General features: G+C 57.5%; 150 protein-coding genes, 3 tRNA genes, 1 pseudogene, 1 riboswitch and 1 other annotated feature. Of the genes and pseudogenes, 63 read left to right on the top strand and 91 right to left on the bottom strand.

Annotation, left to right across the window (positions count from 1 at the left end; genetic code table 11):
- Positions 1–60: 60 nt before the first annotated feature.
- A complete protein-coding gene (acnB, locus tag AB8804_RS09195; protein ID WP_371185198.1) occupies positions 61–2658 on the bottom strand; it encodes a bifunctional aconitate hydratase 2/2-methylisocitrate dehydratase in 2598 nt (865 codons plus the stop codon).
- 402 nt (positions 2659–3060) lie between these two features.
- Between acnB and AB8804_RS09190 the strand changes: the two genes are divergently transcribed.
- The gene (locus AB8804_RS09190) at positions 3061–4548 is read left to right on the top strand and encodes a DUF3300 domain-containing protein (RefSeq protein WP_371185196.1); all 1488 of its coding nucleotides are present in this window, start codon (positions 3061–3063) and stop codon (positions 4546–4548) included.
- Positions 4549–4558: 10 nt separating this feature from the next.
- A complete protein-coding gene (locus AB8804_RS09185) occupies positions 4559–5350 on the top strand; it encodes a DUF2950 family protein (protein ID WP_371185194.1) in 792 nt (263 codons plus the stop codon).
- A 49-nt stretch (positions 5351–5399) separates the two neighbouring features.
- Here the strand turns inward: AB8804_RS09185 and traT are convergent, their stop codons facing one another.
- From traT to pdhR, 5 genes are all read right to left on the bottom strand, one after another.
- Positions 5400–6131, bottom strand: coding sequence for a conjugal transfer complement resistance protein TraT (gene traT / locus AB8804_RS09180; RefSeq protein ID WP_371185192.1), 732 nt, complete (start codon positions 6129–6131; stop codon positions 5400–5402).
- A 194-nt stretch (positions 6132–6325) separates the two neighbouring features.
- Positions 6326–7750 (bottom strand): dihydrolipoyl dehydrogenase, encoded by a 1425-nt coding sequence (gene lpdA / locus AB8804_RS09175; protein WP_371185214.1) that lies wholly within the window; start codon positions 7748–7750, stop codon positions 6326–6328.
- A 175-nt stretch (positions 7751–7925) separates the two neighbouring features.
- The gene (gene aceF, locus AB8804_RS09170; RefSeq protein WP_371185190.1) at positions 7926–9827 is read right to left on the bottom strand and encodes a pyruvate dehydrogenase complex dihydrolipoyllysine-residue acetyltransferase; all 1902 of its coding nucleotides are present in this window, start codon (positions 9825–9827) and stop codon (positions 7926–7928) included.
- Between the two features lie 14 nt (positions 9828–9841).
- Complete coding sequence (gene aceE / locus AB8804_RS09165; protein WP_371185188.1) at positions 9842–12505, bottom strand: pyruvate dehydrogenase (acetyl-transferring), homodimeric type; 2664 nt, start codon at positions 12503–12505, stop codon at positions 9842–9844.
- A 121-nt stretch (positions 12506–12626) separates the two neighbouring features.
- Entirely contained in the window at positions 12627–13391 is a 765-nt protein-coding gene (gene pdhR / locus AB8804_RS09160; protein ID WP_112011145.1) for a pyruvate dehydrogenase complex transcriptional repressor PdhR, read from the bottom strand.
- 536 nt (positions 13392–13927) lie between these two features.
- Here pdhR and aroP point away from each other — a divergent pair.
- From aroP to AB8804_RS09145, 3 genes are all read left to right on the top strand, one after another.
- A complete protein-coding gene (gene aroP, locus AB8804_RS09155; RefSeq protein ID WP_371185186.1) occupies positions 13928–15298 on the top strand; it encodes an aromatic amino acid transporter AroP in 1371 nt (456 codons plus the stop codon).
- 165 nt (positions 15299–15463) lie between these two features.
- Positions 15464–16873 carry a glycoside-pentoside-hexuronide (GPH):cation symporter gene (locus AB8804_RS09150; protein WP_371185184.1) on the top strand — a complete coding sequence of 470 codons (1410 nt, stop codon included), beginning with the start codon at positions 15464–15466 and terminating at the stop codon, positions 16871–16873.
- Positions 16866–17816: a family 43 glycosylhydrolase gene (locus AB8804_RS09145; RefSeq protein ID WP_371185182.1), complete on the top strand. Its 951-nt coding sequence runs from the start codon at positions 16866–16868 to the stop codon at positions 17814–17816. Before AB8804_RS09150 ends, AB8804_RS09145 begins: the two co-directional genes overlap by 8 nt.
- A gap of 18 nt (positions 17817–17834) precedes the next feature.
- On the opposite strand, the gene ampE is transcribed toward AB8804_RS09145, so the two are convergent.
- Together ampE and ampD are read right to left on the bottom strand one after the other, a co-directional pair.
- Entirely contained in the window at positions 17835–18689 is an 855-nt protein-coding gene (ampE, locus tag AB8804_RS09140; protein ID WP_371185180.1) for a beta-lactamase regulator AmpE, read from the bottom strand.
- Positions 18686–19249 carry a 1,6-anhydro-N-acetylmuramyl-L-alanine amidase AmpD gene (ampD, locus tag AB8804_RS09135; RefSeq protein WP_371185178.1) on the bottom strand — a complete coding sequence of 188 codons (564 nt, stop codon included), beginning with the start codon at positions 19247–19249 and terminating at the stop codon, positions 18686–18688. The genes ampE and ampD overlap by 4 nt, the downstream gene beginning before the upstream one ends.
- Positions 19250–19336: 87 nt before the next feature.
- On the opposite strand from ampD, the gene nadC reads away from it, so the two are divergent.
- The 4 genes from nadC to hofC all read left to right on the top strand — a co-directional run bounded on the left by nadC (position 19337) and on the right by hofC (position 23422).
- Complete coding sequence (gene nadC, locus AB8804_RS09130; RefSeq protein ID WP_371185176.1) at positions 19337–20230, top strand: carboxylating nicotinate-nucleotide diphosphorylase; 894 nt, start codon at positions 19337–19339, stop codon at positions 20228–20230.
- Between the two features lie 173 nt (positions 20231–20403).
- Positions 20404–20841: a prepilin peptidase-dependent pilin gene (gene ppdD / locus AB8804_RS09125; protein WP_371185174.1), complete on the top strand. Its 438-nt coding sequence runs from the start codon at positions 20404–20406 to the stop codon at positions 20839–20841.
- 12 nt (positions 20842–20853) lie between these two features.
- Positions 20854–22236 (top strand): type II secretion system protein GspE, encoded by a 1383-nt coding sequence (gene gspE, locus AB8804_RS09120; protein ID WP_371185172.1) that lies wholly within the window; start codon positions 20854–20856, stop codon positions 22234–22236.
- The gene (hofC, locus tag AB8804_RS09115; RefSeq protein ID WP_371185170.1) at positions 22226–23422 is read left to right on the top strand and encodes a protein transport protein HofC; all 1197 of its coding nucleotides are present in this window, start codon (positions 22226–22228) and stop codon (positions 23420–23422) included. The genes gspE and hofC overlap by 11 nt, the downstream gene beginning before the upstream one ends.
- 32 nt (positions 23423–23454) lie before the next feature.
- On the opposite strand, the gene AB8804_RS09110 is transcribed toward hofC, so the two are convergent.
- Positions 23455–24498 (bottom strand): GMP reductase, encoded by a 1044-nt coding sequence (locus AB8804_RS09110; RefSeq protein WP_371185168.1) that lies wholly within the window; start codon positions 24496–24498, stop codon positions 23455–23457.
- 228 nt (positions 24499–24726) lie between these two features.
- Here AB8804_RS09110 and coaE point away from each other — a divergent pair, with 228 nt between their 5' ends.
- Genes coaE through yacG form a run of 3 tightly spaced genes read left to right on the top strand, consistent with a single transcriptional unit; the run spans position 24727 to position 26297 of the window.
- The gene (gene coaE / locus AB8804_RS09105) at positions 24727–25347 is read left to right on the top strand and encodes a dephospho-CoA kinase (RefSeq protein WP_371185166.1); all 621 of its coding nucleotides are present in this window, start codon (positions 24727–24729) and stop codon (positions 25345–25347) included.
- Positions 25347–26090, top strand: a complete 744-nt coding sequence (zapD, locus tag AB8804_RS09100) for a cell division protein ZapD (RefSeq protein WP_371185164.1) — start codon at positions 25347–25349, stop codon at positions 26088–26090. The genes coaE and zapD overlap by 1 nt, the downstream gene beginning before the upstream one ends.
- Positions 26091–26099: 9 nt before the next feature.
- Complete coding sequence (yacG, locus tag AB8804_RS09095) at positions 26100–26297, top strand: DNA gyrase inhibitor YacG (RefSeq protein WP_371185162.1); 198 nt, start codon at positions 26100–26102, stop codon at positions 26295–26297.
- A gap of 34 nt (positions 26298–26331) precedes the next feature.
- Here the strand turns inward: yacG and mutT are convergent, their stop codons facing one another.
- The 23 genes from mutT to leuO all read right to left on the bottom strand — a co-directional run bounded on the left by mutT (position 26332) and on the right by leuO (position 53486).
- Entirely contained in the window at positions 26332–26724 is a 393-nt protein-coding gene (mutT, locus tag AB8804_RS09090) for an 8-oxo-dGTP diphosphatase MutT (protein WP_371185160.1), read from the bottom strand.
- A gap of 57 nt (positions 26725–26781) precedes the next feature.
- On the bottom strand, positions 26782–29487 hold the full coding sequence (gene secA / locus AB8804_RS09085) for a preprotein translocase subunit SecA (RefSeq protein ID WP_371185158.1): 2706 nt from the start codon (positions 29485–29487) through the stop codon (positions 26782–26784).
- Positions 29488–29544: 57 nt separating this feature from the next.
- A complete protein-coding gene (gene secM / locus AB8804_RS09080; protein WP_371185156.1) occupies positions 29545–30048 on the bottom strand; it encodes a secA translation cis-regulator SecM in 504 nt (167 codons plus the stop codon).
- A gap of 258 nt (positions 30049–30306) precedes the next feature.
- The gene (gene lpxC, locus AB8804_RS09075; protein WP_371185154.1) at positions 30307–31224 is read right to left on the bottom strand and encodes a UDP-3-O-acyl-N-acetylglucosamine deacetylase; all 918 of its coding nucleotides are present in this window, start codon (positions 31222–31224) and stop codon (positions 30307–30309) included.
- 101 nt (positions 31225–31325) lie between these two features.
- Positions 31326–32477: a cell division protein FtsZ gene (gene ftsZ, locus AB8804_RS09070; RefSeq protein ID WP_371185152.1), complete on the bottom strand. Its 1152-nt coding sequence runs from the start codon at positions 32475–32477 to the stop codon at positions 31326–31328.
- A 61-nt stretch (positions 32478–32538) separates the two neighbouring features.
- Positions 32539–33795, bottom strand: coding sequence for a cell division protein FtsA (gene ftsA, locus AB8804_RS09065; RefSeq protein ID WP_112011125.1), 1257 nt, complete (start codon positions 33793–33795; stop codon positions 32539–32541).
- Positions 33792–34634, bottom strand: a complete 843-nt coding sequence (gene ftsQ / locus AB8804_RS09060; RefSeq protein WP_371185150.1) for a cell division protein FtsQ — start codon at positions 34632–34634, stop codon at positions 33792–33794. The genes ftsA and ftsQ overlap by 4 nt, the downstream gene beginning before the upstream one ends.
- 1 nt (position 34635) lies before the next feature.
- Positions 34636–35556, bottom strand: coding sequence for a D-alanine--D-alanine ligase (locus tag AB8804_RS09055; protein WP_371185148.1), 921 nt, complete (start codon positions 35554–35556; stop codon positions 34636–34638).
- A complete protein-coding gene (murC, locus tag AB8804_RS09050) occupies positions 35549–37024 on the bottom strand; it encodes a UDP-N-acetylmuramate--L-alanine ligase (protein ID WP_371185146.1) in 1476 nt (491 codons plus the stop codon). The genes AB8804_RS09055 and murC overlap by 8 nt, the downstream gene beginning before the upstream one ends.
- A 56-nt stretch (positions 37025–37080) precedes the next feature.
- Positions 37081–38145, bottom strand: a complete 1065-nt coding sequence (murG, locus tag AB8804_RS09045; RefSeq protein ID WP_371185144.1) for an undecaprenyldiphospho-muramoylpentapeptide beta-N-acetylglucosaminyltransferase — start codon at positions 38143–38145, stop codon at positions 37081–37083.
- Positions 38142–39386 (bottom strand): cell division protein FtsW, encoded by a 1245-nt coding sequence (gene ftsW, locus AB8804_RS09040; RefSeq protein ID WP_371185142.1) that lies wholly within the window; start codon positions 39384–39386, stop codon positions 38142–38144. The genes murG and ftsW overlap by 4 nt, the downstream gene beginning before the upstream one ends.
- On the bottom strand, positions 39386–40702 hold the full coding sequence (gene murD / locus AB8804_RS09035; RefSeq protein ID WP_371185140.1) for a UDP-N-acetylmuramoyl-L-alanine--D-glutamate ligase: 1317 nt from the start codon (positions 40700–40702) through the stop codon (positions 39386–39388). Before murD ends, ftsW begins: the two co-directional genes overlap by 1 nt.
- A 2-nt stretch (positions 40703–40704) precedes the next feature.
- Positions 40705–41787 (bottom strand): phospho-N-acetylmuramoyl-pentapeptide-transferase, encoded by a 1083-nt coding sequence (mraY, locus tag AB8804_RS09030; protein WP_371185138.1) that lies wholly within the window; start codon positions 41785–41787, stop codon positions 40705–40707.
- Entirely contained in the window at positions 41781–43139 is a 1359-nt protein-coding gene (gene murF / locus AB8804_RS09025) for a UDP-N-acetylmuramoyl-tripeptide--D-alanyl-D-alanine ligase (protein ID WP_371185136.1), read from the bottom strand. Before murF ends, mraY begins: the two co-directional genes overlap by 7 nt.
- Positions 43136–44623, bottom strand: coding sequence for a UDP-N-acetylmuramoyl-L-alanyl-D-glutamate--2,6-diaminopimelate ligase (murE, locus tag AB8804_RS09020; protein WP_371185134.1), 1488 nt, complete (start codon positions 44621–44623; stop codon positions 43136–43138). The genes murF and murE overlap by 4 nt, the downstream gene beginning before the upstream one ends.
- Positions 44610–46376, bottom strand: a complete 1767-nt coding sequence (locus AB8804_RS09015) for a peptidoglycan glycosyltransferase FtsI (RefSeq protein ID WP_371185132.1) — start codon at positions 46374–46376, stop codon at positions 44610–44612. The genes murE and AB8804_RS09015 overlap by 14 nt, the downstream gene beginning before the upstream one ends.
- Positions 46377–46391: 15 nt before the next feature.
- Positions 46392–46757, bottom strand: coding sequence for a cell division protein FtsL (gene ftsL / locus AB8804_RS09010; protein WP_006173860.1), 366 nt, complete (start codon positions 46755–46757; stop codon positions 46392–46394).
- Positions 46754–47695 (bottom strand): 16S rRNA (cytosine(1402)-N(4))-methyltransferase RsmH, encoded by a 942-nt coding sequence (gene rsmH, locus AB8804_RS09005; protein WP_371185130.1) that lies wholly within the window; start codon positions 47693–47695, stop codon positions 46754–46756. The genes ftsL and rsmH overlap by 4 nt, the downstream gene beginning before the upstream one ends.
- A 2-nt stretch (positions 47696–47697) precedes the next feature.
- Positions 47698–48156 (bottom strand): division/cell wall cluster transcriptional repressor MraZ, encoded by a 459-nt coding sequence (gene mraZ, locus AB8804_RS09000; protein WP_371185128.1) that lies wholly within the window; start codon positions 48154–48156, stop codon positions 47698–47700.
- A gap of 601 nt (positions 48157–48757) precedes the next feature.
- Positions 48758–49762, bottom strand: coding sequence for a catabolite repressor/activator (cra, locus tag AB8804_RS08995; protein ID WP_371185126.1), 1005 nt, complete (start codon positions 49760–49762; stop codon positions 48758–48760).
- A 178-nt stretch (positions 49763–49940) separates the two neighbouring features.
- A complete protein-coding gene (ilvN, locus tag AB8804_RS08990; protein WP_371185124.1) occupies positions 49941–50432 on the bottom strand; it encodes an acetolactate synthase small subunit in 492 nt (163 codons plus the stop codon).
- A gap of 1 nt (position 50433) precedes the next feature.
- Positions 50434–52158 carry an acetolactate synthase 3 large subunit gene (gene ilvI / locus AB8804_RS08985; protein ID WP_371185122.1) on the bottom strand — a complete coding sequence of 575 codons (1725 nt, stop codon included), beginning with the start codon at positions 52156–52158 and terminating at the stop codon, positions 50434–50436.
- Between the two features lie 383 nt (positions 52159–52541).
- The gene (gene leuO / locus AB8804_RS08980; protein ID WP_371185120.1) at positions 52542–53486 is read right to left on the bottom strand and encodes a transcriptional regulator LeuO; all 945 of its coding nucleotides are present in this window, start codon (positions 53484–53486) and stop codon (positions 52542–52544) included.
- Positions 53487–54124: 638 nt separating this feature from the next.
- Between leuO and leuL the strand changes: the two genes are divergently transcribed.
- The 5 genes from leuL to leuD all read left to right on the top strand — a co-directional run bounded on the left by leuL (position 54125) and on the right by leuD (position 58984).
- Positions 54125–54211, top strand: coding sequence for a leu operon leader peptide (gene leuL / locus AB8804_RS08975; protein ID WP_112011110.1), 87 nt, complete (start codon positions 54125–54127; stop codon positions 54209–54211).
- A gap of 91 nt (positions 54212–54302) precedes the next feature.
- On the top strand, positions 54303–55874 hold the full coding sequence (leuA, locus tag AB8804_RS08970) for a 2-isopropylmalate synthase (protein ID WP_371185118.1): 1572 nt from the start codon (positions 54303–54305) through the stop codon (positions 55872–55874).
- Positions 55874–56965: a 3-isopropylmalate dehydrogenase gene (gene leuB, locus AB8804_RS08965; protein WP_371185116.1), complete on the top strand. Its 1092-nt coding sequence runs from the start codon at positions 55874–55876 to the stop codon at positions 56963–56965. The genes leuA and leuB overlap by 1 nt, the downstream gene beginning before the upstream one ends.
- A 2-nt stretch (positions 56966–56967) precedes the next feature.
- A complete protein-coding gene (gene leuC / locus AB8804_RS08960; RefSeq protein WP_371185114.1) occupies positions 56968–58368 on the top strand; it encodes a 3-isopropylmalate dehydratase large subunit in 1401 nt (466 codons plus the stop codon).
- A 10-nt stretch (positions 58369–58378) separates the two neighbouring features.
- A complete protein-coding gene (gene leuD / locus AB8804_RS08955) occupies positions 58379–58984 on the top strand; it encodes a 3-isopropylmalate dehydratase small subunit (protein WP_371185112.1) in 606 nt (201 codons plus the stop codon).
- A gap of 91 nt (positions 58985–59075) precedes the next feature.
- Here the strand turns inward: leuD and AB8804_RS08950 are convergent, their stop codons facing one another.
- From AB8804_RS08950 to sgrT, 3 genes are all read right to left on the bottom strand, one after another.
- Complete coding sequence (locus AB8804_RS08950; protein ID WP_045907789.1) at positions 59076–59228, bottom strand: Hok/Gef family protein; 153 nt, start codon at positions 59226–59228, stop codon at positions 59076–59078.
- A 217-nt stretch (positions 59229–59445) separates the two neighbouring features.
- The gene (locus tag AB8804_RS08945; RefSeq protein WP_371185109.1) at positions 59446–60624 is read right to left on the bottom strand and encodes a sugar efflux transporter; all 1179 of its coding nucleotides are present in this window, start codon (positions 60622–60624) and stop codon (positions 59446–59448) included.
- Between the two features lie 122 nt (positions 60625–60746).
- Positions 60747–60899 carry a glucose uptake inhibitor SgrT gene (gene sgrT, locus AB8804_RS08940; protein ID WP_371185107.1) on the bottom strand — a complete coding sequence of 51 codons (153 nt, stop codon included), beginning with the start codon at positions 60897–60899 and terminating at the stop codon, positions 60747–60749.
- A gap of 88 nt (positions 60900–60987) precedes the next feature.
- On the opposite strand from sgrT, the gene sgrR reads away from it, so the two are divergent.
- The 4 genes from sgrR to thiQ all read left to right on the top strand — a co-directional run bounded on the left by sgrR (position 60988) and on the right by thiQ (position 66066).
- Positions 60988–62643, top strand: coding sequence for an HTH-type transcriptional regulator SgrR (sgrR, locus tag AB8804_RS08935; RefSeq protein WP_371185105.1), 1656 nt, complete (start codon positions 60988–60990; stop codon positions 62641–62643).
- A gap of 36 nt (positions 62644–62679) precedes the next feature.
- Positions 62680–62780, top strand: a riboswitch (TPP riboswitch).
- A 31-nt stretch (positions 62781–62811) separates the two neighbouring features.
- The gene (gene thiB, locus AB8804_RS08930; protein WP_371185103.1) at positions 62812–63795 is read left to right on the top strand and encodes a thiamine ABC transporter substrate binding subunit; all 984 of its coding nucleotides are present in this window, start codon (positions 62812–62814) and stop codon (positions 63793–63795) included.
- Positions 63771–65381, top strand: coding sequence for a thiamine/thiamine pyrophosphate ABC transporter permease ThiP (gene thiP / locus AB8804_RS08925; protein ID WP_371185101.1), 1611 nt, complete (start codon positions 63771–63773; stop codon positions 65379–65381). Before thiB ends, thiP begins: the two co-directional genes overlap by 25 nt.
- On the top strand, positions 65365–66066 hold the full coding sequence (gene thiQ, locus AB8804_RS08920; protein ID WP_371185099.1) for a thiamine ABC transporter ATP-binding protein ThiQ: 702 nt from the start codon (positions 65365–65367) through the stop codon (positions 66064–66066). The genes thiP and thiQ overlap by 17 nt, the downstream gene beginning before the upstream one ends.
- A 91-nt stretch (positions 66067–66157) precedes the next feature.
- On the opposite strand, the gene AB8804_RS08915 is transcribed toward thiQ, so the two are convergent.
- Both AB8804_RS08915 and araC read right to left on the bottom strand, forming a co-directional pair.
- Positions 66158–66934, bottom strand: a complete 777-nt coding sequence (locus AB8804_RS08915; RefSeq protein WP_371185097.1) for a DedA family protein — start codon at positions 66932–66934, stop codon at positions 66158–66160.
- Positions 66935–67062: 128 nt separating this feature from the next.
- Positions 67063–67908: an arabinose operon transcriptional regulator AraC gene (gene araC / locus AB8804_RS08910; protein WP_112011098.1), complete on the bottom strand. Its 846-nt coding sequence runs from the start codon at positions 67906–67908 to the stop codon at positions 67063–67065.
- A 335-nt stretch (positions 67909–68243) separates the two neighbouring features.
- Between araC and araB the strand changes: the two genes are divergently transcribed.
- From araB to AB8804_RS08870, 8 genes are all read left to right on the top strand, one after another.
- Positions 68244–69953, top strand: a complete 1710-nt coding sequence (araB, locus tag AB8804_RS08905) for a ribulokinase (protein WP_371185095.1) — start codon at positions 68244–68246, stop codon at positions 69951–69953.
- Between the two features lie 10 nt (positions 69954–69963).
- On the top strand, positions 69964–71466 hold the full coding sequence (araA, locus tag AB8804_RS08900; protein WP_371185093.1) for an L-arabinose isomerase: 1503 nt from the start codon (positions 69964–69966) through the stop codon (positions 71464–71466).
- An 88-nt stretch (positions 71467–71554) separates the two neighbouring features.
- Positions 71555–72250 (top strand): L-ribulose-5-phosphate 4-epimerase, encoded by a 696-nt coding sequence (araD, locus tag AB8804_RS08895; RefSeq protein ID WP_371185091.1) that lies wholly within the window; start codon positions 71555–71557, stop codon positions 72248–72250.
- Between the two features lie 279 nt (positions 72251–72529).
- Complete coding sequence (gene polB / locus AB8804_RS08890) at positions 72530–74887, top strand: DNA polymerase II (RefSeq protein WP_371185089.1); 2358 nt, start codon at positions 72530–72532, stop codon at positions 74885–74887.
- Positions 74888–75016: 129 nt separating this feature from the next.
- On the top strand, positions 75017–77923 hold the full coding sequence (gene rapA, locus AB8804_RS08885) for an RNA polymerase-associated protein RapA (protein ID WP_371185087.1): 2907 nt from the start codon (positions 75017–75019) through the stop codon (positions 77921–77923).
- Between the two features lie 12 nt (positions 77924–77935).
- Positions 77936–78595: a bifunctional tRNA pseudouridine(32) synthase/23S rRNA pseudouridine(746) synthase RluA gene (gene rluA, locus AB8804_RS08880; protein ID WP_371185085.1), complete on the top strand. Its 660-nt coding sequence runs from the start codon at positions 77936–77938 to the stop codon at positions 78593–78595.
- A gap of 308 nt (positions 78596–78903) precedes the next feature.
- Positions 78904–82380: an autotransporter outer membrane beta-barrel domain-containing protein gene (locus AB8804_RS08875; protein WP_371185083.1), complete on the top strand. Its 3477-nt coding sequence runs from the start codon at positions 78904–78906 to the stop codon at positions 82378–82380.
- Positions 82381–82584: 204 nt separating this feature from the next.
- Positions 82585–86355, top strand: coding sequence for a S6 family peptidase (locus tag AB8804_RS08870; protein ID WP_371185081.1), 3771 nt, complete (start codon positions 82585–82587; stop codon positions 86353–86355).
- Positions 86356–86382: 27 nt separating this feature from the next.
- Here AB8804_RS08870 and djlA read toward each other — a convergent pair whose 3' ends face one another.
- On the bottom strand, positions 86383–87201 hold the full coding sequence (djlA, locus tag AB8804_RS08865; RefSeq protein ID WP_371185078.1) for a co-chaperone DjlA: 819 nt from the start codon (positions 87199–87201) through the stop codon (positions 86383–86385).
- A 240-nt stretch (positions 87202–87441) separates the two neighbouring features.
- Between djlA and lptD the strand changes: the two genes are divergently transcribed.
- The 6 genes from lptD to apaH are packed head-to-tail and all read left to right on the top strand — an operon-like array spanning position 87442 to position 94171.
- Positions 87442–89793 (top strand): LPS assembly protein LptD, encoded by a 2352-nt coding sequence (gene lptD, locus AB8804_RS08860; protein WP_371185076.1) that lies wholly within the window; start codon positions 87442–87444, stop codon positions 89791–89793.
- A 53-nt stretch (positions 89794–89846) separates the two neighbouring features.
- Positions 89847–91133 carry a peptidylprolyl isomerase SurA gene (gene surA / locus AB8804_RS08855; protein WP_371185074.1) on the top strand — a complete coding sequence of 429 codons (1287 nt, stop codon included), beginning with the start codon at positions 89847–89849 and terminating at the stop codon, positions 91131–91133.
- On the top strand, positions 91130–92119 hold the full coding sequence (gene pdxA, locus AB8804_RS08850; RefSeq protein WP_371185212.1) for a 4-hydroxythreonine-4-phosphate dehydrogenase PdxA: 990 nt from the start codon (positions 91130–91132) through the stop codon (positions 92117–92119). The genes surA and pdxA overlap by 4 nt, the downstream gene beginning before the upstream one ends.
- Positions 92116–92937, top strand: a complete 822-nt coding sequence (gene rsmA, locus AB8804_RS08845) for a 16S rRNA (adenine(1518)-N(6)/adenine(1519)-N(6))-dimethyltransferase RsmA (protein ID WP_371185072.1) — start codon at positions 92116–92118, stop codon at positions 92935–92937. Before pdxA ends, rsmA begins: the two co-directional genes overlap by 4 nt.
- Positions 92938–92940: 3 nt before the next feature.
- Positions 92941–93318 carry a Co2+/Mg2+ efflux protein ApaG gene (apaG, locus tag AB8804_RS08840; RefSeq protein ID WP_371185070.1) on the top strand — a complete coding sequence of 126 codons (378 nt, stop codon included), beginning with the start codon at positions 92941–92943 and terminating at the stop codon, positions 93316–93318.
- A gap of 4 nt (positions 93319–93322) precedes the next feature.
- Entirely contained in the window at positions 93323–94171 is an 849-nt protein-coding gene (gene apaH, locus AB8804_RS08835) for a bis(5'-nucleosyl)-tetraphosphatase (symmetrical) ApaH (protein ID WP_371185068.1), read from the top strand.
- Between the two features lie 38 nt (positions 94172–94209).
- Here apaH and folA read toward each other — a convergent pair whose 3' ends face one another.
- From folA to kefF, 3 genes are all read right to left on the bottom strand, one after another.
- Positions 94210–94689: a type 3 dihydrofolate reductase gene (gene folA / locus AB8804_RS08830; protein WP_371185066.1), complete on the bottom strand. Its 480-nt coding sequence runs from the start codon at positions 94687–94689 to the stop codon at positions 94210–94212.
- 114 nt (positions 94690–94803) lie between these two features.
- Positions 94804–96669 (bottom strand): glutathione-regulated potassium-efflux system protein KefC, encoded by a 1866-nt coding sequence (gene kefC, locus AB8804_RS08825; protein WP_371185064.1) that lies wholly within the window; start codon positions 96667–96669, stop codon positions 94804–94806.
- On the bottom strand, positions 96662–97192 hold the full coding sequence (kefF, locus tag AB8804_RS08820) for a glutathione-regulated potassium-efflux system oxidoreductase KefF (RefSeq protein WP_371185062.1): 531 nt from the start codon (positions 97190–97192) through the stop codon (positions 96662–96664). Before kefF ends, kefC begins: the two co-directional genes overlap by 8 nt.
- Before the next feature lie 375 nt (positions 97193–97567).
- On the opposite strand from kefF, the gene AB8804_RS08815 reads away from it, so the two are divergent.
- Entirely contained in the window at positions 97568–100420 is a 2853-nt protein-coding gene (locus AB8804_RS08815; protein WP_371185060.1) for an autotransporter outer membrane beta-barrel domain-containing protein, read from the top strand.
- 44 nt (positions 100421–100464) lie between these two features.
- Here the strand turns inward: AB8804_RS08815 and AB8804_RS08810 are convergent, their stop codons facing one another.
- The 12 genes and pseudogenes from AB8804_RS08810 to AB8804_RS08755 form a co-directional block, all read right to left on the bottom strand.
- The gene (locus AB8804_RS08810) at positions 100465–100698 is read right to left on the bottom strand and encodes a YgdI/YgdR family lipoprotein (RefSeq protein ID WP_112011080.1); all 234 of its coding nucleotides are present in this window, start codon (positions 100696–100698) and stop codon (positions 100465–100467) included.
- A gap of 111 nt (positions 100699–100809) precedes the next feature.
- Positions 100810–101298 carry a toxin-antitoxin system YwqK family antitoxin gene (locus AB8804_RS08805; RefSeq protein ID WP_371185058.1) on the bottom strand — a complete coding sequence of 163 codons (489 nt, stop codon included), beginning with the start codon at positions 101296–101298 and terminating at the stop codon, positions 100810–100812.
- A 124-nt stretch (positions 101299–101422) separates the two neighbouring features.
- Complete coding sequence (carB, locus tag AB8804_RS08800; protein WP_371185055.1) at positions 101423–104647, bottom strand: carbamoyl-phosphate synthase large subunit; 3225 nt, start codon at positions 104645–104647, stop codon at positions 101423–101425.
- A gap of 17 nt (positions 104648–104664) precedes the next feature.
- A complete protein-coding gene (gene carA / locus AB8804_RS08795; RefSeq protein ID WP_371185053.1) occupies positions 104665–105813 on the bottom strand; it encodes a glutamine-hydrolyzing carbamoyl-phosphate synthase small subunit in 1149 nt (382 codons plus the stop codon).
- A gap of 455 nt (positions 105814–106268) precedes the next feature.
- Positions 106269–107090 carry a 4-hydroxy-tetrahydrodipicolinate reductase gene (gene dapB / locus AB8804_RS08790; RefSeq protein ID WP_371185051.1) on the bottom strand — a complete coding sequence of 274 codons (822 nt, stop codon included), beginning with the start codon at positions 107088–107090 and terminating at the stop codon, positions 106269–106271.
- A gap of 168 nt (positions 107091–107258) precedes the next feature.
- Positions 107259–108905 (bottom strand): M14 family metallopeptidase, encoded by a 1647-nt coding sequence (locus AB8804_RS08785; RefSeq protein ID WP_371185049.1) that lies wholly within the window; start codon positions 108903–108905, stop codon positions 107259–107261.
- Between the two features lie 298 nt (positions 108906–109203).
- Positions 109204–110154 carry a 4-hydroxy-3-methylbut-2-enyl diphosphate reductase gene (ispH, locus tag AB8804_RS08780; protein WP_371185047.1) on the bottom strand — a complete coding sequence of 317 codons (951 nt, stop codon included), beginning with the start codon at positions 110152–110154 and terminating at the stop codon, positions 109204–109206.
- Between the two features lies 1 nt (position 110155).
- On the bottom strand, positions 110156–110605 hold the full coding sequence (gene fkpB / locus AB8804_RS08775) for an FKBP-type peptidyl-prolyl cis-trans isomerase (RefSeq protein WP_371185045.1): 450 nt from the start codon (positions 110603–110605) through the stop codon (positions 110156–110158).
- Between the two features lie 117 nt (positions 110606–110722).
- Positions 110723–111223, bottom strand: coding sequence for a signal peptidase II (lspA, locus tag AB8804_RS08770; RefSeq protein WP_371185044.1), 501 nt, complete (start codon positions 111221–111223; stop codon positions 110723–110725).
- Positions 111223–114039 carry an isoleucine--tRNA ligase gene (ileS, locus tag AB8804_RS08765; protein WP_371185043.1) on the bottom strand — a complete coding sequence of 939 codons (2817 nt, stop codon included), beginning with the start codon at positions 114037–114039 and terminating at the stop codon, positions 111223–111225. Before ileS ends, lspA begins: the two co-directional genes overlap by 1 nt.
- A 34-nt stretch (positions 114040–114073) precedes the next feature.
- Entirely contained in the window at positions 114074–115012 is a 939-nt protein-coding gene (ribF, locus tag AB8804_RS08760) for a bifunctional riboflavin kinase/FAD synthetase (protein ID WP_371185042.1), read from the bottom strand.
- Between the two features lie 7 nt (positions 115013–115019).
- Positions 115020–115226: pseudogene (locus AB8804_RS08755) on the bottom strand (DUF2575 domain-containing protein); the annotation flags it as partial.
- Positions 115227–115341: 115 nt separating this feature from the next.
- On the opposite strand from AB8804_RS08755, the gene rpsT reads away from it, so the two are divergent.
- Entirely contained in the window at positions 115342–115605 is a 264-nt protein-coding gene (gene rpsT / locus AB8804_RS08750; RefSeq protein ID WP_003856458.1) for a 30S ribosomal protein S20, read from the top strand.
- Positions 115606–115664: 59 nt separating this feature from the next.
- Here the strand turns inward: rpsT and nhaR are convergent, their stop codons facing one another.
- From nhaR to dnaK, 4 genes are all read right to left on the bottom strand, one after another.
- Positions 115665–116564, bottom strand: a complete 900-nt coding sequence (nhaR, locus tag AB8804_RS08745) for a transcriptional activator NhaR (RefSeq protein ID WP_371185041.1) — start codon at positions 116562–116564, stop codon at positions 115665–115667.
- 57 nt (positions 116565–116621) lie between these two features.
- Entirely contained in the window at positions 116622–117797 is a 1176-nt protein-coding gene (nhaA, locus tag AB8804_RS08740) for a Na+/H+ antiporter NhaA (protein ID WP_371185040.1), read from the bottom strand.
- 174 nt (positions 117798–117971) lie between these two features.
- The gene (dnaJ, locus tag AB8804_RS08735) at positions 117972–119117 is read right to left on the bottom strand and encodes a molecular chaperone DnaJ (RefSeq protein ID WP_112011062.1); all 1146 of its coding nucleotides are present in this window, start codon (positions 119115–119117) and stop codon (positions 117972–117974) included.
- An 84-nt stretch (positions 119118–119201) separates the two neighbouring features.
- Entirely contained in the window at positions 119202–121115 is a 1914-nt protein-coding gene (gene dnaK, locus AB8804_RS08730) for a molecular chaperone DnaK (protein WP_371185039.1), read from the bottom strand.
- A 295-nt stretch (positions 121116–121410) separates the two neighbouring features.
- On the opposite strand from dnaK, the gene satP reads away from it, so the two are divergent.
- The 3 genes from satP (at position 121411) to AB8804_RS08715 (ending at position 123862) form a co-directional block, all read left to right on the top strand.
- Positions 121411–121977 (top strand): acetate uptake transporter, encoded by a 567-nt coding sequence (gene satP, locus AB8804_RS08725; RefSeq protein ID WP_371185038.1) that lies wholly within the window; start codon positions 121411–121413, stop codon positions 121975–121977.
- A 182-nt stretch (positions 121978–122159) separates the two neighbouring features.
- Positions 122160–123089, top strand: a complete 930-nt coding sequence (locus AB8804_RS08720) for an extracellular solute-binding protein (protein WP_371185037.1) — start codon at positions 122160–122162, stop codon at positions 123087–123089.
- A gap of 41 nt (positions 123090–123130) precedes the next feature.
- Positions 123131–123862, top strand: a complete 732-nt coding sequence (locus tag AB8804_RS08715) for a molybdate ABC transporter permease subunit (RefSeq protein WP_371185036.1) — start codon at positions 123131–123133, stop codon at positions 123860–123862.
- Here AB8804_RS08715 and AB8804_RS08710 read toward each other — a convergent pair.
- The 3 genes from AB8804_RS08710 to tal all read right to left on the bottom strand — a co-directional run bounded on the left by AB8804_RS08710 (position 123859) and on the right by tal (position 126913).
- On the bottom strand, positions 123859–125148 hold the full coding sequence (locus AB8804_RS08710) for an MFS transporter (protein WP_371185035.1): 1290 nt from the start codon (positions 125146–125148) through the stop codon (positions 123859–123861). The two genes, AB8804_RS08715 and AB8804_RS08710, sit on opposite strands and share 4 nt — an antisense overlap.
- Before the next feature lie 114 nt (positions 125149–125262).
- Entirely contained in the window at positions 125263–125850 is a 588-nt protein-coding gene (gene mog, locus AB8804_RS08705; RefSeq protein WP_371185034.1) for a molybdopterin adenylyltransferase, read from the bottom strand.
- A 109-nt stretch (positions 125851–125959) separates the two neighbouring features.
- Complete coding sequence (gene tal / locus AB8804_RS08700) at positions 125960–126913, bottom strand: transaldolase (RefSeq protein WP_371185033.1); 954 nt, start codon at positions 126911–126913, stop codon at positions 125960–125962.
- A 262-nt stretch (positions 126914–127175) separates the two neighbouring features.
- Between tal and AB8804_RS08695 the strand changes: the two genes are divergently transcribed.
- Positions 127176–128606, top strand: a complete 1431-nt coding sequence (locus AB8804_RS08695; RefSeq protein ID WP_371185032.1) for an alanine/glycine:cation symporter family protein — start codon at positions 127176–127178, stop codon at positions 128604–128606.
- Positions 128607–128672: 66 nt separating this feature from the next.
- The gene (yaaA, locus tag AB8804_RS08690; RefSeq protein ID WP_371185031.1) at positions 128673–129446 is read left to right on the top strand and encodes a peroxide stress protein YaaA; all 774 of its coding nucleotides are present in this window, start codon (positions 128673–128675) and stop codon (positions 129444–129446) included.
- A 32-nt stretch (positions 129447–129478) separates the two neighbouring features.
- Here the strand turns inward: yaaA and AB8804_RS08685 are convergent, their stop codons facing one another.
- The 7 genes from AB8804_RS08685 to yjjY all read right to left on the bottom strand — a co-directional run bounded on the left by AB8804_RS08685 (position 129479) and on the right by yjjY (position 136372).
- Positions 129479–129784 carry a DUF2502 domain-containing protein gene (locus AB8804_RS08685; protein WP_371185030.1) on the bottom strand — a complete coding sequence of 102 codons (306 nt, stop codon included), beginning with the start codon at positions 129782–129784 and terminating at the stop codon, positions 129479–129481.
- 317 nt (positions 129785–130101) lie between these two features.
- Positions 130102–131388, bottom strand: a complete 1287-nt coding sequence (thrC, locus tag AB8804_RS08680; protein WP_371185029.1) for a threonine synthase — start codon at positions 131386–131388, stop codon at positions 130102–130104.
- Positions 131389–131391: 3 nt separating this feature from the next.
- Positions 131392–132321 carry a homoserine kinase gene (thrB, locus tag AB8804_RS08675; RefSeq protein WP_371185028.1) on the bottom strand — a complete coding sequence of 310 codons (930 nt, stop codon included), beginning with the start codon at positions 132319–132321 and terminating at the stop codon, positions 131392–131394.
- Between the two features lies 1 nt (position 132322).
- Positions 132323–134785 (bottom strand): bifunctional aspartate kinase/homoserine dehydrogenase I, encoded by a 2463-nt coding sequence (gene thrA, locus AB8804_RS08670; protein WP_371185027.1) that lies wholly within the window; start codon positions 134783–134785, stop codon positions 132323–132325.
- A 24-nt stretch (positions 134786–134809) separates the two neighbouring features.
- Positions 134810–134927: a sequence feature (Thr leader region), on the bottom strand.
- Entirely contained in the window at positions 134866–134955 is a 90-nt protein-coding gene (thrL, locus tag AB8804_RS08665; RefSeq protein WP_112011051.1) for a thr operon leader peptide, read from the bottom strand. (Overlaps the previous feature by 62 nt.)
- Before the next feature lie 190 nt (positions 134956–135145).
- On the bottom strand, positions 135146–135832 hold the full coding sequence (locus tag AB8804_RS08660; protein ID WP_371185026.1) for a tRNA/rRNA methyltransferase: 687 nt from the start codon (positions 135830–135832) through the stop codon (positions 135146–135148).
- Positions 135833–136231: 399 nt separating this feature from the next.
- Positions 136232–136372 (bottom strand): protein YjjY, encoded by a 141-nt coding sequence (yjjY, locus tag AB8804_RS08655; protein WP_085928893.1) that lies wholly within the window; start codon positions 136370–136372, stop codon positions 136232–136234.
- 95 nt (positions 136373–136467) lie between these two features.
- On the opposite strand from yjjY, the gene arcA reads away from it, so the two are divergent.
- Complete coding sequence (gene arcA / locus AB8804_RS08650) at positions 136468–137184, top strand: two-component system response regulator ArcA (RefSeq protein WP_003856501.1); 717 nt, start codon at positions 136468–136470, stop codon at positions 137182–137184.
- A gap of 46 nt (positions 137185–137230) precedes the next feature.
- On the opposite strand, the gene creA is transcribed toward arcA, so the two are convergent.
- Positions 137231–137704, bottom strand: a complete 474-nt coding sequence (gene creA, locus AB8804_RS08645) for a protein CreA (RefSeq protein ID WP_371185025.1) — start codon at positions 137702–137704, stop codon at positions 137231–137233.
- 211 nt (positions 137705–137915) lie between these two features.
- On the opposite strand from creA, the gene robA reads away from it, so the two are divergent.
- On the top strand, positions 137916–138785 hold the full coding sequence (gene robA, locus AB8804_RS08640) for an MDR efflux pump AcrAB transcriptional activator RobA (RefSeq protein WP_371185024.1): 870 nt from the start codon (positions 137916–137918) through the stop codon (positions 138783–138785).
- Here the strand turns inward: robA and gpmB are convergent.
- Positions 138782–139429: a 2,3-diphosphoglycerate-dependent phosphoglycerate mutase GpmB gene (gpmB, locus tag AB8804_RS08635; RefSeq protein ID WP_371185023.1), complete on the bottom strand. Its 648-nt coding sequence runs from the start codon at positions 139427–139429 to the stop codon at positions 138782–138784. The genes robA and gpmB overlap by 4 nt on opposite strands.
- A gap of 50 nt (positions 139430–139479) precedes the next feature.
- Between gpmB and yjjX the strand changes: the two genes are divergently transcribed.
- A complete protein-coding gene (gene yjjX / locus AB8804_RS08630; RefSeq protein WP_371185022.1) occupies positions 139480–139995 on the top strand; it encodes an inosine/xanthosine triphosphatase in 516 nt (171 codons plus the stop codon).
- 27 nt (positions 139996–140022) lie between these two features.
- Here the strand turns inward: yjjX and trpR are convergent, their stop codons facing one another.
- Positions 140023–140352: a trp operon repressor gene (gene trpR / locus AB8804_RS08625; protein ID WP_371185021.1), complete on the bottom strand. Its 330-nt coding sequence runs from the start codon at positions 140350–140352 to the stop codon at positions 140023–140025.
- Positions 140353–140407: 55 nt separating this feature from the next.
- On the bottom strand, positions 140408–142345 hold the full coding sequence (sltY, locus tag AB8804_RS08620) for a murein transglycosylase (RefSeq protein WP_371185020.1): 1938 nt from the start codon (positions 142343–142345) through the stop codon (positions 140408–140410).
- Positions 142346–142572: 227 nt separating this feature from the next.
- On the opposite strand from sltY, the gene ettA reads away from it, so the two are divergent.
- A complete protein-coding gene (gene ettA, locus AB8804_RS08615; protein ID WP_112011044.1) occupies positions 142573–144240 on the top strand; it encodes an energy-dependent translational throttle protein EttA in 1668 nt (555 codons plus the stop codon).
- Positions 144241–144331: 91 nt separating this feature from the next.
- Here the strand turns inward: ettA and AB8804_RS08610 are convergent, their stop codons facing one another.
- Entirely contained in the window at positions 144332–145231 is a 900-nt protein-coding gene (locus AB8804_RS08610; protein ID WP_371185019.1) for a LysR family transcriptional regulator, read from the bottom strand.
- A 107-nt stretch (positions 145232–145338) separates the two neighbouring features.
- Here AB8804_RS08610 and AB8804_RS08605 point away from each other — a divergent pair, with 107 nt between their 5' ends.
- On the top strand, positions 145339–146340 hold the full coding sequence (locus AB8804_RS08605) for a zinc-binding alcohol dehydrogenase family protein (protein WP_371185018.1): 1002 nt from the start codon (positions 145339–145341) through the stop codon (positions 146338–146340).
- 125 nt (positions 146341–146465) lie between these two features.
- Here the strand turns inward: AB8804_RS08605 and nadR are convergent, their stop codons facing one another.
- From nadR to serB, 3 genes are all read right to left on the bottom strand, one after another.
- Positions 146466–147698, bottom strand: a complete 1233-nt coding sequence (gene nadR, locus AB8804_RS08600; RefSeq protein WP_371185017.1) for a multifunctional transcriptional regulator/nicotinamide-nucleotide adenylyltransferase/ribosylnicotinamide kinase NadR — start codon at positions 147696–147698, stop codon at positions 146466–146468.
- 37 nt (positions 147699–147735) lie between these two features.
- Entirely contained in the window at positions 147736–149121 is a 1386-nt protein-coding gene (gene radA / locus AB8804_RS08595) for a DNA repair protein RadA (RefSeq protein ID WP_126816009.1), read from the bottom strand.
- Positions 149122–149195: 74 nt separating this feature from the next.
- Entirely contained in the window at positions 149196–150164 is a 969-nt protein-coding gene (gene serB, locus AB8804_RS08590) for a phosphoserine phosphatase (protein ID WP_371185016.1), read from the bottom strand.
- A gap of 116 nt (positions 150165–150280) precedes the next feature.
- Here serB and AB8804_RS08585 point away from each other — a divergent pair, with 116 nt between their 5' ends.
- The 7 genes from AB8804_RS08585 to AB8804_RS08555 all read left to right on the top strand — a co-directional run bounded on the left by AB8804_RS08585 (position 150281) and on the right by AB8804_RS08555 (position 157906).
- Positions 150281–150925, top strand: a complete 645-nt coding sequence (locus tag AB8804_RS08585; protein ID WP_371185015.1) for a YtjB family periplasmic protein — start codon at positions 150281–150283, stop codon at positions 150923–150925.
- A gap of 40 nt (positions 150926–150965) precedes the next feature.
- Positions 150966–151982 carry a lipoate--protein ligase LplA gene (gene lplA / locus AB8804_RS08580; protein WP_371185014.1) on the top strand — a complete coding sequence of 339 codons (1017 nt, stop codon included), beginning with the start codon at positions 150966–150968 and terminating at the stop codon, positions 151980–151982.
- Positions 151983–152171: 189 nt separating this feature from the next.
- Positions 152172–152879, top strand: coding sequence for a DUF1120 domain-containing protein (locus tag AB8804_RS08575; protein WP_371185013.1), 708 nt, complete (start codon positions 152172–152174; stop codon positions 152877–152879).
- Positions 152880–153140: 261 nt separating this feature from the next.
- A complete protein-coding gene (locus AB8804_RS08570) occupies positions 153141–153854 on the top strand; it encodes a DUF1120 domain-containing protein (RefSeq protein ID WP_371185012.1) in 714 nt (237 codons plus the stop codon).
- A gap of 71 nt (positions 153855–153925) precedes the next feature.
- The gene (locus tag AB8804_RS08565) at positions 153926–154627 is read left to right on the top strand and encodes a fimbria/pilus chaperone family protein (protein WP_371185011.1); all 702 of its coding nucleotides are present in this window, start codon (positions 153926–153928) and stop codon (positions 154625–154627) included.
- Positions 154628–154644: 17 nt separating this feature from the next.
- Complete coding sequence (locus AB8804_RS08560; RefSeq protein ID WP_371185010.1) at positions 154645–157056, top strand: fimbrial biogenesis usher protein; 2412 nt, start codon at positions 154645–154647, stop codon at positions 157054–157056.
- A 145-nt stretch (positions 157057–157201) separates the two neighbouring features.
- Positions 157202–157906: a DUF1120 domain-containing protein gene (locus AB8804_RS08555; RefSeq protein WP_371185009.1), complete on the top strand. Its 705-nt coding sequence runs from the start codon at positions 157202–157204 to the stop codon at positions 157904–157906.
- Between the two features lie 39 nt (positions 157907–157945).
- On the opposite strand, the gene deoD is transcribed toward AB8804_RS08555, so the two are convergent.
- The 4 genes from deoD to deoC form a co-directional block, all read right to left on the bottom strand.
- Positions 157946–158665 carry a purine-nucleoside phosphorylase gene (gene deoD / locus AB8804_RS08550; protein ID WP_065357047.1) on the bottom strand — a complete coding sequence of 240 codons (720 nt, stop codon included), beginning with the start codon at positions 158663–158665 and terminating at the stop codon, positions 157946–157948.
- Between the two features lie 105 nt (positions 158666–158770).
- Entirely contained in the window at positions 158771–159994 is a 1224-nt protein-coding gene (gene deoB / locus AB8804_RS08545) for a phosphopentomutase (RefSeq protein ID WP_371185008.1), read from the bottom strand.
- A 52-nt stretch (positions 159995–160046) separates the two neighbouring features.
- Positions 160047–161369, bottom strand: a complete 1323-nt coding sequence (gene deoA, locus AB8804_RS08540) for a thymidine phosphorylase (RefSeq protein WP_371185007.1) — start codon at positions 161367–161369, stop codon at positions 160047–160049.
- Between the two features lie 106 nt (positions 161370–161475).
- Entirely contained in the window at positions 161476–162255 is a 780-nt protein-coding gene (deoC, locus tag AB8804_RS08535) for a deoxyribose-phosphate aldolase (RefSeq protein WP_371185006.1), read from the bottom strand.
- 262 nt (positions 162256–162517) lie between these two features.
- Between deoC and AB8804_RS08530 the strand changes: the two genes are divergently transcribed.
- Together AB8804_RS08530 and AB8804_RS08525 are read left to right on the top strand one after the other, a co-directional pair.
- Positions 162518–164065, top strand: coding sequence for a YjjI family glycine radical enzyme (locus tag AB8804_RS08530; protein WP_371185005.1), 1548 nt, complete (start codon positions 162518–162520; stop codon positions 164063–164065).
- Positions 164040–164900: a YjjW family glycine radical enzyme activase gene (locus AB8804_RS08525; protein WP_371185004.1), complete on the top strand. Its 861-nt coding sequence runs from the start codon at positions 164040–164042 to the stop codon at positions 164898–164900. Before AB8804_RS08530 ends, AB8804_RS08525 begins: the two co-directional genes overlap by 26 nt.
- Here the strand turns inward: AB8804_RS08525 and AB8804_RS08520 are convergent.
- The 8 genes from AB8804_RS08520 to AB8804_RS08485 all read right to left on the bottom strand — a co-directional run bounded on the left by AB8804_RS08520 (position 164889) and on the right by AB8804_RS08485 (position 171270).
- The gene (locus AB8804_RS08520) at positions 164889–165674 is read right to left on the bottom strand and encodes a TatD family hydrolase (RefSeq protein ID WP_371185003.1); all 786 of its coding nucleotides are present in this window, start codon (positions 165672–165674) and stop codon (positions 164889–164891) included. The two genes, AB8804_RS08525 and AB8804_RS08520, sit on opposite strands and share 12 nt — an antisense overlap.
- Positions 165674–166726: a patatin family protein gene (locus AB8804_RS08515; protein WP_371185002.1), complete on the bottom strand. Its 1053-nt coding sequence runs from the start codon at positions 166724–166726 to the stop codon at positions 165674–165676. Before AB8804_RS08515 ends, AB8804_RS08520 begins: the two co-directional genes overlap by 1 nt.
- A 123-nt stretch (positions 166727–166849) precedes the next feature.
- The gene (locus tag AB8804_RS08510) at positions 166850–167011 is read right to left on the bottom strand and encodes a DUF1328 domain-containing protein (RefSeq protein WP_003856556.1); all 162 of its coding nucleotides are present in this window, start codon (positions 167009–167011) and stop codon (positions 166850–166852) included.
- 126 nt (positions 167012–167137) lie between these two features.
- The gene (gene osmY, locus AB8804_RS08505; RefSeq protein ID WP_371185001.1) at positions 167138–167755 is read right to left on the bottom strand and encodes a molecular chaperone OsmY; all 618 of its coding nucleotides are present in this window, start codon (positions 167753–167755) and stop codon (positions 167138–167140) included.
- A 311-nt stretch (positions 167756–168066) separates the two neighbouring features.
- Positions 168067–169656, bottom strand: coding sequence for a peptide chain release factor 3 (gene prfC / locus AB8804_RS08500; RefSeq protein ID WP_371185000.1), 1590 nt, complete (start codon positions 169654–169656; stop codon positions 168067–168069).
- Positions 169657–169747: 91 nt separating this feature from the next.
- Positions 169748–170425, bottom strand: coding sequence for a pyrimidine 5'-nucleotidase (gene yjjG, locus AB8804_RS08495; RefSeq protein WP_371184999.1), 678 nt, complete (start codon positions 170423–170425; stop codon positions 169748–169750).
- 19 nt (positions 170426–170444) lie between these two features.
- Positions 170445–170882, bottom strand: a complete 438-nt coding sequence (gene rimI, locus AB8804_RS08490) for a ribosomal protein S18-alanine N-acetyltransferase (protein WP_371185210.1) — start codon at positions 170880–170882, stop codon at positions 170445–170447.
- Complete coding sequence (locus AB8804_RS08485) at positions 170857–171270, bottom strand: DNA polymerase III subunit psi (RefSeq protein WP_371184998.1); 414 nt, start codon at positions 171268–171270, stop codon at positions 170857–170859. The genes rimI and AB8804_RS08485 overlap by 26 nt, the downstream gene beginning before the upstream one ends.
- Before the next feature lie 102 nt (positions 171271–171372).
- Here AB8804_RS08485 and rsmC point away from each other — a divergent pair, with 102 nt between their 5' ends.
- The 4 genes from rsmC (at position 171373) to AB8804_RS08465 (ending at position 172893) form a co-directional block, all read left to right on the top strand.
- Positions 171373–172401 (top strand): 16S rRNA (guanine(1207)-N(2))-methyltransferase RsmC, encoded by a 1029-nt coding sequence (rsmC, locus tag AB8804_RS08480; RefSeq protein ID WP_371184997.1) that lies wholly within the window; start codon positions 171373–171375, stop codon positions 172399–172401.
- A gap of 173 nt (positions 172402–172574) precedes the next feature.
- Positions 172575–172661: transfer RNA gene (locus AB8804_RS08475), tRNA-Leu, on the top strand.
- Between the two features lie 28 nt (positions 172662–172689).
- A tRNA-Leu gene (locus tag AB8804_RS08470) sits at positions 172690–172776 on the top strand.
- 31 nt (positions 172777–172807) lie between these two features.
- Positions 172808–172893: transfer RNA gene (locus AB8804_RS08465), tRNA-Leu, on the top strand.
- A gap of 40 nt (positions 172894–172933) precedes the next feature.
- Here AB8804_RS08465 and AB8804_RS08460 read toward each other — a convergent pair.
- Positions 172934–173203, bottom strand: coding sequence for a DUF1435 domain-containing protein (locus AB8804_RS08460; protein WP_371184996.1), 270 nt, complete (start codon positions 173201–173203; stop codon positions 172934–172936).
- A gap of 212 nt (positions 173204–173415) precedes the next feature.
- Here AB8804_RS08460 and AB8804_RS08455 point away from each other — a divergent pair, with 212 nt between their 5' ends.
- Together AB8804_RS08455 and fhuF are read left to right on the top strand one after the other, a co-directional pair.
- On the top strand, positions 173416–174480 hold the full coding sequence (locus AB8804_RS08455) for a GGDEF domain-containing protein (RefSeq protein WP_371184995.1): 1065 nt from the start codon (positions 173416–173418) through the stop codon (positions 174478–174480).
- Between the two features lie 91 nt (positions 174481–174571).
- Positions 174572–175360, top strand: coding sequence for a siderophore-iron reductase FhuF (gene fhuF, locus AB8804_RS08450; protein ID WP_371184994.1), 789 nt, complete (start codon positions 174572–174574; stop codon positions 175358–175360).
- Positions 175361–175447: 87 nt separating this feature from the next.
- On the opposite strand, the gene AB8804_RS08445 is transcribed toward fhuF, so the two are convergent.
- Entirely contained in the window at positions 175448–176794 is a 1347-nt protein-coding gene (locus AB8804_RS08445) for a PTS sugar transporter subunit IIC (protein ID WP_371184993.1), read from the bottom strand.
- Between the two features lie 328 nt (positions 176795–177122).
- Between AB8804_RS08445 and AB8804_RS08440 the strand changes: the two genes are divergently transcribed.
- The gene (locus AB8804_RS08440; protein ID WP_371184992.1) at positions 177123–177581 is read left to right on the top strand and encodes a YbaK/EbsC family protein; all 459 of its coding nucleotides are present in this window, start codon (positions 177123–177125) and stop codon (positions 177579–177581) included.
- A 37-nt stretch (positions 177582–177618) separates the two neighbouring features.
- Here AB8804_RS08440 and bglJ read toward each other — a convergent pair whose 3' ends face one another.
- Both bglJ and AB8804_RS08430 read right to left on the bottom strand, forming a co-directional pair.
- Positions 177619–178257, bottom strand: a complete 639-nt coding sequence (bglJ, locus tag AB8804_RS08435; protein WP_371185208.1) for a DNA-binding transcriptional activator BglJ — start codon at positions 178255–178257, stop codon at positions 177619–177621.
- The gene (locus tag AB8804_RS08430) at positions 178254–178991 is read right to left on the bottom strand and encodes a LuxR C-terminal-related transcriptional regulator (RefSeq protein ID WP_371184991.1); all 738 of its coding nucleotides are present in this window, start codon (positions 178989–178991) and stop codon (positions 178254–178256) included. Before AB8804_RS08430 ends, bglJ begins: the two co-directional genes overlap by 4 nt.
- Positions 178992–179378: the final 387 nt, after the last annotated feature.

Genomic DNA, 179378 nt, shown 5'->3' with positions numbered 1-179378 from the left:
GAGGGAATATAACCCCCCTCGCCCCGTTGGGGAGAGGGGTTGGGGGTGAGGGGTTGCTGTTTATACTGCGGTCTGGAAGATCACCCCGTCAGCCTTCTCGGTGTACTGAGAGAGCTGGTCGAAGTTCAGATAGCGATAGGTATCCACCGCCGTCTTGTCCACCTGCGCGACAAAGGTCTGGTACTCTTCCGGCGTTGGCAGCTTGCCAATCAGCGCCGCAACCGCCGCCAGCTCCGCAGAGGCCAGGAAGACGTTCGCACCGGTCCCTAAGCGGTTCGGGAAGTTACGGGTAGAGGTGGACACCACCGTCGCGCCGTCGGCCACGCGCGCCTGGTTGCCCATGCACAGGGAACAGCCAGGGATTTCGATACGCGCACCGCTCTTGCCAAACACGCTGTAGTAGCCCTCTTCGGTCAGCTGCGCCGCGTCCATACGGGTTGGCGGCGCCACCCACAGGCGGGTTGGCAGCTGGCCTTTGTGGGTATCCAGCAGCTTGCCGGCCGCGCGGAAGTGGCCGATGTTGGTCATGCAGGAACCGATAAACACTTCGTCGATTTTTTCACCCTGCACGGCGGACAGCGGACGCGCGTCGTCCGGATCGTTCGGCGCACACAGGATTGGCTCTTTGATGTCCGCCAGATCGATGTCGATCACCGCCGCGTACTCTGCGTCAGCGTCGGCTTCCAGCAGCTGCGGATCCGCCAGCCATTTTTCCATGCCCTGCACGCGGCGCTCCAGCGTACGGCGGTCGCCGTAGCCTTCGGCAATCATCCACTTCAGCAGCACGATGTTGGAGGTCAGATACTCTTCGATCGGCGCCTGGTTCAGCTTGATGGTACAGCCCGCGGCGGAACGCTCGGCGGAAGCATCGGTCAGCTCGAACGCCTGCTCTACCTTCAGATCCGGCAGACCTTCAATTTCCAGAATGCGGCCAGAGAAGATGTTTTTCTTCCCTTTCTTCTCAACGGTCAGCAGGCCCTGCTTGATGGCGTACAGCGGGATAGCGTGAACCAGGTCGCGCAGGGTGATGCCCGGCTGCATTTTACCTTTAAAGCGCACCAGAACAGATTCCGGCATATCCAGCGGCATTACGCCGGTCGCGGCGGCAAACGCCACCAGACCGGAGCCCGCCGGGAAGGAGATCCCGATTGGGAAACGGGTATGGGAGTCGCCGCCGGTGCCCACGGTATCCGGGAGCAGCATGCGGTTCAGCCAGGAGTGGATCACGCCGTCGCCAGGACGCAGGGAGACGCCGCCGCGGTTCATGATGAAGTCTGGCAGCGTGTGGTGCGTGGTCACGTCAACCGGCTTCGGATACGCCGCGGTGTGGCAGAAGGACTGCATCACCAGGTCGGACGAGAAGCCCAGGCACGCCAGGTCTTTCAGCTCGTCGCGGGTCATTGGGCCGGTGGTGTCCTGAGAGCCTACGGAGGTCATCTTCGGCTCGCAGTACGCGCCAGGACGAACGCCCGCAACGCCGCAGGCGCGACCGACCATTTTCTGTGCCAGTGAGTAGCCGCGGCTGCTTTCCGCCACGTCCTTCGCCTGACGGAATACGTCAGAGTGCGGCAGGCCCAGCGCTTCACGCGCCTTGGTGGTCAGGCCGCGGCCGATGATCAGAGGGATACGGCCACCGGCGCGCACTTCGTCGATCAGCACGTCGGTTTTCAGCTCGAAGCTGGCCAGCAGCTCGTTGGTTTCGTGGTTACGCACTTCGCCTTTGAACGGGTAAACGTCAATCACGTCGCCCATGTTCATGTTGCTCACGTCCACTTCAATCGGCAGCGCGCCCGCGTCTTCCATGGTGTTAAAGAAGATCGGTGCAATTTTGCCGCCGAGGCACAGGCCGCCGCCGCGCTTGTTCGGCACGTGCGGAATATCGTCGCCCATGAACCACAGGACGGAGTTGGTCGCGGACTTACGGGAAGAGCCGGTACCCACAACGTCACCCACGTAGGCCAGCGGGAAGCCTTTTTGCTGCAACGCTTCGATCTGCCTGATAGGGCCGACCACGCCCGGCTGATCCGGCTCGATGCCTTCGCGGGCGTTTTTCAGCATCGCCAGCGCGTGCAGTGGGATATCCGGGCGGGACCACGCGTCTGGTGCCGGAGAGAGGTCATCGGTGTTGGTTTCACCGGTGACTTTAAACACGGTGACGGTGATTTTTTCAGCAAGCTGAGGACGGTTCAGGAACCATTCGGCGTCAGCCCAGGACTGCATCACCTGCTTCGCGTAGACGTTGCCCGCTTTGGCTTTTTCTTCCACATCGTAGAAGTTATCGAACATCAGCAGCGTAGAAGAGAGCGCTTTGGCGGCAATCGGCGCCAGCTTTTCGTTATCCAGTGCGTCAATCAGCGGGTGAATGTTGTAGCCGCCCTGCATGGTGCCGAGCAGTTCAATCGCTTTTTCAGGAGTGACCAGCGGGGAGGTTGCTTCGCCTTTGGCAACGGCGGCAAGGAATCCGGCTTTAACGTAGGCAGCTTCATCTACGCCAGGCGGTACGCGGTTGATCAGCAGATCTAACAGGAATTCTTCTTCGCCCTTAGGCGGGTTCTTCAGCAGCTCGACGAGCGCGGCCATTTGGGTTGCATCTAAAGGTTTGGGTACAATTCCCTCGGCGGCACGTTCTGCTACGTGCTTACGGTATTCTTCTAGCACGACGGTTCTCCTCGCTCTCATTGTCATATGCGGCCGGCGTTCTCTTCACGCTCCTGTGAGACAGCAGTTTGTAGGGTAAATGCCCGATACCGCGTCGGGCAGCATAGCAGGATTTCTGCACAGTGTTAATCTGTTTACAAAAAAGCAACATTAAATAATTTGCTGAATCGTTAAGGATGGTATAGCGCGAAGAGAAGGTAATTTGCCGCTATAAAACCAGTCAACCCATCTGCATGCAGCGCCTCGCCAGGCGACATCATTGTGTAATAAATGCACACACTCTTTATCCGGACGCATCGGGTAAATTCCCAACAAAAGCTAAAACTGTAAATGACGGGTGAATGATACTCGCGGCAATAAAAACGCCTCACGGCACGGTACGGGTCTCGTTGGAGCCATTCTATGAAGTTGCCTTTTAAGCCACACCTGCTCGTTCTCCTGTGCAGCACCGGACTCTTTGCCGCTTCGGGCGTGATGTTCGTTAAGAGCCGCGCCACCGAAACGCCCACGCCGGTTGCTCAGCAGCAGCCTGTCCCAGCGGCCGCCCCGCCTGCGCCGGTTATCGCTTCAACCTACACGGCGGCGCAGCTCGATCAGTGGACGGCGCCGATTGCGCTCTACCCGGACGCGCTGCTGTCGCAAATCCTGATGGCTTCAACCTATCCGTCGAACGTGATTCAGGCCGCGCAGTGGTCGCAGGACAATCCTAAGCTGCAGGGCGATGCGGCGATCCAGGCCGTCTCCAGCCAGCCGTGGGATGCCAGCGTGAAATCGCTGGTCGCTTTCCCGCAGCTGATGTCGCTGCTGGGCGGCAACCCGGAATGGGTGCAAAACCTGGGCAACGCGTTTCTTGCCCAGCCAAAAGACGTGATGGACTCCGTACAGCGGCTGCGCGCGCTGGCGCAGCAGACCGGCGCGCTTAAATCGTCGCCACAGCAGACGGTGAGCGTGGAGAAAAAATCAGCGCCCGACCAGAGCTCAACGACCGAAGCGGCGGCCCCGGCCAGCCAGACGATTATAAAAATCGAACCCGCCGACCCGCAGGTTGTGTACGTGCCGACCTATAATCCGACCGCGGTCTACGGGGCATGGCCTAACGCCAGCTATCCGCCGGTCTATCTGCCCCCTTCTCCCGGGGAGCAGTTCACCAACAGCTTCGTAAAAGGCTTCGGCTATAGCCTGGGGGTCGCCACCACCTATGCGCTGTTCAGCAATATCGACTGGGACGACGACGATCACCACCATCACGACGATGACCACCACCATGATGATGACTACCATCACGGCGGGTATTCCCATAACGGCGATAACATCAACATCAATGTGAACAATTTCAACAAGATCACCGGCGAGCACCGCACGGACAACAACATGGTCTGGCAGCATAACCCCGCCTATCGCAACGGCGTGCCTTACGCCAACGGCAGGGTCGCCAGCCAGTTTCATCCGACGAATACGCCAACCGGGCTGAGCGCCACGCGGCAACAACCCGTCAGCCGCGATAATCAGCGGCAGGCGGCGATGGCGCAGGTGCAGAAGTCGACGGGCAAATCGCTCTCGCAGCTCCAGCATCCGACCGCCAGAAATTTACCGCACCCGGCATCCGGGCAGCAGCTGAAGCAGATTTCGCAGCGAAATAACTTCCGCGGCTACGACGGTGCGAAACCGCATGCGCTCTCCGGCGCCACGCGCGCGCAGCCAGCCCATCAGCCCTCCCCGCTACAGCACCAGACATTCAGGGCCAATGCCCTCAGCGGGAACGAAAGCCGCGCGGCCAGCTGGCGGGCCCAGCAGCAGCGCGGCCTGCAAAGCCGACAGCTCGCTACGCATATGTCGCAGCATCCGTTACCGGCCGCGCGGCCTTTACCTCATGACATTCGCCATCGTTAAGAGAGCTAACATGAAGATGACTTTACTCAGCGGTGTGGCGCTACTCATGGCATCCACCGTCGCCGTGGCGCAGCAGCAGTTCAGCAGCCCTGACCAGGCCACCGATGCCCTGACTCAGGCCATCAGCGAACAAAACGAAGGTGCGATGAGCAATCTGCTTGGTGAAAACTGGCGCAGCGTGCTTCCACCGGAAGGCGTTGACCCCGAAGCCGTCGCCCGGTTCCTGCGCGACTGGAAGGTGAAACACACCACGGTTGTAAGCGGCGACACGGCGCACCTGATTGTGGGCGAGAACGCCTGGCAGCTGCCGATCCCCGTCGTGAAGACGTCAAACGGCTGGCAGTTTGATATGCAGCAGGCTGCGGATGAAATTTTGACGCGCGAGATCGGGCGCAACGAGCTTGCAGCCATCGAGGCGCTGCATGCCTACGTGGACGCCCAGCAAAGTTATTTCGCCCTCAACCAGACCTACGCGGCGAAAATCGTCAGCTCGGAGGGGAAAAAAGATGGCCTTTACTGGCCCACATCGCCCGGCGAAGCGCCCAGTCCGCTGGGGCCTGCATTTAGCCCGCCAGAGCCGGGCGCAGGCTATCACGGCTATCGATTCAAGATCCTGCCCGATAAGCACGGCTTTGCGATGGTCGCCTGGCCGATCGGCTACGGTCAGACGGGGGTGATGAGCTTTGCGGTCAATCAGGATGACCGGGTTTACCAGGCGAATTTGGGCAGCGATAGCGCGCAAAAAGCACAGGCGTTAGCCACGTACAGCACTGATGCCCCCTGGCAGCCCGTCGCGCCGTAACGCGAGAAAAACGCAGGCCGGGCAAGGATCCTCCCTGCCCGGCTATTTTTTACAGAATATTCGCGACCGACTTCGCCAGCTGCGCTTCAAGCACCGGCTTCGCCTCTTCAAACTTCAGGTTCACCTTGTTGGCGTTCGACACCACGCGGGTCTGATACTTCGCGCGATCGCCCTGCTCGCTGCTGGTCTGCAGCTTCACGCCAGACGTGCCCTGGCGCAGGGCCGCGATGTTGTCGGTGGTGACCTTCGCCTTGCTGCGCTCGGAAATCTGCAGGTCGGTGACCATGGTGTAGTTCACATCTTCTACCATCGCATCCGCCGCCATGCCGATCAGGCCAGCCGCCAGGCCCACGCCGAGCGCCGCACCGGAAGAGTTGCTGTTATAGGCAGTGATGCCTGCGCCCAGCGCGGCGCCCACGGCGGCACCTTCATAGCCGGTTTTCAGGAAGCCCTGTGCTTCGCGCAGGTCCATTTTGTCCGCTTTCAGCACGTTCGCCTGCACCCAGTAGTAGGCGCTGTCGGGAGAGCTGGTCACCTTATAGCCCTTCGCCGTCAGCTCGTTCGCCAGCTGTGCCTGCAGGTTGCTCATGTCTTTATCAGAGGTATTTTTAACCTGAATGTAGACCGTTTTTTCGCTGGAAGGCTCCAGCCAGACGGTTTCGCTCATCTGGGTTTTAACTTCCAGATTACGTTTCTTCACCGCGGTCGTCATTGCACCACAACCGGCCAGCGTCATCGCCGCTGCCACTAAGCCAACTACCGCTACTTTCTTAAAAGACATATGTTTTCCTTTGCCTGGTAATAATAATCCGGCGCATCATAGCGATGAGCCGATCAACCAACAATGTAAGAAAATGTTATCGGCAGCGGTGAGCGGATTTTTAGGAAAATATCAAGGATATAGCGACCAAATCAGGTAGTTTACAGGCAAAAAAAACGCCTCCGAAGAGGCGTTATCATCAGGCGGGAAGAAACTTATTTCTTCTTCGCTTTTGCGTTTGGCAGGTCGGTGATGCTGCCTTCAAACACTTCCGCCGCCAGACCCACGGACTCGTGCAGAGTCGGGTGCGCGTGGATGGTCAGCGCGATGTCTTCAGCGTCGCAGCCCATTTCGATCGCCAGGCCGATTTCACCCAGCAGCTCGCCGCCGTTGGTGCCGACAATCGCACCACCGATCACGCGGTGAGTCTCTTTGTCGAAGATCAGCTTGGTGACGCCATCCGCGCAGTCGGAAGCGATAGCACGGCCAGAAGCCGCCCACGGGAAGGTGGCCGTCTCAAAGCTGATGCCTTTCTCTTTCGCTTCTTTCTCGGTCAGACCCACCCAGGCAACTTCTGGCTCGGTGTAGGCGATGGATGGGATCACTTTCGGATCGAAGTAGTGCTTCATGCCGGCGATAACTTCAGCGGCAACGTGACCTTCGTGAACGCCTTTGTGCGCCAGCATTGGCTGACCGACGATATCGCCGATAGCAAAGATGTGCGGCACGTTGGTGCGCAGCTGCTTGTCAACGCGGATGAAGCCACGGTCGTCCACTTCCACGCCCGCCGCGCCTGCATCCAGATTTTTACCGTTCGGCACGCGGCCGATCGCCACCAGCACCGCGTCGTAACGCTGCGCTTCTGCAGGGGCTTTCTTGCCTTCCATGGAAACGTAAATACCGTCTTCTTTCGCTTCAACGGCAGTCACTTTGGTTTCCAGCATCAGGTTGAATTTCTTGCTGATGCGCTTGGTGAAGACTTTAACGATGTCTTTGTCTGCAGCCGGGATAACCTGGTCGAACATTTCAACCACGTCGATCTCTGAACCCAGCGCATGGTATACGGTGCCCATTTCCAGACCGATGATACCGCCGCCCATCACCAGCAGGCGTTTTGGTACGGTTTTCAGCTCCAGCGCATCGGTGGAATCCCACACGCGCGGATCTTCATGCGGAATAAACGGCAGTTCGATTGGGCGAGAGCCCGCGGCGATAATCGCGTTGTCGAAGTTGATCACGGTTTTGCCGTTTTCGCCTTCCACTTCAAGGGTGTTCGCGCCGGTAAATTTACCCAGACCGTTAACCACTTTGACCTTACGGCCTTTCGCCATACCGGCCAGACCGCCGGTCAGCTGAGTGATGACTTTCTCTTTCCAGGTACGAATTTTGTCGATATCGGTTTTCGGCTCGCCGAAGACGATGCCGTGCTCGGCCAGCGCTTTGGCTTCTTCGATAACTTTCGCGACGTGCAGCAGCGCTTTAGAAGGGATACAGCCGACGTTCAGACAAACACCGCCGAGGGTGCTGTAACGTTCTACGATGACGGTTTCCAGACCTAAATCCGCCGCGCGGAATGCTGCGGAATAACCTGCCGGGCCTGCCCCAAGTACTACGACCTGAGTTTTGATTTCTGTGCTCATCATGACCTCTTAATGTATACCCGTCGTCCACCGGGTCGTTCTATCCGCCCGTATTTTACAAAATTGTTAACAATTTTGAAACAACAAACGGTTCATGAATTTTTGCTTTCGCCAATAACCTCACGGACATCATGAGATTACCAGAAAAAAGCCGGCCGATTGGCCGGCTTTTCGATTACATCACCAGGCGGCGAATGTCGCTCAGGGTGTTGTTGATGATGGTGATGAAGCGCGCACCATCAGCACCGTCGATCACGCGGTGGTCGAAGGACAGAGAGATTGGCATCATCAGACGCGGCACGAACTCTTTGCCGTTCCATACCGGCTCCATCGCCGACTTGGAGACACCGAGGATAGCCACTTCCGGCGCGTTAACAATCGGCGCGAAGTGGGTGGTACCCAGGCCGCCGATGCTGGAGATAGTGAAGCAGCCGCCCTGCATTTCGCCGGCAGTCAGCTTACCATCGCGCGCTTTTTTGGAGATGGTGGTCAGCTCGCGGGACAGCTCGGTAATGCTCTTCTTGTTCACGTCCTTGAAGACCGGAACAACCAGACCATTTGGCGTATCAACCGCAACGCCGATGTTGATGTATTTCTTCAGCGTCAGCTTCTGGCCGTCTTCGGACAGGGAGCTGTTGAAGCGTGGCATCTGTTCCAGCGCCGCAGCAACCGCCTTCATGATGAAGACCACTGGGGTGAACTTCACGTCCAGCTTGCGCTTCTCGGCTTCGGCGTTCTGCTGCTTGCGGAACGCTTCCAGATCGGTGATGTCGGTTTTGTCGAAGTGCGTAACGTGCGGGATCATCACCCAGTTACGGCTCAGGTTCGCGCCAGAGATTTTCTGGATGCGGCCCAGCTCGACTTCTTCGATTTCGCCGAACTTGCTGAAGTCCACTTTCGGCCATGGCAGCATGCCCGGGATACCGCCACCGGCGGCTGCAGCAGGTGCAGCTTCGGCGCGCTTCACCGCGTCTTTCACGTAGGTCTGAACGTCTTCGCGCAGGATACGACCCTTACGGCCGGTGCCCTTCACTTTCGCCAGGTTCACACCGAATTCGCGCGCCAGGCGGCGAATCAGCGGAGTCGCGTGGACGTAAGCGTCATTTTCAGCGAACTCAGATTTTTCTGTTTTCGCAGCAGGTGCCGCAGCAGGTTTCGCAGCCTGAGCCGGTGCAGCAGCAGGTGCCGGAGCGGCAGCAGCAGCCGGAGCCGCAGCAGGCGCAGCGCCTTCCACTTCGAAGACCATGATCAGGGAGCCGGTAGACACTTTGTCGCCGGTGTTGATTTTGATCTCTTTAACGGTACCGGCGAACGGCGCAGGGACTTCCATAGAAGCCTTGTCGCCTTCAACGGTGATCAGCGACTGTTCAGCGGCAACTTTGTCGCCCACTTTCACCATCACTTCGGTCACTTCAACTTCGTCACCGCCGATGTCCGGTACGTTAACGTCTTTCGCGCCGCCAGCCGCTGCTGGTGCAGCAGCCGGAGCCGGAGCTGCGGCCTGCGCTGGCGCAGCAGCAGGTGCAGCACCCGCTACTTCGAAGACCATGATCAGAGAGCCGGTAGAGACTTTGTCGCCGGTGTTGATCTTGATCTCTTTAACGGTACCCGCGAACGGCGCTGGCACTTCCATAGAGGCTTTATCGCCCTCTACGGTGATCAGCGACTGCTCGGCAGCTACGGTATCGCCCACTTTCACCAGGATTTCAGTGACTTCAACTTCGTCACCGCCGATGTCAGGCACGTTCACTTCTTTCGCTGCCGCGGCAGCTGCTGGAGCAGCGGCGGCCGGAGCGGCGTCTTTCTTCTCTTCTGCCTTAGCAGGTGCAGCATCAGCTGCACCGTCGGCGGAATCGAAAATCATGATCAGTTTGCCGGTCTCGGTTTTATCGCCAACGGAGACTTTGATCTCCTTAACGATGCCAGCCTGTGGAGACGGAACTTCCATAGAGGCTTTATCGCCTTCTACGGTGATCAGCGACTGTTCAGCTTCAACCTTGTCGCCTGGTTTGACCAGGATCTCGGTGATTTCAACTTCATCAGCCCCGATGTCCGGTACATTGATTTCGATAGCCATTATTCTTTTACCTCTTACGCCAGACGCGGGTTAACTTTATCTGCATCGATGTTGAATTTGGTGATTGCTTCCGCCACCACTTTCTTGTCGATTTCGCCACGTTTAGCAAGTTCGCCCAGTGCTGCTACAACCACGTAAGAAGCATCTACTTCGAAGTGGTGACGCAGATTTTCGCGGCTGTCAGAACGACCGAAGCCGTCGGTGCCCAGTACGCGATAATCATCCGCTGGAACGTAAGTACGAACCTGCTCAGCGAACAGTTTCATATAGTCAGTAGACGCCACCGCCGGTGCATCGTTCATCACCTGAGCGATGTACGGAACGCGCGGAGTTTCCATTGGGTGCAGCATGTTCCAGCGCTCGCAGTCCTGGCCATCACGCGCCAGTTCGGTGAAGGAGGTTACGCTGTACACGTCAGAGCCCACGCCGTAGTCTTTCGCCAGGATCTGAGCCGCTTCACGCACGTGACGCAGGATAGAACCGGAGCCCAGCAGCTGAACTTTACCTTTGCTACCTTCGAGGGTTTCGAGTTTGTAGATACCTTTACGGATACCTTCCTCAGCACCTGCTGGCATAGCCGGCATGTGGTAGTTTTCGTTCAGCGTGGTGATGTAGTAGTACACGTTCTCTTGCGCTTCACCGTACATACGGGTCAGACCGTCGTGCATGATAACGGCCACTTCGTACGCGTAAGACGGATCGTAAGAGATACAGTTAGGAATAGTCAGAGACTGAATGTGGCTGTGGCCATCTTCGTGCTGCAGACCTTCACCGTTCAGGGTCGTACGACCGGACGTACCGCCTACCAGGAAGCCGCGAGCCTGCTGGTCGCCTGCCTGCCAGCACAGGTCGCCGATACGCTGGAACCCGAACATGGAGTAGTAGATGTAGAACGGGATCATCGGCAGGTTGTTGGTGCTGTAAGAGGTCGCAGCAGCCAGCCAGGACGCGCCTGCACCCAGCTCGTTGATACCTTCCTGCAGGATCTGGCCTTTCTCGTCTTCTTTGTAGTATGCAACCTGCTCACGGTCCTGCGGGGTGTACTGCTGGCCGTTCGGGCTGTAGATACCGATCTGACGGAACAGACCTTCCATACCGAAGGTACGCGCTTCGTCGGCGATGATTGGCACCAGGCGATCTTTGATCGACTTGTTCTTCAGCATCACGTTCAGGGCACGCACGAAAGCGATAGTGGTAGAGATCTCTTTGTTCTGCTCTTCCAGCAGCTGGGAGAAGTCTTCCAGCGCAGGCAGTTCCAGCTTCTCGGTGAAGTTAGGCTGGCGAGCCGGCAGGTAGCCTTTCAGCGCCTGACGACGTTCGTGCAGGTACTTGTGCTCTTCAGACCCTTCCGGGAAGGTGATGTAAGACAGGTTTTCTACCTGCTCATCGGTCACTGGAACGTTGAAACGGTCGCGGATATAGCGCACGCCGTCCATGTTCATTTTCTTCACCTGGTGAGCGATGTTTTTACCTTCAGCGGTATCGCCCATGCCGTAACCTTTGATGGTGTGGGCCAGGATAACGGTCGCTTTACCTTTGGTTTCCTGCGCTTTTTTCAGTGCAGCGTAGACTTTCTTCGGATCGTGACCACCGCGGTTCAGGGCCCAGATCTGCTCGTCAGTCCAGTCTGCCACCAGGGCTGCAGTTTCAGGATATTTGCCAAAGAAGTGCTCGCGAACGTAGGCACCGTCTTTGGATTTGAAGGTCTGGTAGTCGCCGTCAACGGTTTCGTTCATCAGCTGGATCAGCTTACCGCTGGTGTCTTTACGCAGCAGCTCATCCCAACGACCGCCCCACATGACTTTAATCACGTTCCAGCCAGCACCGGAGAAGATGCCTTCCAGCTCGTTGATGATCTTGCCGTTGCCGGTTACCGGACCATCCAGACGCTGCAGGTTACAGTTGATGATGAAGCACAGGTTGTCCAGCTTCTCACGGGTTGCGATGGTGATCGCACCTTTAGATTCTGGCTCATCCATTTCGCCGTCGCCCAGGAAGGCGTAAACGGTCTGCTCGGAGGTGTCTTTCAGACCGCGGTGTTCCAGATACTTCAGGAATTTAGCCTGATAGATCGCACCGATTGGGCCCAGACCCATTGATACGGTCGGGAACTGCCAGAATTCAGGCATCAGTTTAGGGTGCGGGTAAGAAGACAGACCTTTACCGTGAACTTCCTGACGGAAGTTGTTCATCTGCTCTTCGGTCAGACGCCCTTCCAGGAAGGCACGTGCATAGATGCCCGGAGAGATGTGGCCCTGGAAGTACACCAGGTCGCCGCCGTCTTTCTCGTTAGCCGCGCGGAAGAAGTGGTTGAAGCACACTTCGTATACGGTCGCAGAAGACTGGAAGGACGCCATGTGGCCGCCCAGCTCGAGGTCTTTCTTGGACGCGCGCAGAACGGTCATGATGGCGTTCCAGCGAATAGCAGAACGAATGCGGCGTTCCAGATCCAGATTGCCCGGGTATTCCGGTTCGTCTTCAACGGCAATCGTGTTTACGTAGTTGCTAGCCCCTGCACCTGCAGCAACCTTCACACCGCCTTTGCGGGCTTCTGAAAGCAGCTGATCAATCAGATACTGAGCGCGCTCAACACCTTCTTCACGGATGACCGATTCGATCGCCTGTAGCCAGTCGCGAGTTTCGATCGGATCCACGTCATTTTGGAGACGTTCTGACATGGGGGTATTCCTTATCTATCTAATACGTTGATTTGTCTGGAACCTGTCCCATTGTATTTTCGCCAGAAAATACAATAAGACAGGTTCTGCGTTTAGTTGCCGCGCTCTAAAATGTCGGCGCTTAATCCTTTCGTTGCTGTATGCGGCGAAGCGAACGCTCACGGCGTGATTGTTCACGGCTGCGGTCCAGCAAGATTTCCTCAATGAAAGCCAGATGGCGGTGCGACGCTTCGCGCGCCTGCTCCGGTTCCCCGGCCATTATCGCCTCGAAGATTCGGGTGCGATGGTTGCTGACCAGCGGGAGCATGTCCCGACGGGCATACAACAATTCAAAATTCTGACGAACGTTCTGGGCCAGCATAGGCTCCATGCAGCGTAGCAGATGGAGGAGCACCACGTTGTGCGCCGCTTCGGTGACGGCAATTTGATACTGGACAACGGCGCTGGACTCGGCGTCTAAGTCGCCGGACTGCTGTGCCCGTTCAATGGCCTGATGCAGCTCGCGGATACGCACGCGATCTTCATCATTGCTGCGAAGGGCGGCGTAATAGGCCGCGATACCTTCCAGCGCGTGACGGGTCTCAAGCAGATCAAACTGGGATTCTGGGTGGTCAGAGAGAAGTTCTACCAGCGGGTCGCTGAAGCTCTGCCACAGGCTGTTTTGCACAAAGGTTCCGCCGCCCTGACGACGAAGGAGCAAGCCCTTTGCTTCGAGACGTTGAATCGCCTCACGCAGAGAGGGACGGGAAACGTCGAACTGTTTTGCCAGTTCGCGTTCTGGCGGGAGTTTCTCGCCCGGGCGCAGTGTCCCCTCGAGGATTAAAAACTCCAGCTGCTGCTCAATCACATCAGATAGTTTTGGTTGGCGAATTTTGCTGTAGGCCATATTCCCTGTCTTACGCCTTTTTGCCCGGAGTCAATTGGTCTTACCAATTTCATGTTCGTATCGCTAAAGTAACAAAGTATTCACCTTCTGTCCATATTGGTTTTGATTGAAATCAGTAAAGCCTGCACTTTTTAACAACCTTACAGAAATAACGTTTCAGAAATGTAACTTTGCACAAATGAGTTGATTACTCACAAAGAGGCAGATTTAACCTTAGTGAAACGAAGGTTTTTGCAATCTGAAGCGATTCAACAGCGCAAATAACGAAATTTCGCCCCCTTATGGAGCATTTCTATTCTATAGGTTGGGATACGAAGGGATTGGGTCGGAATTTACAAACGCTTTCTTTTTATCCAGGTCGTCGTCATCCCTTGATAAAGCAGGTGCATTCGCTGGCGCTTACCATTATTCTTGCGCTTACGGAAGTCACTCCCGCTTTTTTCGGTCACTTTTACCGTAAAGAAAATAATACAGAAATGGACTTTCATAATTACACACGCTCAGCGTGAACATAACAACCACACACGAGGTTTCAAATGGAAGCTCAACAGCATGACGATCGGCTAAAGCGCGGCCTCAAGAACCGCCATATTCAGCTTATCGCATTGGGTGGCGCGATCGGCACCGGTCTGTTTCTGGGAAGCGCATCCGTCATCCAGTCTGCCGGTCCCGGCATTATTTTGGGTTACGCAATTGCGGGTTTCATCGCCTTTCTGATCATGCGCCAGCTCGGTGAAATGGTGGTTGAAGAGCCGGTTGCAGGCTCGTTCAGCCACTTTGCCTACAAATACTGGGGCAGCTTTGCCGGGTTCGCCTCCGGCTGGAACTACTGGGTGCTGTACGTTCTGGTTGCCATGGCCGAACTGACCGCCGTCGGGAAGTACGTTCAGTTCTGGTACCCGGAAATCCCAACATGGGCATCCGCGGCGGCCTTCTTCGTCATTATTAACGCCATCAACCTGACCAACGTAAAAGTGTTCGGTGAAATGGAGTTCTGGTTTGCGATCGTCAAGGTGGTTGCCGTTGTGGCGATGATCGTCTTCGGCGGCTGGCTGCTGTTCAGCGGCAACGGCGGCCCGCAGGCCACGGTGCGTAACCTCTGGGAACAGGGCGGCTTCCTGCCGCACGGCATGACCGGCCTCGTCATGATGATGGCGATCATTATGTTCTCCTTCGGCGGCCTTGAGCTGGTGGGCATCACCGCGGCAGAAGCGGACAACCCGGAGCAGAGCATCCCGAAAGCCACCAACCAGGTTATCTACCGTATTCTGATCTTCTACGTGGGCTCGCTGGCAGTGCTGCTTTCCCTGATGCCGTGGACGCGCGTCACCGCCGACGTAAGCCCGTTTGTGCTGATCTTCCACGAGCTGGGCGATAGCTTCGTGGCGAACGCGCTGAACATCGTGGTGTTGACCGCTGCGCTGTCCGTGTACAACAGCTGCGTATACTGCAACAGCCGCATGCTGTTCGGCCTGGCGCAGCAGGGCAACGCGCCAAAAGCGCTGCTCAACGTGGACAAGCGCGGCGTGCCGGTGAATACCATTATCGTCTCCGCCGTGGTCACCGCGCTGTGCGTGCTGATCAACTACCTCGCACCGGAATCGGCCTTCGGCCTGCTGATGGCGCTGGTGGTCTCCGCGCTGGTAATTAACTGGGCGATGATCAGCCTCGCGCACATTAAGTTCCGCCGCGCGAAGCAGCAGCAGGGCGTCAAAACCCGCTTCCCTGCCCTGCTCTATCCGCTGGGTAACTGGGTCTGCCTGCTGTTTATGGCCGCCGTACTGGTCATCATGCTGATGACGCCGGGCATGGCGATTTCGGTTTACCTGATCCCGGTCTGGATTGCGATCCTCGGCGTGGGCTACCTGGTGAAGCAGAAAAACGCAGCCGCCGTCAAAGCGCATTAATCTCGACCGACGCTGCGCCCGCTTCTGCGGGTGCAGCGCGTTGTTACCTTCCTCACAAATTCACTTCAACAGCCCGTTTATCCATATCACCGCCCTGATACTGCAACGCAAAAATCCCTTTGCCAGCAAATAATTCTCTCCATACCGAAAACCGGAGAGCTGTCGATGGATAACAATAAACTTTCAGTTAAAGAAAAGATCGGCTATGGCATGGGCGACGCAGGATGCAACATCATCTTCGGCGCTATCATGCTGTTTGTTAACTACTTTTATACCGACATTTTTGGCCTGGCCCCCGCGCTGGTTGGCGTTCTGCTGCTTTCGGTGCGCGTGATCGACGCCGTGACGGACCCGATTATGGGCGCCATCGCCGACCGCACACGCAGCAAATATGGCCGCTTTCGTCCATGGCTTTTATGGATCGCCTTTCCCTACGCGCTGTTCAGCATCCTGATGTTCACCACCCCGGAGTGGAGCTATAACAGCAAAGTTATCTATGCGTTTGTCACCTATTTCCTGCTCTCTTTGACCTACACCGCCATCAACATCCCCTACTGCTCGCTGGGCGGCGTGATCACCAACGATCCGAAAGAGCGCGTGGCCTGTCAGTCTTACCGCTTCGTGATGGTGGGCATCGCCACGCTGCTGCTCTCCCTGACCCTGCTGCCGATGGCCGACTGGTTCGGCGGCGATGACAAAGCCAAAGGCTACCAGATGGCGATGACCGTGCTGGCGCTGATCGGCACCTGCATGTTCCTGTTCTGCTTCGCCACCGTGCGCGAGCGCGTGCGTCCGGCAGTGCAGACGCACGACGAGCTGAAAAACGACCTCAGGGACGTGTGGAAAAACGATCAGTGGGTGCGCATTCTGCTGCTGACGCTGTGCAACGTCTGCCCGGGCTTTATCCGCATGGCGGCCACCATGTATTACGTCACCTGGGTAATGGGCCAAAGCACCCACTTCGCCACGCTGTTTATCAGCCTCGGCGTGGTGGGCATGATGGGAGGCAGCATGCTCGCAAAGGTGCTGACCGACCGCTGGTGCAAGCTGAAGGTGTTCTTCTGGACCAACGTCGCGCTGGCGATTTTCTCAGCCGCCTTCTACTTCTTCGACCCAAAAGCAACGGCCACCATCGTGGTGCTCTACGTTCTGCTGAACGTCCTGCACCAGATCCCGTCTCCGCTGCACTGGTCCCTGATGGCCGACGTGGATGACTACGGCGAGTGGAAAACCGGGAAGCGCATCACCGGGATCAGCTTCTCCGGCAACATCTTCTTCCTCAAGCTGGGTCTGGCAATTGCGGGCGCAATGGTCGGCTTCCTGCTCTCCTGGTACGGCTACGACGCGGGCGCCAAAGCGCAGAGCGCGGACGCCATCAACGGCATCGTGCTGCTGTTTACCGTCATTCCGGGCGTAGGCTATTTGATTACCGCAGGCGTGGTGCGCCTGCTGAAGGTGGACCGCGAAACCATGAAGCAGATCCAGTCCGACCTGGAAAAGCGCCGCAACAACTACCGCGAGCTGAATGACTATCAGACGTTAAGGACAGAACCAAAAGGAGCCCCACATGCATAGCTGGCCAAATCCGTTTATCGAACAGCGCGCAGATCCGTATATCCTGCACCACGAAGGGCTGTACTACTTTATCGCCTCGGTGCCCGAATACGACAGGCTGGCGATCCGCCGGGCAGGCTCGCTAGAGGGCCTGCGCAGCGCTGAGGAGGTGGTGGTGTGGCGTAAACCCGACGCCGGGCCGATGAGCCAGCTGATCTGGGCACCCGAGCTGCACCACATCGACGGCAGGTGGTACATCTATTTTGCCGCGGCGCATACTCAGGCGCTCGACGGGCTTGGCATGTTCCAGCACCGCATGTTCGCCCTGGAATGCGCGGATGCCGATCCGCTCGCCGGAACGTGGGTAGAAAAAGGGCAAATTATCACGCCGTTCGACACCTTCGCGCTGGACGCCACCACCTTTGTGCATCAGGGCAAGCGCTGGTATCTGTGGGCGCAGAAATCCCCGGATATTCAGGGCAACTCCAACCTGTACCTGTGCGAGATGGAAAACCCGTGGACGCTCAAGGGCGAGCCGGTGATGCTCAGCAAGCCGGAGTACGACTGGGAGTGCCGCGGCTTTTGGGTTAACGAAGGCCCGGCGGTGCTGCTTCACGGCGACAGGCTATTTATCAGCTATTCCGCCAGCGCCACCGATGAAAACTACTGTATAGGGCTACTGTGGATAGACGGGCAGGCCGACCCGCAAAACCCGGCGAACTGGCATAAATCCCCGCGCCCGGTGTTCGTCACCAGCAATGAAAACCGTCAGTATGGGCCTGGGCATAACAGCTTTACGCAGACGCCGGAAGGGGAAGACGTGCTGGTGTACCACGCAAGGAACTACACCGAGATAGAGGGCGACCCGCTGTACGATCCCAACCGACATACCCGCCTGAAGCACGTCCGCTGGAATGAAAACGGGATGCCTGATTTCGGCATCCCGCCTGCTGATACGCTGTAGCGGCTGCGGCGCGCTGGCCTAAATCAGCGTGCCGTAAATCGTCAGCAGCGCCACGATCACCACCACGACAAAGGACGTTTTCTTCGCCATCGAGACGGCGGCTTTTGGCGTTTCAACCCTGTCAGTATGCGGCTCGCGCGCCAGCGAGAACTGCGCCAGGCGCGTTAAGACCTGGTACTGAGAGGTGTGGCGGTCGGCCAGCGAGGCAAACCACGCGGGCAGCGCTTTTTCACCGTGGCCAATCAGCGCGTAGACCACGCCAACCAGGCGCACCGGGAGCCAGTCGAGCACGTGCAAAATGCCGTCGATGCCGGATTGCAAACGCTCGTGTGGCGTGAGGTAGCGCGCGAGCCACGTCTGCCAGGCGCGCAGGAACGCGTAGCCCATCAGCAGAACCGGCCCCCACGGGCCGCCGACCACAAACCAGAACAGCGGCGCGAGGTAATAGCGGAAGTTGATCCACAGCAGCGCGTTTTGCAGCTCGCGTAAAAACTCGCGCTCATCGCAGTCCGGCGGGACGCCGTGGATCATCGTCAGCTCGCTCGCCATCGCGTCACGGGCGTGCGCATCCTCGCGGGACGCGGCTTTCAGGTAAGCATGGTAATGCAGCCGCACCTTGCCCGCGCCGATGCACAGCACGCCGAGCAGGATCCACACCACCAGCAGCGGCACGTTGAAAAAGAGGCCATAAAGGGCGCGCAGCAGCAGAAACGTTACGGCCATCACGGCCGCCGCCATCAGCAGCGTGCGGAAAAGAGAGAAATGTTTGATCCGGCGGAACAGCACTTCCAGGCGATGATCGAGGTGCCAGTGCTCGCCGAGCTTGAACAGGCGCTCGGCGATCATCACCAACAGCATGGTAAACAACGTCATGTTATCTCCTTATCTGACGACGCGGTAAGCATGGCGCGAAACCGGGGCCAGTCAAACGCCGGGCCGGGATCGGTTTTTCTCGCTGGAGCAATATCGCTGTGCCCCGTAATGTTCCCGGCGATGGCGGGGTATAACGTCATAAGCGTTTCGGTCACAGCGGCCAGCCGCTGATACTGCGCATCGGTGTAGGGCGTGGTGTCAGTGCCCTCCAGCTCAATGCCAATTGAGAAATCATTGCAGCGCTCGCGTCCCTGATACTGCGACACGCCCGCATGCCAGGCGCGCTCATCAAACGGAACATACTGAACCACTTCTCCGTCGCGGCGAATCAGGCAATGCGCCGATACGCGCAGATGCGCAATTTCAGCAAAAAAGGGATGCGCAGCGGGATCTATCGTTCCCGTGAATAACGCGTCAATCCACGGGCCGCCAAATTCTCCCGGCGGAAGGCTAATATTGTGAACCACCAGCAGTGAGGGCTTTTCATCCTCCGGGCGGCAATCGTGGTGCGGCGAAGGCACATGCCGCGCGTCCACCAGCCATCCGTTTTCTAACAACATGCTGGAACTCCTTATGTATGGTGCTGTTACTCGGTTCAGAGTAGCATGTTTCAATATTATGATTCGTTACCAATTTGGAGTTTTATCATGCCGCCTCGCCGCTATAACCCCGACCACCGACGTGACGCGCTTCTGGAACGTATTAACCTGGATATCCCGGCAAGCGTTGCCCATGCGCTCAAGGAAGACCTGGGCGGCGACGTCAGCGCCGATAACGATATTACCGCGCAATTGTTGCCAAAAGAGACGCGCTCGCATGCGGTCATCATAACCCGCGAAGACGGCGTGTTCTGCGGCAAGCGCTGGGTCGAGGAGGTCTTTACCCAGCTTGCGGGTGACGACGTTCAGGTCACCTGGCACGTGGACGACGGCGATGCGGTGGTGGCAAATCAGCCGCTGTTCGAGCTGGACGGCCCGTCCCGCGTGCTGCTGACCGGCGAGCGCACCGCGCTGAACTTTGTGCAGACCCTTTCCGGCGTCGCCAGCGAAGTGCGTCGCTACGTTGACCTGCTGGCGGGCACCCGCACGCAGCTTCTGGACACCCGCAAAACGCTGCCGGGCCTGCGCACGGCGCTGAAGTATGCGGTGCTGTGCGGCGGCGGGGCCAACCACCGTCTGGGCCTGTCCGACGCCTTCCTGATCAAAGAAAACCACATCATTGCCTCCGGCTCCGTGCGCCAGGCGGTGGAGAAAGCCTTCTGGCTGCATCCGGACGTGCCGGTGGAGGTCGAGGTCGAAAGCCTGGAGGAGCTGGACGAGGCGATTAAAGCCGGTGCCGATATCATCATGCTGGATAACTTCAACACCGAGCAGATGCGCGAGGCGGTAAAACGCACCAACGGCCAGGCGCAGCTGGAGGTGTCCGGCAACGTGACCTTCGACACTATCCGCGAATTTGCTCAAACCGGCGTCGACTACATCTCCGTCGGCGCGCTCACCAAGCACGTGCGCGCCCTCGACCTCTCCATGCGCTTCAAATAATGCCCTCTCCCCTCTCTGCCGGAGAGGGGAATTTCGACCCCGCTCGCAAACCCGCTGATCTTCGCTGCAACGCCGCATAAAAACGCTGAAAGCGCCTTCACTTTTCTCTTTTTGCCCCTCGTTTGACGCGGTTTCTCCTGCCAGAGTTGCGCCACCTAACGCGAGGAGCAGAGATGAACAGACAGCAAGGATTTACGCTTATTGAGCTGATGGTGGTCATTGGCATTATTGCCATTCTGAGCGCTATCGGCGTACCCGCCTACCAGAACTACCTGCGCAAGGCCGCGCTCACCGATATGCTGCAAACCTTCGTGCCGTACCGTACGGCGGTTGAGCTTTGCGCCCTTGATCGCGGCGGCGTGGAGCGCTGCGATGGCGGCACTAACGGCATCCCGTCACCCACAACCACCCGCTACGTCTCGGGAATGAGCGTAGCAAAAGGCGTGGTGGCATTGACCGGCCAGGAAAGCCTGAACGGGCTTGAGGTGGTGATGACGCCCCAGTGGAACAATGGCAACGGCATGACGGGCTGGACGCGCGTTTGCAACATCAGCAGCGACGGCGCGCTCAGGCAGGCGTGTGAAGATGTATTCCGTTTCGACAACAACTGACGGAGGCGGACAATGAATGTTGAACAACTGACTGCCCTCTGCCAGCGTCACCATGCCCTACTGCTGAACAGCAGCAGCGAAACGATCGACATCGCGGTGGTGGGCAGCCCCGCAGCGGAGCTGATGGAAGCGCTGCGTTTCGCGACCCAAAAGCAGATTGATATTGCGTGCTGGAACGCCGAACGGATGGAAAAGCACCTGCAAATGACGGCCCGGACGCACCTGCCCGCCGCTGCTGCGCCGCATTCGGCCGTCGATATCTTAAACCATACGCTGCAGCAGGCGATAAACCAGCGCGCGTCCGATATTCACATCGAGCCAGACGAGCAGACGTGCCAGATTCGCCTGCGGATCGACGGCGTGCTGTGCCCCCAGCCCCCGCTTGCCAGCGCGCTGGCGACGATGCTCATCGCCCGGCTGAAAGTGCTGGGCAACCTTGATATTGCGGAACGCCGCTTGCCGCAGGACGGGCAGTTCACGGTTGAGCTGGCGAACGAGCCGGTCTCTTTTCGCATCGCCACACTTCCCTGCAACGGCGGCGAGAAAATCGTGCTGCGTCTGCTTCACCAGGTCCAGCAGGCGCTGGACACCACCCAGCTCGGGATGAGCGCCGAACAGCACGCCTGCTTTACGGAAGTACTCCAGAAACCGCAGGGGCTGATTTTAGTTACGGGCCCCACCGGAAGCGGGAAAACCGTGACGCTTTACAGCGCGCTTCAGGCGCGAAACAAGCCTGACGTGAATATTTGCAGCGTCGAAGATCCTGTCGAAATACCTTTGTCAGGATTGAACCAGACGCAAATCAACCCGCGCGCCGGCCTCACCTTTCAGAGCGTGCTGCGCGCGCTGCTGCGCCAGGACCCGGACATCATCATGGTGGGGGAAATTCGCGACGGTGAAACGGCAGAAATTGCGATCAATGCCGCGCAGACCGGCCACCTTGTCCTGTCGACGCTGCATACCAACTCCACGGCAGAAACCCTTGTTCGCCTTCAGCAGATGGGCGTGGCCCGCTGGATGATCTCATCGGCCCTTTCGCTGGTGGTTGCCCAGCGGCTGGTTAGGCGCCTTTGCCCCCACTGTCGACAGAAAACAGAATATCAGTCCGGGGTACCGCGCGCGCTTTGGCCGCGGCCCCTTCCCCGTTGGCAGCCCGTCGGTTGCGATCGCTGCTATCACGGCTTTTACGGCCGCATCGCGATTTTCGAGGTGCTGAACGTCGATAACACGCTTCGGCAGGCCATTGCCACCGGCGCGGCGATTGAGGTGATAGAGGCCAGCGCCAGGCAGGTGGGGATGATCTCTTTGTTTGAACATGGCTGCATGGCCGTCGAGCAGGGGCTTACCACATTCGAAGAGCTGCTGCGCGTTCTGGGGATGCCCGATGAAGGCTAATCGGCTCTGGCGCTGGAGGGCGATCTCCTTCGAAGGTGAACCGCAGCGCGGGATGCTCCTGGCTGCCAGCCGTGAGGAGGCCTGCTCGGCATTAATCAGAAAAGGGTTAAACCCGCTGGCGATCGGCAAATATACGCACCGTCTTCGCTGGCAGCCGCATCACTGCTACGAGATTTTTCGCCAGCTGGCGACGCTACTGCAGGCGGGCCTGATGCTGACGGAGAGCCTGGAGATGCTGGCACGTCAACACTCCTTACCGCACTGGCAGGCGCTACTGCAGCGCCTGGCTGATGACCTGGGTGAAGGATGCGCCTTTTCGGAGGCATTAGGAAAATGGCCCGCGGCCTTCAGCCCGCTTTATGTTTCGATGGTGAAAACCGGCGAGCTGACGGGCAAGCTGGAGATCTGCTGCTGCAAGCTTGCGCTGCAGCAGAAGAACCAACAGCTGCTGCGCGCCAGGGTTAAAAAAGCGTTGCGCTATCCGCTTATCATCCTCAGCCTGGCCGTCGGCGTGGTGCTGGCGATGGTCACGCTGGTGCTTCCGGAATTTGCGGCAATCTACAAAACGTTTAATACGCCGCTTCCCGCGCTAACGCAGGCCGTTATGGGCTTTGCGGCGTTTGTTCAGGCACATGCGCCGGGAATTTTTGTGACGCTGCTTATGCCCGCTATCGCCCCCTTTGGCCTAAGGCAACGCCCGGGCTGGCAGAGACTGACTCAGCGTGCGCTGCTGCGGTTGCCAATAATGGGCGGGCTGGCGCGAGGGCAAAAATTAGGACAGATTTTTACCGTGCTAACGCTGACGCAGCAGGCGGGTATTCCGTTTTTACAGGGCCTGGTCAGCGCAGAAGAGACGGTTGAGAGCCTCTACTGGCGGGAGAAACTTCGCGGGGTTCATGAACAAATCGAAGGAGGTGCGCCCATCTGGTCCTCCTTTCAAAAGGCCTGCGTTTTCACTCCGCTCTGCATTCAGCTGATTCGAACCGGGGAGGCATCGGGGGCGCTGGACGTTATGCTGGAGAATCTTGCTAACCATCACATGGAGCAGACGTTTCAGCAGGCAGACGGTCTTGCCGCCATGCTTGAACCCTTACTGCTAATCGTGACGGGCGTGATAATCGGTACGCTGGTTGTGGCGATGTATCTGCCGATTTTCCATCTGGGGGATGCAATGAGCGCGGGATAGCGCTGGCGCACGAACATGCGCCAGCAAAAGCTTTACAGGCTATTAAATACGCGGTTTTCCTGCTCCTGTACGCGGATAAACGTCGTGCGCTTCGTCAGCTCTTTCAGACGAGAGGCGCCAACGTAGGTGCAGGCGGAACGCAGACCGCCGAGGATATCGAGCGCGGTGTTCGCAACCGGGCCGCGCAGAGGCAGCTTCACGGTTTTGCCTTCTGCCGCGCGGTATTTTGCCACGCCGCCGACGTGACGGGTCATCGCAGATTCAGAGCTCATGCCGTAGAACAGCATGAACTTCTCGCCGTTCTCTTCCACCACGGTGCCGCCGCTCTCTTCGTGACCCGCCAGCATACCGCCGAGCATCACAAAATCAGCGCCGCCGCCGAAGGCTTTTGCCACGTCGCCCGGCGTGGTGCAGCCGCCGTCGCTGATAATCTGCCCGCCCAGGCCGTGAGCCGCATCGGCACACTCAATAACGGCAGATAGCTGCGGATAACCGACCCCGGTCTTCACGCGCGTGGTGCAAACGGAGCCCGGACCAATACCCACTTTTACGATATCCGCGCCGGAAAGAATCAACTCTTCACACATCTCACCGGTCACCACGTTGCCCGCGATGATGGTTTTGGTCGGCCATGCTTCACGCGCCTTGCTGACGAACTGCACGAAGTGTTCGGAATAACCATTCGCCACGTCAATGCACACGAAGTTCAGCGCCGGATTGGCATTCAAAATCTGTTTGGTTTTCTCGAAATCGGCGTCGGACGTGCCGGTAGAGACCATCACGTGCTTAACGACGTCAGCAGATGCGGAGGCGACGAAAGCGCTCCAGTCTTCGGTGCTGTAATGCTTGTGCACCGCCGTCAGTACGTCGAATTTTGCCAGCGCCGTCGCCATCTCGAACGTGCCCACGGTGTCCATGTTCGCCGCGATAATCGGTACGCCAGACCAGGTCTGACCGGAATGTTTAAAGGTGAACTGACGTTCGAGTTCAACGTCTGAGCGGCTTTTCAGCGTAGAGCGTTTAGGGCGGATAAGAACGTCTTTGAAACCTAACTTCAGATCTTCTTCGATACGCATGTGCGGATTCCTGGGGTTAGAGGCAAATAAAGTAAAAGCACAACTCCAGTGACGCTATCATACGCACTAATACCTGCTCCGCAAGACTGCGAAATTCTCTTTTTTTACGCTACAATCCTATAAATTTACCTGGTCAAAAGCGGGTAAAGAGAGTCAAACATGCGCAGTAATAAGTTTGTTTTTTAAGCAACTGATTTTAATAATGAATAATTCCCAGGATGTAATGTAATGGGGTATATCGTCGCATTAACCGGCGGCATCGGGAGCGGCAAAAGCACCGTTGCGGACGCATTTTCACGTCTCGGCATCACAATAATTGATGCCGACGTCATTGCCCGTCAGGTGGTAGAACCCGATACACCTGCACTCAAGGCTATCGAAGCCCGTTTCGGCAGTACCATCCTGAATGACGATGGGACGCTCAACCGCCGTCGTCTGCGCGAATACATTTTTTCTGATTCTTCAGAAAAAGACTGGCTCAATTCGCTGCTCCACCCCATTATCCACCAGGAAACTCAGCGTCAGATTGCCGCCTCAACCTCCCCGTATTGTTTGTGGGTCGTTCCGCTGCTGGTCGAAAATCAGCTGCAGAAAAAAGCGGACAGGGTTCTGGTGATCGACGTTTCTCCCGAAACGCAGATCCAGCGAACGATGGCGCGCGATCGCGTTTCGCGGGAACATGCTGAACAAATTCTTTCCGCCCAGGCCACGCGCGAAGCGCGCCTTGCCGTGGCGGATGATGTTATTGATAACAACGGCGCACCAGATGCCATTGCATCGGATGTTGCCCGCCTGCACGCGCAATACCTGAAGTTCGCCGCGCAGGCCGTTGCACAGGAAAACCCCTAATGTCTACTCATATTCTTTTTGAGCATCCGCTGAATGAAAAAATGCGCACCTGGCTGCGCATCGAGTTTCTTATTCAACAGCTTTCAGAGCATTTGCCGGTCAACGATCATGCCACGGCGCTGCATTTTTTCCGCAACGTAGGCGATCTGCTGGATGTGGTTGAACGCGGCGACGTCCGTACAGAGCTGTTGAAGGAGCTGGAGCGCCAGCAGCGTAAATTACAGGCCTGGGCTGAAGTGCCGGGCGTGGATCAGAGCCGTATCGACTCTCTGCGCCAGCAGCTCAAAAACAGCAGCACCGTTTTGATGGCCGCACCGCGCGTTGGGCAGTTTCTTCGTGAAGACCGCCTTATTGGCCTGGTGCGCCAGCGCCTGAGCATTCCCGGCGGCTGCTGCAGCTTCGATCTCCCCACGCTGCATATGTGGCTTCATATGCCGCAGGCCCAGCGTGATGCGCAGGTCAACAGCTGGATGGCAAGCCTGGAGCCGGTGAATCAGGCGTTAACGCTCATTCTCGATCTGGTTCGAAACTCAGCGCCTTTCCGCAAGCAGACCAGCCTGAATGGGTTTTACCAGGACAACGGGGACGATGCCGACCTGCTGCGCCTGAGCCTGTCCCTTGGTGAGCAGCTATATCCGCAGATTTCCGGGCATAAAAGCCGCTTTGCGATCCGCTTTATGCCGCTGGACAGCGAAAACGGCACCGTGCCGGAACGCCTCGATTTTGAACTGGCCTGTTGTTAAGGAGTGCCGATGTCTGACGTAACCACCGTAAGCTGCCCAACCTGTGGAAAAACCGTTGTCTGGGGCGAAGTGAGCCCGTTTCGCCCCTTCTGCTGCAAGCGCTGCCAGCTGATTGACCTTGGCGAATGGGCGGCGGAAGAGAAACGCATTCCGAGCGAAGGCGATCTTTCCGACAGCGACGACTGGAGCGAAGAGCAGCAGCGCTAGCCTTCAAAGCCTGCTGACGCTTCGCTTAGCAGGCCTACCGGTTGCCCGTCAGCCGAGCGATGACGGGCTCATTTGCCGGAGGGAATTTATCGGCGTCGCTCGCCTGAAGCTCAACCCAGCTGCCCGGCTGCCCCTCTTTCCCCCACGGCTCTCCTTCCCAGCTTTCAACCAGCCAGAACCAGAGCGTGATGTGTCGATCCGGAAACTGATACTCAAGCTTATCAAAAAGCGATGCGTCCAGCGGGGTGATGCCCACCTCTTCCTGGAGCTCACGCGCTAGCGCCTGCTCCGGCGTTTCACCGGCCTCTATTTTCCCACCGGGAAACTCCCACTTGTTCGCCATGTGGGCATCGGCGGCGCGCTGGGTGATGAAGATTTGGTTTTGCGGGTTGCGAATAATCCCGACTGAAATTTGCAGCGTTTTCATTGTGTCACTTCCATAAAAAAGGCGCAGATATCTGCGCCTTTTCGTTTTTATATGAACTTAGCTCAGGCGGCCGTGGCACGCCTTATATTTTTTACCGGAACCGCACGGGCACGGATCGTTGCGTCCCACTTTACGATCGCCGGTTTGCGCCGCGATCGCCGCAGCCGCTTCGTTCTCGTCGGTCTGGTGGCTCAGCTGCTGCATCTGCGCCAGACGCTCGGCTTCTTCACGACGCTGCTGCTCCATCGCTTCCACCTCTTCCGGCATGCGCACCTGAACTTTGCTCAGGGTGCTGATGACTTCATACTTCAGCGACTCCAGCATGGCAGCAAACATCGAGAAGGATTCGCGCTTGTACTCCTGCTTCGGATCTTTCTGCGCGTAGCCGCGCAGGTGGATGCCCTGACGCAGGTAGTCCATCGCTGCCAGGTGCTCTTTCCACAGGGAATCGAGCGTCTGCAGCATCACGCCTTTTTCGAAGTGACGCATCATCTCGGCACCCACCACTTCTTCCTTACGCTTGTACACTTCCAGCGCGGTTTCAAAGATGCGCTCACGCAGGGTCTCTTCGTGCAGCTCAGGCTCTTTGTCCAGCCACTCTTTGATTGGCAGCTCGAGGTCGAAGTCGTTTTTCAGGCGCTCCTGCAGGCCTTCGATGTCCCACATCTCTTCAAGAGACTGCGGCGGAATGTGCGCGTCGATAGTTGCCTTGAACACGTCTTCGCGGATGCTGTTGATGGTTTCGCTCACGTCGGACACGTCCAGCAGCTCGTTACGCTGGGTGTAGATCGCGCGACGCTGATCGTTGGCCACGTCATCGTATTCCAGCAGCTGCTTACGAATATCGAAGTTGCGGCTTTCCACTTTGCGCTGGGCGTTGGCAATTGCCTTGGTGACCCACGGGTGCTCGATCGCTTCGCCAGGCTTCATGCCCAGTTTACGCATCATGCCGGACACGCGGTCGGAGGCAAAAATACGCATCAGCGCATCTTCCATAGACAGGTAGAAGCGGGAAGAACCGGCATCACCCTGACGACCCGCACGGCCGCGCAGCTGGTTATCGATACGGCGAGACTCATGACGCTCGGTGCCAATGATGTGCAGACCGCCGGAGGCCAGAACGGCATCGTGGCGAACCTGCCAGTCGGCCTTGATTTGAGCAATTTGCTCCGGCGTTGGGTCTTCCAGCTCCGCCACTTCCGCCTGCCAGCTGCCGCCGAGCATAATGTCCGTACCACGGCCCGCCATGTTGGTGGCGATAGTTACCGCCCCCGGATAGCCTGCCTGCGCAACGATATCCGCCTCTTTGGCGTGGAATTTGGCGTTCAGCACGTTGTGCTTGATGCCCGCTTTCGTCAGCTCGTTGGAAACCACTTCGGATTTTTCAATGGAGATGGTACCCACCAGCACAGGCTGGCCGTTCGCGGTACGCTCGCGAATATCTTCAATGATCGCCTGAATTTTTTCAGCTTCCGTCATGTAGACCAGATCCGCCATATCCTTACGGATCATTGGACGGTTGGTCGGTACAACGACGGTATCCAGCTTGTAGATCGAGCTAAACTCGAACGCTTCGGTATCGGCGGTACCGGTCATACCCGCCAGCTTCTCGTACAGACGGAAGTAGTTCTGGAAGGTGATGGACGCCAGCGTCTGGTTTTCGTTTTGAATATCTACGCCTTCTTTGGCTTCAACCGCCTGGTGAAGACCATCGGACCAGCGACGCCCCTGCATGGTACGGCCGGTGTGTTCATCAACGATGATCACTTCGCCGTCTTTAACGATGTAGTCGACGTCGCGGGTGAACAGCGCGTGTGCGCGCAGTGCGGCGGTGACGTGGTGCATCAGCATGATGTTGGTCGGGGAGTACAGCGACTCGCCCTCTTCCATAATGCCCTGCTCAACCAGCAGCTCTTCAATTTGTACCAGACCGCGTTCGGTCAGGTTTACCTGGCGCGCTTTTTCATCAACGGAGAAGTGGCCTTCACCCTGGAAGGTGTCGGAGTCCTCTTTTTCCTGGCGCAGCAGGTGCGGAATGATTTTATCGACTTTGCGATACATCTCGGAGCTGTCTTCGGCCGGACCGGAGATGATCAGCGGGGTACGAGCTTCGTCGATCAGAATGGAGTCAACCTCATCCACCAGCGCATAGTGCAGTTTACGCTGTACGCGCTCTTCCGGGCTGAACGCCATGTTGTCACGGAGGTAGTCAAAGCCGTATTCGTTGTTGGTGCCGTAGGTGATGTCCGCGTTGTACGCTTCGCGCTTGGCCGGAGCAGGCAGGCCAGACATGTTGATGCCGACGGTCAGGCCCAGGAACTCAAACAGCGGGCGGTTGTTTTCGGCGTCACGCTGCGCCAGATAGTCGTTGACGGTAACAACGTGGACGCCCTTACCGGTCAGCGCGTTCAGGTAAGCAGGAAGGGTCGCCGTCAGCGTTTTACCTTCACCGGTACGCATCTCCGCGATGCAACGCTCGTTAAGCACCATACCGCCCAGCAGCTGCACGTCGAAGTGGCGCATGCCAAAGACGCGTTTACTGGCTTCACGCACCACCGCGAAAGCTTCAGGGATCAGGCTTTCTAAGGTTTCACCTTTTTCCAGTCGCGCGCGGAACTCTGCCGTTTTTGCTTTCAGCTCGTCATCGGTGAGCTTCTCCATCGCCGGTTCCATGCCGTTGATGACGGCAACGGCTTTGCGCATGCGGCGCAGGGTACGATCGTTACGGCTACCGAAAACTTTAGTTAATAATTTGATTAGCATAATAAATTCTCAAACGCCCCAGATGGGCAGATAAATTAAGGTATTGGAAAGGTTAATTTAGCTGAGGCGTAAAGGCCCGGCGCGGATGCCATGGACCTGGCTAATCCACGTTGAGACGGAGAACGTTGCCGGGGAGGCAAATGCCGTTTTTATCGGCTGCCTGACGGAGGCGGGCGGCTGGCTATCCTGAGTGAGCAGCGCATTCAGCGTGTCCAGCAAAGCAAGATGCTGAGCCTGAACAGGAAGCGTTTCTTCAGCGACAGGCATCGTCTGCGGTGCCATCGCGAAAGAAAGATGGCGAATAACCGTGCGGATGGCGTGCTGCTGCCAGTAATCAACGGAGAAATTAGGACGACGACTGGCTTCAAGCCACGCAAGGTTAGTTAAGTTGCCCCGCGTGGAGAGGTCGTGTTTGGTCGTCGTAGAGCGTGCTGGCGCTGCGGCTTCTGCGCTGTTGCTGAGCACAGGCAAGCCGAAACTCGCCGCGACCATCCCTAATATGAGATGCGGCCAGAAGTATCGTCTGCCAAATTGTCGCCAGCGCGTCAGTATTCCGCTCACTTGCTCCACCACATAAGCCAGCCCGGTAAGGCTGAGTTTGATTATTCTTTTTTAGCGCCCAGATAGTATCACTAAAGCCAATATACAGCAGCAGGAATGACGATTAACAGCGGGGAAAAACGGTCAAGAATGCAGCTAACGCGCAGATTTTCTGCGTCAGAGACGCGGCATATGGCGCTAAAAATAAAAACGACCGGCTTCCCTGGCCGGAGAGAGTACCAGGTAAACCAGTCGTTTTTTACGAAACGGTTTGAACCGTTACGCCAGGACCGTGCTTGGAGCTTTGAATGCCAGAGGCAGTTCAGCTTCGTCTTCGAAGGTCACATATTCCCAGGCTTCCTGTTTTGCCAGGACTGCCTGCAACAGCTTGTTGTTCAGCGCATGACCGGATTTAAACGCGGTAAATGCACCAATGATATTGTGACCGCACATGAACAGATCGCCGATCGCATCCAGCATTTTGTGACGAACAAATTCATCTTCAAAACGCAGGCCGTCTTCGTTCAGTACGCGATAATCGTCAACAACGATGGCACAATCGAAGCTGCCGCCCAGGCACAGGCCGCGGGACTGCAGATATTCGATATCACGCATGAAGCCGAAAGTACGGGCACGACTAATCTGGCGCATAAACGCATCCGCAGAGAAGTTCATCGCATAGCGTTGGGTGCTGGAATCAATCGCAGGATGGTTAAAGTCGATGGTAAAGTCCAACGAGAAACCATTATACGGTTTAAATTCAGCCCACTTGTCGCCATCTTCGACGCGAACGGTCTCTTTGATGCGAACAAATTTCTTCGCGCAGTTCAGTTCTTCGATGCCGGCATCCAGCAACAGATAGACGAACGGTGCAGCACTGCCATCCATGATCGGGATTTCTGGTGCATCGACTTCAACAACGATGTTGTCGATACCCAGCCCCGCCAGAGCGGCGTTGAGGTGCTCTACGGTAGAAATCCGCACGTCATGCTCGTTCACCAGACAAGTACAGAGCATAGTATCACGCACAGATTTGGCATCGGCCGGAAAATCTACCGGTGGATTCAAGTCGGTGCGACGATAGATGACCCCGGTATTGGCCGGCGCAGGGCGTAACGTCAGTGTGACTTTTTTGCCGGTATGTAAACCGACGCCAGTCGCCTGAACGATACGTTTAAGTGTCCTTTGTTTGATCATCGTATAATCTCGCCAAATTAACTATCCAACCGAGAGTGTATCTCACTAACGGTGGGCCAGTTTAGCACAAAGAGCGAAAATCCCCAAATTCCAGTCAATTCTTAGTCAGCTTGCTTACGCAAGAACGCTGGAATGTCCAGATAATCCGGCTCTTTCGCGGTTTGTGGCGTGGTATCGTTCACCACTTTCGCAGCGGGTTTTTGCTCTTGAGTCAGCGGAGCCATACCGTGCTGCTGGAAACGATCCATCACCGGTTGCTGAGTCTGCTTGTTGGTCACCAGCGTGATCTCAGGACGCTTGTCCATACCGATACCGGTAGCAACAACCGTTACGCGCAGCTCGTCGTTCATTTCCGGGTCAAGGGAAGTACCGATTACCACGGTCGCGTTGTCAGAGGCGAACGCACGGATGGTGTTACCCACGGTTTCGAACTCATCCAGACGCAGGTCAAAGCCAGCGGTAATGTTGACCAGCACGCCGCGCGCACCGGACAGATCGATATCTTCCAGCAGTGGAGAAGAGATCGCCATTTCAGCGGCTTCTTCTGCACGGTCTTCACCGCTTGCCACGCCGGAGCCCATCATCGCATAGCCCATTTCGGACATCACGGTGCGAACGTCTGCAAAGTCGACGTTCATCAGGCCAGGACGGGTAATCAGTTCAGCGATACCCTGAACCGCGCCTTTCAGCACGTCGTTCGCCGCGCCAAACGCATCCAGCAGGGAGATACCGCGTCCCAGCACTTTCAGCAGCTTGTCGTTTGGAATGGTAATCAGAGAGTCCACGTGCTTGGACAGCTCGGTGATACCCTGCTCCGCGAATGCCATACGCTTTTTGCCTTCAAAGTTGAAAGGCTTGGTGACGACAGCAACGGTCAGAATACCTAAATCTTTTGCCACTTCTGCGACAACGGGTGCTGCACCGGTACCGGTACCGCCGCCCATACCTGCCGCAATGAAGACCATATCAGCGCCGTCCAGCGCAGCGCGCAGGGCTTCACGATCTTCTTCAGCCGCATTGCGGCCCACTTCCGGGTTAGCGCCCGCGCCCAGACCTTTGGTGATGCCGCCACCGATCTGAATCGTCTGGCCTACGGCCGTTTTACGCAGTGCCTGCGCATCGGTGTTAACCGCGAAAAATTCAACGCCTTCAATGCGCTCGCGCACCATGTGCTCTACGGCGTTACCGCCGCCGCCACCGACGCCGATGACTTTAATCACCGCGTCGTTGGTTAATTCCATTGGTTCAAACATAGTTTCTCTCCGTTGTGCCTGTCGCCCGAGACCGTTAATTCTCTCCGGTCTCTTAAAAAAATTAAAACTCTTTTCGCAACCAGGTGTTCAGTCGTTTGACCCACGACCCCACCGAGACGCGTTTTTCCACTTCTGCTTCACCACTCAAATGGGACTCTTTCCCGTAGTGGAGCAGGCCCACAGCCGTTGAGTAGTACGGCTCCTGGGCATAATCCGTTAAACCGGTGATATTCAGCGGCGCGCCGATACGCACCTGCGTATGGAACACTCGCTGAGCGCAGGCCGCAAGACCTTCAATTTGCGCTGCCCCACCGGTTAATACAATCCCCGCCGCGAGATGATGTTTCACACCCTGCTGGCGAAGCTGTTCCTGTAACTGCAAAATCTCTTCGTTGACCAGGTTAAGCAGCTCGGTGTAGCGCGGCTCAATCACCTCTGCCAGCGTCTGACGCTGCAGGCTGCGCGGCGGTCGACCGCCCACGCTTGGCACTTCGACGCTCTCGTCTTTACCGACGATAGAGCCCAGTGCGCAGCCGTGACGGACCTTAATCGCCTCTGCATCGCTCGGTGGCGTACCAAAGGCGTAGGCAATGTCGCTGGTCACAACGTTCCCTGCATACGGGATCACTTTTGTGTGGCGCAGCGCACCGCCGGTGTACACGGCGATATCCATTGTACCACCACCAATATCGACCACACAGACGCCCAGTTCACGTTCGTCTTCGGTCAGCACCGAGTAGCTGGCGGCCAGACCTGCAAAAATAAGTTGGTCAACTTTCAGGCCACAACGTTCAACGGCCTTTACAATGTTCTTCGCCATATCGTTGTGACATGTGATCAGGTGCACTTTTGCCTGCATACGCACGCCGGAAAGACCGACCGGGTTTTTGATCCCTTCCTGATAATCGATCGCATATTCCTGCGGGATGACGTGCAGCACGCGATGCTCATCGCGCACGCGGACGGATTTCGCGGTGTGGACCACGTTCTCTACGTCTTCCTGCGTCACTTCTTCTTCGGAAATGGGCACCATGCCAATTTCGTTCTGGCAGCTAATGTGCTTACCAGAGAGGGCAAGATAGACAGAAGAAATCTGGCAATCTGCCATCAGTTCAGCCTGATCGATGGCGCGCTGTACGCATTTCACCACCGACTCAAGGTCGTTAACCCCACCTTTATCCATACCACGGGACGGGCAACTGCCCACGCCAATGATATTGACCATACCGTCGGGCAGAACTTCCCCTACTAAAGCGGCAACCTTCGCGGTGCCAATCTCCAGTCCAACTACCAGTTTTCTGTCCGTCGCCTTGATCATCGTTGTTCTGCCTGTACCTGTGCCTGATTCTGTTGCTGATTAGGTTCTTCGACCGGAGCCGGCTCCCAACCGACTGCTGCGCCTGAGTCATAGCGCAAATCAACATAGCTTATCCGTTTGCCGTCCGTCTGAGCCTGCTGCTGTAGAACCGGGTAAAGTTCGACAAATCGTGCCAGACGTTTCATTGTGTCGCCGCGGCCAAGATTGAGCTTAATGCCGTTGGTTAACGTCAGCTGCCACGAGCGGCGTGCCGTCATCGCCGCATCCTTCAGCGTAAAACGATTCTTAGCCAGCACCTGCCCCATATCGCGAAAACCCTGCAACACTTCATTTTCGCTGCCTTCCGGGCCATACAACATCGGTAAATTTTGCTTATTGACGCGATCGGATGGGACGCTGAACGAATTTCCGTCTACGTCGACCATATGCTGATCATTCCAACGCGCAATGGGCACATATTCAACCAGATGAATCTTCAATTCATCAGGCCATTGCTTTCTTACGCTTGCCTGCTTGATCCATGGCAGACGCTCAATCTGGCTCTGGATGATGTTCACATCCTGGGTCATAAACGTACCGGGCGACCCAAGCGCCAGTATCGACTGACGAATATCGTCATTGCGCGTGTAATGGCGTTCACCGGTGACAACCAGCTTCGAGAGCGGTAAACGCTGCGCATCTTCCATCCAGCCCAGCACCATCCAGCCGCTGATAAACACGGTAAACAGCACGCCCAGAAGGAAGATAATCCCTGCAAGACGCGTTCCATTACTCCGCCGCGAAGAAGAATACTCTTCCTCGTCATCACGGTTGCGCGTGTTCAATGCAGCCTGCGACATATCAGCCCGCCTGGTCCAGAATACGTACAACTAACTGCGAGAAGCTCATCCCGGCCTGACGCGCGGCCATTGGCACAAGGCTGTGGCTGGTCATGCCTGGAGACGTATTCGCTTCCAGCAAATAAAATTGCCCATCACCGTCGAGCATTACGTCAATGCGCCCCCAGCCGCGGCAGCCCAGAACATTCCAGGCTTTAAGCACCAGGGACTGTAAATCTGCTTCGCGTTCTGCTTCAAGACCACTTGGGCAGAAATATTGCGTCTCATCAGAGAGATACTTCGCCTCATAATCATAGAAGACGCCAGCGGGTTGGATGCGAATTGACGGTAAAATTTCTTCACCCAGCATCGCCACGGTAAATTCCGGCCCGCTGAGCCATTTTTCGATCAGAACTTCTTCATCAGGTTGAAATGCCAGTTTTAACGCATCGGCTAATTTGCCAGCTTCGTCAACTTTGGACATTCCCACGCTCGACCCTTCACGGCTCGGCTTAACAATAACCGGAAGGCCCAGCTCTGCAATGCGCGTATTAACGCTATCAGAGAGGCCTAATTCAAACTCGCGGCGCGTCAGCGCAACCCACGGCGCAACGGGCAACCCCGCGCCCTGCCACAGCAGCTTGCTGCGCAGTTTATCCATGGAGATCGCCGACGCCATCACGCCGCTGCCGGTATACGGCATGCCGATCAGCTCCAGCAGCCCCTGCAGGGTACCGTCTTCACCGCCGCGGCCGTGCAGCGCGATAAAGGCTTTATCGAAGCCCATCGCTTTGAGCTGCGTGACGTCAATCTCTTTTGGATCGACCGGGTGCGCATCCACGCCACCCTCGCGCAGGCCAGCCAGTACGGCAGCGCCAGAGTTGAGTGAAACCTCGCGCTCGGCGGAGGTGCCGCCAAACAGGACCGCAATCTTATCAGCCATGATGCTCGTCCTCCTGAGTTTGCGGCTTCAGTTTGATTTCGGCTAAGGTACGGGCGATTTTGCCGATATTTCCCGCACCCTGAATGAGCACCAGATCGTTGCCGGTCAGGACCGGCGCCAGGATTTCGGCGACCTCTGCGGGATCCGAAACCAAAATAGGATCTACTTTACCGCGTCCGCGAATGGTACGACACAGGGAACGGCTATCCGCGCCCGGAATCGGAGTTTCGCCCGCTGAGTAAACGTCCAGCATCAGCAGCGTATCAACCTGAGACAGCACGCTCGCGAAGTCGTCATACAGATCGCGGGTACGGGTGTAGCGGTGCGGCTGGAAAATCATCACCAGATTTTTTTCCGGCCAGCCTGCGCGCGCCGCTTTAATGGTGGCGTCGACTTCCGTTGGGTGGTGGCCGTAGTCATCCACCAGCATGGCCGTGCCCGGCTTGCCGTTTACCGCTTCCAGCGGATATTCGCCGAGGAAGTCAAAACGACGGCCCGTGCCCTGGAAGCTCTCCAGCGCGCGAAGAATGGCGTCGTCGTCAATACCCTCTTCGGTTGCGACCGCAACGGCCGCCGCCGCGTTCAGGGCGTTGTGGCGGCCCGGGGCGTTAAGGGTAACGTGAAGCAGCTCTTTGTCCTGACGCGCCAGGGTGAAATGCCCCTGCGCGCCCAGCTGTTTGTAATCTTCGATGCGGACATCAGCGTCTTCGCTGAAGCCGTAAGTGGTGATTTGACGACCGACGCGCGGCAGCAGCTCGCGGATCACCGGATCGTCTACGCACATGACCGCACGACCATAAAACGGCAGATTGTGCAGGAAATTAATAAAGGTCTGTTTTAAATTTTCGAAGTCGCCCTGGTAGGTATCCATGTGGTCGGCTTCGATATTGGTGACGATCGCCACCATCGGCTGCAGGTGCAGGAACGACGCGTCGCTCTCATCCGCTTCCGCAATCAGGTAACGGCTGTGGCCCAGGCGCGCGTGGACGCCCGCCGCTTTTACCAGGCCACCGTTAACGAAGGTTGGGTCGAGGCCCGCTTCAGCATAAATGCTGGAAACCATCGCCGTGGTCGTGGTTTTACCGTGGGTCCCGGCAACCGCGATGCCGTGACGAAAACGCATCAGCTCGGCCAGCATTTCTGCGCGGCGGATCACCGGAATACGCGCTTCATGCGCGGCAACGATTTCCGGGTTATCTGAAGAGATAGCGCTCGAAACCACCACCACGCTCGCGTTGATGACGTTCTCTGGGCGGTGATTGAAATAGATAGTCGCCCCAAGCGACGCCAGCTGCTGCGTAACGGGGTTCGGTGCCAGGTCGGAACCACTGATCTGATAGCCTTCGTTCGCCAACACTTCGGCAATACCGCCCATGCCAGCACCGCCGATGCCGACAAAGTGAATGTGCCGGACGCGACGCATCTCGGGCACGATTGAACGCAGTTTTGCCAGTTGTTGTGTATTCATTCTCTAAACGCCATCGACTACTTAAAATTCGTGCAGCGCAACACGCGCTGCGAGGGTTAAGCCCGTGCTGCCAGGCTCACTTCTTTTGCTACCCGCTCCGTCGCATCGGGAATGGCCGTTGCGCGCGCACGTTCGGCCATCACCAGCAATGCTTCACGATCCCAGCCCGCCAGGGTAGTGGCGACCGCGTCCGCGGTGAACCGCGGCTGTTCAAAAATTTTTGCGGCTCCGGCTTTTTCAAGCGGCAGCGCGTTCCAGTACTGCTGGCGGTCTTTATGCTGGAAAGGCACAAACACCGCAGGTAAACCCGCAGCGGCAATTTCACTCACCGTCAGCGCGCCGGAGCGACACACCACGACGTCGGCCCAGGCATATGCTGCCGCCATATCGTCGATAAATTCCGTCACCTTATGCTGCGGCTGGCCCGCCTCGGCGTAGCCCTGCTCAACCATCTGCTGTGCGCCTTTTCCACTCTGATGCCAGATGGTCACTGCGCTACCCAGCTTTGCGGCAGCCTGAGGCATCGTCAGGTTTAAGACGCGCGCCCCCTGGGAGCCGCCAACGACCAGCACGCGAACCGGGCCTTCACGCCCGTTTAGACGCACGTCGGGCAGCGCAAGCGCCAGCACGTCCACGCGAACCGGGTTACCCACCACGTCCGCTTTAGGGAATGCGCCCGGGAAGGCCTGCAGGACTTTGGTGGCAATCTTCGCCAGCCATTTGTTGGTCAATCCGGCAATGCCGTTCTGCTCGTGCAGCACGACGGGAATACCCAGAGACCACGCGGCCAGCCCGCCGGGGCCAGAAACATACCCGCCCATACCCAGCACCACGTCAGGCTTAAAGCGCTTCATGATCGCGCGCGCCTGACGCCAGGCGTTGAAAATACGCACCGGAGCCAAAAGCAGCGCCTTAACGCCCTTGCCCCGCAGGCCGGAAATGCGAATAAAGTCGATTTCAATCCCGTGCTTCGGCACCAGGTCGGCTTCCATACGGTCCGCGGTTCCGAGCCAGCGCACCTGCCAGCCCTGCTCCATCAAATGGTGCGCAACCGCCAGCCCCGGGAACACGTGTCCGCCGGTGCCGCCTGCCATCACCATTAACCGCTTCGGTTGATTCATCGTGAACCTCGCGTAAACGCCTGGGCTTTTTCCAGACGCGTCTCATAATCTATGCGTAACAAAAACATGATGGCCGTCGACATAATCAACAGACTGGAACCACCATAGCTGATCAGCGGCAACGTCAGGCCCTTGGTCGGCAGCATACCTGCTGCGGCCCCAACGTTAACCAGCGCCTGGAAGCTAAACCAGATACCAATTGAGCAGGCTAAGAAACCGGAGAAGCGGTGATCGATCTCCAGCGCCTTACGGCCAATCGACATGGCGCGGAAAGCGACGAAGAATACCATTAAAAGTGCCAATACCACACCGATATAACCCAGCTCTTCCCCAATGATGGAGAAGATAAAGTCGGTATGCGCCTCGGGTAAATATTCCAGCTTTTGGACCGAGTTGCCCAGGCCTTGCCCCCAGAGTTCACCGCGGCCAAACGCCATCAGCGACTGCGTCAGCTGGTAGCCGCTGCCGAAGGGATCTTCCCACGGGTTCCAGAAGGAGGTAACGCGGCGGATACGGTAAGGTTCGGCGAGGATCAGCAGCACAACGGCCGAAATCCCCATCCCGATAATCGCGATGAACTGCCACAGCTTGGCCCCGGCCAGGAACAGCATGGCCAGCGTGGTCACGAAGAGTACCACAACGGTACCGAGGTCAGGCTGCGCCAGCAGCAGCACCGCCAGCACCAGAATCACGCCCATCGGCTTCAGGAAGCCGCGCAGGTTGTTGCGTACCTCATCCACCTTGCGCACCAGGTAGTTCGCGAGATAGCAGAACAGCGAGAGCTTGGTGAACTCCGCAGGCTGGATGCGCAGCGGACCAAACGCGATCCAGCGCGATGCCCCGTTAACGGAGCTCCCGACGACCAGCACGATCAACAGCATAATGATGGACGCAATCAGCATCGCCGTGCTGTGACGCTGCCAGAACGTCATCGGCAGGCGCAGGGTGATCAGCGCCAGGCAGAACGCCAGAATGATGTACAGGCCATCGCGTTTGGCAAACAGGAACGGATCGTTGGCAAGACGCTGCCCGACGGGCATCGACGCCGACGTCACCATAATAAAACCGATCGCCGCCAGCCCCAGCGTAAGCCAGAACAGCATGCGGTCGTACATAATCAGGCTATCGGAATCTTTATCCCGGGACGCCATTACCCAGCCTTTGAGCGCCGCAAACAGCCATGCCAGGATGCCAAATCCCGGCAGGCGCGGCATTCTCAGGCGAGGGAAAGATAAACGCATCAGCCTAACTCCTTCGCCAGGCGGGTAAAGACATCGCCACGCTGTTCGAAATTCTTAAACTGATCGAGGCTGGCGCACGCCGGGGAGAGCAGCACCATATCACCGGGCTTCACGCGCGGCGCAATCAGGCGCATCGCCTGCTCCATGGTCTCGGTTTGCTCGGCGATGTCAGGACGCAGCGCGGCCAGTTCGCTACCGTCGCGGCCGAAGCAGTACAGGCGAACGTTGTCCCCGGTGAGATACTGTTTCAGAGAGGAGAAATCCGCTGATTTCCCGTCGCCGCCCAGCAGCAGGTGCAGCGTGCCGTCGACGTGCAGGCCGTTCAGCGCGGCCTCGGTGCTGCCGACGTTCGTCGCTTTCGAGTCGTTAATCCAGCGAACGCCGTTATGCTCCAGCGCCAGCTGGAAGCGGTGAGCCAGCCCGGTGAAGGTGGTCAGCGCCTGCAGGCTCGAAGAGCGCGGCAGGCCAACGGCATCCGCCAGCGCCAGCGCCGCCAGGGCGTTAGTGTAGTTATGCTGGCCGGAAAGCTTCATCTCCTTCACGTTCAGCACCTTTTCGCCCTTCACGCGCAGCCAGGTTTCGCCCTGCTGGCGGTTCAGGTGGTAGTCACCCATGGTGATACCAAAGCTGATGCAGCGCTCGTCCGCGCCGCGTACCGGCATGGTCAGCGCATCATCGGCATTCACCACGCACACTTTGGCGTTTTCATAGACGCGCAGCTTAGCGGCACGGTACTGCTGAAGGCCAAACGGATACCTGTCCATATGATCTTCGGTTACGTTCAGAATGGTTGCCGCCGCGGCCCGCAGGCTGGAGGTTGTTTCCAGCTGGAAGCTTGAAAGCTCCAGAACGTACAGCTCGCAGCCTTTATCCAGCAGCATCAGGGCCGGGAGGCCGATATTTCCGCCGACGCCGACGTTCATGCCCGCCGCTTTGGCCATCTCGCCCACCAGCGTGGTGACGGTGCTTTTTCCGTTAGAACCGGTGATGGCGATAACCGGCGCCTGCGCCTCGCGGCAAAACAGCTCGATATCGCCAACAATTTCAACGCCCGCATCCGCGGCGGCGCTTAATGAAGGATGCGCCAGCGCCATGCCCGGGCTGGCAACGATCAGATCGGCGGCCAGCAGCCAGTCATCATTCAGACCACCAAGGTGGCGTTCAACCTGCTCCGGCAGCGTGTCCAGACCCGGCGGAGAGACACGCGTGTCCATCACGCGCGGCGTAACGCCACGCGCAAGGAAAAAGTCCACGCAGGAAAGGCCGGTCAGGCCCAACCCGATGATAACGACTTTTTTACCCTGGTAATCTGCCATGATTAACGTACCTTCAGCGTTGCCAGGCCAATCAGCACCAGCATCAGCGAAATAATCCAGAAGCGCACAATCACGCGCGGCTCCGGCCAGCCTTTCAGTTCATAGTGGTGGTGAATCGGCGCCATGCGGAAGATGCGCTGTCCGCGCAGCTTGAAGGAGCCGACCTGCAGGATCACCGACAGGGTTTCCACCACGAAAACGCCGCCCATGATCACCAGCAGGAACTCCTGGCGCAGCAGCACGGCAATAATGCCCAGCGCGCCGCCGAGAGCCAGCGAACCGACGTCCCCCATAAAGACCTGAGCCGGATAGGTGTTAAACCACAGGAAGCCCAGCCCCGCGCCGACGATCGCCGTGCAGACGATCACCAGTTCCCCCGCGTGACGCAGGTACGGAATATGCAGGTAGTTGGCGAAGTTCATGTTACCGGTCGCCCATGCCACCAGCGCAAAGCCCGCGGCGACGAAGACGGTAGGCATAATCGCCAGGCCATCCAGGCCGTCCGTCAGGTTTACGGCGTTGCCGGTACCGACGATCACGAAGTAGGCCAGCAGGATGTAGAACAGCCCCAGCTGCGGCATCACGTCCTTAAAGAACGGGACAACCAGCTCGGTGGCTGGCGTTTCTTTCCCTGCGAGATAAAGCGCGAAGGCCACGCCCAGCGCAATCACCGACATCCAGAAGTACTTCCAGCGGGCAATCAGGCCTTTCGTGTCTTTACGGACCACCTTGCGGTAGTCGTCGACAAAGCCAATGATTCCGTAGCCAATCAGCACGGTCAGCACGCACCAGACGTACGGGTTGGATGGATAGGCCCACAGCAGCACCGACACCACGATCGCGGTCAGGATCATGATCCCGCCCATGGTCGGCGTGCCGCGCTTGCTGAAGTGCGACTCGGGGCCGTCGTTACGGACAACCTGCCCAAAAGAGAGTTTTTGCAGACGGGCGATCATGCGCGGGCCCATCCATAACGAGATGAACAGCGCGGTCAGCAGGCTGACGATGGCGCGAAACGTCAGATAGGAAAAGACGTTAAAGCCTGAGTAATATTTGACCAAATGTTCGGCCAGCCAAACTAACATGTCCCGCTCTCCTGTAATGCGTGCACAACTTCTTCCATGGCGGCACTGCGTGAACCTTTCACTAGCACAGTCACAATTTGTTTTTCTACAATCAACGATGTAAGGCGTTCAATCAGCGCCGCTTTATCGGCAAAATGCTCGCCGACGCCGCTGGCCTGGCTAATCGCCTGACTCAATTTTCCTGCGCTCAACACGCAGTCCAGACCTGCGGCCTTCGCCGCTTCGCCGACCTGGATATGGCACGCTTCGCTTTCTTCGCCCAGCTCGCCCATATCACCAACGACCATCACGCGGTAGCCCGGCATTTCAGACAGCACCTGCACGGCCGCCGTCATCGAGCCGACGTTGGCGTTGTAGGAGTCGTCCAGCAGGAGCTTGTTCTGCGCAAGCTGGATTGGGAACAGACGCCCCGGCACCGCTTGCAGATTCGCCAGCCCTGCTTTGATGGCGTCGTGCGTTGCGCCAACCGCCATAGACAGCGCGGCGGCGGCGAGCGCGTTGGCGATGTTGTGACGACCCGGCAGCGGCAGCAGCACGTCAATGCCGCCCGTTGGCGTATTGAGCGTAAACTCGGTGCCGTGCGACGTAACGTGAACGTTGGTCGCGGTAAAGTCGCTGTTGGCGGCATTCGGCGAGAAGCGCCAGGTTTTGCGATCGCCAATGATGCTTTGCCAGTTCAGCCAGTCGTTGTTATCGGCATTCATAATGGCGATACCGTCCGCCGGCAGGCCGGTGTAAATCTCCCCTTTGGCTTTCGCCACGCCTTCCAGCGAGCCGAAGCCTTCCAGGTGCGCCGCCGCCAGGTTATTCACCAGCGCGGCTTCCGGACGCGTCAGGCTGACGGTCCATGCAATTTCGCCCTGGTGGTTAGCGCCCAGCTCGATCACGGCAAATTCATGTTCTTTCGTCAGGCGAAGCAGCGTCATCGGCACGCCGATGTCGTTATTGAGGTTGCCCGCGGTATAGAGGGTATTTCCGCAGCGACTCAGAATCGCCGCGGTCATCTCTTTTACGGAAGTTTTACCGGACGATCCCGTCAGCGCGACGACGCGCGTCGGAACCTGCTGGCGCACCCATGCGGCCAGCTCGCCGAAGGCCAGGCGGGTATCTTTCACCACGATCTGCGGCAGATCGACGTCCAGCCTGCGGCTGACCAGCAGCGCGCCAGCGCCGTTCTCTTTGGCCTGTTCAGCAAAGTCGTGGGCGTCGAAGCGCTCGCCTTTCAGTGCCACAAACAGACAGCCCGCGGTGATTTTGCGGGTGTCGGTGGTGACGGCGTCAAGGGTCAGATCCTGACCGTGCAGTTCGCCCTGCAGGATCGCAGCAGCCTGGCCTAGCGTAAGGCTAATCATGCCACCACTCCCAGCAGGCGCGCTGCGGTCACGCGGTCGGAATAGTCCAGACGACGATTGCCGACGATCTGATAATCTTCATGGCCTTTACCGGCCAGCAGAACCACGTCGTTTTCACGCGCCTGCATAATGGCGCTGGTGACCGCTTCCGCGCGGCCTTCAACAACGCGAGCGCGGCCCGCGTCGAGCATACCGGCCAGAATATCGTTGATGATGGCGCGCGGCTCTTCGGTACGCGGGTTGTCATCGGTTACAACCGGAATATCCGCGAACTGCTCGGCAATCGCCCCCATCAGCGGGCGTTTACCTTTGTCACGGTCACCGCCGCAGCCAAAGACGCACCACAGCGTGCCCGCGCAGTGCAGACGCGCGGCTTCCAGCGCTTTTTCCAGCGCATCCGGCGTGTGGGCATAATCCACCACCACGGTCGGCTTGCCCGGCGCGCTAAACACTTCCATGCGGCCGCACACCGGCTGCAGGCTGGAAGCGGTTTTCAACAGCTCAGCCATCGGGTAACCCAGCGCCAGCAGCGTCGCCAGCGCCAGCAGCAGATTGCTGACGTTAAACGCGCCCATCAGGCGGCTTTCAATCTCGCCTTCACCCCATGAAGAGGCAAAGCGGATCGTCGCGCCGCTGTCGTGATAGTTCACTTCAATCGCCTTCAGCCAGCGGCCGCGGCAGTTCGGATTAATGTGGTCTTCCATCGAGACGGCGACCGCATCCGGCAGCTTCGCCAGCCAGCGGCGACCGACTTCATCATCCGCATTGATAATGGCCTGACCGGCGTGGTGCGTTGAATAGAGCAGCCATTTCGCGGCTTCGTAGTGCTCCATGTCGCCGTGATAATCGAGATGATCCCGGCTCAGGTTGGTAAACACGGACGCGGCAAATTTCAGCGCCGCAACGCGGTGCTGCACCAGCCCGTGGGATGAGACTTCCATGGCGGCAAAGGTCGCGCCCTGCCCGGCCAGCCCGGCCAGAACGTGCTGCACGTCAACCGCGGACCCGGTGGTATTCTCCGTTGGGCTCACTTTACCGAGCAGGCCGTTGCCCACCGTTCCCATCACGGCACCGGTTTCCCCCAGCAGCTGCGCCCACTGCGCCATCAGCTGCGTGGTGGTGGTTTTACCGTTGGTGCCGGTCACGCCAACCAGACGCAGCTGGTCAGAGGGCTCATGGTAAAAACGCCCTGCCAGCGCGGAGAGACGCTCATTTAGCTGGCTGAGGTAAATAACCGGCACGCCGTGCATTTCACGGATTTCACCGTCGGCTGCTTCATCTTTCGCCTCAGCAATAACGGCAGCAACACCTTGCGCAATCGCCTGCGGGATATATCGACGCCCGTCCGCCTGATGACCCACTACAGCCACAAAAAGATCGCCAGAAGCCGCTATGCGGCTGTCCAGCGTCATCTCTCGTAGCGCTCGCGCAGGCACGTTTTGCACCCACGGAGCGAGAAGGTCGCGCAAATTACGATCTGCCACCTGTACCCTCGCCTTGATTAGTTACAAATTCACTTTTATCGCCGGTCGCCAGCGCATCCGGTTCAATGTTCATGGTGCGCAACACGCCGCCCATGATCGCCCCGAACACCGGCGCTGAAACGGCACCACCGTAGTATTTACCCGCCTGTGGATCGTTGATAACGACCACCAGCGCAAAACGCGGATTGCTTGCAGGCGCAACGCCCGCGGTATAGGCAATGTATTTGTTGATGTAGCGGCCGTCTGGCCCCACTTTTTTCGCCGTACCGGTTTTAATGGCAATGCGATAGCCTTTAATCGCCGCCTTCACGCCGCCGCCGCCGGGCAGCGCGACGCTTTCCATCATGTGCACAACGGTACGCACGGTGGATTCCGGGAAGATACGCTCGCCGGGAACCGGTGGATCAACTTTGGTAATCGACAGCGGGCGATAGACGCCATAGCTGCCGATCGTCGCGTAGACTCGCGCTAACTGTAACGGGGTTACCATTAGCCCGTAGCCGAAAGAGAAGGTGGCCCTCTCTATGTCAGACCACCGTTGTTTTTGAGGATATAAGCCACTGCGTTCTCCGACCAACCCCAAATTGGTCGCCTTTCCCAGTCCAAAACGTGAGTAAGTCTCTACTAACGCTGAGGACGGCATCGCTAACGCCAGCTTGGAAACGCCGACGTTACTCGACTTCTGCAGGACCCCGGTCAGGGTCAATTCGCTGTAACGCGCCACGTCTTTGATTTCGTGACCGTTGATTCGGTAAGGGATCGTGTTCAGAACGGTATTTTCGTTCACGATGCCGCGCTGGAGCGCGGTCATCACCACCATCGGTTTGACGGTAGAGCCCGGCTCAAACACGTCGGTGATGGTGCGGTTACGCATCACGTCCTTCTGCGTGCCGGTCAGGTTGTTCGGGTTGTAGGATGGGCTGTTAGCCATCGCCAGCACTTCGCCAGTGCTCACATCCACCAGCACGGCGCTGCCCGACTCCGCCTTGTTAAACGCCACGGCGTTGTTCAGCTCGCGGTAAACCAGCGCCTGCAGACGTTCATCAATGCTCAGCGCGAGGTTGTGCGCCGCCTGGCTGTCCGTTGAAGAGATATCTTCAATGACGCGGCCATAACGGTCTTTACGCACGATACGTTCGCCCGGCTGGCCGGTAAGCCATTTATCAAAGCTTTTTTCAACGCCCTCAATGCCCTGGCTATCAACGTTGGTGAAGCCAATGAGGTGAGCGGTTACTTCGCCGGAAGGATAATAGCGGCGGGACTCTTCGCGCAGATGAATCCCCGGCAGCTTGAGTTTTTTGATGTAATCCGCCATGTCAGGGTTCACCTGACGCGCCAGATAGATAAAACGCCCTTTCGGGTTCGCATTCACGCGCGATGCCATCTGGTCGAGCGGCATCTTCAGGGCATCCGCCAGGGCTTTCCAGCGGTTATCGAGCGTAATGCCACCGGCATCGTGCAGCTCTTTCGGATCGGCCCAAATCGCTTTCACCGGCACGCTCACCGCCAGCGGGCGGCCGGAGCGATCGGTAATCATGCCGCGGGACGTCGACACTTCCTGCACGCGCAGAGAACGCATGTCGCCCTGGCGAACCAGCATGTCAGGGGCAATGATTTGCAACCACGCCACGCGGCCCAGCAGGAAACCCAGCGCCAATAAAATGCAGCCGCAAAGCAACGCAAAACGCCAACTGACAAAGTTGGCCTGTTCTTCCTGACGTTTTGGTTTTAGCGTTTTTGCCGCTGCTTTCATGCGTCGCGTTTTCCCTTATTTTTGTACAACGATATTTTCCTGAGAAGGATCAACATGCTGCAGCTGCAGCTTTTCCGTTGCGATCCGTTCCACCCGGCTGTGATCGCCGAGCGCATTTTCCTCAAGAATGAGATTTCGCCATTCGATATCCAGCGCGTCGCGTTCCAGCACCAGCTGCTCGCGCTGCGCGGTTAACAAACGGGTATGGTGGGCCGTTGTCACCACCGTTACTGCCGTCACAATGATGCAAATGAACAAGCAGAGTGGCAGCTTCCCAAACCGCAAAAGATCGTCTCCGATCACGCCAGGCAAGGCATGGCGCTCGTTACTTCCTAACGATCCCTTAACTTTGCTTAGGGTCTCTGTCACTCTGCCGATCATGCGTTCGTCCTCTCTGCAACACGCAGAACTGAACTACGGGCACGTGGATTCTCTGCCACCTCTTCTTCGCCCGGCATCAACTTGCCTAATGCTCGCAGCTGACGGCCTCCCAGTTTGCTGAGCTGTTCTTCCGTCATCGGCAGCCCCGCTGGAACCTGCGGACCGCGGCTTTGCTCACGCATGAAGCGTTTCACAATGCGGTCTTCCAGCGAATGGAAGCTAATGATGGATAACCGCCCACCCGGGGCCAGCACGTCGAGCGAGTTTTTTAGCGCCAGCTCTATTTCCTCCAGTTCACTGTTCACCCAGATGCGCACCGCCTGGAAGGTACGGGTCGCGGGATGTTTGTGCTTATCCTTCACCGGCGTTGCCGCCGCGATGACTTCCGCCAGCTCTTTGGTACGGGTCATCGGCTCAATGCGGTTACGCTCGACGATGGCGCGCGCAATGCGTTTGCCAAAACGCTCTTCACCGAAGGTTTTGATCACCCAGGCAATATCGGCTTCGTCAGCGGTCTGTAACCATTCGGCGGCAGACTGGCCGCGCGTCGGGTCCATGCGCATGTCCAGCGGGCCGTCGCGCATAAAGGAAAAACCGCGTTCCGCATCATCAAGCTGTGGTGAAGAGACGCCAAGATCGAGAAGAATCCCGTCGATCTTGCCCGTCAGGTCGCGCTCGGCAACGTAATCCGCCAGCGCAGAGAAAGGTCCATGCACGATGGAAAAGCGTGGATCATCGATGGTTTGCGCAACGGCAATCGCCTGCGGGTCGCGATCGATTGCCAGCAGACGTCCTTCCGCGCCAAGTTGGGAAAGAATCAAGCGTGAGTGGCCACCGCGGCCAAAAGTGCCATCAATGTAGATGCCGTCCGGACGAATATTCAGGCCGTTTACGGCCTCATCCAGCAGCACCGTAGTATGTTTGTAATTTTCCATCATATTTATAGAGACAAGTCCTGCAGCCGTTCCGATAGCGTTCCGGAATCAGACTGCTCAGCGTCGATATCTTCCTTGACCTGTTGATACCAGGTCGTTTCGTCCCACAGTTCAAACTTGTTGAACTGCCCGACCAGCATCACTTCTTTGGTCAGACCGGCATGTTGCCGCAGCACCGGCGCGATCAGTAATCGCCCTGCACTGTCCATCTGACACTCACTGGCATGTCCCAACAGCAGGCGCTGTACGCGGCGCTCCTGCGGGTTCATGCTCGACAGTCGCGACAGCTTTTGCTCAATGATTTCCCATTCAGGCAAGGGGTAAAGCAGCAGGCAGGGGTGGTTGATGTCAATGGTGCAAACCATTTGACCTGAAGCGTTCTCAACCAGCTGGTCACGGTATCGGGTTGGCACCGATAAACGCCCTTTGCTGTCGAGATTGACTAACGTCGCTCCACGGAACATGCCAGCCTCACCCCTTATCACCACTTTAACCCACAAATTCCCACCTGAAGGAGTTTACGGAGCGAGGGAAAAGCTTGTCAAGCCAGGACTCTCCCTATAAGGGCTGTATTACACCCTATTTACAGATATCCCCTGACTTGATTAATAACTGCACAACTGGCGTGGCAAAATTAACGTCATGAATATTTGTAAGAAAAAAATCAAATATCCACATCGGCGTTAAGCGTCACTCAATATCATCACGTGAAAATATAAAGTGTCAGTTTGCGACGCGGGCAGCATTTTAGGACATATTGGGAGGGGATAACAGCGCCAGATGCAATGGGGCGTCGCTCGATCGCACCCACCAGAGCGCGGAGCAAGACCGTTGTTTAAAAAACGTCTGGATATTCATCGGCCGGGCGGCCTTTGTAACAAAATAATACAAAAGAACGCTCAAAAAAGGATTAAATCTTCTTTAAACGTCATTTTTTAAAGCCCGAATGAATTAAGAATAATAGCGGGCTATGCTTTTCAAGGAATTATCCTAATTTTTCTCCGGGAATTACCTTAAACCTGATTTTTCAGCGCTGGGGTCGTTTTCACTCCCCCAGCTGCATTATTAATGACGGCTCAGAATTCCGCGACGGTAAAGATTACGTTTGATGCGCGTCAGCCCTGGCTTTGGCTTTCGCGGCTCGTCCAGGCTTGCGAGAACGATTTCCAGCACGCGTTCAGCGACGTCCCGATGGCGCTGCGCCACCGCGAGCACCGGGCATTGCAGGAAGTCCAGCAGTTCATTATCGCCAAACGTGGCAATCGCCAGGTCGGACGGTAATTTTCCCTCGCGGCGCAGCGTCACGTCCATCACGCCCTGTAACAGCGCAAACGAGGTGGTGAACAGCGCCTGCGGCATAGGGTGCGTTTCCAGCCATTTTTCAAACAGCTGCGCGGCGGCTTCACGCTCGTAGCTGTTTGCATACAGATAATGAACGTCACGCGGATCGTCTTTCCAGGCGGTGCGGAAGCCCTGCTCGCGCAGGAAGCTCACGGAAAGCTCGGGCAGCGCGCCAAGGTACAACACCGTTTCGGCAGGGAACGTGCGCAGCTCGGCGGCCAGCATCTCGGCATCGTCCTGGTCGGCCCCCACCACGCTGGTGAAATGTTCGCGGTCCAGCGCGCGGTCCAGCGCCACAATCGGGAAGGGATCGTTCGCCCAGCGCTGGTAAAACGGATGCTCCGGCGGTAAAGAGGTCGAAACAATGATGGCATCGACCTGGCGCTGAAGAAGATGCTCGATGCAGCGCATCTCGTTATCGGGCTGGTCTTCGGAACAGGCAATCAGAAGCTGATAGCCGCGCTGGCGAGCCTGACGCTCAAGGTAGTTCGCAATGCGGGTATAGCTGGTGTTTTCCAGATCGGGGATCACCAGGCCAATAGAGCGGGTTCGCCCGGCACGCAGGCCCGCGGCGACGGCATTCGGATGGTAGTTATGCTCACGCACCACCGCCATGACTTTTTCAACGGTTTTATCGCTAACGCGGTACTGCTTGGCTTTACCGTTAATCACATAGCTGGCCGTGGTTCGTGACACGCCGGCAAGCCGGGCGATTTCATCCAGTTTCACAATTGCCCCTCAAAAAAAGAAATGTCCATGGCCCTGTCAAGGTTATGGTTAAATATTTTAACATCTAAACGCAGATTAGCGTTCGCGGCAACCGCTTTTATCCACGTTGTCGGCGGATTACGCAAAAAAAAGCCCGGCTTTGGTGACCGGGCAGAAAGAGGCGAACCTTTTCAGACATCTAGCGCATAATTTTCTCGCCGCGCGACAGGCCAACGATGCCCGAGCGCGCCACTTCAACAATTTTTGCCACGTCGCGAACGGAAGCCAGGAAAGCATCCAGCTTGTCGCTGGTGCCTGCAAGCTGCACCGTATATAAAGAAGGGGTGACGTCAACGATCTGCCCGCGGAAGATATCCGCATTGCGTTTAACCTCATCGCGCCCGTAGCCGGTGGCCTGAATTTTTACCAGCATCACTTCGCGCTCGACGTATGCCCCCTGCCCCAGCTCGCTCACGCGCAGCACGTCGACCAGCTTGTGCAGCTGCTTCTCAATCTGTTCTAGAACTTTGGCATCGCCCACGGTCTGGATGGTCATGCGCGACAGCGTGGGATCGTCGGTAGGCGCGACGGTCAGGCTTTCTATGTTATAGCCGCGCTGCGCAAACAGGCCGATGACGCGTGACAAAGCGCCAGATTCGTTTTCCAGTAATACCGATAATATCCGGCGCATATCAGGTCCTCTCCGTTTTGCTAAGCCACATTTCGTCCATACCGCCACCGCGGATATGCATCGGATAGACGTGCTCAGCGCCGTCGACGATGACATCCATAAACACAAGGCGACCGTTTTTGACCTGCTCAAGCGCCTCGCCGAGCTTTGTTTCCAGCTCGACCGGACTGGTCACGCGCATGCCGACGTGGCCATAGGCTTCCGCCAGACGGACGAAATCCGGGAGCGACGTCATATACGACTGCGAGTGGCGCCCCGAGTAGATCATGTCCTGCCACTGCTTCACCATCCCGAGATAACCGTTGTTCAGATTCAGCACCAGCACCGGCAGCTCATACTGAAGCGCCGTCGAGAGTTCCTGAATGTTCATCTGAATGCTGCCGTCCCCCGTCACGCAGACCACGGTTTCCTGCGGAAGCGCCAGCTTAACGCCCAGCGCGGCGGGAAGGCCAAAGCCCATTGTCCCCAGGCCGCCGGAGTTGATCCAATGGCGCGGCTTGTCGAACGGATAATACAGTGCGGCAAACATCTGGTGCTGGCCGACGTCAGACGTGACGTACGCCTCCCCCTGAGTGAGGCGCCAGATCGTTTCGATCACCGCCTGCGGCTTAATATGCTCGCTGTGCGCGTCGTATTTCAGACACTGCCGCGCGCGCCACTGATCAATCTGCTGCCACCAGTCGCGGATCTCGTCGAGAGGCTGAGACGTCGTCTCCTGCGGAAGCAGCTCCAGCATTTGCTCCAGCACCTGGCGCGCGTCGCCGACGATCGGGACATCGGCCGGCACCGTTTTTGAGATCGACGTAGGATCGATATCAATGTGCAGCACAGTGGCATTCGGACAATATTTTGCCAGGTTATTGGTCGTACGATCGTCAAAGCGAACGCCAACGGCGAAGATCACATCTGAGTGATGCATCGTCATATTGGCTTCGTAGGTGCCGTGCATGCCGAGCATGCCCAGCGCCTGACGGTGGGTTGCCGGAAACGCACCCAACCCCATCAGTGAGGAAGCAACGGGAAGGTTTAGCGTTTCAACAAGCGCGCGCAGCTGCGGTTCGCAGGCTGAATTGACCGCACCGCCCCCGACGTACACCACCGGCTTTTTCGCGGCCAGGAGGGTTTGCAGCGCGCGCTTGATCTGGCCCTTGTGGCCCTGCGTGGTAGGATTGTACGAACGCATGCTGACCGTCTCCGGCCAGACGTAGGGAAGCCTGTTGGCCGGGTTGAGAATATCTTTTGGCAGATCGACAACCACCGGACCGGGACGACCGCTCGCCGCCAGCCAGAAGGCTTTTTTCAGCACGCCCGGTATGTCTTCCGTTTGCTTCACCAGAAAGCTGTGCTTCACGACGGGGCGGGAAATCCCCACCATATCGCACTCCTGAAAAGCATCGTAGCCGATTAACGAGGTGGCAACCTGACCGGAAAGGATGACCAGCGGGATGGAGTCCATATAGGCGGTGGCGATCCCGGTGATGGCGTTTGTCGCGCCGGGGCCAGAGGTGACCAGCACAACGCCCACTTCGCCGGTTGCGCGAGCAAGCCCATCGGCCATATGCACCGCGGCCTGCTCGTGGCGAACCAGAACATGGTCTATACCGCCTACCGTATGCAGCGCATCGTAAATATCAAGGACCGCGCCCCCGGGGTAGCCAAACACCTGCTTCACGCCCTGATCGATAAGCGATCGGACGACCATTTCCGCGCCAGACAACATCTCCATGCTTTGCCTCCAGGCTTTTTGTTATAGATAGACAGTGGGCAGAAATCATTTCCGAGCCGTCTTACGATCGGGATGACCCAATTCTCTATTTGCAGAGTGAGGGTTACCTTAACCGCTCGTTATGAGGCAGGCAATTAGCAAACGGGGAAGAACAAATGGCGTTCAGAGCAGAAAAAAGAGGCTTTACGACAGGAACTGGTTAATTCGACTGGAATATCGGGAGGCGCTAACAAATCATCTCTAAAAAGGCGGAGGAATCAGGAAATCATCTATTTTTAACGACGTTCTCTCGGTACGAAAAAAATCACAACAGAATAAAAAACCAACCTTCTAAAAAATAGCAGGATAAACCGCAGGATCGCACACGGTTTACCCTAAACGACCTATCGACGGCAGACGCTGGTCAGCAGCTCTTCCATCCACTGGTGCCCTTTATCGCGGCCAGCGGCTTCATGCCACGAGAGGTAACAGGTGCGGCTGTTTAACTTCAGCGGCAGCGGCATTATCTGCAGGTTAAGCTGCTCGGAAAACTCTTCGGCTAACCAGCGCGGCGCAATAGCGACCAGATGCGTTTGCGATACCACGTTTAACACGCTCACCATCGCCATGCCCTGATAGGCAACGCTTGCCTGTTTGTCCGGCGTGTCGTACCACGGCTGGCTGAATGACGCGTAGCGATCGAGCGCAACAACCGCATGCTGCTCGTTATAAACATCGCTTTCACGCAGCGGTGAATTGATTCGAGGATGTTTCTTACTGGCCACTAATACCATTTCATCTTTAAACAGCGGTACGCAGGAAAATTCCGGGCGGCGGAACTCTTCATAGCCTAAAACAAACTCCGTTTCCTGATAGCGTAACTGATGCTCGGTATTCTGGTTTAGGGATGACTTAAAAGCGAGATGAATGTTTGGAGCAATTTCTTCAACTTTATTGTATATAAGCGACGTTAAGTAATTATCTAATGGGCTACATACGCAAAGGTTGAAAACGCGTTCGCTGCTTAACGGTTCGAAGCCCGATCCTGGCAGTTCGTTTTGCACGAGCTGTAACGCCTGACGTACGGCGCCAAACAGCTGATACGCGCGCGCCGTAGGCTGAATGCCTCGACCGTAGCGTACGAATAACTCGTCGTTAAACATGACCTTAAGCCGGGAAACCGCATTACTCACCGCAGGTTGAGACATGCCAAGCGACTGCGCCGCTCGCGTAATATTTTGCTCCTGCATGACGGCATCAAACACGGTCAGCAGATTGAGATCTACGGTGCGCAGCTGAGGCTTCACGCCATCATAGGCCTGAGGTTGATTAATATTATTTCCTGACATTTTTAACTCCACTGTCACGCTAAACTCCCTTTACCGAACCATAATGATAATCACCAATAATATGATTTACCATGCAGATACAACTAGCAAAAGGGAATTATTTAAAATTCGGAATATATAAAGAAAATAGTAATATCAAGAGATGGCCTGCCTGCCAATCGCACGCTGAAGCCACCCTGCTTTAAAATGATATAAAAAACATTAACGGTGAGATGAAACCATAACTCAGACAAATAAACAACTCACTACAAATTAAAGATACATTAAGCATTATTAAACTGTTCCCTTTAACTGCATCTTTTAATTAACATTATTGTTTCATTCTGGTCCAAAAGCGCTCACGGGAAACATTCATGAAAATTATAACTCGATGAAATTCAAAACGTTTACCCGATTCAGACTTAACGTAAGATATAGTCCTGCATTTGAAACGAAATATATTTAAATAATTCAGACATTCACTCTCAGTCCAAAATTGGACTAAACGAATCGTTAAAAAGAGAAAAACCAGCACAATTAGCTAAAGCACTTTCGTTGTCCTCCAGGGCTTACCGGGTCGATTTGATTGCCAGGGGTTGACATGAACGAGCGTATCCAGTACCACTAAAAGCATCACGTATTTAACAGGAGCATGATTCATGATTCGCACCGTTCGCTTCACCGGCCTACTACTACTAAACGCATCCACTGTGCGCGGTAGGCTGGCGAGCGAAATTCAGAACTGAATCGTCTCCAGTAACACTAAAAACCCGCGCCGCTGCGCGGGTTTTTTTATGCTCGTAGCAAGGCGCCCCAGGACAGACAAGGACCTAACCCATGAGCCAGCAAGTCATTATTTTCGATACCACTTTACGCGACGGCGAACAGGCATTGCAGGCAAGCCTGAGTGCGAAAGAGAAACTGCAGATTGCGCTGGCACTCGAGCGTATGGGCGTCGACGTGATGGAGGTAGGCTTCCCCGTCTCCTCGCCGGGTGATTTCGAATCCGTTCAAACTATCGCGCGCACCATTAAAAACAGCCGCGTCTGCGCACTGGCGCGCTGCGTCGAGAAAGATATCGACGTCGCGGCAGAGTCCCTGAAAGTGGCCGAAGCCTTCCGCATCCACACCTTTATTGCCACCTCGCCTATGCATATTGCGACCAAGCTGCGCAGCACGCTGGATGAGGTGATCGAGCGCGCAGTCTACATGGTGAAACGCGCGCGCAACTACACCGACGACGTTGAATTTTCCTGTGAAGACGCGGGCCGCACGCCGATTGAGGATTTGGCCCGCGTGGTTGAAGCCGCCATCAGTGCCGGTGCCAGAACGATCAACATCCCTGACACCGTCGGCTATACCATGCCGTTTGAGTTCTCCAACATCATCACCGGCCTGTACGAGCGCGTGCCGAATATTGATAAGGCAATTATCTCCGTACATACCCACGACGATTTAGGCCTGGCCGTTGGCAATGCCATCGCGGCGGTCCACGCCGGCGCGCGTCAGGTTGAAGGCGCGATGAACGGCATCGGCGAGCGCGCGGGCAACTGCTCGCTGGAAGAGGTGATCATGGCGATCAAGGTGCGTAAAGACATCATGAACGTGAATACGCGCATCAATCACAACGAAATCTGGCGCACCAGCCAGACCGTCAGCCAGATCTGCAACATGCCTATCCCGGCGAACAAGGCGATCGTCGGCACCGGCGCGTTCGCCCACTCCTCCGGCATCCACCAGGACGGCGTGCTGAAGAACCGCGAAAACTACGAAATCATGACGCCGGAATCCATCGGCCTGAACCAGGTGCAGCTGAACCTGACCTCCCGCTCTGGCCGCGCGGCGGTAAAACACCGCATGGAAGAGATGGGCTACAAGGACAGCGACTACAACATGGATCAGCTGTACGACGCGTTCCTGAAGCTGGCCGACAAAAAAGGCCAGGTCTTTGATTACGATCTGGAAGCCCTGGCGTTCATCAACAAGCAGCAGGAAGAGCCAGAGCACTTCCGCCTGGACTACTTCAGCGTGCAGTCCGGCTCGAGCGACATCGCCACCGCGTCCGTGAAGCTGGCGTGCGGCGATGAAATTAAAGCCGAAGCGGCCAACGGCAACGGTCCGGTCGATGCCATCTATCAGGCGATTAACCGCGTCACCGAGTTTGACGTTGAGCTGGTCAAATATGACCTGACGGCCAAAGGCCAGGGCAAAAACGCGCTGGGCCAGGTCGACATCGTCGTCAACCACAACGGTCGTCGCTTCCACGGCGTCGGCCTGGCGACGGACATTGTCGAATCCTCCGCTAAAGCAATGGTGCATGTCCTGAACAACATCTGGCGCGCCGCCGAAGTTGAAAAAGAGTTGCAACGCAAGGCTCAGAATAAAGAGAACAATAAGGAAACCGTGTAATGTCGAAGAACTACCATATTGCCGTGTTGCCGGGTGACGGTATTGGCCCGGAAGTGATGGCACAGGCGCTGAAAGTACTGGAAGCCGTTCGCTCGCGCTTTGCGATGAAAATTACCACCAGCCACTACGACGTGGGCGGGATTGCAATTGATAACCACGGGACGCCGCTGCCAAAAGCGACCGTTGAAGGGTGTGAAAACGCCGATGCCGTGCTGTTCGGTTCCGTGGGTGGCCCGAAGTGGGAGCACCTGCCGCCGGCAGAGCAGCCGGAGCGCGGCGCGCTGCTGCCGCTGCGCAAGCATTTCAAATTGTTCAGCAACCTGCGTCCGGCCAAGCTGTACCAGGGGCTGGAAGAGTTCTGCCCGCTGCGCGCGGATATCGCCGCCAACGGCTTCGACATTCTGTGCGTGCGTGAGCTGACCGGCGGCATCTACTTCGGCCAGCCGAAAGGCCGCGAAGGCAGCGGCCAGCATGAGAAAGCGTTTGATACCGAGGTGTACCACCGCTTCGAAATTGAGCGTATCGCCCACATCGCCTTTGCCTCCGCGCGCAAGCGTCGCCACAAGGTGACCTCCATTGACAAGGCAAACGTGCTGCAGTCGTCTATCCTGTGGCGCGAGATCGTCAGTGAAATCAGCAAGCAGTACCCGGACGTCGAGCTGTCGCACATGTACATCGACAACGCGACCATGCAGCTGATCAAAGATCCGTCGCAGTTTGACGTCCTGCTGTGCTCCAACCTGTTCGGCGATATTTTGTCGGACGAGTGCGCGATGATCACCGGCTCCATGGGCATGCTGCCATCCGCCAGCCTCAACGAAGAGGGCTTCGGCCTGTACGAGCCGGCGGGCGGTTCCGCGCCGGATATCGCCGGGAAAAACATCGCCAACCCGATCGCGCAAATTCTGTCGCTGGCGCTGCTGTTGCGCTACAGCCTGGACGCAAACGATGCAGCAACCGCCATTGAAGACGCCATTAACCGCGCGTTAGAAGAAGGCATCCGTACCGGTGATTTGGCACGCGGCGCGGCGGCGGTCAGTACCGATGAAATGGGCGATATTATCGCCCGCTATGTCGCAGAAGGGGTGTAATCATGGCGAAGACGTTATACGAAAAATTGTTTGATGCGCACGTGGTTTACGAAGCGCCTAACGAAACCCCGCTGCTGTACATCGACCGTCATCTGGTCCACGAGGTCACCTCTCCGCAGGCGTTTGACGGCCTGCGCGCGCACAATCGTCCGGTGCGTCAGCCGGGTAAAACCTTCGCGACCATGGATCACAACGTCTCGACCCAGACCAAAGACATTAACGCCTCCGGCGAAATGGCGCGCATCCAGATGCAGGAGCTGATCAAGAACTGCGGCAAGTTTGGCGTTGAGCTGTACGACCTGAACCACCCGTATCAGGGTATCGTCCACGTGATGGGGCCTGAGCAGGGGATCACCCTGCCCGGCATGACCATCGTCTGCGGCGACTCCCACACCGCCACGCACGGCGCGTTTGGCGCGCTGGCCTTCGGTATCGGCACCTCAGAAGTTGAACACGTTCTGGCGACGCAGACCCTGAAGCAGGGCCGCGCCGAAACCATGAAGATCGAAGTCAAAGGCAGCGCGGCGCCGGGCATCACCGCGAAAGACATCGTGCTGGCGATCATCGGCAAAACCGGCAGCGCGGGCGGCACTGGCCACGTGGTGGAGTTTTGCGGCGAGGCCATTCAGGCGCTGAGCATGGAAGGCCGCATGACGCTGTGCAACATGGCGATTGAAATGGGCGCTAAGGCCGGTCTGGTCGCGCCGGACGAGACAACCTTCAACTACGTGAAGGGCCGTCTGCACGCGCCGAAGGGCAAGGATTTTGACGATGCGGTCGCCTACTGGGCCACACTGAAAACCGACGACGGCGCAGCCTTTGATACCGTCGTCACCCTGCAGGCTGAAGAAATTGCGCCGCAGGTCACCTGGGGAACGAATCCGGGCCAGGTTATCTCCGTCAACGACAGCGTTCCCGATCCGGCCTCCTTCGCCGATCCGGTCGAGCGCGCCAGCGCGGAAAAAGCGCTGGCCTACATGGGCCTGAAGCCGGGCGTGCCTTTGACGGATGTTGCTATCGACAAGGTGTTTATCGGCTCCTGCACCAACTCGCGCATCGAAGACCTGCGCGCCGCGGCCGAAATCGCCAAAGGGCGCAAAGTAGCGCCGGGCGTTCAGGCGCTGGTCGTGCCGGGCTCCGGCCCGGTGAAGGCGCAGGCGGAAGCGGAAGGCCTGGACAAGATCTTTATCGACGCGGGCTTCGAGTGGCGCTTGCCGGGCTGCTCCATGTGCCTGGCGATGAACAACGACCGCCTGAATCCAGGCGAACGCTGCGCCTCCACCAGCAACCGTAACTTTGAAGGCCGTCAGGGCCGCGGTGGGCGCACCCACCTGGTCAGCCCGGCAATGGCCGCCGCTGCGGCCGTCACCGGCCATTTCGCCGATATCCGCAGCCTGAAATAAGGAGACAATCATGGCAGAGAAATTTACCCAACATACGGGCCGGGTTGTCCCGCTGGACGCCGCGAACGTTGATACCGACGCCATTATTCCTAAGCAGTTTTTGCAGAAGGTGACGCGCACGGGCTTTGGCGCGCATCTGTTTAACGACTGGCGCTTTCTGGACGACAAGGGAGAAGTGCCTAATCCCGAGTTCGTGCTGAACTTCCCGGAATACAAAGGCGCGTCGATTCTGCTGGCCCGCGAAAACTTTGGCTGCGGCTCATCTCGCGAGCACGCGCCGTGGGCCTTGACCGACTACGGCTTTAAGGTGGTTATCGCGCCGAGCTTCGCGGATATCTTCTACGGCAACAGCTTCAACAACCAGCTGCTGCCGGTCACGCTGAGCGATGCCGAGGTCGACGAGCTGTTTGCGCGGGTTCAGGCGGATCCTGGCATGTCGTTCGAGGTGGATCTGGAAGCAGGCGTGGTCAAGGCCGGCGACAAGCACTACGGCTTCAGCATTGACGCGTTCCGCCGTCACTGCATGCTGAACGGCCTGGACAGCATTGGCCTGACGCTCCAGCACGAAGAGGCGATCTCCGCTTACGAGAAAAAACAGCCCGCGTTTATGGGCTAAAGGCAATGGCCCGCACGGAGCGGGCCATTGATAAGGGTGCGTTGAGGCTTAACCACGCTGGAGTGGCGGGGAAAACTCCCCGCCCATACCGTTAACGTTTTGCTTCGTACGCCAACACTGCCGCCATTTCCGTTTTCTCCTGTCTGAAGTGCAGCTCGCAGAGCGAGTCGCGCACCATCCAGGTGAAGATCAACAACGTCGTACAGATCAAAAACAAACCTAACAGCAGAGTACGTTTTGGCATTCCAGCCTCCTTATTGCTTTTCGGCAATGAAGAGACTAACCTCGCAATGTGGGTTGTGAAGTTGGTCTCCCCATCAGTTTTATTGATGCGGGACTCTCCACTGTTTGCCTCTTGCGAAAGCCTGAGGCAAACAGCCTCAAGCACCCGCCACGCACTCTATTCTCCTTCTCAGTGCCTGTCAGAAAGTCGTTTCATTTCGTGAAGCCGCCTTCCAGAATCACACATCTTTTACCCGGCAGGTCAGCATGAGCGTCACAACGGATATCGCCGCAATCATCCAGTACACCACGCCGTGCCCGTAGCTTTGCGACAGCGCGCCCTGAATCACCCCGGCCAGGATCACGCCCGTCGAAATGCTGTTGGTAAAAAGCGTTGTTGCAGAGCCCGCCCGCCCCGGCATGAGGTCCTGGAACCAGAGCATGCCAATGCCAGCGACAATCCCGATGAATACCGCGTTGAACAGCTGCAGCGCCAGCAGCGCTTCGCGTGAATGGAAGAAAATCAGCCCAAGATAGAACAGCACGCCCGCCGCCACCGCAACCACCATCATTTTGCGTTTGCCGAAGCGCTTGACGTAATACCCCGCCAGAATCATCGCCGGGATTTCCAGCCCCGCCGCGGTGCCCATCAGTATTCCCGCGAGCTTGTCCGGCAGCCCCAGATCGCTGCTGATCCACAGCGGCATGTCGATGATGTACATGGTGTTGCAGGTCCACATCAGCGTGGAGGCGATAAAAAGCATCCGCACGTTTTTATCCTGCCAGCCGCTGACCTGGGTAAGCGGCTTATCCGCTGCCTGCTCGACCCGCGCCACCGACGGCAGCGCGAAGGCAATCAGCACCAGGCTAATGACAAAAATCCCGGCGGCGATGGTAAACATGGTGGTAAAGCCGTAGTTAAGCGCCAGCATGAACGCCAGCGGCGGCCCGATCACCCACGCCAGCGAAAGCTGCGCGCGCATCACCGAGCTGAACATCACCACCTCCCGCGCCGAGCTATCGGCGTATTCACGCGCCAGCGCAAACAGCTGCGGCATGGCGGTATTCGCCAGCGAGGCCAGCAGCACGCCGCAGATAATAAGCGTCAGATAATGGCGGTTGAACGCAAACAGCAGCGCGTTGCCCACCGCCATCGCGCAGCAAAAGAGGATCAGCCTGCGGCGATCGCCCTGGCTGTCGGAGCGTTTCGCCAGCCACAGGCTCACGAGGATCCCCGCGATGGCGTTAACGGTATAAAACAGCCCGATCCAGAACGGCTGTGCGCCAACCTCGCGGCTCAGAAACAGGCTCAGCGTCGGCGCCTGAAGCGCGCCCGCCACGCCCATCATAAAGGCCACCAGCATAAAAGCGGCGTAGACGCCGTTCAGGCGGCGCCCCATCGTCATCAACCAGAGCATGCGCAAGTCCTTATGAATGCGAGTCAAAACTGGGTGAAAGAATAAACGAAAAAAGCCAGCAAAAAACATTTTTGCTGGCGGGTGATTCGCACCAATACTCAGTCACACATGATCGAGGCGAGTTAGCGAGAAGAGGTCGGTTTCGTAACGTCCCACTGCATCAGATCTTCCAACATTTTCAGCCGTTGCTCTGCACACCGGCGGGCCAGCCAGGACGCTCCCTTTGTCGCTGAAAAGTACTGCTGATAAAACTGACGTGCGGTAGACCTCTTCATAATTTACCTCCTCACTTCATCGAGAAGGATTATTGACCTAATATAGGGATAAATAAATTGCTGGCTTTTTATCAGGAGTTCCCCTTTTATGCCGTCTGGTCGTCTGCAACAACAGTTTATCCGCCTCTGGCAGTGCTGCGAGGGGCAATCGAAGGAGACTACGCTCAACGAGCTGGCCGACCTGCTGAGCTGCTCCCGACGCCACATGCGCACGCTGCTGAACACCATGCAGCAGCAGGGCTGGCTAAGCTGGGAAGCCGAAGCGGGACGCGGGAAACGCTCGCGGCTGACTTTCCTCTACACCGGGCTGGCGCTCCAGCAGCAGCGCGCGGAAGATCTGCTGGAGCAGGACCGCATCGACCAGCTGGTGCAGCTGGTGGGCGACAAGGCCGCCGTGCGCCAGATGCTGGTGTCGCACCTGGGGCGCAGCTTCCGCCAGGGGCGCCACATCCTGCGCGTGCTCTACTATCGCCCGATGAAAAACCTGCTCCCCGGCACGGCGCTGCGACGCTCGGAAACCCATATGGCTCGCCAGATCTTCAGCGGCCTGACGCGGATAAATGAGGAAAACGGGGAACTGGAGGCCGATATTGCGCACCACTGGCAGCAAATATCCCCCCTGCACTGGCGCTTTTTTTTGCGGCCTGGCATCCATTTCCACCACGGCCGCGAGCTGGAAATGAGCGACGTGATCGACTCCCTTCAGCGGGCGCGCGCGCTTCCCCTGTATGCCCACGTGTCGCGCATCCACTCCCCGACGGCATGGACCGTCGATATTGAATTGTCCGAGCCTGACCGGTGGCTGCCGTGGCTCATGGGCTACGTTCCGTCGATGATCCTGCCGCGCGAATGGCCCTCCCTGCCCCATTTCGCCAGCCAGCCGGTAGGGACGGGCCCCTACGCGGTGACGCGCAATACCAGCAACCAGCTGAAAATCCGCGCCTTTGACGACTACTTTGGCTTTCGCGCGCTGATTGACGAAGTGAACGTGTGGGTGCTTCCTGAGATCAGCGAAGAGCTGAGCTGTGGCCTTACGCTGGAAGGGCCAACCGAAGGGGAAAAAGCCGTGGAGAGCCGCCTTGAAGAGGGCTGCTATTACCTGCTGTTTGACGCCCGCAGCCGCTGCGGCGCCAGCCAGGAGGTCCGCAGGTGGGTCAGCCACGTCCTCTCTCCGGCCAACCTGATCTACCAGGCCGAGGAGCAATACCAGACCTACTGGTTCCCGGCCTACGGCCTGCTGCCGCGCTGGCACCACGCCCGGCCCGTGCACGGAGAGAGGCCTGCCGGGCTGGAATCGATTACCCTGACCTACTACCGCGACCACGTGGAGCACCGCTTTATTGCCCGGATCATGAGCAAGCTGCTGGCCGCTGAGGGCGTTCACCTTGATATTCAGGAGGTGGATTATGACGAATGGCACCGAGGAGACATCGTCAGCGACATCTGGCTCAACAGCGCCAACTTCACCCTGCCGCTTGATTTCTCGCTCTTTTCGCACCTGTTCGAAGTGCCGCTGATTCAGCACTGCATCGACCGGGACTGGCAGCAGGACGCCGCCCGATGGCGCGCGGGCGAGATGAACCTGGCCGCCTGGTGCCAGCAGCTGCTGGCGCAGCAGGCGATTGTGCCGCTCATCCATCACTGGCTGATGATTCAGGGCCAGCGCAGCATGCGCGGACTGCGGATGAACACCTTGGGCTGGTTTGATTTTAAATCCGCCTGGTTTGCCCCGCCGGAGCCATAACGCTTTCGTAATATTCACCAAATCATTACAATAGCGCCGTTCTCAACGGGGTGCTGCATCACTGATGTGCGCTGAGATAATACCCGTCGAACCTGATCCGGATAACGCCGGCGAAGGGATTTGAGGCTGTCTCTCAAAATCCTTTGCCACTCAACCCTGAGGTGCAAAGTGTTAAAAAAAGTTCTTCCCCTGCTGGCGCTGTTTGCGCTGCCCGCGTTTGCGAAGCCCGTGCTGACGGTCTACACCTACGACTCCTTCTCTGCCGACTGGGGCCCCGGCCCGGTGGTTAAAAAAGCCTTTGAAGCCGACTGCGGCTGCGAGCTGAAGTTCGTGACGCTGGAAGATGGCGTTTCGCTGCTCAACCGCCTGCGCATGGAGGGCAAAAACAGCAAGGCGGACGTGGTGCTTGGCCTCGATAACAACCTGCTGAACGCGGCCGCGCAAACGAAGCTGTTTACCAAAAGCGGCGTCGCAACCGATGCCGTGAACGTGCCGGGCGGCTGGAAGAACGATACCTTTGTCCCGTTCGACTACGGCTACTTTGCTTTCGTGTATGACAAAAACAGGCTGAAAAACCCGCCGAAAAGCCTGAAAGAGCTGGTTGAAAGCGACCAGAAATGGCGCGTGATTTATGAGGATCCGCGCACCAGCACGCCGGGCCTGGGGCTGCTGCTGTGGATGCAGAAAGTCTACGGCGATAAAGCGCCCGACGCGTGGCAGAAGCTGGCCGCCAAAACCGTCACCGTCACCAAGGGATGGAGCGAAGCCTACGGCCTGTTCCTGAAAGGGGAAGGCGATCTGGTGCTGAGCTACTCTACCTCTCCGGCCTACCACCTCATCGACGAGAAGAAAGACAACTACGCTGCCGCGGATTTCGCCGAGGGCCACTACCTGCAGGTGGAAGTCGCCGCGCGAACCGCCGCCAGCAAGCAGCCTGAACTGGCTGAAAAATTCCTGAAATTTATGCTGTCCCCGGCGTTCCAGAACGCGATCCCCACGGGCAACTGGATGTATCCGGTCACCGACGTCGCGCTTCCCGCGGGATTTGATCGGTTGACCAGGCCAAAAACCTCGCTGGAGTTTACGCCGCAGCAGGTCGCCGAGCAGCGTGCAGCGTGGGTAAGTGAATGGCAACGCGCCGTCAGCCGCTAATTCCTGGCTGGCTAGTCCCCGGGCTGCTTGCCGCCGCGCTGATGGTAGCGGTGAGCCTCGGGGCATTTCTCGCGCTGTGGTTCAACGCGCCGGAGAGCAGCCTGCCCGCGCTTTGGCGTGACGACTATCTGTGGCACGTCATACGGTTCTCGTTCTGGCAGGCGTTCCTCTCCGCCCTGCTGTCGACGATCCCGGCCATTTTTCTGGCTCGGGCGCTTTATCGCAGGCGTTTTCCCGGCAGGCAGGCGCTGCTGCGCCTGTGCGCCATGACGCTGATCCTGCCGGTTCTGGTGGCCGTGTTTGGCATTCTGAGCGTTTACGGGCGTCAGGGCTGGCTTGCCTCGCTCTTTCATTTTCTCGGCCTGAAGTGGACGTTCACGCCCTACGGGCTGAAGGGCATTCTGCTGGCGCACATCTTCTTCAACATGCCGATGGCGACGCGGCTCTTCCTGCAGGCGCTGGAAAATATCCCCGGCGAGCAGCGCCAGATTGCCGCCCAGCTCGGCATGCGCGGCATCCCGTTCTTCCGCTTTGTCGAGTGGCCGTGGCTGAGGCGGCAAATCCCGCCGACCGCCGCGCTTATCTTTATGCTGTGCTTCGCCAGCTTCGCCACCGTGCTCTCCCTTGGCGGCGGGCCGCAGGCCACCACCATCGAGCTGGCGATTTACCAGGCGCTGAGCTATGACTACGATCCCGGCCGCGCGGCGCTGCTGGCGCTGGTGCAGATGGTGTGCTGCCTGGTTCTGGTGCTGCTGAGCCAGCGCCTGAGCAAAGCTATTAATCCCGGGAATAATCAGATCGCAGGCTGGCGCGATCCGCAGGACAGTCTGTACAGCCGCATCGCCGACTTTATCCTGATCGCGCTGGCGCTGCTGCTTCTGCTGCCGCCGCTGGCGGCCGTTGTCGTCGACGGCCTGAACCGTAATCTTGCCTCCGTTTTGCAACAGCCCGTTCTCTGGCAGGCCACCGGGACCTCGCTGCGGATTGCGCTTGCGGCAGGGGTGCTGTGCGTGATCCTAACCCTGATGCTGCTCTGGAGCAGCCGCGAGCTTTACGCGCGTCAGGCCCGCAGGGCGGGACAGGCGCTGGAGCTGACGGGGATGTTAATTCTGGCGATGCCGGGCATCGTTCTGGCGACCGGCTTCTTTTTGCTGTTCAACAGCACCGTTGGCCTGCCGGAAAGCGCCGACGGGATCGTGATTTTCACCAACGCCCTGATGGCGATTCCCTACGCGCTCAAGGTGCTGGAAAACCCGATGCGCGACGTGAACAGCCGCTACGGCCTGCTCTGCCAGTCGCTGGGGATGCAGGGCTGGCAGCGGCTGAAGGTGGTCGAACTGCGCGCGCTGAAGCGTCCGCTGGCGCAGGCGCTGGCCTTTGCCTGCGTGCTGTCGATGGGCGATTTTGGCGTGGTGGCGCTGTTCGGCAATGAGGATTTCCGCACGCTGCCGTTCTGGCTGTATCAGCAGATTGGCTCCTACCGCAGCCAGGACGGGGCCGTCACGGCGCTGCTGCTCCTGCTGGTGTGCTTTGGGCTCTTTACCGTTATCGAAAAACTTCCGGGGCGTGATGTTAAAACTGACTGATGTAACCTGGCTCTACCAGCATCTGCCGATGCGCTTCACGCTGTCGGTAAAACAGGGTGAAACGATCGCGATCCTCGGCCCCAGCGGTGCGGGAAAGAGCACCCTGCTCAATCTGATTGCCGGTTTCCTGCAACCGGCGAGCGGGTCGATTGTGATCGAAAATCAGGACCATACCCGCACGCCGCCCGCGCGGCGTCCGGTATCGATGCTGTTTCAGGAAAATAACCTGTTTACCCACCTGACGGTGCGGCAGAACATCGCGCTGGGGATGCACCCGGGCATGAAGCTCAGCGCCGCCCAGCGGCAAAAGCTCGAGGCCATCGCCGCGCAGATGGGAATTGGCGATTTTATTGAACGGCTGCCCGGCGAGCTCTCCGGCGGCCAGCGCCAGCGCGTGGCGCTGGCCCGCTGCCTGGTACGCGAGCAGCCGGTGCTGCTGCTGGACGAACCGTTTTCCGCGCTCGACCCGGCGCTGCGCCAGGAGATGCTGGCGCTGGTGCAGGACGTCTGCCAGCGCCAGCAGCTCACCATGCTGATGGTGTCGCACAGCATTGAAGATGCCGCGCGGATTGCGCCGCGATCGGTGGTGGTCGCCGAGGGGCGAATTTTGTGGGATGGGGAGACGGAAGAACTGCTGAGCGGGAGAGCGGGAGCGTCTTCACTGTTGGGCATTCATGCGGTGTGATGCCCTCACCCTGGCCCTCTCCCACAGGGAGAGGGTACAAACATCGATTGTGCGGTCTGATGTCCTCAGCCCACCGGCTGAGGAAAAAACCTTAACGGCTCACCACCTTCAATAAAATCTCGCCGTACACCGGCATCAGCGGATGGCGGATCAGCGCCACCAGCGCCACGACCGCCACGACCGCCACGCCGAGCGTTAGCGGTGCCAGCCAGAGCAGGCGGCTACGCGGGAGAAAGCGCGTCAGGCGATCGACGCTCGCTTTCGCGCTGCGCCACAGCCGCCAGCACAGCCAGCCCGCCAGCCACAGCAGCACCGCCGTTCCCAGCAGCAGCCACTTAAACTCGCCGCTCTGCATACCGTCTGGAATATCAATCGCGGCCCCCGCCAGGATCCCCGGCAGGAAGTAAAACGGCGGCCAGAACACGCAGCCGATAATGTTCGGCACAATGAACTTCGCGACGGGCAGATCCAGCATCCCCGCCACCATCGGCACCAGCGGACGCGTTGGCCCAACGAAACGGCCCACGAGAATGGTAAACATGCTGTGCTGATGCAGCGCGTGCTCGGTCTTATCCAGCAGCGCCTTGTTCTTTTTCATAAACGACCAGCGGTGCAGCGGCTTTTTGAAGCGCCAGCCCAGCCAGAACGAGATCCAGTCGCCCAGCAGGCAGCCGATAATCCCGGCGAGCCACGCCTGCCAGAAGTTGACCTCACCGCTGCCGATAAGCGCACCGAGCCCCGCCATCATGACGGTGCCGGGGAGGATAAGCCCCACGAGCGCCAGTGATTCCAGAAACGCCACCAGCGCCACGGCGATGAGCGAATACATAACGGACTGGGTGATAAAGTGTTCCAGCAGTGCCTGCATAACGATTCCGATCGGTAAACGAATCAGCGATTCTGCTTAGCGCCCCGCGCTGCGTCAAGGCAACAATTGTCTGAATAGTTTACAGGTTGCCGGGCAGGTTCACCTGTTTGTTTATTTTTCTTTACCGATTATTCACAACCGGCGCGGAAATCACTGGGGCTGGCGCCGGTGCATTTTTTAAAGACGCGAGAGAAATAGAGCTGATCCTCAAACCCCACGTTGCGCCCCACGCTCGCGATAGGCATCCGGGTGGTGCTGAGCAGCAGCTTCGCCTGGCTGATGCGCTGATCCTCCCGCCAGCTCAGCACGCTCACGCCAAGCTGCTGGCGGAAAAGATGCGACAGGCGCGACGGCGAGAGGCAGACGTGCTGGGCGACGCTGGCGATATCAAACTGGCTGTCGGCCAGGTGATCGCTGATGTACTGGCAGGCATCGCGCACGCGGTTATCCAGCGGCGGGTTCAGCGATTCGTTGATTGCCTCCATGCGCCGCAGCAGCAGCTGCTCAAGCAGGTTGATCGCCAGCAGCTCGGCGTAGCGCCCGCCCGCCTGCCCCGCTTCGATAATCTGCGCGAACAGCTCGCGAAACTGCGCCTGGTGCGCGTCGTCGGGCCGGTAAAAGCCGGTATGGGCAAAAATCGCGGGCCAGGAGAGCCACTCCTGCCAGTAGGCGCGCGGGCGGAAATAGACCCACTGGTGATACCACTCTTTCGCCTCGGGATGGCGGCCGTAGTGGTGGATCTCCCCCGGCGGAAATAAGAGGATGTCGCCGGGGCGGCAGACGAACTGCTGGTCACCGTTTTGAATCACCCCTTCGCCGCGCACCGTGAGATTTAAAATATAGCCCTTCATCCCCAGCGGTCGGTCGACGTAAAAATCCAGATAGCCCTCGGCCTCGATAGGCGTCAGCCCCGCGACAAGATGCGCGTTAAACGAGTAGCCAGGCAACAGGGGATCGTTTTGCGTTTCAGCCATAAATTCAGTTCTCCCGGCGGTCCCGAAGGAAACCAATTGTCCATATCGATAAAAGCAGGTTAAAAACGGCGTGGGAAAAGGTCAAAAATGGCTCGCTGCACTTTTCTCTTCACCGCGCCACCGCCTTCTCCGCGAATTTATCCGTCATCAATGGCGATTCGGCAGCAACAAAAGTGTCTATAACTACGGCAGAAATGTCCACATTGATTATTTGCACGGCGTCACACTTTCCGTTGCTACAGCAATTTAGTCCATAAGATTAGCGGATCCTGCCTGACGATTTTCGCCCCCAGTCTCTAATGTTCTTCCATACCTGTTTTTTATGGAGCAACACCATGGCAATAGCGATTGGCCTCGATTTCGGCAGCGATTCGGTTCGCGCCCTGGCGGTGGAATGCACCACCGGTCAGGAGATAGCAACCAGCGTTGAGTGGTACCCGCGCTGGCAGGAGGGGCGCTACTGCGACGCGCCAAACAACCGGTTCCGCCACCATCCGCGCGACTACATCGAGTCGATGGAAGCGGCAATCAAAACCGTCCTTGCCGAACTGACCGACGCGCAGCGGGCGGAGATTGTCGGGATTGGCGTCGACAGTACCGGCTCCACGCCCGCCCCGGTCGATGCCGAAGGCCGCGTGCTGGCGCTGCGCCCGGAGTTTGCCGACAACCCGAACGCCATGTTCGTGCTGTGGAAAGACCATACCGCCGTAGAAGAGGCCGAAGCCATCACCCGCCTGTGCCATCAGCCAGGCAAAACGGACTACTCGCGCTATATCGGCGGCATCTACTCCAGCGAATGGTTCTGGGCCAAGATCCTGCACGTGACCCGCGCGGACGCGGCGGTGGCGCAGGCTGCGGCATCGTGGATTGAGCTGTGCGACTGGGTTCCCGCCCTGCTCTCCGGCACCACGCGCCCGCAGGATATCCGCCGCGGACGCTGCAGCGCCGGGCATAAATCCCTGTGGCATGAAGGCTGGGGCGGCCTGCCGCCAGCTGCCTTCTTCGATGAGCTCGATCCCATCATCAATAAGAACCTGACCTACCCGCTGTTTACCGACACCTTCACCGCCGATATTCCGGTTGGCACGCTTTGCGAAGAGTGGGCGACGCGCCTCGGCCTGCCGCAAAACGTGACGATCTCCGGCGGCGCGTTCGACTGCCACATGGGCGCAGTCGGCGCGGGCGCGCAGCCCAACACGCTGGTGAAAGTTATCGGCACCTCGACCTGCGACATCCTGATAGCCGACAAGGCCAGCGTGGGCGATCGCGCGGTAAAAGGCATCTGCGGCCAGGTTGACGGCAGCGTGGTGCCGGACTTTATCGGCCTCGAAGCGGGCCAGTCCGCGTTTGGCGATATCTACGCCTGGTTTGGCCGCGTGCTCGGCTGGCCGCTGGATCGGCTGGCGGCCGAGCACCCTGAGCTGAAGCCGCAGATCGCCGAGAGCAAAAAGCAGCTCCTGCCGCAGCTCACCGACGCCTGGGCGAAAAATCCCTCTCTCGATCATCTCCCGGTGGTGCTCGACTGGTTTAACGGCCGCCGCACGCCGTTTGCTAACCAGCGCCTGAAGGGGGTGATAACCGACCTTAACCTTGCGACCGACGCCCCCGCCCTGTTCGGCGGCCTGATTGCGGCCACCGCGTTCGGCGCGCGCGCCATTATGGAGTGCTTCACCGACCAGGGCATCGACGTGAATAACGTGATGGCGCTGGGCGGCATCGCCCGTAAAAACCCGGTGATCATGCAGGCCTGCTGCGACGTGCTGAACCGTCCGCTGCAGATTGTCGCCTCCGATCAGTGCTGCGCGCTGGGTGCCGCCATCTTCGCCGCCGTCGCCGCGGGCGTGCATGCCGATATCCCGACGGCGCAGCATCACATGGCCAGCGCCGTGGAAAGCACCCTCCAGCCGCGTGCAGAGCAGGCCCAACGATTCGAACAACTCTACCAGCGCTACCAGCAGTGGGCGAAAAGCGCGGAACTCCACTATCTCCCTGCCGCCGCCGCGTCCAGACACGCCGCGGACGCTACGGCAACCCTGACCCATTAAGGACACGATAATGACGATTTTTAATAATTATGAAGTGTGGTTTGTCATTGGCAGCCAGCATCTGTACGGGCCGGAAGCCCTGCAGCAGGTGACGAAACACGCCGAACACGTTGTTAACGCGCTGAATGCCGAAGCCAAACTGCCGTGCAGGCTGGTGCTGAAGCCGCTGGGTACGACGCCGGACGAAATCACCAATATCTGCCGTGACGCCAATTACGACGACAAATGCGCCGGCCTGGTCGTGTGGCTGCACACCTTCTCACCGGCAAAAATGTGGATCAACGGCCTGGCAATCCTCAACAAACCGCTGCTGCAGTTTCACACTCAGTTCAATGCCTCCCTGCCGTGGGGCAGCATTGATATGGACTTTATGAACCTGAACCAGACCGCGCACGGCGGCCGCGAGTTCGGCTTCATCGGCGCGCGCATGCGCCAGCAGCACGGCGTCGTTACCGGCCACTGGCAGGATCGGCACGCGCAGCAGCGCATGGGTTCGTGGATGCGCCAGGCGGTCTCTAAGCAGGATACCCGCCACCTGAAGGTGGTGCGTTTCGGCGACAACATGCGTGAAGTGGCGGTTACCGACGGCGATAAAGTCGCGGCGCAGATTAAGTTCGGCTTCTCCGTCAACACCTGGGCAGTGGGCGATCTGGTGCAGGTGGTCAATGAAATCAGCGACGGCGACGTGAGCGCGCTGGTGGATGAATATGAAAGCAGCTACCGCCTGACGCCTGCGGCACAAATCCAAGGCGATAAGCGCCAGAACGTGCTGGACGCGGCGCGCATCGAGCTGGGCATGAAGCGCTTCCTGGAACAGGGCGGCTTCCACGCCTTTACCACCACTTTTGAAGACCTCCACGGCCTGAAGCAACTGCCGGGCCTGGCGGTACAACGTCTGATGCAGCAGGGCTACGGCTTTGCGGGCGAAGGCGACTGGAAAACCGCCGCCCTGCTTCGCATCATGAAGGTGATGTCAACCGGTCTGCAGGGCGGCACCTCCTTTATGGAGGACTACACCTACCACTTCGAGAACGGCAACGATCTGGTCCTCGGCTCGCACATGCTGGAAGTGTGCCCGTCGATCGCCGTCGAAGAGAAGCCGATCCTCGACGTGCAGTATCTCGGCATCGGCGGGAAGGCCGATCCGGCCCGCCTGATCTTCAACACCCGCACCGGCCCGGCCATCAACGCCAGCCTGATCGATCTGGGGGATCGCTTCCGCCTGCTGGTCAACTGCGTGGATGCGGTCGAAACGCCGCACAGCCTGCCGAAGCTGCCGGTCGCCAACGCCCTGTGGAAAGCGCAGCCGGATCTGGCTACCGCCTCGGAAGCCTGGATCGTCGCCGGCGGCGCGCACCATACCGTCTTCAGCCACGCGCTGGATCTGAACGATATGCGCCAGTTCGCCGAGCTGCACGACATCGAGCTGACGGTGATTGATAACGACACCCGCCTGCCGGCCTTTAAAGACGCGCTGCGCTGGAACGAAGTCTATTACGGTTCGAAACGTTAAGCACGGAATGCCCGGTGGCACTGCGTTTACCGGGCCTACGATCCTGTAGGCCGGATAAGCGAAGCGCCATCCGGCACGGGAGACAACAATGTTAGACGATCTCAAACGACAGGTGCTGGAAGCCAACCTGGCGCTGCCGAAACATAATCTGGTGACGCTGACCTGGGGCAACGTCAGCGCCGTTGACCGCGAAAAAGGTGTGTTCGTGATCAAGCCTTCGGGCGTGGATTACGCGGTGATGACGGCAGACGATATGGTGGTGGTCAGCATCGCTACGGGCGAAGTGGTGGAAGGGAAGAAAAAGCCCTCTTCCGATACGCCGACCCACCGCCTGCTGTATCAGTCTTTCCCGACCATCGGCGGCATCGTGCATACCCATTCGCGCCATGCGACCATCTGGGCGCAGGCGGGCCAGCCCATTCCCGCGACCGGCACCACGCACGCGGACTACTTTTACGGCACCATCCCCTGCACGCGACTGATGACCGACGCCGAAATCAACGGTGAGTATGAGTGGGAAACCGGCAACGTGATTGTCGAAACCTTTGAAAAAGAGGGAATCGACGCGGCGCAGATGCCGGGCGTGCTGGTGCACTCCCACGGGCCGTTTGCCTGGGGCAAAAATGCGGAAGATGCGGTGCATAACGCCATCGTGCTGGAGGAAGTTGCCTATATGGGGATCTTCTGCCGCCAGCTGGCACCGCAGCTCCCGGACATGCAGCAAACCCTGCTGGATAAGCACTACCTGCGCAAGCACGGCGCGAAGGCGTACTACGGGCAGTAGTCCTTACCCCTCACCCTAACCCTCTCCCCGGAGGGGAGAGGGGATCGAACGGAGCCGTCTTTCCCCCTCGCCCCTCTGGGGAGAGGGGATCGAACGGAGCCGTCTTTTCTCCCTCGCCCCTCTGCGAGAGGGGATCGCCAGGAGCCGTCTTTTCTCCCTCGCCCCTCTGGGGAGAGGGCCGGGGTGAGGGGAAATCGCGCGCAATAACTGTATAAAACCCCAGCAAAACACCCTGAACCAGGCTATAATCAAGCCTGGTTTTGTTTATGGGATAACGGCGTGGCGCAGGCGCAAGAAGGCTTTTTACTGACCCGACACTGGCGGGATACTCCTCAGGGGACGGAAGTTGAGTTCTGGCTGGCGACGGACAGCGGGCCGCTGAACGTCACGCTGCCGCCGCAGGAGTCCGTGGCCTTTATCCCCGAAGCCCAGGTCGAGAAGGTAAAGCAGCTTTTGCGCGGGGAAAGCAACTGGCGCATTACCCCGCTTGAGCTCAAGGATTTCCACCGCCAGCCGGTCTACGGCCTGTACTGCCGCGCCCATCGCCAGCTGATGCGCTATGAAAAGCTGCTGCGCGAGGCGGGCGTCACGCTTTACGAGGCGGACATCCGCCCGCCGGAACGCTTTCTGATGGAGCGTTTTATCACCGCGCCCGTTTGGGTCGACGGCACCGCGCAAAACGGCAGGCTCGTCGACGCGCGCATGAAGCCCAACCCGCACTACCGCCCGCCGCTGAAATGGGTGTCGCTGGATATCGAAACCACCCGCCACGGCGAGCTCTACTGCATCGGCCTGGAAGGCTGCGGGCAGCGGGTTGTCTATATGCTCGGGCCGCCGAACGGCGACGCGTCGCGCCTTGATTTTCAGCTGGAGTACGTGAGCAGCCGACCGCAGCTTCTGGAAAAGCTAAACCAGTGGTTTGCCGAGCACGACCCGGACGTGCTGATCGGCTGGAACGTGGTGCAGTTTGACCTGCGCGTGCTGCAAAAACACGCCGAGCGGTATCGCATTCCGCTGGTGCTGGGCCGCGGAAACAGCGAGCTGGAGTGGCGCGAGCACGGTTTCAAGAACGGTGTGTTCTTCGCTCAGGCCAACGGCCGCCTGATTATCGACGGCATTGAGGCGCTGAAGTCTGCCTTCTGGAACTTCTCCTCTTTCGCCCTCGAAGCCGTGGCTCGGGAGCTGCTCGGCGAAGGCAAGTCCATCGACAACCCGTGGGACAGGATGGATGAAATCGACCGCCGTTTTAACGAAGATAAGCCAGCGCTGGCTACCTACAACCTGAAAGACTGCGAGCTGGTGACGCAGATTTTCCATAAAACCGAAATTATGCCGTTTTTGCTGGAGCGCGCGACGGTGAACGGCCTCGCCGTCGACAGGCACGGGGGATCGGTTGCCGCCTTCGGCCATCTCTATATTCCCCGCATGCATCGCGCGGGCTACGTCGCCCCTAACCTCGGCGACGTTCCTCCCCAAGCCAGCCCCGGCGGATACGTCATGGATTCCCGGCCCGGGCTATACGATTCGGTTCTGGTGCTGGACTATAAAAGCCTGTATCCGTCGATCATTCGCACCTTCCTGATCGACCCGGTTGGGCTGATCGAAGGAATGGCGCAGCCGGACGATGAGCACAGCACCGAGGGCTTCCTCGGCGCGCGCTTCTCGCGGGAAAAGCACTGCCTGCCGGAAATTGTGGGAAACATCTGGCACGGCCGCGACGAGGCGAAACGCCACGGCAATAAGCCGCTCTCGCAGGCGCTTAAAATCATCATGAACGCGTTTTACGGCGTGCTCGGCACCAGCGCCTGCCGCTTCTTCGATCCTCGCCTGGCGTCGTCTATTACCATGCGCGGGCATGAAATTATGCGCCAGACCAAAGCGCTGATTGAATCTCAGGGCTATGACGTTATCTATGGCGATACCGACTCAACGTTCGTATGGCTGAAAAGCGCGCATTCCGAAGCAGACGCCGCCCGCATAGGCAAGGAACTGGTGGCCCACGTGAACGGCTGGTGGCGCGAAAGTTTGCAAAAAGAGCGGTTAACCAGCGCGCTTGAGCTGGAATTTGAAACCCACTTCGCCCGCTTTTTGATGCCTACCATTCGCGGCACCGATCAGGGCAGCAAGAAGCGCTACGCCGGGCTGATTCAGGAAGGCGACGCGCAGCGCATGGTGTTTAAGGGGTTGGAGACGGTGCGTACCGACTGGACGCCGCTGGCGCAGCAGTTTCAGCAGACGCTCTATCTGCGGATTTTCCGCAACGAGCCCTATCAGGACTACGTGCGCGAAACCATCGCCAGCCTGATGGCAGGCGAGCTGGATGACCAGCTGGTGTACCGCAAGCGCCTGCGCCGCCCGCTGGCCGAATATCAGCGTAACGTGCCGCCCCACGTGCGCGCCGCGCGGCTGGCGGATGAAGAGAACGTTAAGCGGGGCCGCGCGCCGCAGTATCAAAACCGCGGCACCATTAAATACGTCTGGACCACCAGCGGCCCGGAACCCGTTGATTACCAGCACTCGCCGCTGGATTACGACCACTATCTTACGCGTCAGCTTCAGCCGGTTGCGGAGGGAATTTTGCCCTTCATGGACGACGACTTTGCTACACTAGTGACAGGGCAACTTGGCCTATTTTGACGCGTGACGAAAGCGCTGCCATCCAGTACCATAGCGCCCTTTCCATTCCCGGACCCATTTTTCGATGGCCGTCATTCTGCGACGGCGGTCGAACTATTGCCTGCAATTAAAGAGTAGAGCCGAACAACTATGCCTTTTACACTTGGTCAACGCTGGATCAGCGATACAGAAAGCGAACTTGGATTAGGAACCGTGGTGGCAGTCGATGCGCGCATGGTTACCCTCCTTTTCCCCGCCACCGGTGAAAACCGCCTGTACGCTCGCAATGACTCCCCTGTGACCCGCGTGATGTTCAATCCGGGTGACACCGTGACCAGCCACGACGGCTGGCAGCTCAAGATTGAAGACGTAAAAGAAGAGAATGGACTGCTCGCCTACGTTGGGACTCGCCTCGACACCGACGAGGCCAACGTCGTCCTGCGTGAAGTGCTGCTCGACAGCAAGCTGGTGTTCAGCAAGCCCCAGGACCGCCTGTTCGCCGGGCAAATTGACCGCATGGACCGCTTCTCCCTGCGCTACCGCGCGCGTAAGTTCCAGAGCGAACAGTACCGCATGCCGTGGAGCGGCCTGCGCGGCCAGCGCACCAGCCTGATCCCCCACCAGCTCAACATCGCCCATGACGTGGGCCGCCGCCACGCGCCGCGCGTGCTGCTGGCAGACGAAGTTGGCCTGGGGAAAACCATTGAAGCGGGGATGATCCTGCACCAGCAGCTGCTCTCCGGCGCGGCCGAGCGCGTGCTGATTGTGGTTCCTGAAACATTGCAGCACCAGTGGCTGGTGGAAATGCTGCGCCGCTTCAACCTGCGCTTCTCGCTGTTCGACGACGAGCGCTACGCCGAAGCCCAGCACGATGCCGATAACCCGTTCGACACCGAACAGCTGGTGATCTGCTCCCTGGACTTTGTGCGCCGCAGCAAGCAGCGCCTGGAGCACCTGTGCGACGCCGAGTGGGACCTGCTGGTCGTTGACGAAGCGCACCACCTGGTCTGGAGCGAAGATGCCCCAAGCCGCGAGTACATGGCGATTGAACAGCTGGCCGAGCGCGTGCCGGGCGTGCTGCTGCTGACCGCAACGCCGGAACAGCTGGGCCTGGAAAGCCACTTCGCCCGCCTGCGCCTGCTCGACCCGAACCGCTTCCACGACTTCGCGCAGTTCGTTGAAGAACAAAATAACTACCGCCCGGTTGCCGACGCCGTCGCGCTGCTGCTGGCGGGCAATCGCCTGTCTAACGACGAGCTGAATACCCTGAGCGACCTGATCGGCGAGCAGGACATTGAGCCGCTGCTGCAGGCAGCCAACAGCGAGAGCGACAACGCGGCATCCGCGCGCAAAGAGCTGATCGATATGCTGATGGACCGCCACGGCACCAGCCGCGTGCTGTTCCGCAACACCCGCAACGGGGTGAAGGGCTTCCCGAAACGCGAATTACACACCATCAAGCTACCGCTACCGACCCAGTACCAGACGGCAATTAAGGTGTCCGGCATTATGGGCGCGCGCAAGAGCGCGGAAGATCGCGCCCGCGACATGCTCTACCCGGAACAGATTTACCAGGAATTTGAAGGCGATACCGGCACGTGGTGGAACTTTGATCCGCGCGTTGAGTGGCTGATGGGCTACCTGACCGCGCACCGCTCTCAGAAGGTGCTGGTGATCTGCGCCAAAGCCGCCACCGCGCTGCAGCTGGAGCAGGTTCTGCGCGAGCGTGAAGGCATTCGCGCCGCCGTGTTCCACGAAGGCATGTCCATCGTCGAGCGCGACCGCGCCGCGGCCTGGTTCAGCGAAGAGGACAGCGGCGCGCAGGTGCTGCTGTGCTCGGAGATCGGCTCCGAAGGCCGTAACTTCCAGTTCGCCAGCCACCTGGTGATGTTCGATCTGCCGTTTAACCCGGATCTGCTCGAGCAGCGCATCGGCCGTCTGGACCGTATCGGCCAGGCGCATGATATTCAGATCCACGTGCCTTACCTGGAAAAAACCGCCCAGTCCGTGCTGGTCCGCTGGTTCCACGAAGGCCTGGACGCGTTTGAGCACACCTGCCCGACGGGCCGCACCATTTACGACCAGGTGCACGGTGACCTGATTGGCTACCTTGCCTCGCCGGAAGAGACCGAAGGCTTCGACGAGCTGATTAAAACCTGCCGTGAAAAACACGACGCCCTGAAGGCCCAGCTGGAACAGGGGCGCGACCGCCTGCTGGAGATCCACTCCAACGGCGGCGAGAAGGCGCAGGCGCTGGCCGAAAGCATTGAAGAGCAGGATGACGATACCAGCCTGATCGGCTTCTCCATGAACCTTTTCGACATAGTGGGGATCAACCAGGACGATCGCGGCGAGAATATGATCGTCCTGACGCCGTCCGATCACATGCTGGTGCCGGATTTCCCGGGCCTGCCGGAGGACGGCTGTACCATCACCTTCGAACGCGACGTGGCGCTGTCCCGCGAGGACGCGCAGTTCATTACCTGGGAACACCCGCTGATCCGCAACGGCCTGGATCTGATCCTCTCCGGCGATACCGGCAGCAGCACGATCTCGCTGCTGAAAAACAAGGCGCTGCCGGTCGGCACGCTGCTGCTGGAGCTGATCTACGTGGTGGAAGCCCAGGCGCCGAAGCAGCTGCAGCTTAACCGCTTCCTGCCGGCGACCCCCGTGCGCCTGCTGCTCGATAAGAACGGCACCAACCTGGCGGGCCAGGTGGAGTTCGAAAGCTTTAACCGCCAGCTGAGCGCCGTGAACCGCCATACGGGCAGCAAGCTGGTCAACGCGGTCCAGCAGGACGTGCATGCCATTCTGCAGCAGGGTGAAATCCAGGCTGAGAAAGCGGCCCGCGCGCTGATCGATGCCGCGCGCGCCGAGGCCGACGAGAAGCTCTCTGCCGAGCTGTCGCGCCTGGAAGCGCTGAAGGCGGTGAACCCGAACATCCGCGACGACGAGCTGGCGGCGATTGAAAGCAACCGCCAGCAGGTGCTGGAAAGCCTGAATCAGGCGGGCTGGCGTCTGGACGCGCTGCGTCTGATCGTTGTCACGCATCAGTAAGCGGAGCGAAAAATGGTAATGGAGCCCTACAATCCGCCGATGGACCCGTGGCTGGTCATTCTGTATCAGGATGAGCACATTATGGTGGTCAACAAGCCGAGCGGCCTGCTGTCCGTGCCGGGGCGTCTGGACGAACATAAAGACAGCGTGATGACGCGCGTTCAGCGTGATTATCCGCAGGCCGAATCCGTCCATCGTCTGGATATGGCAACCAGCGGCGTGATTGTGGTGGCTTTAAATAAGGCGGCGGAACGCGAGCTGAAGCGTCAGTTCCGCGAGCGCGAGCCGAAAAAGCAGTACGTTGCGCGCGTATGGGGCCATCCACAGCCCGCGGAAGGGCTGGTGGATTTGCCGCTGATCTGCGACTGGCCGAACCGGCCAAAGCAGAAGGTGTGCTATGAAACCGGCAAGGCGGCGCAAACCGAGTATGAAGTGCTGGAGTACGCGCCGGATAATACCGCGCGCGTAGTGCTTAAGCCGATTACCGGGCGCTCCCACCAGCTGCGCGTGCATATGCTGGCGCTGGGCCATCCGATTTTGGGCGATCGTTTCTACGCCTCCCCGGAAGCGCTGGCGATGGCGCCGCGCCTGCAGCTACATGCCCAGACGCTGACCATTACGCATCCCGCCTTTGGCAATGCGATGACGTTTAAAGCGCCCGTAGATTTTTGACCCTCTCCCCGTCTCTCACGCCAGGCATGTTGCCTGGCCGTGCGTCGCCATCCATTATCCATATATATTAAATATTCTTCATTTAACGCAAAACTGCGCAGTAAACGCCCAATCAAATAACCCACATTATTATTTTAAAATAAGCTAAAAGCGGCGTTTAATATAACTAAATTGCACATTTCACAGACAAACGTTATTAGTGAGGTTTATCTCAATTGTAACTGTATATCATCATTTGTTAATGCCCTCTTTATTCATATCAATTCTCGCGCATTAACCCCTCAATTATTCAGCAAAGGAATGCATAAATGAATAAGCAGTATAATATTGTCTGGAACAGCGCCCGTAATATGTACGTGGTGGCATCCGAGCTGGCCCGCGGCGACAGCAGAATCAAATCCCGGGTGCGCGCTGGCGGGTTAGTTGCCGCATTAATCCTTGCAAGCGGCGCAAGCAACGCAGCGGATAATTCATTTGTCGCCGTACCGGGTGAAAACACTATTGGCGGCAGCTATTCCACCTCAAAGGATAAATCCACTGCCGTTTATATCGCTGAAAACGCGATTGTAGAGGATGCCGACGCCGTCACCATCATGACGAAGGGTGAGGATTCTTATGGTTTATATATGGGAGGAAACGATCGCGCTCGCGCCGAACTGGACTCCACTCACACCAGCATTACGACATATGGCAAGAATGCACATGCAGTGTTTGTTAGCGGTAATGCTTCCCTCACCCTGGATGGCGGCACAATAACCACATATGGAGATAATGCGTATGGCGTAATGGTGGACTCAGGCACATTATCGCTAAGTAATGTAGAAATCTCCGGTTCGTCATCAGCTTTATCTCGTGGCATAGTCATCAACAGCACTGACGTTAGCGCCGGAAAGGCAGACCTCAAGAATGTCTCGATTCACCTGACAGGCCCAATGGGCATGGGTATCTGGAATATCGGTAACGAAGATAATTTACTCACGGGCTCTGCTATTTCCATTGACACTTCAGGAGATAACCTCGCCGGTGTCACGCTGATCAATGGTTTTACGAATCTCGATGCGGTGACAATTATTACGACCGGTACAAATAGTGGGGGCGTTCTTAATGAAAGCCCTAATTCAACGCTGACTGATATCCGGATTACCACCAGCGGCGATGGCGCTAATGGCATAAAGTCGATCTCGAATCCTTACTACGGCACCAACTCCGTCATTACGCTTGATGGCGGCACCATCAATACCAGCGGTGCTAACGCACACGGCATGTACGCCATAGACGGCGGTAAAATCATTGCAAGCAATCTTGATATCACTGGCGCCCAGTCTTATGGCACCGTTCTGGAAAATGGCAGCAGCGTAGCCATCACCAGCAGCAATGTCACTGGCGCAGGCGCGGGCTATTATTTCGTTAAGGGTAAAAAAGCCAGCGCCACGCCTAACGCGCTCACCCTGGACGGCGGTTCTATCACCACCACAACCGATGGAGGCAGCGCGTTTCTGGTGGACTCATCCCCGGCGACGATCCGCGCAAAAAACATCAAGTCCGTTAACAGCGACAACCTGCTTACGGTGAATAACACCACCGATACCGTCACCTTCACGGCCGAAAACAGCCTCCTTTCCGGTGCGGTGGACGCGGGCGGCAGCAACGTCAGCATGGCGTTGGATAACGCCAGCCAGTGGATCATGAGCGGCAGCTCAGACGTCGGCAATCTCACCAGCAGCGGCCGCATTACCCTCGGGGATAAAAATGGCAACAGCGGTACGCTGAATGCGGGAAACCTGACGCTGAACGACAGCAGCACGACTGACGTCTGGCTCAGCAGCACCTCTGAGGCCGCGCCGATTACCGCGCAGCAGGCCAGGCTGGGCGGTACGCTGAATATTACCGGTTTTGAGGGTATTGAAGATTTAGCAAAAACCAACCAAGTCACCGTGGTTGATGCCGAAAGCGCAATAGCGGGCGATTTCAGCAGCGTCACCACCGCGGGGATGGATAAAGCTGACTTTCTCACCCTCAGCGGCCAGATCAACAGCGAAGACAATACCCGTTATGACGTCTTAGCGTCTCTGACCTGGTTTGCAGACTCAAACAACGCCGCGACTCCCGCCCACGGCACCTTCACCATTGACGATGCGGACCAAAGTTTTACCCTGCACACCGTGCTTAGGGATCAGTCAGCGGATGCCGCTACCGGATGGGACGGTAAATCGCTCGTCAAAGAGGGAGACGGAACCCTCGTTCTGGATGCTGAAAACCGCTACAGCGGCGATACCCACGTGAATGGCGGTACGCTGTGGATCACCGACCAGGGCGCGATCGGCGCAGAAGGCAGCGATCGGGCGATTTACGTGGCGCAAGGCGCCACGTTCGGCGGTCAGAACGGCACGGCAAATGCGGCGGTGATGAACAACGGCACCGTGAAGTTTGACGACACGCTTACCCTCAACGGCAACGTGACCAACGCTGGCGTCCTCTCAAGCGGTGACGCGTCGGGTGGCGGATCGGCGGCGGGCAATACGCTGATCGTCAACGGCGACTACAGCGGCAAAGGCGGCAAGCTCATCATCAACACTCAGCTTGGCGACGATAGCTCACTTACCGACAGGCTGGTGGTGAACGGTGATACGTCTGGCGATACCACCGTGCATATCAACAACGCGGGCGGAAACGGAGCGCAAACCGACAAAGGCATCAAAATTATCGACGTCGCAGGCGCATCGAACGGCGAGTTTACCCAGGGTAATCAGGTGCAAATCAACGCCTATGAATATCGCATGTACAAGGATGAAGGCGACTGGTATCTGCGTTCGGCCATCAGCGGAGCAGACGATGGAAGCGATGGCGGTGCGCCGCAGTATCGCGCCGATATTGGCGCCTACCTCGGAAACCAGTCCATCGTTCAGAACCTGCAGATGCAGACCCTCTACGATCGTGAAGGCAGCCAGTTCCGCTCTGACAACGGCGCTATGTGGGCCCGCTTTAAGGCGGGTGAAAACGGCACCTCCGCCGCCGGGGGCGATGTCGACGTGGACGGCAACTACGCCCAGTTCCAGATTGGCGGCGATATTGCCGCGTGGAACAACGGCAAGCAAAGCCTGTCCGTCGGCGTAATGGCAAGCTACGTCAATGCCAAAACCGACAGCACGGGCAGCAAAGGTGCCGACGGCAGCCAGTTCACCGCGAACGGCAGCGTTAACGGCTACAGTCTGGGGATGTACGCCACCTGGTTTGCCGACGCCGTGACGCATCAGGGCGCGTATGTCGATAGCTGGTATCAGTACGGCATCTATAACAACAGCGTGAAGAATGGCGACCTGGGAAGCACGGATTACGACTCTACCGCGCATGCCGTTTCGCTGGAAACGGGCTACCGTTACGATCTTGGCGCGGTGAGCCTGACGCCGCAGGCGCAGGCTGTCTGGCAGAAATACAGCGCCGACGGCGTGAAGGATAGCGGCGGCACGATGATTGACGGCCAGGACAGCGACAGCCTGACGACCCGCCTGGGCCTGCGCGTGGACAGCAAGCTGGCTAAAGGCCAGAGCGGCGTTATCCAGCCGTTTGCTGAAGCTAACTGGCTGCACGCTTCTCATGACGCCGCCGTCACCTTTGGTGATACCAGGATCGCGCAGGATCGGCCTGCGGATCGCGCAGAGCTGAAGGTGGGGATTCAGGCCAACGTCAACAAACAGTGGAGCATCACCGCGCAGGCCGCGGGCCAGAAGGGCGGCAATGACTACAGCGATATGAGCGGAAGCCTGAACGTGCGCTATAGTTGGTAATGTCGAACGTCATCGGGTGGAAATGTGCTGCCACCCGATTTTTTACCTATCAACACTTCCATTTATATCTCCCCCCAAAACATAAACATTCCAAATATATTTAATTTTACGACAATCATTAATAAGCACAATTCATTCCAGGAAACTGAACAGCTTTTATACTGCCGTTGAAACACGACAAGAATATATCCTGGAATAAAAAAAATGAAATGGAAAAAAAAACTGCTAACAAGCTTAATTTCGCTGGCTCTTTTTGATGCTGATGCAGGCGTCATGCGCGAAGATGTTGACGTGCAGGACTATCGGGATTTTGCGGAAAATAAAGGGAAATACACCCCGGGCGCGACCGGCGTGATTGTCTATAAAACCGACGGCACTATCGCTGGTGAATTAGCGTTCCCCATCCCTGATTTCAGCGTTTCGGATAGCCTGGGTATTGCCACCCTGGTTAAGCCTTCTTACATCACCAGCGTTAAGCATAACAGTGGATACTCTGGCGTTGATTTCGGCAACAATGCCAAATTTAAGACCACCTACAAAATCATTAACCGGAATAACCACCCAACGATTCCCGAATACAATATGGACATTCATATTCCCCGGCTGAATAAGGTGGTTACCGAAACGGCGCCGATACCGACGCTGGATAAAAAAGATATCATTCCCAAATATCAGCCAGCCGATCAAAAAGCGGCCGTCGCAGCTCGATTTCAGTGGTTTACCCGCGTGGGTTCAGGCGTTCAGTATCAAGTTGATCCGGTGAGTAAGACTGCGCAGAAGATAGGTGAAGGCTATAAATGGCTGAGTACCGGAATGTTTACCAACCCCGCGTATGAGAATGATTACCGCATCCAGTGGCAAAACTATGGGCCACCAGACAGCAGAGCCCAACCCTTCAGCTCGGCCGCGCAGGCTGGCGATAGCGGTAGCCCAGTCTTTGTCTTTGACGGCCAGGAGAAGATCTGGAAGCTGCTTGGCGTCACCACCAGCGTGGGCGGCTCGGCACCGTACAACTTCAGAACTTACATGCTCTACTTTACCCCAGACTTTATGGATACGGTCCTGGCAGCCAATACCGATCCTGACGTCACCGATTCCGCACGGGATGGCACCATCACATGGGCAGCAAACGCTATCACGCAGGGGGCGAACCGCTGGGATTGGCACGGCGTGAGCACTCAGGCTTTACCTTCAAACGCCACCAGCGCCGAGCTGGATGCAACCAAAGACCTGCGCTTTAACGGTGATGGCGGCACGATCGTGCTCGAACAGGCGGTTAACCACGGCGCGGCCAAACTGCAGTTCTCCGCCGACTACACGGTCACGTCTGCCGAAGGAAAAAACAGCACCTGGGTCGGCGGCGGTATTGAGGTGGATGACGGGAAAACCGTTAGCTGGCAGGTCAATGGCCTTGCGGGAGACACGCTTCATAAAATTGGCGCGGGCACGCTGTATGTGAATGCCGAAGGCATTAACGGCGGCGCGCTGAACGTTGGCGATGGCAAGGTCGTGCTGGCGCAGCGGCAGAATGCAGACGGTCAAAGCCAGGCCTTTTCAACCATTACCCTGGTGAGTGGCCGCCCTACCGTGCAGCTGGCGGGTGAAAATCAAATCGCGGCAGATAACGTCCAGTTTGGTTTCCGAGGCGGTAATTTCGATCTCAACGGTTACAACATGACCTTTGATGAAATTAAACATAACGATGACGGTGCCATCCTTCTCAATACGAATGACCAGCAGCGCTCCACGCTCGCGCTCTCTTCCAAACAGGACAGGCTGTTTATCGGTGAAATCGGCGCCGCAAAGAGCCGGGACAATCTCGATCTTGTCGTGTCCACAGAAGAGGGTAAAACGCGCACGCTTGCTGGCGATGTCGCCGTCAACGCGCTGACACTCACGAACGGCAATCTTATCCTGCGCGGTCGTCCAACCCCTCACGCCAATAACCTGGTTATCAGCAACGACTGGATCGACAGCGCCTTTGTGGCAAACACCACTACCGTTAACAATAATACCGCTCTGATGGTGGGCGAGCATGGCGCCTTGAGCAGCGATGTGAACGTGAGCGATAGCGCTGAGCTCGTCATGCAAAGCCGGAGTAAATTCAGCGGTTCGGCCTATCTTGCAGAAAATGCCACGCTGCGCGTGATTCAGGACAGTTCACTGGATCAGAGCACCGACGGCTATAATGATGTTGAAATTACGGCCGATATCCGCGGTGACGGCAAGCTGGTGAAAGACGGGGATGGGATCCTATGGTATACCGGCAACGGCGGCTGGACGGGCGGCACAACAATCGCGGCCGGGCAGCTGGCGCTAAACGGAACCCTCTCCTCCTCCCTCACGATGGGCGATGAAACGCTGTTAAGCGGGTCTGGCACCACGGCCGATATTACCCTTGGCGACAACGCGGTGATTTATCCGGGCTGGCAGCGTGAAGCGCCTGCAACCTTATTGAAAGCAAACGCGTTCACTCCTCAATCCCTGAGCATTAACGGTACGCTAACGACCGGTAACAACAGCCAGGCGGTATTGCGCACCCAGCTCGGCGAAAACGGCAGCCTTTCCGATCGTCTTACGGTTAATGGCGATATTATCGGAAGCGAACCGCTATGGCTCAATCTTTCACTCTCGGGAGAAGCTCTGAATACCGACGCCAACAGCAACGGCATGGCCGATGCGCAGGAAGGCGTCTCACTGGTGCAGGTGAACGGCAACGTCAATAAGGATAGCGTTAAGCTCAGCGGCGGCTATGTAGCAATGGGAGCATGGCGCTATTCGCTTTATGCTTTCGCGCCGGGGAAAAGTGATGCGGATGGTAACATCACCTCCAGCGCACGTTACTGGGACTATCGCCTGCAAAACGATTTGCTTTCTGAAGGGGAAAATACCATCCCAACCGAAGAGCCAAAAATCCCCGACGATGAACTGCCTGACGTTACGCCAGTCGAGCCTGAACAGCCAGACGTCACGCCACCGGCTGATACGCCTGCTGAAAATGAACCGCCCTCAGATAACGTTCGCCGTGCCGTCATTCCGCAGGTGCCATCCTATCTGTCGCTGCCGACGGCGCTGCTGAACTACAACAACATGCTGCGCAACACGCTCCACCAGCAGGCCATGTGGTCTGAAAAGCAGGATCTCGGCTTCTTCATGGAGTACTTCCACCAGGACAACCGCTATAACAGCGACCTGAGCTTTAGCCAGTTTGGTTACGATTTCGATCAAAAGGCCAACGGATTCCTGTTTGGTGGGCGAGTCGCGCGCTGGCAAAGCCCGGATGAGGCCCAGCAGCTCTCCCTTAACGTCGCGTGGTCAACGGCAGAGCTTAGCGTTACGCCGCATGCACAGGATGGAGATAGCCAGGGAGATTACACGGCGCATACGCTGAGTACCCTGACCGAATGGCGTCACGCTTCCGGCTGGTTCGGCGAGCTGATGCTGGATGTGTCCAAGTACAGCGGCGATATCAGCACAACGCTACGCGGCGAGAACGTGGCTAACGTAAAAGCGAAAGGGCTGACCGCCGATCTGAACGTGGGGAGAGATCTGACCTTCGGCAGGCATGTCGTCACGCCAGCAATGGGTGTAGGTGTGCAGTATCTTGATATTGACGATATTAGCGACGTTGATAGCACGCACGCGTCTTACGACAGTATTGTTCGTCCGCTCTATCATGCAGGTCTGGGTTATCGCTATCACCTGACCGATGCGCTGGAGCTCACTGCTGGCTCACAGGTGAACTGGGATGAAAGCAACAATCCTGACGTGACGATCTCCGGGACAAACACGGATCAAACTGCGAACTTTAGCGCCGCCACGCCGGGTAGCTACGCCAGCTTCACGCTGGGGGTAAATGTAAAAGCGGCTGAAAACATTACGCTCTTTGCCAACGGCGGCTATCAAGCTCGCCTGGGCGAAGCGGGCGTTGACGGCTGGCAGTTCAATACGGGCGTGAACGTGTCGTTCCGCTAAAACAAAGGGCCGCTTGCGCGGCCCTTCTTATTTAAATCCTTTCTGCGCTTTTATCAGCTCGTAGGCTTTCTGAATTTCCTGCGCTTTTTGCTTCGCCATCTCCATCATCTCTGGCGGCAGGCCTTTCGCCACCAGCTTGTCGGGGTGGTGCTCGCTCATCAGCTTGCGGTAGGCGCGCTTGATGGTGGTGGCATCATCAGAAGGCTTCACGCCCAGCACGTTGCAGGCGTCTTCCAGGGTGGGGCCACGCTGCGCCTGCTGCCAGCCGCCGCCGGAGGACTGCTGGTGCTGATAGCCGCCGCCAAACTGCGCCCCGCCCTGCATCATGCGCAGGAACTGGTCGAACTGCATCCGTGAAATGCCGAGCTCTTCGGCTATCACGTACAGAACGTCGCGCTCGTTAGGGTGCAGCGAGCCGTCGGCGAACGCGGCCTGGATTTGAATCTCCAGAAACATCCGAATTAAATCAAAGCGGCCAAAGCAGATGCTGCGAAACTGACGCATTTTTTCACGCAGGGGATAGTTATCCGCTTTACCAATACGAAACGCATTTTGCGCCGCCAGGCGCGATTCACCGTGCAGGTTCATGCGATCCATAAAGACGCTGGCGACCTGAATGTCGGCTTCCGTCACGCGCCCTTTTGATTTGGTCAAGTGCCCCATCACCTCAAAGGTGGTGGAGAAAAAGAGCGACTGGCGCTCGCGCTGGTTGGCAAACCAGGCCATTTTGCGGCTGCGGGCCTTATCAAACATGTGGCCGATAATCAGCCCAAGCGCGACGCCCCAAAAGCCGGCACCCATCACAATGGCGAACGCAACGCCGATTATTTTACCCCAATACTGCATATACTCCCCAAATAGTCATGGTCCTGGTTCGACGCAACTCCATCATTACAGTGGTCGAGCCACGGTCAATTGAGGGACATCGCCTATAATTTGCATTATCATACTCGTCATTCGATAGCGAGCCTAACACTCTGGCACGCAAACGGGCAGGATTAACGCTGGTACTGCGCTGATGAGTAAGATAGTCTCTGAGCGTTTGTAAGCCGTAGCCACTGATGACGGAACACTAAAATATAACGTATGAAAAAACGTATCCCCACCCTCCTGGCCACCATGATTGGCACCGCCCTGTATAGCCATCAGGGGCTGGCAGCCGATCTTGCCTCGCAGTGTATGCTTGGCGTTCCAAGTTACGATCGTCCTCTCGTTCAGGGCGACGCAAACGACCTGCCGGTCACTATCAACGCCGACAGTGCGAAGGGTAATTATCCTGACAATGCGACCTTTACGGGCAATGTGGATATTAACCAGGGCAACAGCCGTCTGCAGGCCGATGAAGTGCAGCTCCACCAGAAGCAGCCGGATGGGGCCGCCGCACCCGTGCGCACGGTCGATGCGCTGGGTAATGTGCACTACGACGACAATCAGGTCATCCTGAAAGGTCCGAAAGCCTGGGCAAACCTGAACACGAAAGATACTAACGTCTGGGAAGGTGACTATCAGATGGTTGGCCGCCAGGGGCGCGGGAAAGCCGATCTGATGAAGCAGCGCGGCGAGAACCGCTATACGATTCTGGAAAACGGCTCGTTTACCTCATGCCTGCCGGGTTCGAATACCTGGAGCGTCGTCGGCAGCGAGGTCATTCACGACCGTGAAGAGCAGGTCGCTGAGATCTGGAACGCCCGCTTTAAGCTGGGTCCGGTCCCCGTTTTCTACAGCCCTTATCTGCAGTTGCCCGTTGGCGATAAGCGTCGTTCCGGCTTCCTGATCCCGAATGCCAAATACAGCACCTCGAACTACTTTGAGTTCTACCTGCCGTATTACTGGAACATCGCGCCCAACATGGACGCCACGATCACGCCGCACTATATCCACAAGCGCGGCAACGTCATGTGGGAAAACGAGTTCCGCTATTTGACCCAGGCAGGCACCGGCCTGATGGAGTTTGACTATCTGCCGTCGGATGACGTTTTCCAGGATGAACATCCTAAAGACGGTGATAAGCACCGCTGGATGTATTTCTGGCAGCATTCCGGCGTTCTCGACCAGGTGTGGCGCTTCAACGTTAACTACACCAAGGTTAGCGACCCATACTACTTCAACGACTTCGACTCCAAATACGGCTCCAGTACCGACGGCTACGCCACGCAGATTTTCAGCGCGGGCTATGCGGTACAAAACTTTAACGCCACGGTATCAACCAAGCAGTTCCAGGTCTTCAACACGCAGACCTCAAGCACCTACGGCGCGGAACCGCAGCTGGACGTTAACTGGTATCAGAACGACGTCGGTCCATTCGACACCCGCGTTTACGGCCAGGCGGTGCATTTCGTCAACACCAACTCCGATATGCCGGAAGCGACGCGTGTGCACCTTGAGCCGACCATCAGCCTGCCGATTTCCAACAACTGGGCGAGCCTGAATACCGAAGCCAAGATGATGGCGACGCACTACCAGCAGAAGAATCTGGACTGGTACAACAACCGCTACGGTACCGATCTTGAAGAGTCGGTAAACCGCGTGCTGCCTCAGTTCAAAATGGACGGCAAGCTGATTTTCGAACGCGATATGGGCCTGCTGGCGGATGGATACACCCAGACGCTTGAGCCGCGCATGCAGTATCTGTATGTGCCGTATCGCGATCAGAGCAAAATTCAGAACTACGACTCCTCCTTCCTGCAGTCTGACTACAGCGGCCTGTTCCGCGACCGCACCTACGGCGGTCTTGACCGTATCGCTTCAGCGAACCAGCTGACGACCGGGGTCACTACCCGCGTATTTGATGATGCTGCCGTTGAACGTTTTAACGTTTCCGTTGGTCAAATCTACTACTTCACCGAATCTCGTACCGGTGATGACGACATTAACTGGGAGAAAGACAACAAAACGGGTTCTCTGGTATGGGCAGGCGATACCTACTGGCGCATGACCGATCGTTGGGGCCTGCGCGGCGGGCTGCAATACGATACGCGTCTGGACAACGTGGCGACCAGCAGTGCCGCCATTGAGTACCGTCGTGATGAAGACCGTATGCTGCAGCTGACCTACCGTTACGCGAGCCCGGAATACATCCAGGCGACGCTGCCAAACTACGCCAATGCCGATCAGTATAAAGAAGGCATTTCGCAGGTTGGCGGCGCGGCAAGCTGGCCAATCGCTGACCGTTGGTCAATCGTGGGAGCGTACTACTTCGACACGAACGCCAACAAGCCGGCTGACCAGATGGTGGGTCTGCAATATAACTCCTGCTGCTATGCGCTGCGCGTAGGCTACGAGCGCAAGCTGAACGGCTGGGATACACAAAACAATCAGAGCAAATACGACAACGTGATTGGCTTTAATGTTGAGCTGCGCGGCCTGAGTTCCAACTACGGCCTGGGCACGCAGCAGATGCTGCGCTCGAACATTCTGCCGTATCGCACTTCAATGTAATGTGCTTGATTTACAACGTAATCCGCTTTGCGGTTAATTGAAATGGAAAAAGTATGAAGAACTGGAAAACGCTGCTGCTCGGTGTCGCCATGGTTGCGAATACCAGCTTCGCAGCCCCCCAGGTTGTCGATAAAGTCGCGGCCGTGGTAAACAACGGCGTCGTGCTTGAAAGTGACGTTGATGGTTTGATGAAGTCGGTGAAGCTCAATTCGGGCGAAGCCGGTCAGCAGCTTCCTGATGACGCCACGCTGCGCCACCAGATCCTGGAACGTCTGATCATGGATCAGATTGTCCTGCAGATGGGGCAGAAGATGGGCGTGAAGATCTCTGACGAGCAGCTCGATCAGGCCATCGCCAACATCGCAAAGCAAAACAACATGACCATGGATCAGATGCGCAGCCGTTTGGCCTATGACGGGCTGAACTATGCGACCTACCGTAACCAGATCCGCAAAGAGATGCTGATTTCAGAAGTGCGTAACAACGAAGTGCGTCGTCGCGTCACCATTCTGCCTCAGGAAGTCGACGCGCTGGCGAAGCAGGTGGGTAATCAGAACGATGCCAGCACCGAGCTGAACCTGAGCCACATTCTGATCCCGCTGCCGGAAAACCCAACGTCCGATCAGGCTGCCGAAGCGGAAAGTCAGGCACGCTCTATCGTCGAGCAGGCGCGTAACGGCGGCGACTTCGGTAAGCTCGCCATCACCTACTCTGCCGACCAGCAGGCGCTGAAGGGCGGCCAGATGGGCTGGGGCCGTATTCAGGAGCTGCCGTCTATCTTTGCCCAGGCGCTGAGCACCGCGAAGAAAGGCGACATCGTCGGACCCATTCGTTCCGGCGTGGGCTTCCACATTCTGAAGGTGAACGATCTGCGCGGTCAGAGCCAGAACATCTCCGTAACGGAAGTTCACGCTCGCCACATCCTGCTTAAGCCGTCGCCGATCATGACCGACGATCAGGCGCGCGTGAAGCTGGAGCAAATTGCGGCCGACATTAAGAGCGGAAAAACCTCGTTTGCCAACGCGGCTAAAGAGTTCTCGCAGGATCCCGGCTCTGCTAACCAGGGCGGCGATCTGGGCTGGGCGGCAGCGGATATCTACGATCCGGCCTTCCGCGATGCGCTGATGAAGCTGAACAAGGGCCAGATGAGTACGCCGGTTCACTCTTCCTTCGGCTGGCACCTGATCGAACTGCTGGATACCCGCAACGTTGATAAAACCGATGCGGCGCAGAAAGACAGGGCTTACCGCATGCTGTTTAACCGTAAATTCTCTGAAGAAGCGGCAACCTGGATGCAGGAACAACGCGCCAGCGCCTACGTGAAAATTCTGAGCAACTGATGAAACCGCATCGTGTTGTTATCACTCCCGGCGAGCCCGCCGGGATTGGTCCGGACCTCGTCGTCCAGCTGGCTCAACGCGGCTGGCCGGTGGAACTGGTCGTCTGCGCGGATGCAACACTGTTACAAGACCGGGCAACCCTGCTCGGTCTTCCTTTAACGCTGATCCCCTACGTTGAAGGTAATACGCCCAGGCCCCAGCAGGCCGGCACGCTCACGCTCCTTTCCGTTCCGCTCCGAACCCCCGTCACTCCCGGCCAGCTGAGCACTGAAAACGGCCATTACGTCGTTGAAACGCTCGCCCGCGCCTGCGACGGCTGCCTGAAAGGCGAATTTGCCGCGCTGATCACCGGCCCCGTGCATAAGGGCGTGATTAACGAGGCGGGCATTCCCTTCACCGGGCATACCGAGTTCTTTGAAGAACGCTCTCAGAGCCCGAAAGTGGTGATGATGCTGGCAACCGAGGAGATGCGCGTTGCGCTGGTGACGACGCACCTGCCGCTCAAAGCCATTCCCGATGCCATCACGCCTGCGCTTCTGCGGGAAATTATCGGGATATTGCACCACGACCTGCAGACGAAGTTCGGCATTCAGCAGCCCCATGTTCTGGTCTGCGGCCTGAACCCGCACGCCGGGGAAGGCGGGCATATGGGGACGGAAGAGATCGACATTATCATCCCGGTGCTTGAAGAAATGCGCGCGAAAGGGATGAATCTCAGCGGGCCGCTGCCTGCGGATACCCTTTTCCAGCCGAAATACCTGGATAATGCCGACGCCGTGCTCGCGATGTACCACGATCAGGGCCTGCCCGTGCTAAAATACCAGGGATTTGGCCGCGGCGTGAATATCACCCTCGGTTTACCCTTTATTCGAACGTCCGTTGACCACGGTACTGCGCTGGATCTGGCAGGCCAGGGAAAAGCGGATGTCGGCAGTTTTATTACGGCGCTTAATCTCGCCATCAAAATGATTGTTAATACGCAATGACTAATCGAGTCCATCAGGGCCACTTAGCCCGTAAACGTTTCGGGCAAAACTTTCTTAACGATCAGTTCGTGATCGACAGCATCGTCTCTGCCATTAATCCGCAGAAAGGCCAGGCCATGGTTGAAATTGGGCCGGGGCTGGCTGCGCTGACCGAGCCCGTAGGCGAACGCCTTGACGAGCTGACCGTCATCGAACTGGACCGCGATTTAGCAGCACGCCTGCAAACGCATCCGTTCCTCGGTCCTAAGCTGACGATTTATCAGCAGGATGCGATGACCATGAACTTTGGCGAACTGTCAGAGAAAATGGGCCAGCCGCTGCGCGTGTTCGGCAACCTGCCGTACAACATCTCGACCCCGCTGATGTTCCACCTGTTTAGCTATACTGACGCCATTGCCGACATGCACTTTATGCTGCAAAAAGAGGTGGTGAATCGCCTGGTTGCAGGACCGAACAGTAAGGCGTATGGTCGTTTAAGCGTGATGGCACAGTATTTCTGTAACGTGATCCCGGTACTTGAAGTTCCGCCGACCGCGTTTACGCCACCGCCAAAGGTAGACTCTGCGGTTGTGCGCCTCGTGCCGCATAAAACTATGCCGTACCCGGTTAAAGAGCTGCGCGTGCTGAGCCGCATCACTACCGAGGCGTTTAACCAGCGCCGTAAAACGATCCGTAACAGCCTGAGCAATTCGTTTACCGTTGAGGTATTAGCCGAGCTGGGAATCGACCCGGCAATGCGTGCGGAGAACATTTCCGTGGAGCAATATTGCAAGCTGGCTAATTACATCAGCGACAATGCCCCGCCGAAGGAGAGTTAAGCCATGATTGATTCGCCCCGCGTCTGTGTCCATGTGCAAAGCGTCTATGTTGAATCTCAGTCCTCGCCGGATGAAGAACGTTTTGTCTTTGCTTACACCGTGACCATTCGCAACGTGGGGCGGATGCCCGTGCAGCTGCTCGGGCGCTACTGGCTTATCACCAACGGCAACGGCCGCGAAATTGAAGTCCAGGGCGAGGGTGTGGTTGGCGAACAGCCGCACATCAACCCTGGCGAAGAGTATCAGTACACCAGCGGCGCGGTGATTGAAACGCCAATGGGTACCATGGAAGGCCATTATGAAATGGTCGACGTCGATGGCAATCCGTTCCGTATTGCTATTCCTGTGTTCCGTCTCGCCGTACCTACACTCATTCATTAATCTAATGTCTACATATCTGATTGGCGACGTTCACGGTTGCTACGATGAACTGATCGCATTATTAAAGCAGGTCGACTTCACGCCGGGGCAGGATACGCTCTGGCTGACGGGCGATTTAGTCGCGCGCGGCCCTGGCTCGCTTGACGTGCTCCGCTACGTAAAATCGCTGGGCGACAGCGTGCGCATGGTGCTGGGCAACCACGATCTGCATCTGCTGGCCGTGTTTGCCGGGATCAGCCGCAACAAGCCGAAAGATCGTATTACGCCACTGCTTGACGCGCCGGACGCAGACGAGCTGCTGAACTGGCTTCGCCGCCAGCCGCTGCTGCAGGTAGACGAAGAGAAAAAGCTGGTGATGGCACACGCGGGCATCACGCCGCAGTGGGATCTCGAGACGGCCAGGACCTGCGCGCGCGACGCCGAGGCGGTGCTGGCAAGCGACTCCTACCCCTTCTTCCTTGATGCCATGTACGGCGATATGCCGAACAACTGGAGCGAGGATCTTAGCGGCCTGGCGCGGCTGCGCTTCATCACCAACGCCTTTACGCGCATGCGCTACTGTTTCCCGAACGGTCAGCTGGATATGTACTGCAAAGATACGCCGGAGAACGCGCCCGCGCCGCTCAAGCCGTGGTTCGCCATTCCCGGGCCGGTGACAAACGAGTACAGCATCGCGTTTGGCCACTGGGCATCGCTGGAAGGAAAAGGTACGCCGGAAGGCGTGTATGCGCTGGACACCGGCTGCTGCTGGGGCGGAGATTTAACCTGCCTGCGCTGGGAAGATCAAACGTACTTCGTGCAGCCGTCTAATCGACAGTCAGGCTTAAGTGAAGGCGAGGCGGTTGCCTCCTGAGAATAGACCTCTCCCGAAAGGGAGAGGCGTGTTAACGCTTAGCGACGTTCCAGAATCTCGAAGCAGTAGCTGTGTGAGTTCTGCGCATCCGCGTCGTGGAACTCGCTGAACACCGATTCCCACTCGTCCGGATCGTAATCCGGGAAATGCGTATCCCCTTCCACTTCCGCATCAATATGCGTCAGATAAAGCTTCTGCGCTTTCGGCAGGAACTGCTCGTACACGCGACCGCCGCCGATCACCATGATCTCTTCGGCATCACCGCAGGCGGCAATCGCTTCGTCAATGGATTTCACCCACTGAACGCGATCGTCAGTGCCCGGCTGGCTGCTGATAACGATATTCTTACGGCCCGGCAATGGACGACCAATCGACTCCCAGGTCAGGCGGCCCATCACTACCGGCTTGTTTAACGTAGTACGTTTAAACCATGCGAGATCGGCAGGCAGGTTCCACGGCATGGCATTCTCCATACCGATAACGCGGTCTACCGCCAGCGCTGCAATCAGACTGATCATTGAAAATTTCCCGGATGCAAAAAATTGCCGCCACTATACGGAAAGCTTAATCTTTCGTCGACTGGCGGCAGAGTAAAGAAACAGATATTTTTTAATATTGCTGGCAACTCCACTTCACGCGGAAGGTTTACTCTCCGGCTCGTCCTGAGGATTGCCGGTATGCTTGCCCTCTTCCGTGCCCTGCCAGCCGTGGCGCTGTACCAGCGACAGATGATTTCGGTCCTCGTTGATGATTTCGGTCAGCATCGCGCTGGTGCGTTTAAACACCGCCGCGCGCTCTGAAGCCGTGCTCCCCGCCATCGCCACCATCTCTTCGACCATATCCATATTAAAGCGGCGGAACAGATCGGCGCGCTCGCGCGCTTCATAGGCGCCCAGCCCCAGGCTTTCCAGCGCCATACGGCCTGACTTCAGCGCGCCTTCAAACGTTTCACGCTCGGGGGCCTCGACGCCCGCCTGGCGCAGCTGGATGTAGTGATCCACATCGCGCGCGCGGGAGATGATCGTCAGGTTCGGGAAGTGCTCTTTTACCAGCTCCACCATCTGCAGGCTGGCCTGCGGATCGTCAATCGCATTGATCAGCACCTCGGCCTTCGCCGCACCGGCAGACTCCAGCAGATCGACGCGGGTGGCGTCGCCGTAGAAGACCTTCATGTCGAACTTACGCAGGGTTTCCACGTGATCGGGGTCGTGATCGAGAATCACCATTTTGACGCCGCTTGAGAGCAGCAAACGGCCCGTAATCTGCCCGAAACGCCCAAAGCCCGCGATAATGACGCGCGGCTGTTCTTCGTCGATCTCATCGGCTTCGCGCTCCTGTTCGCTGTCCGATTTTTCAAGGCGCGTCAGCAGCACCAGCAGGATCGGCGTCGCCGCCATCGACAGCGCCACCGCCAGCGTGAGCGCTTTCGCCCACTCGGCATCGAGCACGTTCGCCATTTGCGCCGCGCCAAAGACCACGAACGCAAACTCGCTTCCCTGCCCCAGCAGCACGGCAAACCAGCGACGCTGCCTGTTCGGCACCTTCAGCGGACGGGCAATCAGCCACAGCATCCCCATTTTAATGACCAGGAAGCCGACCAGCAGAATCACTATCCGCAGCGGGTGAGTCACCAGCGTACCGAAGTCGATAGACATCCCGACGCCGATGAAGAAAAGCCCGAGCAGCAGCCCCTTGAACGGCTCAATGTCGCTTTCCAGCGCGTGGCGGTATTCGGAGCTTGCCAGCAGGACGCCCGCCAGGAAGGCCCCCATCGCCATCGACAGCCCGGCCTCCTCCAGCAGCAGCCCGAAGCCGAACACCAGGAATAGTGCAACGGCGCTGAACACTTCGCGCAGCCCCGAGCGCGCCACGAAGCGCAGCAGCGGACGCGTAACGTATCGCCCCAGCAGAATGACCAGCGCCAGCGCGCCCGCCACCTTCAGGGCCGACAGCGCAAAGGCGCCCAGTGTGGTCGATGCGCCGCTGGCCGCCAGCAGCGGAATCATGGCCACCAGCGGAATGGCGGCGATATCCTGGAACAGCAGCACGGAGAAGGCGCTGCGCCCCATCTGGGAAACCGTCAGGTTGCGCTCGTTCATCGCCTGCATGGCGATGGCCGTAGAGGAGAGCGCCAGCGTCATGCCGATAAGCTCGGCGACCTTCCAGTCCATTCCCAGCAGGATGCAGAACCCGCCCAGCAGCAGGCCGCAGGCCACCATCTGCAATGCCCCGCCGCCAAATACCGAGGCGCGGAGCTTCCACAGGCGCTGCGGATCCAGCTCCAGGCCAATAACGAACAGCATCAGCACCACGCCGATCTCCGCAAAGTGCAGAATCGACTCGGCGTCCGTCACCAGGCGAAGCCCCCACGGGCCGATGACGCAGCCCGCAATCAGATAGCCCAGCACGGACCCTAGCCCCAGGCGAACCGCCACGGGCACGATCAGCGCCGCGGCGCCGAGATATATCAGCGCCTGTATCAGCGTATGGCTATCCATTGTGCGTCTCCTGCCACTCGAGTAAGCGTTGTTTGTAATGACGAGCCTGCGCCTGCAGCGTTTCGTCGTCGCAGATAAAGGTGCAGTGCATAGCAAAAGGTGGGAGCCAGGTGAGGCCACAGTAAAGGGCGGTGGCCTGCAGCGGCTGCGCGAGAACGTCAAAGCCCGGGAAGGCGCCAATCTCAAAATGGCTTTCACCGCCGCCGGTGGTCACGGCCCACATCAGGCTTTTGCCTTTTAGGGCATTACCGTTGTGGCCGTAGGCCCAGCCGTGAGAAAAGACCTTATCAATCCACAGCTTGAGCAGCGGAGGCGTGCTGTACCACTGCATCGGGTGCTGCCAGATAATCAGATCGGCACGAGACAGCGCCTCCTGCTCGGCGGCGATGTCGATATTGAAATCGGGATAGAGCTGATAAAGAGAGCGAATTTCTACGCCCTCAATCGTCCCTGCCTGCTCAAGCATCCTTTTATTCGCATGCGAGTGCTGCGGATACGGATGCGCGTAAATAATTAAAATCATAAGCGCGATGTGTTCCCTGTCCAGGTTCTCTTTGTGTCTAAGAGTGTAGACAGTTAGTCTCTTCGCTTAAAGCGCCGCGCGGCTTCGCCTTCGCAAACGGCAACAATTGCCAACCCGGTTAAAGCCCTGCGCGGGGCGTGCCTACTTCAATCTTAGAAATTGATCCGATGAATTATTTTGCTAAAAAGATCGATAATTTGTCATTTTTAAGATTTGCTAAATTTACTCTTAAACAAATTGCTATATACACAACACATTGAAAAACGAATAATTTCGAGTCATTTTCATCATTTGATACATCTCGTCATAAATATTAAAAAAGATGATGCAGAGAAACTCAGTCTTGAACGCGTTTTCAAACAAATGGATGTGTATATGAGTAACAAGTCATTTGAATTAAACAGAACAACCAAAACTCTGGCGAAAATATTCCCCGCGCTATTAGTATTGACCCCAGTGATAGCTTCTGCAGGAACTATTGATAAATCGACCTCCGTACCACAAGAATTCTCCGCAGATGCACAATATATCGTAAATAAAGACGTTACGATTACCTCCGCTGATACCACCCCGGCAGTGACCGTAACAGGTTTCAAGGTTACCGAAACCACCATTCAGGGGAATATTTCAGGTAGAAGTGATGCCCTGAACGTGAATACCGACGCGCAGCGCGTCGTGATTAATAATAATGCTGGAGCCTCTATTTCTTCGACCACGGGTAGCGCGGTCAACGTTATCTCCATGCTGGGCGATTTTAATAACAGCGGCAGCGTTACTGGCGCTGAAAAAGGTATTTTAGTCAGCAATAAATCCTCCGCCATCAGCATCAATAATAGCGCGACCGGCAGCATTAAAGGCCAAACCGGTATCAGCTCCGCCGTGGGCATCGGCGTTAATAATGCAGGGACAATTACCGCGACCAACGGTGATGGCGTATTTTTAACAAACGGCAATACCAAGCTGACTAACACAGGTGAAATCAAGGCCAGCGCAAACGGTATTAACGTCTCGGATGCCGCCAGAGCGGACATCACCAACTCGGGGAAAGTCGACGGCGGCGCGACCGCGATACTTTTCGGCAGCGACAAAGACAACTCGTTAATGCTGAACACTGGCTCGATCCTGAACGGCGATGTGATTACCACCGTCTCTAAAGGCAACACGGTGAAGCTTGTTGGCTCCGCCAGTGAAGACAGCAACTTTGTCGGCCTGAACGCCGACGACGGCTTTGCCTCCGTGACCATGGCCGGTGAAAACTGGGTGATGACTGGTGATATCGACGTTATCGGCTCCGGTGATTCCATCAAGGTGAATACCGGCAGCCTGACGCTCGGCGGCGACGTCACCAACAGCGGCACTACGCTGGTGGCAAAAGACGCCACGCTGCAGCTTGGCACCGGCAAGGGTAACGCGACGCTGAGCGGCGGTCTGACCAACAACGGCACCGTTATTTTCAACCAGGGTGAAAACTTCACCTTTGCCACCGACATGACCGGCACCGGCAGCGTTGAAAAAGCGGATGCAAAAACCCTGACGCTCACCGGCAAAAACAGCTACACCGGGAATACCGTTCTGCATGCCGGCACGACGTTAGTTACGGAAGGCGCGACGCTGGGCGTGAAGGGTAGCAATGCGACCGTCACCGTCGAGAACGGAGCGACCTTCGCCTCTGCGGGTGAAGTGAACAATAACCTCACGATTTTAAGCGGCGGTACGCTGGCAGCCTGGAACGCGATCTCAGGCAATAAAGCCTCCACGGCGGCAACGGCCGATACCCTCAACGGTAACGTGACCAACAGCGGCACTCTGCTGCTGAGCGGTCAGAACAACGCCGTTGGCAACAACTATACGATCAAAGGCGACTATACCGGCTCCGCGGGCAGCACCATCGTCATGAACAGCGTGGTGGCCGATGACAGCTCGGCAACCGATCACCTGACCATCACCGGCAGCAGCTTTGGTCAATCGGGCATCAGCATCAATAACATTGGCGGACAAGGCGCGCAGACGGTCAACGGGATGGAAGTGGTGAGCGTCGGCGGAAGCTCTGACGCTACCATGAACCTGGCCAAACCGGTTGTGGCGGGCAAATGGGAATACAGCCTTAACAAACATAACGATGGCAACTGGTATCTGGAATCAAAAGCGAATGAAGCTGAAGTTCCTGCCGACGAGACCACCGATCCTGACAACGCTGGCGGCAATACCGATGGTAATAATAATGGCAATAACACCGATAACGGCAACGGCACAGGCGGTAATACCCCGTCCCAGAACGGTGTAGATACTGGGCCTGAAGTGCTGGCACCTGAAACCAGCGCGTACCTGGGCAACTATCTGGCCGCTCAGGGCATGTTCCTGCACAAGCGTGACGATCGCGATCAGATCACCTTCCGCAACGTTGACGATCTCAACACGTGGATGTACGTGAAAGGCCGCTATCACGAAAACAACGTCGACGGTGATAAGGGCAGCTACGATACCACGACCACCACCCTTCAGGTCGGCAGCGATTTCATGAGCAAAGCCATGGATAAGGGCGTTCTGCACGCGGGCGGCATGTTCGGCGCAGGCCAGGCGAAAACCCATTCCGAAGCAAAACACAACGTGCGCGATGCGCAGGGTAAGGTGGACGGCTTTAACGTGGGCCTGTACGCGACCTGGCAGGAAGATCAGAACTTACGTCTTGGCAGCTACGTTGACACCTGGGCGGCCTATAGCTGGTTCAACAACAAAGTGACCAGCGACCGTAACGATGAAAGCTACCACAGCCAGGGCTTTGCCGCGTCCGTCGAAGTGGGCCATGCGTGGAACGTTGCTTCTGAGAACGAGCGGACCTGGAAAATTGAACCGCAGGCGCAGGTAATTTACAGCTATCTCGATCAGGAGAATCATACTGATGCTGACGGCGTGCGCGTCACCACGCTGGATAACGACAGCCTGTTCGGGCGTCTTGGCGTGAAGGCGAGCTACTTCGAGCAGAAAGACGTGAAGGCCTGGCAGCCTTACGTAGCGGTAAACTGGCTCAAAGGGGCGGGCCAAAACGATTTGGCCTTCAACGGCGAAACCACCAGCAACGATACGCCTGAGGATCGCGGTCAGTTAGAGCTGGGCGTGACCGGTAATCTGAACGACACGACCACCATCTCGCTGCGCGCGAGCGGTGAATGGGGTGAAAACAGCTATGCTGCCTACGGCGGACATGTTCTGTTGAACCATCGCTGGTAATCTTTCAGAAAGCAAAAAGCCGTGGCCTGCGCCACGGCTTTTTTTTAGTTATCCAGTTCACCCATCGATTTGACGCGATCGCGGTTAATCTGCTCGGTCTTACCCGTCTCGGCATTTTTATACGACACCAGGCCGGTATCGTCATCAACCTGCGGTTTGCCGTCGGTCACGATGGTTTTCCCGTCGGTGGTTTTTACTGCCTGGTTGGACGAGCAACCGGCAACGGTAAACATAGCTGCTGCGGCAAAGATTGAAGTCATCAAAAGTTTGTTTTTCATCGTATTCTCCCTGCTATTAGTCATTTTTTATCAGCTGAGTTAATACTGTAGTAGAAAATACCACGCTCGCGGATGAATACAGAACTTTCTGAAGACGCCGCAGAACGCAAGCTAGCTTTTCGTCGGGAAACCGTCTTTATAGATGACCGTCTGCACAACCTTGCCGCTTGCGTCATAGGTTTTCGCCTCGCCGTTCGCCACGCTCGCTTTGAAGGTAATTGTCGAGCGCAGCTTGCCCTCCTGGGTGTAGCCCTGCGACAGCCCCTCGGCTTTACAATTCACCAGCGGGGTATGGCTCCTCAACACGCCATTAGGATAGTAAATATCGATGAACTCATTGAAGCAGCGGTCCTTAACGACGGTTTCAAACTTCTTATTACCGTTATCGTACTTCTCCACCAGCTTTCCTTCCGGCACCGTATCGGCAACCTTAACTTCAGGCGTGGTGAGTTTTTTTTGCGGTTGAAGGTCGTCCTGTAGCCCTTTAGCGTAATCAGGCGTCATCCCCATTTTATCAATCGTGTTGGTAACGGATGAGGAAAAATCAGCGCAGCCGGACAGCAGCGCCACCAGAGAGACCAGGGTAATGGAACGGATCACATGCAGCTCCTTTTTTAGTTTGTGGGCTTAACATGCGTTCAGGAGAGGGATGGCGCAACCGCCAAAATTGGTCGGAAAGCCGTAAAAAAACCCGCCGAAGCGGGTTTTGAGAGGATTCCGAAGCTTACTTCGTGATCTGCGCGTGCATTTCCTGGACTGAAATCACCTTCTCGGTGGCATCCGCGTTCAGCGCCATGGCCGTCGCGAAACCGCCGTTCAGGGTGGTGTCGTAGTGCACTTTGTACTGCAGCGCGCTGCGGCGAATCAGCTTGGAGTCTTCAATCGCCTGGCGGCCCGCGGTGGTGTTGATGATGTAGGTGTATTCGCCATTCTTGATACGGTCCTGAATGTGCGGACGCCCTTCATGCACCTTGTTCACCAGGCGCGGGTTGATGCCCGCTTCGCCCAGCACAATCGCCGTGCCGTGGGTTGCGTCCAGCTCGAAGCCCTGTTTCAGCAGCTTGGCGGCCAGGTCAACCACGCGCTCTTTATCGCCTTCGCGAACGGAGAGCAGCGCGCGGCCCGATTTTCTCATGGTGGAGCTGCTGCCCAGCTGCGCCTTGGCGAACGCTTCTGCGAAAGTGCGGCCCACGCCCATCACTTCCCCGGTCGAGCGCATTTCTGGCCCCAACAGCGGGTCAACGCCCGGGAATTTGTTGAACGGCAGCACCACTTCTTTCACCGAGTAGTACGGCGGGATAATTTCTTTGGTTACGCCCTGCTGCGCCAGCGTCTGGCCCGCCATCACGCGCGCCGCCACTTTCGCCAGCGGCACGCCGGTGGCTTTGGAGACGAACGGCACGGTACGCGCCGCGCGCGGGTTGACTTCAATCAGGTACACTTCGTTGTCTTTCACCGCGAACTGGACGTTCATCAGGCCGCGAACCTGCAGCTCAAAGGCCAGCTTCTGCACCTGTTGGCGCATCACGTCCTGAATCTCCTGGCTCAGGGTGTACGCTGGCAGAGAACAGGCCGAGTCGCCGGAGTGGACTCCCGCCTGCTCGATGTGCTCCATGATGCCGCCAATCAGCACCATTTCGCCGTCGCAGATGGCGTCAACGTCCACCTCAACCGCATCGTCGAGGAAGCGGTCGAGCAGCACCGGCGCATCGTTGGAGACGCTCACCGCGGTCTGGAAGTAGCGGCGCAGGTCGGCTTCGTCGTAGACGATTTCCATCGCGCGGCCGCCCAGCACGTAGGAAGGACGCACCACCAGCGGGTAGCCAATCTCTTTCGCCTTCTCAACGGCCATCTCAATGGCGGTGACGGTGGCGTTCGCAGGCTGTTTCAGCTTCAGGCGGTCAACCGCCTGCTGGAAACGCTCGCGGTCTTCGGCACGGTCAATCGCATCCGGGCTGGTGCCGATGACCGGCACGCCCGCTGCTTCCAGCGCGCGCGCCAGCTTCAGCGGAGTCTGCCCGCCGTACTGCACGATTACGCCTTTTGGCTTCTCGATGCGCACGATTTCCAGCACGTCTTCCAGAGTGACCGGCTCGAAGTAGAGGCGGTCGGAGGTGTCGTAGTCGGTCGAGACGGTTTCCGGGTTACAGTTAACCATGATGGTCTCGTAACCGTCTTCGCGCAGCGCCAGCGAGGCGTGGACGCAGCAGTAGTCGAACTCGATGCCCTGGCCGATACGGTTTGGACCGCCGCCCAGCACCATAATCTTGTCGCGGTCGACGGACGGGTTGGCTTCGCACTCGTCTTCATAGGTGGAGTACATGTAGGCGGTATCGGTGGAGAACTCCGCCGCGCAGGTGTCCACGCGCTTGTAGACCGGGTGCAGGTCATACTGGTCGCGCAGCTTGCGGATTTCCGCTTCGCGCACGCCCGCCAGCTTAGCCAGACGCGCGTCGGCGAAGCCTTTACGCTTCAGCACGCGCAGGAAGTCAGCGTCAAGGCCGTTGATACCCAGCTCTGCGACCTGTTCCTCCAGACGCACCAGCTCTTCAATCTGCACCAGGAACCAGCGGTCGATGTTGGTCAGGTTGAACACGCCGTCTACGGAGAGGCCCGCGCGGAAGGCATCGGCGATGTACCAGATACGCTCTGCGCCCGCGTCCTTCAGCTCGCGGCGAATTTTGGTCAGCGCTTCCGGGTCGTCGAGGCTCACTTTCGGGTCGAAGCCGGTCGCGCCCACTTCCAGGCCGCGCAGCGCCTTCTGTAGGGATTCCTGCTGCGTGCGGCCAATCGCCATCACTTCGCCGACGGACTTCATCTGGGTGGTCAGGCGGTCGTTCGCGCCCGCGAATTTCTCGAAGTTGAAGCGTGGAATTTTGGTGACCACGTAGTCGATGGACGGCTCGAAGGACGCAGGGGTGCGGCCGCCGGTGATGTCGTTCATCAGCTCGTCGAGGGTGTAACCCACCGCCAGCTTCGCCGCCACTTTGGCAATCGGGAAGCCGGTCGCCTTGGAGGCCAGCGCGGAGGAGCGCGACACGCGCGGGTTCATTTCGATAACGATCAGGCGTCCGGTTTTCGGGTTCACGGAGAACTGGACGTTAGACCCGCCGGTCTCCACGCCGATTTCACGCAGTACCGCCATCGAGGCGTTACGCATGATTTGATACTCTTTGTCGGTCAGCGTCTGGGCTGGCGCAACGGTGATGGAGTCGCCGGTGTGGATGCCCATCGCGTCGAAGTTTTCGATGGAGCAGACGATGATGCAGTTGTCGTTTTTATCACGCACCACTTCCATCTCGTACTCTTTCCAGCCAATCAGCGACTCGTCAATCAGCAGCTCTTTGGTTGGTGAAAGATCCAGACCGCGTTCGCAAATCTCTTCGAACTCTTCGCGGTTGTAGGCGATACCGCCGCCGGTGCCGCCCATGGTGAACGACGGACGGATGATGCACGGATAGCCCACGTCGGCCGCGACGGCCAGCGCTTCTTCCATGTTGTGTGCGATACCGGAACGCGCGGTGTCGAGGCCGATTTTCTTCATCGCCACGTCGAAGCGGCGGCGGTCTTCTGCTTTATCAATCGCGTCGGCGGTCGCGCCGATCATGGTCACGCCGAACTCTTCCAGCACGCCCTGACGCTCGAGCTCCAGCGCGCAGTTCAGCGCCGTCTGGCCGCCCATGGTTGGCAGCACCGCGTCCGGACGCTCTTTCTCGATAATCTTGCGCACCACTTCCCAGTGAATTGGCTCGATGTAGGTCGCGTCGGCCATTTCCGGGTCGGTCATGATGGTCGCCGGGTTGGAGTTGACCAGGATTACGCGGTAGCCCTCTTCGCGCAGGGCTTTACACGCCTGCGCGCCGGAGTAGTCAAACTCACACGCCTGGCCGATAACGATTGGGCCCGCGCCCAGAATCAGGATACTTTTTATGTCTGTACGTTTTGGCATGGCTCTCTAACTCCTGATTATTTCGCGGACTGGCGGTAATGCTCAATAAGCTCGATGAAGTGGTCGAACAGCGGCGCAGCATCGTGCGGCCCCGGACTCGCTTCCGGGTGGCCCTGGAAGCTGAATGCCGGTTTGTCGGTGCGGTGGATACCCTGCAGGGTGCCGTCGAACAGCGACTTGTGGGTCACGCGCAGCGTCGCTGGCAGCGTCGCTTCATCCACTGCGAAGCCGTGGTTCTGCGCCGTAATCATCACTACGTTGTTATCGATATCTTTCACCGGGTGGTTACCACCGTGGTGACCAAATTTCATCTTGATGGTCTTCGCCCCGCTCGCCAGCGCCAGCAACTGATGGCCGAGGCAGATGCCGAATACCGGAATGTCGGTTTCGAGGAAGGATTTAATGGCGTCGATGGCGTAGTCGCACGGCGCCGGGTCGCCAGGGCCGTTAGAGAGGAAGATGCCGTCCGGGTTCATCTTCAGCACTTCTTCAGCAGAGGTTTGCGCCGGGACGACCGTCAGGCGGCAGCCGCGGTCAACCAGCATGCGCAGGATGTTGCGCTTGGCGCCAAAATCATAGGCGACGACGTGGAACGGCAGCTCGCTCTCGGGCTTCGCTTCCGGCAGATCGCCCTCCAGCGTCCAGCTCCCCTGCGTCCAGCCGTAGGCTTCTGCGGTTGTGACTTCTTTCGCCAGGTCCATGCCGTTCAGGCCCGGGAAGGCTTTTGCCTTTTCCAGCGCCAGCGTCGCATCCAGGTTATCACCCGCGATGATGCAGCCGTTCTGGGCGCCCTTCTCGCGCAGCAGGCGCGTCAGCTTGCGGGTATCGATATCGGCAATCGCCACGATGTTATGGCGCTTCAGGTAGGAAGAGAGGTCTTCGGTATTGCGGAAGTTGCTGGCAATCAGCGGCAGGTCGCGGATGACCAGGCCTTGCGCATGTACCTGAGAGGATTCTTCGTCAGCCGCATTGGTGCCGACATTGCCGATATGGGGATAAGTAAGAGTAACGATTTGGCGAGAATAGGAAGGATCAGTGAGGATTTCTTGATAACCGGTCATTGAAGTATTGAAAACGACTTCCCCAACCGCCGAACCCGTTGCCCCTATGGCCCGACCGATAAACTGGGTTCCGTCTTCCAGAACCAATAGCGCTGACTTAATCAAAACACCCTCCAGAGAATATTCACTCACTTTATTTGCATATTAATTCATAACGACGTCATGAATCAATGCAAATGTGTTGCCAGCGGATTTTTGGCAAACGGCGGCATTCTGGGGATTTGGTCAGTAAAAGTCAACTCAAAACGGATATTTTGCTTATTCTTTTGCGGCCCTGATGGGCTGAGTGCGGGTTAAGCGGCAAAAAGATCAGCCAAATCGTGGTAGAAAACGCTTGCGCGGCAAGTTTAGTGGGAACTCATCAACCAGGGAGACAAAAAGTGGACCAAACGGTCAAAATTTACAATCATTCAACAAAAAACAGAGAGGAAACTTTATTATTTATCGATTACAAGCAAGATACGTGATTAAACAGCCAAAAATAAAAGGGCAATAAAATATTGCCCTATGCAATCAAGTCATTACGACTGCAATAACCACATCACGAAGGGTAAAAATAATTATAGATTGTTCAGATCCAGCACGTCACGCATATCGAAAAGACCGTTTTTCTTGCCTTTCAGCCACAGAGCGGAACGAACGGCACCGTTGGCAAACGTCATTCGGCTGGAGGCTTTATGCGTAATCTCAACGCGTTCACCAATATCGGCGAACATCGCCGTATGTTCGCCGACGATATCGCCCGCGCGCACGGTCGCAAAACCAATGGTTCCCGGCACGCGCTCGCCGGTATGCCCCTCGCGGGAATAGACGGCGATATCTTTTAAATCTTTATCCATCGCGTGCGCGATCGCTTCCCCCATCGCCAGCGCGGTGCCGGACGGCGCGTCGACCTTGTAGCGGTGGTGCGCTTCCACAATCTCGATGTCGGTATAGTCGCCCATTACCTTTGCCGCCTTCTCCAGCAGCTTAAGCATGACGTTGACGCCCACGCTGAAGTTCGCGGCAAAGACAATTGCCATCTCATTCGAGGCGTCCTGGATCGCCTGCTTTCCGGCTTCATCAAAACCGGTCGTGCCAATCACCATCCCTTTACCGTGCTGACGGCAAAATGCCAGATGGTTCAGCGTCCCTTCCGGGCGCGTGAAATCAATAAAGACGTCAAAGTCATCTTTTACCGCGTCCAGGCTGCTCTGAACGGTCACGCCCGTCTGGCCTGCCCCGGCGAGCTCGCCCGCATCCGTACCCAAAAGCGATGAGCCTTCACGCTCCAGCGCTGCGCCAAGCGCCACGCCATCCATCTGCAGCGCCGCCTGAATCAGCTGACGGCCCATACGTCCGCCCGCGCCCGCAATGGCGACGCGGATCTGTGCATCATGCATAGTTATTCTCTTACGTTAAAATGATGTAAACCGCTTTCAGAGTAACCAGCCTTCGCGGAGGCTGCCACAGAAAACGCCGATAATTAGAATTTAATGATAAACAGGAGGGAATATCAGTAAAAGCTATATGATTGGCCTGCGGCATAACCGCAGGCCGGGAGAAGAGGATTAGAACCGGTAGGATACCTTCTTCATCACCCGCCACAGAGGCAGATGACCCGCGCTATCACTGCCGGAAGACACCGTTATCACCCCATTCGCCACAAAGCTACTCTGCGTTTCCGGCTCCAGCGCGGCAACGGCCAGGTTCGCCAGCGGCTGGCTCAGCGGCACATACCAGTAGCCCGCCGTATCGGTCAGTTCCGCTTTGGCCAGCGTCGTTTTCACCTCGGTCATGGCGTTACCGGCCGCACCGATCTTCCCGGTGACATCAACCTTTTGCCCCTGCCGCAGGGAAGCGATGTCATAACGCTCCACCGGCAGCGTTTGCGACTGACCAAGACGATATACCTCGACCCCTAGCTCGCGCAATTTCTCGACGGCGGCCTGCTGTTCAGGCCCCAGCAGATATCCCCACGGACGCGAGCGGGTGATGACCGGCGTGATGTGCAGGGACGATCGCCAGTCGGCTTCAAACGTCACCGGTTCGCCGCTTTGCGCATTGAGCAAGGTCACTTCATGCTTGCCCTTTGTCGCCGCCCCTTTCACCACCAGGTCGCCTTTTCCGTCTGACGCGGCCACCGTGCGGCGAGCATCGCGGGTCAGCGCCAGCAGCGCCTGCGGATCCGAGGCGGCCTGCTCCACCATCGCGCGCATGGCAACAAACTGCGTCCAGACCCGACGCTCAAAGTGCGCTTTTCCGATCCCCACGCCGCGCGTTTCAAGCAGGAAACCGATGCTATTGCGTAAGCTCGCCATGTTACGCAGGGAGTCGGGCGCTATCCCGCCCATCGACAGCGTCTTGTCGTCCAGCTTAATCCGGTCGGTGGTGTAGTACACCGAATCGCGGAGATCGTTATCTTTAAAGGCCTGTGAAAGTGCAGCGCTCCAGCGGTCGGACATCGTTTCGTAGAGCGCCTGCGGCAGATTAGGGGTGGTTGCGTGCTGCACCAGCGCATCGTAGCTCTGAACCGCGTTAAACTTATCCACCCAGCGCCCGGCCACGCTAAACTCGTGCGCATCCAGCGTGACGTCAGGCTGATAGCCGTTCATCACCCGGGCAAGGGCGCGACTTTCGGGCGAAGCCAGCAGCAGATGATCGCGGTTAAGGTTAATGCCGTTGGCTAAATCGCGGGTGAAATGCGCCGCGCCGTCCGGGTTCGCACGCGGAATAATCAGCACGTTCACCCGCGACAGCACGTCGCCCATTTTTCCTTCCACCAGGCTTTGGGCAAACATCAGCGCTGCTTCGCCGCCCGCAGGCTCATTGCCGTGCTGCTGCGCGACAATCAGCACCGTCGGCCTGCCGCTTTTCACGAGCCACTGCGGCGAGGTATAGCCTTCCGCGGAAAAAATCAGCAGCGGAACGTCACGTCCCTCCTGCGATTGCCCGATTACGCCAGCCTGGAGATGGGGCGACGAGGCGGCCAGCGTGTGAATAAACTGTTCCATCTCTTGCTGAGAAGTAAAATCTTTCTTGCCCTGAGCAAAAGCAGGCGTGGTGAAATTCACGTCGCCTGGCACCGGGAAATGGGCCGCAACGCCCGGGGATTCCGTGTAGATCTCTGCGTTTTTTTTCGCAACGGCGGGAAAGAGAACGCCGACAAGCAGGGTTGCAAGCAGCAGGCGTGGATAGCGGGAAGGTAAGCGGCTCATATTCACTCCATTAGTTTTTTGCAGAATGGGAAATACTTCGCAACTTTCCCTGTTTATCCGTACTGGTGGTTCAGGACTATTTACGTGACGCCAATAACGGGAAACGCAGGGGTTCATATTTCTCTGCGTCACCGAGAGAGGGTAACAGGCGCCCCCGCCCTGCGCGTAATACGAGGTTAATATCATAGTCCCGGTTCATCAGACGCAGCGCTGATTGCCGTTGTTTTTAGCTGACCATGTCATCGCGGCAAAAAAAAGGCCAGCACTTGAGATGCTGGCCTTTCATCAGAAAAGGGCGTTATTCCACTTCACGCGCGTCAATGCGCAGCTCTTTTGGCACTTCGAAGACGATGTTCTCTTCGCGACCTTCCAGCGGCACCGCTTCACCGCCGCCCAGCTCCTGCAGGCGACAAATCACGTTCTGCACCAGAATATCCGGCGCGGACGCGCCCGCCGTGACGCCGACGCAGGCGACGTTTTTAACCCATGCTTCCTGAATATCCGTTGCGTCATCAATCAGGAATGCGGCTTTCCCCATCCGCTGCGCCAGCTCGGCCAGACGGTTAGAGTTAGAGGAGTTTTTAGAACCGACGACCAGCACCACGTCCGCCTGTTCAGCCAGCGCGCGCACCGCTTCCTGGCGGTTGGTGGTGGCATAGCAGATATCATCCTTGCGCGGCCCGACAATTTTCGGGAAGCGATGACGCAGGGCGTCAATCACGTCAGAGGTATCGTCAACGGAGAGCGTGGTCTGGGTCATAAACGACAGCCGCGCGTCGTTTTTCACGTCCAGCTTCAGCACATCTTCCGGCGACTCGACCAGATACATGCCCCCTTCCGGGTTGCTGTACTGCCCCATCGTCCCTTCCACTTCCGGATGACCGGCGTGGCCAATCAGAATCGACTCTTCGCCGCGGCGGCTGGCGCGCGCCACTTCCATATGCACTTTGGTGACCAGCGGACAGGTGGCGTCAAACACCGTGAGGTCGCGGCTTTTCGCTTCGTTACGCACCGCCTGAGACACGCCGTGCGCGGAGAAAATCAGGATCGCGCCGTCCGGCACTTCGCTAATTTGCTCGATAAAGATCGCGCCGCGCTCGCGCAGGCTGTCGACCACGTAACGGTTGTGCACCACTTCGTGACGCACGTAAATCGGCGCGCCGTAAATCTCCAGCGCGTTTTCAACAATGCTGATAGCGCGGTCTACACCGGCGCAGAAGCCGCGCGGGTTAGCCAACAGGATCTGCATTTCAGGCCTCCAGCGCTGGGTCAATCTCCAGCACTTCAATATCAAAATGGACGGTACGCCCGGCAAGCGGATGGTTGAAATCAACGGTGATAGAGTCCCCGTTAACTTCGCGGATCACGCCGGGCATTTCGCTGCCGTCCATAGCGGTAAAGAGCATAATCGCGCCGATTTCCGGCTCGCCCGCGTCCATAAACTCCCGACGCGAGAAGTACTGAATCAGGTCCGGGCTTGGCACGCCAAACGCCGCATCCGGCTCGAGCGAAAAGGCCTTCTTCTCGCCCTCTTTCAGGCCCAGCAGCTGCTGCTCAAGACCTTCAGACAGGGAGGTGTCGCCAAGACGAAACAGGGCAGGCTTGCCGTTATTGCGGGTGGATTCAGCCGTTGAGCCATCGTCCAGCTTCAGCGTGAAGTGAACGAGGATCGCGCTGTTGCTCTGTACGGATTTAGACATGCAAATTGCTCGCTTGTTTTGGGTCACCTGTTGCCCGGTGGCGCTGCGCTTACCGGGCCTACGGGAGGCCACAAATTCGGTAGGCCGGGTAAGCGCAGCGCCACCCGGCTGGTTTTGTTACGCCTGCTCTTTCGCAGCCGGTTTAGGCAAGAAGCCTTCCAGCACGATTAACGCCGCGCCGATGCAAATTGCGCTGTCGGCGAGGTTAAAGGTCGCGAAGTGCCAGTCGCCGACGTAAAAGTCGATCATATCGACCACGAAGCCGTGCCACAGGCGATCGAACAGGTTACCTAACGCGCCGCCAATGATCAGCGCGTAGGCGATGTTGTTCAGCTTTTGCGTTGCCTTCGAGCGGTACATCAGCACGGCCAGGATCACGCAGATACCGATAGCGATACCTGCAAAGAACCAGCGCTGCCAGCCACCGCTGTCGGCCAGGAAGCTAAACGCCGCGCCGTAGTTGCGCGCGTAGTGAAGATTAAGCGACGGGAACAGCGAAACCGTATCCCCCAGAGCAAAGTTCTGGAGGATCAGGAACTTGCTGCCCAGATCGATAATCAGCACCACCACAACCAGCCACAGCCAGCGCAGTCCTGTAGAACTGAAAGATTTACTCATCAGGCAAACTTACGTTTTTCGCCGTCACCGGCGACGTTGCTTACACAGCGTCCGCAGATGTCTGCGTGTTCCGCCACCTGGCCGACATCGGTGGTGTAATGCCAGCAGCGCGGGCATTTCTCACCTTCGGCTTTGCTCAGCGCGACCTTCAGTCCTTTGAGCAGTTCGCTCTGCTGAGCGTCAGCAGAAGCCTCGGCATAATCCGCAACTTTCGCACCGGAGGTCAACAGGACAAATCGCAATTCATCGCCCAGCGCGGTCAGCTTCGCCGCCAGCTCAGGTTCCGCGTACAGGGTGACTGCCGCTTCAAGAGAGCCGCCGACTTTCTTATCAGCACGCGCCTGCTCGATCACTTTGTTCACTTCGCCACGCACTTTCAGCAGCTCATCCCAGAAGGCATCGTTCATCGCTTCGCTGCTGGAGAGGTCGAACAGGCCTTCGTACCACTCGCCGGTGAAGACGTACTTCTCGCGGTCGCCCGGCAGGTAGCCCCAGATTTCATCTGCGGTGAAGGACATGATCGGCGCCATCCAGCGCACCAGCGCTTCTGCGATGTGGAACAGTGCGGTCTGGCAGCTGCGGCGCGCCACGCTATCCGCCTTCGCGGTGTACTGGCGGTCTTTGATGATGTCGAGATAGAACGAGCCCATTTCGATGGAGCAGAAGCGCATCAGGCGCTGCACCACTTCGTGGAAGTCGTAAGACTCATAGGCTTTCAGGATGTCTTCCTGCGCCGCTTTCGCGCAGCCTACCGCCCAGCGGTCCAGCACGACCATCTCTTCCGGCTTCACCATGTCTTTCACCGGATCGAACCCGTTCAGGTTCGCCAGCAGGAAGCGCGCGGTGTTGCGGATACGACGATAGCTGTCGGCGGCACGCTTCAGGATCTCGTCAGACACGGCCATTTCGCCGGTGTAGTCGGTTGAAGCCACCCACAGGCGCAGGATGTCCGCGCCCAGCTTGTTCATCACGTCCTGCGGAGAGACGGTGTTGCCGATGGACTTGGACATCTTACGGCCCTGACCATCCACGGTGAAGCCGTGGGTCAGTACCTGGCGGTAAGGTGCTTTACCCTTCATGGCGGTGGAGATCATCAAGGATGACATGAACCAGCCGCGGTGTTGGTCGGAGCCTTCCAGATACATGTCGGCAGCGTGACCGGCAAATTCCGGACGCACGTCAACCACGGAGGAGTGCGTTGAACCGGAGTCGAACCACACGTCCAGGGTGTCCGGCACTTTCTCGTAGCTGTCCGCGTCGGCGCCCAGGATGTCGCGGGAATCGAGATCCCACCACGCCTGAATGCCGTCCGCTTCGACGCGCTTCGCCACTTCTTCCATCAGCTCGAGGGTGTTTGGGTGCAGCTCCTGCGTCTCTTTATGCACGAACAGAGACATCGGCACGCCCCAGGTACGCTGACGAGAGATACACCAGTCAGGGCGGTTAGCCACCATGGATTCGATACGCGCCTGGCCCCAGTCAGGGATCCACTGCACGCCTTTAATCTCTTTCAGCGACTGCGCGCGCAGGCCTTTCTGATCCATGCTGATGAACCACTGCGGGGTCGCACGGAAGATGATTGGCGTCTTGTGGCGCCAGCAGCACGGATAGCTGTGCTGCATTTTCTCAACGTGCAGCAGCGCGCCGCTGGTGCGCAGCATATCCACGATGATGTCGTTGGCTTTAAAGACGTTGATGCCGTCCAGCGCCGGGTAGGTGCCAGGCAGGTAAGCGCCGTCCGGTCCAACCGGGTTAGCGATTTCCAGACCGTACTTCAGGCTGATGCTGTAGTCGTCAGGGCCGTGGCCGCCGGCGGTATGCACCGCACCGGTACCCGCGTCCAGCGTTACGTGGTCGCCCAGGATCGCCGGCACGTCGAAGTCCAGGAACGGGTGCTTGAAGCGCATCAGTTCCAGCGCGTCGCCTTTCACGGTGCCCAGCACGGTGTAGTCAGCTATCTGCGCGCGCTTGAGCACGCTCTCAACGAGATCTTTCGCCAGGATTAGCGCCTGACCGTCAACCTGCACCAGCGCGTATTCAAACTCGCCGGACAGGGAGATCGCGCGGTTAGCGGGCAGCGTCCACGGCGTGGTGGTCCAGATGACCAGCGAGATCGGGCCGTTGACGGACGACACGCCAAATTTGGCTTTCACCGCATCCTGATCGACGGCATGGAACGCCACGTCGATAGAAGGTGACGTTTTGTCGTAATACTCCACTTCCGCTTCTGCCAGCGCAGAGCGGCAGTCAACGCACCAGTGCACCGGCTTCGCGCCCTTGTGCAGGTGGCCGTTGCCGATGATTTTACCCAGCGCACGGATGATGTTGGCTTCGGTTTTGAAGTCCATGGTCAGGTACGGGTGCGACCAGTCGCCCAGCACGCCCAGACGAATGAAGTCAGCGCGCTGGCCGTCAACCTGAGTGGCAGCGTATTCGCGGCATTTTGCGCGGAACTCGGCAGCGGTGAATTTCTCACCCGGCTTGCCAAACTCTTGCTCCACCTTCAGCTCAATTGGCAGACCGTGGCAGTCCCAGCCAGGAACGTAAGGCGAGTCATATCCCGTGAGGCCTTTGGACTTCACGATAATGTCTTTCAGAATCTTGTTTACAGAGTGACCGATATGAATGCTGCCATTCGCATATGGAGGGCCATCATGCAGAATGAAGGATTTTTTGCCTTTTTTGGCTGCACGAATGATGCCGTACAGGTCATCATCGGTCCAACGCGCCAGCATTCCCGGTTCGCGCTTGGCGAGATCGCCGCGCATCGGGAACCCTGTTTCCGGCAAATTCAGGGTTGATTTATAGTCACTCATCAGATTCTCGGTTCCGTATTTATCACGTAGGCATTTAAGCCGGGTTTGATAGCCCAAAAAATTCACGGGCCGTTAATTCATCGCGCGCAATTTGCGCCTTTAGTTCGTCCAGCGAGGCAAATCGCTGCTCGTTACGTATCTTTTTACGCAGTATTACATCTATATGGCGACCGTAGAGGTCCATTACAACGTCCAGCAGGTGTACTTCTAACTGTTGACGCACACCGGCAACCGTAGGACGCGTGCCAATATTGGCGACGCCGTAGAACGGCTTATCGCCCAGCCCAGCCACTTCCACCGCATACACCCCTTTAACCGGGGAGACCTGACGACGCAGCGGTATGTTCGCCGTCGGGAAACCTATCGTGCGGCCCAGCGCGTCGCCATGCACCACGCGGCCTGAAATCGTGAACGGATGGCCAAGCAGGTTTTCTGCCGCATCCAGCTCGTCATTGGCCAGCGCCTGACGAACGGCGGTACTGCTAACGCGCACGCCGCCTTCGCAGAAGGTCATCGCGCTGGTGACGTCAAAACCGTACTCCAGGCCAGCCTTCTGTAATAACAAGAAATCGCCCTGACGACCAGCGCCAAAGCGGAAATCATCACCCACGGCCAGAAACTGCACGCCAAGGCGCTGCACCAGCAGGTCGCTAACAAAATTTTGTGCCGTCAGGGCAGCAAAGCGACGATCGAAGCGAATACAGACCACGTAGTCCACGCCGGACTGAGCCAGATAGCGCAGCTTTTCACGCAGGCGCGTAAGGCGGGCCGGAGATTTATCACCGGCAAACAGCTCCAGCGGCTGTGGCTCGAAAATCATCACTACAACGGGCAGCCCGCGGGCCTCCCCTTCTTTACGCAATCCCTGCAACAGCGCCTGATGCCCACGATGCACGCCGTCGAAATTACCAATGGTCAGCACGCACCCGTGAGGCGCATGGCTGAGATTATGTATGCCGCGTATCAGCTTCATGTCTGGCTCAAAACAGTGAAAATCGCCAAAGTATACCTTGTACGGCGGTTAAGGTTAACCGACGATTGTTCACGCAAAACAGAAAGCCGTAATGTTTTCATCACGCTGACCTTTCGCAGCAAAAAAATCTGCCTCTGCACTGCGTTTTTTATGCTGAAAGGCTGTATTCACGAGAGACAAGCTGGTAGAATCCTGCGCCATCACTACGTAACGTAGCGTCGCCACCTTAACGGCGCTTATTTGCACAAATCCATTGACAAAAGAAGGTATAGAGGGCATATTCCTCGGCCTTTGAATTGTCCACATAGATCATATTTGGGAGTTGGACCTTGGCTAATATCAAATCAGCTAAGAAACGTGCCGTTCAGTCTGAAAAGGCTCGTAAGCACAATGCAAGCCGTCGCTCTATGATGCGTACTTTCATCAAGAAAGTATACGCAGCAATCGAAGCTGGCGACAAAGCTGCTGCACAGAACGCATTCAACGAAATGCAACCAATCGTGGACCGTCAGGCTGCTAAAGGTCTGATCCACAAAAACAAAGCAGCGCGTCATAAAGCAAACCTGACTGCGCAGATCAACAAACTGGCTTAATCTCCACTTGTTGTTGCTTGTTTTAAAAGAACCCGCTTAACGCGGGTTTTTTTATATCTTCAGATCGCCGGCGGGGTAAACAGCGACGAATAATCGCGATTACAGATACGCTGCACCGCAGGATGCTGAATCATTCTCTCGGCGAATATCGCGTGATACTCCTCCATCACGTTCTCAACCCGTCCAATCTCCGTGACCTTATCATCCGTATAGAGATCGTGCGCGTACAGCGTAGGGGCCACGAAAATCGCGTTATGCGCTTCGCCGAAGGCCTTCATCAGCGCCGCGTCGTCAAACTCGCCGAGGATTTCAACCTTTAACCCCTGCGAGTTAAACCAGTTCAGCAGCTTGCGCCCCAGCATCGAGCGTCGCCCCGGGACCAGCAGCCGCCGCTCCTCCAGACACGCCGGGAACGGCTTTTCAGGCGGCGGATTGATGCACCAGAAGCTCACGCCGCATTCACCAATTTTCACCGAGAACAGCCCTTCCTGCTGGGTAGAGTCGATCGGGCAGTCCGAGATAATCATATCCAGCTTGTGCTGGCTCAGCTGCTCCAGCAGCATTTCGTGGGTGGATTCAAAGCAGCGCAGGTGGATTTGCTCATCCTCCACCACGGCGGCGTCCAGCACCCCGCTGACCAGCCGCTTGGAGAGCGCATCCGCCACGCCGACGTCAAACAGCAGGTTGGACTCTTTGCGGTAGTTGACGATATCCAGCATCTCCTGGCTGAGCGTGAACATTTTGTCCGCGTAGCGAAACACCAGTTCACCCAGCTCGCTGGGCTCAATCCCGCGGCCTTTGCGCTTAAACAGCTTTCCCTGCAGGCGCTCTTCCAGCGCTTTGATTTGCCCGGTAATGGTTTGCGGCGTCAGGTGAAGCGCCTCCGCCGCGCCCACAACCGAGCCCTCTTTATAGACGTGCCAAAAGTAATAAAGATGGTTGTAATTCAGATGAGACATCGTGTCTTCGCTCCCCGATCCTGCCGCGGGGAAAAGTTTCCCTTTCCCCGCCTCCTCTTATGCCTGAGCAACCTGCCCTGACAGCTTCGCTTTCAACAACGCGTAACCGCTCACCGCGGCCAGCACCGATCCAATTAAGATACCGAGCTTCGCCCACACGATGAGCTCAGGCGCATGCGCGCCAAACGCCAGCGTCGAGATAAAGATCGACATGGTAAAACCAATTCCGCACAACACCCCAACGGCCATGATTTGCCGGAACGTCGTGCCGTGCGGCAGCGATGCCAGCTTCATTTTCACCGCCAGCCAGCAGAAAAGGCTAATTCCAAGCGGCTTGCCGATATACAGCCCGGCAATCACCCCCAGCGGAAGCACGGAGGTCAGTCCTTCCAGCGTGACGCCCTGCAGGGAAACCCCGGCGTTGGCAAAAGCGAAGAGCGGCAGGATCATAAACGCCACCCAGGGGTGAAGCACGTGCTCAAGCTGTTTTGCCGGAGATTTCCCCTCTTCGGCCCTAAGCGGCACGAGGAAGCCCACAATCACCCCCGCCAGCGTTGCGTGCACGCCGGACTTCAGCACCGCCGTCCACAGCACCATTCCCACAAGAATGTAGATGCCAGTTCGGCGCACGTTGCAGACGTTCAGCAGCGCCAGCACCGCAATGGCCCCCGCCGCCACGCTGAGCGACAGGATCGACAGGTCGCTGGTGTAGAACAGCGCGATAATCACGATAGCGCCCAGATCGTCGATAATGGCCAGCGCCATCAGAAAGATTTTCAGCGCGACCGGCACGCGGCTGCCAAGCAGCGCCAGCACGCCGAGGGCAAACGCGATATCCGTCGCCGCCGGGATCGCCCAGCCGTGGCGCGCCACGGGATCCTGCCAGGTAAAGGCGAGGAACAGCAGCGCGGGAACAACCATCCCGCCGAGGGCGGCGATCACCGGGAACGCCGCGCGCTGGCGGCTGGCCAGCGACCCCTGCACCAGCTCGCGTTTCACCTCGAGCCCCACCAGCAGGAAGAACACGGCCATCAGGGCATCGTTAATCCACAGCAGCATGTTCTTGTTGATTTCCAGCGGGCCAACCCGCAGCTCAACCGGGGTTTCCAGAAAAGCGTGATACAGTTCACGCGTCGCGCCGAGGTTAGCCAGCACCATTGCCGCGACGGCTGCGATAATTAGAATCACGCCGCCGGAGGCTTCGTTGCTAAAGAAACGGTGTAGTAGTTTCACTTCAATTCTCTCTTCAAGCGGAATACTTCGATAAAACCATCATACCAAGCCAAATAACTCGGCAAAAGCAGATTAATATTGAGTATATATTCAGTTTTTCCGAGGAATATCGATAAACGAAAAAAAGCCCGGAATCGCTTCCGGGCCTGATGTCAGACGGGACCTGCTAAAGGGTTAGCGGGTCAGATCGTCGAAGAATTTTTTGACGCCATCGAAGAAGCTTTTGGAACGCGGGCTGTTTTTTTCACCCGTTGGGCCGCCGAAGCTTTCCTGCAGCTCTTTCAGCAGCTGCTTCTGCTTGTCGTTCAGGCCAACCGGGGTTTCCACCACCACGCGACACAGCAGGTCGCCCTGCGCACCGCCGCGCACGGACTTAACGCCCTTACCGCGCATGCGGAACAGCTTGCCGGTCTGGGTTTCGCCGGGCACCTTCAGGTTTACGCGACCGTCCAGCGTTGGCACTTCGATTTCGCCGCCAAGCGCCGCCATTGCGAAGTTGATCGGCACTTCACAGTACAGGTTGTTGCCCTCACGCTCGAAGATAGCGTGCTGCTTCACCTGAACCTGAACGTACAGATCGCCTGCCGGTGCGCCGTGCTCGCCCGCTTCACCTTCGCCAGACAGACGGATGCGGTCGCCCGTATCCACGCCCGCCGGGATTTTAACGGACAGGGTTTTGGTTTTCTCAACGCGACCGTGACCGTGGCATTTATTGCACGGATCTTTAATCAGCGTGCCGCGACCGTGGCAGTGTGGACACGCCTGCTGCACCGCGAAGAAGCCCTGACGCATCTGCACCTGGCCAGAACCATGACAGGTTGGACAGGTTTGCGGCTGGGTGCCCGCCTTCGCGCCGCTGCCGTGGCACACGTCACACTCTTCCAGCGTCGGAATGCGGATCTCTTTGGTAACGCCGCGAACGGCCTCTTCCAGCGTCAGATCCATGTTGTAGCGCAGGTCCGCGCCGCGCGCCGCGCGCTGACGACCACGACCGCCGCCGAAGATGTCGCCGAACACGTCGCCGAAGATGTCGCTGAAATCTGCGCCACCGCCAAAGCCGCCGCCGCCGAATCCACCGCCGCCCATGCCGCCCTGTTCAAAGGCTGCATGACCGTACTGGTCATAGGCCGCACGTTTTTGCGCGTCGGTCAGGACTTCGTAGGCTTCTTTGATCTCTTTGAATTTGGCTTCAGCCTCTTTATCACCCTGGTTGCGGTCCGGGTGAAATTTCATGGCCAGGCGCTTATACGCCTTTTTGATTTCACGCTCTTCCGCTGTTTTGGAAACGCCTAAAATCTCGTAATAGTCTTGCTTAGCCATCTTTTTTATCTGCCCCTAACATGCGTGCACGGGCGGAGAGGAAACCTCTTCGCCCGTGCCAGTAATTACCCGTTCAAAGGGCGATTATTTTTTGTCTTTCACTTCTTCAAACTCAGCGTCGACAACGTCGTCATCTTTCGCGTTGTTTGCAGATGCATCAGCGCCTGCCTGCTGTTGAGCGTGCTGCTGCTGAGCGATTTCCATCAGTTTCTGAGAAACCTGGGCCAGCTCCTGCATCTTCGCTTCGATGTCCGCTTTATCTTCACCTTTCAGCGAAGTTTCCAGCGCGGTCAGCGCAGCTTCGATAGCCGTTTTGTCATCCGCTGGCAGCTGCTCACCGGCTTCTTCAACCTGCTTGCGGGTGCTGTGCAGCAGATGGTCGCCCTGGTTGCGGGTCTGAACCAGCTCTTCGAACTTACGGTCGGATTCAGCGTTAGCTTCTGCATCGCGAACCATTTTTTCGATTTCCGCTTCGTTCAGGCCAGAAGATGCCTTGATGGTGATCTTCTGCTCTTTACCGCTGTTTTTGTCTTTCGCAGACACGTGCAGGATACCGTCAGCATCGATGTCGAAGGTGACTTCGATCTGTGGCATGCCGCGCGGTGCCGGGTTGATACCGTCCAGGTTGAACTGACCCAGAGATTTGTTATCAGCCGCACGCTTACGCTCACCCTGAATCACATGGATGGTTACCGCAGACTGGTTGTCTTCAGCGGTAGAGAACACCTGGCTGTGCTTCGTTGGGATGGTGGTGTTTTTGTTGATGAGCGCAGTCATCACACCGCCCATGGTTTCGATACCCAGAGACAGCGGGGTAACGTCCAGCAGCAGTACGTCTTTCACTTCACCGGTCAGTACGCCACCCTGAACCGCTGCGCCGATTGCGACAGCTTCATCCGGGTTAACGTCTTTACGCGGCTCTTTACCAAAGAACTCAGCCACTTTCTTCTGAACCATTGGCATACGCGTCTGACCACCGACCAGGATAACGTCCTGGATGTCAGAAACGGACAGGCCAGCGTCCTGCAGCGCAACTTTCAGCGGCTCGATAGAACGGTTCACCAGGTCTTCGACCAGGCTTTCCAGTTTTGCACGGGTCACTTTGATGTTCATGTGTTTTGGACCGGTCGCGTCTGCGGTGATGTACGGCAGGTTCACGTCGGTCTGCTGAGCGGAAGACAGCTCGATCTTCGCTTTCTCAGCGGCTTCTTTCAGGCGCTGCATGGCCAGCGGGTCGTTACGCAGGTCAATGCCCTGATCTTTCTTGAACTCGTCAACGAGATAGTTGATCAGGCGGGTATCGAAGTCTTCACCACCCAGGTGGGTATCACCGTTGGTTGCCAGAACTTCGAAGGTTTTTTCGCCGTCAACTTCGTCGATTTCGATAATAGAGATATCGAAGGTACCACCACCCAGGTCGTAAACCGCGATAGTACGGTTACCGACTTCTTTATCCAGACCGTAGGCCAGCGCGGCCGCGGTTGGTTCGTTGATGATACGTTTGACTTCCAGACCTGCGATACGGCCAGCATCTTTGGTTGCCTGACGCTGAGCATCGTTGAAGTATGCAGGAACGGTGATAACAGCTTCAGTTACCGGCTCACCCAGGTAATCTTCCGCGGTTTTCTTCATTTTCTTCAGCACTTCAGCAGAGATCTGCGGTGGTGCCGTTTTCGCGCCTTTCACGTCAAGCCATGCATCGCCGTTATCTGCTGCGATGATTTTGTATGGCATGATAGAAACGTCACGCTGAACTTCTTCGTCCTGGAAGCGGCGGCCGATCAGGCGTTTAATCGCAAACAGGGTGTTTTGCGGGTTTGTCACTGCCTGACGTTTAGCCGGCTGACCAACCAGAGTTTCACCATCCTGGGTATAAGCAATGATAGAAGGCGTGGTGCGATCGCCCTCGGCGTTCTCCAGCACACGTGCAGTGGTGCCATCCATAATCGCTACACAAGAGTTGGTAGTACCCAGGTCGATACCAATAATTTTACCCATCTAAACGTCTCCACTAAAAATTCAGTCAACATGTGGTTGTGTACCTGTAATAAGGGCGGAACGTGCTTTTTCAACTGCCCAGATTTGATTTTTTCAGGTCCACACACTGCGGTTGCTTACAAGATGGGGTCGCAACGGCATCCATCAAGGGGGAAGGATAAAAAAAATTTTAATTTCACCCTGATGAGATCATAGACGGCACCGATTGCGCCCATTATGATGCCGCGCCCCGTCAGGGAGAATTGACGCGGGATTCACCATTTCACCATATTAATGATGATTTTTTTGAGGACTTATGGGCAACACTAAGTTGGCTAATCCGGCTCCGCTGGGCCTGATGGGTTTTGGCATGACCACCATTCTGCTGAACCTGCACAACATCGGGATGTTCCCGATGGACGGTATCATCCTGGCGATGGGCATTTTTTACGGCGGTATCGCGCAAATCTTCGCGGGCCTGCTGGAGTATAAAAAAGGCAATACCTTCGGCTTAACAGCCTTTACCTCTTACGGCTCTTTCTGGCTGACCCTGGTCGCCATTCTGATCATGCCAAAGATGGGTCTGGCCGATGCGGCAAACGCGCACTTCCTTGGCGTCTATCTGGGCCTGTGGGGCGTGTTCACGCTGTTCATGTTCTTCGGCACGCTGAAGGGCAACCGCGCGCTGCAGTTCGTCTTCCTGAGCCTGACCGTGCTGTTCGCCCTGCTGGCGATTGGCCACCTGGCGGATAACGAAGGCATCGTTCACGTTGCGGGCTGGGTTGGCCTGGTGTGCGGCGCAAGCGCAATCTACCTGGCGATGGGCGAAGTGCTCAACGAACAGTTTGGCCGTATCATTCTGCCGATTGGTGAAAAACACTGATTGATCTCCCAACGTGCCTGCCCTCGCGGGCACGTTACTCCCGCTTTCCCCCGCCTCTTTCAACGCCGTTTTTAAGCAGCAGAACCTTCAACCTCAAGTAAACAGCCCGCAGGCAGGTCTTGTTATCAACGCCTCTTTCCAGGACACTCGTTATGCAAAATAATATATAACGAGATAATTCTATGGCTATTGGAAAAATAACGTACGTCGCGGCAGCGGTGGCGCTGCTGCAAATGTCGTCCGTGGCGCTGGCAAAAGACATTCGGGTGACCTACGCCGGGTCAATGGGCAAAGTCATGGACCAGGGCTTAGGCCCGGCGTTTGCCAAAGCCGACAACGGCGAGTATCAGGGCCAGGGGCAAGGCGCCTACGGAATGGCACGCCTGCTGGCGAGCCACAAAATTGAGGCTGACGTCTTTGTCTCTATTACCCCGGGGCCGATGCAGATCCTGAAAGACGCGGGGCTGATTGATGACGCCGTGCCGGTCGCCAGTACGAGCATGGTGATCGCCTACAGCCCCAAGGGCAAAAACGCCGCGAGGTTTGAACAAGCTGGCCAGAAGAAAGACGGTTCATGGCTGAACCTGCTGGCGCAAAAAGACATTAGCTTTGGTCGAACCGATCCGTACGTCGATCCAAAAGGGCAAAATATTGTCTTCACCCTGATGCTGGCGGAGAAGTATTACAAGATGCCGGGCATCGCCGAGAAGATTTTAGGCTCGCTGCAAAACCCGGAGCAGACGCACCAGGAGGGCGGCCTGCTGGCGCGCCTGGAGAGCGGCCAGGTGGACGCGGCAGCAGGGTATGAGAGCGAAGTGCGTTCAGCGCATCTGCCCTACATCGCCCTGCCGGATGAGATCAACCTGAGCAACCCGGCAATGGCGAAGCCGTGGTATGACACCGTGAGCTTCACCATTAAGGACGGTAAAGGAGAGGATCAGGTTCTGCATACTCAGCCAATGGTGTTCTACGCGGCGGTGCTGAAGAATGCGCCCAACGGCGTGTCGCAGGGCCAGAAATTTGTCTCCTTTATGAAAAGCGCCGAAGGGCAGAAGCTTTTTAAAGCGTATGGCTACGCGGAGCCGAAAGGGGATAGCGTATACGCCCGCTAAGCCGTCCGGGCCGGATCGCGGGCTGGCTCTCGCTGCCCGCGATGCTGCTGCTAAGCATTCCCTTCATCACGCTGGTAAGCGTTACGCCGTGGCGAGATCTCCATCTGGCCTGGCGGGACGACCACGCAATCGCCGTCTCAATGGGCCTCGGCCTGCTGGCGCTCGGGATCATCATTCTCATCGGCGTTCCCGTTGCGTGGTGGCTATCGCAGGCCACCGGGCGCAGGCGGGTCGTCGGCGAGCTGCTGGTGATGATCCCGCTTCTCACGCCGCCGCTGGCAATGGGCATTTTGCTGGTATCGGCGTTTGGGCCCTACGGCGTATTCGGGCAATGGCTATCCGTGCTTGGCGCTACGCTGGTCAATAACCCGGCGGCGTTTGTGCTGGCACAGGTCTACGGCGCCCTGCCCTACTTTATTGTGGTGGCACGCTCGGCGTTTACGACGGTGCCGAAAAGCATTCTTGAGGCCGGACAAACGCTAGGCGCATCGGGCTGGAACCGCTTTCGCTACCTGACGCTGCCGCTGGCGCTGCCGGGGCTGGCGTCCGCCGTCACCCTCGCGTGGGTGCGCGCCGTCGGCGAGTTTGGGATTGTGATGATCTTTGCCTATTTCCCGCAGGGGATTCCGGTGAAGCTCTATACCAACCTGCAAAACGACGGCGTGGACGCGGTTTACACCCTGCTGTGGATGCTGCTGATCGTCACGCTTCCCCTGCCGATGGTCTGCTTTGTGCTCGGCAAGCGGGCGCCAGGAAAGCGGCAAACCCCTTAACGCGCCAGCACGGCTGCCTCAACCGGCTTCTGGCGCAGCCAGAGGCCCAGCGCCAGCCCCATCAGCGACAGCGCCAGCACGTACCAGGCCGGCGCCATCGGCGACACGCCCATCAGCATAGTGACGGCAATCGGCGTCAGCCCGCCGAAAATGGCATACGACACGTTGTAAGAGAAAGAGATGCCGGTGAAGCGTACCTCCGGCGGAAACGCGCGCACCATAACGTATGGCACCGCGCCGACAACGCCCACGCACAGGCCCACCGTACCGTAAAGCAGGAACAGCTGCTCGGGATGGCTCCCCGCCAGATGGTAAAACGCCCAGCTTGACGCCGCCAGCAGCAGGCTGCCGATGATAAAGGTCAGGCTGGCTCCAAAGCGATCCACCGCCAGCCCGGCGGCCAGGCAGCCGACGCAGAGCATGATGGTCGCAACGCTGTTCGCCTGCAGCGTCACCGCCGGGGCGAAACCGTACTGTTTTTGCAGCCAGACGGGGGACATCAGGATGACCACCACAATGCCCGCCGACAGCAGCCAGGTGAGCAGCATGGAGATCGCCACCGCGCTTCGGTGGCGCACCACCACCGACTTAACCGGCAGCTCCTGCGCCAGCGCCTTGCGCTGCTGCATCTCGAGAAATATCGGCGTCTCCTGCAGCCAGCGGCGCAGGTACATCGCCACCAGGCCAAACCCGCCGCCCAGCAGGAACGGGATACGCCAGCCACCGTCGTGAACGGCCTGCTGCGTCATGCTGGTATTGATAATCGTCGCGACAACCGAGCCCAGCAAAATGCCGACCGTCAGCCCGGCCGTTAAGGTGCCGCAGGCAATGCCGATTCGCCGCACCGGAACGTGTTCTGCGACGAATACCCACGCACCCGGGACTTCACCGCCAATCGCTGCGCCCTGAAGAATGCGCATCAGCAGCAGGAGTACGGGAGCGGCAATGCCGATGGTGTCGTAGGTAGGCAGCAGGCCAATGGCCAGCGTCGGCAGGGCCATGAGCAGAATGCTGAGGGTAAACATCTTTTTCCGCCCGACCAGATCGCCAAAATGCGCCATCACGATGCCGCCTAATGGACGAGCCAGGTAGCCTGCGGCGAAGATGCCAAAGGTCTGCACCTGGCGCAGCCACTCCGGTATATCCGCCGGGAAGAAGAGCGCGCCTACCACGGCGGCAAAAAAGACGAAGATGATGAAATCGTAAAACTCGAGCGCCCCGCCGAGCGCGGCGAGGGTGAGCGTTTTATAGTCCTGACGATTCAGAGGTCGGGCAGAATGTGACATAGCGTACCTTCGGTGTTTTTATATTTTTACAGCAACCGTAAAGAAAAAATTACTATACCGTAAAAAGACCCGCGCGCTATGGCTGATACTGCAAATGTCACATATCAATTAAGTTCAGGATAATGTCTCGCGGCGTGCGCTTTTAGGGCGAAATGCTGCTACCACTTTCTCATCGGTTTCCACATACGGGCCGTCTAGCAGCTGTATACAATACGGTACGCTGGCAAAAATGCCGTGCACGATTGTTTTGCCGTCCTCGGCTTTCAGCCCTTCCAGCGTCTCCTTGATCGACTTCGGCTGGCCCGGCAGGTTAAGTATTAACGCCTGTTTGCGGATTACGCCAACCTGGCGCGACAAAATGGCGGTCGGGACAAAGTGCAGGCTGATCTGGCGCATTTGCTCGCCAAAGCCCGGCATTTCGCGATCGGCAATTGCCAGCGTCGCGTCCGGAGTAACGTCGCGGCGCGCGGGCCCCGTGCCGCCGGTGGTCAGCACCAGGTGGCAGCTCATTTCGTCCACCAGCTCGCACAGCGTTTGCTCAATGATCGGCTGCTCGTCCGGGATCAGGCGGGTTTGAATCTCAAACGGGGTGGTCAGCGCGCTGGCGAGCCAGGCTTCGAGCGCGGGGATGCCTTTGTCCTGATAGACACCGCTGGAGGCGCGGTCAGAAATCGACACCAGGCCGATGCGTAAGGTATTCATATTCATTCCATTCCACTAATGCATTTAGGGGGAATGATACACGCAGAGGGGAAAATCAGACAGCGTACGAAAGAAGTAGCGTGACCGGGGACCCGGTCACGCGGAATGATTACAGCAGGTCGCCGATCATTTTTTCCAGTTTGCCCTGGTCAACGGCAAACTTACGGATACCGTCCGCCAGTTTGTCTACCGCCATTGGGTCCTGGTTGTGCTGCCACAGGAACTCGGACTCGGTGATGCGCTCTGGACGCGCCTTCACTTCGCCGGTGTAGGACAGTTTGCGCTCGATTGCGCCTTCGCTTTCAGCCAGCTCTTTCAGCAGCGCTGGCGCGATGGTCAGGCGGTCGCAGCCCGCCAGTTCGATGATTTCACCGACGTTACGGAAGCTTGCGCCCATTACGACGGTCTCATAGCCGTGCTGCTTGTAGTATTCGTAGATTTCAGTCACGGAAACCACGCCTGGATCTTCAGCAGGTGCGTACTCTTTCTTGTCGGTGTTAGCTTTGTACCAGTCCAGAATACGGCCCACGAACGGAGAAATCAGGTATACGCCCGCTTCCGCACACGCACGCGCCTGGGCGAAGGAGAACAGCAGGGTCAGGTTACAATTGATACCGTCTTTTTCCAGCTGCTCGGCTGCGCGAATACCCTGCCAGGTAGAGGCCAGTTTGATCAGGATACGGTCGTTGCTGATGCCAGCATCGTTGTACATCTTGATCAGGCGTTTGGCTTTCGCAATAGAGGCTTCGGTGTCGTAGGACAGACGTGCATCCACTTCGGTAGAGATACGGCCAGGAACCAGCTTCAGAATTTCCAGACCGATGTTCACGGCCAGCTTGTCAGTGGCGTCCACAACCTGCTGCGCGCGGTCGTTGCTCTGCGCTTTCGCCCAGGTCACTGCGTCATCAATCAGTTTGCGATACTCAGGGATCTGCGCGGCGTTAAGAATGAGAGAAGGGTTGGTTGTGGCATCCTGCGGCTGGTACAGCTTCATTGCCGCGATATCTCCGGTGTCAGCTACGACAGTGGTGAACTGACGAAGGGAGGTCAATTTATCCGTCATGATAGTGTTTCTCTTTTAACGTGCCCTGGATAATTCACGCTACCGACAGCCTGCCAGCAGCGGAAAAATGACAGGTTTACTTGTTAGGGGGATGTAACCGGTCTGCCCTGATGATAACACGACGCCGGGGCAGCGCAACCGCAGACAGTGCGCTAAGGCAGAGTATGATAAACTCAGAATATTAACAGGCTGCTAAGTAACAGCATGCTCAATCAATGGTAGCGCTTGCCTATTCATATTGGCATCAACAAGAGGGACGTTAATGCCTGATTTCTTTTTCTTTATCAACGAAGTGCTTTGGGGTTCGATAATGATCTACCTGCTCATGGGAGCAGGCATCTGGTTTACCTTTCGCAGCGGCTTTATTCAGTTTCGCTACATCCGGAAGTTTGGCAAAAGTCTGAAAAACAGCGTCTCGCCGCAGCCGGGCGGATTAACGTCGTTTCAGGCGCTGTGCACCAGCCTTGGGGCCCGCGTCGGCAGCGGTAACCTGGCGGGCGTGGCGCTGGCCATTACGGCCGGTGGCCCGGGGGCGGTATTCTGGATGTGGGTCACGGCCCTTATTGGCATGGCGACCTCGTTCGCCGAATGCTCTCTGGCGCAGCTTTATAAGGAAAAAGACGCCAAAGGCCAGTTTCGCGGCGGCCCCGCCTGGTACATGGCGCGCGGCCTGGGGATGCGCTGGATGGGCGTCCTGTTTTCCCTCTTTTTACTCATCGCTTATGGTCTGATATTTAATACCGTTCAGGCCAACTCCGTCGCCCACGCGATGCGCTACGCGTTTGACTCTCCGCAGTGGCTAAGCGGCCTTGTGCTGGCCCTCCTGACGCTTCTCACCATCTCCTTCGGGCTCAAGGGCATTGCCCGGCTGATGCGGTGGTTCGTCCCCGTCATGGCGCTACTCTGGATTGGAGCCAGCCTGTGCGTGAGCGCAATGCACATTGAACAGCTGCCCGGCATCATCGCGCTAATCTTTAAAAGCGCGTTCGGCTGGCAGGAAGCGGCGTCCGGCGCGCTGGGCTTTACCATCAGCCAGGCGCTGACGGCAGGGTTCCAGCGGGGAATGTTCTCCAATGAGGCCGGTATGGGCTCGACGCCCAATGCCGCCGCGACGGCCGCCTCGTGGCCCCCGCATCCTGCCGCACAGGGCATCGTGCAGATGATTGGGGTGTTTACGGATACCATTATTATCTGCTCCGCCAGCGCGATGATCGTGCTGCTGGCCGGCCCCCTTCCCCATCCAACGAGCGCATCCGGAATACAGCTTATGCAGCAGGCGCTGGCGAACCTGGTCGGCGGCTGGGGCGCGGGGTTTGTCACGCTCATCGTCGGGCTGTTTGCTTTTAGCTCCATCGCGGTGAACTATATCTATGCGGAAAACAACCTCATTTTCCTGAAGATAGACTCTCGCTATACGCGCAGCGCGCTTCGCGCAGGCGTTATCGCCATGGTGATGATTGGCTCCCTGCTCAGCATGTCGCTGGTCTGGCAGCTGGCGGACGTGATTATGGCGCTGATGGCGATCACCAACCTGACGGCGATCCTGCTGCTTTCGCCCGTAGTGTCGTTGATTGCCCGCGATTACCTTCGCCAGCGCAAGCTCGGCGTTCCGCCCGTGTTTGACGCCTCCCGCTACCCGGAGATAGAAGCGCAGCTGGCTCCCGGCACCTGGGATGATTTGCCGCGGCAATAACAGCTATCGATCAATTCAGGGCGATTTTTTGCTAAAGTCGCTCTAAATTTCCTGCAAGGACTGGATATGCTGATTCTGATTTCACCTGCAAAAACGCTCGACTACCAGAGCCCGCTCGCCACCGAGCGTTTTACCCAGCCTGAACTGCTGGACTATTCGCAACAGCTGATTCACGAAGCGCGCAAGCTGTCCGCCCCGCAAATCGGCAAGCTGATGAGCATCAGCGACAAGCTGGCCGACCTGAACGCCACCCGATTTCACGACTGGCATCCGGACTTCATGCCGTCAAACGCGCGTCAGGCCATCCTGGCGTTTAAGGGCGATGTTTACACCGGCCTGCAGGCGGAGGATTTTAGCGAAGCCGACTTCGATTTTGCCCAGCAGCACCTGCGCATGCTTTCCGGCCTGTACGGGGTCTTACGCCCGCTGGATCTGATGCAGCCGTATCGTCTGGAAATGGGCATCCGCCTGGAAAACGCCAAGGGCAAAGATCTGTACCACTTCTGGGGCGACATCATCACCGATAAGCTCAACGCGGCGCTGCGCGCGCAGGGCGATGACGTCGTCATTAACCTGGCGTCCGACGAGTATTACCGGTCGGTGAAGCCGAAAAAGCTGGATGCCGAGATTATCAAGCCGGTCTTCCTCGACGAGAAAAACGGCAAGTTTAAGGTCATTAGCTTCTACGCGAAAAAAGCGCGCGGGCTGATGAGCCGCTACATCATTCAGAACCGCCTGACGAAGCCCGAACAGCTGGTCGAATTTAACAGCGAAGGCTATTTCTTTGACGAGGGATCGTCCGGGAATGGCGAGCTGGTGTTCAAGCGCCACGAGCAGTAAAAACAAACCCCGCCGGCTGGCGGGGTTTTGCGTTAATGGTGTTTCCAGTCCGGACCGTGGCCGCGGTCATCGTGACGATCGTGATGGCCGTTATCGTGGTGGTCATCGCGATCGCGGTGCTCGTCGTGCGGGCGCCAGTGGTTATCTCGCCAGTCATAGTGCGCTTTCCACCAGTCATGGTCGCGCCAGCGGCCACCGTCCCAGTAGTGCCCGCTGTTATCCCGATCGCCAATCTGCAGTTTTACCGAAGGGATGAGCGTGATCTCCGAGGCCTGGACCGCCATGGGCGCGACCAGCATCAGTGAAAGCGCGATGAGTGCAGGTTTCAGTTTCGACATGGGTGACTCCTTATTCTTCTTGCCCCGCGAGGGCCGATATAAGGAGATTACGTGAGGGGAACGGAGGATGTTATTCTCTGCAATCCTATTCTCTAAGTGACCGCATTTATTGGGAATTTCTGCTTATTTACTGCGTTTTTTCTCCTTAATTTCTTCACAAAAAAGCCGGGTGGCGGCTTCGCCTTACCCGGCCTACGGTTGGGAGCGTAATGGTCGTTGTAGGCCCGGTAAGGCGTAGCCGCCGCCGGGCAACACAATCACGCGCGCATCATCATGAGTTGTAGGTCGGGTAAGGCGTAGCCGCCACCCGACAAAAATCACGCTCGGGTCATCATCAGCTTACGCAGCGCGGCAAAATCCGCTGGCAGCTCGTGGGAGAGCAGCGGCAGGTCGGCGCGATCCGCCAGCTCTTTCGGCAGCGGCAGCGTTTCGCCCAGAATCTCTTCCACGCTCTCCTTAAACTTCGCCGGATGCGCGGTGCCGAGGAACAGGCCATACTCGCCCGGCTGCAGCTGGTCGCGCAGCGCGCGGTAGGCAATGGCCGCGTGCGGCTCGGAGGTGTACCCCACCGCTTTCAGCTCGCGCATCGTCGCCCTGGTGGTTTCGTCAGTAACGGCCGCGTAGCCCAGATCGCCCAGGCGCCACACCTTGCGGCGGAACAGCTCTTCCACGCGCGGCCAGTTGTTCGGCTGAGACACGTCCATCGCGTTGGAGAGCGTCGCCTGCGTGGCGTTCGGCGCCCATTTCCCGTCCTTCAGGAAGCGCGGCACGGTGTCGTTGGCGTTGGTCGCGGCGATAAAGCGCTTCACCGGCAGGCCCAGCGATTTCGCCAGCAGGCCCGCCGTCAGGTCGCCGAAGTTTCCGCTCGGCACGGAGACCACCAGCTGGTTGCGCGCTTCCTGCGGCAGCTGCGCCACCGCTTCGAAGTAGTAGCAAATCTGCGCCAGCAGGCGGCTGATGTTGATGGAGTTCGCGGAGTTCAGGCCGAGCGCGACCTTCAGCTCTTCGTCGTCGAAGGCCTGCTTGACCAGCGCCTGACAGGCGTCGAAATCGCCGTCGATGGCCACGGTCTCAATGTTGCCGCCGAGCGTGCAGAACAGCTTTTCCTGCAATGGGCTGATTTTGCCTTTCGGGTAGAGGATCACCACGCGAACGTTTTTCAGGCCGTAGAACGCGTGCGCCACCGCCGCGCCGGTATCGCCCGAGGTCGCGGTCAGGATCGTCACCGGCCTGTCGCCGCTGATGTGGGTCAGCATCTGCGCCATGAAGCGGCCGCCGAAGTCTTTAAACGCCAGCGTCGGGCCGTGGAACAGCTCCAGGCAACCGACGTCCGGCTCAACCTGCTTCACCGGCGCCGGGAAGGCAAACGCCGCGCGCACGCGCTCTTCCAGCAGCTCCTGCGGAATTTCGTCGCCGATAAACGCGGAGAGAATTTTGGTGCTGCGGGTGACAAAGTCCTGTTTGAGCAGCTCGTCGACCTCGGTCAGCTGAAATTCCGGCAGGTCGTGCGGGAAGAACAGCCCCTGGTTTTTGCCCAGCCCCTGCGTTACCGCCTGCGCGAAGCTGACCTGCTCGTTATGATCTTTAAGGTTGTAGAGTTTCATTATTTATCCCAGTACTCGTGCGCCCGCCGTGTCCAGACGGCAAATATGAACAAAGCCTTCCTGATTTTGCAGGTAGTGTTTAGAGAGCCAGTCCGCCACGCGCTGCGCGGTGTCCGGCTTATCGCACAGGGCGAACAGCGTCGGGCCCGAGCCCGAGATGCCGCACGCCTGCGCGCCAATATCCATGGACGCCTGTCGCGCCTCGTTAAAGCCCGGCAGCAGCTTCGTGCGGTACGGCTCGGCAATCACGTCTTTCATCAGCTTCGCGGCCAGCTGCGGCTGTCGGGTATAGCAGGCGTGAATAAAGCCCGCCAGATGACGCCCGTGGGCGATGCAGTCCTGTCGGCGATACTGCGCGGGGAGGATCGCGCGCGCCTCGGCGGTGGAGACCTTAATGCCCGGATAGGCCAGCACCCACAGCCACTCATCAAACCCTGGCACCTGCTGGCTGATGATGCCATTTTCTTCGATCATCAGCTGCATGCCGCCAAGGAAGCACGGCGCCACGTTATCGTAATGAACGCTGCCGGAGATGCGCCCTTCCAGCTCGCCCATCAGGCCCAGCAGGCGGCTGTTGTTGAGCGGCTTGCCGCAGTGCTCGTTCATCGCCACCAGCGCGGCGACCACCGAGCACGCGCTTGAGCCAAGGCCCGATCCAATCGGCATACTTTTTTCCAGCGTCATGGCGACCGGCACGTTTTTGCCGATCTCCTGACAGAAGCGCTCCCAGCACTGATAGACGATATTTTCCCGCGGCTCCGTCGGCAGCTTGCTGGCGAAGCGGCCCACGTTGTTGAGGCTGAAGCGCTCTGCAGCCTCAACCGTTACCGTGTCGCCCAGCAGGGAACCATCCACCGGCGTCACCGCCGCGCCCAGCACGTCAAACCCGACGCTCATATTGGCGCTGGAAGCCGGGGCATAAACCTTGACCATATTAAACTCCTAACTTCCATGACAGGGTGCGCAGCAGGTCGGCAAATACGCCCGCCGCCGTCACGTCGTTTCCTGCCCCATAGCCGCGAAGCACCAGCGGCAGGGGCTGATAATAGTGGCTGTAAAACGCCAGCGCGTTCTCGCCGTTTTTGACCTTGTAGAGCGGATCGTTGCCGTCCACTTCGGCAATCTTCACCCGGCACACGCCGTCTTCTTCGATGTTGCCAACATAGCGCAATACCTTGCCTTCATCACGGGCTTTTGCCACGCGGGCGGCAAAGACGTCGTCGAGCTGCGGTAAATTCGCCATAAACGCGTTTACGTCGCCGCCGTCGTCAAAGTCTGCGGGCAGCACCGGCTCAATCACGATGTCGGACAGCTCCAGCTCGCGGCCGGTTTCGCGCACCAGGATCAGCAGCTTGCGCGCCACGTCCATCCCGGAAAGATCGTCGCGCGGGTCCGGCTCGGTATAGCCCAGTTCACGCGCGGCGCGGGTGGCTTCAGAGAGGCTCATCCCCTCATCCAGCTTGCCGAAGATGAAGGACAACGAGCCGGAGAGAATGCCGGAGAAACGCTGCAGTTCGTCACCCGCGTTCAGCAGGTTTTGCAGGTTCTCGATCACCGGCAGGCCAGCGCCGACGTTGGTGTCGTAGAGGAACTTGCGGCGCGATTTGCTCGCCGCCAGGCGCAGCTGGTGATAGTAATCCATCGACGAGGTGTTGGCCTTTTTGTTCGGCGTCACCACGTGGAAGCCTTCGCGCAGGAAGTCGGCATACTGGTCGGCCACCGCCTGGTGTGAGGTACAGTCGACGATCACCGGGTTCAGTAGGTGATACTCTTTCACCAGGCGGATCAGGCGGCCCAGGTTAAACGGCTCTTTCGCCTCGCTCAGCTCGGCCTGCCAGTTTTCAAGGTTCAGGCCGTGAACGTTGGTCAGCAGCGCCTTTGAGTTCGCGATGCCGCACACGCGCAGGTCGATATGCTTTTTCTTCAGCCATTCCTGCTGGCGCTTGACCTGCTCCAGCAGCGCGCCGCCGACGCCGCCGACGCCAATCAGGAACAGCTCAATCACCTGATCGGTGTTGAACAGCATCTGGTGCACAACGCGCACGCCGGTCACCGCATCGTCGTTATCCACCACCACGGAGATAGAACGCTCGGAGGAGCCCTGGGCAATCGCCACGATGTTAATATTGGCGCGCGCCAGCGCGGCGAAGAACTTGGCGGAGATGCCGCGCAGGGTGCGCATCCCGTCGCCTACCACGGAGATCACCGCCAGACGCTCCTGGATGGAAAGCGGCTCCAGCAGCTCCTCTTTCAGCTCCAGATAGAACTCCTCCTCCAGCGCGCGGCGAGCGCGCAGGCAGTCGCCCTGCGGCACGCAGAAGCTAATGCTGTATTCGGAGGAGGACTGGGTGATCAGCACCACCGAGATCCCGTTGCGGGACATCGCGGCAAACACGCGCGCCGCCATGCCGACCATGCCCTTCATGCCGGGGCCGGAGACGCTGAACATCGCCATGTTGTTGAGGTTGGAAATGCCTTTGACCGGCAGGCCGTCTTCGTCGCTGCTGGCGCCAATCAGCGTGCCCGGCGCCTGCGGATTGCCGGTGTTTTTAATCAGGCAGGGGATCTGGAACTGGGCAATCGGGGAGATGGTGCGCGGGTGAAGCACCTTGGCGCCGAAGTAGGAAAGCTCCATCGCTTCCTGGTACGACATCGACTTCAGCAGCCTGGCGTCCGGCACCTGGCGCGGGTCGCAGGTGTAAACGCCGTCAACGTCGGTCCAGATCTCGCAGCAGTCGGCGCGCAGGCACGCGGCCAGCACGGCGGCGGAGTAGTCGGAACCGTTGCGGCCCAGCACCACCAGCTCGCCCTTCTCGTTTCCAGCGGTGAAGCCGGCCATCAGGATCATGTGGTCGGACGGGATCTTGCTTGCGGCAATGCGGCGGGTTGATTCGGCAATATCAACGGTGGATTCGAGGTAGTGGCCCACTGCCAGCAGTTTTTCAACCGGGTCGATGACCGTCACGCTGTGGCCGCGCGCTTCCAGCACGCCCGCCATGATCGCGATTGAGAGTTCTTCACCGCGGCAAATCAGCGCGGCGTTCACGCCGTCCGGGCATTGCCCGAGCAGGCTGATGCCGTGGAGGACGTGCTTAATCTGCGCGAACTCCTGCTCAACGACGGTCTTCAGCTTCGCCAGCGGGAACCCCGGCTGCGCGTCGGCCAGCCCCTGGAGCAGGTCGGCGAAAATACGCTCGGCGTCGCTGATGTTCGGGAGTGCATCCTGGCCACCGATGGTTTTTTCAATCATCGCCACCAGGTGGTTGGTAATTTTTGCCGGGGCAGAGAGCACGGTTGCCACCTGCCCCTGCCTGGCGTTGCTTTCCAGAATATCGGCAACACGCAGAAAACGTTCTGCATTTGCCACTGATGTACCGCCGAACTTCAACACTCGCATGGTTCTACCTCATTTCCTTTAGCCGAAAAAAAAGCCCGCACTGTCTAGGTACGGGCTTTTTTCTGTTTTTCCTGTACGCGTCAGCCCGCATCGCTACCTGTGGTAATGATGGTGGTTGTGGTAATGGTGGTGATGCTGATGCGTTTCATGGATGTTGTGTACTCTGTCATTATTATCTGTCTGTGCTGTATTCTTTTAGGGTTAAAGGATTGGGCACCTTAAGTCAATGAATTTTTAATTCGATCACATTTTGGCGCGCTCTGACGTCGCGCTGTGAAAAGAATTATTATCATCCGATCCTCCCGGATACAACCCCGAATAACAGACGGTTGAACCATAATAAAAAACGATGACAGAATTTTACTCGGCCAATTTTTTTTCGATGTCGTGAAGCAAACGGTGCAGCATTGCCGTGTCGCGCTGCTCAAGACGGCCAAGACGCTGCTGCAGCCAGTCAACCATTTTCTGGTCGTCCGCCACGCCGAGCTGCGACAGCAAATTGTCCACGCGGGCGCGAAGGGCAGCCAGCTGATTTTCATCGGTACCTGTAACGGGCGGCTGAGGAATTTGCATTAAGGATGCTAATTGATAGCAATAAACCATCACCGCCTGGCCTAAATTCAGCGACGGATAATCGGCCACCATCGGCACGCCCGTCAGCACGTCCGCCAGCTCCAGCTCTTCGTTCGTCAGGCCAGAATCTTCCCGGCCAAAGACCAGCGCGGCCTTCGTCAGCCACGCGTTTTTCTCGCGCAGCATCGGCACCAGCTCCTCCGGCGTCGCGTAGTAGTGGAACTTCGCCCGGCTGCGCGCGGTGGTCGCCACGGTAAACGAGACGTCGTGCAGCGCCTCCGCTAGCGTGGCGTAAGTGGTTATATTATCGAGAATATCCCCTGAACCGTGCGCAACCCAGCGGGCGGCAGGCTCGAGGTGCGCGCGGCTATCGACAATACGCAAATCGGTAAAACCCATGGTCTTCATGGCGCGCGCCGCTGCGCCGATATTTTCCGGTCTTGCTGGCGCCACCAGCACAATCGACAGATGCATTTATGCTCTCTTTTTATACAGTTAACGGGTAAAACTGTGATGCGCCTCAACATATTACGCAGCACGAATTTACAAATTTGCAACACAAATCACCGAAATAGCGTTTCATAACAAATTAAAAACGCTAAACTATTTTGTGACTTAACAATCAGATAGAATGTTAATAAACAGCCATTATCCTTATGTTTTATAATGATAATACGCTGGTGAATACCTCTTCACTTTTGGATTCGTATCGTTTATCTATTAATGTCCGCAACTAGTTGGATTATTGAAAAATTGTGACAAAGGCTAGCATTCGGCTACGATGATTTCATCAAACTGTTAACGTGCTACAATTGAACTTGATATATGTCAACGAAGCGTAGTTTTATTGGGTGTCCGGTGTCACTTAGCCTGTTATGTTGCTGTTAAAATGGTTAGGATGACAGCCGTTTTTGACACTGTCGGGTCCAAAGGGAAAGTACCCAAGACCAAGCTAATGATGTTGTTGACGTTGATGGAAAGTGCATCAAGAACGCAATTACGTACTTTAGTCATGTTAGGCCGATCATGTTAATTTGCGACATGCATCAGGCAGGTCAGGGACTTTTGTACTTCCTGTTTCGATTTAGTTGGCAATTTAGGTAGCAAACATGCAGACCCCGCACATTCTTATCGTTGAAGACGAGTTGGTAACACGCAACACGTTAAAGAGCATTTTCGAAGCAGAAGGCTACGATGTCTTTGAAGCGACCGATGGCGCAGAGATGCATCAGATCCTTTCTGAAAATGATATCAATCTGGTCATTATGGATATCAACCTGCCGGGCAAAAACGGCCTTCTTCTGGCGCGCGAGCTGCGTGAGCAGGCGAACGTCGCGCTTATGTTCCTGACGGGACGTGATAACGAGGTTGATAAAATTCTTGGCCTAGAGATCGGTGCGGACGATTACATCACCAAACCGTTTAACCCACGCGAGTTAACCATTCGTGCACGCAACCTGCTGTCCCGCACCATGAACCTGGGCACGGTCAGCGAAGAGCGTCGTAGCGTAGACAGCTACAAGTTCAACGGCTGGGAACTTGATATCAATAGCCGTTCGCTGATTAGCCCGAACGGCGAGCAGTATAAACTGCCGCGCAGCGAGTTTCGCGCGATGCTGCACTTCTGCGAAAACCCGGGCAAAATTCAGTCCCGCGCAGAGCTGCTGAAGAAAATGACCGGTCGCGAGCTGAAGCCGCACGACCGTACCGTTGACGTAACCATTCGTCGCATTCGTAAGCATTTCGAATCGACGCCGGATACGCCGGAAATCATCGCCACCATTCACGGCGAAGGCTATCGTTTCTGCGGCGATCTGCAGGAGTAATCCCGCAGCGAACGCAGTAAAAAACGGCGCGAAAGCGCCGTTTTTTTTATTCCCGCCACGGCATTATCGGCACCGCGCTCAGCGCGTTTTTCGGCGAGCCGTCCACCACTTTGTCCGAGTAGGCCAGATACGCGAGCGTGTTGCGTTTGGCATCATAGAAACGGACTACCTGCAGCTTTTTGAACACCAGCGACGTGCGCTTCTGGAACACGACGTCCCCCTGCGCTTTACCGCTTTTGATCTTCTCGCTCAGTTCGACCGGCCCGACCTGCTGGCAGGAGATAGCCGCATCGGAGGTATCTTCCGCCAGCCCTAATCCGCCCTTAATGCCGCCCGTTTTCGCGCGGCTGATGTAGCAGGTGACATTTTGCACATCCGGATCGTCAAAGGCTTCTACGACGATTTTGTGGTCCGGGCCAAACATTTTGAACACCGTATCGACAGAGCCTACCTGCTCCGCTTGCGCTGCGCGCCCTACCATCAATAGCAGCGCGGTGAAGATCAAAGTCTTGTATTTCATATTGTTACCATTCTTTAAAATTACAGTGAGCAATTATTCAACAGGTTAGACAAAAATGTAGCAAGATCACAGGATTAGAAAATATTTGTCCATAATGTGCGGCAAAAAGCACGTATGCGCAAAAAAAACACTGAATGCTAAAACATCAAAAAATGCTATTATCCGCTAACCTGTTATCAGGCACCTGCTGTTTTAAGGATGAGGATAGTATATGGATCAGGCTGGAATTATTCGCGACCTGCTCACCTGGCTGGAAGGTCATCTCGACCAGCCTTTGTCACTGGATAACGTGGCGGCAAAAGCAGGCTATTCCAAGTGGCATCTGCAAAGAATGTTCAAGGATGTCACCGGTCATGCAATTGGTGCCTACATCCGCGCGCGTCGGCTGTCAAAGTCTGCCGTGGCGTTACGCCTTACCGCGCGTCCGATTCTGGATATTGCGCTTCAGTATCGCTTCGACTCACAGCAAACCTTCACCCGCGCGTTCAAAAAACAGTTCTCGTTAACGCCAGCGCTGTATCGTCGCTCGCCTGACTGGAGCTCCTTTGGCATGCGCCCGCCGCTGCGTCTTGGCGAATTTGCTATGCCGAAGTATGAGTTTATCACCCTGCCGGAAACCCATCTGATTGGCACCACGCAAAGCTACTCCTGTTCGCTGGAGCAGATTTCCGAGTTCCGCCATCAGATGCGCGTACAGTTCTGGCGTGATTTCCTCAGCCACGCTCCGGCCATCCCGCCGCTGCTGTATGGCCTGAACGAAACGCATCCGAGCCTGGAAAAAGACGACGAGCAGGAGGTGTTTTATACCACCGCCTTAACGCCGGAGCTGGCCAATGGCTACATTCAGGGCTCGAAACCGGTCGTTATCGAAGGTGGAGAGTACGTGATGTTCGCGTACGAGGGGCTGGGAACGGGCGTTCAGGAATTTATCCTGACCGTTTACGGGACCTGCATGCCGATGCTGAATCTGAATCGCCGTAAGGGTCAGGACATTGAGCGCTACTATCCGGCCAGCGACGCTAAGCCGGAAGAAGGCCCAATCAATCTGCGTATGGAATTTTTAATCCCGATACGCCGCTAACGCTGCAGCTCGTCCAGCGCAGGGGCATCAAGATGCGAAATGTCCCCTGCCATCTCCACGACCCACCCCGACGCCAGCCACGCGCTTTCCTGATAATCAATGCGGGAAATCGAGCAGTTGCGCAGGCGCAGGCGGCGTTCAGCGTAGGCCGGTAAACCCAAAATGGTGCTCACCAGGCAGCCCAGCGCAATACCGTGACTGACCAGCAGCGGACGGCTGCCTGCCGGAAGGTTCAGGCACTCGGCCAGCGCCGCGTTTACGCGACCGCTCAGCTCCTGCATGGATTCTCCCTCAGGGATGCGGCCATCTTCCGTTCCGTTCACCAGCGTGCGCCGCCAGCCTTCTTCTTCCTCGGTGAGGGAGTCGATATGGCGCTTTTCCAGCACGCCCATGTCCAGCTCGCGCAGGCGCGGCTCAAGGGTAATATCGCAGCCGCAGGCCTCGGCAATAATGCGTGCCGTCTGCTGTGTACGACCGAGATCGCTTGAAATGACGTGAGTAATGCCCAGCGTTCTGGCGCGTTCTGCCACCTGCCACGCCTGCTGCACACCCTTTTCGGTAAGAGGACTGTCCGACTGGCCTTGAATACGTCGCTCGGCGTTCCACTGCGTTTCACCGTGGCGAACAAGGTATACCTGTAACATGCTTTTTTTCCGTTATACTGCGATGAGTTTTTTTTGAGTCGAGCTTAATTATGCACCATGTTGTCTCTGCTACCACTAATCCTGCAAAAATTCAGGCAATTCTAAGGGCATTTGAAGAGATCTTCGGCGAAGGATCCTGCCATATTGACGCGGTCGGCGTCGAGAGCGGCGTTCCCGAACAGCCGTTTGGCAGCGAGGAAACGCGGGCTGGCGCACGAAATCGCGTGGTGAATGCCAAAGCCGCTGCGCCTGACGCTGACTTCTGGGTCGCCATTGAGGCAGGCATCGACGAAGGCGCAACCTTCAGCTGGGTGGTGATTGAAAGCCGTGAGCAGCGCGGTGAAGCGCGCTCGGCAACGCTTCCGCTACCTGAGATCATCCTGAAAAAAGTGCGCGAAGGCGACGCGCTTGGCCCGGTGATGTCGCAGTACACCGGCATCGATGAGATTGGGCGTAAGGAAGGGGCGATTGGCGTCTTTACCGCAGGAAAACTCACGCGCTCCAGCGTTTACCATCAGGCGGTGATCCTGGCGTTAAGCCCGTTCCATAACGCGATTTATCGTTAAATGTGTAGGTCGGATAAGACGAAGCCGTTATCCGGCGTTTTTCAGCAATACCGCCTCAAGCCACTGGCGCAGCTCAACCGGCGCGGACTTCAGGCTGTTTGAGCCGCGGGTGATCGTCGCAATGCCCGCGCCCAGCTCGTTTTTCAGCTCGCGCTGGCTCATCTCGCCGCGCAGTAACTCTTCAATAATCCGCACGCGCGTGCCCAGCGCTTCGCGCTCGTCGGGCGTCAGCATCAGCTGCATCAGCGGCAGGTGCAGGTCTTTCTCATAGGACTGGCGGAGCAACTCCACAAAACGAAGCCACTCCTGATTGCGTTGTTCGGCCATCGCCGAGGAATACGGGGAATGCTGGGTCATGTTATGCTGCCTCTTGTACTCATTAGCGAGTACAGCATAACACAACCCACGCCGATCAGTAACGTCTCTGCCACTCGGCGTCGCTCATCAGGGTATCTTTCTGCCCCATGAAGTAGCGATAGTAGGCGTCGTAGGCCAGCACGTTCTTCACGTAGCCGCGCGTTTCGGAGAACGGAATGCTCTCGACAAACGCCACCGCGTCGATGCGCCCGGCGCTGTTGCCGAGCCATGTGCGCACGCGGCCCGGACCGGCGTTGTACGCCGCCGAGGAGAAGATGCGGTTATTGCCAAACTGCTGGTAAACGTACTGCAGGTAGCTGGTGCCGATGTTGATGTTGGTGTCCGGATCCAGCAGCTGCGACGGGCTGCTGTAGCCAGGAATGTTAAACATCTTCACCGTGTGCGTCGCGGTACCCGGCATGATTTGCATCAGGCCGCTGGCCCCCACCGGAGAACGCACTTTCGGGTTCCAGGCGCTCTCCTGGCGGGCAATCGCCATCGCGTAGCTTTGCGGGATATCTTTACCGCTGGTGTAGCGATCGAACAGATCCTTGTACGCCAGCGGGAATCGCTCCTCAAGGTGATCCCACAGCTTGCCGGCGATCGTCGCCTGCACGCTCAGATCCCACCAGCGGTTATCAAACGCATAGCGCGCCAGCTGGGCTTTTTCATCCGTCGTGCGGCTGGTCACCAGGTTGGCCCACTCGCTGCGCGCGGTGTTATCCAGATTCCAGTACATCAGCTCGCGCACGCGCGCCATCTCCGGCCCCTGCGTCAGCGTCGGGCTAGCGTTGGCGGGCGCCTTGTCGATCCTGAGCGTGTACTCCTCACCCAGGCGCTGCGCTGCCACCATCGGGTAGAATCCGCGCTGCTGCATCAGCGCGTGCAGGATCGCTTTGGCTTCCTCCTCGCGGCCGCGCTCCAGCAGCAGATCCGCCTGCCAGTAGCGCCACTCGTCTTTCTCTTTGGCATCCATCGGCAGGCGAGCAAGCCAGGTATTTAGCCCGTGGCGATCGCCCGTTCCCAGCGCCATGCGCACGCGGCGCTCAACGAGCGAGGTGGAATTAGAGCGCATGATCGCATCGTCGCGCCAGCGGGCCTGCTCGTCGGTCACGTCAGTGCCCATCAGCCGCCACGCCACGATGTCGCGCAGCTCCTGGGTTTGATCGTCATTAAGCTGCTGCGCCTGCACCAGCTGCGGGATCATCAGCCGCGCGTTTTCGACATCGTCACGCGCCACGCTGGTAAAGGCGACCGCCGCCATCTGGCGGGTAAAGTCGGTCGCGCCCGTGGTGCGGGCAAAGGTCAGCACCGAGTTGGGATCGTTCGCCAGCCCGATGACGGCGGTGGAAATGGTTTGATAGTCCGGCGGCATCTGCCCGGCCAGCGCGGTCACCAGACGCGTGTTGCCGGCCTTCATCGCCAGACGAATGCGCTCAAGGTAGGCCAGCGGGTCCTGCTTGCCGGAGGCGCGCCAGGCACCAAACAGCGAATCACAGGCGTTGGGCTGGCTTTTGCCGGTTAACCACAGATCCTTCGCCCCTGCCCAGGCCTCATCCTGCTGGCCGGTGGCCCATTTCGCGTAGTAATAGTTACACTGCGCCTCGGTTGAGCCCGGCTTTTCCGGGCTAAAGGCCAGCAGCCCGCGCCAGTCTTCACGGCGCGCCAGCTCGTTCACGAAGCGGGACTTCAGGGTGCGCGCGGGCGGCAGGGTCGGATTCGCCTGGATAAAATTGTTGACGGTGACGGTCGGTTGATTCATGAGATCGTCAGTAATCTGGCGATACTCGAGATACGGGTACAGCGGATAATCTTTTAGCGTCGGCATCAGCGCCTGAACGGTATCCATCTGCCTGCTGTCCCAGGCCTGCTTGATCTGGGCGTAGCGGCTGCGCTGTTCATCCAGTGAATCGGCATGCACCGCCTGGCTCACCGCCATCACGCATACGCTGGCCGCCAGCAGACGCCAGACCACCTGTTTGGCTTTTTCCACAAGCTCTTCCTCATTGTTTTTTCATCAATTGCAGCGTCTTGCCGCGTCAAAGTCTTATCAACTTATGCTAACCAGGCATCCGGCAACGCGCCACGTTACGGACACTTTTTTACCTTTCCTGCGCGTTTTAACACTCCCGACGTTCCTGGCTGGGATTAGGGCGGGAAAAAGGCTACACTTCGAGGCTGAAATTCCTTCTCATCACGATAAAAGAGGCGAAGTCCAACGTGGCTCAATTCGTTTATACCATGCATCGTGTCGGCAAAGTGGTACCGCCGAAACGTCATATTCTTAAAAATATCTCGCTGAGCTTCTTCCCGGGCGCAAAAATCGGTGTTCTGGGTCTCAACGGTGCCGGTAAGTCCACCCTGCTGCGCATCATGGCGGGCATCGATACAGACATCGAAGGTGAAGCCCGCCCGCAGCCCGGCATCAAAATTGGCTACCTGCCGCAGGAGCCGCAGCTTAATCCGGAACATACCGTTCGCGAATCCGTCGAAGAAGCGGTTTCCGAAGTGGTTAACGCGCTGAAAGGCCTTGATGAAGTGTATGCCAAATACGCCGAGCCGGATGCGGACTTCGACAAGCTGGCCGCGCAGCAGGGCAAGTTTGAAGAGATTATCCAGGCGCACGACGGCCACAACCTGAACGTGCAGCTGGAGCGCGCGGCCGACGCCCTGCGTCTGCCGGACTGGGATGCAAAAATCGCGAACCTCTCCGGTGGTGAGCGCCGCCGCGTGGCGCTGTGCCGCCTGCTGCTGGAAAAACCGGACATGCTGCTCCTCGACGAACCGACTAACCACCTGGATGCGGAATCCGTGGCGTGGCTGGAGCGCTTCCTGCACGACTTCGAAGGCACCGTGGTGGCGATTACCCACGACCGTTACTTCCTCGACAACGTAGCGGGCTGGATCCTGGAGCTGGACCGCGGCGAAGGTATTCCGTGGGAAGGGAACTACTCCTCCTGGCTGGAGCAGAAAGATCAGCGTCTGGCGCAGGAAGCTTCTCAGGAAGCGGCGCGTCGCAAGTCTATTGAGAAAGAGCTGGAGTGGGTTCGTCAGGGCGCGAAGGGCCGTCAGTCTAAGGGTAAAGCCCGTCTGGCACGCTTCGAAGAGCTGAACAGCACCGAATACCAGAAACGTAACGAAACCAACGAACTGTTTATTCCGCCTGGAGCACGTCTGGGGGATAAAGTGGTTGAAGTGACCAATCTGCGCAAGTCCTACGGCGACCGCCTGCTGATCGACGATCTGACCTTCTCGGTACCGAAAGGCGCGATTGTGGGCATCATCGGCCCGAACGGCGCGGGTAAATCGACCCTGTTCCGCATGATGTCCGGCCAGGAACAGCCTGACAGCGGCTCGATCACCCTGGGTGAAACCGTGAAGCTGGCCTCCGTTGACCAGTTCCGCGACGCGATGGACAACAGCAAAACCGTGTGGGAAGAAGTGTCCGGCGGTCTGGATATCATGCGTATCGGCAACACCGAGATGCCAAGCCGCGCCTACGTTGGCCGCTTCAACTTCAAGGGCACCGACCAGGGCAAACGCGTGGGCGAGCTGTCCGGCGGCGAGCGCGGTCGTCTGCATCTGGCGAAGCTGCTGCAGGTGGGCGGTAACGTACTGCTGCTCGATGAACCAACAAACGACCTGGACATTGAAACCCTGCGCGCGCTGGAAAACGCCCTGCTGGAGTTCCCGGGCTGCGCGATGGTTATCTCGCACGACCGCTGGTTCCTTGACCGTATCGCGACCCACATTCTGGACTACCAGGACGAAGGTAAGGTGGAGTTCTTCGAAGGCAACTTCACCGAATACGAAGAGTACAAGAAACGCACGCTGGGCGCGGACGCGCTGGAGCCGAAGCGTATCAAGTACAAGCGTATAGCGAAATAAGTGCCCACTGCCGGGTGGCGCTAACGCTTACCCGGCCTACGGTTCTGCGCTGTTTGTAGGCCGGGTAAGGCGAAGCCGCCACCCGGCTTTTTTATTTCCCCACGTAATACCGCTTCACCTCGTCAAACTGCATCGCAAAGTCGATATAGCTCATCAGCGCGGGCGAGTTTAGCTTGCGGCTCGGATAGGCTAACCACAGCTCGTTTCCCTCCACGCCCCACTCCGGCAGCACCTGCACCAGCACACCCTTTTCGATCTTATCCTCCAGCAGAAACGCGGGTAAGAGCGTGATCCCCGCGCCTGCGATGGCACACTCGCGGGCGTACACCAGATTATCGGTCATATGGGCGTTATCCGGCAGATAGCGGTAATCCTCGCTCTCGCTTCGCAACAGCCATTCGGACCAGGCCTTGTGGGTAATCGAGCGGTGCTCCACCAGTTGACGCGGATGGATCAGCGGCTCCCGGCGCGCCAGGTAGTCCGGCGAGGCGAGCATATAGCGCGGGCAGTGGCCGATCATCCGGCCGATCAGCGAGGAGTCCTGCGGCTTGCCGGTGCGCAGCGCCACGTCGAAGCCGGACTCTACCAGGTCGACCACGTCGTCAGAGATGGAGACGTCCAGCGACACGTCCGGATAGCGGCGCTGAAACTCGGCGTTGAGGTGCGCCAGCAGGGTCGCGCCGATCCCCGCCGGGCAGGTGATTCTGAGCCGCCCGCTGGGGTTCTCGCGCAGACGCTGGATGACGTACTCCGCCCGCTCGCTGGCCGCCAGCATCTCGCGGCAGTGCACCAGATAGTGCTCGCCCGCGAACGTCAGGTTCAGCCTGCGCGTGGTGCGGTTAAGCAAGCGAATCCCGATCTGCTGCTCAAGCTGGCTGATCCGCTGGCTGACGCTCGATTTCGGCAGTTCCGCCCTCTGCGCCGCGGCGGTAAAGCTCCCCATCTCCGCCACCAGCGCGAACAGCGCCATGTCCTGCAGCTGTTTAAACATGATTGTTCATCCTGTGCGAACGCTTCGTTCTCGATTGTCCATCTTATCACGCCATCGCTCGCTTTATAGACTAGCCTCAACAAACGCATTCCACCGAGGAGCACACCATGTCAGTTAAAGCCATCGCCGTTAATCCTGAAAATCCTACTGATTTTATTGAGATTTCCCAACCCATGCCGCAGCCGGGCGAGCACGATCTGCTCGTTGAGGTCAAAGCCGTTTCCATTAATCCGGTCGATACCAAAGTGCACGCGGGGATCGCCAAAAGCGGCCTGAACGAGCCGCGCATTCTCGGCTGGGATGCGAGCGGGTTCGTCAAAGCGGCGGGCGCGAGCGTCACCGGATTCAAGCCGGGTGACGAAGTGTGGTACGCCGGTGACATCACGCGTCCGGGGAGCAACGCCACCCACCAGCTGATTGACGCGCGCATCGTCGGGCACAAGCCTGCCAGCCTCGGCTGGGCCGCCGCCGCCGCGCTGCCGCTGACCGCCCTCACCGCTTGGGAAGGACTGTTCGAGCGGCTGAATATTCAGGATGCCGGATCGGACAAAACGCTGCTGATCGTCGGCGGCGCGGGCGGCGTGGGATCCCTTGCGATCCCGTTTGCAAAGCACAACAGCAGGGTCAGGGTGATCGCCACCGCGTCGCGGGAAGATTCAGCCCGGTGGTGTCGCGATCGCGGCGCGGATCTGGTCGTAAACTATCGCGATCTGCAGGGCGAGCTGGCAAAGCAGGGCATTACGTTCGTTGACTACATTTTCATCCTCAACGACACGGACGGCCACTGGGATGCGGTCAGCGAGCTGATTGCGCCGCAGGGGCATATCTGCTCCATCGTTGAGAATGAACATCCGCTGAATCAGGACAAGCTGAAATCCAAATCCGCCGCGCTGCACTGGGAATTTATGTATACCCGCAGCATGTACCAGACGGCGGATATGGCGCGTCAGGGCGAGATCCTCAATGAGGTGGCGAAGCTGGTGGATAACGGCGTGGTGGAAAGCTCGCTCAGCGAAACGCTGCACGGGCTGAGCGTGGAAAGCATCCGTGAAGCGCACCGTAAGGTGCTGGAGGGGCATATGCGGGGAAAAGTGGTGGTTGAGTTTTAAGTTGCTTGCTCCCCTCACCCCGTCCCTCTCCCCGTAGGGGCGAGGGGGAAAAGACGGCTCAGTGCAATCCCCTCTCCCCTATGGGGAGAGGGTTAGGGTGAGGGGTGACGGGTGACGGATCGTTTTTACCCCTGCTCTCCCATCATCTCCCGCACCAGCTCGACGCAGCGCAGGAATCGGCTGTCGTAGTCCGACTCCTCAACGTGCACAAACTGCACGTTGTTCTCGTTGAGCATCTCAACCAGCATGGTCTGGAACTCTTTTCTGTCCACCGAGCTGCCGAGGCTGCGCATGCCGTCGGCGACCCACGGGGTGTTGTTCTCCAGCAGGATCACCAGGTCGAAGCGGTATTCGTCGATCAGCGCCTGCACGAACGGATGCTCGCGCCCTTCGTATTTTTTGCAAAACGCCTGGGTAGTGACGAAATCGGTGTCGATAAACGCCACTTTGTTCGCGTATTTCACCGCAAAATCAATGTACTGCGCGTGACCAAGCGCGATCTTGTCGTAATCAGAATACTGCAGCGCCATTTCGTCGCCGCCAAGGTGCGAGAAGACGTAGTCGCGCCCGTACTCCCACGCGCTGGTGGTGTTGAAGATGTTGGCAAGCTTGTTGACCAGCGTCGATTTGCCGCTCGATTCGCCGCCCAGAATGGCAACCGTGCGCACGAAGAACGGCTTCACCTCGGTGGGAATGTAGTCCCAGTAGCGGAACGGGTTTTCGCGGATCTGCGCCCCGCTGATGTTCATAAAGGTGCGCTTCGGATCGATCAGCACGGTTTCTATGCCCAGGTGCTCGCGGAACTGCGGCGCGTCGGACTCTTCGGAGGTATAGATCCAGTTAGGGGCGATCCCCTTCTCTTCCATAAACGCTTTTACGCCGTTGCTCCACACGTCCCAGCCGTGGGGATACGGCTCCATGCCCTCTTCGTTAAAGGCATGAATGCGAATGTTTTTCTGGTATTTAAACGTCTGGAGCAGCCAGCGCAGGCGGTCTGACACCGTGGGCTGCTGCGACATGGCGCTGTCTTCGAACAGCTGACGGTCGCGGGTTTCGTCGTAGCCCATAATGATGTGCAGCTCGTCGACCTGGCTACAGGCGCGCTGGATCAGATAAATATGCCCGGTGTGCAGCGGGTAGAACTTGCCGAACACCACGCCGATGTTCTTTTGGATGCGCGGAAACTCAAGCCCCAGAAAACGGTGCAACGCTTCCAGCTTTTGCGCGCTGGGGCTTTTGATTTTGGCGTTCAGGAGCTGGCTCAGGTAGCCCTTGGTCATGCCGCTGGCGTCCGCTACCTGCTGCAGGGTGCAGCCTTTCTGGCGAATGGCGGTCTTGAGATAGTCAAATGATGACATGAATTACGGTGCCTCCTGCAAAATCAAATTTACGTAATTATAAGTCGTCAAAGACATTTAACGCATCTGCGAGTTTCTTCACGCCGAAAACCTGCATCCCTTCCGGAATTTTCTTCGGCACGTTGGCGGCCGGAACGATCGCCCGACGGAAGCCGTGCTTCGCCGCCTCGGAGATACGTTCCTGCCCGCTCGGCACCGGGCGGATTTCACCGGCTAAGCCCACTTCGCCGAAGACCACTAGATCCTGCGGCAGCGGCCTGTCGCGCAGGCTGGAGACCATCGCCAGCAGCAGCGCCAGGTCCGCGCTGGTTTCGGTGACTTTGACGCCGCCGACCACGTTGACGAACACGTCCTGATCCGCCATCTGCAGCCCGCCGTGACGGTGCAGTACGGCCAGCAGGATCGCCAGGCGGTTTTGCTCCAGGCCGACCGCCACGCGCCGCGGGTTGCCCATCATCGACACATCCACCAGCGCCTGAATCTCGACCAGCAGCGGGCGCGTGCCCTCCCACAGCACCATCACCGAGCTGCCGGAGGTAATTTCATCCCCGCGGCTCAGGAAGATCGCGGACGGGTTGCTGACCTCGCGCAGGCCCTGCTCGGTCATCGCAAACACGCCCAGCTCGTTTACCGCGCCGAAGCGGTTCTTGTGGCTGCGTAGGGTGCGGAAGCGGGAGTCCGCATCGCCGTCGAGCATCACCGAGCAGTCGATGCAGTGTTCAAGCACCTTCGGTCCGGCCAGCGAGCCGTCTTTGGTGACGTGGCCGACCATCACGATCGCCACGCCGCGCGTTTTGGCGAAGCGCGTCAGGTAGGCGGCGGTTTCGCGCACCTGCGCCACGCTGCCCGGCGAGGACTGAATGTCCGCCATGTGCATGACCTGAATGGAGTCGATCACCATCAGCTTCGGCTGCTCTTCCTCGGCAATCATGCAGATCTGCTCGATGCTGGTTTCCGAAAGCATGTTCAGGTTGCCGGTCGGCAGGCCCAGACGGTGCGCGCGCATCGCCACCTGCTGTAAGGACTCTTCGCCCGTGACGTACAGGGTTTTCATCTGCTCGGCGAGCTTGCACAGCGTTTGCAGCAGCAGGGTCGATTTACCGGCGCCCGGGTTACCGCCGATCAGAATCGCGCTGCCCGGCACCACGCCGCCGCCGAGCACGCGGTCAAACTCCTTGAACCCGGTGGAGAAGCGCGGCAGCTCTTCGAGGCTGATGTCGGAAAGCTTCTGCACCTTCGACACGCCGGCATTTCCCGCATAGCCGCTGAGGCGCTCGTTGCGGGCCACGCTCGGCGAAGCCGCCACGCCGCGCACTTCGGTGATGGTGTTCCAGGCATGGCAGGCGCTGCACTGCCCCTGCCAGCGCGGATAATCCGCACCACATTCATTACAGACAAATGCGCGTTTTGGAGCTTTCGCCACGGGTTACCTCGTTATTTCTGTGCGGCCTGCGTGCCGGGTGGCGCTTACGCTTACCCGGCCTACAAAGCAGACCGTTATTTCTGATTAATGCTGCCGGAGAGAATGCAGAACACCCCCATCAGGTCAGCGTGACGGATTGTTACTTCCGTCTTTTCATTCACTTTTGGCTTGGCGTGATAGGCGATGCCGAGCCCCGCCGCCTTGATCATCGGCAGATCGTTCGCGCCGTCGCCGATAGCGACGGTCTGCACGACCGGAATCTCATATTTTTCCGCCAGCCGGGTCAGCGTATTGGCTTTATATTGCGCGTCCACAACGTCGCCAATCACCTGGCCGGTCAGCTTGCCGTCCAGGATCTCCAGCTCGTTCGCCACCACGGTGGTCAGACGCAGCTTGTCGCGCAGGTAATCCGCAAAGAAGGTGAAGCCGCCCGAGGCGATGGCCACCTTCCAGCCAAGCGTTTCGAGCTTCAGCACCAGCTGCGTCAACCCCGGCATCAGCGGCAGCTCATCGCGTACCTGGCGCAGAATGTTGGCGTCCGCCCCCTTCAGGGTTGCCACGCGCTGGCGCAGGCTGGCGGTGAAATCCAGCTCGCCGCGCATCGCACGTTCGGTCACTTCCGCTACCAGCTCGCCGCTGCCCGCCAGCTTCGCAATTTCGTCGATGCATTCGATTTGAATGGCGGTGGAGTCCATGTCCATCACCAGCAGGCCCGGGGTTTTCAGGTGCGGGATTTTGCCGAGCGGCGCAACGTCCAGACCGGCGTCGTGCGCCAGGCGCGTGGCGCGCTGCGTCAGGGAGCCCGCGAGGCGAATGACCTGATAGTCTTCCACGCACCAGGCGGCAACAATCACCATCGCCGCGCCCAGCATGCTTTGATATTGGGTCAGGCGCTGCTTATCCAACCCGCGGCCATACAGCAGCCAGCCGCTACGACCAGCGTGATAGTCGAGAGGCATCACCTCATCGCCACTTAGCGAGAGCGGCAATCCTGGCCATAAAGAGACATCCGTTGGCAGGTCGCACCAGGTAATGTTCGGCATTGAAGCTCCTGTAAATTCGTTCGCGCCGCAAGGTCAAGAGGGAAAATAACGCATGAGGCTACCCTGTAACCATCACTTCTGGCAACATTAAGCCGTAAATTTTCAGCAGGTGGAATATGGCTCGAGCAAAACTGAAATTCCGGCTTCATCGCGCCGTGATTGTCCTGATCTGTCTCGCACTATTGGTGTTGCTGATGCAAGGGGCGTCCTGGTTTAGCCAGAACCATCAACGTCAGCGCAACCCGCAGTTCGAGGAGCTGGCCCGCACGCTGGCGCGCCAGGTGACGCTCAACGTCGCCCCGTCGATGCGTACCGAAACGCCGGACGACAAGCGGATAGGCCAGGTGCTGCGCGAGCTTACGGAAAACAGCCGCATTCTCGACGCCGGCGTTTACGATGAGCAAGGCGACCTGATTGCCCGCGCGGGCGAGCACGTTGACGTGCGCGACAGGCTGGCGCTGGACGGTAAAAAAGCCGGGGGCTACTTCAACCAGCAGATCGTCGAACCTATTCAGGGGAAGAATGGTCCGCTGGGGTATTTACGCCTGACGCTCGACACCCACACCCTGCCGACCGAAGCCAAACAGGTCGATAACACTACCAATATTCTTCGCCTGATGCTGCTGCTTTCGCTGGCCATCGGCGTCGTGCTGGCGCGCACGCTGCTGCAGGGCAAGCGCACCCGCTGGCAGCAATCCCCCTTCCTGCTGACCGCCAGCAAATCCGTTCCGGAAGAGGAAGAGAGCGAGAAGAAGGATTAGTGATAAAGTAGGCAGATGATTCGGAATAAGGAAATCTGCCATGTCGACGCTACGCCTGCTCATCTCTGATTCTTACGATCCCTGGTTCAATCTCGCGGTGGAAGAGTGCATCTTCCGCCAGATGCCCGCCACGCAGCGGGTACTTTTTCTCTGGCGCAATGCGGACACGGTGGTCATCGGCCGCGCGCAAAACCCGTGGAAAGAGTGCAACACGCGGCGCATGGAAGAGGATAACGTCCGCCTCGCGCGCCGCAGCAGCGGCGGCGGCGCGGTGTTCCACGATCTCGGCAATACCTGCTTTACCTTTATGGCGGGCAAGCCGGAATACGATAAAACGATCTCTACCTCTATTGTGCTCAACGCGCTGAACGCGCTTGGCGTCACGGCGGAGGCCTCCGGGCGTAACGATCTGGTGGTCAAAACCGCCGAAGGCGATCGCAAAGTCTCCGGCTCGGCCTACCGCGAAACCATGGATCGCGGTTTTCACCACGGCACCCTGCTGCTGAATGCCGATCTGAGCCGTCTGGCAAACTACCTCAATCCAGACAAGAAAAAGCTTCAGGCAAAAGGCATCACCTCGGTGCGCGGCCGCGTGGCGAACCTGGTTGAGCTGCTGCCGGACATTACGCACGAGCAAATCTGCGAGGCTGTCCAGGAGGCTTTCTTTGCCCACTACGGTGAGCGGGTACAGGCCGAAGTGATTTCACCGGATAAGACGCCCGACCTGCCCAATTTTGCTGAAACCTTTGCGCGCCAGAGCAGCTGGGAGTGGAACTTCGGTCAGGCCCCGGCGTTTTCACATCTGCTGGACGAGCGCTTCACCTGGGGCGGCGTGGAGCTGCACTTCGACGTGGAGAAAGGCCATATCACCCGCACGCAGGTCTTTACCGATAGCCTGAATCCGGCACCGCTGGAGGCGCTGGCCATACGATTGCAGGGGTGTTTGTATCGGGCAGATAGGCTGCAGCAGGCGTGCGATATCTTAATTGCCGATTTTCCTGAACAGGAAAAGGAATTACGAGAATTATCCGCCTGGATATATCAGGCCATTAAATAAAAAATCCATCCCCTTCGTGTAAATACATGCGCAAATGTATTTACACACATTAGGAACGCTCAAAATTCAATGAAGAGTTCCTAATTATCTAAATTACAGGTTCCCTTAATAGAATCAGCTCGCTTGTATTATACAAGCGACTTTCCAAATAAATATATCCTATTTTTAATTTATGGTTAAGGAATAACAATGAAAAAAATCGCTATTGCGATGATTGTCGCGTTGACATCTACCGCTTCGCTCGCTGATTCCGTTGTGATGAAAGTAAAAGGCAAAATGAATAATGCCTCCTGTACCCCCACCTTAAGCAACGGCGGCGCCATTGATTTTGGCACCATTGCGCTGGACAAGCTCTCCCCGACCCAGACCAACCAGATGGGCCATAAAGACATGTCTTTAACCATCAACTGCCCGGCCGCCACCAAGGTTGCCTGGAGCATCGCCGACAATAAAGAGGACTCCAACGCCGCAAACGACCTGAGCTCCAGCGAGTTCGTCATCCGCGATGCAAAAGACAACGGCGGCGATGTCTACGGCGCAGGGACGACCTACGGCGTCGGCACCACCGCGGCGGGCGAGAAAATTGGCGCTTACGCCATCAGCACCCGCCTCAATGAAATTACCGCCAATGGCGCGCCGGCCCAGGCGATCTTTGCCCCGTCGTGGGTGAACAGCCAGGGTGAGTATATGTGGCGCAACCTGAATTCCGGCATTATTGCCAACGGAAATTCTGAAATCATGACGGCGACCCGCCCGGGAAGTATTTCACCTCTGCCAATCACCAATGTGGTTTACCCTTTCAAAGTGTCTCTGGCTATTGTTAATACGAATCGTCTGACCACAACTGACGAAGCGCAGCTGAGCGGCGAAACCACCATTACGCTTCTTTATCTCTAATTTCTGAGTACATGATATTTTCTCGGCGGAGTATTTCCGCCGTTTTAAGGTCAAATATAAATACATCCATAAATGTATTCATTGATCAGTTAATAATACTCAAACCGTAACGTAGAAAAACTAAATTCTTTATTACAGGAATGATCAATAGAATCAGCCCACTTGTTATTTTTGCAGTTAAAAGAATAGCAAGCGAAGTCGAGAATAATTTTATTCAAATATGCTCAACGATATTTCATGCTTTATGGTTAAGGAAAAACTATGAAAAAGCATCTTCTTGCTGCGGTATTATCTCTGACCGCAACGGCAGTATATGCAGATCCTACAGCAATGCTTAAAGTTCAGGGCTCGCTGACCACCGCAGGCTGCGTACCGGAATTAACAAACGGCGGTCTGGCCAATTTTGGTGAAGTGGGCCTGGACTCGCTCTCTTCAGCCGTGCCTTACCAGGCCGGTCATAAAAACATGACGCTGACCATCAAGTGCCAGTCCGCCACGCGCGTTGGCTGGGCGATTAACGACGATCGTCCAGACTCCAACCTGGGTGCGAAAACCCTGGCCAGCGAGTTTTACATCGAAAACGGTACCGCAAACGGCGTGAGAGCCACTGGCGCCATGATGAGCGGCGTTGGCAAAACCAGCGCGGGTGAACGAATCGGCGGCTACGCTGTGTCTACCGATATCTCTTCCGTAACTGCCGACGGTGCTCCGGTGCAGGCTATCGGCAGCACCCTGTACAAGGGCGGCGTGATCAGCAGCAAAAGCTGGATCAACATGTGGGCAACCGGCATCCTGTACAACAACGGCACTGACGTCATGAGCGTCTCCGCCTTGGGCGAACGCGCGCCGCTGGCGTTCACCACCGCCAGCTTCCCGCTGAAGATCGCACTGGCTATCGGACCAAGCAAAAACCTCACCCTGACGGATAAAACCGAACTTGATGGTCAATCCACCATCACCCTGGTTTATCTCTGATTTAGACCTTCTCTGCAAACTCCTCGCGTTCTGAGAGGAGTTTTTTTTACTTCGCCAAACCTGTGAACGCTATGTCTACTAATCTGAAATCGCTCTATTTACTGCCTGCGCTCTTTGCCACCCTGTCGCCTTCACTGTTTGCCGCCGGCATGGTGCCTGAAACCACCCTGTTGATGATTGAAGAAGCCAGCCATGGCGGCGTGATGAACGTCAAAAACACCGACACCATTCCTACCCTGCTCTATACCACCATTGTCGATCCTGATGGCGACGCCGGGGTAAAGCTCAGCGTTACTCAACCTCTGGTCAGGCTTGAGCCAGGACAGGAGCAGCAGGTTCGCTTCATCCTTGAAACCGACCAGCCGCTGACCGTCGAACACTACAAGCGCGTGATTTTCGAGGGCATCCCGCCAAAAACCAGCGATAAGAAGGTGAAGGTGGGGATCAACCTTCGTCAGAGTTTGCCGGTGCTCATTCATCCTGAAACCCTGCCCGTTGTCACCGATGCCTGGACGCTGCTCACCTGGTCCATGGCGGGAAAAGAGGTGCAGGTAAAGAACAGCTCACCGTACGTTGTTCGCTTCAACACCAGCGTGACGCTTTTGCCTTCGCGCACGGAAGGCGTTCTGAACAAAACGTTCATCCTGCCGGGCGAAACCATGAAGGTGGAGATGGATAAGCCTGCCGGTAGCGCAGACAACGCCGTGGAATTTAGCCCGGCCAGCCGATACGGGATCGAAGTGGATAACTACACCGCTCCGCTTAAGCGTTAATTGACGGAGAGGCGTTGGTGAAGGGATTCTCTGTGCAAAACAGGCTAAGGCAGACGGCTTTAGCCTCAGCCTGTCTGCCCGTCTTTACGCTGCACGCAGCCGAACTGGACTTTAATACCGATATTTTGACGAACCGCGGTATCAGTACCAACCTTGCCCACTATTTCTCAGAGGCGCAGCGTTACCTGCCCGGTAAACATGCGCTGCAGGTCAAAATCAACGGCGTGGATAAAGGCACGCTGGTTGTCGAGATTGGTGAAGAGGGTCATCTCTGTGCGGATAACGATTTCACCGCAGCAACCGGCCTGCTGCCGCTGAAAAGCAGCCCGGAAGAGACGTGCCACGACCTGCTGAAGGATTACCCTTCGGCGACGATTACCCCGCAGCCAAATTCCGATTCTATTGAGCTGTTCGTCCCCGCCGAAGCAATGGATAACGGATTCTACTCTGCAAAATACTATGCGTATGGCGGGGTCGCGGGCCTGATCAACTACAGCGCGTTCAGCAACTACAACCAGTTCGGCAGCGGCGGCAGCAGCGCCTATTCGCAGGGGAATATCGGCACCGGCATTAACGTTGCCAACTGGACCCTGCGCAGTAATTACATTCTCACGGATGATAACGGCCAGCGCAGCGCAGAAAATCTTTATACCTATGCCGAGCACGTCTTCGAAGACCGCAAGGTGCGCGCGCAGGTTGGCGAGATCAACGTCAGCTCAGCGCTCTTTAGCGGAGCACAAATCACCGGTCTTCAGCTCATGCCCGAAACGGGGCTGCAGCCGAATATCCCGTCGACAACCATTACCGGCATCGCCCGGAGCAATCAGGCCCGCGTGGAGATCCGCCAGTCCGGGCAGGTTATCTACTCGTCGATGGTCAACGCGGGCCCGTTCACCCTGACGGACGTGCCGGTGGTGCGTAGCAATAGCGATCTCGACGTCTGCGTCATTGAAACCAATGGCGCAACCACGCGGTTTACGGTTCCGGCATCGTCGCTGAATCTCGCCGGATTAACCCGCACCGAGGGGCTGAGTATGTCACTGGGACGGGTTCGCGACGGCGGCAGTACGGATACCACGCCGTGGGTGTTCAACGTCTCAACCGGAACGCGACTCGCCCCGCAGCTTTCCGGCGTTACCGCAGGCGTGCTGGCGGAAAAGTACCAGGCGGCTGGCGGCATGCTGGAGTGGTCAGTCAACGAAGACTGGATGGTCTCCACCACGATGTTGATGAGCCAGTCTGATTTTTACGGCTCCCAGCGCGGCGGCAAGGCCGAAATGATGAGTAATCTTCTTCTCCCCTCGCAGCTCTCGCTGGGGATCAGCGCCTCCCGCTACCAGGGTGATTTCCGGGAATTTACCGAGGCGATGGATGAGGGTGCGCTAAGCGCCCAGAACGCGTGGAGCGCAAACCTCGGCTGGAGCCACGACCTGCTCGGCGCGGTGTCATTGCAGTACAGCGCGACGTCAGGCTATGAGCAGGGGGATGACTCGCGCTACGTGATCGCCTCGTGGAGCAAGAGCATCGACCACGCGTCCCTCTCGGTGAACTGGCAGCACGCCATGAACAGCAGCAGTGGCGACACCAACCAAAGCCAGGATGATGACCTGTTTTATGTCAACCTCAACCTGCCTTTGGGCGATGACCGCATCAGCACCTATATGCGCAGCCAGGGTGAAAATAAGACCTACGGCACTCAGGTCAGCGGGAACGTCAGCCAAAACGTGAGCTACTCCCTCTCGGCCGATCGCGATCATAAAGATAAAAGCAACGCCTTCTACGGCAACCTCAGCTCTAACCTGCATTACACGCAGCTTGGCCTTTCAGCCGGAATGAGCGACGGGGATCAGCGCAACTACAGCACCTCCTTAAGCGGCGGGATCGCCCTTCACCGCCACGGCATGACCTTTACCCCTTATCCAATCAAAGAGACCTTTGGCATTGCGCGCCTGAGCGAGCCCGAGAGCGGAATCGAAATCACCACGCCGGACGGCACCGTCTGGACCGACTACTGGGGCCAGGCCGTGGTGCCCGGGCTGCGTGAATGGCAAAAATCACAGATTGTGATTAACGCGGGATCGCTGCCAAAAGGGATGGATCTGTCGAACGGCATTCAGTCCGTCTCGGCGGCGTACGGCTCGTTTGCGCAGGTCGACTTCAGGGTGCTGAACACCCGCCGCGTCCTGCTGGAGGTCAAACGAGAGAGCGGCGAGTGGCTGGAGCGCGGGCTGAGCATCGTCGACAGCAGCAGTCATTACGTCGTCAGCGTGATGGATAACGGCATCGTCTTTATCTCCGACGCGTCTGACTCTCCTGCGCTTTACGTTGTTGACGACAGGATGAACAGAATTTGCGAAATCCACTATTCGCTGAGCGATGAGAAGGATAAGGAAGCGTATTACGAAAAAGCACAGGGCGTGTGCCGGTGAAGCTGGCCAACTTCAGCCGCGGCGCGGAGCCCGCAGGATTCACTTCCGGGTGATGAACCCGAGCGAATAAAAAGAAAATCAGTAAAACAGAGTCGCTGTACCGATGTAATGAACTGCTCATTTAACTCTATGTTAAGGAAAAAACATGAAAAAGAGTCTTCTCTTTGCCGCACTGGCGATGGCCGCCTCGTGCGCCCAGGCTGACGAAGCCGCCGTCCTGAGGGTGCAGGCCTCGCTCACAAGCCTGCCCTGCACGCCGGAGCTGAGTAATAACGGCGTGGTCGATTTTGGCCGCGTCCAGGTTGGCGAGCTGTCGCAAACCCAGGCAACGCAGTTGGGTGAGAAAAGCCTGAACCTGACCATCACCTGCCCGACCCCGACGAAAGTCGGCTGGAGCATTGCCGATAACCGCACCGAAACCAACGCCAGCACCGGCGGCAACACCAATCTGAAAGTGATGAATGCCACGGCCAACGGCAACGCCCTGCTCGGCACCACGTCCACCTTCGGCCTGGGCAAGACCCACGACGGCAAAAACATCGGCGCTTACGCTATTTATACGCGTACGGCTGAAGTCACCGCGAACGGCGCGTCTGCCGAACCTATCCGCACGGCCGCCACGGCGGTAAGAGGCGTTAACCGCTGGCAGAAAACCACCACGGGAACAATCGCGAATAAGGATTTGGGGCTGATGAGCGTCGCGCGCACGGGGAAAACCGAGCCGATGTCGGTCACGCGCGTCACCTTCCCGCTTAACGTCTCGCTGGCGGTAGAAAGTCTTAAGAAGCTCTCGTTAACGGAACGCACCGAGTTTGATGGTCAGGCAACCATCAGCGTGGTGTACCTGTAATGAGAAACCGGGCGGCGAAGGCCGCCCGGCAGCACAACGTTACTCTTTATCGCCCAGCAGAACGGATTCCAGCGCGATTTTGATCATGTCGTTGAAGGTGGTCTGACGCTCCGCAGCGGTGGTCTGCTCGTGGGTACGGATATGGTCAGAGACGGTGCAGATGGTCAGCGCCTTCGCACCAAACTCCGCCGCCACGCCGTAGATACCCGCCGCTTCCATTTCCACGCCCAGGATGCCGTACTTCTCCATCACGTCGAACATTTCGCCGTCCGGGGAGTAGAACAGGTCGGCAGAGAACAGGTTGCCTACGCGCGCGTCAACGCCCAGCGCCTTCGCCGCGTCAACCGCGTTGCGCACCATGTCGAAGTCCGCGATGGCGGAGAAGTCGTGATCCTTAAAGCGGATACGGTTGACTTTAGAATCGGTGCACGCGCCCATGCCAATAACCACGTCGCGCAGCTTAACGTCCATACGCACCGCGCCGCAGGAGCCCACGCGGATAATTTTCTTCACGCCGAAGTCGGTGATCAGCTCTTTGGTGTAGATGGAGCAGGACGGGATACCCATGCCGTGGCCCATGACGGAAATTTTGCGGCCTTTGTAAGTCCCGGTGAAGCCCAGCATGCCGCGAACGTTGTTCACTTCACGCACGTCTTCGAGGAAAGTTTCCGCAATGTGCTTCGCGCGCAGCGGGTCGCCCGGCATCAATACGACGTCAGCGAAATCACCCATTTCTGCATTAATGTGAGGAGTTGCCATCTTCAGTTCCTTTTCATTTGAGTTTTTTTTGCCCGGTGGCGCTTCGCTTACCGGGCCTACGGTTTTGTAGGCCGGGTAAGGCGCAGCCGCCACCCGGCAATGACCTCAGAACATAGCCTTGCCATATTCCATGTCAGACGTACCAAAGTATTTCGCAATCGTCTGGCCGATATCCGCGAAGGTTTCACGGTGACCGAGCGAGCCAGGCTTCACTTTCGGGCCGTACACCAGCACCGGAATGTGCTCGCGGGTGTGGTCGGTACCGGTCCAGGTTGGGTCACAGCCGTGGTCGGCGGTCAGGATCAGAATGTCATCTTCACCCACCAGCTCCATCAGCTCCGGCAGACGGCGGTCGAACAGCTCCAGACCGGCAGCATAGCCCGCCACGTCGCGACGGTGGCCCCAGGAGGAGTCGAAGTCCACGAAGTTGGTGAAGACAATGGTCTTGTCGCCCGCTTCCTTCATCTCTTTGATGGTCGCATCAAACAGCGCGTCCAGACCGGTCGCCTTCACTTTTTTGGTGATGCCGCAGTTGGCGTAGATATCCGCGATTTTACCCACGGAGACCACGTGGCCGTCTTTCTCTTCGACCAGCTTCTGCAGCACGGTTGGCGCCGGTGGCTCAACGGCCAGATCGTGACGGTTACCGGTACGCTGGAAGTTGCCCGCCTTGTCGCCGATAAACGGACGCGCGATCACGCGGCCAATGTTGTAGCCGCCTTCGGTCAGCTCTTCACGGGCGATTTCGCACAGCTCGTAGAGTTTATCCAGGCCGTAGGTCTCTTCGTGGCAGGCAATCTGGAACACGGAGTCAGCGGAGGTGTAGAAAATCGGCTTGCCGGTTTTCATGTGCTCTTCGCCGAGCTCGTCCAGGATCACGGTGCCGGAAGAGTGGCAGTTGCCGAGGTAGCCCGGCAGGTTGGCGCGCTTAACCAGCTTGTCCAGCAGCTCCTGCGGGAAGCTGTTCTGGTGATCGGAGAAGTAGCCCCAGTCGAACAGCACCGGCACGCCGGCGATTTCCCAGTGGCCGGACGGGGTGTCTTTGCCGGAAGAGAGCTCGTGCGCCCAGGCGTATGCGCCCACCACTTCCGCGCTCCCGTCCATACCGGCTGCGATTTTACCGGTAGAACCTTCGTGCGCCTTGACCAGGCCGAGACGGGTCAGGTTTGGCAGATTCAGCGGGCCCTTGCGGCCGTTGTCCGCTTCGCCTTTCGCACAGGCTTCCGCGATGTGGCCCATGGTATCGGAACCCACGTCGCCAAAACGTTCTGCATCTTCGGTTGCGCCGATGCCGAATGAGTCCAGCACCATAATAAATGCACGTTTCATAATTGTTCTCCGTACTCAGTGCTTAAAAAATAGGGATCAGATCAGTATACAGTCATTCGGTGATGCGACGATAGACGCAAGGCGTGCTTTCAGGCGCTTTATCGTCAAGCTTAATTGCCGCTTTCACCGCTTTCGCCGCGTCCTGCCAGCTGGCCTCGTCCTTCGCGTGGATCACCGCCAGCGGACGCTGGCCGTCAACGCTGTCGCCAAGACGGGCCATATCGGTAAAGCCGACGCTGTAATCAATGGTATCCGACGCCTGACGACGGCCGCCGCCCATGGAAACAACCGCCATGCCGAGCGCGCGGGTGTCCATCGCGGACACAAAGCCTTCGCTGTCCGCGTACACCGCCTTGCTGAGCATCGCGGTTGGCAGGTATTTGGCGTAGTTTTCGACAAAGTCGGTCGGGCCTTTTTGCGCCGCCACCATGCGGCCGAAGATCTCCGCCGCCTTACCGTTGTCCAGCACCGCCTGAAGCCTGGCGCGCGCGTCCGCGTCGTCGTTGGCCAGCTTGCCGGAGATTAGCATCTCAACGCACAGCGCCATGGTGACGTCGAGCAGACGCGGGTTGCGGTATTCACCCGTCAGGAACTGCACGGCTTCGCGCACTTCAACGGCGTTACCGGCGCTGGAGGCCAGCACCTGGTTCATGTCGGTCAGCAGGGCGGTCGTACGCACGCCCGCACCGTTGGAGACGCCCACAATGGCTTCAGCCAGTGCGGCAGAGAGTTCATAGGTTGGCATAAACGCGCCGCTGCCCACCTTCACGTCCATCACCAGCGCGTCCAGCCCTTCCGCCAGCTTTTTCGCCAGAATCGAGGCGGTGATCAGCGGGATGGAGTCAACGGTGGCGGTAATGTCGCGCGTGGCGTAGAAACGCTTGTCTGCCGGAGCAAGAGAGCTGGTCTGGCCGATAATCGCCACGCCAACGTCTTTAATAATGTCGCGGAAGCGGCTGTCGTCCGGGAAGATATCGAAGCCCGGAATGGCTTCCAGCTTGTCGAGCGTGCCGCCCGTATGGCCCAGGCCGCGCCCGGAAATCATTGGAATGTAACCGCCACAGGCGGCCACCATCGGGCCAAGCATCAGCGACGTGACGTCGCCCACGCCGCCGGTGGAGTGTTTATCAACAATCGGGCCGTTGAGGTTAAGGCTTTTCCAGTCCAGAACGGTTCCTGAATCTCGCATCGCCATGGTCAGCGACACGCGCTCGGGCATCGACATATCGTGGAAGAAGATGGTCATCGCCAGGGCGGCAATCTGCCCTTCAGAGATGGTGTTATCACGAATGCCGTTGATAAAGAAGCGGATCTCTTCGTCGCTTAATGCATGACCATCACGTTTTTTACGAATAATTTCTTGTGCGAGAAACACGGTAACCTCCATGCGGAATCGGGGGAATTGTGGCGGGTGGCGCTGCGCTCACCCGCGCTGCGATCCGGTAGGCCGGGCAAGCGCAGCGCCACCCGGCAATTCAAACTTAGTAGCTGCTTGCGCTCTTGCCGTCGCCGTGGCCCAGCGCTTTCAGCAGGCTTGCCAGCAGGCTGGATGCGCCGAAGCGGTAGTGGCGGGCATCTGCCCAGTCGGCGCCGAACAGTTCGTCCGCGATCGCCAGGAACTGCTGCGCGTCTTCCGCGGTGCGCACGCCGCCCGCCGGTTTGAAGCCAACGGTTTTCGAAACGCCCATATCGCGGATGACTTCCATCATGATGCGCGCGCTTTCCGGCGTCGCGTTTACCGGCACTTTACCGGTAGAGGTTTTGATGAAGTCTGCACCCGCTTTGATGGAGATTTCAGACGCTTTGCGAATCAGCGCCTCTTCTTTCAGCTCGCCGGTTTCGATGATCACCTTCAGCAGCACGTTTGCCGCCGCGCACGCGTCTTTACAGGCTTTCACCAGGTCAAAGCCCACCTGCTCGTTGCCGGCGATCAGCGCGCGGTACGGGAACACTACGTCAACTTCGTCTGCGCCGTAGGCAATCGCCGCGCGGGTTTCTGCCAGCGCAATCTCGATGTCGTCGTTACCGTGCGGGAAGTTAGTCACGGTTGCAATACGCACCTCCGGCGTGCCCTGCTCGTTCAGGGTTTTACGCGCGACAGGGATAAAACGCGGGTAAATGCAGATAGCGGCGGTGTTGCCGACGGGGGTTTTCGCCTGGTGGCACAGGGCGATGACTTTTTCATTGGTATCGTCATCGTTCAGGGTGGTCAGGTCCATCAGCTTCAGCGCGCGCAGGCTGCTTGCGGTTAAATCGGTCATAACATTCTCCAACGGCATCGCCGTATAAATTTTACCTTGCGGTCTGTGACTATTCTAACATCCAGCCGCACCTACACTTCGACATTCATCACAGTTAATGAAAACTTCGTGCAAATTTGCATTACTGTAATGAGATCGGCATCAAATTTTAATCCGATAACGGCTGCCTAAAACAGCGGTTACCCCTGTGGGATCAATAGCCCCGACGGGATCGCTTCTTAAAATTCTCGGCATCATCCGCAGAACGATAAAGGAAGCGAATATGTCCCACGCCAGCCCCGATGACATGCAGCAACGTTGCCAGCAAATTGTGACAAGCCCGACGTTGAGCCCCGAGCAGAAGCGTCATTTTCTGGCGCTGGAAGCGGAAAACAACCTACCCTACCCGGCGCTTCCGGCCGCAGCCCGCGCCGCGCTGGACGAGGGCGTTATCTGCGATATGTTCGAGGGACACGCGCCCTACAAACCGCGCTACGTCCTGCCCGACTACGCCAAATTCCTCGCGAACGGGTCAGACTGGCTGGAGCTGGAGGGGGCGCAGGATCTTGATGACGCGCTGTCGCTGCTCACCATCCTCTACCACCATGTTCCCTCCGTCACATCCATGCCGGTGTACCTGGGCCATCTGGATGCGCTGCTGCAACCGTATGTTAAAATTCTAACACAAGAAGAAATCGATGTTCGAATAAAACGTTTCTGGCGCTACCTGGACCGCACGCTGCCGGATGCCTTTATGCACGCCAACATCGGCCCGGAAGATACGCCTGTTACGCGCGCCATTCTTCGCGCCGATGCTGATCTAAAGCAGGTTGCGCCCAATCTGACCTTTATCTATGACCCGCAGATCACGCCGGACGATCTCCTGCTAAACGTCGCGAATAACATTTGCGAATGCAGTAAACCGCACGTATCTAATGGCCCGGTGAATGATAAAATTTTCACAAAAGGACGCTACGGCGTCGTTAGCTGTTACAACTCTCTGCCCCTCGCAGGCGGCGGCAGCACCCTGGTGCGCCTCAACCTGAAGGCGATTGCCGGGCGGAGCGAATCCGTCGAAGACTTCTTCACCCGCGCGCTGCCGCACTACTGCCAGCAGCAGATTGCGATCATTGATGCCCGCTGCGATTTCCTCTATCAGCAGTCCGGCTTCTTTGAGAATAGCTTCCTGGTGAAAGAGGGTCTGATCGACGCCGACCGTTTTGTGCCGATGTTTGGCATGTACAGCCTGGCGGAAGCGGTCAATACGCTGTGCGAAAAGGAAGGGATCGATGGACGTTACGGCAAGGACGAGCGGGCCAACGCGCTGGGCTATCGCATCAGCGAACAGCTCGCGGCGTTTGTCGACGAGACGCCGGTAAAGCACGGCTGGAAGCAGCGGGCGATGCTGCACGCGCAGTCGGGGATCAGCTCCGACCTCGGCACGACGCCGGGCGCGCGCCTGCCCTATGGCGATGAGCCCGATCCCATCAGCCACCTGCTGGCCGTTGCGCCGCACCATCAGTATTACCACGCCGGGATCAGCGACATTCTGACGCTGGAAGAGACGGTCAAGCGCAACCCGCAGGCGGTCGTCCAGCTTTGCCTGGGCGCGTTCAGGGCCGGAATGCGCGAGTTCACCGCTAACGTTGCCGGTAACGATCTGGTGCGCGTCACCGGGTACATGGTGCGTTTGTCGGATCTCGAGAAGTACCGCGAGGCGGGGTCGCGCACGAACACCACCTGGCTCGGCGAGGAGGCCGCGCGCAATACCCGCATTCTGGAGCGACAGCCGCGAGTGGTGAGCCATGAACAGCAGATGCGCTTTAGTTAGTCAGGTTATCCCGTTTTCCTGCGTGGACGGGCCGGGCAGCCGCCTGGCGCTGTTCCTGCAGGGGTGCAACCTGCGCTGTAAAACCTGCCATAACCCGTGGACAATCGGCCGCTGCAACGACTGCGGCGACTGCGTTCCCCACTGCCCGCACGACGCGCTAAACGTGCAGGCCGGCCGCGTCTGGTGGCAGGAGAGCCTCTGCCAGCAGTGCGATACCTGCCTGCACCTGTGCCGGCAGCAGGCAACGCCCATGGCGCAGCGCTACAGCGTTGAGGAGATCCTCGCGCAGATCCGCAAAGCCGCGCCCTTTATCGAAGGGATCACCGCGAGCGGCGGCGAAGCGACAACCCAGCTGCCGTTTTTGATCGCCCTGTTTTCAGCGATCAAAGCCGACCCTGCGCTGCGCCACTTAACCTGCCTGGTGGACAGCAATGGCCTGCTGAGCGAAACCGGCTGGCAGAAGCTCCTTCCGGTGCTTGACGGCGCGATGCTGGATCTCAAGGCGTGGGGCAGTGAGCATCACCGCTTCCTGACCGGGCGCGATAACCATCAGATCAAGCAGAGCATACGCTGGCTGGCCGATCGCCAGCGCCTCACCGAGCTGCGGCTGCTGGTGATCCCGGAACGGTGTGATTATCTGGACCATCTGTCCGCCCTGACGGCGTTTATCCGCGCGCTTGGGGGCATTCCGGTGCGCATTAACGCATTTCACGCCCACGGGGTTTACGGCGAGGCGGCGTCATGGCGCAGCGCCACGCCGGACGACGTGGAGCCGCTGGCGCGGGCGCTGGAAAAGCAGCAGATTAGGGTGATTCGTCCGGCGCTATACCTTTAGCGTGATGCCGAACGTTGCGCGGGTGTTTTCAAGCAGCGCGTCGGCAATCACATCCTCCGGCTCCTGTCGCAGTTCGCACAGTTCAGCAAACACGCGCGCGGCCCGTTCGGGGCGATTAGGCTGGCCCTGAAAGCCATTCAGCGGCATATCGGGGGCATCCGTTTCCAGCAGCAGCGCCGGGAGCGGGAGCTGTGCCATCACGTCGCGGGTTTTGCTGGCGCGAGGATAGGTGATGGTGCCCCCGACGCCAATTTTATAGCCCAGCTCAATAAACCGCTGCGCCTGCTGCAGGCTGCCGGAAAAGCCGTGCACGACGCCGGTTCGCGGCAGGTTCTGGCGCTTTAGGTGCATCGCCAGCTTATCGTGGGTGCGGCGGGAATGGAGGATCACCGGCAGATCGTGGCGCTTTGCCAGCCTGAGCTGCGCCTCAAGGATCGCTTCCTGACGCTCAAACTGCGGATCGTCCCGGTAGAGATCGAGGCCGATCTCGCCGATGGCAACGAGCTTGCCGTTCGGCGCGTTCAGCGCGTCATCCAGCCTGTCGATATCCTCATCGCGATGCTGTTCAATAACGATCGGATGCAGCCCCAGCGCCGCGTACAGCGCGTCGTGCTGCCGCGCGAGCTTAAGCACGCGCTCAAACCTGTCGGCCTGAATCGACGGCACAATGATGGCCCGCACGCCCGCCTGCGCCGCACGGTCGATACTGTTCGCTTCATCCCCCGTAAACGGCGGAAAGTCAAAGTGGCAGTGGGTGTCGACAAAGCGGTGCATTACGCCAGATCCTCGTTATCAAACGCGGTGTCGTTCGCCTGCGCGGCGTTAACCAGCGGCACGTCCAGCGCGTCGTTAGCCACCACCGCGGGCGGCGTGATGATCGTTTTATGCCGCCGGATCGGCGGCTGTGCTGCCAGCATTTTACCCACCGTCGCAAGGAAATAGCGCCCGCACAGCCGACCGGTTTTGTAGTCCTGGCGCAGCGCCGGGAGACGGCTGCCCAGCGCCATGCTGACCAGCGGCCTTGGCGGATAAATTTCAAAGATGCGCAGATTGCCCGGCGGTTTTTCGATAAAGCGCTGCATTTCGCCATAGCTGGACTCGTGCCGATGGGCGATATCCACCAGCGGCTGCAGGCTGCTGTCGCCCAGCCAGCGCTCCATACGCTTGAACCACTGCGGGGTGTAATACATTTGCGAAGGCACCGTGCGGATCACGACAATGGTTTTCGCGCCCCGCCGCGCCGCTTCCTGCACCGGCACCGCGTCGCTTATCCCGCCGTCAAGATAGCTGATCCCCTCCAGCAGCGCGCCCGTGCGGTAAAAGCCGGGGATGGCGCTTGAGGCGCGGATAATATCGAGCCAGTTCTCTTTCTGCGGTGAAAAATAGCTGGGAGAGTAGTCATCGCCTTTGCTGGCGCACATCCAGAGCGATTTACCGGTATCGAACAGCCGCGCCGCCGTGTCCATCGCCAGCGGCATTTGGCTGGAGGTGGAGTCCAGCAGCCAGTCAAGATCGATAAGATTTCCGCCGCGCACAAAGCGCACCGGGTTGAAAAATTCTTTCGCCGTGGTGTAACGCATGATCACTTTTCGGGCGTAGCCCGGCTGGTTACAGACGTAGGCTGAGAGGTTTTGCGCACCGGCGGAGGTGCCAAAATAGAGATCGAACGGGTTAAACTGCGCGCGCATAAACTCGTCCAGCACGCCGGCCGTAAAAATGCCGCGCTGTCCGCCGCCTTCACATACCAGCGCAAGCTGTCCTGCGCGAAACGGCTTTAACGCCAGCGGCGCGATATTGCCGAGCGTAACGGGTATTCGCTGCCCCACCTCTGCTTTCCTGTTTTCATTGTTCTGATAAGACACAGTAGCGCACTCGTGTACCATTACTCAAACAAGAAAAAGCCAGTCGCAGGGACTGGCTTTGAAGCGTTTCTTTCACTTAGCGTGTTGCTACGGACGGCGTCGGCCCGTAAACAGGCTGACCAGGAACAGGATGATACCGACAACGAAGACAATTTTAGCTGCCCATGCCGCTGTACCCGCCAGTCCACCAAAGCCCAATGCGGCGGCAATTAACGCGATAACCAGAAATATAATGCCCCAACGAAACATAAGCCTCTCCTTTACCATAGTTAATGTCGGCCGCTATACGTGAGTGCTCAGCAACTCACCGGCTCAGTATTCAAATGTCGTTCTTATTTCGCCCGCAGGTTTCGGCCTTAGGGCGAATTATGTCGATTACTTCGCTTTCAGATCGTTTTTGACGCTTTTCACGCCATCAACGGCTTTGGCGATGGTTTCAGCACGTTCAACCTGTGCCTGTGAATCCACCGTACCGGAAAGCTGAACAACACCATCGGTGGTTTCAACTTTCACCTTGCGAGACGGCACGACGTCATCTGCTAATAGTTTAGCTTTGATTTCGCTGGTGGTAGCCGCATCCCCGGCATAACCTTTCACGGAGGAGTCTTTCGCGTCGCGAACGTGCAGCTTATCGCTGACGGATGCTACGCCTTCAACGCCTTTGGCCACTTTCACGGCCTGCTCAGCCTGGGTCTGGCTTTCAACGAAGCCGCTCAGGGTGACCACTTTCTTGTCTGTTTTTACTGAAATGTCGGTGCTCTTGATGGCTTCATCGTCCACCAGGGCAGCTTTAACTTTTGCTGTGATGGAACTGTCGTCCATAAAATTACCGACTTTATTCATAGAGCTATCGATTTTTTCCCCTGCGCTATTCGTCGTGGAGTGCGCTTTATCCGTGGTGGTGGTTTCCGCCAGAACGGAGCCGCTTACCAGGGCGCTACCTAACGTTACAGCCAGCAGAGTTTTAGAAATCTTCAGTCTTGTCATATTCATCGATGTATTCCTGTGTTTATCCCGTTATTCGGGCGTCAAACGTCCTTTATCACTCGTATACTAGATTTATATTTTGCGAATAAACACGCGGGCAAAATGGAGAACCCAAAGTCATGCATTGAACAGTTAATTCATCCACGCCCGGTGTTAAACACTGAGTTAAATATAGATCACATTTCCGGAGCCGCTTTCAGAATTGCGGAAAAAACGTGCAATCGATAATAAAAAGCGATGAATTAAGAACATTCCGCAAGGGGTTAATAAGACAGGAATAAAAGAAGAGCACGGCGGCTGCCGTGCTCTGAAGGGGATTAGTGTTCGCGGGTTTTGCGGAACTGAACGTCAGGGTAGCGTTCCTGCGTCAGGTTCAGGTTGACCATGGTTGGGGCGATATACGTCAGGTTATCGCCGCCGTCCAGCGCCAGCTGAATCTCGTTCTTGCGCTTAAACTCTTCGAATTTCTTCACGTCAGCGCACTCAACCCAGCGCGCCGTCGCCACGTTGACCGATTCGTAAATCGCCTCAACGTTATATTCGCTCTTGAGGCGCGCAACCACCACGTCAAACTGCAGCACGCCGACCGCGCCAACGATCAGGTCGTTGTTGGCAATCGGGCGGAACACCTGTACCGCGCCCTCTTCCGAAAGCTGAACCAGCCCTTTCAGCAGCTGTTTCTGCTTCAGCGGATCGCGCAGGCGAATGCGGCGGAACAGCTCCGGTGCGAAGTTCGGGATGCCGGTGAACTTCATCATTTCGCCCTGGGTAAAGGTATCGCCAATCTGAATGGTGCCGTGGTTGTGCAGACCGATGATATCGCCCGGATACGCTTCTTCAACGTGAGAACGATCGCCCGCCATAAAGGTCAGCGCGTCGGAGATCACCACGTCTTTACCGATACGCACCTGACGCAGCTTCATGCCTTTCTCGTATTTACCGGAAACCACGCGCATAAAGGCCACGCGGTCGCGGTGTTTCGGATCCATGTTGGCCTGAATCTTGAACACGAAGCCGGTGAACTTCTCTTCCTGCGCTTCGACTTCGCGGGTGTCGGTTTTACGCGGCATAGGCTTCGGCGCCCACTCCACCAGGCCGTCCAGCATATGGTCAACGCCAAAGTTACCCAGCGCGGTCCCGAAGAATACCGGCGTGATTTCGCCCGCCAGGAACAGCTCTTTGTCGAACTCGTGAGACGCACCTTTCACCAGCTCCAGCTCGTCGCGCAGCTGCGCCGCCAGATCTTCACCTACCGCCGCGTCCAGCTCCGGGTTGTCCAGACCTTTGACGATGCGCACTTCCTGAATGGTGTGGCCTTTACCGGTCTGATACAGATAGGTTTCGTCTTTATAGAGATGGTAAACGCCCTTGAACAGCTTGCCGCAGCCAATCGGCCAGGTGATTGGCGCGCAGGCGATTTTCAGCTCGTTTTCGACTTCATCCATCAGCTCCATCGGATCGCGGATGTCGCGGTCAAGTTTGTTCATGAAGGTGAGGATCGGCGTATCGCGCAGGCGGGTGACTTCCATCAGCTTGCGGGTACGATCTTCTACGCCTTTTGCGGCGTCGATCACCATCAGACAGCAGTCTACCGCCGTCAGGGTACGGTAGGTATCTTCAGAGAAGTCCTCGTGGCCCGGGGTGTCCAGCAGGTTCACCAGGCAGTCGTGATACGGGAACTGCATCACGGAGGTGGTGATCGAAATACCACGCTGCTTTTCCATCTCCATCCAGTCGGATTTTGCATGCTGGCTGGAGCCGCGGCCCTTAACGGTACCGGCGGTCTGGATGGCCTGTCCGAACAGCAGCACCTTTTCGGTGATGGTCGTTTTACCGGCATCCGGGTGCGAGATAATGGCAAAAGTGCGGCGCTTGGCCACCTCTTGCAGATAAGGAGACAACGTCATAATTAAATCTTCTTTTATAAGCGCGGCAGCACGCCACGCATCATGGAATACAAAATTGCGGCTATTTTACCCATCAACGGGGGGCAGGCAATCATTGTTTACACAGGAGCTGCTCCAGTTCGTTCAATGACGTGACGGTCCAGGTCGGCTGGATGCCTTCCGGCTGCACGCGACCGTGCGCGTTGAGCCAGACGGTCGACAGGCCTGAGTTCATGCCGCCAAGAATATCGGATTCGGCAGTATCGCCGACCATCAGTACGCGCGCGCGGTCGGGGTTGCCCGCCTGCTCAAGCGCATAGTCAAAAATACGCGGATCCGGCTTTGGCACGCCGACCTCTTCCGAGATCACCAGCGCGTCGAAGTGATCGCGCAGGCCGGTACGCTCAAGGCGGATCTGCTGCAGGGCGGTGAAGCCGTTGGTGATGATCCCCAGCTTCACTTTACCTTTGAGCGAGTCCAGCAGGGAAACGGCACCCGGCAATGGCGCGCAGATATCGGCCATCGCGTTCAGAAACGCCTCGTTCAGCAAACCCGGGTTGACGTTGAGCCGCTCGGCCCACACGTCAAAACGCTGATGCTGTAGCTGTAACGCGCTGATGGCACCGTTCTGGTAGTCCACCCACAGCGGCTTATTCACCGCCTGATAGTCCTGAAAATCTTCCGCGGTGAAGGTCACGCTATAATCGAGAAACATCCGCTGTAGGCCGCCGAACGAGTCAAACGTAAACAGCGTTTCGTCGGCATCAAAGAAAATCCAGTCCCATTTCATCGTTACAACCTTATTTTTGTTATCCAATCGGCAGAGCCATAATAATGGCGTCTTCACGTCCCTCTGCGGTGGGGTAGTAGTTACGGCGGATTGTCGCCTCGTTAAAGCCTAAGCTTTCGTAGAGCGCGATGGCGGCGACGTTCGACGCGCGCACTTCCAGCCACAGGGTGAAAACGTCACGGGTTTCAAGCTCGCGAATGAGGTTCTCCAGCAGCGCTCTTCCGAGCCCCCGACGCTGAAACGCGGGATCAACCGCAATGTTAAACAGCGTCGCTTCGTCCAGGACGACCTGCGTGATGGCGAAGGCCGCCATCGTGCCGTCAACGTCCAGACGGTAGTTCAGATAACGCTCGCCCTGATTGCTGGCAAAGGTCTTCTCGCTCCAGGGAAACGCGTGGGCGCGGGTTTCAATCGCGAACGCTTGCGCGAGATCAGGCGTCGTGAGGGAAGAAATCATGTTCGTCATCGCAAATTTGTTGCCACAGCGCGCTGCGCGCTTTTGGGTTGGCCTTAAGTTCTTCCAGCGCTGGCGAGCAGATCTGGCTCCCTTCCAGAGAAATATCGCCCACGTCGCCCATGCGCCAGCTGTTACAGCGGCTTTCCGGCGGCAGCATCGCCACGCGGTCGGGCGTGAGCTGCAAAACCTGATCCGGCGTGAGCTTCAGGCTACGAAGCACATCACCGATCACGGTTTCGCTCAGGGCGGGCGGTTCATTCGCCACCATCACCAGACGCACGTGTGCAGGTATCGCGATCGCGATTTCGCCCTGCAGCGCCGTCGGGCGACGCAAGGCCCACTGGGTAATGCCCAGCTGCTGCAACTGCCAGTCTCGTCGGGATGTCATAGCGAAAACTCCTGTCTCTCAGGCGCGCAAATATAGCAAATGTGTCGAAACTGCGCCATCTACCTACTATAATCCCCGCCTGAGTTTATTGAGGAACAATTCATGTCTGCATTTACCCCGGCAAGTGAAGTCTTGCTGCGTCACAGTGATGATTTCGAACAAAGCCGTATTCTGTTTGCCGGAGATATGCAGGATGACCTGCCTGCGCGTTTCGACTGTGCTGAAAGCCGTGCCCACACCCAGTATTACCACCACTGGCAGGTGCTGAGCCGCCAGATGGGCGAGCGCGCGCGCTTCAGCCTGGTGGCAGAGCAGAGCGATATCGCCGATTGCGATACGCTGATCTACTACTGGCCGAAGAACAAGCCGGAAGCCCAGTTCCAGCTGATGAACCTGCTCTCCCTGCTGCCGGTCGGCTGCGATATTTTCGTCGTCGGTGAAAACCGCAGCGGCGTGCGTAGCGCAGAACAGATGCTCGAAGAGTATGCGCCGCTGAATAAAGTCGACAGCGCCCGCCGCTGCGGCCTGTATCACGGTCGCCTGGAAAAGCAGCCTGCGTTCGACGCAGAGAAATTCTGGGGCGAGTATCAGCTTGACGATTTGACCATCAAGACCCTGCCGGGCGTGTTCAGCCGCGACTATCTTGATGTCGGCAGCAAGCTTCTGCTGTCTACCCTGACGCCGCACACGAAAGGCAAAGTACTGGACGTGGGCTGCGGCGCGGGCGTGCTGGCAACGGTGCTTGCCAGCCATTCGCCGAAAGTACGCCTGACGCTGTGTGACGTCAGCGCACCGGCGGTAGAGGCGAGCCGCGCAACGCTTGCCGCCAACGGCATTGAAGGTGAAGTGGTTGCCAGCAACGTCTTCTCTGACGTCAGCGGCCGCTTTGACATGATCATTTCCAACCCGCCGTTCCATGACGGAATGGAAACCAGCCTTGAGGCTGCGCAAACGCTGATCCGCGGCGCGGTACGTCATCTCAACAGCGGCGGTGAGCTGCGCATCGTCGCGAACGCCTTCCTGGCGTATCCGAAAGTGCTGGATGAAACCTTCGGCTTCCACGAAGTGATTGCCCAGACCGGCCGGTTTAAGGTTTACCGCACCGTGATGACGCGCCAGGCTAAAAAGTAATTTATCCCGCCCGTAAGCCGGACTGGCGCTCGCGCCAGCCGGTAATACCCGCCGCCTCTTTCGCCCATTTTTGCAGCAATCAAAACAGCGCGCGTATTTTTCTATTGACGTAAAGCTGAAAACATCTAGAATGCGCCTCCGTGGTTACGATACTTTTACAGTGTCGATGGTATGCGAAGGTGGCGGAATTGGTAGACGCGCTAGCTTCAGGTGTTAGTGTCCTTTAGGACGTGGGGGTTCAAGTCCCCCCCCTCGCACCATAAATCACGTAGATATTGCTCGCACTGGGCGAAGGTGGCGGAATTGGTAGACGCGCTAGCTTCAGGTGTTAGTGTCCTTACGGACGTGGGGGTTCAAGTCCCCCCCCTCGCACCAACGAGGCAATATCAAAAAGTAAGATGACTGTGCGAAGGTGGCGGAATTGGTAGACGCGCTAGCTTCAGGTGTTAGTGTCCTTAGGATGTGGGGGTTCGAGTCCCCCCCCTCGCACCAATTATCTTACGTTCCCTCTGCTGTACCTCTCGTTTTTTCTTCATTTCAAACTCATTAGTATCACCAGCATGCCGCTGACCAGAGCAACGCAAGACGGCAAAAGAACATAGTGCCGCAGCTGCTTATGCCAAATCATCCCAGACGTCACCAGCAGTCCCGACACGATAAGCGCCTTCCATACGTCAATGGAAAGATCGGCAAACATCAGGCCGCCAACGACCGCCCCAGGCAGTAACACTCCCCAACCAGATCCCAGCGCTCTGCTCAACATGATTTTCTCTCTCACACTGATAATGATAACCAATATCATATGATAGAGATTATCATTTGTCACCCGCCGAGCAGAATTATACGGCTTTCCCTTTTCCCATAATGACAGTGAATCTATAAGGTGATAAATTGCACATCCGTTAACGTCTTATAAAGATTTTCTGATAATTACCCATCATCTGATTCGAACATTTAATTTTGCAACAACACCTACTTAATTGTTTTAATTGAATATAAATAAAACGCACAACTATGACATCACATTCCTGGCGGTCTTTGGTCAATAGCAAATATCAATTATCTTTACGTTTGTTTCTGTTCTTAAACGCGGCGTCTGCATTATTTTCAATAACTAACCCGCTGTATTCCGTTCGCCTGCTCTCGGTGCCGCTTATCACCATTATTATCATGAGCTGCGGGCTGCTCTTCTGGCACTGGAAACACCGTACACGCAAAATAAATATTCCCGTTATTTCAACGATCTTTGGCTGCCTGTGGGCGCTGCAAATCGTTTCTAAATTTTCACTCATTACTCACGACCAGGAGACCTATTTAATTCTGGTGCTGTTAACCGTGCTGTTCATCGGCTCTCTGGCTTTTGCGAGCAATATCAAAGCATTTACGCTGCATTCATTGCCCTCTTTTATCGCCTGCCTGTGGCTGAGCAATCATGAACACTGGCTGCGCATGGCCTATTTCTTTGCCCTGCCCATGGTGGCGATTGGCATCCATCACGTGCTGCAAAGACGCAACGACAGCTTTGCTCAGGACCTGCTCTCGCGGCTGTTGGAGGAGCGGGAAACGCTAACCGACCTCAGCATGATGGATCCGCTCACCGGGCTGTATAACCGCCGGGGGCTGCAAAGTCGGCTGCAAAATCTCCCGACGCCCGACGGCGGCGAGAACTTTGTGCTGCTGCTGGATATCGATCACTTCAAGGCCTATAACGACCACTACGGCCATATGATGGGCGATCAGGCGCTTATCCGCGTCTCGGCGGCGATCCGCGATGCGGTGCGCTCACGCGATATCGTCGCACGTTTTGGCGGCGAGGAGTTCATGGTGCTGCTGACCAATATCTCGCTGGAGCACGCCCGCCAGACGGCGGAGAATATCCGCCAGAAAGTTTACGATCTTAAAATCCCGCATATGTTTAACCTCAGCGTTGCCACCAACGTCACCATCAGCATTGGCATTGCCATTTTTGAAGATGAGGACATTGAAAGCGCGCTGGAGAAAGCGGATAAAGCGCTGTACGAAGCGAAGCATATGGGGCGCAACAGCATCCTTCTGAGCGACGATTTGCAGACGGCCTGAAAACACGGTCCTGCGCAGACAAAACGCTTGCGATCGGTATTATCTATAGCTAGGATTGGCAATCATTATCATTTAGATTTCTATCTCAACTATGGCAACTCGTACCGCGCAAGCTATTGACCCCATCCTCTGGCGAGCTCCGCTCACCTCGGGGAGCGTGACGCTTGCGGACGCCATTCGGGATAAGATTGCTGATACTCGCGCCCACCTGCTGGATTTCATCAAGCTGGACGAAGCGCATCCGCACCACGCGATGACGCTGGCGCAGTGGAAACGCCCTTCAGAACGTCAGTCGCTGCTGGCGGCCTATTCCGACCATATCTACCGTAACCAGCCGACCCTGCAGCGGGAAAATAAACCGCTGCTCTCCCTTTGGGCGCAGTGGTATATCGGGCTGATGGTTCCTCCCCTGATGGTGGCTTTGCTGACGCAGGACACCATGATCGATCTCTCCCCGGAATATCTTCACGTTGAGTTTCATGAAACCGGCCGGGCCGCCTGTTTCTGGATCGATGTTAACGAAGACCGAAGTGCAGGGCACCTGACCGCCCAGGCGCGCATGGAGAAGCTCGTTACGCAGGCGCTTATCCCCGTCGTGGCTGCGCTGGAGGAGACCGGAGAGATCAATGGGAAACTCATCTGGAGCAATACCGGCTATCTGATTCACTGGTATTTAACCGAAATGAAGCCGCTGCTCGGCGAGGAGCTGGTGGAGGCCCTTCGCCAGTCCTGCTTCTTTACCAGGCAGCTGGCTGACGGCAGCGATAACCCGCTTTTCCGCACCGTGGTACCGCGCGACGGGCTGCTGGTGCGCCGGACCTGCTGCCAGCGCTATCGCCTGCCGGACGTGCAGCAGTGCGGAGACTGTACGCTGAAGTAGTGCTGTGAATTGCCCGGTGGCGCTTCGCCTACCGGGAGAGGGGACAAACATCAAAAACGGCAACCGAGATTGCCGTTTTGCTTTTACCTAGGCCATCTGCTGATTGTCCTCTTCCGCATTACGCTGCGCTTCTTCCGCTTCCTGCTCCAGCAGCTGCTTCTCATACACCTTAAAGAACGGGAAGTAGATGATTGCCGAAACGCAGGCCAGCACGATAACCAGAATAGCGGCGCGGAAGTCCCAGCCTAACGCCCAGGCCGCCCCGACCGGCGCTGGCGCCGTCCACGGAACAACGGAAATCACGCGCCCAATCAAATCGAACTTCATGGCTGACCACGCCAGCACGGCGTTGACCATCGGCGCCAGCAGGAACGGTATGAAAAACACCGGGTTCATCACAATCGGCGTGCCAAAGATGACGGGCTCATTGATGTTAAAGAAGCTTGGCACCACGCTTAACCGGCCGATCGAGCGCAGATGGGCGGAGCGGCTGCGCAGATAGCAGATCACTAGCCCCATGGTCGCCCCGGACCCACCGATAACAATGAAGAATGTCCAGAACGCCTCCATAAAGATATGCGGCAGCGGCAGGCTGGACGCAAGCGCGGTCTGGTTTGCGCCCAGGTTGGTTAACCAAAACATCTGCAGCATGCCGGAGACAATCGCGGCACCGTGAATGCCCGCAAACCACAGCAGGTGTCCAATCAGCACCGCCAGCAGGATCGCAGGCAGAGAGTCCGCAGCAGAAACCAGCGGCTTAAAGATGGACATGATCGCCTGCGGGATCAGCATGCCGAACTGCGACTGAATCAATAAGCTCAGCGGATAAAGCGTCAGCACGACCACCAGCACCGGGATGAGCAGATCGAAGGAGTTTTTGATCATCGGCGGCACCTGGTCAGGCAGGCGAATACCAATGTTGTGCGCCTTCAGGAAACGCATCATTTCTACGCAGTAAACCGCCACCAGAATCGCGGTGAAGATGCCGGTCCCACCGAGGCTGTCGACAGGCATGCTTCCTTTGGTTTTCGGCGCGGCCACCAGCAGAAATGCCATCAGCGACAGCATGGCGCACATAAACGGATCGAGCTGGTGGGTCTTAACGTAGTGTTTGCCCAGGTTGTACGCAATCGCGGCACAGATATAGATAGACATGATGCCCATCGTCATATCAAACGGCGTAAGAATTTGGCCTTCAAACTGCTTTGCCATTTCCAGCCACGCGCGGGCAAAGCCCCACGTGGTGTCAGGCGAAAACGGCGGGTAGGCAAATACCAGTAAAAACGATCCGACAATCATAAACGGCATGGCGGAAATAAAGCCGTCACGAATCGCCATAACGTGACGCTGGGAGGAGATCCGCCCGGCAATCGGACTTACGTAATTCTCAACAAAACGGAAGATCAGATTAAACGCAGCATGGTTGGCAGACATAGCGGCTCTCCTGTCAGACGTTCATGTCGGGCGCATCCACGCCACGCGTTGTGCCATCAATCAGCTTCACAACCTGACTGGTTCGTACACCAGCGGTACTGCTTAAACGGAATGGTTTCATAATTGGCTCTTATTATTGGATACAGGGGACGTTACGTTCTCAGTATTAATCTCTGCATCACGTACTGCAACCGGTTACTGTAACCGGTTTCCGTGAATGTGAAGGCGATCCAGAAATCAGCGATGTGAGATATTTGTTACGGAAGAGATATTTACAGAGCATAATTTCCTGTGACAGATTACGCAGGGTATTTGTCAGGAGGAAACAATGAGTTTGCAGTCAGTACAGCAGTTCTTTGCCGAGCACGCGCCGGATATAGAAGTGATTGAGCTCAACCAAAGTACTGCGACCGTTGCCCTGGCCGCAGCCGCACATTGCGTCGAGCCGGGCCAGATAGCCAAAACGCTTTCGCTGAAGGTTAAGAATGACGTGATTCTGGTGGTAGCGAAAGGCGACGCGCGCCTGGATAACAAAAAGCTAAAGGAGACCTTTGGTGCGAAAGCCCGCATGCTGAGCAGCGATGAGGTCGTCACGATTACCGGGCATCCCGTCGGCGGCGTGTGCCCGTTTGGGCTGGAAACGCCGCTTTCGGTTTACTGTGATGTTTCGTTAAAACAGTATCCAGAAGTCCTGCCCGCAGCAGGTGCCGTTCATAGCGCCGTGCGTATTTCCCCGGAAAGAATGGTGGAGCTGACGTCAGCAAAATGGGTGGACGTGTGCAGTTAAATGACCGCGCCAGTGACGATCTGGCGCGTGTAAGTGACTATGCGGAAAATATCGGAACGTTTAATAACGAGCGATGAGGCTCCCTGACGGGAAGATGCGTAAGAATATCAGCGGCATCCAGCAGCCCCACATCAGAGTTGACCCCAAGCTTCACCATTGCATTGAATTTATGCGCCCGAATGGTCTTAACATTGCGTCCAAGCTGTACCGCTATTTCGGGGATCGAATAGCCGCATGACATATAGCGCAATATTGCTCGCTCAGTTGGGCTCAACATCCGGTTCTGGCTGACGTACCAGTGGTTAATCATGTTGTCATTTACTCGGCGCGTCTCGCTGAGTAAAGTCACCAGCCCTTCCAAAAGTTGGTCAAGCGCCACCGATTTACTGATAATACCGTGCAGCCGGGAAGGTGACAGGTGGCTGATAAGCCTCGCTTCCATCTCATCTGACGCCAGTATAATCCGCTGTATATGGCTATGCGAGAATGCAAGGTCGCGCAAATAGGCGAGGCAGTTACGTCGCTCTTCACGTGCATCAGACAGTGAATACACCACTGAGAAAAAAGGCGTGTGGAACAACGCGCTCTTAAATTCCTCAAACCGGCTAAATACATGAACCTGATAACTGTCGAGCGGGGAAAGAGCAAAAAAATGCTCTAGCCCAACAGCACTCATTGCGCAATTTTCAATGACGGCGATATGTCTTGCTGCTGTGGTTTCTTCCATTCCTCAAACTCTCCATAGGCCGACATTAAATTCAGCTCTCGCATTCCTTGTGTACTGCTAATCCAGGCGTACATATCGGCATTGCTTCGTAGGGATAACCGACGCATCGCGCTGTTTTTCTGAGCACTGATGGTTTTATTGCTCTTTTTCAGCAGGGTAGCGATTTGGTTTATGCCCCATCCTTTCCCTAGCAGACGCAATACTTTGCGTTCAGAGTGCGTAAGCGCGACAAAGCACTCTTGCTCCTCTTCTGAGGCAGAATTTTCCGGCATTAATAATGTTTGGCTGATCCGTTCCGCGCGTTCGCTGCCGGCCCGGATCGCATTTACTACGCCTTCAATGGGCTCCATATCTGAAAGCAACGTGCTTTCAGGACGCATGAGCAGCTCCACTGCGAGCGGGTAAAGTGGGCGAGAAACTAAAAATATCCAGTGAATATCTCTGTACTGATTAAGTAAAGTGTAATAATGCTCAAGCGTTCCCCGGGGATTCCGATAATCTCCCGAAATATCGGCGACAATCACCGACGCACGGCGTAATTGCAGCAGCGTCAACTCCTGTAATGAACGACAATAGGTCAATTCATATTCAGGAAAATTATGCGTCATAACGCCGCCTAGCCCGCTTTGCATAACGGGAACCTTACTGATTACAACTCCGTGTTTACCATTCAATGGCAACATAGGCCCTCCATGTCCTTGTATCGTTTATGCAATAACCTTCACACTCATCAAAGTATGATATTTTCATCCATGAGCGAAAAAAAATAGGCAAAATTAATAAATTAAAATTCGCCCAAATCAGGGCTAATATCGCACAAATAACAATTAAATTTAATTAAACTGGCATTAGAAGAATGAAAAATTAAATTTAGAATAACTTAATATATTGTTATTATATTTTTAGTTTAAGCATTCATATTACATATAAAGCGTATCTACACTGGCGCTATGCCTCATCACAGTTTGCACAATTCTTGATCTGACCCAGAGTAAAAGGCCCCACACTCTGTGCTAAAAGTAAGCAATCCGGGCCGCAAGGCTGCCAACTTTCTTATCGTCAGGGAAATA

Origin of the sequence: Enterobacter sp. KBR-315C3_2022 (assembly GCF_041399425.1) — a bacterium.
Classification (GTDB): domain Bacteria; phylum Pseudomonadota; class Gammaproteobacteria; order Enterobacterales; family Enterobacteriaceae; genus Enterobacter.
Note: the sequence above shows the minus strand (reverse complement) of the source record. Positions and strands in the feature narration are given on the sequence as shown.

Excerpts from the sequence above, each read along its gene's own strand:
- AB8804_RS08715 (WP_371185036.1), top strand. The coding sequence starts at position 123,131 with ATGCTGCTGCTAAGCATTCCCTTCATCACGCTGGTAAGCGTTACGCCG.
- aroP (WP_371185186.1), top strand. The coding sequence starts at position 13,928 with ATGGAAGCTCAACAGCATGACGATCGGCTAAAGCGCGGCCTCAAGAAC.
- mraY (WP_371185138.1), bottom strand. The coding sequence starts at position 41,787 with ATGTTAGTTTGGCTGGCCGAACATTTGGTCAAATATTACTCAGGCTTT.
- rsmH (WP_371185130.1), bottom strand. The coding sequence starts at position 47,695 with ATGATGGAAAATTACAAACATACTACGGTGCTGCTGGATGAGGCCGTA.
- gspE (WP_371185172.1), top strand. The coding sequence starts at position 20,854 with ATGAATGTTGAACAACTGACTGCCCTCTGCCAGCGTCACCATGCCCTA.
- thrA (WP_371185027.1), bottom strand. The coding sequence starts at position 134,785 with ATGCGAGTGTTGAAGTTCGGCGGTACATCAGTGGCAAATGCAGAACGT.
- lplA (WP_371185014.1), top strand. The coding sequence starts at position 150,966 with ATGTCGACGCTACGCCTGCTCATCTCTGATTCTTACGATCCCTGGTTC.
- folA (WP_371185066.1), bottom strand. The coding sequence starts at position 94,689 with ATGATCAGTCTGATTGCAGCGCTGGCGGTAGACCGCGTTATCGGTATG.
- murC (WP_371185146.1), bottom strand. The coding sequence starts at position 37,024 with ATGAATACACAACAACTGGCAAAACTGCGTTCAATCGTGCCCGAGATG.
- ampD (WP_371185178.1), bottom strand. The coding sequence starts at position 19,249 with ATGTTGTTAGAAAACGGATGGCTGGTGGACGCGCGGCATGTGCCTTCG.
- AB8804_RS09145 (WP_371185182.1), top strand. The coding sequence starts at position 16,866 with ATGCATAGCTGGCCAAATCCGTTTATCGAACAGCGCGCAGATCCGTAT.
- deoD (WP_065357047.1), bottom strand. The coding sequence starts at position 158,665 with ATGGCAACTCCTCACATTAATGCAGAAATGGGTGATTTCGCTGACGTC.
- traT (WP_371185192.1), bottom strand. The coding sequence starts at position 6,131 with ATGTCTTTTAAGAAAGTAGCGGTAGTTGGCTTAGTGGCAGCGGCGATG.
- AB8804_RS09055 (WP_371185148.1), bottom strand. The coding sequence starts at position 35,556 with ATGGCTGATAAGATTGCGGTCCTGTTTGGCGGCACCTCCGCCGAGCGC.
- AB8804_RS09015 (WP_371185132.1), bottom strand. The coding sequence starts at position 46,376 with ATGAAAGCAGCGGCAAAAACGCTAAAACCAAAACGTCAGGAAGAACAG.
- AB8804_RS09190 (WP_371185196.1), top strand. The coding sequence starts at position 3,061 with ATGAAGTTGCCTTTTAAGCCACACCTGCTCGTTCTCCTGTGCAGCACC.
- aceE (WP_371185188.1), bottom strand. The coding sequence starts at position 12,505 with ATGTCAGAACGTCTCCAAAATGACGTGGATCCGATCGAAACTCGCGAC.
- sgrT (WP_371185107.1), bottom strand. The coding sequence starts at position 60,899 with ATGAAGAGGTCTACCGCACGTCAGTTTTATCAGCAGTACTTTTCAGCG.
- apaG (WP_371185070.1), top strand. The coding sequence starts at position 92,941 with ATGATTGATTCGCCCCGCGTCTGTGTCCATGTGCAAAGCGTCTATGTT.
- sgrR (WP_371185105.1), top strand. The coding sequence starts at position 60,988 with ATGCCGTCTGGTCGTCTGCAACAACAGTTTATCCGCCTCTGGCAGTGC.
- dapB (WP_371185051.1), bottom strand. The coding sequence starts at position 107,090 with ATGCATGATGCACAGATCCGCGTCGCCATTGCGGGCGCGGGCGGACGT.
- yjjY (WP_085928893.1), bottom strand. The coding sequence starts at position 136,372 with ATGACTAAAGTACGTAATTGCGTTCTTGATGCACTTTCCATCAACGTC.
- araB (WP_371185095.1), top strand. The coding sequence starts at position 68,244 with ATGGCAATAGCGATTGGCCTCGATTTCGGCAGCGATTCGGTTCGCGCC.
- thrC (WP_371185029.1), bottom strand. The coding sequence starts at position 131,388 with ATGAAACTCTACAACCTTAAAGATCATAACGAGCAGGTCAGCTTCGCG.
- AB8804_RS08440 (WP_371184992.1), top strand. The coding sequence starts at position 177,123 with ATGAGTTTGCAGTCAGTACAGCAGTTCTTTGCCGAGCACGCGCCGGAT.
- ilvI (WP_371185122.1), bottom strand. The coding sequence starts at position 52,158 with ATGGAGATGTTGTCTGGCGCGGAAATGGTCGTCCGATCGCTTATCGAT.
- carB (WP_371185055.1), bottom strand. The coding sequence starts at position 104,647 with ATGCCAAAACGTACAGACATAAAAAGTATCCTGATTCTGGGCGCGGGC.
- AB8804_RS08945 (WP_371185109.1), bottom strand. The coding sequence starts at position 60,624 with ATGCTCTGGTTGATGACGATGGGGCGCCGCCTGAACGGCGTCTACGCC.
- AB8804_RS08810 (WP_112011080.1), bottom strand. The coding sequence starts at position 100,698 with ATGAAAAACAAACTTTTGATGACTTCAATCTTTGCCGCAGCAGCTATG.
- dnaK (WP_371185039.1), bottom strand. The coding sequence starts at position 121,115 with ATGGGTAAAATTATTGGTATCGACCTGGGTACTACCAACTCTTGTGTA.
- AB8804_RS08915 (WP_371185097.1), bottom strand. The coding sequence starts at position 66,934 with ATGCAGGCACTGCTGGAACACTTTATCACCCAGTCCGTTATGTATTCG.
- AB8804_RS08685 (WP_371185030.1), bottom strand. The coding sequence starts at position 129,784 with ATGTCGAAACTGAAACCTGCACTCATCGCGCTTTCACTGATGCTGGTC.
- AB8804_RS08525 (WP_371185004.1), top strand. The coding sequence starts at position 164,040 with ATGAACAGCAGATGCGCTTTAGTTAGTCAGGTTATCCCGTTTTCCTGC.
- ftsW (WP_371185142.1), bottom strand. The coding sequence starts at position 39,386 with ATGCGTTTATCTTTCCCTCGCCTGAGAATGCCGCGCCTGCCGGGATTT.
- lpxC (WP_371185154.1), bottom strand. The coding sequence starts at position 31,224 with ATGATCAAACAAAGGACACTTAAACGTATCGTTCAGGCGACTGGCGTC.
- murF (WP_371185136.1), bottom strand. The coding sequence starts at position 43,139 with ATGATTAGCCTTACGCTAGGCCAGGCTGCTGCGATCCTGCAGGGCGAA.
- araC (WP_112011098.1), bottom strand. The coding sequence starts at position 67,908 with ATGGCTGAAACGCAAAACGATCCCCTGTTGCCTGGCTACTCGTTTAAC.
- lptD (WP_371185076.1), top strand. The coding sequence starts at position 87,442 with ATGAAAAAACGTATCCCCACCCTCCTGGCCACCATGATTGGCACCGCC.
- rimI (WP_371185210.1), bottom strand. The coding sequence starts at position 170,882 with ATGATTTCTTCCCTCACGACGCCTGATCTCGCGCAAGCGTTCGCGATT.
- araD (WP_371185091.1), top strand. The coding sequence starts at position 71,555 with ATGTTAGACGATCTCAAACGACAGGTGCTGGAAGCCAACCTGGCGCTG.
- ftsL (WP_006173860.1), bottom strand. The coding sequence starts at position 46,757 with ATGATCGGCAGAGTGACAGAGACCCTAAGCAAAGTTAAGGGATCGTTA.
- AB8804_RS08455 (WP_371184995.1), top strand. The coding sequence starts at position 173,416 with ATGACATCACATTCCTGGCGGTCTTTGGTCAATAGCAAATATCAATTA.
- lpdA (WP_371185214.1), bottom strand. The coding sequence starts at position 7,750 with ATGAGCACAGAAATCAAAACTCAGGTCGTAGTACTTGGGGCAGGCCCG.
- AB8804_RS08430 (WP_371184991.1), bottom strand. The coding sequence starts at position 178,991 with ATGTTGCCATTGAATGGTAAACACGGAGTTGTAATCAGTAAGGTTCCC.
- trpR (WP_371185021.1), bottom strand. The coding sequence starts at position 140,352 with ATGACCCAGCATTCCCCGTATTCCTCGGCGATGGCCGAACAACGCAAT.
- leuO (WP_371185120.1), bottom strand. The coding sequence starts at position 53,486 with ATGTCAGGAAATAATATTAATCAACCTCAGGCCTATGATGGCGTGAAG.
- rsmA (WP_371185072.1), top strand. The coding sequence starts at position 92,116 with ATGACTAATCGAGTCCATCAGGGCCACTTAGCCCGTAAACGTTTCGGG.
- murD (WP_371185140.1), bottom strand. The coding sequence starts at position 40,702 with ATGGCAGATTACCAGGGTAAAAAAGTCGTTATCATCGGGTTGGGCCTG.
- ileS (WP_371185043.1), bottom strand. The coding sequence starts at position 114,039 with ATGAGTGACTATAAATCAACCCTGAATTTGCCGGAAACAGGGTTCCCG.
- zapD (WP_371185164.1), top strand. The coding sequence starts at position 25,347 with ATGTCTACTCATATTCTTTTTGAGCATCCGCTGAATGAAAAAATGCGC.
- creA (WP_371185025.1), bottom strand. The coding sequence starts at position 137,704 with ATGAAATACAAGACTTTGATCTTCACCGCGCTGCTATTGATGGTAGGG.
- nhaR (WP_371185041.1), bottom strand. The coding sequence starts at position 116,564 with ATGTCTCATCTGAATTACAACCATCTTTATTACTTTTGGCACGTCTAT.
- leuA (WP_371185118.1), top strand. The coding sequence starts at position 54,303 with ATGAGCCAGCAAGTCATTATTTTCGATACCACTTTACGCGACGGCGAA.
- coaE (WP_371185166.1), top strand. The coding sequence starts at position 24,727 with ATGGGGTATATCGTCGCATTAACCGGCGGCATCGGGAGCGGCAAAAGC.
- AB8804_RS09110 (WP_371185168.1), bottom strand. The coding sequence starts at position 24,498 with ATGCGTATCGAAGAAGATCTGAAGTTAGGTTTCAAAGACGTTCTTATC.
- leuD (WP_371185112.1), top strand. The coding sequence starts at position 58,379 with ATGGCAGAGAAATTTACCCAACATACGGGCCGGGTTGTCCCGCTGGAC.
- deoB (WP_371185008.1), bottom strand. The coding sequence starts at position 159,994 with ATGAAACGTGCATTTATTATGGTGCTGGACTCATTCGGCATCGGCGCA.
- ilvN (WP_371185124.1), bottom strand. The coding sequence starts at position 50,432 with ATGCGCCGGATATTATCGGTATTACTGGAAAACGAATCTGGCGCTTTG.
- mraZ (WP_371185128.1), bottom strand. The coding sequence starts at position 48,156 with ATGTTCCGTGGAGCGACGTTAGTCAATCTCGACAGCAAAGGGCGTTTA.
- djlA (WP_371185078.1), bottom strand. The coding sequence starts at position 87,201 with ATGCAGTATTGGGGTAAAATAATCGGCGTTGCGTTCGCCATTGTGATG.
- murG (WP_371185144.1), bottom strand. The coding sequence starts at position 38,145 with ATGAATCAACCGAAGCGGTTAATGGTGATGGCAGGCGGCACCGGCGGA.
- fhuF (WP_371184994.1), top strand. The coding sequence starts at position 174,572 with ATGGCAACTCGTACCGCGCAAGCTATTGACCCCATCCTCTGGCGAGCT.
- nadC (WP_371185176.1), top strand. The coding sequence starts at position 19,337 with ATGCCGCCTCGCCGCTATAACCCCGACCACCGACGTGACGCGCTTCTG.
- mog (WP_371185034.1), bottom strand. The coding sequence starts at position 125,850 with ATGAATACCTTACGCATCGGCCTGGTGTCGATTTCTGACCGCGCCTCC.
- tal (WP_371185033.1), bottom strand. The coding sequence starts at position 126,913 with ATGACGGATAAATTGACCTCCCTTCGTCAGTTCACCACTGTCGTAGCT.
- AB8804_RS08950 (WP_045907789.1), bottom strand. The coding sequence starts at position 59,228 with ATGCCAAAACGTACTCTGCTGTTAGGTTTGTTTTTGATCTGTACGACG.
- prfC (WP_371185000.1), bottom strand. The coding sequence starts at position 169,656 with ATGACGTTGTCTCCTTATCTGCAAGAGGTGGCCAAGCGCCGCACTTTT.
- AB8804_RS08565 (WP_371185011.1), top strand. The coding sequence starts at position 153,926 with ATGTCTACTAATCTGAAATCGCTCTATTTACTGCCTGCGCTCTTTGCC.
- osmY (WP_371185001.1), bottom strand. The coding sequence starts at position 167,755 with ATGAATATGACAAGACTGAAGATTTCTAAAACTCTGCTGGCTGTAACG.
- AB8804_RS08815 (WP_371185060.1), top strand. The coding sequence starts at position 97,568 with ATGAGTAACAAGTCATTTGAATTAAACAGAACAACCAAAACTCTGGCG.
- ftsA (WP_112011125.1), bottom strand. The coding sequence starts at position 33,795 with ATGATCAAGGCGACGGACAGAAAACTGGTAGTTGGACTGGAGATTGGC.
- ampE (WP_371185180.1), bottom strand. The coding sequence starts at position 18,689 with ATGACGTTGTTTACCATGCTGTTGGTGATGATCGCCGAGCGCCTGTTC.
- kefC (WP_371185064.1), bottom strand. The coding sequence starts at position 96,669 with ATGGATAGCCATACGCTGATACAGGCGCTGATATATCTCGGCGCCGCG.
- AB8804_RS08570 (WP_371185012.1), top strand. The coding sequence starts at position 153,141 with ATGAAAAAGCATCTTCTTGCTGCGGTATTATCTCTGACCGCAACGGCA.
- arcA (WP_003856501.1), top strand. The coding sequence starts at position 136,468 with ATGCAGACCCCGCACATTCTTATCGTTGAAGACGAGTTGGTAACACGC.
- lspA (WP_371185044.1), bottom strand. The coding sequence starts at position 111,223 with ATGAGTAAATCTTTCAGTTCTACAGGACTGCGCTGGCTGTGGCTGGTT.
- aceF (WP_371185190.1), bottom strand. The coding sequence starts at position 9,827 with ATGGCTATCGAAATCAATGTACCGGACATCGGGGCTGATGAAGTTGAA.
- AB8804_RS08695 (WP_371185032.1), top strand. The coding sequence starts at position 127,176 with ATGCCTGATTTCTTTTTCTTTATCAACGAAGTGCTTTGGGGTTCGATA.
- AB8804_RS08610 (WP_371185019.1), bottom strand. The coding sequence starts at position 145,231 with ATGTTTAAACAGCTGCAGGACATGGCGCTGTTCGCGCTGGTGGCGGAG.
- AB8804_RS08720 (WP_371185037.1), top strand. The coding sequence starts at position 122,160 with ATGGCTATTGGAAAAATAACGTACGTCGCGGCAGCGGTGGCGCTGCTG.
- ribF (WP_371185042.1), bottom strand. The coding sequence starts at position 115,012 with ATGAAGCTGATACGCGGCATACATAATCTCAGCCATGCGCCTCACGGG.
- thiP (WP_371185101.1), top strand. The coding sequence starts at position 63,771 with ATGGCAACGCGCCGTCAGCCGCTAATTCCTGGCTGGCTAGTCCCCGGG.
- AB8804_RS08785 (WP_371185049.1), bottom strand. The coding sequence starts at position 108,905 with ATGAGCCGCTTACCTTCCCGCTATCCACGCCTGCTGCTTGCAACCCTG.
- AB8804_RS08585 (WP_371185015.1), top strand. The coding sequence starts at position 150,281 with ATGGCTCGAGCAAAACTGAAATTCCGGCTTCATCGCGCCGTGATTGTC.
- gpmB (WP_371185023.1), bottom strand. The coding sequence starts at position 139,429 with ATGTTACAGGTATACCTTGTTCGCCACGGTGAAACGCAGTGGAACGCC.
- araA (WP_371185093.1), top strand. The coding sequence starts at position 69,964 with ATGACGATTTTTAATAATTATGAAGTGTGGTTTGTCATTGGCAGCCAG.
- robA (WP_371185024.1), top strand. The coding sequence starts at position 137,916 with ATGGATCAGGCTGGAATTATTCGCGACCTGCTCACCTGGCTGGAAGGT.
- fkpB (WP_371185045.1), bottom strand. The coding sequence starts at position 110,605 with ATGTCTAAATCCGTACAGAGCAACAGCGCGATCCTCGTTCACTTCACG.
- ftsQ (WP_371185150.1), bottom strand. The coding sequence starts at position 34,634 with ATGTCGCAGGCTGCATTGAACACGCGCAACCGTGATGACGAGGAAGAG.
- AB8804_RS08530 (WP_371185005.1), top strand. The coding sequence starts at position 162,518 with ATGTCCCACGCCAGCCCCGATGACATGCAGCAACGTTGCCAGCAAATT.
- AB8804_RS08575 (WP_371185013.1), top strand. The coding sequence starts at position 152,172 with ATGAAAAAAATCGCTATTGCGATGATTGTCGCGTTGACATCTACCGCT.
- bglJ (WP_371185208.1), bottom strand. The coding sequence starts at position 178,257 with ATGAGTGCTGTTGGGCTAGAGCATTTTTTTGCTCTTTCCCCGCTCGAC.
- AB8804_RS08870 (WP_371185081.1), top strand. The coding sequence starts at position 82,585 with ATGAAATGGAAAAAAAAACTGCTAACAAGCTTAATTTCGCTGGCTCTT.
- AB8804_RS08510 (WP_003856556.1), bottom strand. The coding sequence starts at position 167,011 with ATGTTTCGTTGGGGCATTATATTTCTGGTTATCGCGTTAATTGCCGCC.
- yjjG (WP_371184999.1), bottom strand. The coding sequence starts at position 170,425 with ATGAAATGGGACTGGATTTTCTTTGATGCCGACGAAACGCTGTTTACG.
- ispH (WP_371185047.1), bottom strand. The coding sequence starts at position 110,154 with ATGCAGATCCTGTTGGCTAACCCGCGCGGCTTCTGCGCCGGTGTAGAC.
- AB8804_RS08555 (WP_371185009.1), top strand. The coding sequence starts at position 157,202 with ATGAAAAAGAGTCTTCTCTTTGCCGCACTGGCGATGGCCGCCTCGTGC.
- dnaJ (WP_112011062.1), bottom strand. The coding sequence starts at position 119,117 with ATGGCTAAGCAAGACTATTACGAGATTTTAGGCGTTTCCAAAACAGCG.
- AB8804_RS08605 (WP_371185018.1), top strand. The coding sequence starts at position 145,339 with ATGTCAGTTAAAGCCATCGCCGTTAATCCTGAAAATCCTACTGATTTT.
- ppdD (WP_371185174.1), top strand. The coding sequence starts at position 20,404 with ATGAACAGACAGCAAGGATTTACGCTTATTGAGCTGATGGTGGTCATT.
- rluA (WP_371185085.1), top strand. The coding sequence starts at position 77,936 with ATGGTAATGGAGCCCTACAATCCGCCGATGGACCCGTGGCTGGTCATT.
- nadR (WP_371185017.1), bottom strand. The coding sequence starts at position 147,698 with ATGTCATCATTTGACTATCTCAAGACCGCCATTCGCCAGAAAGGCTGC.
- kefF (WP_371185062.1), bottom strand. The coding sequence starts at position 97,192 with ATGATTTTAATTATTTACGCGCATCCGTATCCGCAGCACTCGCATGCG.
- pdhR (WP_112011145.1), bottom strand. The coding sequence starts at position 13,391 with ATGGCCTACAGCAAAATTCGCCAACCAAAACTATCTGATGTGATTGAG.
- leuL (WP_112011110.1), top strand. The coding sequence starts at position 54,125 with ATGATTCGCACCGTTCGCTTCACCGGCCTACTACTACTAAACGCATCC.
- thrB (WP_371185028.1), bottom strand. The coding sequence starts at position 132,321 with ATGGTCAAGGTTTATGCCCCGGCTTCCAGCGCCAATATGAGCGTCGGG.
- AB8804_RS09150 (WP_371185184.1), top strand. The coding sequence starts at position 15,464 with ATGGATAACAATAAACTTTCAGTTAAAGAAAAGATCGGCTATGGCATG.
- surA (WP_371185074.1), top strand. The coding sequence starts at position 89,847 with ATGAAGAACTGGAAAACGCTGCTGCTCGGTGTCGCCATGGTTGCGAAT.
- thiQ (WP_371185099.1), top strand. The coding sequence starts at position 65,365 with ATGTTAAAACTGACTGATGTAACCTGGCTCTACCAGCATCTGCCGATG.
- serB (WP_371185016.1), bottom strand. The coding sequence starts at position 150,164 with ATGCCGAACATTACCTGGTGCGACCTGCCAACGGATGTCTCTTTATGG.
- AB8804_RS08710 (WP_371185035.1), bottom strand. The coding sequence starts at position 125,148 with ATGTCACATTCTGCCCGACCTCTGAATCGTCAGGACTATAAAACGCTC.
- rapA (WP_371185087.1), top strand. The coding sequence starts at position 75,017 with ATGCCTTTTACACTTGGTCAACGCTGGATCAGCGATACAGAAAGCGAA.
- apaH (WP_371185068.1), top strand. The coding sequence starts at position 93,323 with ATGTCTACATATCTGATTGGCGACGTTCACGGTTGCTACGATGAACTG.
- AB8804_RS08660 (WP_371185026.1), bottom strand. The coding sequence starts at position 135,832 with ATGCATCTGTCGATTGTGCTGGTGGCGCCAGCAAGACCGGAAAATATC.
- deoC (WP_371185006.1), bottom strand. The coding sequence starts at position 162,255 with ATGACCGATTTAACCGCAAGCAGCCTGCGCGCGCTGAAGCTGATGGAC.
- ftsZ (WP_371185152.1), bottom strand. The coding sequence starts at position 32,477 with ATGTTTGAACCAATGGAATTAACCAACGACGCGGTGATTAAAGTCATC.
- leuC (WP_371185114.1), top strand. The coding sequence starts at position 56,968 with ATGGCGAAGACGTTATACGAAAAATTGTTTGATGCGCACGTGGTTTAC.
- secA (WP_371185158.1), bottom strand. The coding sequence starts at position 29,487 with ATGCTAATCAAATTATTAACTAAAGTTTTCGGTAGCCGTAACGATCGT.
- rsmC (WP_371184997.1), top strand. The coding sequence starts at position 171,373 with ATGTCTGCATTTACCCCGGCAAGTGAAGTCTTGCTGCGTCACAGTGAT.
- mutT (WP_371185160.1), bottom strand. The coding sequence starts at position 26,724 with ATGAAAACGCTGCAAATTTCAGTCGGGATTATTCGCAACCCGCAAAAC.
- AB8804_RS08485 (WP_371184998.1), bottom strand. The coding sequence starts at position 171,270 with ATGACATCCCGACGAGACTGGCAGTTGCAGCAGCTGGGCATTACCCAG.
- AB8804_RS08460 (WP_371184996.1), bottom strand. The coding sequence starts at position 173,203 with ATGATATTGGTTATCATTATCAGTGTGAGAGAGAAAATCATGTTGAGC.
- yacG (WP_371185162.1), top strand. The coding sequence starts at position 26,100 with ATGTCTGACGTAACCACCGTAAGCTGCCCAACCTGTGGAAAAACCGTT.
- satP (WP_371185038.1), top strand. The coding sequence starts at position 121,411 with ATGGGCAACACTAAGTTGGCTAATCCGGCTCCGCTGGGCCTGATGGGT.
- yjjX (WP_371185022.1), top strand. The coding sequence starts at position 139,480 with ATGCACCATGTTGTCTCTGCTACCACTAATCCTGCAAAAATTCAGGCA.
- thrL (WP_112011051.1), bottom strand. The coding sequence starts at position 134,955 with ATGACAGAGTACACAACATCCATGAAACGCATCAGCATCACCACCATT.
- AB8804_RS08445 (WP_371184993.1), bottom strand. The coding sequence starts at position 176,794 with ATGTCTGCCAACCATGCTGCGTTTAATCTGATCTTCCGTTTTGTTGAG.
- AB8804_RS08520 (WP_371185003.1), bottom strand. The coding sequence starts at position 165,674 with ATGCACCGCTTTGTCGACACCCACTGCCACTTTGACTTTCCGCCGTTT.
- AB8804_RS09185 (WP_371185194.1), top strand. The coding sequence starts at position 4,559 with ATGAAGATGACTTTACTCAGCGGTGTGGCGCTACTCATGGCATCCACC.
- hofC (WP_371185170.1), top strand. The coding sequence starts at position 22,226 with ATGAAGGCTAATCGGCTCTGGCGCTGGAGGGCGATCTCCTTCGAAGGT.
- AB8804_RS08875 (WP_371185083.1), top strand. The coding sequence starts at position 78,904 with ATGAATAAGCAGTATAATATTGTCTGGAACAGCGCCCGTAATATGTAC.
- yaaA (WP_371185031.1), top strand. The coding sequence starts at position 128,673 with ATGCTGATTCTGATTTCACCTGCAAAAACGCTCGACTACCAGAGCCCG.
- leuB (WP_371185116.1), top strand. The coding sequence starts at position 55,874 with ATGTCGAAGAACTACCATATTGCCGTGTTGCCGGGTGACGGTATTGGC.